The following is a 230686-nucleotide window of genomic DNA, read 5'->3' on the forward strand; positions in this document are numbered from 1 at the left end:
TCCGGTGTGATCAAAAATCCGGATTTCACAATGGAGCGCCTCATGCTTGTAGCCAAAAAATTGCGAACCGAAGAACGCTACAATGGCTATATTCATCTCAAAGCTATTCCTGGCTCCAGCGCTGAATTAATCAGACAGGCCGGGCTATTCGCTGATAGGTTAAGCGTAAATATTGAGATTCCAACCGAACAACAATTAAAACGTCTGGCGCCGGAGAAAAACTTCGACACCGTCCTTCAACCGATGAATCAAATCCATCAGGGCATTCAGATCTACAAAGAAGAACGGCGCAAATACCGCCAGACAGAGCGATTCGCTCCAGCCGGACAAAGCACCCAGCTAATCGTTGGCGCAACACCTGAAAGCGACCGCCAGATCTTAAGTTTGGCTACCGGTCTTTACCAACATCAGAGTTTAAAGCGAGTTTATTATTCCGGCTATTTGCCCGTTAACGACTACGACAAGCGACTCCCCGCGGTGCAGTCACCACCATTGGTACGCGAGAACCGACTTTACCAAAGCGACTGGTTGATGCGCTTTTACCACTTTAAAGCCGATGAAATTCTCAGTGATGATCAACCATTTCTGGACCTGGAAATTGATCCGAAGCTGGCTTATGCTTTGAGAAATTTGCACCTCTTCCCTGTCGACATTAACCGAGCCGACTACGAAATGATCCTGCGTGTTCCGGGCATTGGCGTTCAATCAGCCAAAATGATTGTTGATGCGCGACGCTTTCATCGATTGAACAGTTTTCACTTGAAGAAGATCGGGATTGTCATGAAGCGAGCCCAATACTTCATTACCTGCAATGAACTTCCTGCCCGAAAAGGCTATTGGGATTCGCAGGTTCTGCGCAGTCATATCATCCACGAAAGCCAAACCAAATACCGCAAAGTCGGCGATACACAATTGAGCTTATTTCATCATTCACCTCCTGTAAGCATCCCTGAATTACCGGTTCACTTCAAACACTAAACAATGGCAATAATCGTATACGACGGCACCTTCGCAGGATTCTTAACGGTTGTTTTCGAGTGTTACGCCCGGAAGCTGAAACCAACGAATATTTGCAGGGAAACAGCCTTCCAGGAGAGCCTATTTAGTGAGCAGGTGCAAATTGAAACCGACGAGCAGAAATCAACTCGCGTATGGCACGGATTAGTCAAAAAACTTCACCCCCGAAATCGCGAGTTACCGATTCGGACTTTCCTCTCGGAGGAAGACGGGATTGAAATGCGCTTGTTTCGATTTATATGCAGGGCTTTTGAATCATCCAATAGAATTGATACCGATTTTGCAGACCAGGATGTTTTGGCCTTAAAAAAGATTGAACGTCAGGTGATGAAAGAGTCGATGAGGGTACTCCAATTTGTACGTTTTCAGCAAACCATTGACGACATTTATTTCGCTGCCCTTGAGCCGCAATATGATGTGCTACCCTATTCGATCAAGCATTTTCGCAATCGTTTTGCTGACCAGCGCTGGCTGATCTACGATTTGAAACGGGATTACGGTTTTTTCTACAATCTGGAAACTGTCAGGGAAGTGGTGTTGAATGAAAAAACATTCTCAACGTACAACGGCAAGCTGTCAGAAAACCTGTTAAAAGAAGACGAAATGATTTATCAAACGCTTTGGAAAAGCTATTTTAAACACATCAATATCGATGAACGCAAAAATCAGAAGCTGCAACGCCAACACATGCCACACCGTCATTGGAAGTTTTTGCCGGAGAAGAACCAGTAATGAGATTCAACGGTCGTGACCCAAAAAACAAGACACAAAAAAAGCTTCCACAAATGTGAAAGCTTTTCTATAGCAAAGTATATATTACTTTTTAAAATAATCTTTAACCATTTCGTTTGGCACTACACCTTCTTGAAATGTATATGCACCGGATTTAGATGACTTGGTCATCTTAATTACTTTCGCATAACCTTTACCGGCACCTTTTTGCAATGATGCAACTGCTTTCTTAGCCATATCTCAAATTATTTAATTTCGCGGTGAACAGTTACTTTTTTCAAGTTTGAGTTGTATTTTTTCAACTCCAAACGTTCTGCTGTATTCTTACGGTTTTTAGTTGTAATATACCGTGAAGTTCCCGGAACTCCGGTTTCTTTTTGTTCGGTACATTCCAAGATAACCTGAACTCTATTTCCTTTTTTAGCCATTTTCTACGGTTTTAAATAGTTGTTACCAAACCTTTTTCTTTGGCATTTTTCAATGCCGAACTCAGTCCATTCTTGTTAATGGTACGCAACCCGGCAGCCGAAACAGTCAATGAAATCCAACGATCTTCTTCTGGAAGATAGAATTTCTTTTTGAACAAGTTCGGACTGAACCGACGTTTGGTTCTTCTTTTCGAGTGAGAAACATTGTTTCCCACCATCGCTTTTTTTCCGGTTATTTGACAAATTCTTGACATTGTCTTATTTTTTTTACAAAGATCACACGTTTTTCAAACAGTTCGCAAAATAAGCGCTTTTTATTTAAATAATCAAACCGTTAGTAAAGTTTTTTGCACTTTTTTGCAAGTAAAATGACTTTTAGAAGTAAACAATCCCACAATCAGTTATACGATGATTCAAATCCTTGACTTTTCCTATGAATAGAGAAGTGCTTTCTGATAAGTCAAAGATATCTTTTTAGGCTCAATTCATCTGCAAATTTCACAAAACAAACTTCAATTTTATCTCTATGATCTCGTTAAATTGGGTAGCAAAAAATACAACTAAAGCAGGAACCCGGAAAACAAGCACCATGGACGTGGGATCACATGCCAAATCATTCAACCAAACGCCCTGTATATTAAACACAAGCGTCACATGTGACTATTCATGATTACTGCTAAGAAAGTATTTCTTATTGGTTGACATTGTCGGAAACTTGCTGTAACTTTCATTGGCTTTACAAATAGACTTGCATGCAACAATTCCGTAGAAAACAAATCGGTTCTCAAAGATAAAAAACAATAAATTCAAGTTATTATGGAAGACCAAATTTATCAAATGCCTAGAATAGGTGATATGGCTCCCGATTTTCAAGCCAACACAACCTATGGGCCTCTTAAATTTTCGGAATACAATAAGGGAAGCTGGGTAATTCTGTTTTCTCACCCGGCAGATTTCACCCCTGTGTGCACCACCGAAATGAGCGGATTCGCTTTAAATAGCGAAGAATTTAAAGCGCTAAACACAAAGCTAATCGGTTTAAGTATCGATAGTATCCACGCTCATGTGGCATGGGTGAACAATGTTAAGAAGAACTCCGGGGTGCTGTTCAACTTCCCGATTATTGCTGATATCGACATGAAGGTGTCGAAACTTTACGGCATGTTGCAGCCCAACGAAAGTGAAACAGCTGCTGTTCGGGCTGTTTTTATCATCGACCCTACCGGAAAAGTGCGGTTGATTATGTATTACCCGCTGAATGTTGGCCGCAATATGAACGAAATCCTTCGGGTATTGAAGGCCTTGCAAACATCAGACAAACATGGTGTAGCACTACCGTTGAACTGGGTTCCTGGTGAAAAAGTAATTGTTCCTCCTCCTAAAACAGTTGCAGAAATGGAAGAGCGCGAAAAATCAGATTATGAAATGATGGATTTTTACCTGGCCAAAAAAGATTTATAATAGCTATTTCTTAAGGATTCTAAAGGAGACCGAATTCATCTGTCTCCTTTTTTTATATTTATCAAAAACAACTTATCTTCGGAGAAGTAATCTGAAACGAATGAATACCGAGCAACAGCGCTTTTATCCTACTTTTTTAGGTGCCGCACACCTGGTTATTTTATACATATTTATTCAGACGATAGTAGACTTTCCGTTGGCGATTTGGGATTATTATCACGGAACTGATTTATTGTACAATCCAACCAAAAAGATAATCCTTGGTATTGGCTCAATTAGTTTTATCCTGTATTTCGGTTACCGAAAGGCCGGGACCTCGTTAAAAAATCTGTTCCCGCTAAAACGATTCAATCCATTGATCTTAATTCCAATGACCCTGTTTTTGATAAGCGCTCACGTTTTCCTGAACGAAGTTAACATCTGGGTCGATAAGGCCATACCTGCCCCACCCTGGTTCTGGGAAATGTTTGACAAAATTTTCAATAATGATTTTGGCATATGGGGAGCACTATTAAAAGTTGTCATCATTGCCCCGATCATTGAAGAACTGATCTTTCGTGGCATCATCATGCACGGATTTATGCGAAATTACCCCAATTTGATTGCCATCTTTTTCTCCGGGCTGTTGTTTGCACTCTTTCACCTGAACCCATGGCAGTTTCCGGCAACCTTTATTTTGGGCTGTCTGCTCGGTTGGATCATGATCGTCACCCGTAATATCCTGGCCTGCATCCTGGGACATGCCATCAATAATTTACTGGTATTACTAAGCATTGAATATTATCGGGAATTGTCTGAGTTTTCGTTTTTCCTCCTCGAACGCAAAGAACAATTGCATATCAGTTATCTCCTGGCTCTCTTCAGTTTAGTCATTATTGGTCTGTTCGCAGCATTTAAACGTAAGCCCGCCGTTTAATGGATTATGTGCTAATTACGATTGGTTCGCTGATGATGATTGTCAGCATTGCGGGAGCAGTACTTCCGGTTTTACCCGGACCTCCGCTAAGTTATGCCGGGTTACTTTTGCTCCACTTCACCTCAAGATACCAGTTCAGTACGAAATTTTTAATTCTTTGGGCAGTCATAGCGTTGGCTGTTTACCTGCTCGACCAGCTGATTCCCGCGTGGGGAACAAAGAAGTTCGGCGGAAGCAAACATGGAGTTTGGGGAAGTATTATCGGTCTGTTACTGGGAATTGTTTTTCTGGGACCTTTGGGGATAATCATTGGGCCATTTGTTGGAGCTGCTGTCGGTGAGCTATTAGCTGGAAAACGTTCCTCGCAAGCCTTAAGATCAGGGATCGGTTCTCTGATGGGATTTATGGCCGGAACCATTCTAAAGCTAGTTGTTTCGGGGATGATGTGCTGGTATTTTATTGAAAAGTTAATTTACTAGGCTCGTTTTCAATTTGTAACAGATTATGACAATCATTTTTCGCAGCTTCAGATCAAATTACAGTGAAAATGTATATTCTTGTCCTGAAAACAAAAACAATACAAGCTCCCAAACAACATGAAAACGTTTAAACAAAATTATCTTTTTTACCTCTTTCTGGCCGCTTTCACCTGTTTGCTAAACCTTTCAGCCGGAGCCTGGGGAAGTACAGGACACCGGGCTGTCGCTCAAATTGCCTGGGAACAGTTGACTCCGGAAAGTAAAAGCAAGATCAAAAGCATCCTCGGCGACGACTATTTACCATTTGTTGCCACCTGGGCCGATGATATTCGTTCCGAAAAAGACAATCCGCTTGGAACCGTGCCACACTATGTGAATATGGATTTTACCGACAGTTACGAGACAGCTAAAAAAAATGCTAACGGCGATATCGTAACCCTACTGAACGGCATGATCGACACGCTTAATAATTCCACATCGACGAATGAGGAAAAAGCAACGGCCTTGAAGTTTATTATCCACCTTGTGGCCGACGTTCACCAACCCATGCACATTGGGTTAGCTGAAGATTTGGGTGGTAATACAGTTGAGGTAAAATGGTTTGAAGAGGTCTCAAACCTACACAAGGTATGGGACGAAAATATGATCGATTACAGCCGGTTGAGTTATACCGAATTGGCCCGCTTTGCGGGAAAGCCCGCCGATGTAGATCTGCCCAAACTATTGGATAGTTCGATTGCAGACTGGGCCGATGAGTCTCACGAAATTACCAAAACCATCTACAATCACTTAGGAATAAAATCATATAGCTACGCTTACTATTACCAGTTCTTCCCTGTTGTTCTGGAACAAATTCAAAAGGCCGGTTACCGCTTAGGAGATCTGTTAAACGAACTCATGCAGACACCAAAACAATCAAAATCTGCATCCTTATAAGTCGAACCATTAATTATCGTCGATTATCAACCAACGATTGTTCCGAGCTATAATAATTATTACTTTTAGCTTGATTTTATTTTAAGAATAAAATGTGCTTATTATTTTAAAACTGGTCATTGAAAGCTCAAGACAAACATTGCAATGACGTTTATAATCTGAAATTCATGAAAAAATTCGCTACAGCAGCATTCGTATTCGCACTACTGTTCTCGTCCTGCAAAGATAAGCCTAAATCTTTACCGGCAGAAATGGTCAAACAACCGGTTAAAGACACAATTGCAACTCCTGTGCAAGCTGCACCTGTCGCACCAGCGCCCAAACCCGAAGACAAATATTTCCTGATTGCCGGCAGTTTTCTGAAAGCAGACCTGGCAGAAGCTTATAAAACAGAGTTGGAGCACCAAGGCTATCAATCGCAGGTTGTACAGCGTAACTGGGGGCCTAATAGCGAATATTTTCGCGTAGCATACAAAGCATTTCACGATAAAAGCGCTGCTTACAACGAACTGAACATAGCCATCAATGAAGAAGGCAAAACTGTCTGGTTGCTCGTCAAATAAGCAAACAACTCCATCACATTATACAAGAGGCCTAACCGGCCTCTTTTTTATTTTCTAAAAAAGGCAATCGCTTAATTCCTAATTTCAGTTCACTAACACTTCCCCCAACGCAGGTCATTTTCCGGGTCTACAGATCATGCTTGTATCGTTTTAACGCAGGCAGAAGTCGACAAAAATCGCGTCCTACCTGCTACAATAAGCAGAATTTCAGGAAAATTACGGATTGAACGTACTCTTTCTTATCCTTAATTTGAACACAAAAACCTAAAAATCAATAATCATGAAAAAAATTCTTGTTCTATTGCTTGGCTTCATTTTTATTGCTGTAGGATGTAATAAGAATGATGATTTTGTGAATGACGCCACTCAATCCACCTTAAAATCGGCCGACACAAAAACCTACCAGTGGAAAACTGAAAGCGGATACTTCACTCCACTAATTTGTGATGGTGAAATGATTGATTACCTGGAAGGGGACATTACAGCGCATTTTCGCTGGCATATTTTGGCTAATGAAGACAAATGGGTTTTGGTCAATTTTGAAGGAGAACTTACCAGCCAGATGACCGGCGAAACCTTTAAAATAAAGGAAAAAGACCGGATTAAATTTGAAGAGGGTATGATGGATAACTATACAATTCACTGGAATATTATGGGTGATATGGGGAACCACTATGTTGGGAGTGGCTATGTTGCTCTTGATACATGGGAAGTTGTTGCGGAGAAGTCGTTATGCCCATAGGCAAACTGGGATAAATAGAGCTGGTTAAAGCGGGATTAGATCTCTAGAGATATATTTTCCCGCTTTTATTTTGACCAAAAGATCAAATAGGTTCTTTTTTTTCCTTTTATGTTACAAAAAACAACTGTTTTAGAATATAAACCATTAATCTTTTTGAGCAGCAAAAATGTTATAAATTAAAAAAGTGAATCTATGGAATTAAATAAAGAGAGAGTAATGCGCGAAATATTTGAGGAATTTAAGAAAATGGATGCCTTTAAAACGCGTTTCAAAAATGATTTTTATGCGGCATTCAGCTCGGCAATCACTGATATTTATCAAGTACAGGAAACCGACGAATTAATCGAATTTATTGATGCAATGGCAGAAGAAGCCTTACGCCTTTCAAACGCGGTAGTCGAGAAAGACCGTACTTACCCCGAATACCGTCAGGAAATGGAATTGAAATCTTTTTCGGTCCTGCTGGCAAAGCAGACTATTTCTTCGGACCAGACAGTTGAAATTCAGAAGGTAAAATACGAATTAAACAAAATCTTGCTGAAATACTTCCCGGCTATTTTTGAGCTGTCGTCTTTTGGATATCGATTGCTCGACCGGAACGTGCAATATTTTGCTCACCAGTTCACCAATGCTGTTCGTCGCGAAGCTAATAAAACGACCTGATGTATTTTATGTGCTCTACGTCCCTTTAGGCAATAAGTTTTTGCTCTAAATGCAATGAATATTTGCAGTATTGTAAGGCTAAGTCTGCTGCGTCTATTGTTATTCAAAACAGATCGCACCACCGTTCTCCCAAATAACTTCCGGATCTCTGAATTTCAGTTTTTCAACAAGATGCCTCTTCCCTCTTATTACAAAAAACCGTATGCTATAGAAGCTGCAATAATGCCAGCCAAAGTAAGCCAGGCATACGGACTCGCAAAATTCAACGTTAACCCCATATTCGGATTATACTTCGGGACGACCAAACGTGGATCTCTCCGGTTGTGATAAAAAGGGCCAACCCAGTTACCCGGATCTTTACTCATTCGGTCTAAGATTTCCTTTTCCAGTTTAATTTTCATTTCAGTCATTTTTAAATCAGAATATACGCGCTACCCGTTTAGAACGATCGTTTAATTGGTTCGCAATTATAAATGTAATAAAACTACTTCAAAAAACATTTCTACAAACCATAGTTTTTATTAGTTATTAGATTGAATTCCCATTTCAATCCTAATCGGCGATCCTGCAACGAAGAAAAAATGAAGCTTAAAAACTGGATGAAAGAGACGACCTGCTTCTGTTTCGCGTTTCATTTGTTGCTTTTATTCCTTAAATTGAAGTGCAAATTAATCCTTCAAGCATGAAATTTTCCAAACTTATTTTCACGATCATTACGGGATTATTCATCTCATGTAGTCATTCCTCTAAAATGAAAGTTGATTTAATCGTTTCCAATACGCAGGCCTATCTGGTTGATGCGGATTTCTCGACCGCCAATTGCCTGATTATTAATGACGGCAAAATTGTAGCAGCCGGCGACTTCGATGAATTGGCCGAAAGGTATGAGTCGGCCCAAATGCTTGACGCCAAAGGCGCTTTCATCTATCCCGGTTTTCACGATGCCCATTGTCATTTCTTCAGTTACGGGGTAAACTGCATGAAATATGCCGACCTAACCGGCACCAAAAATCCGGAAGAAATATATGAGCGGATAAAAGCACACTACGCGCAATACGGCGGTGATTGGGTTCTGGGAAGCGGCTGGGATCAGAATGACTGGGACGAAATCGGCTTTCCGGATAACTCAAGGCTGAATGAACTGTTCCCTGATGTGCCGGTCTTTCTGGAACGGATCGACGGGCATGCGGGTTGGTGTAATTCAAAAGCATTGGAACTGGCTGAAATTAGTTCTACGACGAAGGTTGAAGGTGGAGAAATTTTACTAAAAGACGGTCAGCCTACGGGGATACTAATAGACCGAGCTGCTATTTCAGTGGCACAGCTAATTCCAAATTTAACCAAAGCAGAAAACGAAAAATCGCTTCAACTGGCACAAGCAAATTGTTTTGCAGTCGGATTAACCTCTGTTACCGACTGCGGGCTTGACAAAGATATTATTCTACTGATGGATGAGATGCAACAAGCAGGAAGACTGAAAATGCGGGTAAATGCAATGATTTCGCCTACAGAAGAAAACCTGGATTATTTCATGAAGCAGAGAGAATACAAAACTGACTACTTGCATGTGAATACCGTTAAGTTATACGCTGATGGGGCTCTAGGTTCACGCGGAGCGCTGCTAATTGAGGATTATTCGGATGATCCCGGCAATCACGGGCTACATCTTAGCTCCGAAGAGTCGATCAAAGAAATTTGTAAACTGGCATTTGAAAACAATTACCAGGTTGCGACACATGCCATCGGCGATGCCGGAAACCGCGAAGTACTGGATATTTATTCTGCCCTGCTTAAAGGCAAAAATGATCGACGCTGGCGAATAGAGCATGCGCAGGTGTTTCATCCGGACGATTTTGATCGTTTAGCTGCCTTTTCGGTCATTCCTTCGGTTCAGGCAACACACTGTACGTCCGACATGTATTGGGCCGTTGATCGGCTTGGAGAGGACCGATTGAAAGGTGCCTATGCCTACGAACAATTATTACAGCAAAACGGATGGCTACCAAACGGGACCGACTTTCCGGTGGAGAACATCAACCCAATGTATACATTTTGTGCTTCGGTTTTCAGGCAGGATGCAAATGATTTTCCAGAAGGTGGTTTTCAAATTGAAAATGCTTTGTCCAGGCAAGAAACCTTGCGTTCCATGACCATATGGGCTGCTAAAGCCGGTTTTGAAGAAGAAGAAAAAGGGTGTTTAGAACCGGGCAAATGGGCGGACTTTGTATTAATGGATATTGATTTGATGACCGCCAGCCGGAAGCAAATTCATGAAGCCAAAATATTGAAAACCTATTCGTCGGGAGAATTAGTTTATAGCGCCAAATAAGGCTTCTAATTCAACCGATTTACAATGATCCGCGAAGAATTAGCTTCGGAGGAAGTGTCTCAAAGATCTTCTCTTTCGACTCAACAAAACGGGCCGCTTTAGCTCCCATTTCAGAAAAGTCAACCGAGATCACAGTAATGCCATCGCCCACCAGTTCTTTCAGAGGTGAATCGTTATAGGCAATCAAACCAACATCTTTTCCAAGCTGAAGGCCTTGTTTCTTACAGCTTTTAACAATGTAAACCAAGTCCTCTTCTTTAATGACAAAATAAGCTTGACCAACCTGAACTAATTGATCCGTTAACCGATCTATAATACTGTGGGTAATCGAGTTATTTTCACAAAATGAAATAAATGAATCGATAAATTCGACCGGATGAGGTGTCGTTTGGGGGAAGACCAGGTTAAACTGGTTGTAAGTTGAAATGCGCTCGGCAACTTCCTGCAAACAGGCAACCGGACCTTCTGCGAAATCCTGCGTCAACGTTGAAATATCAGTACTATCAGGCGTTCCCATATCCAAAATCAATAGTTTATTGGGATCAATTTTGCGTACCACCTCTTCCATCCGGTGATGCTTGATGTTCATCACAATATACATGCTGTACCTCCCCAGACTATTTTGAATTAACTGCTCAAACACATCTGGGTTGTAATGATGAAAAAGTAGATCAACCACATAGTTTTCAGGCAAATTATTGCGAAAATTGCTGTATAGTTGTTCTTTAAAGGCACTAAAGTCGTCGAGCAGCATCATCACCTTAAACGAAACTGAATTCACAAAATACCCTTTAGTCGGCGTTGATGAAATAATACTGCGTTGCTTTAATAGGCTGTAAGCTTTAAAAATCGTGTCGCGCGATAAGCCGCTGGATTTACTCAACTGGTTAACGGAAGGTAAAAAGTCACCTTCTTTTAAGTCGCCGTTGCTAATTGCCTCGTTGATGGCATGTAACAACTGCTGAATTTTAGTTTGAGCCGAAGCTTTGTTAATTGAAAATTGAAAACTCATAGTTCACATTCGCGTACAAAAAAGCCTGAATTGCCACTGCAATTCAGGCCTATAAACCCAACAACTTATCTGAATATAGTAGAAAAGCATTAACATCCGAGATTGGATATTAATTGAAGTTTTCATAAAGCAACCGGTAAAGGCTGCCATTATATTCGCTTCAAAAATAGCAATTCTGCCCGAATTACCACTAACTTCTGTCAAAGCTTTTCCTAAAAAACAATTTAATCTCATCCTTGAATCAGTTCGTTTTATGAACCTAATCTGCATAATAGTGAATCGTAAAGGTGCGATAGCCATAAATGCCGATTATGACAAAACAAATGAGCGGTATCACAAACGAAATATTCACTGCAGGCAGGTTAAACAAGGTTTCCTGATCGATAACATATGCTTGAATCTTTGGCAGGAAAGTACCACCAACGATAGACATGATTAATCCTGCAGCACCAAATTTGGCATCCTCGCCCATGCCGCGCAACGCAATTCCGTAGATCGTTGGAAACATAAGCGACATACAAGCCGAAATTCCAACCAGACAGTATAATCCCCAAATATCCTGAAACAGGATGGTTCCTGCAGACAGGCCTATCGCTCCAACGGATAAGATCATCAGCAAGCGCCCCGGACGAATATATTTAAGCAAAAAGGTACAAACGAATCGTGCTACCAAAAAGCTACCCATCGCAAAAATATTATGCATTTGAGCCTTTTGTGCAGCTTCTCCGGCACTCATCCCAAACTGCTCCATGAAAATTCGCTGTCCGTATTGCACGATGAAAGTCCAACACATGATTTGCGCCCCTACATAAAAAAGTTGAGCTACAACTCCTTCGTAATAACGCGGCACTTTCATCAGGTTTTTCAATGCTCCGATAAGATTCAAATCATGCGAAGACTCCTCGTTCCTTGGCATTTTAGCAAATAGGATGACAAGAAATACCGCGATGATAACACCCCCGATAGCGACATAAGGCGAACTCAAAATATCGAGATCGTGCGTTTTCAACGCATCAAATTGTTCGGGTGACAGCAAAACCCGTTCATCGGCTCCCCGAGGATCGAGACGAGCCTGAATCAACGTTTTAGCGACAAACATTCCAGTCAGAGAGCCCATCGGGTTGAACGCCTGCGCCAGGTTCAACCGGCGGGTAGCTGTGCTGTCGGGTCCCATAAACAGAATATAAGGATTGGCACTTGTCTCTAAAAAAGAAAGGCCGCAGGTCATCACAAAATAGGCAACCAAGAAGGGATAATACATGCCGATAGCATTGGCCGGGATAAACAGCAAAGCACCAGTGGCATAAAGCCCTAGCCCCATCAGAATACCTGCTTTATAGGAATATTTACGAATGAAAAAGGCAGCTGGGAAGGCCATCGCCCCGTAGCCACCGTAAAATACAACTTGCACCCAGGTTCCTCCACCAACCCCCATATTGAAAATACGGGAAAAGGCTTCCACCATCGGATTGGTAATATCATTGGCGAAGCCCCACAAGGCAAAGCAACTGGTAATTAAAACAAACGGAATGATGTATTCCGTCGGTACAACTCTTTGTTTGGTTTTCACGATTGGTTTTGTTTGTTTAGTTATTTGGTTTGAATATCAATCAAAGGCATCTTTTAAAGTCAGTAATGAAACACCCAGCACCGTTTTAGCAATCTCATTTAAGTCGGATTCAGTTCCTTCAAAATGATAGGTCCGCTGGATGTGAATATGGCTCTCCCCTGGCTTCAACTGAAGCGCCTCTGAAGAGGACTCCAGCTCGTAAAAAGGCCCAAGTTGCGAGCCATTCGCTAAAGGACCGTCATTGTAGGCATTGATTAGATCCCCCTTAAAAGGCTCCGTTTGCACTTCTTCCCAAGCCGAATTGACATAGTCAGTGGCATAAGGATTAAGGGTCGTCTCAAGAATAGTCAGTCGCATATTTTGGTGGTCGTAACTCCCCAGAAAGCGCTTGGCACGCGCTGGAGGAATACCAATTTTACTCCGGCACTGACCATCGGCTTTCAACAGGATATAATCATCTAGGATTTTAATACGATCAGACGGAATTTCGCCAAAATAGTCCGATTTGACTACCGGTCTTTCCCCATCCGGGTTAAATGGCACGATAATTACAACATCCGGTGAAGGATTGTACATCGATAACATCCATATTGATGGTAAACCATCGACCTTACTCCACGCATTATTCCCTGTATTTTTAACCTGGTTCAACGATTCATAAGCAACAGACTTCACCGATGAACCGGGTTGATGATTCAAAACAAAGGAAATTTCGTCGGGCATAATAATACCTACACGGCGGGTTACAGCCAAGTAAAATTCGGTTCCCGAATAGTTTTTCAAACTAAATTCTTTGTATAAAGTTGCCAGTTCCGGCATCACTTCCTGTACTTCCCAAGGCATGGTATCAATCGCTTGCGGAACTTTCCAGTTATCCATTGTCAAAGGCTTTCCTTTTTCAAAATAAAAAGAAAACTGACCACCTTCGGGACCAAGCCAGAAGCGCTCTTCGCCGCCAAAAGCATTAAATTGTTTCGAACGTTCCTCCGTGCTAATCAGCTCGTGATTTACCCATCCAAAAGAATAACCGCCTTTGCCGGAAGTGCTACTGGTCATAACCCTTCCCTGCAAATCGGGAGCAACTATAACGCGCGACTCTTCACCGACCAGTTCAATTACCGTTTGGCTTTTTTGAAGACACTCCAGGTCGAATCCGTATTGTCCTTTTTTAAATGACATGTCGTAGAATTAAATCAAATTAGAAACAGTGGTTTCGGCAAAAAAACCGAAACCACTGAAATATTCGCTAAGATAAAATTCATTTATTGAATCAGGCAAACATAGGCCCGTAAGTTTGGCAAGCTTTATAGTCCGCCGCTTCCTTATCCATTCCGAATGAAGCCCATGCACTTGGCCGGAAAATAGCATTCTCCGCAACATTGTGCATACACACCGGAATCCGTAGGATTGATGCCAAGGTGATCAAATCGGCACCGATATGTCCAAAGGAGATCGCTCCATGATTGGCACCCCAGTTTGCCATTACGCTGTAAACATCCTGAAAAGCACCTTCACCAGTCAGGCGAGGTACAAACCAGGTTGTCGGCCAGGTTGGATTGGTTCGTTCATCCAGCACCTCGTGAACATCATCAGGCAATTCAACCGTCCAACCTTCTGCAATTTGCAAAACGGGTCCAAGTCCTTTCACCCAATTTACGCGTGACATGGTTACCGGCATTTCACCCGCTGTTTTAAATTGAGAAGAATAGCCGCCACCGCGGAAGTAGCCCAAGTCGGCCGGACTCCAAACCGTATTTTCAAGGCAAGCCGCTGCATCTTCATCCGTAATATCCCAGAACGCTTTCATGACTGGATTACCATCAACATCTTTTTGCTGCGCTGTAGCATCTAAGGTCGTGGATCCGGAGTTGATCAAGTGGATAATTCCATCTTTAGCCAAACCGGAAAGTTCTTTTCCGGTAACCCGCTTCACGGATTCTGGACTCCAGAAAGTCCGAACATCGGAAAATATTTGTGCTGTATTGGTTAGCAAGTGTCCAAAAAGCATGGGCACCGCATTTAAGCTATCGTTTTCAGTCGCAAACACAAAGGCCTCGCGAATACCATTCCAGTCGAAGGATGAATTTAAAATAGCCTCCGTGAAGTCAGCATTCGGGTAATAATCGGTCCACTGTCGCTGCCCCTGAAAACCTCCTGTGATGGCGTTGTGCCCTTTCGCTTCTTCGCCAAAACCTAATTCGGCCAGTTTAGGATTGCCAATCATCAGGTCGCGGCAAATGAGAGTCATTTTCACCACAGTATCCCACTCCCAATCTTTACGTTCCCGATCCGACTGGCTTTCAGTCGCATTGCGGTCTTCGCCTTCGCTGCAATTCTCCTTCACCCAAGCCAAAGCCTTTGCAAATTCATCTTTATCGTAAATATCCTGATCGATACGACGTTTGACTTCAACCGAATCAACAAACTCGGTGCGCATCCCCAGGTAATCCTGGAAAAAGTCCGGATTAACCATTGAACCTGCAATCCCCATTGAGGTGTAGCCAATTGACAAATAAGATTTACCTTTCATTTGAGCGGCGGCCAAAGCAGCCTTGACGAACCGCAGGATCTTTTCTTTGACATCAGCCGGAATGCTTGTGTCGCCAGCATCCTGCACATCGCGGCCGTAGATGCCAAAAGCCGGTAGTCCTTTTTGCGTATAACCCGCCAATGCTGCGGCCAGATATACAGCGCCAGGACGCTCCGTTCCGTTGAAACCCCAAACTGCTTTAGGGATCGAAGGATCGGCATCCATCACTTCTGTTCCATAACACCAACATGGCGTAACAGTCAATGATACCTCCACTCCTTCCCGCTTGAATTGGTCAGCGCATTTAGCAGCATCGGCAACACCACCGATCGTCGTATCGGCAATAACGCATTCAACTTTCTCACCCGAAGGGAAACGTAAATTTTCTTCGATTAAAGTAGCGGCAGCTTTGGCCATGTTCATGGTTTGAACTTCAAGCGATTCGCGAACACCGCGTTCACGTCCATCAATGACAGGACGGATACCTACTTTGGGTAAACGTCCGATTAAACGGTTTGACATATTAGATTCTATTTTATTGGTTCATTGTATTGTGCTGTACTGTGCTGCAATTTAGAATATTTTCTTTTAGCTTGTTTTATGCTGATAAACATTTTTTATCATTAGATTTGTGACAAACGGTTCTGAAATTGTTTGATAAAATGTACAAATTGACAGCGTTCATTCCTGAAAACAGACATTTAAGTATTCGATGAATAGAAGCCGGTAATATTCTATATTTTAGAAATTTAAACTCACGCATATGTCTCTCTTAAAAATAAAATTGCACTGGCAAATTCTAATTGCCTTAGTAGTTGCTGTATTCCTTGGTTATCTCTTCGGCGATCAAGTAAAGTACATTGCCTGGATGGGAGACATCTTCCTGCGCTTGTTAAAAATGATTATTATCCCGCTTATCTTCAGTTCGATTGTAAGTGGTGTTACGAGTATGGGGAGCGGGAAAAATTTAGGACGATTAGGACTGAAAACACTATTCTACTACATGGTAACTTCACTCTTTGCCATTCTAACTGGTCTAGTAATGGTAAACCTGATTAAACCGGGAGTTGGTGTTGATATGGGACTCACAGCCAATACCGGGACATTTGAGGCACACGAATCCCATATTTCAGACATTTTTGTGCGGATGATTCCTGAAAATATCTTTCAGTCCCTCGTAAATGGAGACATCCTTTCCATTATCTTTTTTGCAATCCTTTTTGGTTTTTTCATCAATGCGGCCAAAACCAAATACCAGCAAACACTCACGAACTTTTTCGATAGCGCCTTTGACGTGATGATGCAGATGACCATGTTTATCATTCGGTTTACACCACTTGGTATTTTAGGAATTGTTGCTAAAGAAGTGGCTCGAAATGCAGAACAGCTTACCTCTCTTGCCGGTAGTATGGCCATTTACATGCTAACCGTTATCCTGGCATTAAGTATCCATGCCTTTATAACGCTACCTGTCATCGTTAAAGTTGTCGGCAGGGCACATCCCTTCCGACACCTAAAAAATATGATCTCGCCCCTTTTAACGGCATTTTCAACATCTTCATCAAGCGCTACGTTACCACTGACAATTGAAGCCGTAGAAAAAGACAGTGGAGTATCCAACAAAATTACCAGCTTTACCTTACCACTGGGTGCTACAATAAATATGGACGGAACAGCCTTGTACGAATGTGTTGCCGCCATGTTCATCGCACAGGTGTACGGCATCGACTTGAGTTTTAGCCAGCAAATGCTGGTTGTTGTCACCGCGCTGATGGCTTCAATAGGAGCTGCCGGTATCCCAATGGCCGGTCTGGTCATGATTACAATTATTCTGTCGGCTGTAAATCTGCCACTCGAAGGTGTCGGCCTTATTCTGGCTGTTGACCGGATTCTGGACATGTACCGAACTTCAGTCAATGTTTGGAGCGACAGCTGCGGTGCTGTTATTATCGCTAAAAGTGAAGGTGAAAAAACATTGGTTTAAAAACGAAGAGTTTTACGGGACTTTGTCGATGCCGGAGGAACCGGCTTAGCGCAAAAAAAATTCCCTCATTTATTGGCGCTAACCGAATAAACAAGGGAATCTTTAGGGGTGCAGTGGAAATAGAAAACTAAAGACTAGTTTTCATCTGAATAAAAATCATTCAAAGTGATTATTTCCAAAGAATTACACACAGGACAGGTTTTCTCGGCTTCAACGAAACGGTTGAACTTTGCCTGGCAGTTGTTACAGTAAAACCAATTCTCATCGAACTGGAAATTACCGCCACGGATTATCAGGTCTTTCCCCTCCACCATCGATTGAGCTACCTTATTTCTGGCCGACTCGTAGATTCGTGTCAGGGTTGGACGTGAAACATCCATACAAACAGCTGCCTCTTCCTGGGTCATATTCTCATAGTCCAATAATTTAATGGCTTCGTACTCCTCAAAATAAAGCACAACCTGCTCTGAGCGATTTTTCGGCCCATAAACAGATAATCCTTTAATCGAAGGAGGAGCCAGTAATCGGCGATCTCTTTTTTTCCGTGGCATTAAATCTGATTTATTTTATTCAATAAGTAATGATCGGCTAAAACAAGCGCTGCCATTGCTTCAACAATAGGCACTGCCCTTGGGAGAACACAGGGGTCATGTCTTCCTTTCGGATTGATGACCGTTTCATTTTCTTCTTTATCAACTGTTTGTTGCTCTTTTAATAAGGTGGCAATGGGTTTGAAGGCGACATTAAAATAAATGTCTTCTCCGTTGCTGATTCCGCCCTGGATACCTCCGGAATGGTTCGTTTTTGTCCGAATTCCGCTTTCCGTCTTGACAAAAATATCGTTGTGCAGCGATCCGGATGACTTGGTTCCTTCGAAACCGGAACCATATTCAAAACCCTTCACGGCATTGATTCCTAACATGGCATGCCCCAAATCGGCATGTAATTTATTAAACACCGGCTCTCCAAAACCGGCCGGAACACCTTGGATAACTCCTTGAATAACTCCTCCAACGGTATCGTGATCTCTACCCGCTTCTTCAATACGGGCAATCATTTTATCGGCAGTTTCCGCATCCGGACAGCGAACAATATTTGAATCGATCTGACTCAGATCCAACTCCTGATAGCTTTTTGTTAATTCAATTTCGCCTACACGTTTCACAAAAGCATCAAGCTGAATGCCTTGCTTTTTCAACAGCAATTTGGCAATAGCACCAGCTACTACCCGGGCAATTGTTTCCCGTGCTGAAGATCGGCCACCTCCGCGATGGTCGCGACTACCGTATTTTTTGATGTAGGTATAATCGGCATGCGAAGGACGAAAAACATCTTTCAGATTATTGTAATCATTGGAATGCTGATCTTTATTCCAAATGATAAAACCAATCGGTGTTCCTTGTGTTTTTCCTTCAAAAATACCGGATAAAAATTCGACCTGATCAGATTCTGCTCGCTGTGTGGTGATCTTGGATTGACCTGGTTTGCGGCGGTTCAATTCATTTTGAATGAAATCCATGTCAATTTCCAATCCTGCAGGGCATCCATCAATGATACCACCAATACCGCGTCCGTGCGATTCACCAAAAGAAGTTAATCTGAAGATTTGTCCAAAGCTATTCATTAGATGTAAAATATAACCTTGCCACTGAGAGTCTCAATGGCAAGGTGAGAGAATTAATGAGTTTTCGAGTCAATTAGTGGCCACAACCGCAACCACCTTGTGTACTTTCAGTCGAACATGATTCGTCTTCACATCCGCAACCGCCGTCGCCACAGCTGGATTCGCCATCGCCACAACCACAACCGCTTCCACATCCACCTTGAACGCTGGCTGCAATTTCTTCGTCAGTTGCTTCACGCACTTCCAAAATATCACCTTTGAAATGTAAATCTTCACCTGCAAGCGGGTGATTGAAGTCCATTTTTACAGTTTCTTCAGTAACTTCCAAAACCAAGCCATTCATGCGCTGACCGCTGGTGCTCATCATTGGAACTGTATTTCCGACTTTGATCATTTCGTCGTCAAATTTACCTTCCATGATAAAGATAGACTTCGGAAGATCAACAATTGCATTCTCGTCAACCTCACCGTAAGCATCTGCGCTATTCAAGTTTATTTCGAATGATTTTCCTTGTTCCAAACCTTCCAACAGAGCCTCAAACTTAGGAAGCATTGTACCAGCTCCGTAAATAAAGTTCAATGGTCTCTCAGCTGTCGCCTGTTCGATCATTTCACCCTCTGCACCACCGATTCTCAGATCGTAGGTCAGAGAAACCATTTTGTTTTTTGAAATCGCCATATAAAATTATTTAGATTGATTTTTAATAATTAAACTGCAAAGAAATAAAATTCATGCAGATAAAAAAAGACACCGTATTCTTATTTATTTTATTTAAAGATAACATCATAAACCAACATTAGTTTATTTCATCAGGCAACCATTCAATACTCTTAACAAATATTTATCAGGAGTTTCTCAATCGTTGCCAGTCCCTATTGTTTTGTGGTATCTTTCGGCAAGTAGTTTGTACCGACTTAATATCCATTTTTTGCTTCCTGCCGAATTGATTTAGCCCCATTTAAAGTGGATATATCAAAAACGTTGCCAATCTTTTAAAATCGCATATGTGTCATGCCCGACCTTACTCTTCGGGCTATGCATAAAAGAGCTGCAATTTTAAATCAAAAAATTGCAGCTCTTTTGGTTCGCAAAGTCTGGCTTAATTATCGTACCAACTCTTCTTTTTGTCAATTTTCAAGTCTTTCAGCATCGAAGAAGATGCGTTTAGCGAGAAGCTGTAACTTTTCCGATCTCCGAAGGGCACAAAATTGAAACTCATACTCCAACAGTGTAATGATCGTGAAACATTGAATGTGGTAAACGAGAACTTTCCGGCCTGGATATCAAAGTTTGTCGTCATAGACATGTTCCATTTATCCGTCAAACTCATTCGACCATTAAAGTTAACACTCTGATTTACCGTTGCCGATTTGTACGGATTCGATTTTGAGTAGCTCATCGTGTAATCAAAACGGAACTCCCAGGGAATGCTAAAATCGTAGTATTGGGGTCCCAGCATGGTTACCACAGGCATTGCTTCGCCAAATTCATCAAATCCCTGATCGACCATATCAGTGCCACTCGGTGGTTTTTGTCCACCTCCTCCTCCACCGGTTTTCTCTGATTTCTTATCTTTCGATTTAAAAGACATACCAAAGGACAAATTCGCATTCGTCAGTCGACCTAACTTGGCAATACCGTTCCGGTTATTCCAGGCAAACTGATTAATCTTCGTCGTCCCGGTTGTATCGGTCAAATACGGATCCAGTGTTCCTCCAAAATTAATACTGATTCCCTTGACCGTTGTTCTGCCTCGAATAGCGATATTGCTCAAGTTCAATGAGTCAGCAACCAGGTTGTATGATCCACTGAAACTTAAATTGTCCAAAATTTTCACTTTGGTATATTTATCTTTGTCATCTTGATCGCCTGCACTAATCGTATCATTTTTCGCCGCAACTTTCGCTTCAACATTATTGGACAAGCCAAATGATATTGCCCCGCTTTCGCCCCTGGACGTTGAACCGAAAACGCCGTTTTGGAACCGGTTATAATATTTCACCTTTCCGCGTTCATCAACATAGCGCTCCCAAAATCCATACTTAGGATCACCAAAGTCAGGACGATAACTAAAGCTCATCGTTGGTGTCATTTTATGACGAATAGCCTTAATCCTCGAATTCGGATTTTTCACCAGGTACATCCCGTAAATATTGGTCGAAGCGCTTAATGCATAGGAATATTCATAGTTTCTTTTGAATCCGTAGATTGTATCCTTCAATAAAACTTCTTCACCTGTCAAATCATTGAATATATAGCGAGAGCGTGTTTCATTGGTATACCAACGTTCTTTATAACTAAACGAAGGACTCATATTAATGAATTTCAACAAGTTGAAACTAGGCAGAGTAATTGGAATGCTGTGTTGCCAACCGTTTTGCCAATCTTTCACCAACGACATTTTAAAAATAGAGTCTTCTCTTGCTGTTATTGAGTTTTTAATATTACCGGTATAACCGATGCTGATTTTCTCCCAGAACTTGACTTTCCCTACACGGTTCTTCTTGCGGAAAGGGTAGATTTTTGACATGCTGAAAGTCATCTCTGGAAAACTGATCGTCATGGTCGAGTCGGATGAATTTTGCGAGTGCCGGAAGTTCACCGACATATTGAAAGGTGAATTTTCCCACTTCTTGGAATAGCTGATACTGGACGACTTCTGCTGGTTCAAATAACTGTAAACATTGTACGAGTTTTGTTTATCGTAACTGGAACTCGACATGTTTACACTGGCAGAGAATGACTGGTAAGGATTCGCTTTTCCATCCTGAGAATGTGTCCACTGAACACTGAATCCCGGACTCCGGCTGTAATCAGGCAATCCTTCCTCGCTGTATTTATTGACATTATAGCGGACATTAACACTTCCGTTAAACTTGTATCTCTTCCGGTAATTGGTATTGAAATAAGTTCCCCAGGAACCTTTGGAATAAAGGTCTCCTTTCAAGGTAACATCAAAATATTGAGATGCCGCCCAGTAGTAACCACCTTCCCTCAGGAAAAATCCCCGGCTGTTTTCTTCACCGTATGATGGAATAATAATACCTGATGAATAACTCGGTGAGTTCGGAAAGAATCCGAAAGGCAAAATCGGAAAATAAATCGGGAAATCTTCAAGCACCATATAAGCCGGTCCCGTAATAATCTTCTTATTTGAAATAACCTTAGCCTTGGTCATTTTCAGGTAAAAGTGCGGATGATCGGCATCACAGGTCGTGTACTTCCCGTTTTTGAGAATAAACGCATCTTTATCAATCTTTTTCGTGCGTGCACTATGCACATACCCCTCTCCTTGCTCTGTCTTTACATCTTCAATAATTCCCTTTTGCGACTGGAAGTTATAGCGTAGCGTTTTACACTCAAATTCATCCGTTCCGTCTTTAAATATCGGAGTTCCCTGCATAACGCCGGTTGAATCAGGCAAACCTTCAGCATAAACTTCTTTTGTATTTAGGTCCAAAACAATGTAGTCTGCGGTAAGCTCGATGTTTTCGTAGGTAACGAAACCTTCCTTGTACATGTAAACCTTTTTCCCGTCAAGCGAAATAATGATCGAATCGGTCGCATTATAGTTGATCGTTGCTTCCAATACCTGCTTTTTTTCCTTTGGAACATTCAAAACAGAATCACTGGCCAACGAATCAACAGAAAAGGTAAGACTATCCGGAATTGCCAGTGACAAAGTATCAGGGGCGATACTAATTAATGAATCCGGAAAGTCAAGTTCTTCGATCACCAGCTTGGGCTTTTCCTGCGCATGAGCAGCCAAGCCAGTTATAATAAAAAGATATATTATTAGTATACGTTTCAAGATGCCCATAAAAATTGCCTTCTGTGGCTTGTTGGTGTGCAAAAATATAAATTCATCGGCGACTAAGAGGTTAACAGCAGAAAAATAATATTAATATTTCTATTTTTATCGAAGCTAATTTTAATTGTCCATGATAAACAGAAGCTGGTTAGCCCTTTTGATATTGCTCACGTTTTGCTGCGTCACGAATAACTTAAACGCAAAAAATTTAAACGGAAAGAGTTTTAAAATTGTTATCGACCCTGGTCACGGAGGTCATGACCCGGGTGCTATTTATCAGAACATAAGGGAAAAAGACATTGTGTTGAAGCTTGCCCTGAAACTGGGAAAACAAATCGAGCAGGAAATGCCCGATGTGAAAATTGAATATACCCGATCAACAGATATTTTCATTCCACTGCACGAACGAGCAGAGAAAGCCATCAACAGTAAAGCCGATTTATTTCTTTCGCTTCATGCAAATTCGTGCCCCACTCCCTCTGTTAGCGGAACCGAAACCTTTGTTTTAGGGATGCACAAGACTGAAGAAAACCTTGAAGTTGCAAAAAAGGAAAATGCTGTAATTTTAATTGAAGACGATTATTCGACCCGATATGAAGGGTTCGACCCCAATTCTTCAGAGTCCTATATCATGTTTGACTTGGTTCAGGAAGAGTATTTCGATCAAAGTGTCAGCATGGCTGCCCTGGTGCAGGGCAAATTTAAAAACCAGGCACTTCGACGGGATCGCGGGGTTAAACAAGCCGGGTTCCTGGTTCTTCGCCAAACAAGCATGCCGAGTATCTTAATTGAAGCGGGTTACTTGAGTAATGCAGACGAGGCTGCCTATTTAAATTCAGCTAATGGACAAGAACAACTCGCAATAGCTATCTGCGACGCCGTAAAATCATACAAAGCCGGTTTTGAAACACGAAACGGTTTTGAATTGCACGATTTGGTCGTTGAAGAACAATTGGCAAGCGAAAAAGCAAATGAGGAAGATTCAAAGGAAAAAACTGTTGAAAAGGTGAATAAAAAGCTTGCCATCAGCACTGAACTCAAAAAAACAAATTCAATTGTTGAAAAACAACGTCCAAAAGAACTCTACTACAGTATCCAAATCGCTGTAGCAGGCAAAAAGCTCGACACCAAACCTTATAATTTCCGGGGGTTGAAGTCAATTTATATGGTTGAACACAATGGTGTTTATAAGTATTACTACGCCAAGGAACAAAGTTACAATGACGTTTTGAAGCGTAAATCGGAAGCACAACAGCATTACAATGATGCATTTGTAACGGCTTTTTGCGACGGGAAGCAAATTTCGATCGAAGAAGCGAGGAATCTGCAATCGCCTTAGTTCTCTTCATCCGGTTTGTTTTCTACTCGAATGCTTAGTATTATTGCATAATGAAGGTCTTGTAAAACTTCATAAAAAGCCTGTATTGTTCCTATAATTAAACAACAAAAACCCTAAAAAAGATCAACATGAAAATTTCGAAATATGCCAAACTCGGTTTATTGATTATCTTAAGTGTTGCCATATTTATCTGGGGAATTAATTATTTAAAAGGTATTGACTATTTCAATACCAATACAACTTACTACGCCGCTTACGATCATGTTGACGGGCTAATGAAGTCCAGTTCTGTCACAATCAATGGTTACCAGGTTGGGCAAGTAAAAGACATCCACTTTTCGGAGAAAAATGATGGCACATTGATGGTCTCCTTTTCAATTGAGGGTAGCTTTAAAATACCGTTAGGTTCAGAAGCACGAATCATTTCGAGCGACATTATGGGAACCCGCTCCATTAAACTTCTCATTAATCCAAATAACGAATTTTACCAGGCAAACGATACAATTCCGTCAAGCGTAGAGGGCGATTTAAAGGAACAGGTGAGCATGCAGGTTTTGCCGTTGAAAAATAAGGCGGAACAACTTATAGCCTCACTCGATTCTGCGATTACCGTTATTACTTATGTCTTCAACCCTGAAGCCCGGAAAAATTTATCTGAAAGTTTTGCGCATATTAATCAAACCATCATCAACCTCGAGAGCGCTTCCGCCCAACTAGACCTGCTTCTGCATTCAGAAGGAGGCAATATCCAGGGGATTCTGGCCAACATGAACAAACTGAGTTCTTCGTTAGCTGAAAGCTCCGACGATTTTTCATCAATTGCCGGAAATCTCGCAAATATCACCGATAGTATTTCATCGGTCAACCTGAAGGAAATGATGGAAAACCTTGCGGAAACAACTGATGGAGTCAATCAAATCATTGCGAAAGTAAACTCCAAAGAAGGAACAGCCGGTCTACTGGTGAATGATCCCGAATTGTATCACAACCTGACACAATTGAGTCTCAGTTTGGATTACTTACTGAAAGATCTCCGTACAAACCCCAAACGGTATGTTCACTTTGCTGCACTCGATTTTGGAAAGAGCATCTATATTAACCCCGATAAAGATTCGGACATCAGCAATTCTGACTATACGTTTAAAATACACCTTGTATCCAGTCCCGATCGGCTTAATATCAACGGCCCCATGTTTGAAGGTTTCACCAAGGTTGAAGAAACCGAAATTGCGGGCATTTATAACTACTCAATCGGAAATTCATCTGATATTCAGGAAATATATCCACTTTTAGAGAAGGCCAAGAAATCATTTCCGGATGCCAGCATCATTGCGTTCAAAAAAGGCCACCAAGTCAAGCTGGATAAAGCTTTGCGTAAGATCAACAACTAACTATGATTATAATATATATTTAGTGGCTAATTTCTAATCCCCTTTATTCTCGGTACTTAGCGAGAGTCTATACTGCAACTAACTGATAAACAACACGTTGTATAGCATAAATTTTTTTCAACTTTTTAAGTAATTGAGTTCTAATCCCTTTATAATTATTCATAAAAAGTCAAGGGCTTTTGCATTTTTTTTATACTTTTTTTTTGAACACTTTTGTTTCAGGGAAAGAAAATAAAGGGAAAATTTTTGTCGAACTCAATTAATCCTGCTGTTCAAAATGACTAATACTCATCTTGGTGTATGGGATCGTTGTCTCGGTGTGATTCGTGATAACGTTCCAACTATAAGTTTTAAAACTTGGTTTGAGCCGATTGTTCCGCTTCGAATCGATAATCAGGTGTTGACCATCCAGGTACCTAGTCCGTTTTTTTACGAATATCTGGAAGAACAATACATTGATTTATTGCGCAAAACTTTGCGTAAAGAAGTCGGGCAAGAAGCCAAATTAGAGTACGTGGTAGTAATGGGGAATCAAGCCAATGCGCAACCCTATACCGTGAAGTATCCAACCAATAATAATTCAAAGATTCAGAACAAGCCGCTGAATGTGCCGCTTAAGACTGAGGGGAAACCCTCTATTAAAAATCCGTTTATCATTCCGGGAATTCAGAAATTGCACGTTGACCCGCAATTGAAGTCGGATAATACCTTCGAAAACTATGTAGAAGGTGAATGCAACAGTTTGGCTCGTGCTGCCGGTTTTGCAGTAGCGCAAAACCCGGGTGGAACCGCGTTCAACCCACTGATGATTTTTGGAAATTCAGGCTTGGGAAAGACCCATCTCGCTCACGCCATCGGAATACAGGTAAAAGAACAATTTCCGGACAAAGTAGTGCTTTACGTAAATGCAAATAAATTCCAAACGCAGTTTACTGAAGCAACCCGTAATAATAACCGGAACGACTTCTTGCACTTTTACCAAATGATTGATGTTCTGATTTTAGATGATGTACAGGAATTTGCAGGGAAAGAAAAAACGCAGGAGACTTTCTTCCACATCTTCAATCACCTTCATCAGAGTGGAAAACAGTTGATCTTAACATCGGATAAACCACCAATCGAGTTGAAAGGAATGGAGCAGCGTTTGCTGTCTCGTTTCAAATGGGGACTTACCGCTGAACTTTTAGTGCCTGATTTTGAAACCCGCATGGAGATTCTGAAACGGAAAACGTACAAAGACGGAATCGAAATTAGCGACGAAGTGCTGGAATACATTGCCTCGCACATTAGTAATAACGTACGTGAGCTTGAAGGCGCTTTGGTTTCACTGTTAGCACAGTCAACCTTAAATAAAAAAGAGGTTACCATCGAGCTGGCAAGCGATATGGTCAATAAATTGGTTAAAAGCTCCAAACGCGAATTATCAATCGATTATATTTCAAAAGTTGTCTGCGATTATTTCAATCTGCCGGTTGACAACTTGCAAACCAAAACCCGGAAGCGTGAAATTGTACAGGCTCGTCAATTAGCCATGTATTTCTCCAAAAGCATGACCAAATCGTCTCTGGCGTCTATTGGATCGCAAATTGGAAATAAAGACCACGCAACTGTTCTGCATGCTTGCAAAACAGTGAATAACCTCATTGAGACCGACAAGAACTTCAGGAGTTTTGTCGATGAAATAGAAAAGAAATTGAAAATGTAGATATTATCAGGCAGGTCTTTACGATCTGCCTTTTTTTTACCTGTTAAAATGACAGACTCTTATTTGACGATAGCCGGACCAACAGAAGGGATTTTCAAAGATAAAGGCAGTAAATTCTTGGCTTTTGCCTACCCTGTTGAAACAGAAGACGAGATTAAGGAGCTCATACAGCACTTAAAAAAAGAACACTATTCTGCTCGTCACCATTGTTATGCCTGGCGTTTGGGTGCCGACAAAACACAATTCAGGGCAAATGATGATGGTGAACCATCTTCCACTGCCGGTAAACCAATCTTAGGACAAATACAGCGACTCGATTTAACCAATGTTCTTATTGTGGTTGTTCGCTATTTTGGTGGCACCTTGTTGGGCGTAAGTGGCCTGATCAACGCGTATCGGTCTGCAGCAATTGCTGCATTAGACGAAGCAAAAATTGTAGAACAACTGGTTGAAGTACCATTTTGGGTTGAATTTGACTATCTGAATATGAACAGTGTCATGAAAGTATTTAAAGATGAGATTTTGCCGCAAAAGAAAACCGAATTTGACTTAAGGTGCAAAATTCGCTCTTCAATCCGGGAAAGCGAATCAGAACGGATTTTTAGCCTCCTTAAAAACATTGAGGGTGTTCGGATCAACCTCATTTAAGTTGTTACCTGATTGTTAGTAAGTCATTAATAATTCCTGCTCAAAATCATGCTTTAATAAACAAGAGCTCCTTAAATTTATGTTTTAATGAAGAGTCCGCTTAATCGATATTATTTTCCACCGAATGGCAGCAACCGTTCCTTTATTTATTTCCCTTTTTTGAATTATTTTTCCCGTCGATTAAGCGTTCATTTTAAGCAATTTCACCTATCAGAAAATTTAACGACTTTGAGAAACCAACAGTTACTTTTGTTCCTGTTGGTTTTTTTTGTGTCTGCGTGTCAAACTAAAAAACAAACACCATAAATGAAGAAAGATTTAATTTCCATCACTGACTATTCGAAAGAGGAGTACCTTCGGATTATGGAATTGGCTGCGGATTTTGAGCAAAATCCCAACCAAAAATTGTTGGAAGGCAAAGTTGTTGCCTCCCTCTTCTTTGAACCTTCAACCCGCACCAGGTTGAGCTTTGAAACGGCAATTAACCGACTGGGAGGAAGAATAATCGGTTTTTCAGATTCTAATTCATCCAGTGTAACCAAAGGTGAAACCTTGCACGACACGATTCGCATGGTTTCTAATTATGCCGACCTGATTGTAATGCGCCACCCGTTGGAAGGAAGTGCCCGTTACGCATCGGAGGTATCGTCCGTTCCAATTATCAACGCCGGAGACGGAGCCAACCAGCATCCAACCCAAACCCTACTCGATATGTATTCGATCATGAAAACACAGGGGCGGCTGGATAACATTAACATCTTCATGGTAGGCGACCTCAAGTACGGAAGAACTGTTCATTCGCTACTAATGGCACTCTCCCAGTTCGAGAATCCGATCTTCAATTTCATTGCTCCTGATGAATTGCAAATGCCGGAGGAATACAAAATTTACTTGCGAGAGAAAGGGATTCGCTTTTTCGAACACCGCGAATTTACCGACATCATTTCGGAAGCCGATATCGTTTATATGACACGTGTACAAAAAGAACGTTTTTCGGACCCTATTGAATACGAACAAGTCAAGAATGTCTACATCCTGCGAAATAGCATGCTGGCCAATACCAAGCCTAATATGCGCATTCTGCATCCGCTGCCCCGTGTTAACGAGATTCACACTGATGTAGATAAAAATGAAAAAGCTTATTATTTTGATCAAGCTTTGAACGGCGTTTTTGCCCGCGAAGCTATCATTGCCCACACCTTAAGTCTAAAATAAGCAGCCATGAGCGATAAAATAAAAAAGAAACTGAAACTGAAAGTCAGTGCAATCAGCGAAGGCACTGTTATCGACCATATTCCATCGGAAAACCTTTTTAAGGTCATCTCCATTCTCGAACTGGACAAAACTACAAACATGATTACCTTTGGCGCTAATCTCGACAGCGAGCAACAAGGTTCCAAAGCCATTATCAAAGTATCGAACCAGTTCTTTGCCAACGACGACATTAACCGGATTGCATTAATTGCTCCAAATGCGAAGCTAAACATTATACGCGACTATGAAGTTGTTGAGAAAAAAGTTGTTGAAGTTCCGGACCAGGTTATCGGGATTGTGAAATGTTTCAACCCTAAATGTATCACCAACAACGAAGATGTACTAACGTCATTCAAAGTAACATCAAAAAGTCCGTTAGCGTTGAAATGTAAATATTGTGAGAAAATCACTCACCAACACCAAATGGTAATCAAGTAATTTGTAAGTAGACAAAGAAAGATGAAGAAAGAATTTAGTGCTTGTTTGGAAACCATTAAGCAGTTAGTTGAATCGAAAAACGAGGAGTTGTTACTCGGAATCTGCAAAATTCTCAAAGAGCAAATCTACCATTACGATTGGGTCGGATTTTATGTCATGGAAAATGGAGGGTTGGTGCTTGGCCCCTATGTTGGAAAGCCAACCGAACATACCCACATCGCTGTGGGCAAAGGCGTTTGCGGGCAAGTAGCCGAACGGGAAGAAACCATGATAGTTCAGGATGTCAGCCAAATTGAAAATTACATTTCCTGTGGCTTGGATGTCCAATCGGAGATTGTGGTTCCGGTGATGAAAAGTGGCAAATTTGTTGCCGAACTAGACATTGATAGCCACTCTCCTGCTCCGTTCACAAACGACGACCAGCTATTTCTGGAAGAAGTATGTGAGCTCATCAGCGAGCAATTTTAAGCAAAAAAAAAAAGTTCGCCGGGGAAACCCAGCGAACTGTATTGCATAGCTTTTGAAAAGCTTCTTAGTAGCGTTCGCGTCTTTGTGGACGACCACCGTCGCGGTCTCTGCCGCCACCATAGCCACCACGATCACCGCCTCCCTGATTTCTCTGGAAACGATCACCACCGCCAAAACCACCACCACCTCGGTTATAACCACCGTCACGACGAGGTCTACCTGAGCCGCCAGTGTTTTCTCTTGGTTTAGCTTCGTTCACTTTGATGTTACGGCCTTGTACGTCCGCTCCGTCTAATTTAGCAACTGCAGCTGCACCTGCCTGGTCATCTGCCATTTCAACAAAACCAAAACCTTTTGCACGTCCGGTTTCACGATCTGTAACCAATTTTACTGAAACAACTTCACCGAATTCAGCGAACAGTTCAGTAACATCTTCTTCCGAAAGATTGTAGTTTAAATTACCTACGTAAATGTTCATAATCTGAGACAAATAAATAATTAAAAAAATAAATACACAGCTGGTAAAATCAAGGATTCTTCGGAACGGCGATTGTTTTGAAAATTAAAATAAAATCACAGGAACCTAAAAGCGATGACCCTACCCTAAATAAATACAAATGTTCAAAGAAACTGGTCATGCACGTAATTAAGGCACCGGAAGGCAGGTTACTTTCCTGTTCATTTATTACAAGTCATTACACCATAGCTCTATACAAAATTAAAGATAGTTTTGAATTGACAAGCGACTGTGAAAGTTTTTTTATTGAATATTCATCAGAATTAAATCTGATTGGCCGTGACAATTAATCGACATAAAGAACCAATCCCTTTAGGTACTCACCTTCCGGATGATAAATATTGACCGGATGATCGGCTGGCTGTGTTAACTGGTGCAGAATACGTACCTTTCGACCGGAAATGGCAGCTCCTGAAAATACTGCTTCACGAAACTTATCTTTCGTCACAACCTGGGAACAACTAAAGGTAAATACAATCCCACCGGACCGAATTTGCTCAAAAGCCCGGGCATTTAATCGTTTGTAGGCCTGCAGGGCTTGGCTTAAGGCATTTCGATGCTTGGCAAATGCCGGAGGATCAAGAATAATTAAATCATACTTGTCCTTGATATCCCGCATAAAATCGAAAGCATCTGCTACATAAGCTTCATGCCTTGGGTCTTTCGGATAATTAAGTTCAACATTCTGACGGGTCAGCTCAATGGCTTTTGCCGAAGCGTCGACTGAATGCACCATTTTAGCATCGCCTTGCATAGCGTAAAACGAGAATCCTCCGCTGTAACAAAACATGTTTAGAACATCGCGGTTCTTTGAAAATTCACGCACCAAACGACGGTTTTCCCGTTGATCGACAAAGAAGCCGGTTTTCTGCCCTTCAACCCAATCGACCCGAAAAGCGTTGTTGTATTCGTTCACGATAGTTGGACTCGACTCGCCCAACAAATAGCCGTTTTCAGGCTCAATATCTGCTTTAAAAGGTAATGTCTTGTCGCTCTTATCGTAGACAGCAACCAATTGATCGCCCAACAATTCTTTCAGTATTTCAGCCAGTAAATGGCGAATGTGATACATCCCGACCGAATGTGCCTGGTAAACAGCAGTTCCATTGTAGAAGTCTATAATTAGGCCGGGCAAACCATCTCCTTCGCCATGCACAAGGCGGAAAACATTGGTCTGCTCATTGTGCAACAATCCTAATGATGAACGCAGGTTGATAGCCTCGGAAAGGCGTTGTTTCCAAAAATCGCGATCAATGGCCACATCTTTAAAACTCACGATGCGGACCGCGATCGAACCAATTTGATAATGGCCGGCAGCCAAAAATTCGTTGGAATTTGACACTACCCGAACCAGGTCACCTTCTTTAACCTCGGCTGTTATTTTTTTGATTGCTCCGGAAAATACCCAAGGGTGAAAACGTTTTAATGATTGTTCTTTTCCCTTGTTAAGAACAACTGTAGCGACAGTGTTTGTCATGATTGAGCTTCGATTAACGATTGAAAAATTTCGTGAGCGACCCAGGCGTCAGTGGCAGCATAAGTTTGTTGTCCACCCGATAGAACATCAGATTCCCAATTGGTCAGACGTTGCGATTTGGAGATGCGTACGCCCAATACAATTCCTGCAATCTTTTTCAGGCTGAAATCCTGGATACCGAAACCTTTCACTTTTTCTTGCAGCTCAACAAAACCGAACGGCTTGAAATTACTTAATCGCTGCAAGGCTTTAATATCATCACGAATAGCGACACCCACTTTTTGGATTTGAGGATTGGATAAAATAGTCTTGAGTTCGTCGGGCAAACCTACTTTATGAAGCTGAAATAAGAACGCCCGATCAGCATTTGAGAGCTGAAGCAGCGCCACTTTATTAATTTGCCCACGTTTGAATGAAGGTTTTGTTTCAGTGTCAAACCCCAAAATTTCTGATTGATTCAGGTAGTCAACGGCCTCTTTCAACAAGCCATAATTATCAACCACCGTAATCTCTCCGTCAAACGCTTTTTGAGGAAGATCCTCCAATTCTTCTTTGGTAATACTCTCCTGAAACATGTATTGCTATTCGTCTATTAATTAATATCACAGTTCCGGAACCGACCTTCAGTTCCGGCTTTTCATCTTAACGATTAGTCTAACGGATCGTTAAACAAATTATTCAACCAAGCAGGTTTGCTGGTCTCCTCTTCATCAGAAGGTAATTTAAGCTCCTGATCAAAATCTGCATCGCCATAAACCAACGCATGAATAGCCCGCAGGCTGTTCACCAGTTTCTGACCCCAGTAATTTTTGAAGTTGTCGATACATTCCCACAACGACTCTTGCATTACCAATTCGTCACCAGTTCGGTACGACAGTACAAAGTCTTTCAAATCCTGGTAAATGTCGGCCAGGTTTTCCGAGATACTGGCGGTAAGCGGCTCTTCACTGAATTGCATATCCCGGTCAAACACTTCCTGGTAATCGTCGTGTGTTCCCAGCATATTCAATATGCGTTGCTGAAGATAGCTGTAATCAACTTCGCTTACAAACTTCTCTAAAACTATCTCTTCCGAACTTTCAAATTCAGGCAGCATCGAAGTTTTCAGGTAAACCAACGGCAAGATCTTCTGAATCTTCGAAAGCATATCTCTCGTGTCCATAGAACCGGCCGATTCAATAAACTTGCAATATTCGTTGGCAACAGTGACAAACTCAATGACTTGTTTGGAATAAACTAACTGATTTAAATGCTCTTCTGACATAGATTGACTAATATATCCCGCAAAAATAATAAGTTTTGGCTTAAGAACCCGAAATAATTCAAATGCTTATGCTTTAGTTGTGAAAAGTTGACTGATTTAAAGCTGGCCTAAGATACCACTGTACATTTCCACCTCAATTTCTAGCACCATATTTGCGAAGAATCGCACAAAAATATTAGTCTTGTTACGACCTCAAAGCCTTGTCCGTAAAAATTCCACCTTCAAAAAAAAAATCCAAACAAAAAAGACTACCCAACTTAATGGGCAGTCCTCTCCTATTTTATTTTGTCACGAAAGCTCAATTCAAAGCTTCCTGCATCAATTCTTCCTGGTATTTTTCGACCCAACTGAAAAGCGAATCTCTTTGCGCAACTGTTAACCGGGCTTCTCTGTGTATCAAAGTGTAAGCCTTCAAAGGCATTTTTCCCGAGCCAACTTCCTTCTTAACATCCTCAAGAAGACTGATTTTATCCAGAGGGGAAATTGATCTCCAGTTCGAAAAATTCAGTTCATGCTTTCCTTCACTGATATGATGATTGATGTACCACGACACAGGCGAAATTTTGTGATACCATTCGTATTTGGTTTGGTCCGAATGGCAATCCATACAAGCATGATTCAGCACCTGTTGCACATTTCCAGGGACATGAGTCTGTTGAAAAAGGTGATCCGAAGTAATCGCTGCCGTGTTCCTTTTCGGCTGAAAAAACTGTATGCCAACCAAAGCGACTAAAACAATGATTAAATAGATGCGGGTATTTTTTTTTATCATCAGATGATAAGTGAGTGTAAGTTATGGATGTCTGTTATTTTTTCAGTAAAGCTTGTGATTCACTTTTCACCCACTCGACCAAAAGCTGAGTTTCTTCCGGAGTTAGCGCCGCTTCAGGATGTCTTTCCAGCATCTTTTTCGGTGGCATTTCCCCTTCAACCACTTCTTTTTTAATATCGTTTAGCCCGGCTATTTTTTGAATGGTACTCAGATCGGAAAACGTACTAAAGTTCAAGGCTTTCTTGGATTTATCGCCCCTGGCTTCATCATTGTGACAATTGAAGCATTTGCTTTCTATCACCATTTTTACATCAGTGGGCATCGGATAACTGATTTTACTGTCATCGTCGTTTGTTCCCGTCGCTTTCGAAACAACAACTGCAATCAAAAGCATAAAAAGCAAGCTAAATTTTCTCATCGGTAAACTGTTATTGAAGTGGATAATTGAAATCTATGACAGTAAAAACTCGCTAAAGTTTAAATTGTTTAATACGATTCGTTAATATATGCTAACCGATAGTAAATAAACTATTTCTGTTGCCATATTCACAATCATGGTAATCAAAAACCAGTATTTATTCGTTTAAGTCAGCCACCGTCTTTTTCATTAGAACCGCTTGAAATGTAATAATGCGAAAAGAGGTATTATGGAAAGATTGAGATCAACTGCCCGATACACGTAATGACTGATCCAAGAAGTTGTCAGATAAATAAGGATCAAGTGATCCGTTGACAAAAAAAAATGTGTACGTGGGGACTAAAAATAAAAAATTCCGATTCAGAGTCATTTCTTAACTAAATCGGAATTTTATTTTTCACCAAATGTTTTTCAAAATAGTTCGGAATTTTGGCTTGTCTCTTTTATTATTTTGCCTGTTGGCCATGATGAAAGAACCAATCAAAAATCCGATATGCTATTTAGGCTTTCTTAGTCGTTAACTACGATAACGTTAACAGCGTTAGGGCCTTTTCTTCCTTCTTCAACATCAAAGCTTACTTTGTCGCCTTCATTGATTTGGTCTTTCAAACCATTAGCGTGAACAAAAACATCTTTACCACCGCCATCAGGTGTAATGAATCCGAATCCTTTAGAATCGTTGAAAAATTTAACTACTCCAGTCATAATATAAAATAATTTATTGTAAATTAAAGTGCAAATATACGCTAAAATATTCGAAACCCCTACTTAATTTCGATTGCTTTTAAATTAATAATCAGCAAGATTCGATAAATTGAAAGACCAGAGTTCGCCCTGTACTGATTGAAATCCATCGATATAAGCTGGCAAGGAGCAGTGTATCTGCAAGTCGTCAAATAGTTACTTTGTCCAATTCAACACTTCCTAATTTCGTAGTTTGACCTGAAAAGAATACGATTTCGTCCGATTTCTCCTTTTACATCGAAAAAAAATAGAAAAGCTCAGGATCACAATATGGCGTGACTTCGCTATTTCACGACGACACTCTTCGGATCAGCGCCATCCAAAAACTCAAAATTGTCAATGTTCATTTCTGACTTCCCCAGAGTTAAGCCTTCCGTTTCCTCTCCCTGAACGAGAACGCCTTTGCCATCGATTGCTTTCATATTCTGAAAGCTAAAGTGCGTGGTGTTTTTCAATAAAAAAGCAGGACCTTCTTCGGCCATCACCTGCACATTATCCAAACTGACTCCTTCGCTTTCGATGGCTTCGAATCCCTTTTTAGTTTGAAGCAACACATTTTCAAACGACACATTTTTCACATTAAGATTCGCATCAACCCCACCAATTATGCAAGCTTGTTCAGCTCCGTAACAATAAATATTCTTAAAATGAATTCCATCAAACCGGGGAGCTAAAAACTTAGACTCATCCGCATGAACCGGGATGGCCGCATTGTCTTTATAGTTTAGGTTGAATGAAATGGCTCCGCCCAGCAAATCGGTCATATAAACATCTTCTATAAAGAGGTTGGTTACTTTTCCGCCACGGGTAACATCCGACTTAAAACGCAAGCCAATATCGGTTAAGCTGCAAGTCAGATTTTTCACATAAATGTTGTTCATCCCCCCATCGGTGTTACTGCCCACAACAAATCCTCCATGCCCGTGGTATACTTTACAATCTTTAATCACAATATTCTCCAAACGGAACTGGCCTTCTTTTTTTCCGCTCGATTTCATGCAAATACCATCATCGCCAGTATTTACGGTGCAGTTGTACAACAACACATTTCTACATCTGCTGATATCCAAGCCGTCGGCATTCTGGTACCACCACTCGTTCAATATTTTCACATCGTGCATCACCAGTCCGTCAATTCCCCGAAGCATATTGGTTATGTGGGGCGAATTCATCAATGTAATACCTTCAACCAACATGTTATTGGTGTTTTCAACATTTAAAGTGTATGAACGCAAGATCAACCGAACTTTGTCCCATTCCTCTTTTGTCATCTTCGAAGTTTTCAAGGTCTTTTTTAATTCGATAGCTGCTTGCGTACCTTTACGCGGGAACCATATTTTTCCATCGGCACTAAACTCTCCACCTTTTTTCTTTAAAGCTTTCCACTGTTTTTCTGTCCGCTTTTCTTGCTTAATCGGTCGCCATTTATCCCCGTTTCCATTAATAACACCTTCTCCGGTAATCGCTACATCTTCGAGGTCGGAACCACTTATTAGCGACGGCATACTTGCATTGCCGCTCGAAGAATAAACCAAATCATAGTCTTCCAAGTCAGCACTAAACAAAATAACCGAACCTGCATCAAGGTGTAAATTCACATGACTTGCCATGGTAATTGGGCCGGTCAGATAAATTCCGGGCGGAACGATAACTTGCCCACCACCGGCTTTGAAACATTCCTGAATAGCATTGTTGATGATTTCAGTATTCTTGAATACACCATCGCCAATTGATCCCCGATCGGCAATATTGTATGTTAGGTCCGGAAAGGTTGGAATCGTGATTGCGAAAGATTCAAAAGGCAGATCTTTCAATTGTTGGTTGACTTCCTGCTGGGTAATTTGTTGAGCGAACATGCTGCTTGCAACTAAAAATAAAGCCAATAAAATGCTTAAACGTTTCATAATATGTTTAAAGTAGGTTGAAATTTCGTGGAACTGCATCGCGCCAGATCGATCTGAAAAAGCTTTTGGTGAGTCCTGTTTTTCGTATTGAAGTACAATAGTAAGAAAATTGACAGCCTTAAAAGAAGAACAATTGTTAACAAGATTAACAAACAGGTTTTCCCTTATTTGAAGTTCAGGTTTTACTGGTTCTATTATTGCTTAAGACGTCGCGAATCCGGAGAAACGGTAATTAATCACAAAATGCTTTCGCTGTCACTCTTTCACCCATTCCAGGCAATTATCGATCCGATGTACAATTTTGCCATTGTCAATCATCCACCGAATGACACTTATGAGTTCATCTTCGTTTTTGTCAAGTTTGAAAATCAGTTCTTCAAACGGGCAAGGCTCTAGGAGTAAATTTTCCAACTGCTCTCCCATTTTATCGAGTTCCAGCTGGCTTAAGCCCAGTTGATTTTGCTCCATGCAGATATCGCACTTACCACACCGGACAGAAGTTTTCTCCCCAAAATATTCGAGTAAAATCTGGCTTCGACATTTCAATTTACCAAACGAATAATTCAACATGGCATCAATTCGACCTTTGTAGTCATTCTTCCGGTCGGTATAATTTTCCTTCGAAATCTTTAGCCGTTCCACCTCCAGTCGTTCTTTATTGAAGATGATGAAAGGCGTCTTTTTCCGCGGGATATAATGAATAATCCGATTCGAACTTAAATGGCTTAAAAATCGGTGCACTGCATCAAGTTGAATATTTCCGCGTTTTGCCAACAAATCTTCATCAATACTTACGTAATTGGTAAACAAGCCGGAGTACGAACGCAGCAATAATTTGATAAAACCATCGAAATTAGCGTTGGCAACCTGAAATTTGTACAATTCATCCCGATTCACGATAAAATGAACACGCGACGGATTATCCAGCTCTTCAGTCAGTTCAAGATAACCCTCGCGCTGTAAAATCTTCAGCGAACTTAAAACCAACTGAATTTGCATGCTGTAACGGCTCGCAAAATCACCAATTTTGAAATCCAGTATCTGATCTTTACCGTAACCGATTGCCAACTGGAAATAGTTCCCCAATGCCTGGTAAACCCGTTTGATAACATCGACCGGCGGAAATGCTTTTTCCACCTGTTTTTTCAAAGCAAGCTGATCCGACTTGGCTGCAATCAATACCGCAAAAGCTCTTTTCTCGTCGCGACCGGCACGCCCTGCTTCCTGAAAATAAGCCTCCGGCGAATCCGGTGGCCCCATGTGGATCACAAATCGAACATCTGACTTATCAATCCCCATTCCAAAGGCATTGGTCGCCACGATCACCCGAGTTTTCCCACTCTTCCAGTTTTCCTGCTTCAAGGTCCGGCTGGCGGCAGACAACCCCGCATGGTAAAAATCGGCAGAAACCCGGTTCTGGCGCAAATAATCGGCAATTTCCTTCGTCAATTTCCGGCTTCTCACATACACAATTCCGGTTCCTTTAGCCCGCAGCACCGATTGCAGTAAGTACTGCATTTTATCTTCCCGCTCACGAACCAGGTAAGTCAGGTTTTCACGGAAGAAACTCTTTTGAAGGGCATTCTCCGCCTTAAAATTCAATCTTTCCTGAATGTCTTTAACGACCTTAGGAGTTGCAGTAGCAGTTAGCGCTAAAACCGGCACATTGGGGAGTAAGTCCCTAAGCTCTTTAATACGTAAATAGGAAGGTCTGAAATCGTAGCCCCACTGAGAAATACAGTGCGCTTCGTCAACTGCAATCAAGTTGACCTCCATCTGGGACAAACGATCCTTAAACCGATCCGTCGCAATCCGTTCCGGAGAGAGATAAAGAAACTTATAGTCACCCCAAGCGGCGCTGTCGAAGGCTAATTTCACTTCCTGCCTGGTCAGCCCCGAGTGAATGGCCATCGCCCGAATGCCTCTTTTCTGAAGATTTTCAACCTGATCTTTCATCAGGGAAATCAAAGGAGTAATGACCAGACATATCCCCGGCTTCGACAAACTGTAGACCTGGAAGGTAACAGACTTCCCACCACCTGTAGGCATCAGCCCCAGCGTGTCCTTTCCTGAAGCAACAGATTCAATAATCTCTTCCTGCAAAGGTCTGAATTTGGGATATCCCCAATATTTTTGAAGTATACTCTGAAAAGTCGACACCTTAATTTTTTGAATTCTAAAAAGAAAGCCTTTTGCTTGTAAAAATAAAACGGAATTTATGTTTTTTATCCCTTCCCTACAAATTGCAAATAAAGATAATATCCGTATATTTTTTGTAGTTTTGAGAGATATACACATCTAAAAATAATGACAATGCCATTTTTTGCGGACAAAGTAATTTTTGAGGGATTGACATTCGACGATGTTCTGTTGATCCCCGCTTACTCTGAAGTGTTACCCCGTGACGTAGACCTGCGCTCCCATTTCTCCCGTTCCATTCAAATTAACACACCTGTTGTAACAGCAGCAATGGATACAGTGACCGAAGCCCCCATGGCTATGGCCATTGCACGCGAAGGTGGTATCGGAGTTATTCACAAAAACATGAGTATTGAAGAGCAATCCAAACAGGTTATGTCGGTAAAAAGAGCCGAAAACGGGATGATTTATGACCCGATAACTATTGAAAAGGAAAAGAAAGTTCGGGACGCGCTCGAACTGATGAAGACCTATAAAATCGGTGGAATTCCTGTTGTCGACAGTCAACGTAAACTGGTTGGAATTGTGACCAACCGGGACCTTCGCTTCGAAACCGATTTTCACAAGCCCATTTCAGAAGTGATGACTTCGCAGAACCTGATCTATACAACCGAATCGACAGATTTATTGAGGGCCGCAGAGATTCTTCAAAAGCATAAAATTGAAAAGCTCCCGGTGGTTGACAAAAGCAATAAGCTGATTGGCTTGGTTACTTATAAAGATATTACAAAAGCAAAAGACAAACCGCTGGCCTGCAAGGATAGCAAAGGCCGGTTGCGCGTTGCTGCCGGTGTGGGACTGACCGGTGATATATTCGACCGGATTGATGAGCTCGTCAAAGCACAAGTTGATGCAATTGTCATTGACACGGCACACGGGCATTCGAAAGGGGTGTTGGACATGTTGAGAAAAGCAAAAAGCAAATATCCGGAGATCGACATCGTTGCCGGAAATATCGCAACCGCCGAGGCTGCTACCGACATGGTGCTGGCCGGTGCCGATGCCGTTAAAGTTGGAATTGGCCCCGGATCAATTTGTACAACACGCGTAGTGGCCGGAGTTGGCATTCCGCAGTTGTCGGCTATTTACAGTGTTTCGAAAGCTTTGCGACATAGCAAAATCCCGGTTATTGCTGATGGCGGTATTCGGTATTCCGGCGATATCGTGAAAGCCCTGGCTGCCGGCGCAAGTTGTGTGATGGCCGGGTCCCTTTTTGCCGGTGTGGAAGAATCGCCCGGTGAAACCATTATTTTCCAGGGACGAAAATTTAAAACTTATCGTGGGATGGGATCTGTTGAAGCCATGCAGGCCGGATCAAAAGACCGTTACTTTCAGGAAGCGGAAGAAGACATGAAAAAACTGGTACCTGAAGGAATTGCCGCACGGGTTCCCTATAAAGGTTCACTATACGAAGTGCTTTACCAGTTAATTGGTGGTCTCCGATCAGGAATGGGGTATTGTGGTGCAAAAAACCTTGACGTGTTAAAGCAGGCTAAATTCACACGAATTACAAATAACGGCGTACAGGAAAGTCACCCGCACGACGTTACAATTACGCGCGAAGCTCCAAACTACAGCTCTCGCCTATAAACAATGAATCTTAAGCGCTAAAAATTGAAAAGAATTAAATTCCTGATTGGGGTATGCGTCTTTCTGATGCACTTGCCTTACCTGGTTTTCAGTCAATCAGAAGACCAGGTTCTGCTGACAATCAGCGGGGAGCCGATTTCGAAAACTGAGTTTGTCCGCCTGTATCGCAAGAACAACCAAAATTTACAGGACGACAGCCTTCGAAAAACGCCCGACGAATATCTCGAACTGTTCATAAACTACAGGTTAAAAGTTCGGCAGGCAAAAGAGCTCGGGATGGATACGCTTGCGTCCTTTCAAGAAGAATACAAGCAATACCGCGACCAGGTAGCCATGCCATATCTTAGCTATTCCAACATCACCGACGAGTCGTTGCACGACGCCTATCAACGAATGACAACGGAAGTCAAAGCCAGCCACCTCTTACTCAAACTTGCTCCCGATGCACCGCAAGAAATAGCTGATTCAGTCTATAACCAATGCTTGAAGTTGCGTCAGCAACTTCTGGACGGTGCTGATTTCGGAGAAATGGCCCGTAGCTACTCCGACGATCCATCGGTTGTGAAAAACAACGGATTGCTGGGGTATTTTGCGGGGTTTCAAATGGTGCCCGAATTCGACGAGGCAGCTTTTCAGCTTAAACCCGGTGAAGTTTCGATGCCAATTCGAACTAAATTTGGCTACCATCTCATCTTAGTTCACGACAAACGTCCTTCGGCCGGACAACTGCAGGTTGCCCACATCATGAGACGAGTCTCGCCGGATGCAGATGATAAGTGGGTTGAATCAGCCAAGCAGGAAATGGATAGTTTAAAAAACTTGTTGGATCAGGGAGCTGATTTTACAGCACTTGCCCGTCAGTATTCCGATGATCAGCAAACGGCCATGAATGGCGGTATACTACCATGGTTCGCTTCTTCGGGAATGGTAGCCGAATTTGCTGATGCTGCCTTTGCCTTAAAAAAAGATGGCGACATTTCAAACGTTATCCGCACTGCTTTTGGCTTTCACATTATCAAGCAAATAGCACACAAGCCGGTACAGGATTTTGAAGCGATGAAGCCAATGATTATTGAAAAACTACGGAGCAATCCGGTCATCACGCAGCACAATCAAGAGTTGTTTGTAACCCATTTAAAAGAAATCTATCATTTTCAGGAAAATACGGAAGCGCTAAACAAGCTAGTCGAAAACTATACTTCGAAATACCTACAAGAAGCAGCGACAGACTTTCAGAGTCTGCAACCAAACAGCTTATTATTCGAATTCGATTCAACAAAAGTCACCCAACAGGATTTTGTTGATTACCTGAAAAAGCAACCACTGGCATCTTCAAATATCCAGCAACAACTCAATCATTTATACACCCAATTCGTCCATGACAAATTGCTTGAAAACGAGAATAACAAGCTGGAAGACAAGTATCCTGAATTTCGCGATCTGGTTCAAGAATATTACGATGGTATTCTTCTCTTCAATTTATCGGAAGAAAAAGTTTGGAACAAAGCACAGGAAGACACCGTCGGGCTTCAGCGGTTTTACGAAAAAAATAAAAATAATTTCCTTTGGGAAGAGCGATTTGATGGCTGGGCGATTCAGTGTAATAGCCAGACTGTAAGAGACTACATCGACGAAATATTTGCAGAGGACGCCATGATCCAGAAAAACGAATTGGTGGATTTACTGAATTTGGATTTTCCTAATCAGGCTTTCATCCAAAAAGGTATCTTTGCACGCGGAAATAACAACTTAGTCGATTATTTGGTGTGGGATGCCAGTAAACCTCAAAATTTTAAAGACGGACTTTACTTCGTCCGTGGCGATCTGATTCCGCCTTCACCCAAGTTACTAAATGAGGCCCGTGGACAAATTCTTTCAGCCTACCAGGATGAACTCGAAAAAGAATGGATTTCAAGTTTACGAAAAGAATATAAAGTCCGGGTGGACAAGCAAGTTTTGAAAACAATTGAAAGCATAAAATGAGAAACAAACTGTTTTATTTTTTGATCGCCGGACTGATACTTTCAGCTTGTCAATCAAAGACGATTGAAAAAACGCCCGTTGCTCAGGTTGGTGAAACATATTTATACCTGGAAGATTTAGTAAAAGTCATTCCTGAAAACCTCAAAGGTGCTGATAGCACATTATGGGTTGATGACTTCATCCGGAAATGGGTTCAATCAGAATTGGTAATTCTCAATGCCGAACAAAACCTAACTGATGAGCAGAAAAATGTCGATCAGGAATTAGATGAATACCGAAACTCACTGATAACTTACCGGTACAAAAAAGAACTGATGGCCCAAAAAATGGATACAGTCATCAGCGATTCTGACATTCTTGCCTATTATAATCTACATCTTGATCGTTATAAACTGAAGGACAATATCATAAAAGCGGTATACTTAAAAATACCGCTTGAAGTCGCCAATCGCGAGGTTCTTAAATCCTTCTGCACCGACCTTGATGCTGAGAAACTAACACAACTTAGTGAATATGGAATTCAATATTCCAAAGTATTTGACCGCTTTGGAGACAAATGGGTTAGCTGGGAAAATATCAACAGCCAAATACCCGAAGAAATTAACATAGATCAACAATTTTTAAGAAGAAACAAGTTTATTGAAAGTAGCGATACAGATTATTATTACTTTATTTGTATCCGGGATTTTCGGCTGCAGGGTGAAAACGCTCCCGTTGAGTTCGTCAGCTCCGAAATTCGCAATATTCTTTTGAATGAACGCAAAATAGAATTTTTGAAGAATATTGAAGACGACATCTACAAAGAAGGTTTAGCGTCGAATAAATTTAAAATTTATAATATAAAAAAATAGATCGATATGTTCAGAAAAGTATTGACTGCTTTTATGATGATTTCCTGCCTGACAAGCAGTTATACATTATTTGCTCAAGATAAAATCGTAGACGAGATTGTTGCCATTGTTGGAGGCAACATCATCCTAAAATCGGACATTGAAGAAATGTACAAAAATAACCAGGCTCAGGGGATCACTTCCGATGGTGATATGAAATGTGAGATCCTGGAAGATTTACTGGTAGAAAAATTATTACTGGCCGAAGCAGAACTGGACACGAACATCGTTGTAACCGACAGCCAAATTAACCAACAGCTGGATCAACGGATGCAATACTTCACCAAGAACCTGGGATCCGAAAAAGCGGTTGAAGCTTATTTCAAAAAACCAATTATTGAAATCAAAGCGAGCCTTCAAGAGGTTATTAAAAACCAATTAATGACCCAACAAATGCAGGGGACGATCACCAACGAAGTTTCGATCACACCTGCAGAAGTTCGTTACAAAGTAAGAAATTCAAAACCGGAAGACCTGCCGATGGTTGAACCACAGGTCGAATATGCTCAGATCAGTGTTTATCCTCCTATTTCAATTGAAGAAGAAAACCGGATCAAAGCCCGGCTTCGTGATTTCAAAAAACGGATTGAGGATGGTGAAAACTTTGCGACACTGGCCGTTCTTTATTCTGAAGGACCTTCGGCACCAAATGGTGGTGAATTGGGTTACATGGGGCGTGCACAACTCGACCCGACTTACGCTGCAGTGGCCTTCAACCTTCGTGGCGACCGTGTCTCGAATGTTGTGAAGAGTGAATTTGGTTATCACATCATCCAGTTAGTCGATCGTCGCGGTGAACAAGTTAACACCCGTCATATCATTCTTAAGCCAAAACCGACACCACAAGCAATGGAAGACGCTTCTACCCGCCTCGACAGTCTGGCTTCACTTATCCGTCGCGACAAAATTTCGTTTGAAGACGCAGCGATGCGTTTCTCGGCCGATAAAAATTCGCGTAACGGAGGTGGTATTACCATCAACCCATACACCATGTCATCGAAATGGAAAAAACAAGAAATTGATCCGGATGTCAGTAAAGTGCTGGATGGGTTGAAGGAAAATGAAATTTCTGATCCTTTTCAAACAATTGATGACAAACAACGCACAGTATACAAGATCGTTAAACTGATCAACCGGTCAAAAGAACACCGAGCCAACCTGCAGGATGACTACCAATTGCTAAATGATATGTACCTGCAAGAAAAACAACAGGATGCGCTGAACAAATGGATTGGCGAAAGACAGGCAAAAACTTACATTCGTATTGACGATTCATATGTAAACTGTAACTTTAAGTTCGAAAATTGGATTAAATAACGGTTGTATGATGAACTTCAAAAACGAGGTTGAAGCGGTTAACACCCTGAGTGCGAAAATGAAATCCTTACACGAGGAGGTCAAAAAGCGCATTTACGGGCAGGACGAAATTGTGAAGCAAGTATTGATTTCCATGTTCAGTCGTGGACACTGCTTGCTCATTGGAGTACCTGGACTAGCTAAAACCTTGTTGGTAAATACCATTGCCGAAGTTTTCAGCCTGAAATACAGCCGTATCCAATTTACCCCCGATCTGATGCCTTCCGATATTATCGGAACAGAAATTCTGGATAAAGAGCGGGATTTTAAGTTTATCAAAGGACCATTATTTGCCAATATTATTTTGGCTGACGAAATAAACCGGACACCACCAAAAACACAGGCAGCGCTTTTGGAAGCTATGCAGGAACGGGCCGTTACAGCTGCAGGGCAACGTTTCACACTGGACAAGCCTTTCTTTGTATTGGCAACCCAGAATCCAATTGAACAGGAAGGAACATATCCCCTTCCCGAAGCTCAGCTCGACCGGTTCATGTTTTCAATCTGGTTAGATTATCCAAAATTCGAAGATGAGCTAATCATTGTCAGAAACACGACTTCAAGCCAAAAATCAAGCCTGGAAGCGATTATATCGGCAGAGGAAATTCGTTATTACCAGGATCTGATCTTGAAAATCCCGGTGAATGATCATGTCCTGCGTTATGCCGTAACCTTGGCTGCGAAGACCCGGCCCGGAACCGAATTAGCAGATCCATTGGCTGACAAATACCTGAAATGGGGTGCTGGTCCACGCGCATCGCAATACCTGATTTTGGGTGCCAAAACGCATGCGGCTGTCTCCGGAAAATATTCACCTGACATTGAAGATGTGCAGGCTATAGCTAAAAATATTCTGCGACACCGGATCATCAAAAACTACAAAGCTGAAGCTGAAAACATTTCAGTCGACCAGCTGATCGAAAAACTTCTGTAATCACCCGACTATGACTAAATCAGGTCAAAGCATTATTGCTATACTTGTTTTATTACTCGCCCTTCCCTTCGCTTCTATGGCTCAAAATAAAGCCAAAGTTGATATTGTGCAAGCTGATGTGATGCGTAACAACCAAGCTGTCGTAAAAAATGCCAACCGCCTTTTGGGAAATGTAATCATCGACCACAATGATATTCGGATGTGGTGCGACAGTGCTTATTCCTACAACGAAATTAACATGGTTGATGCGTTTGGACATGTCCACATATTAAAATCGGACACGCTGCATTTGTATGCAAATTTTGTCCGTTACAATGGCGATACTAAATGGGCGCTGGCCCAGGGAAATGTCAAACTAATCAACAAAGAAGTTACGCTGACAACGGATACGCTCAATTACGATATGAACAACTCTGTTGGCTATTACGATAACTATGGTACCGTAAAAGACAGCACCAACACGCTTTACAGCAAAATCGGAGAATATTACACCCAACTGGATAAGGCTTTTTTCAAAACCGAAGTCGATGTAGTTACCGACACCTATAAAATGCTTTCTGATACCTTAGTGTATGAAACGGCAACAGGTGTTACGTCTTTTGTGGGACCAACTACGATCTTCGATGAAAAAGATACATTAATTGCTTCATCCGGTTTCTACAATACGGAAACAGGCGAAACAGAACTTCACGAGTACCCACTGATCAAAACAAAAGAACAAGATATAACTGCAGAGTCCATATTCTACAATAAGATCTCAGGCGATGGCTTGGCCGTTGGCGATGCCAGCATTCACGACTTTAAAAACCGGGTCATTATAAAAGGAAACCGGATTAACTATAATGATATAAAAAAGGAGTCCTTGGTGAACGATTCAGCACTTGTGCTGTTCTACACGCCCAAAGACACGCTATTTATGCATGCTGACACGCTGAAAACCCTGCCGGATACGATTGGAGATGAGAAGATCGTTTTGGGCTACTACGATGTCAAATTTTTCAGAACTGACCTGCAAGGCAAATGCGATTCGCTGGTCTATTTTACCAAGGATTCAACCCTCTGCTTATATCACAATCCGGTGATCTGGTCGCAGTCCAACCAAATGAAGGCGGAATATATGGAGATGGTTGCCAAGGATTCCATCAACCAGGAATTTGATATGCGAAAAGATGCCTTTATTATCGCTCAGGAAGATTCGACCCGATTCAACCAGATTAAAGGTCGAAACATGAAAGGGTTTATCAGAGGAAACGAACTATATAAAATTGATGTAGACGGAAACGGGCAAAGTTTGTATTACGCAAGCGACGACACTGGTATTATTGGCCTGAACAAAGCCCAAAGCAGCACGATTGAAATCCGCTTGAAAGAAAGCCAGGTTACCCGAATTGCTTTTATAACGACTCCCGACGGGAAACTAATTCCGGTACCGGATATCTCGGATACCGAAAAAACCTTGCCCGGTTTTGAATGGTTAGATGCCATTCGTCCGAAATCACTGGAAGATATCTTTATAAAATAAAAATAGCAGGAAAAAATCCTGCTATTTCAGTTGAGTGTTATCGTTGCTCAAATCAATACTCATCTTCATTGAAGAAAAAGTCATCTTTGCTCGGATAATCCGGCCAAATGTCTTCAATACTTTCGTAAACTTCGCCTTCATCTTCAATTTCTTGCAAATTTTCAATGACTTCAAGTGGCGCCCCGGAGCGAATCGCAAAATCGATCAACTCGTCTTTGGAGGCTGGCCAGGGGGCATCTTCCAGTTTTGATGCTAATTCTAGTGTCCAGTACATATTCGAGGGTATTTTTTAGTTTTATTTTTAATGATTTTGCGAATATAGAAAAAAATAGAACATGTACAACAAAAAATTTATTTCTTAATCTTTCCCTGAAATCCATGGGGTTTCAGCAATCTTTTTGTCAAAATTTAACTTTCTCGATAGTACAAAAAGGTAGTCTGAAAGTCGATTAATGTACTTGACCAGATTTTGATCAACTGAAAGTTGGCTTGCCAGCTCTACAATACGTCTTTCAGCACGACGACAAACGGTGCGGGCAACATGGGCAAACGAAGCTGCCTGACATCCGGTAGGCAATATAAAATGATCCAGTTTGGGAAGCACTTCAAACATGACGTCCATTTCCTTTTCCAAAACCTGAATATCTGTTTCGGTACAAGGCAATTGTTCTTTCAAGGCCCCCGCATTTTCATCCATCGCTAAATGAGCGCCAATAACAAACAACTTCGACTGCACTTCAGTTAACACTCCCCTGGCCCGGTCATCGTCTGTTGCTGATAAAACCAACCCGACATGACTATTTAACTCATCAACTGTTCCATAAGCTTCCAAACGAATATCAAACTTTTTAACGCGACTCCCGCCAATTAACCCGGTCGTCCCGTCATCACCTGTCTTTGTATAAATTCGTACTTCTTTTTCCATTCTACCATTCATTTATTATACTTCCCTATTCATCAATATCGCAGGAAATAAGAGAATTAAAATTAACTAATATACCGGCTCCGGATTAACAACATCCGATTCAACCTGCCCGTCTTTTAACCTAATTATACGATGAGCATGGCGCGCGATATCTTCTTCGTGTGTAACAACAATCAAGGTATTTCCTTGTTTGTGAATTTCTGAAAACAGTTGCATTATTTCCTCCGATGTTTTGGAGTCCAGGTTCCCGGTCGGTTCATCGGCCAATAAAATAGCCGGCTTATTAATTAACGCACGAGCCACGGCCACCCTTTGCCGCTGACCGCCAGACAGTTCGTTGGGCTTGTGCTCCATCCGGTCATCCAACCCCACACTGGCTAATATATTTTCGCCCCGTTCAACCCGTTGCTGCTTTTTTACTCCGGCATAAACCAAAGGCAACATCACATTTTCCAAAGCTGTATTTCGGGGCATCAGGTTGAAAGTTTGAAAGATAAAACCGATTTCAGAATTACGGATCTCTGCCAGTTCATCGTCCGACAGGTAACCAACATCCATTCCGTTTAAAACATAGTTGCCGCTGGTTGGTGTATCCAAACAACCAATAACGTTCATCATCGTTGATTTACCTGATCCGGAAGCACCCATTATCGCCACATACTCACCTTCGTGAATGACCAAACTCACAGAGCGGAGAGCTCGAACGATCTGGGTTCCTACTTTATAATTCTTAACAATATCTTTCAGATGAATGACTTCTTTCATGGGTTAGCTTTTTTCTGGTATTAATTGTTTTCGAGATTAATTGTTTGTTTTCAAAAAATTCAAGTAAATATAATCATATGCTACGAAAATAGATTCAGAAAAACCTTAATTAGTATAAAACGATTACCGATTTTTTAGGAATAATTTTCGTCTGATAATATTTTTAAACTGAAGTAAATCAAAAACAGGTTAATTTTTATCTTTGCTTCATGCCTGATTTTTTAGATCAAGATATAAAGTTTTTAGCGGGCGTTGGCCCCAAACGAGCAGAGCTGTTGAAAAAGGAACTTAGTATTTCAAGTTTCAGGGATTTGCTGTATTATTTCCCTTACAAATACATCGACCGAACCAAATTCTACAAAATCAGGGAGCTCGATGCCAGCCAGGCCTACATACAGGTAAAAGGGACGCTAGGCAATTTCGAATTGATTGGCGAAGGTCGCAAGCAGCGTTTAACGGCAAGCTTCCACGACGAAACCGGAAGCATGGACCTGATTTGGTTTGCCGGCATCAAATACATTCGCGAAAACCTGAAGCCGAGGCAGAATTACATTGTTTTTGGCAAACCATCTGTATTTAACGGTCGGATGAACATCATTCATCCGGAGATTGAAAGCCAGAGCAGCCAACAGGTGAGCACCGGGGTACTACAGGCCTTTTACAATACCACCGAAACCTTGAAAAAGCGTTTCCTGAACACCCGAGCCATTAACAAAATTCAACACAACCTGGCTGAATCCATCACAGGAAAAATATATGAAACGCTACCTGCCACGGTGCGCGAACCTTTGAAACTAATGCAGCTGGCAAAAGCCCTTCGGCAGATTCATTTTCCGGAAAACACTCAGGACCTGCAAAAAGCCACCTTCCGATTGAAGTTTGAAGAGTTGTTTTACATTCAGCTCAAGATCCTAAGCTTAAAGCACAAACGGCAGGAAGTTTTTAAAGGGTTTGTTTTTGAACAGGTTGGCTACAATTTCAACACGTTCTTCCAGAATAATCTCCCCTTTGAACTGACCGGGGCGCAAAAGAAAGTGACCAAAGAAATCAGGCGCGACTTAGGGAGCGGAAAGCAAATGAACAGACTGGTGCAAGGAGATGTTGGTAGCGGAAAAACACTCGTCGCGCTGATGGTTGCTTTAATCGCGTTCGACAATGGCTATCAGGCCAGCTTGATGGCGCCAACTGAGATTCTGGCTATTCAGCATTTCAATACAATCAGCCGAATGCTTCAGGGAATTGGGCTAAATGTGGCCCTGCTAACCGGATCAACCCGCAAAAAAGAAAGGGAACGCATTTACTCAGGTATCGAAAACGGCGACATTCAGTTCCTGATTGGAACACATGCATTAATCGAGGATACCGTCAACTTTCAAAAACTGGGATTGGTAATCATCGACGAACAGCACCGCTTTGGCGTGGCACAACGGGCTAAATTGTGGAAGAAAAATGCGGGCATCCCGCCACATGTTTTGGTAATGACCGCCACTCCCATTCCGCGGACCCTGGCAATGACCCTGTATGGAGATCTGGACGTTTCTGTCATCGACGAGCTTCCTCCGGGACGTAAACCCATAGAGACCCGCCACTACCTCGAGAACCGACGTAATCAGGTATATGATTTCATTCGCAATCAGGTCAACAAAGGACGTCAAGCCTACATAGTTTTCCCATTGATCAGCGAGTCGGAGAAGCTCGATTTGAAAAGCCTTGAAGACGGCTATGAGTTACTGAAAAAGGTATTTCCCCGCTTTAAACTGAGCATGGTACATGGCAAGCTAAAACCGGCAGAAAAGGATTTCGAAATGCAACAGTTTAAGGACGGAAAAACTCAAATTATGGTTGCCACCACCGTGATTGAAGTTGGTGTGGATGTACCGAATGCTTCGATCATGATCATCGAAAGTGCTGAACGTTTTGGCTTGTCACAACTTCACCAGTTGCGCGGCCGTGTTGGGCGGGGTGCCGAGCAGTCCTACTGCTTGCTGATGTCTTCATACAAAATCAGTAATGAAAGTCGGAAAAGACTGGAAACAATGGTTCGCACCAACGACGGTTTTGAGATCGCTGAAGTAGACCTCCAACTTCGTGGACCAGGCGATCTGGAAGGCACACAACAAAGCGGAATCGGCTTCAACCTGAATATAGCCAACCTGGGAAAAGATGGCGAAATACTCCGCATTGCAAGAGACGCAGCAATAGACATTCTTGATAACGACCCCCATCTTCAGAGTCGTGACAATCAACTTTTATCCTACCATTTACAACGGATGAAAACCACCGAGTTCGACTGGAGCATTATTAGCTAACAGCAATTTGAGGAGCATTTTTTTTGAATTCAAAATAAAGTAATTACATTTGCCGTGCAATCGATTGTACAAAGTCGTCAAAAACAATGACTTTTGTCAACAAACGCTATATCTACCTGTATATCAGCCAACATGAAATCATAAATAATCTCTATTATTTATAAAGAATATAAATAAGAATAGATATTTTAAAAATGATTTTACAACATAAGCAAGTTATTCAAATAGGTATAGTTTTGCAGCGAAAAAGCTTTTAGGGGGGTAATAATTTAGAAGGATGTCAGGAGAAATTACACACACGGGAATTATAAAGAAGCTTTCAGAAAAGGGGATAATCGTTGGCATAATTAACGAATCTGCATGTGCCTCTTGTCATGCCCAAGGGAGTTGCACAGCAGCAGACATGAAAGACAAAGAAGTTGAGATTCATCACTTCGAAGGGAATTATTCGGTCGGACAACAGGTAACGGTTATTGGCAAAACTTCTCAAGGTTTCAAAGCCCTGCTTTGGGGTTATTTAATGCCATTCATTCTTCTTTTGACCGTTCTCATCATAACAACCTCGCTAAATATTTCGGAAGGAATTGGCGGCCTACTGGCATTAGCTATTTTGGTCCCTTATTACTTTATCCTCTTTCTTTTCAGGAACCGGATGAAAAAAACGTTTGAATTTGAAATCAAGCCTTTACAATAATAAGTGAAATGAACATGACTATTGTTTATACTATTGTTAGTTTGAGCGCAATCGGAACCTTGGCAGCGGTGATTCTGTATTTTGTTGCTCAAAAATTTAAAGTATACGAAGATCCACGGATCGATGACGTTGAAAAAGCGCTGCCCGGAGCCAATTGTGGTGGATGTGGTTTTGCAGGATGCCGTGCATTTGCTGAAAGCTGTGTGAAAGCATCTGATTTATCAGATCTTTTTTGCCCGGTTGGCGGAAACGATTGCATGACAGGTGTCGCCGACATTTTAGGCATGGAAGCCGTTGTGCAAACGCCGAAAGTTGCCGTTGTCCGTTGTAACGGAGGATGTGACCAGCGACCAAAAACAAACCAATTTGACGGGGCCTCCTCGTGTGCGGTTGCTGCTTCACTTTACAGTGGCGAAACTGGTTGCCAATACGGTTGTTTAAGCCATGGCGATTGTGTTACTGCCTGCGATTTCGATGCGATTCACATGAATCCGGAAACCGGCTTACCCGAAGTGATTGATGACAAGTGTGTGGCCTGTGGCGCCTGTGTAGATGCCTGCCCGAAAAACTTGATCGAGTTACGCAAAAAAGCCCCGAAAGATCGTAAGATCTACGTTTCGTGCCGGAACGAAGATAAAGGTGGCGTGGCTAAAAAATCGTGCTCGGTTGCCTGCATCGGTTGTAGCAAGTGTTTTAAAGTATGTCCGTTTGATGCCATCACGATGGCCAACAACCTGGCCTATATCGATGCCGACAAATGTAAGTTGTGCCGTAAGTGTGTGGTTGAATGTCCGACAAATGCCATTGTTGAATTGAACTTTCCACCACGCAAACCCAAAACCGACCTGCCACCAAAACCTGCAGCTAAAACTGTGGAAAAAGCAGCAGCTCCAAAAGAGTCGGCAACAGATAGTCAAACCGAAAACAACGAAACTAAATAAGGAGGCCAATCGTGTTAAAAACGTTCAAAATTGGTGGGGTACATCCTGCTGAAAATAAGTTTTCAGCCGATAAAGCCATTGAAAAGCTGGCTTTACCTAAAAGTGTCTTTATCCCCGTCGCCCAACATATTGGAGCACCGGCCCAGGCGCTGGTTAAAAAAGGAGATCAGGTTAAAGTGGGACAAATTATTGCCCAAGCAGGCGGATTTGTCTCTGCAAACATTCACTCATCCGTTTCAGGAACAGTTAAGAAAGTAGATCTGGCGACAGATGCTTCCGGTTACCCGAAACAAGGCATTTTTATAGATGTGGAAGGAGACGAATGGGAAGATACCATTATTACGGATGACAAGCTGATCGAGAAATTCGATACAGACAGCAAAACCATCATCGATAAAATTAATGCGGCAGGTATTGTCGGCTTAGGCGGTGCCACCTTCCCTACCCATGTAAAACTGATGCCTCCTCCGGGATCAAAGGCAGAAATGCTTATTATTAATGGTGTTGAATGTGAGCCGTACCTGACTGCCGACCACCGTTTGATGTTGGAAAAAGGTCAGGAGATCCTGGTTGGAACCCGCATTTTAATGGCTGCGTTGGGCGTTAATAAAGCCTACATCGGAATTGAGAATAATAAAAAGGATGCAATTGGTCGTCTGAAAGAGTTAACAGCGTCAGAGTCGTCTATCGAAATTGTTCCTTTAAAAGTAAAATATCCGCAAGGTGGAGAAAAGCAGCTGATCAAAGCTGTTACCGGACGTGAGGTTCCTTCAGGCGCTCTGCCAATTGCAGTTGGTGCGGTTGTGAGTAACGTGGGTACAGCCTTTGCAGTTTACGAAGCTGTTCAAAAAAATAAACCGCTCATTGAGCGAGTTGTAACTGTAACCGGAAAGTCAGTATCCAAGCCTTCCAATTTCATGGTTCGTGTCGGTACACCGGTTAACGAACTGATTGATGCGGCTGGCGGCCTTCCGGAAGATACAGGGAAAGTAATCAGCGGTGGACCTATGATGGGAAAAGCCATCGCTTCGCTGGACGTTCCGGTAACCAAGGGAACTTCGGGAATCCTGATTATGCCTGACCAGGATGCTAAGCGGAAAACAAGTCAAAATTGTATCCGGTGCGGCCGTTGTGTTACTGTTTGCCCAATGGGATTGGAGCCTTTCCTGCTGATGACAGTCTCTGAAAGACAGATCTGGGATCGGGCCGAGTCTGATTGCATCATGGACTGTATCGAGTGTGGATCCTGCAGTTTCACCTGTCCTGCCGATCGCCCATTGCTCGACTACATCAGACTTGGGAAAGGCAAAGTCGGACAAATCATCCGCAGCAGAAAGAAATAAAACCAACAAACAAAAATCAACGAATCATTCAGAATAAATAAAAATGAGTAAACTGCTTACCATATCACCTTCACCACACGTTCATACAAGCGAGTCGGTGAATAAGATCATGTACCGGGTTATTCTGGCCCTTGTTCCGGCTTTAGTCTGGTCGGTATTCATGTTCGGCCTTGATGCTGTCCGTGTCACCTTGCTGGCTGTCGTGGCATGTATGGGATTTGAATACCTGATCCAACGTTTCATGATGAAAGAGGAACCGAAAATTACAGACGGTTCGGCTGCCTTAACCGGTATTTTATTAGCTTTTAACGTACCTGCGTCAATTCCCAGCTGGATCATCATCATTGGGGCGCTTGTTGCTGTTGGAGTCGGCAAACTATCGTTCGGCGGATTGGGAAACAATCCTTTCAATCCTGCTTTGGTGGGACGTGTGTTCCTGCTGATATCTTTCCCTGTTCAAATGACCAGCTGGCCGGTTGGCATCCATGCGCAAACCGATGCTGTGACTACAGCTACACCGCTGGCTATTTTAAAAGAAGGTGTAAAAGCGGGACAGCCAATTGCCGATCTGATGCACAAACTGCCGTCAAGCATTGATCTGCTGTATGGTAATATCGCCGGTTCAATGGGTGAAATTTCAGCAGCCCTCTTAATATTGGGGTTTGCCTATATGCTATGGAAGCAAGTAATTACCTGGCACATTCCGGTTTTCGTACTGGGAACCATTTTCATGTTCCAGGGAGGTTTGTTCCTGCTGAATCCCTATAAATTTATCGAGCCGGTATTTCACCTGTTAACCGGTGGAGCCATGCTTGGAGCGATATACATGGCAACCGATATGGTAACTTCCCCAATGACCCACAAAGGACAGTTTGTTTATGCGTTGGGTATTGGAGTGATCACCGTGCTTATTCGTAATTTCGGAGCTTATCCTGAAGGTATTTCCTTTGCCATTTTAATTATGAACGGTTTCACGCCGCTGATTAACGTGTACCTGAAACCTAAACGCTTTGGAGGGAAAAACTAATGGCTACTATAAAATCAAGTTTTCAGAATATGGTTTTGACCCTGTTTGCGGTCACCCTAATATCGGCAACAGTACTGGGTTTTGTACACAGTCTGACTAAAGATGCCATTGAGGCATCGAAACTAAAAGCTCAAAACGAAGCGATTAAATCAATTCTTCCGGAATTCGATAGTTTAGGTGAAAGCTGGAAAGCAGCTCCGACAGAAGGCGGAGACAGTCTGACCTTCTTCCCTGCTTACGACGCTTCGAAAAATCTGGTTGGTGTCGCTGTTAAAACTTATAGCAAAAATGGTTTTAGCGGATTAATTGAGCTCATGGTTGGCTTTAAGCCCGACGGTGAAATCAGCGGCTACCAGGTATTGGAACACAAAGAAACTCCGGGATTAGGATCGAAGGCTCAAGCTTGGTTCAGCAACGAAACAAAGCCCAAACAAAATATCATCGGCAAAAACCCGGAAACAACCGACATGCACGTTAGTAAAGACGGTGGTCAGGTAGATGCGATTACTGCTTCGACAATTACTTCTCGCGCGTTTCTGGAAGCTGTACGTCGCGCCTACGACACTTATAAAAACAATTTACCGGCTGCCGAAGAAGAGCCGGCGGTTTCATCAGAACCAGAATCAGAAGGAGGTGAATCATGAATCAAATGAATAATTTCACAAAAGGATTTTTTAAGGAAAACCCCATTTTTGTTTTGCTGTTGGGGATGTGTCCTACCCTTGGAGTAACGTCATCGGCCATCAATGGTTTGGGGATGGGATTAGCAACAACCTTCGTTCTGGTGATGGCCAACATTGTGGTTTCAATGGTTAAAAATATCATTCCTGAAAAAGTGCGAATCCCAAGTTTCATCGTTATCATCGCCGCTTTTGTAACCGTGGTTGAGCTGCTCATGCAAGCCTACCTCCCTGCCCTGTTTAAGAGCTTAGGCTTGTTCATCCCTTTGATTGTAGTGAACTGTATTGTTTTGGGACGTGCCGAGGCATTCGCTTCTAAAAACGATGTGCTGTCATCTGCAGTTGACGGAGCAAGCATGGGACTCGGTTTCTCACTGGCATTGACCATGCTGGGAACCATTCGCGAATTCCTGGGAAGCGGTATGATGTTTGGCATCAAAATTTTCCCTGAAGATTATGGGATGCTCCTTTTTGTATTGGCACCAGGTGCATTCATCGCCTTAGGTTATCTGATTGCTTTAATTAACCGAATTAGAAAAGTATAGGAGATACGAACATGGAATATATATTAATCATTATATCAGCCGTATTTGTACACAATATTGTACTCTCTCAATTCCTCGGAATATGTCCGTTCCTTGGTGTATCGAAACGTATTTCCACCGCCGTGGGAATGACCGGTGCCGTCACCTTTGTGTTGGTTTTGGCGACCATCGTTACCTACCTGATTCAGAAAAACATTTTGGATCCTTTCAACATTGGTTACCTGCAAACGATCTCCTTTATTCTGGTTATCGCTTCGCTGGTTCAGTTGGTTGAAATTATCCTTAAAAAAGTAAGTCCTTCGCTGTACCAGGCGTTGGGTGTTTTCCTTCCGCTGATTACCACTAACTGCGCGATTTTGGGGGTTGCCATTCTGACCATTCAAAAGGATTTCAACCTGATGGAAAGTGTTGTGTTTGCGATTGCCAACGCACTTGGCTTTGGTCTGGCACTGGTTCTGTTTGCCGGACTGCGCGAACACCTCGAACTAATCGAAATTCCCAAAGGTTTGAAAGGAACACCGATTGCACTGATCGTTGCCGGTATTCTGGCCATGGCTTTCATGGGATTCAGTGGTTTGGTTTAAAAATTACATGCAAACATATCGTTAGAAAGGCAGCCCTCGGGTTGCCTTTATTCATTTATCGTATTTCCGGAATGCTATCCTTTACATAGAAATAAGCCGGTATTTAACCGTACTTCTGAAAAGTTGAATACATTTATAGCTACAACCGATACTTGTTTCTATGAAAAGAATAATCGCCCTCCTGCTGCTTGCTGCAGTTTTGCTTCAATGTACCCCGGCTCCAAAGAAAGCTGGAATTAATCGGAAATCCGGTCTGGTTGCTCAATCAGCGATGGTCGTTTCGGCCCGCGAAGAAGCTTCCGAAATCGGACTGGCTATTCTGAAAGAAGGTGGCAATGCTTTCGATGCCATGGTGGCAACCGACCTGGCGTTGCTCGTTGCCTTCCCTTTTGCCGGCAACATAGGTGGTGGCGGCTTTATGGTTTATCGCCTGAACAATGGCGACTGCGGAGCAATCGATTACCGCGAAAAAGCACCGCTGGCAGCCACGCACGACATGTACCTGGACGACAAGGGCGAAGTAATCCCGGGCAACAGCACACTCGGTGCGATGGCAATCGGAGTTCCCGGAACCATTGCCGGGTTATTCGCGGTTCATGAAAAACTGGGTTCCTTTCCGATGGAAGACTTGATTCAACCAGCCATCGACCTGGCGACAAAAGGCGTTGTGGTCAGCGAAAAACAAGCCAATCGACTAAACCATTACAAACAGCATTTCAACACAGCCAACGGCAGAACCATTCTGCTCGACAAGGAATGGACAGCCGGAGACACCATCCGGTATCAGGAGCTGGCCGGAACGCTAACCCGTATCCGCAACAATGGCAAGGATGAATTCTATAAAGGTCAAACGGCTCAGCTAATCGTCGACTATGTGCAACAATTGGGCGGTATTCTGACCATGGAAGATTTGGCGGCTTACGAAGCGAAGTGGCGTACACCAATCACCTTCACCTATAAAGACAACAAAATTATAGCAATGCCGCCACCTTCAAGCGGAGGAATTTGCCTGGCGCAAATTCTAAAGAGTATTGAGCCCTTTCACATCGGGCAATATAAGCAGAACTCCGTTCAATACATCCAACTGCTCACCGAAGCCGAACGCCGGGCCTATGCTGATCGAGCACATTTTTTGGGTGACCCCGACTTTGTCGATATCCCAACAGACAGCCTGACGGATCAAGCCTACCTGAACCGGCGAATGGCTGATTTCTCCTGGGACAAAGCGACCCTGTCAAGCGATGTCTCGCACGGTGAACTAAAAGGCTACGAAAGCAACGAAACAACCCACTACTCCATTGTCGATTCACAGGGGAATGCCGTTTCTGTAACGACAACTCTGAACGGCGCCTACGGATCGAAAGTGTATGTGGCAGGTGCCGGATTCTTCCTGAACAACGAGATGGACGATTTCAGCTCGAAACCGGGAACACCGAATATGTTTGGTTTAATCGGCGCCGAAGCCAACGCCATTGCGCCTCAAAAGCGCATGCTGAGCTCGATGACACCGACAATCGTTGAACAGGATGGCCAGCTAAAAATGGTGGTGGGATCACCCGGAGGATCAACCATTATTACCTCGGTTGCGCAAAATATATTGAATGTGCTGGAGTACGATATGAGCATGCAGGAATCGGTCTCGATGCCTCGCTTCCATCACCAGTGGCTACCGGATGATATTCGCTTCGAACCGGGTTTCGACAGCCTGGTGTTTGCTCCCTTGCGTGAATTGGGCTACCTGATCGATCTAAGCAACTCTCCCATTATCGGCAAGGTTGATGCGGTGCTGGTATTACCCGACGGCACACTCGAAGGTGGTGCCGACCCGCGTGGCGACGATAAAGCTGCCGGCTTCTAAGTGGTGTTTAGACGACAAGATAATTGAAGATACCGAAAATATTCAGCGGGTTTTAAATGACGAAAGGGTGCACCATGTGCCCCCTTTCTATATCTGTCTCAGATTGCTTTCTATCTGCTATTTCAACAGGAAGCTCAAGCGAGCGAAAAGAAATCTTCCGCCAATTCCAAATTGCTGAGCTCTTCTCGACCAGTCGAAACGGCCGTCACTTCTGTTATTTCCGCCGTCAGCCAATTCCTGCTTGGCTCTGTCCGGATAAATGTCGAATATGTTGTTTGCTCCAACAGTCACAGTTACGCCACTGGCCACATTATAACCAACCGACAAGTCTGTAACAACCTTGCCCGTGAATACCTGTTGACGATCAATATTAGTCGTCGCTTCGGTAACCTTTCCGAAATAAACATTCCGAAGAAATACATTAAACTTCGATGTGGTTAACGAGTTGGACAAATTCACTTTTGTGCGTGGCACCGCTTCTTCCAAATACACCCGGCTATCTTCAGGGAAATAAGTATTTACCAATCCGGCATCTCTTAATACTTTCGATGATTTGATATCGCCAACCTGATTGGTTTTGGAGAGGGTTGCGGAAAGGTCTGATTTCAATAGCGAACTCTGACCAATCTTGGTTTTCTGAGTCAGCACAATATCCAGACCTTTCGATTCCGTATCAATCGCATTGGCAAAGAAAGATGCAGCGGTTGCATTAGCCTGAGCCAACAGATTGTCTAACTCGGTACCTGTTCCCGGTCCTTGAAATTGACCGGTGTATACAACGCGGTCGTCAATCGCTATAAAATAACCATCGACCGTAACCGTTAAATTGGCTGTTGGTACTTTAGCTGTAAAACCGGCGCTCACACTGCGTGAAGTTTCCTCTTTCAGTTTCGGAATTCCCAACAATTTAGCGGCGCGGCTATCATTCGAGAAGGTACCAACTTCCTGCGGGTTACCATTCTGGTCGAAAATTGTCGAAGTTGAATTGAAATACAACTGGTGAAGCGACGGTGCGCGGAAACCTGTATTGAAAGCAGCCCTGAGATTCAAATTTTCGCCGGCTTTAACTAAGGTCGCCAACTTGAAGTTAATGGTTGAACCGAAGTCGGAATAGTCTTCAAAACGAGTCGCAAAGCTTACCAATACGGCTTCTGTCAAGTCGGCTTCTATATCGAAATAACCGGCGATACTGTTCCGGTTTCTCGACAATTCGTTATTTGGGCTAAATCCCGGGAATACCTGTGATCCGCCCGGTCTGGCTGAACCGAAGAAATCGACCGATGGCGATTGAGAGGCTAACGTAATGACCTGACCTTCGCTGGTATATTGTGCATACGAAGCTTGTTCGCCAGCCATAATCTCATAGTTTTCCAACCGGTATTCTGCTCCGAAAGCAATGTTTAAGCCCGATAGAATATCATCATAAAAACGGTCCACATCCAGGTTTACTGTATTCTGCATAAAGGCGAATCCCCCGGCATCAAAAGTCGTTGGAGATGATTTCTGCATCGATGCATTGAAGGTATTTCCGATAATATACATGAACGCGTTCTTTCCGTAGGTATTACTGAAATCAACATTCCACTCGGAAACCTTTCCTTTGATCCCCATTGAAACGGACTTATCTGAAATTTCTGAATTGATTTCCGGTAAAAATCCATTAATATAGGCCGGTGTGTATGTTCTGCTTTGATTAGGCAGACGGTAGAAACCGGCTGAATTACCATTTCTGGAGCTAACGCCCGCAAAGGAATACAGTTCTGTTCCTTTATCATCCAAAGGGAGTCTGAAGTTAGCAAAGAAGCGTCCGCCGCGCAAAGCCGATTGTCCGACACGCATATTGAAATCGCTTCTGGTAAATCCGCGTGCAGCCAGTTCCGCATCGGTATTATCAGCTGATAAGATCCCTTGAAGTTCCGATTTTGAAGTAGCACCATTGAGGTTTATTCCTGCTTCGTTGGCATACTGAAGAACATCCGTAACATCGTCGTCCAACAACGAAGACAAATCATAACCATCGTTGTTTGCGAAACGTTCCACCGTGTTATACAGGTTGAAAACAGAACCTTCCCATTCCTTCATCCGGCTATAGTCTTCCCGGTAATCAAAATCACCGGTGAAGTTGATGAAACCACCTTTATCGCCTAAAGCCAGGCCATAATTAGCACTTACATTCACGGTTTCGCCGTCAACACCACCTGTTTGATCGTTGGCGTTTTTGCTGACGTTAGCACCCGTTGTTACTTTAAAATCCAACTGATCGGTGCTCGTATTTAAGACAATATTGATAACCCCTGCAATCGCATCGGAACCGTATTGCGCAGCAGCTCCGTCGCGCATTACTTCGATCCGTTTGATGCTGGCTGCCGGAATGGCATTTAAATCGGTCCCTACACTACCCCGGCCAAACGTACCATTCACGTTTACCAACGACGAAGTATGACGGCGTTTCCCATTTATCAGTACCAATACCTGGTCGGGTCCCAAGCCCCGCAACGATGCCGGGTCAATATGATCGGTACCATCCGAAATAGTTTGTGTATTCGAAGAAAATGAAGGAGCGACATAATTCAGTATCTGGTTCAGATTGACCTGTGGTCCTGCTGAAGTAAGTTCGCTGACATCAATCACATCAACCGGAACGGGTGTGTCCACTGCCGTCCTGTTCGGGTTTCTTGTTCCCACAACAGCGACTTCTGCAATTTCAATTCCCGGTTCCAAGATAACTGTTATCGACGTCTTGCCGTCCATAAGTACTTCTTTAGCATCAAATCCAACAAAGCTGACAACCAAAACATCGCCTTGTTTAACTTCCATGCTAAATTTTCCATCGAGATCAGTCGATGCGCCGTTGAAAGTTCCTTTGATGATTACAGAAGCTCCCGGCAAGGGCTGCTGTCCATTATCTTTTACAACCCCACTTACTTCGTACGACTGCGCGTACAAACAACCTGAGAGAAATAAAAATGCTAGTAAAACCTGAATTCTAATTCTCATAATATTTATTTTTCCTGATTTAATTAATCAAATATCACGTTTCTTAACATTCTTTAATACTTTTTGTTTCCATCGAACATATATTGATATCTAAATCTTAACATTTAACGCCATTCGAAATCTTTTTGACCGCTCAACGGCAACATAGCAAGCAATAAGACAACTAAAGAACGCTCATAGTAAACCGCTCGAAACAGGCCAAACGAAAGGATAGTCAGGCTAAAACAGAACTAAAATAGTTGGAAACAGAACTAATTTGATCAAAAAAAGCATCTCAACGGATGCCATACGATAGAATTAAGGTGCTTTTCATTCCTCAGCCCGGGGATCGTCTTCCACAATGGCATAATGATAATTGTCTTTCCACTCCCCCCGAATCGGCAAAATCTTCCGTCGCAATCCCTCCCTGATCATACCCGATTTCTCAAGCACCCGGATTGATGCAGCGTTTTCAGTGGCAACTCCGGCTTCCACCTTATGCAGTTTAAAATCGTCGAAGCCTGCTTTAATTAACCTCCTGGCAACTTCGGTGGCATATCCCCGGCCCCATTGCGCCGGAAGCAGGTTGTAAAAGATTTCTCCAAGTTTGAATTTATTGGCCGACAGGGTCATTCCCGCCTCACCAATAAATTCATCGGTGTCTTTCCGGGTAATCTTCCAATGGTACATGGTTCTGTTGACCGATGTCCGGTCCGAAATTCGTGGCCACATATTGGCTTTGGTTTCTTCGAGCGACTGAGGGATGCCAAGCGTATTGTATTTATCGACCTCCGGAAGCGAGTGCAGCCGATGAATATCCTCGGCATCGTCCCAGCAAATTGCAGTTAGTTTTAGTCGTTTGGTTTCTAAATCCATCTGTTTGCGCCTTTTATTTCGGAGCTTCCCGGTTTCCTATTTGATACGACCCGATGGGCGGAAGTTTATCGGGCGATAGTTTTTTGCTAAACGTCTTCCCCGCTTTTTTCGAATAATAAATCAGCGAGTCTTTCCAATTCCCCTCATAACAGTCTCCCTGAAAATTAACGAACACCAATCCCGAATCTGAATCAATGCTGAGATGAATAATATTCGGCTCGCCGCTCTCTTCCGAACACTGGTAATATTGATAATCCTGCTTGAAAATTGAAATCTTAAAGGGCGAACTAACGACCATGCCTTCCTTAATTTTGCTGTAATAGCTGATCTCCGGTTCCCAACTAAACAGGACAAATTCGGGCAGTTCGGCACTGGTCAATTCCGCTAAATAAGTCAATCCCTTCGACTGCAATATTTGATTTTTGTCGCGGGTATACTCATCGCGGGGGCTCCAGTCCGAATTAACTTCAAGCAGGTCTGTATCGATGTGATACGTGTATAATTCGGTTGGGCAGTCGCAGTCCGACCAGTCGGTGCGGGTAAAAAGGATCGAATTTGTTTGCGGGTCAAAACCAATGAAGTCGATAATTTGCGGGCCGTTCACCGTTGCAAAACCGGCCAGCGACTGAACGCAGCACACGACGACGAATGCGATTAGTTTTGGTATTGACATGAAGGACGACTGTTTAACTTGTTGTAGGTTTGTTTTACTCGTTAAAAAAGCTTTTGGTTATACTTGCTGAAAATAATTTATCGCCTGCTCCATTTTTTGCTGTCCGAAACGCAGGAGCCGTTCCATTCGGCAAAAACAGCTAAAAGCGAATCGATTTCAACTTGGGGCTGCACGATCTGCGGTAACACTGCCGGGCCATCCACACCATCAGAATCGCCGACAGAACCATGATGGTGATCGCTACCGCATTGATTGTTTTCAGCTTCGTTAAGGCTTCCGGCAGCCTGTCACCCGCAACGCGTTCAATGCCCAACGAACTGAATGTCCGATCAAGCTTGGCTAAAAAGTCGATCTGCTCGCCCAGTCGAAGGTGTCCCGGGATCGACAGTCCGGCATCGTCTGCCTGGCCTATCCGGATATCGAACTGGTAGTTTTTAAAATATTTCACATAAATTCCGGAAGCCAGGCCGATGCTTCCAACGACAAAGAAAATAATCAGGTAAGTGGTTTTCATGTTGGGTTGCTTTTGGTTTTTGATCGTGTCGATTTTCGTTCTTTAATTTAACATTTTTCATCCGACTAAACAGATCATACAACGAAAAGAAATTGTTACCAATGAGGCTAATTTTGCATCAACCGTTCAACGAATGTTCGCTCGGCCAACTGGCTGGCAGGGCCAGAGCAATAAATAGTTGTTCATGCGTAGTTGGCATGGTCGGGGCATTATCGTTTGATAATTTCGCCACCAACGCGTCGGGCAGGCAATTATTAGTTGATAATTACCTCCCCAGCCTCCGGGGAACCAATTATCGTTTGATAATGCCTCCACCAATGCGTCGGGCAGGCAATTATTAGTTGATAATTACCTCCCCAGCCTCCGGGGAACCAATTATCGTTTGATAATGCCTCCACCAATACGTCGGGCAAGCAATTATTAGTTGATAATTACCTCCCCAGCCTCCGGGGAACCAATTATCGTTTGATAATGCCTCCACCAATACGTCGGGCAAGCAATTATTAGTTGATAATTACCTCCCCAGCCTCAGGGGAACCAATTATCGTTTGATAATGCCTCCACCAATGCGTCGGGCAGGCAATTATTAGTTGATAACGACCATTCTTTACCATCAATCGGAGAGGAATGAACGCCATCTCCGAAAAATAACTTCAACTATGTCAAATACATGTTCGAGGACATAAAAAAGGGCTTGATTTATATCGCTCACTTGCAGTAACTTGCTTAGAAATTCAACTGACCAATAATAAGTTAAAAACAATATCCCGATTTATTAATCCCAAAAAACCAATCAACATGAGGATTCCCAAATTAGTAATAAACAGCCGGAACACGGAGGTAAACGCGGTAACCGGACGAATTAGTGATGAATATCATCAGAAACTGGAAGGTGACCTGACTCTTGGTCCGCTCTTCGTGGAAATCGACTCGGGCAACCAGAAATTAACGGTCGCGATAGAGCGGATGAAAGCCGAATCGGACCTGGAAGTAATGGATGCCAAACGCGACAGCGCCCACCATTCCCTGTATTATTTTGTGTATGGTTTAAGCCTGAGCTCAACGGCGGCAACCCGGAGTGCAGCCACCCAAATACTGGCGGTGCTCAACCATTACGGACTTGCTGTTACCGAGGAAAATTACGACATGGAAAGTTCGAAACTGGATTCGTTGTTGCTGGATTTAGCCTCGCCTGAGCTCGCCGCTGCCATTGCGGTACTAACCGGAAGTGCGGCATTGATTGCTGATTTACAAACAGCACAGGATGCCTTTAAAGCGGCCCGTCTGGCGTACCAGGAAGAATGCGCTGCTGAAGGGCTGAAGTCCAATGCGACACACATTAAACGCGACGTGGTGAAACTAATCAACGATAAACTGATTACGGTTTTGAACGGTTTGGTGGTGACTGCCCCCGACACGTACACCGCGTTTGCCACGGTTGTTGTCGAAATTATTGCCACCAATAACGAAGTGGTGAAAAAGCGTAAAATCCAACAACCCGAACCAACCGAGTTGGTTTAACAGCCTGCGAAACTCACGTTTATTTTTCCCATAAATGTTAGGTTAGTTGAGCGTCGGCCTTCGGGTCGGCGCTTTTTATGTGCCGTAAGGTACCAATTCGTTGGAGCTTTGCCCAGGACTCCACCCACTTTTTGTGTCCTTGTCCGTTCGGTCAGCGAAGCAACAGAACAAAAAAAGGCACCCTTTCGGATGCCTTTCTGAATATGCTGTGTCAGCCTTTTCTATTTACCTGCGCCGGCTTCTGAGAAGCCGGACATAATTTCATCCAGGTTAAAGGAAGCTGGTTTCTGTCGCGGCGGGAAGTCGGCAAAGGTCGCGATCATTTTTGCGGCATAGGCCTGTGCACCAACGGCAATAAACTGGTCTCGTTCTTCCATCCAGGTATAGTAATCGTTGGCATTGTGCTGAGCACGTTCAAACGGATCCATACGCAGATCGAAAAGCAATGGAATACGAAGTTTAATGAAAGGATACATCCATACCCCCATTTTTGACGATTGCTGTTCCATGAATACCACTTTCCAACGGTCGTAACGCATAGCTACCAAATCGCCGTCATCGCTCCAGTAAAAGAATTCGTGACGTGGCCAGTTCGACTGGCCGTACTCATCTTTGGTGACCTGCTTCTCACCCGTCAGGAAAGGCAACAGGTTATAGCCATCTAAATGAACCTTGTAGGTTCTGTCGACACCTTTATAGCCGTTTAGCAACTCTTCTTTGATCTTCGGATCGCCCACAGCGGCCATCAATGTCGGCACCCAATCGTTTCCTGCCACGATTTCGTTGGTAACGCTACCGGCTTCGATTTTAGCAGGCCAGCGTACCAAACAAGGAACCCGGTAACCGCCTTCCCAGTTGGTGTTTTTCTCGCCTCGGAAAGGTGTAATGCCACCGTCGGGCCACATGTTAAAGTGCGGGCCGTTATCAGTCGTATAAATAACGATCGTATTTTCGGCAATGCCCATTTCATCGAGTTTGTCGAGAATTTGCCCGATCTGGTCGTCGTGTTGCATCATTCCGTCGGCATAGAAATTTAACCCTGATTTACCGGCATACTCTTCCGGCGGGTGAGTCACGTAATGCATACGCGATGTGTTGAACCAGCAAAAGAATGGCTTATCATCATCCACCTGTTTTTCCATAAAATCAACAGCTGCATTCAAAAACTCCTGATCAACGGTTTCCATTCTTTCTTTAGTCAGCGGGCCGGTATCTTCCACTTTACCATCGGCATAGGAATGAATTACTCCACGCGGACCAAATTGTTTTCTGAAGTTTGGATTTTTAGGATAATCCGGATTTTCGGGCGCTTCTTCCGCATTCAGGTGATACAAGTTTCCATAAAATTCGTCGAAACCATGTTCGGTGGGTAGAAACTCATCGAGGTCGCCCAGGTGGTTTTTACCAAACTGACCGGTAGCATACCCCAGTGGCTTTAACATTTCGGCTAAGGTAGGGTCTTCGGGCTGAATTCCGAGCGTAGATCCCGGTAGTCCAACTTTAGTCATCCCGGTTCGAACCGGCATCTGGCCGGTAATGAAAGCAGCCCTCCCTGCCGTACACGACTGCTCGGCATAGTAATCGGTGAACTGCATTCCTTCGTTGGCAATCCGGTCGATGTTGGGCGTCTTATACCCCATCATTCCCTTATTGTTATAACTGAGGTTCCAAAAACCAACATCGTCACCCATAATGACCAGGATGTTGGGTTTGTTTTGCGCAAACGTTCCAAAGGAGAACGCCAACAAACAAACAACTGTACTAACTGAAAAAAACTTGAGTTGTTTCATAGATTATATAATTAATATTCAAGATTAAGAATCCTACTTTCTTCTCCATCCAGTCTATTATCAATCCTTCACTCACTAAAACGACAGCTAATTAAACATCCCCTTCAACAACAAGATCAGTTGCCAATCGCAAGTCCATTCAAGTTATCACCTTTTGTTGAGTTAACATATCATCTATCCGATGTTTTTTATGTTTTTTGACAAAAAAAGGCACCCCTTCGGATGCCTTTCTGTTTTTGTAACGAAAATATTTTATTGTCTTGTATCCGATTTCAGGATGGCATCAATGGCTTTATTAACATCGAGTGAAGCAGCAGCCTGACGCGGCGGGAATTCCTTGAAGCTTTCAAGATGCTTTTGCAGTAAACCAATGGCCGGCTGCATCACCCACGATTTATGCATAATCAGTTCGAAACCGTAGATATCGTCATACTTTTCAAAGGGGTCTTTCCGCAGGTTAAACAGCTGGGGCATCGTGTGTGTCACCATATCGTCGAAGTATCGTTCTTTGGTCGCGAAATGCATTTTCCAGGGGCCTACGCGCATGGCTGTCAAACTGGATTCGTAATAGTAGAAGAAGTAATTACGGGCTGACTTATCGGTTTTTCCTTCCCAATAATCCAGGTTGTTGAACCCATCGATATGCACTTTGTAGGTCATATCGCCGATTTTCTTTCCTTCTTTCAGTTCGTCAGTTATATTCGGGTCACCCACGGCCGCCATCACTGTTGGAACGACATCTTCATGAGCTGAAATGCCGTTGCGGATTAAACCGGCAGGAATTTCATCCGGCCAACGCACCAGAAATGGTGCCCTTAAACCGCCTTCGTAGGTTGTCATCTTTTCGCCGCGGAACATGGTCACACCGGCATCGGGGAAAGTACTTTGCTCTGGGCCGTTATCGGTGGTGTAAATCACGATGGTGTTATCGGCTATTCCGAGCTCATCCAGGTAGTCGAGAATTTCACCAACCTGCCCGTCATGCTCCATCAAACCCGAACCAAAAAGGTCCATATCGGTACTGATTGGTGTAGCGAGATTGCGCGATTCTTCTTTCAAGTGGGTATACACGTGCATGCGGCTGGTAGCATGCCAGATAAAGAAAGGTTTGCCGGCATCGTGTGCCCGTTTCATAAAGTCTTCGGTTTTGGCAACCAGGGTATCGTCTAAACTTTTCATCATTTCCGAAGTCAGCGGACCAAGATCTTTCACCTTTTGCTTACCGATAACGCCAAAGCGCGGATCTTCTGTTGAATCGTACTTGTCAGCCGCATACGACTCAATGATCCCACGAGGACCATATTGGTCGTAGAACTCTTTGCTTTTGGGATAGTCAGCTTGCTCTTCTTCTTCCGAAACGTTCAGGTGATAGAGGTTTCCGTAGAATTCGTCGAAGCCATGAACTGTTGGTAAGTGTTCGTTCCTGTCTCCCAGGTGGTTTTTACCAAACTGTCCGGTCATGTAGCCCATCGGCTTTAGCAATTCGGCCAAGGTTGGGTCTTCCTTTTTCAGCCCCAGTGGGTTTCCGGGTTGTCCAACCGTGGTTAAGCCCGTGCGAACCGGCTTTTGTCCGGTAATGAAAGCAGCGCGCCCGGCGGTACAACTGGGCTGCGAATAGTGGTCAGTAAACAGCACGCCTTCTTTCGCAATGCGGTCGATATTGGGTGTTGGGTACTGCAAGCCCAAACTGTAACAACTTAATGCATTTGGGGCAACGTCATCAACCATGATGACCAGAATATTGGGTTTGTCTTGCGCAAACGTTCCAAAGGAGAATGCCAACAAACACATAACTGTACTAACTGAAAATAACTTGAGTTGTTTCATAGATTCTATAATTAATATTCAAGATTAAGAGTCATACTTACTTCTCCATCCAGTCTACTATCAATCCTTCACCCACTAAAAACGACAGCTAATTAAACGTGCCTTTTCGCAACAAGATCGGATGCCAATCGCAAGTTCATTCAAGTTATCACCTTTTGCTGAGTTAACATATCATCTATGACCTGTTTTATTATCCTTTATTTATTTTTTTGTAGCACAAGCAACTTTTTGTAGTCTTAAAAAGGTTGCTAACAATCTGCGTTGGCTACTTGTGGCCTAAAAAATCTCCAACTGGTCGAAATCAATTTGGATCTGACCTTTGATCAGGCCATTGGTATCTTTGAGTTTGCTGCCATCGGATTTGCCTAGGAATTTTAGCGGAACCGAAAACCGGGTTGTCTCGAACGACACAATTGTTTGATCCGGATAGTTTCCTTGCGAGTAATGGTGAACCATCGTAAACAGGCCGGCATCCTTGGTCGTCAGCACCATTTCATCGATTCGGGGTTCCGCCTTCAGCAGCTTAATATCGGCTGTTACCCAATCGCTTTTCGGGTCGAGCGAAACCAGTTTAAAGGTCTGGTAGGCCTCATTCTCTCCGGTTTCAATCCAATGAACAGCCTGGTTCAGCAACTCAGTAAACTGCTTCATCAAACCTTTTTTCGGCAACAAAATAAGCCCTTCGCCTTTCACCTTGATTTTCCCGTCGTTTTGCGCTTCAATTTCAACCTTTTTCTGAGGGGCTTCGATCCCCGGAACATCAATCGTTAAAGTAATGATCGCATTAAACCCAGTCGGAATATCATAGCGTTCTTTCAACTGCGCAAGTACATCGGGCTGAGCTGAAACAGCATTCGAAAAAACGAATAAGACTGAACATAGCAGTAAGATTCTCTTCATCATTCGGTAATTTTTAAGCGCTGAAAGCGAATTACAGAGACAACAACAGCCAAGGCAATAAAGCCTGACAAACATCCCACCGACCACAGAATTTCGCCATAATCGGGTTGGGAATAAAAAAATAATTGCCATTGGGCTAAGTGGTAAGTGATCAGAAAATTATCCCAACCCGGGAAAATAGTCGGTGCCAGGGTTTGCAGCAGCGTGCTGACGACGATAACCCCCAGAGTGATCAGAATGGTAACCAGCGAACGGCGCGTAAAGAAGCTAACAGTAACTGAAAAGACAGCCAGTGCGCTCATTCCGAGCAGCGCAAAAGCAAAGGCACCCAGAAAGCGCAAGGGCAAGGTCTGCTCTTCGATAATCTGTAACCCATTAAAGAGTACCACCAGGTCGCCACCGCCAAACAGGCGAAAACCAGGTGCGATGGTCACCAGCATCCAAACCATCAGAAACAAAACAACAAATGCAACAGCAGTTAATTGCTTGGCCAAAACCAATTGGTAACGCTTCACGGGGCGGGTCATCAACAGGCGAATGGTGCCATTCTCAAGCTCGGAGCTGAATAAATCGCCGGTCACAATCACGACAAGCACCGGCACATGAATCCAAAGCGTATTCAGGATCAGATAGACAACCAAGTAGGCATTCAAAATGCTTCCCTCAATGACAAAATTAGCCTGCAGAGCCTGTAGCAAGTAAGCTACAGCCTCCTGTCCCTGGGCTTTCATTCCCCAAAAGATAAGGGCGACCAGCAGTACCAGCAGGCACAAACTGAGCCAGGTTCGGGGCTTCAGCAACAGTTTTTTCAGTTCAAATTGAATTAAAGCTATCATGCGCTATCTCCATATATTTATCGTACAACAAGCTCGACCGTTCCACCCGGTAAGGAACCAATCCCTTTGCAACCATCTTTTGCAATAGCTGTTCCGACTCGTTAATGCTGGCCTGCATTTGCCAACAATTTCCTTTAAACTGAAGTCCCGGAAATTCGTTCTCCGGCAAATCGGCTTCGTCTGAAAACCAAAAACGAACCATCTGGCGATTCTCCCGCTCATGCTGCATCGAGCCGGTTAAATACACGCGGCCCCTGTTTAGCAATACAAAATCATCGGCAATAGCTTCAATATCTTCCAGCAGATGAGTCGACACCAAAATCCCCTTTCCTTGTTGTTTCAGGTCAAAAAGTAATTGCAGCATTTGCACTTTCACTTCAGGATCAAGTCCATTGAACGGCTCGTCCAATACCAGGAATGGCTTGTCATCAGCCAACGCCTGTGCCAGTCCCAAACGCTGCTTCATGCCGCGCGAATAGTGTTGTACTTTTTTGGTCGCATCTTTTTCCAGACCGACCAATCGCAACAACCTGGTCGCATCAGCGCTGCTTCCAGACAGTCGCAACAATAGTTTCAGGTTACGAATTCCGCTTAGATAGGCGTAAAAATCTGGCGATTCAAGCAGGTAACTGCAGTAATTTCGCAACTCGCTGAAATGATTTAAGTTTACGCCGTTGCATGAAACCTGCCCGCTATCGGGGTGAACGAGCCCCGCAAGAATACGAAACGTTGAACTCTTCCCTGCACCGTTTGGCCCGACAATAGCCGTAATAGTGCCCGCCCTGATGCTAACATCAACGTTATTCAGAATTTTTTGCTTGCCGTAATGCAGGTTAATATGACTTGCTTCAATTTGATTCACCACAGAAAATATTTGCTTTTATAATGTTGGACAAAAAAGGTCGAAGTCCAATAACCTTTCGTTAACAGCAACGCCGGATTTTCAACAATGACAGTTGGAACAATGTGATACCAGCGGTAACACAATTTCCGGAAATACCGCAGGGTCGGATCTTTATAATCCAGCTGATGCGCAGCCTCCCGAACTGCATCCCGCTGACAATTTGATTTCGATAAGGGACAAATGATGATCTCACGAAAACCATATTGATGCAGCAAATCCTTAATTTGTTTGTAATTCTGATACCTGCTATAGGCATCGAGCTGTGTTGTTACAAGCAATGAAGAAAAGAACAGGAAAGGCAGCCAATAAAATGAAAACAACCAGTTTTCACTATGAACAAGTCGCTGCTGGAACAAGTAAATCAAGCAGATCGATGCAATAGAAAAGAAGTGGAGCGTCCGCCCTGCTCGTAAAAAAGTCACTACCTTTTTGTACCAGATAAGGGTTTGTGAAATGTTTTGTTTGTGCTGAATAAACATTGAATTATCGCAATTGCATATACTAGTTACGATAATATTTGCAATCTACCTACACCGAATCGTTACTTTTTGTTTGATTCCCTGTTTTTTTATTCAATACGCAATCTTGCGGCTACAAAAAGCCCCTGTCCTTTTGGACAGAGGCTACGGTTGATTGCAGATCGATGGTTCCAGCCCAGAGAGCTAAAACGAGATCCAACCGATATCTTTCTTTAGTAAGTTCGAAGTCTCTTCTTCGCGTGAACCAGGCTCTGGTTGGTAGTCATACGCCCATGAAGCCATTGGCGGCATGCTCAGGAAAATCGACTCCGTACGGCCATTCGACTCCAATCCAAATTTTGTCCCGCGATCATATAAGAGGTTAAATTCCACATAGCGCCCTCTTCTCAAGTATTGCCATTTTTTTTCTGCTTCCGAAAAAGCTTTGTTCCGATTCGCGTTCAACAGTTCGATGTAAATCCGCGGATAAGCCTGTGCCAGATCCTTGGTGAACGCAAATAACTGCTCAAATGCCAAATCGTCACCAGCTTGCTGATGGTCAAAAAAGATACCACCTACACCACGTGTTTCAGCTCGATGATTTAAATAAAAGTAATCGTCGGCCCATTTCTTAAAGTTCGGATAATAATCGGCATTAAAACGGTCACAAACAGTCTTTAACTCGCGGTGAAACCAACCGGCTTCTTTTTTATCGACGTAGTGCGGAGTCAGATCGATACCGCCACCAAACCAGGAAATGCCCGAACTAAGCTGAAAATAGCGCACATTCATGTGGGTAATGGGTGCATGTGGGTTACGTGGATGAATGATCGACGAAATGCCGCTGGCAAAGTACTCCTGCCCATCGTCAATCTTCAGTGCTTGTCGTATGCGCTCGCTTACCGGTCCACTGACGGCCGAGAAATTCACCGCTGCTTTTTCAATCGCGTTTCCTTCCTGAAACACCATGGTGTATCCTTCACCAATGTCCTTTGTCCAATGGTCGGTTGTAAAAATAGCACCGCCATCAGCTTGTTCCAGTCGTTGGCAAATCGTTTGTTGCAGCGTACGATAATCCGTCGCTACTTTATGTTGTCTCGTACTCATTCTTGTTTTGAAAGTTATAAGCCGGCAAGCAATTTTCCCTGTTTTATCCGGTCGGCCATTCCAATACCGTCGCGCAAATTACCACCGATTGTTAAACCGGGAAACTGTTCTTCTAATTGTGTCACTGCCGCTAATTTTTTCTCAGACTCAATTCCATACTGCGGTATGGCATGTTGGTACCTGTTAATCACTAACAAATCCGGCTCCCACTTTGTTAAGCCCAGCATATCCTGAAGTTCCAATTGAACGATTTCCTTCAGCAGCTCATCGGTCAAGTCAACCATATTAGGCCGACGAACACCGCCCAAAAAAGTCGAAATTAAGGCACCTCCTTCCGGCGCTCTTCCTTTCAAAAAAGACGACAAAAACAGGGCTCCCAGCACTTTTCGCTGTTCACAAAAGGGAACCAGTCCACCAAATGCTTTGAGTTCGATTCCTTCCCATTTACGAAAACCGATCGATACCTGCACCACTTTGGCATAAGGTAACTGGGTAATCGCAGCCAACTGATTTGCCGGCAAAAACGGGAAAATATCAGGCAACGCATAGGCACCAACAGTCGAAATTACCCGGTCGAAAGGCAGGTCTGTTTCTTTATTGTATGAAAGCAAATAGCCCGATTCAGCCTGCTTTATCTGTATGTTTTCAGCTTTAAGAATCAAGCGATCAACGCCAATTTTTTGCACCATGGCATCGATTAAATTAGAAAGTCCTCCTTGCATGGAGAATACTTCGCGGGTCGCTTTTTTATCGCGCTCGGTTTTCGGCTCTTTCGCTTTTTTAATTCCTCCGCGGATAAAACTACCATAGTCCTGCTCCAAATTATAAAGCTTGGGCAAAGCATATTTGGTTACCAACTTTTCGGGATCGCCGGAATAAATACCCAAAATAAACGGGTCGACCGCATATTGCAGGAAGCTCTTCCCCATCCGGCGGCGTACGATGCCGGCCAGCGACTCGTTTGGGTTTGTTCCCCGTTTGCGAAAAGGCTCACCCAATAAGCGCAATTTATCGCCAAAAGTAAATAGCGGAGTTGTAATACCTCCCAGTAATCCGGATGGCAAGGCCACCCACCGCTCATCTTTCCAGATCCAACGGTATTTGGCGTCTTCATCGGCAATTTCCAATTGACACAGATCACTCAGCTCTTCGATTAACTCAGCAGCTTCTGGAGTTCCCAAAACGCCGGTACTAGGACCATTCTCATAAATAAAGCCATCTTGGTGGTAGGTTTGAATGACCCCTCCGGCCCGATCAGCTTTCTCAAAAATGGTCACATCAACACCTTGTTTTCGAAGGTAATAAGCGGTGGTCAGGCCCGTGAGTCCAGCTCCTATAACAGCTACTTTTTGACTCATCAGACTGATTTTGAAAATTTACGGCTCGGATCGCCAACATGGATATCAAAAATTGCCGCGATATTACGCAGCACGAAACGTCCCAAATCATAGATGATGATCTCGTCGTTATTGTATTCCAGCAGATTGTCAGCTACAAAAGGGTCGAGTTTGTCACTGGTGAAGTTGAGCAATGCTTTAATTTCTTCCGGATTTTGGTTAAAGCGCTCTCCTATTTTTGTCCACGACAAATATTGGTTACACATGATTTCGTTGATGATCTGGCGAATGATCTTCTCAGTCGGCGTAAGCGAATAGCCTTTAACAACCAATATTTCACCTTTATCAATGTGTTCTAAATATTCTTTTACTGTGCGGGCATTTTGTGCATAAACATTCTCCAGCTGGCTGATTCCGGTCACCCCGAAAGCATAGACTTGTCCGGTTGTTTCACGCGTACAATAGCCCTGAAAATTCCGATGCAACGTACGGGATTGCAAAGCCTTGCTCATGTCATCTTCCGGCCGGGCATAATGATCGAGTCCGATCGGGACATAACCCGCAGCCTTCATTTGCGCCCAAGAGGTTTCAAACATTTTGACTTTCTCATCGGCCGATGGCAAACCAAATTCTTCCAATTTCTGCTGGGCTTTTTTCACCCATGGCACATGCGCGTACGAGAAGGTCACCAAACGATCCGGCGAAATCTCTATCGCATGGGCAATGGTTTTGGCAAACGATTCGCCGGTTTGAAAAGGCAGACCGTAAATAAAGTCCAAATTCACCGACATGCCTTTGTGAGACTTGATCATTCGAACCAGCTCTTCAATTGGCAGTCTGGGTACCTCACGATGAACTGCATTCAGCACGTCTTCGCGAAAATCCTGCACCCCCATGCTTATCCGGTTGAACCCAAACGAAGCTAAGTCGGCAATATATTTTTCATCCAGCGATGCGGGGTTACATTCAATGGCAATCTCCGGCTTTTCAATAAACTCAAATTCCGAAGTCAAAATGCTCATTATTTCACCGATCTGGGAAGATGGCAGTGCATTTGGCGTTCCTCCGCCCCAATGGATTTGCGAAACTTTGCGACTTTTATCCAGTAAAGGGCGGATCATATGAATCTCTTTTTTAAGAGCGTCAACATAGCTACGCATCAATTCCTGATCGCGCGTAATGTGCGTATTACAGCCACAGTACAGGCAAAGCTGGGTGCAAAACGGAACATGAATGTAGATGGATATATTTTCCGGTTTCTCCCCATTCGACTGCTTCACTGCTTTTAAATAATCCGCAGTGCCAAACGAGTCTTCAAAAAAATTGGCTGGTGGATAGCTGGTGTACCGGGGTACCGGAACATTATATTTCTCAATCAAGTCGACAGGTATCTTCATAATTTTGTCAAATTTATTAGGCTTACATCCCTCAAAACTTCTCTTCGGACCGTGTGAATTGGGGCAAATCAGTTTCTTTGGAATGGCCTTAAAAATAGGAAAAATAAAAGAAACAGGGAAAGACTTATTGAAGATAAAAGTTGAGATGAATCATGCTGAAAGTTTAGTTTCCGGAACTTTCCTGGTATCTCCGTTCCAGTTCCTCAACACCTTTTTGGTGTTTTTCGAAATGAATAAAGCGCAAGGAGATTAGAACCACCGCCATAAACACCAGGTAAATCATAAATACATACTGCCAGGTAAAATGTGTTTTCATGATCCCCATCAGCCAGGCTCCTGCAGCGAGTCCAAGATTTGAGATTGCCATGTAGAGTGTAAATTGCGTTGCCGCTACCCTTTTCCAGCATAGCTGCATGGCTATCGCAAAAATGGCAATAACCATAAATGCATCGAGCGTCGCAAAAGCCACAAAAAATCCAATAACGAAGATCTTGTTGGTCCAATATTGGGTAAAGAATGACATTATCAGCAGCAGCGCAATGAGCAGTAAAGCATAAAGCACCATCATCCGGATTTTCCCAAAAATATCGATCATGGCTCCGGCAACAAACATGCCCAGAATACCCGCAACGAGTGTTGTTGTCGCAAAAACGTTTGAGTAATAGGTATCTGTCCATCCCAACTGCTGAACGGTAAACACCGGTAGAATCGCATCAATCAAACCACGCCCAACACACTGACTAAAAGCAGCTATTCCCATTACAAGACTGACAGGCAAAATGAAAACGCTTAGTAAACTTTTAAATAATGATCGCCAACTATGAAGCTGAATTTTCAGCGCTTCGTGGGAGGTTTGCCCTGCCGACCAGGGAAACAGCTTTTCGCCCGGCCGTTCTTTCAACAACAACGGAATTATCATCATCACCATAACAACGGATCCTAAAATGAGCATACAAATTAAGAATCCCAAATGCGCAATCATCCAGCTTGTAACAGCGACAGTAGCCGATACACTGACGATTTTTGATCCCCACATTAGTCCATTCGCGCGCGCTTGCTGATCAGCCGGCAAAATATCAACCGCCAGGCTATCAATCGAGATATCCTGAAAAATTCCTGCAAGGCTGGTCATAAATCCAATAAACATTAAAACTGACAAATGATCCAGCGGCTCCTTTACAAATGCCAGAAAAATCAGATTGGCTACTAATCCAGCCTGACCGAACAAAATCCAGGGTTTTCGACGTCCCATTGGCAAATAGGTAAACCTGTCCATCAAGGGGGCAACAACCACCTTGAAGCTCCAAGGCAAGGTTACTATGCCCAAATAGCTGCCTATCTCAACCGGTGTTTTGCCGTTCATCGCCATCCACGCAGGCAATGCATACAACAAGAGTCCTTGCGGTATACCCTGTGCAAAATACAAAGCGGCAAAAGAAAAATACCTTACAAAAGCATTTTCAGATAATGTAGGAAGTTGAACAGTTCCAGCTGCTTCTTTTCGGAGTGTAAACATACTTACTTTTGCTAGCGTGAAAGAAATTCATAGTTACCAAAAAAGAAGTAACGAGCAAGGCTACACTTCATTCAGTAACTGAAACAGAAGTTCATCTTCTGACAGACAGGGATCAGTTCTTATTTGTTTTCTGGTGATAGATGAATCAAGAATTCAGAACAAAGGAATATTACCTTAAGCACCATCCTTTAGACTTTTAAAACGATTCGATATCGGGCCTTCCCCGCTCCGAGGTGCGCCATGGCTTCGTTAACCTGGTTCAGCGGAAACTCTTCAACCATTGGGTAAATTGAGTGCCGAACACAAAAGTCGAGCATGGTTTTGGTTAAGCCCGGACTTCCAACCGGACTACCGGCGACCGATTTTTCACCCATAATTAAAGAAAAGGCGGGTATCTCCATCGGCTCCAGTACAGCACCAACGGTATGCAATCGGCCTTTTGGAGCCAAGGTCATTAAATACGCATTCCAATCCAGCTTCACATTCGTTGTATTCAAGATGAAAGCCAAACTTCCAGCGATGCTTTCCAACTCTTTTGGATCTCTTGAGTTGATAACCTTGGTAGCCCCCATCGCCAATATTTGTTCCTTCTTGTCGGGGTTCGAACTAAAAGCAACAACTTCGCATCCCCATTTATTCAGGAATTTCAAAGCCATATGGCCCAATCCGCCAATGCCAATTACACCAACTTTATCAGTTGGCTTCACACCAGCTAAAAAAATGGGATTGAAGACTGTGATTCCTCCGCAAAGAAGCGGGCCAGCTTTTTGAAGGTCAATTCCATCAGGCAACGAAATAGCCCACGACCAATGGCAACGCACATAATCGGCAAATCCACCGTGACGTCCAACAATGGTTCCCTCGACGCTTGAGCAAAGATGGTGACTGCCGTTCATACACTGTTCGCAATGCATACAGGAAGATGAATTCCAGCCGAGTCCCACCAAATCGCCTGCTTTAATACTCTTAACTTCATTCCCAACGCCAATCACCTCACCGATAATCTCATGGCCTGGCACGAAGGGGTAAGTAGTCATGCCCCACTCGTTATTGAGCATGCTCAAATCAGAATGACAGATCCCGCAATAATGAACTTTAATATCCACCTGCTCGCTTCCCAATGCGGGTAAATCGTATTTAAACGGACTCAGTTTGCCGCCTGCTTCACTCGCTGCATATGCTTTTACTGTCGTCATATTAATTTGGATTAAATTTCGAACTATTTGCTATTAAAGTTATCGCAATAAATAATAAAATACAAATACGTCTGTAATGTAAATACGTTTATTATTTTCTGAAATTCAATTGATTATAATATACAAATGAGATTTTCACAATAAAACAGTTGCTGCATCGGTCCGGGAAAACGGCAATACAACAGGTTGCTTTTTTGCCTGATTCGCCTTAACCTTGTATTGCAACACTAAAACGACAAAAAAATGAGAATCGAGTACGAAGTTAAACTTGGGTTCAAGGACGTCATGTTCAGACCCAAACGGTCTACACTAAAAAGTCGTTCCTTAGTTAGTCTGGAGCGCACATTCAAGTTCATGCACACTAACCAAACGTGGACAGGTATTCCGGTAATGGCTGCAAACATGGATACCGTAGGTACTTTTGAAATGGCGTTGGCACTGCAGAATAACCAATTATTCACGGCACTGCATAAACACTATACAATCGAGGAATGGAATTCGTTTTTAGCCAAAGCCCCCAAAGGCACTGAAAATTATATCGCAGTGAGCACTGGAACAGGACCAAGCGATTCGGAGAAAGTAGCTGAGATTTTCAAACACAACCCTCACCTAAAATTCATTTGTATTGATATTGCGAACGGTTATTCTGAACATTTTGTCCATTACGTAAGTGAAACGAGACAAAGATTTCCTGATAAAATTATTATGGCCGGCAATGTGGTCACCGGCGAAATGGTAGAAGAATTACTGCTGGCCGGCGCCGATATTATCAAGGTTGGCATTGGTCCCGGTTCAGTCTGCACAACTCGAGTTAAGACAGGTGTTGGCTATCCGCAACTTTCAGCGATTATAGAATGTGCGGATGCCGCTCATGGTTTGGGCGGCCAGATTATCAGCGATGGAGGCTGTGCAACGCCGGGTGACGTATCGAAAGCCTTTGGTGCCGGTGCTGATTTCGTGATGTTAGGTGGTATGTTTGCGGGGCACGATGAAAGCGGTGGCGAAACCATTGAGCGGAATGGCAAAAAGTATCGCCAGTTTTACGGAATGAGTTCTGCCACTGCAATGAAAAAACATGTTGGTGGAATAGCTGACTATCGCGCCAGCGAAGGAAAAACCGTTGAAGTCCCCTACCGTGGGCCTGTAACGGAGACGGTACTTGACATTCTAGGAGGTGTCCGCAGTACCTGCACCTATGTTGGCGCATCTAAGTTGAAGGAACTGACTAAACGCACAACATTTATTCGTGTTGCCGAACAGGAAAACCGGATATATAAAGACTAACTGGCATATACCCGTTCCTATGAAATAACCCGGTTGACAGCAAGCTTTTTAATGTATTGTCGTGAAACGTCACCTTTGCGTGAATTTTGGGATCAAACCCGAATCGGGCTATTTGAATCAGTGTGTCCATTCTCAGGTCTGCACCCAGCGACTGAACAATCAAATTCTTTTCTATATTTTGTTTGTGGCGTTCGTTCCAATTGTTCAACTGCAGGGCGATCAGAATACCAGTTACGACCCAAGTAATTCGCCAACAGCGTAACGTAAATAATCCGACACGTTATTTTCGGCAACAAGTTGCTACCGTATTTTCCGAAAAGTTTCACAGCAATCTTAATAAGTCTCAAACTTATCTCCAGACAAAAAATGCAAACTCACGCCGACTATGAGTTGAAGTTCTATCTATTAGTCACAACAACAGGTCTCATTTTGTTTAATGATACAAAAATTGTCACAAAGAAGATTGCTCCCAAAAGCGCCATAATTGATTCTATTGAAAGCATACCAAACGCCCCCCATTTCCCATGAGCCCATTGATCAATGTAAATCATGTAATAAATTGGTGCATTCGAAAGCGAAGCAAATACATTATATTTTGTAGCGGCTGCCCCTTTCCCGATGGCTTCAAGAACAAAGGCACTAAATCCGGCATAAGCCAACCCCGAACTTAAGGCATAAAGTGAGGTCCAAATAATGAACGTCAATTCTGTTTGAGGACTGAAAGCCATTCCAACGGTGCATAATGCTTGTACCATGCCAAAAAGAATGTAAGCCTTCTTCCGATCCATTTTGTCACAAATCCATCCTCCGATTAGACAGCCTATTGCGGAAAGTATTCCTCCTCCAACTCCCACAACGGTAGCTACGGTGTCAGCTGATGCGTTCCAATCATTTGAAACCGACGACCATAAATTTGATGCTGCACCCGTTCCTAAAGGCAGGAAGCATAAAAAGAGCGCTAAAAATCCCATGCGCGATTTTATCAGTGTCCAGATATCCCGATTGAGATTGCCAATTGTCTTGATATAAGTCTTGTCTTTAATAAACGACGTTGGCTCCGATAAAAACAGTAATCCAAAAGTACACAACAGGCAGGCCAATGCAATGATTCCCCCTGCCATCCAAGGTTCTGAAAGATGCTGTGCTAACCAGAGTCCCGCCCCTCCGCCTAATCCCAATCCGCCCAAATTTCCGGCATTTAACCAACCGGCGGCTCTTCCTTTCAAATGGTCTGGTGTATCGTGAGCTAATAAACTTTCCGTTGACATGGCAACAATTGTGTTTACCAAACTCAGGAGAAATACAATTACGGCCATTAGTGTCAACGATTCTACTTTTAAGGGTAGAATGCCCGTTAAAAAAATACCTAAGGCAGTGCCAATATTTGCAATGACATACCACTTTTTTACGGTTAATGTGGTGTCAACGAGTGGCGCCCAAGCAAACTTAAAAATGTTGGGCAGTAAAGTTATAGCTACAATTGGCGCAACTTTTTCTAGAGGTATTCCAGCTTGAGTGAGCAAATATCCAATGGTGACCGTTACATATCCACTCATAACACCAAAAGGCATCAGTAGAAACATGAAAACGCTTGGATAAGGATGTTTCTCTGTTGTAGTCTTCAATTTGTTATTGTTTTTAGCAGAATTAATATTCCCAAGATTTATTAAAGGTAGAAAATTAAGCCGAGTTTATTCTCATACCATTGTTGACGGCTATTTTGAAAGAACTGTATTATTGCTTGTCAGTCGGATAGTGAATGTTTGTCTTCCAAATAATGCTCTTTCAAAATATCTTCCCCGAAGTCGTTTCCTTTCTCCCGCCAAATGGAATGAATGTGATTCCCGTTTTTCTGAAATCCCATATTGTCGTACTCAATTAAAAAGGTGGGACTATTGATGACATAGTAATGTGCCTTTTGAGCGATATAACTTCCAATCCAGGCAAAATAGATGCTATCTAAACTTGTCTTGTAAAATTTGTTCAGGTATTCATGTGCCTTTTCATGCTCAAGGTTGTTGATGTACTCTGTAACGATGTACTTCAGATATTCCTGTTGTTCGGGATTCAAATCGCTGGCTTTAATCCCCTCGTATGTTGTTATCCGTTGCTCGCTGTTTGGGTTCGTGATAATATCTGCCGGTACGCCTTTACTTAAAGTGGCAATGGCCTGCTGCTTTGCTGACAGTGCATTAATCAACTGAAACCCGTAATCTTCCTCTTTGCTCAAAACCCGCAACCCGGCATACTCTGTTGTGTGAACCTCGGCAGGATCGGCACCCAGAAAAAAGGGAGTAACCGAAAGATCATCACCAACCGCAGATAAGTTGATTGAAATATGATGACCTCCAAACTTAAATCCCCAAGGGTTTGTATCTCCAGGCTTACCCCAAACCGCAATGTAGTAATTACCATAACCCCAGTTCAGAGCCCTAAGCTCAGCGATTAAATCGTCGTTGATTTCCTTTTTTTGATAGGCCGTTTCGTAAACTTCATTTATAATGTCATCCAGCTTCATAATGCTGGTTGTTTTCAAATACCCTTGAGAACTAAACAAAGTGATTAACAGATGATGAAACTGAATTTTGCTTGATTCCGATAAATCACCGTATCTGATCCCCGGACGTTTGGCCATGCCAACCGGGAGATTGGTCCATTTCACCCTCGACGAATCCTCAAAATTCAAACTGACTTGCTGGATTTGTTCCGGACTTAAAGTTGTCAGAAATTGATTTAGTCGCTCACCTATTTGCTGGCATGTTTGCGCAAATACCGCAGTGAATCCAACTAAAAGTACGAAAATTAGCAATCCTGTTTTTCTCATCATCTTCTCATTTAGTTAATCAATAATTGGATGGTTATTCAGGAATCAGAATATCTGTTGAAATCTAATTTGTCAGATTTCCATTTTTTGAATAAACCAATTGGGATTTACCTGAAACGATCAGGCAACATGCTTTCGTTGAAAGCTGCTTACCTGATCGTCGATGGTACTCTTTTCCCGCCCTATCTGACCATCATCTCCAGTCTTCCGATTCTCATCTCCTTCCACTCGCGTGTTTCTAAGCCTTTCGATACAGCAAGCTTGGTTCTCATATCCATTTCACCTCCCGAACCTTCCATAAATTCGGCTAACTGATTCATGTTCTGATAAAAACTGTAGGCAATATTAGTTGCATAAGCCTGACTACCAGCCGGCAAAATGGTTCTTAGCAAACCCCAGTGAGCTTTCTTGCCTTGCTCCACCATCTGTTGATGCCAAGGCTTGAAGATTTCAGACTCAACCTTTTCATAGCTGTCATCCAATTTTTTCATAATATCTAAAGTAACAATGGTGCCAACTTTCATTTTAAAATCATCTTTGGTCTGATCGACGCCGACAAACAAAACTTGATGTGCCATATCTCTGGACTTGACGGTTTTCGTAAGCATAGCACCTAATTCTTCATCTGTTTTATCCGGGTATGCTTTTTTCGCGTAGCCCATTACATCGAGCGAATTCATCGCATTGAGCATCGCGCTTAAACTCGGAAAAATTGTTACGGTAAGGAACTGTGATCCCTGCTTGGTGCCTGAAGGAACTAATGACCAAAGATCCCACCCAATGATCGACTTATCGGCTACCCGCTGTTGGTGAATACCAGACCAAAAGGATTCAACATCCCAATAGTCACTTCCATTTTCATCGGGAACCTGCATAAACTCGAATAACAAGTACTCTTTTGCGTCGTTTTCCTGCGCCTTGAGGCTAAGAGCCAAAAATACAATCAACGTTAATGTCAAAATTCGTTTCATAAGTATCGTTTTTAGGATTAAATAGCTTACCATCAGTGAAATTCTGACGGATTATCTTTTAGCTCGAATGCTAAATTTAGTTTTGAACAGCGGGGTGAAAATTTTAATAAGAAGATCAAAATACCTGCTTTAGAACTTCTCCAGTTGCCGAGTGGTTTTAAGAAATAAATTCTCCATAGTTCGCAACGCTACAGTTAAGGTTTAAGAATGGTCGCTGTATCAACTGCCTGGAAGAAGTGACTCGCTTTCCCGTCTTTGAATTTCCACGCATGTGTGGCTTGAGCCCGGAATGTGTTTCCGGTACTTTTCAAAGTACCTTTATAGTAACCAACCATGGCTATTTGATCTCCTCCATCAATAAAGTGGGAGATCTCAAGACTAAAATTGTCAATATACTCAAGGAGCCGGGCAAGTACTTTTCCCACCACATTATTGGCCCCAACGTATTTACCATCACCTTCAACCATGGGCATGCCAGAACATTCTTCCCATACAATATCGTCGTGCCAAGTCTCTAAAACAGCCGCGATATTACCTTCACCAAAAGCTTGGTATCCTTTTTTCAAAAGCTCTAAGTTTTTCATCGATTACAAAATTTCGTAGTTGCGTTAAATTGCGGATATGATGGTACAATTTCGATTGATGAAACTGTAAGAATAATTTTGCCTTGCCGGGTATTTTAATCATACTGATTTGCCCTCATGATATCACATAGTCGTTTTCAATTCAGGTAAAAACGAGTGACTTACTCTCGCCACAGTCAGATGAGGAGTATGATTTTTGGATTTTTAGAATTTGAACAATTACTCACTACTACGAATAAAGTAGCAGTTATAGTTACATCTTATTTAGATTTATTCAAAATAAATAATTCGACTCTAAAGGCCATCCTATCTAATTTGAAATATTCAATTTATCGGAATGACGTAATCATGGAACATCGGCCTATCACGCAATCACAATACACCCTAACAAACAGCAACTTACAAGATTGAAATTCCACCAAAGAACGAATCCGTATTGAATTCCTTACAGATTTTCAGAAAGCAATTCCTGCAAAAACACTTGTTTCACAGGCTCCCTGTACTTCCGGGCATAGGCCGTATGAAAACGGTGGTTTGTTAAAAAGCTGATTTGTAAAAGCTCCCACTCTTCCCTGTTTTGAATTTTATGGAATGCCTCAAGTTCCTGGTACAATGTTTCACTGATTTCAGGAAAGGAATCAGTTCCCAAATAGTCTAAATCGGCATCTCCAATAATTTGTTCCAAAACGGTATTCGCCTTTTGCGGGATTTTGGTCGAACGGATCATTCCGGCAATGATCTCAATCTCAGGCTGCGAATAATTCCATTCGGGCAATATTTCGCGGGCATAAGCAATACTTCGTTCCTCATGCTCAGTGTAAGTCCATATGAATCCGGTATCGTGCAATAAAGCAGCTGTTTGCAAAAGTTCAGCTTCTTTTGGAGTGATATTCATTCGTTCAATATAGTCCTCACAAACATCTAAAACTCCGAGCGTGTGATGGACTCCATGATAAGTCAGTTTTTCTGAAAGTTCAGCCTTAAGCTTATCTGTCACCATTTTCTTCAACTCTATAATTCTCATTGCGCTTCTTTTGATCATGTTCGGCAACTTACCCCCTGCTAATTCTTCTTGTTATGCTTGGGTAGAAAACTCCCCTTCACCTCTTTTATACTTTGGACAAAAAAGAAGGCATTGGGATCTAGTTTTAGTACTTCCTGTTTAATCCGGTGAATTTCCAGCCGTGTAATCACCGTCACGACAATATCACAATCATATTTGACATCGTAAGCTCCGGGAAGGTATCCCCGTTCTCCTTTATAAACAGTAATCGGCTTCCCAAAGTCATTTACAATAAGTGACTTGACAGCTTGGTAATCTTTAGAGATTATACTGAGCGATGTAAATTCTTCGAAGCCATCCACCACATAATCAGAAGTTTTCATGGCCGTATAGTACACCAGAATAGAGTACAGGGCAGGCTCGAGTCCGAATTTGACGGCTGCCCCTAGCAAAACCAAGGAATTAAACAGCATGATAATCTCGCTGGTTGTAAAGCCAACTTTTCGCTTGGTATAATGAGCGATGATTTCGAGCCCGTCAACCACTCCTCCACCTCTGATCACCAGGCCAATTCCCAAACCCATCAAAAATCCGCCAAAAACAGCAATCAGTAATTTATCATCAGTAAAAGCAGGAATATGAATAACCAGCAAAAGCAAAGCTGTCATCAAGATGGCCATGAGTGACTGGACGGCAAAAGTTTTTCCAATCTTTATATAACCGAGATATAGAAAAGGGAGATTAATAACAACCAACAAGATGCTAATATGAATGTTGAAGATTCCCCGAAACAGAATGGATACCGCCGTAACACCGCCATCCAAAAAATTATTGGGAATCAAAAATCCTTCCAATGCAACAACGGAAATAAACACTCCCACTAAAGTTAAACTGATGGATTGCAAAGAAAGGATCGACTCCCACTTAACGCTGTTTTTCTTAGCCATGATTTCTGCTTTTGGTATACTTAAATGAATAGTACTGAAGAGGTAAAATCAGAAACACCTCTCAATACAATATCATTCAATGACTTCGTATGTTGCTATTGGATTAGTTTTATTTTTCAATGTTAGCTCACCATTTATCCGGCACTTGAAAAACTCCTTGACCTTTTGGTAAGAATTTTCGCTGACCAGGATTTGCCCAGGTGCTGCTGACGCCTGAAGCCGCTGGGCGATATTGACAGCGTCACCAATCACCGTATAATCCAGCCGCCGCAAACTAGATGAACCAATATTTCCCGAAATCATCTCTCCACAATTGATCCCAATAGAAACGTCTGGTTTAAAATTCACAGTTTCTGTGATTGATGGCAAGGATTCCAATTTATTCCTCACCGCCAAACAAGCATCAATGGCCCGATCCATGTGGTAGTCGCCCCGAAAAACAGCCATGATGGCATCGCCGATAAACTTATCGATAAAGCCTCCTTGTGCAATGATTTCTTTCACCATGATATCAAAATAGCTATTCAGTAGTTTCACAACCGTATCGGGCGATTCGTGTTCACTAATGGAGGTAAAGGAACAGATATCGATAAACGCTACAGCAGCCTCAACCGTTTCGTTAGCAGTAATGGAGGCCTCAAATTCCCGGGAGTCCATAAAATTCAAAACTGTTTGATCGACATACATTTTCAGAATGTTGTTCTCCTTAACGGCCCGAAGCGTATCCCGCATTTGGTTGACGAACCGCACGGTCTTTTCCAGAGTAAGTTCCAGATCCTTAAAATCAACGGGTTTTGTAATAAAATCGAAGGCTCCAAGATTCATGGCAGTTCGGATATTGGTCATATCGCCGTAGGCTGAAATGATGACCGATTTCAAAAGAGTATGTTGCTCGCTAATTTTGGTTAATAAAGTCAACCCATCCATTTCAGGCATGTTAATGTCGCTTAAAACAATATCGACGTCGGTATGTGTTTGTAACTGCTCCAGTGCATGCACGCCATTTATTGCAAAAACAAATTCATATTCTTGCTCTCTAATCTTCTTTCGAAACTTTTGCTTTACGAGAACTTCAAGGTCCGTTTCATCGTCAACTACCAATATTTTTGTCATGTTCCCAACAGTTTAATTTTATTCTTTAACGCTGCAAAATCTACCGGTTTGGTCAGAAAATCATCAGCCCCCAGCTCCATGGCTTTGTTGTAATTATCTGAATCTCCGTAAGCAGTAATCATCATGACAACAGGAGGTGGTGTGTGATTTTTCAGTTTAATGTGTTCCAATAATTGCAAGCCGCTCATGCCCGGCATGTTGATATCAGAGAGAATTAGAATTGCTTCGTGCAAGTATTTCTCCATACAGCTTAAAGCAGCCTCACCCGAGTAAGCGAATTCGAACTCTATTTCACCATTCTTTATCTCTCGTCTAAACCGTTGCTCGAACAATGGCTGGACGTCCATTTCGTCATCAACTACTAAGATCTTTGTCATCGCGCTATGGGTATTATAAGTTTAAATTCGGTCCCTAGTCCTTCTTTACTTTCTACTATTAACTCACCTCCATGTCCCTTTGTTACGATATCATAACTCATACTCAAACCCAACCCGGTTCCCTGACCTGCTGGCTTGGTGGTAAAGAACGGCTGATAAATTTTATCGACAACATCCTGAGGGATTCCACTTCCATTGTCAGAAACTTTGATTTCGACCGCATCGTCCAATTGGTGTGTTGAAACCAGCACCCGGGGCTGATAGCCTTGCGGTTGACCTTGCTGTTTCTCCGACACCGCATAAAAAGCATTGTTGATCAGGTTTAACAATACCCGCCCAATGTCCTGCGGAACCACGTTCACTTTGAGCAGTTTTTCGTCTGCCTCCAGCTTAAAATCGGCGTTGAACGATTTGTCTTTGGCCCGCAGTCCATGATACGAAAGCCGCAGGTATTCATCCGCCAGTTTGTTGATATCAGTGGGTTCTTTTTGTCCCGATCCGGCACGGCTATGCTGCAACATACCTTTTACAATGGCATCGGCCCGATTGCCATGATGATTGATTTTCTGCTCGTTATCTTTAATGTCTTTGGCAATTGCCTTTACTTCTTCCAGATTTCCTTTTTCAACTTCAACTTCCAGATCAGCAATTAATTCGCTGTTCAACTCCGAAAAGTTATTCACGAAGTTCAAGGGATTTTGAATTTCGTGGGCAATACCGGCTGTCAATTCACCCAGTGATGCCATCTTTTCCGCCTGAATAAGCTGCTTTTGAGTAGTCTTCAGATCATTGTATGCCTTTTCAATTTCTTTGGCCTGAGCCAACTCCCGCTCCTGGTTCTTCTGCCTTTCTTTTCGAACAATCCTTCTCCGCTGGAACCTGTCGAATGCAAACACCAAACCAATAAAAATCAGAGCATAAGTCAGCCAGGCAATCCAACTCCGATACCAGGGGGGCAAAATTGTTATCGAAACCTGCTTTTCAGCCCAGACGCCATAACCGTTCGATCCTTTAACGTGAAAGACGTACTTGCCGGGTGGAACATTGAAATAGTAGGCTTTACGGCCCGAATTGGCTTCAATCCATTCCTTATCGTAATTTTCGAGATAATATAACAAGTGGTTCTGTTCCGGATTGCTATAGTCAATGATTGTAAAATCGAACGAAAAAATGTTTTGATTGTATTTTAATGTGATTTCGTTGGTTTCCTGAAGCTTCTTCGATAAAGGCCCGTTCTTACCCGGATGTATGACCTGGTCTGAAATATTAAATCCTGAAAAAACGATCTCGGGGAACGGTAATTTTCGGAGAAAATCAACCGGGTTAAAATGATAGTAACCGGTTCCGTTTCCAAAATAGAGATCCCCGTTTTTTGCTTTATATCCTGAAAACCGGGACAAATCGCTTACGCCCAAATTAGAAGCAAGCAAACTGGTTTCGTTTCTATCCGGGTTCAGTTTCACAATTCCGTCAGACGTTCCAACCCACAGATTTTTATGATCGTCCTCAACAATGCTGTAAACATCGGAAGAGAAATCCTTAATCCGAATAAAATTGTCAATCTCTGGATTGTATGTGAATAGTCCTTTATTGGTTCCTACCCATAAAGCTCCGTCAGAGTCTTCAAACGTAAAGCCGACTGAAAATCCTCGCAGATAATTTCTGAAAGTTCCGGTAACCGGATTAAACTGATTGATCCCCCCACTACTCCAACTACCGGTCCATAACTTACCTGCTTTGTCCTCAACAATTGATGTGATTAAATTAGTGCCGCCCTGGGTTGTATCTGCCCGATTGATCCAATATTGCTTGAAACTTCCGGTCTTTCGATTCAACAGGTTTAGCCCGCGGAACGTAGCCACCCAAAGGCTGTCATTACGATCCTCAAAAATTGAAAACACTACATCAGCACTTATTGAATTCGCATTTTTAGGATCATGCTGATAACCGGTAAATGTTTGATCGGACGCATTCCACCGGTACAATCCACTGGCTCCACCAATCCATAAATTCCCCTCATGATCGTATCTCATGCTGTAGATTCCATAATTTGTGGCGCCGTCATCAGAATAATTTATTTCCGGACCATAGCTTTTTGTCTGTCCTGATTTTTTATCCATTCGTATCAGCGCTTTTCGGCTTCCTATCCAAAAAGATCCGTCCGACTCTTCAAAAATTTGATTTACAGGAGCAGTTGCAACTTTCGTGTGCGGCAGTTCGCGTGACAACAGATTTACACGGTAGAGATTTCCCTGGTCACTTCCCACCCAGAATACGCCGTCGTTTGAAGTCAGTGCTATTCGCGCACAGATGTCGGCAAAGCCGGTTTCTTCATTCAGGTTCCGAAGATACTGATGCATCTCCCCTTCTGCCGGATCATAATAAAAAAGCCCCTGCCGTTTTGTTCCCAGCCAATAGCCGCCCAAGGTGTCCTGTGTGATGAAATGGATAAAGTCGTTTTCACTTGGCCCGGTATATTCCGGAATACTCAATCTTTCGGGGTGTGCAGGATCGTACAAAATCCGAGTAAAAGTTCCGTTTTCCCGGTTCATTTTGTGCAAACCATTGTGAACGGTTCCGATCCACAATATACCATCCCTGTCTTCGTAAATTGCACTAACTTTATTATTCACTAAACTGTGCTCATCACCCGGAATATGCTGGAACCTGGTAAATGTTCCATTATTTCTGTTGTAACGGCTCAAGCCTCCATCCTCTGGTCGTCCGCCATTTGTTGCAAACGGACTTCCCGTACCGATCCACAAAGTTCCCTGACGGTCTTCATACAGAATACGAGCCATCCGGTCGCTGAGTGTGGCAGGATCACTTTTAACCGATTTGAAATGTTTGAAAGTGTTTGTTCCCGGATCGTATTGATCCAGTCCCTGCTGGGTAGCTATCCACAATATACCATATCGATCCCTCAAAATGTCGTTGATGGTATCGTTTGCAAGGCTGCCCGAATTATTAGGATCGTGTTTATAGCACGTAAATTTGCCGGTGGCCGGATCATAACGATCCATACCGCTTCCCAGCCCGCCCGTCCAGATTATGCCGCTGTCATCGATATGAAGGCAAAGCAAAAAGTTGTTTGATAATGAATTGGGATCATTGGGGTCGTTTGCAAAAGAAGTCAATTGACTCCCGTCGTATTTGTAGAGTCCTTTCTTGGTCGTAAACCAGATGAAACCGTCCCGGTCCTGCTTGATATTCGTAACCGAAGTAAAATTGCCGCCGTCATCGGGCACAACTTTCCTGAATTCGATAGACTGTGCAAGGCTGGTTATACAAAAGCCGCAAACCACAGTAAGTACTACCCAGAATTCAAAAATCAGCTTTTTCATAATTTACTCGTTTGAGACGTTATGACTGACTATGTAAACGTATCATAACAGTCTTGGTTTTATCTGTTAGTCCTATGAGATATTCAATCGAACGATAAACTCAGTTCCTTCTCCTTCATTTGTTTCTAATTGTATTTCTCCTCCGTGCGCCTTAATGATATCAAAGCTCAAACTTAAGCCTAAACCTGTTCCCTGCCCGGTTGGTTTGGTGGTATAAAATGGTTGAAATATTTTTTCCTTTACATTTTCCGGTATACCCGGGCCGTTGTCCTTTACTCTTATTTCAACTTTGTCATCAGCTTTTCTAGTCTGTACAACAACCAATGGTTTGAAACTGTTGTTGTTTTGCTTAACTTTTTCATTTACAGCATAGAATGCATTATTGATCAAATTGAGCAACACCCTCCCAATATCCTGCGAAACAACTTCTATTTTAGGAAGGTCTTCGTCTGCCTCCAGTTTAAAATCGGCATTAAACGACTTGTCCTTCGCCCGTAACCCATGATACGAAAGCCGCAGATATTCGTCCGCCAGTTTGTTGATGTCGGTAACTTCTTTTTGTCCCGATCCAGCCCGGCTATGTTGCAACATCCCTTTTACAATACCATCAGCCCGCTTACCGTGGTGATTTACCTTCTCCAGATTTTGCTTGATATTGCCAGATATTTCTTTGGCCTCGTTGATTTCTCCTTTTTCAAGTTCTTCATTCATTTCATCAATTAGCTCAATACTGACTTCCGAGAAGTTATTGACAAAATTTAATGGATTCTGTATTTCATGCGCAATTCCTGCGGTGAGTTCACCAAGCGATGCCATTTTTTCGGATTGGATAAGCTGGGCCTGGGTAGACTTGAGTTCTGATAATGTTTCCTCAACATTCTTTTTCTGTGTTTCAATTTCTGCTTTTTGCTCCTGGAGCAATTTGTTTGCTTTTTGTTTGTTTTTATTGTTCCGATAAAGAATAAACAGTACCAGAATTGCTGACAACAAAGCTCCGGTTATACTAAAAATCCATAAGCGCTGGGTTTTATTTTGCTGTTCTTTTAGAGCCCCTTCCTGTTCCAGTTGATCAATTTGTTGCTGGCTGTCTTCAACAACTGAGCTCATTAAGGTTTGAAATACTCCCTGGTTGGATTCTATGCTATTGTGTTTGTCAATAATCTCCTGGTATTTTTTCAGGTATTGATATGCCATTGACTCATTTCCTAACGCTTCATAAATTTTTGAGGTTGTAAGGTTAATTACCCTTTCATATTTGTCGTCCTTACTTCTGGCTTTTGAGTTTTCAATTGACATTAAAGCATACTTCAATGCCATTTTATTTTCATCCAAATTGTGGTAACAAGATGCAAGATAGTTTCTAATCCACTGGACTCCGTCGTTTGCACCGTAAGCAACATAAATATTTAAAGCCTGATTAAATTTTCTAATAGCATCTTCGTAATTTTCTTCATCCATTGCAATCAGTCCTTCCAATTCGTTCTTATTCCCAACCATGGGCATGTGACTTGCGCTGTTTCCGTTTTTTATAGCACTATGGATATACCTGCGTGCTTTATCATAATCTTTAATTGACCTTAAGGCAAATATCGCTCTGACTTTTGCCCAATTTGCTTCATCGTCTCTTTTTAATTTTAACAATAGGCCAATTAGTTTATCGTTGATTTCCACCTGTTTAGAATATATCTCCAGCGTCCCATATAAATCCGTCATTTGATCGTATTCATATACCATCATATTTGAGTCTTTTATTGACTCAGAGTATTTTAACGCATTGAGATAATGTTTTAAAGCCAGATCGGATTGCCCATTGTCCCTGTAAAAGTTAGCCAATTGAAAATTGATAGGACCCAGCGCATTTTGATCTTTAATGGTCCCAAGAAATTCCTTTAACTCCTGTTTGACTTTTTCTCCTTTTTCTAAATCTCCTGTGATAGAAGTAAGATAAACCAGATAACTATATGCAGACAATACCGGGTATATTTCACCTATTTTTTTGCATAATGATATTAGGATTTCAAGTTGAGGAATCATTTCAGCTGGATGTTTCTCTGCTTCTAAAACGCTAATAAACCAAGCGGTTATTGTTGCCTGTATTTCTGTTTCGTCCAGCTTTTTATAATAATCATATGCCGACTTAAAATTTTGATACTCGTCTATCTGAAAAGGGTAATAATTGTCCGGGATAACCGGGGCTACAACTTGGTCTTTAAGATTTAGTTTAACGGCAAGTTCAAGCGCTTTTGATACATGGTAATTATATAAGTCACCATATCTGAGAAATGCTGCCAAGGTATAATGGTACATTATTTCTCCTGCTTTAAAATCAACCCGTTTGGCAAGTTCACGGGCCTTAATGGTAGCATCAAACCCCTTGATGTAATCTTTATTGTAAAATTGAAAACGGGCGTAATCGTTCAACCATTTAACTTTTTCTTCGTTGTCTTTGCTTTGATTGATAAGTGTCTGAAGACTGTCGATATTAGTGGATTGAACGATCTGCATGCCACCTTTTAACTTGCCACGAGCAGCCACAACTTGAGCAGGGAGATAAGCAAGCGCTGATTTTTCAATGGTCTCAGCATCCAATATTCCTTCGTAAATATTAAAGGCGTCAATGGCGCCAAGCCATGTCTGGTCTGAACTAAACCCACTTTTGGCCAAATAAGCTACCGAATCTCCAATATTTTCAAGGCGATTATCCGGATATTCCCTGTTCGTTTGAGAATCGACAAGGATCCCATCGACATAGAGCTTTAGCTCCAAATTGTTAAACGTTGTTACGATATAATGAGGTAGACCGTCATTAAATGGGTTACAAGTAGTCTTCGTTTCTGTCGACCACGGCGCTGTTTTTGTTTTACAGGAAATGGATGATAATGGAAAACCACTATTTTTTACAGATTGGAAAATGTAATCCGTTCCCAAAATTTTACCCTCATTCCCAAAATAGGAAAGCATAGTAGTTTCACCATTTTCCTTGCCTGCTATGATATATGCCTCCAAGGAAAGAGAAGTGTAAGCATTTATTTTGATTAATTTGGCGGGGAGATCTAAGTATTGTCCTTCTTCTGTAGTTATGTATTTCCCGTTTGCTATATTTCCCCCTTTCATCAATCCATCCGCATGGCCAACTACATCTCGTGCAGTGCCATCATCAAAGGTATAAGCATGCTCTAATACCGGTTTCGGATTAATTTCCAACTTACTTCGGGCTGCTAAAACTTGCTCTGGAAGGTAGTCAAGCGCTGAATTTTCAATGGTTTCGGCATCCAGAATTCCTTCATAAATATTAAAGGCATCAATAGCTCCCAGCCAGGTTGAATCGCGACTATATCCACTTTTACCCAGATATGCCAAAGAATCACTTATATTTTCCAGAAAATTATAGGCGTTATTTTCAATGGTTTGTACATCCATCAATAGCCCGTCAATATAAAACCGGAGTTCTTTATTGTCAAAAGTCGTTACTAAATAATGTGGCAACCCATCGTCTATCGGACTGTTGGATGAGGATGAGGTTTCAGAACTCCAGGGAGTCAAGTCATCTTTACAGGAGATGGTTGATCTGCTGATTCCATTATTTTTTAGCGATTGAAAGATATAATTGATTCCTCGCCAATCGTTTACATTTCCAAAATAGGACAGCATCGTGTTTTCAACATTATCTTTGCCGGCAACAACATAAGCCTCTAATGTCAGAGAAGAGTAGGTGTTTATTTTGATCTTTTTAGCGGGTAGTTGAATATACTGGCCTTCTTTTGTGGTAATATACTTCCCATTCTTAATTTTACCGCCTTTCATCACCCCATCGGCATCCCCAACAACGTCTTTAGCTGTACCGTCATCAAAAGTATAGGAATGTGTTAATACTACCTTCTGTGCTTGTGTATAAGCAGGAGCAAAACAGCAAAGCAATAGTGCAATAACAAGTGTTCTAATGCGAAAGTCCTTATCCATGATTATACTTCGTTTAGTGTTATAATGAACGTCGTTCCCGTTTTAGAGTCAGATTCAAGCCTCAACTCCCCTCCATGAGCCTTCACAATATCATAGCTTAAACTTAGTCCAAGTCCGGTTCCCTGCCCGGTTGGTTTAGTGGTAAAAAAGGGCTGAAAAATCTTTTCTTTGACAGAATCGGGAATACCATCACCATTGTCATTTACCTTAATTTCGATCTTGTTCTTAAGATTTTTTATTCTTACAATGACATACGGACTATAGTCTATTATGTTTTGTTTGGCCTTTTCCGCAACCGCATAAAATGCATTATTAATCAGATTTAGCAACACCCTACCAATATCCTGCGGAACAATATTTATCATCGGAATATTATCTTCTACTTCTAACTTAAAATCAGCGTTGAAGGATTTGTCTTTTGCCCGAAAACCATGGTACGATAAGCGCAGATATTCATCTGCAAGCGCGTTGATATCGGTTAATTCTTTGGGCCCGACCGATGTTCGCGAATGTTGCAACATTCCTTTTACAATGGCGTCGGCCCGCTTGCCGTGGTGATTGATCTTTTCGAGGTTTTGCTTGATGTCGTTTGAGATTGCCCTAGCTTCTTCCACATCTCCCTTGTTGAGTTCCTCGTTCATTTCATCCATCATCTCATTGCTCACCTCAGAGAAGTTGTTGACAAAGTTGAGTGGATTCTGAATTTCATGGGCTATGCCGGCAGTCAATTCACCAAGCGAAGCCATTTTTTCGGCCTGCACTAACTGAGCTTGAGCAGATTTTAATTCGGAAAGGGTAATTTTTAATGTGGTATTTGTTTGGGCTAACTCTTTATAATTTTCTTCGAGTTCATTTTTAGTATTCGAAAGGTCTTCCACCATTTTATTAAAGGCATTTCCCAGTTCGCCGATTTCATCGGAAGATTTAATGTGCACTTTCAAATTCAGGTTACCTTCACCTACTTTTCGGGCGGCATCGCGCAAAGCAAGTACCGGGACTGATATTTTTCGAGATAGCAGAAAGCCTAAAAGCAAACCGATAAAAAGTACAAATCCACTCACAATAAGCGAAGTGTATCGGATCTTCATTTCACTTCGGTTGATCTCGTTGGTCGTAAAAGCAAGTATGATATCGCCCCAAATAATGGGTGTATTGTAGGTTCCCCGTTTAATGACCAGACCTTCGAATGACTCAATATACGGATCAGGATTTTCGGTGGCGGGAAATGTTCGAAAAACTGATTTCTCAATCGTAAAACTGGTATGATCTTCATTCCACACCGTATCGCACTGCACCATGCTCACAAACTTCAGGCGTGAATCATCTTTAACGAGTTGAACAGCAGCCCCCAGGTTTTCGAAGTTTTGATCGGTTAGCGCAATGTTTACGCCCAATGCAACAGAATTTACAAGGTTCTGAACTTCGGTATTATAATTCTTTAGCAACGCCTTGCGTTGTTGCTCCGGGAAGTAGTACAACGTAAAAAAGGTGAACATTACCACTATTAAAAATACGGTAAGCCAAATTCTCGATTTTAGAGAGAAAATCATACGCGTTGCTATTTAAAAATTATCTTTCTATTCCGACGAATTGAGTTGGGTTGCCCCATCAATGGCAATAATCTTTATTTCGTTGTTTGCCAAAGGTTCATCAATAACACCTATTGCTCCGGGGTTTTGTGACACATAAGCTTCGAGTTCTGATTTTGTATTGAAAAATTTGGGAGCCTGTGCCTTACCCTGGAACACCAGGGACAGCCAGTATTTATTCAGTTCATCACCCGTCATGTCGTATAGATCCGAAGACGTTGTCTTCCCCACCTCGGTACTTGTTTTCATAAGCGCGATGAGTATTCTTTTTCCATCGTCCCATTTTAGCTTTTCTCCCATAAGGACCGATTTTAACTCAGAAAACTTCATCGCGAGTGGAGCACCTGACTGATTTCCCACAACGGTCAGACGAGGTTGTTCGGCTCTCGCGCTCACCAAAAACAATAGCAGAAACGCCAGGCAGAACCAGCTTGTCCGAAAATGATTTTTCCGGAGTCTTAGATGATATGTAAGTTGTTTTTTCATTCTAAAATCCTATTGCAAATTGGGTCATTATTGTACTCGTATTGTCCGAAAGTTCGGAATGTTCGTATTGATACTCCAGCTTCACAACCGCCAGATAGTTTAGTTCAATCCGAATACCTGCAACCACGGAGCTTACATTGTTTTTGTTGTAGTAAATTTCACCTTCCTGAAAATGCAAGTAATCGTAACGTAAATAGGGTATTACCTTAGGGGTGACTTTGTACCCCGCGTAAACATAAGAAGCGAAGGATTTGGTCACCCCTGTAGTGTCTGTTTTATTAAAGCCAGCGGTACCTTCTGCCAGGATTTCAACTTTTTTCCCAAAGGTTGAAACTGATGCTGTCAGCAGATTTTGTTTTACCTTCCAGTCTAACGTTCTACCATGCAAATCGGCTCCGTTCGAAATCACATCGTTATACCACGAAAGCCCGAGCCTGAGCCGTCCGGCGGGTTTGACATGAACCGCCATGGAAATCGACTTGTTTTTATCATTGTCTTTAACATCTTCTGATCCTATTCCATTCCCGATATACAGATCATACCCGAACCTGAGGTCTCCCAAATCGTGTCCGCGTACACCAACGCCAACTGTATGTATCGGTATAATTTCTGCTTTAAATAAAAGTGGTCGTTCAATGGTGGGAAAAAAAAGCCGACCATGGTGGTAAGTATCATTCCAATAGTTCAATGGAGTATGTACTTTGCCCATCAGTAAATCGTTATTTCCCTTCAGATTATAGTCGATGATAACCCTCTCGACACTTATCGAAAATTCGGAATGCGACAAAGGATCAAACTTAAAAACGGTTTCTCCTAAAAATGAAATACGATCACTTAACACCGAAGTGATAAAAAGATCCTGTTCCCCAAATCCAAAGGACAGCTTATCTCCCGTTTCATATTTTCCAAGTACATCTACAAATCCCCTGATCTGTGTATCCTGGCTCCAAGACGGAGTAGCGATAAAAACTAACTTGATAATTAGTATTGTAAAAAAGATCTTTTTCATATGGGTTGAATGGTTGTTATCAAAATTTACAAATACAAATACTTATCTGACAATAAGATTCGTACATCTTATTGCCCAGTTCTGTTCAGAACGGCAATACGATGGTAAATTCAGCACCCTTATTTTCGGTAGAATTCACCTGTATCAAACCGCCATGTACTTTCACAATATCGTAGCTTAAACTCAATCCGAGCCCGGTTCCTTTGCCTGTGGGTTTTGTCGTGTAAAAGGGTTGAAATATCTTCTCTTTTACTGTTTCTGGTATGCCGGGCCCATTATCTCTGATATAGATCTCTATTCCATTACCGGTCTTCAATGTTTTTACAACAACTAAAGGACCGTAGGTGCCCCTCCGCTTAACCGTTTCACTTACAACACATAAAGCGTTATTCGTCAAGTTAAGCAAAACCCGCCCAATATCTTGCGGAACGACATTCAGTTTGGGAATACCATCTTCGACTTCCAACCTGAAATCTGCATTAAACGATTTATCCTTGTCCCGTAACCCATGATAAGACAATCCCAAATATTTATCTGCAAGCGCATTGAGATCTCTGGCTTCTTTTTGTCCGGAACTGCTCATGGAATGTTGTAACATCCCTTTCACATAAGATCACCTTCAGCCATGAAGCTTTAAAAAGCTCTCTTCCAGGAACGAAATCTGCTTATTAGCAATTTAAAACGAACTTATTTTCGTCTAGTGTTTACGCAATTGTTTTACGATTCCGCCTTTTACCTCATTGATACTCTGCACATAAAAAAACGCTTCAGGATCCTTGGTTAGAATCGCATTTTTTATGCGGTGAATCTCCAGGCGGGTGACAATGCTCATCACAATATCACAATCGTATTTCAGATCGAAACTATCGGGCAAATAGCCCCGCTCTCCTTTGTAAACCATAATTGCCCGTTGAAAATCATTCACAATAATGTGCTTCACATCCTCATGGTGTTTCGAAACGACCGTCAGTGCCGTGTATTCTTCAAATCCATCAACGACATAGTCGGAGGTTTTTACTGCCGTAAAATAAGTCAGAATCGAATACATGGCCGGTTCGATACCCAGACCAAAAGCAGCAGTCAGGAAAATAAAGGTATTGATGAGCAGAATAATTTCACCGGTACTAAAGCCTGATTTTTTGTTGGTGTAATCAGCAATTATTTCCAGACCGTCAATCACACCACCTCCTTTAATCACCAATCCTACGCCCAAACCAATCAGAAATCCGCCAAAGACAGCAATCAGTATTTTATCGTTCGTAACAACCGGAATATCGATGTAATTCATCAGGACTGACAGCAGCAGAACGGCCAAGAATGCTCGGACTGCAAATGTTTTGCTAATTTTATGATAGCCAATTACAAGGAATGGGATATTGAAAAGAATTAGAAATATACTAATGTTATAGTGGGTAAACTCGTGTGCCAAAATGGACAAACCAGTCACACCACCATCCAAAAAGTGATTAGGCATCATAAACCCCTTTAAAGCGACAATCGCGCATAACACACCCAAAACAGTGTATATAATTGATTTAACTGAATAGATACTTTTCCAATGAATTTTGTTCTTTACCACCATAGCTTGTTCGTTTTAATCATTCATATTCAAATAGCAAAGTTAAATAGTCCAGGACCATTTGTCCAGAATTTCCTGCAAGTGTTGCTGCTTACGAGGCTCCCGGTATTGGCGAGCAAAAGTTGTGTGATAGCGGTGTGTGCGCAGAAAATTTACCTGCAAGCGGTCCCACTCTTCATGGCTGCTAATTCTACCATTCGCAAACAACTCCTGATAGAGCGTTTCGCCGGTTGTATAAAACTCGTCGGTTCCCAGATAATCCAGATCTGAATCACCAATAATTTCCTCCAACAGGTTTTGGGGATTCTGAGGGAGTTTAGTCGCCCGAATCATGCCGGCAATCTTTTCAATATCGGTGATTGAATAGCCCAATTCCGGCAAAACCTCCGCGGCAATCAGAACACTTTGCTCTTCGTGGTTATCATACCCGTGCGTAAAGCCCAAATCGTGAAAGAGCGCGGCTGTTTGAAGTAAAAAGGCATCATGCTCCGTTATTTCCAATTGACCAATATATTGACCACAAACCTCCAACACACTCAAGCTGTGATGAATGCCATGGTAACTTAAATTTCCGGGGATCAAATGCTGGAATTTTTCCAGTATATATTTTTTCAATTTCGTAATATTCATAATTATACAGTTCGGCTACATCATGAAGTTTTATTCAACAACTTCGTATGTATTTATCGGGTTTTGTTTGTTCTTCAGGGCAATTTCACCAATCTCCCGACACTTAAAATACTCCTTTATCCGGTGATAGGCTTCTTCTGAAATCAATATCTGTCCCGGTGAGGCAGCTCCCTGCAGCCGTTGCGCCAAATTCACGGCATCACCGATTACCGTATAATCCAGCCGCTTCAAACTGGAAGAGCCAATATTTCCGATCACCATTTCACCATAATTAATTCCGATGGAAACATTCGGTTCAAATTTGACATGATTGGAAACCATCGGTAGTGAACTGATTTTATTACGGACAGCCAAGCAGGCATCAACAGCACGGTCCAGCTGATATTCGCCTTTAAAAACGGCCATAATCGCATCGCCAATAAACTTATCAATAAAGCCTCCGTGAGCAATGATTTCTTTCACCATCAAATCAAAATAGTTATTCAACAGCTCGACCACGGTGTCCGGCGATTCGTTCTCAGAGATCGCTGTAAACGAACAAATATCGATGAATACCACTGCTGCCTCAACTGTTTCGCTGCTCATTAAGGTGGTCTCAAATTCACGGGTTCCCATAAAATTCAGAACAGTCTCGTCAACATACATCTTTAGAATATTATTTTCTTTGATGGCCCGCATGGTTTCGCGAATCTGTTTCACTTGCCGGATTGTTTTTTCCAGTGTCACTTCCAAATCCCTGAAATCAACTGGTTTGGTGATGAAATCGAAGGCTCCTTTATTCATCGCGGAACGGATATTTTCCATATCGCCGTAAGCCGAAATGATGACTGATTTGAGCAGCGAGTGATTTTCCGACAGACGTCCGAGAAGTGTCAAACCGTCCATTTCAGGCATGTTGATATCGCTCAGGACCACGGCAACGTCCGCATGATCCTTCAGCTGTTCGAGTGCATGCCGTCCATTACTGGCAAAGACAAATTGATACTCCTGCTCCCTAATCTTTTTCCGAAACTTCTGCTTGACCAGAACTTCCAGATCCGCCTCATCATCAACCACCAGAATTTTTGTCATGAGCCTAGTTTTTTAATTTTTTCTTTTAAGCTGTTAAAGTCAACCGGTTTGGTCAGAAAATCGTCTGCCCCCAGTTCCATCGCTTTATTGTAGTTCCCAGAATCGTCGTAAGCAGTTATCATCATCACAACAGGGGGTGGCGTGTGCTGTTTCACTTTGATGTTTTCGAGTAACTGTAAACCGCTCATTCCGGGCATATTGATATCCGAAAGAATAAGAACCGCTTCATGTTGAAAGCTTTCCATTTTGTTGAGTGCATCTTCTCCTGAAAGCGCAAATTCAAAATCAAATTCACCCTTCCGGATTTCCCTCCGAAACCGCTGCATAAACAACGGTTGAATATCTTTTTCATCGTCAACAACTAATATTTTCATCGTTCGTTTGTCGGTAATATGATTATAAATTCCGTTCCTGCATTGGGTGCAGTATTAACTTTTAACTCACCTTTATGCCCTTTGGTTATAATATCGTAGCTTAAGCTTAAACCCAAACCGGTACCTTGTCCGGTAGGCTTTGTTGTAAAAAAAGGTTGAAATATTTTTTCAAGCGCTTTGTCCGGAATGCCGGTGCCATTGTCCCCCACCCTGATCTCAATCTGATTTTCAAGCGCGATCGTTTTTAAACTGACCATTGGCTTATACTCTGGGCCTTCCAATGCTTTTCGGGCATTGACCGCATAAAAAGCATTATTGAACAGATTCAGCAATACACGTCCCAAATCCTGCGCGATTACCTCAACCTTACCAATCGACACATCAAACTCAGTTTTCAATTCGGCATTGAAGGACTTATCCTTGGCCCGCAACCCGTGGTAAGCCAATCGCAAATATTCTTCACCCAGTTTATTGATGTCTGTCGCTTGTTTATTCTGATCATCAATCCGGGAATGTTCCAACATACCTCGTACAATGCTGGCTGCCCGGCTACCATGATGATTTATTTTCTCCAGGTTTTGCTTCAGGTCATTCGTGATCTCGCCAACCTCATCGTAGTTTTTCTGAGCCATTTCGTCCTGCATCTCTTCCAGCAAATCGACGCTCACCTCGGCAAAATTATTCACGAAATTGAGTGGATTTTGAATCTCATGGGCAATACCGGCGGTCAGTTCTCCCAGTGAAGCCATCTTTTCAGATTGGATCAACTGCGATTGTGTTGCTTTCAATTCGGCAATCGTCTTTTCAATTTCACGAGTGCGCTCCCGCACTTTTTCTTCGAGGTTCTCGTAAAGACGTGTGTTCTCAATTGATATACCGATTTGCCCGGAGAGCATTTGCAACAACTCAATCCGATCGTTACTAAAGACTCCTTTCAGCAGGCTGTTTTCCAAATAAATCAAACCACTCAATTTTCCAAGGGCGGTGATGGGCACACACATAATCGAAGCTATTTTATGCTGCTGGATATATGGATCAGATCGGAATCGTTCTTCTTGCAAAGCATCGTCAATGACAACACTCTCCTCCGTTCTCCGGCAAAAATTGACCACAGAAAACGGGACGAGTTCTTTTTCTGCAATCGGCGTTCCCGGTAAAATTTCGATCCCTGCTTTTCCCGATTGGCCAATCGCTTCAACATACAATTGATTGTCCCGCATCAATAAGAGACATCCCCGCTCGGCACCGGCATTTTCGATGGTTATGTGCATCAGTTTCTTCAATAAGCCTTCATATTTCACCTCGCTGGCAATACTTTGCGATGCCTTTAACACACTGGCCAAATCCAATGCCGATTTGCTGGATGTACCGGTCGATGTAGCCGTTCCTACCAGGTGGCTCAACCTTGGCTTATTCGTTTCAACGACCAATTCCGGAAAACGCTCTTCCAATTGCCAACACTTCAAGACGGCTCCCCAAGCCCGAAAAGCTTCCCGGGCTTTGCGGAAATACATTTCTTTTTGAGCGCAGAGACCGGCAGCTTCGCACATATTTCCGGCACACTCACTGGCAATAGCCACAACATGTTTAAATTGGTTCCGCTGGGCCGTCGCGATTGCTTTTTCGTAATACTGAAGCGCTTTCCCCACAGATCCTTCCATGGCATACCATTCGGCTTGCAACAGCTCCAAATGTTGATTGAAGTTTTGTTCATTGCCGTTTCTCCAGTACTTGAAATTTTTCAGATGCGTCTTAAATTCCTTTCGATACTTACTTCTTTCTTTTTTATTCATATCGGAATAACAGGCTGATATGATGAGTGCGATATAGAAACTGTTCTCCGAAATAATGATATCGCCAAGATTATTCTCAGCAAAATCGAGGACGACACGACTTTGCTCCAATGCTTCCTTCTTTCTTCCCTGAAAATAGAGTAGAAAGCATTTACTGGATTGATAAAAGCCTATTTTCGTTCGATTACCCTCCGCCATTAATCGCTGGCCAAACGCCTCACTATTAAAACTTTCATCATCCCAACTTCCGTTCTCTGTTTTTCCGGCCAAGGCTTTAGCAAGCTGATACAAGCTGTAAAAAAAGTCACCTCCCCCTTTTTCATTTCGAATCAGCCCCAAGTGGTCCCCGCTTTCGTCTAATAAAGTCTCCAACTGGTCTCCCAGCGCGAGCCGATAGCGCAAGGACAAAGCGACCGTGTAGCCTGTGAAAATATTATCGCCATTCATGACACACCCTTTCAACACTTCCGGAATTTGATCTAGAACCTCCCGTCTTGGATAGCGCCAATGGGCATAAAAACAGTAAATCGTATACGAGAGACGCCATTTCACCAGAGGTGATTTCGTCCGTCTGTTTAGTTTTTCTGTAATTTCCCAAATCGAAAAACCCAGTTTTTGCAATTTCAATACTTCCAACACCAACACCGCAAATCCGGAAAATCCCCAACCGCAAGCATTCGAAAAACCATGTTTGAGGTAGAGCGTTATCACCTGGAAAACAGATAACATCATCAGGAAACGATTTTCCTGGTAAGCACTGGTCGACAGGTCAATCATAAAGGTGTTGAGCGCGATCATTTCTTCATCAGTACAATCAGGCAACTCCGCCAATTTCTGTCGATCGCGATATTTTGTGTGAATTAAAACAAGATATTTCCCTAAGGTATATAACGAGCTTAGCTGTCTTCCCACTTCACTTTTTGGAAACCGAATACCGTAGAGCTTGGCTGCTTCCAAACCCAGACGCAAGGATTCGCGTGTATTCCCTATTTTAAGGTACAAGGAAGAGTGCATGTAATACACGTTCAGCTTTTCGAAATTGGTCCGGGCATATCCCAGTACCTCTTTGAAATATTGTTCGGCCAGGTCCGGATCGCCGTTCAGGTATTCACAAGTTCCCAATTCAAAGTAAACCTGAAACGTATTGTCGTAATTCTGAACCCAGCTGAACGAATCGAGCAAGCTACGCGCTGTTCGCAGAAAATTAACTGCCAAGCCATAGGAGATCGATTCTTTTGCTTTTCGTGCAGCCAACAAACAAAGGCAAATTACACGGTTCTTCTCCTGCTTATCCTCAATCAAATGGCAGCTAATGACAAAGTGATTTAGTAGCTCGAAAATATCTTCCTCGATCTGAATTTCCGTTCGGCTTTGCAACAACAAGCGACCAATGGCTAAATGCAGCAGCGCCAGTTCATCTTCAGTAATGAGATTATATGCAGCTTGCTGTACTTTGTCGTGTGTGAATGAAAATGACGGACTTTGTGCGTTTAATTCTTGCTCGAGTTCCGGAGTCATGCGAACTGAACTCAATGCAAAGGTTCGGTAATGTTTATTTCCGGTGTGTAAATAACCTTCCTTCACGGCCGGAACAAGATCGAAATAAACCTGCGCCTGCGACCGCTCTGTACTATTGGCTAAATCCGACAGTTGAAAAGTATTTCCCAACACCGAAGCATACTTTAAAACATTTCGGGTATTCTCGGGCAGGACTGTTAGCCCTTCTGTCATTAGATCGATGACATTGTCGGTATAGGCCAACTTATCAATTTTCTTTTGCTGCCAGCTCCACCCTTCTTTCGGATCTTTTCTCACCAACCGTCTATCGTACAGCGATTTTAAAAATCCGTGGATGAAGAAAGGATTACCTTTGGTTTTTGTGTGTACATGAATGCCTAGTTTTTCCGCCTTTGCCATTGCCATACCAAATGAATCGGCTGTAATCCGGCAGGTCGTTTCCTGGTCCAATGGGTTCAAACTGATTGTTCTGACTTTGCTGTCTGATCCCTGCAATTGCTTTAGGGTAATCATCAGCGGATGCCCCTTGTCAACCTCATTGTCACGATAGGCACCTAGAAGTAAAATCTGATCGTGTCGCGGATTTTCCAAAACCCGCTTAACCAGATTAAGTGAAGGTAAATCAGCCCATTGCAAATCATCCAAAAAGATCACCAATGGGTGCTCGGGAGAACTGAAGGCATAAATAAAGTCGAGCAAAACCGCATTAAAACGGTTCTCCTGCTCAGCCGGTTGCAATTTGGGCACCTCTACTTGCCTGGCCAATATTTTACTTAACAGTGGAATTACCTCTGTGATCAATCCGGCATTATCCCCCAAAACGCTGGTTACCCGATCTCTCCAATACTCGATTTTAGCTTCCGGTTCGGAAAGCAAATTCTGAATAAATTCGCGAAAAGATTCGATAAATGCATAATACGGAATGTCCTTTTTAAATTGATCGAATTTCCCCGAGATAAAGGTTCCTCCGGCTTGAATAATCGGAAATTTGATGTGCCGAATTAATGCTGATTTTCCAACTCCGGAGTAACCCCCGACGAGGACTAAAACAGATTGAATTTCTGCTAATCGATGGTGATAAATGTCCATCAGTTGGTTGATCTCAGCCTCGCGGCCATAAAGCTTTTGACTCTGTTTATAATGCTCAACAAAATCGCTGGCTCCCGGCTTAAAATCGGCTAACATTTTACCCTTTTTCGCGTGCAATAAAACCAGCTCCAGATCTTCCTTCAGAGCTGCAGCATTACGATAACGGTCATCCGGATTTTTCTCCAGCAGTTTAAAAATGATCTGCTCAAAACCGTCAGGCATGTCTTCAACAACCGCACTCACCGGCAAAGGCTTCCGCGACAAATGAAAATGAATCACTTCTAAAGGATCCACTGAATCGAACGGCGGTTTTCCACTCAACAGCTCATACAACAAAATACCGCATGAATAGAAATCGCAGCTCTTGGTTACAGAGTAAGTTGTTCGTCCGGTTTGCTCCGGAGCGATATAAGCCAAAGTTCCTTCAATTTGCTCCAGGTTTAACAAATCGTTGGTTTCCGATTGCAAATTGGATGAAATTCCAAAATCGAGCAGTTTCAGCCGACCTTGCTGATCCAGCATGATGTTGCTGGGATTAATATCTTTATGGATAATTTCGTGCAGATGCAAATATTGCAATGCCTCAGCCAATTGAATCCCGATTTCGAGCACTTCCTTCGGGTACAATTTCCGTTCAAAAACCAACTTTCTCAAGTCACTGCCATCAACATATTCCTGAACCAAGGTCACCACAACCCCATCATACAACAAATCATAAACCGCTGGAATTGCCAGATGCTTGAGCGACTTAAGCGTTTCGTATTCATGGGCTAGTTTTGAGGCACGGACAATATTGCCGTTGAGCAATTGCGACTGTTTCAAAACCACATGTTCACCATCAGCCTGTCGCTTAGCCAAAATGATCTCATTCTTTTCATTTTTAAAAAGCGTTCGCAACTCCTGGTAAGCTTGAGATAGAATCTGTGTTTCAGGCGCAATCATATTAAGGCTTTTTGATGGATAGCAGACCGTAAAACCAAAGGTCATTTTCCAATGCTTCGTACTGTCGGATGGAAGCAAAATGGTTTCCATGATTGACCTTATTGCGTAAGCCAATTCCTTTTAAAAATTGACCAAATTTCCAGAGCTTGCTGGCCATGGAATACAAATGCCGTAGCGAAGGGCGTGTATATTGCGTGATATCCTGCATCTGAAAATCCGAGAATCCGCACGCTTCGGCATTCTGCTTGTGTTCTGTTTGTGTGTCAATATCCTTTATTGACCAGCCATCTAACCAGGCATGCAATAAGTCTTCTCCGTCAGGTTGAAGAGGGCGATCGGTGCGAAAATAGTCAGCACAAATCAGCCGTCCACCGGGTTTCAACAAGCGATACGCTTCTTTGTAAAAATCGACTTTATCTGCTGAATGGCACATGCTCTCGCAAGCCCAAATCACCGAAAACGACTCATCCGCAAAATCGGTGCGGTGATAATCCTGTTCCGAAAACATCACTCTGGATTGAAGGTTTCTTTTCCCGGCTTCTTTTTGAGCAATGTCAACCTGGTGTGGAACCAAAGTAATGCCATTCACCTCCACATCAAACTGTTCGGCTAACCAAATAGAACTGGCTCCCTGACCACACCCTGCATCCAGAATGCGGTCGTCGTCGCCGATATTAACCTGATTCGCCATAACTTCATTCAATCTCGTCAATGCTGTTCCGTGTGTGTTGGCCTGCTCATCGTGAAATCCAAAATGAACCGAACGTGTTTTTTGCCGAAACCACAATACGCGGTAATCAAGGCGGGTATTGTCGTAATAGCTGACAATTGATTTTTTGTATTCAAAATCCATTTTTATTCTATTTTAATTAGCCTTTCATTGCCCAATGGTCTTGCAGAGACTGCGGAATCCGGAAGCCTGAATTTTTATCTTTTCTGAAGTGATGATTCAAAATGGCGATCATGATTCCACCAACTGATTTGAGAGAATCTTCAATCGCGTCCTCTTCCAATTGGTCGACCGGAAGGTCTGTTCCGGGCACATGGATCGAAATATGTAATCCCTTGATATGAATGTCAATTAACTGTTGATCCTTGGTTATGTCACCGCCAAAGAAACTGACGACCACCAAGATCATCTCCTGAATCCAGGCTAAAAAACCCTTTTTCCGGTATTGCGATTTCTTCTCTTGCATGATTTTGTGATACTGATGCAATTCGTCCTTCAAATGGCCATCCAATTCGTCCTCATGATCTTCTGCTTTGTGGGGATCGGCATGTTTCTCGAACAGTTTATTGTATTTCTCATCCGTTGAAAATGTCGGACCGAGCATCCGATTAAAGCAGTCCGGGAATTGCTCATCAGCCAGCATTTTACGCATCATCAGCAAACTCAGTTTCTCAGGCAGGTGAAAATGATCCAATGTTTTAACCAAAGCTGTTGCCAGAGGTATTCCGGCTTCAGTTTTGTCCTTAAACAAATGAGCATACACTTTATGCTGAAGTTCCCATGCATCAGCTACATCTTTCGCGATCAATTCATCCTTGACCCCCATAATGCGTCCAATGGTTTTCCAGGTATGAAACCAGGCAGCCTGCTCTTCCTCGGTCAATGGCTCGCCTAGCATTTCCATCCCTTTAAAATATTCCAGCGAAAAAACCTGGTTCGTCGCAATCAGGTCTTCCTGACTGATAGGCTGCCCCCATTCTTTATTCCACTCCTCACCTTCAACCCGCGAATTTTTGATGAGATGCCGCATAGCTGAATGCATGATGCGAACTTTCAAAGCGGTCAGAATACCTCGTTTTTCAGGTGTCCACCAATGCTCATCCATCACGTCAAAAACAAATTGAGCAGTTTCGAAAACCCGACGTTCGGTATGCTCTTTCAATAGCTTGGTAATTCGTAAAACATTGGCCGGTTTTTCAGCCATGTAAGTGTAGGGCAATGCACGGAAAAACAGGATAAAAACGAAATACATGCCTTTCTTTTTCCATACCTCGTGCGTCAGTTCAAACTGTCTGATGTCTTCCTCTGTAAACGGATAGGTAAGTTCCTTTTGCACAAAATCATGCATGACTTTAGGAAATTCCGTTGTGACAAAACTATCATTCGTTGCCATCTTTTTCAAAATGTCACGAAGATCCAATTCATCATCTGAATTATAAACTGCTAACACCGCGTCATCGCAAGCGGTATCCATTTGCTGACGCAGTTGCTCCAAATCAATTCCATTCCATACAAACTGCAAGTTGTTCTTTCCCATTATTTCGTGTTTAGTTTTAGTTGCTAAGAATTACGCCCCAGACAGCTTGACTTTTTGGATGTATCAGATTGCAAAACCAGCTTATGAAGCGAGTCCCGTTATCAAATTGACCAGACAGAACACAGTATTAGTTAATCCTGATTTTTATCGAATGCATTATTGACATTAGTTAGCTAATGCAAGCACGACAATAAGATACGTAATTCCTTTATTAGACTCAATAGCTTTGAGAAAAAACTTCTAACTATATAAGTGAAATTTAATAAAGTAGGCTGAATGAATGGAAGGACCGAATGAAACTATACTCAAAATCACTGCACCAGAATAGCTTTATCATGCTACAATAATACTATTCAGGCTTGGAGTAGACAGACTTTAGCTCTTTCACCTTATTGCCATAAAAAGTTGGGAAACCGGAAATTGGATTAGTGCAATAATACAGTTTCAGTCCATTCTCCCTAAAATACGGATTTTGGACTTGTCCAATGAGCTTCACATCCTGGTATAGAAATTCGATATCCCCCATGTCCTGATCAATATAAAGTAATGGCTGCATTCCGATCGTATCGGGAGCCCAAAACAGAAACTGGTCATTGAAACAGACGGGCTGTGGACAACCGTATTTCTCGCCATAAAAATTAACTGCTCCGGCTTGACCGTAGTTTTGAGCAAAGATGAAAGCATTTTTCTTCACGGAGTCCGGTAAAGCTTGCCAGCTTTTACCTACCAGCTCTCCTAATTCCCGCCATCCGGTCATATCGGCATAATCCTGCGGCAGTTGGTAGACCTTTCCATCCTCCCAACGGTTTGTAAATTGCGCCGATGACTTCGAGTAACGTGCCATTCGCTCCAAACCCAACATCGGCAAACTAAACGGAAGCAAAGGCAACAATACGATCGGCATAAAAACCAAATAGAAAAGCTGCCAACCGGGCTTACGGTACTTTTCAATCGCCACACCTCCCAATGCAAACAAGATGGAATAAAAACCAAGTGTATAATATGACTTCCCTTGCATTAACAACAAAACCGCGACAGTCAATAAGAACGCCAAAGGAATGAATCGATATTTCCTTACCGATCTGAAAAATAAAAAACGAATCAAGCCTATTGTCCAAATAAAAAAGCCGGGAATATTCATCAGAAACTGGTCAAGTACAAATCCAATAATCGACACATTCGCAAATTGCGTCTTTTGCAACTCGCTCATATGGTGAATCAGGGGCCAATTGTGCTGGTACTGCCAATATAGGTTGGGTGAAATGATCAGAACAGCAATCAGGCCGCCAAGGAGAAAATGGCCCGAAAAGAACAGCCGCCGATGCCCGCTGAAAAAGAGCGCCAATAAACTTGAAACCAGAAAAAAGGCAATCGAATATTTCGTTAGAAATGCCACTCCCCAAACCGAAAAGACTAACAGCCAATAGCGGGTATTCTCCGTCCGAACCAAGCGGATGAGCAGATAACCAGACCACAGCCAAAAAAACTGGTTGAACGAGACCGGCTGAAATAAGGCATTCGATCGGAGAAAAGCAGGTGAAAGCACAAAGGCTAAACAGGCGATCAAAATAGCCCGGGTCCCACCTTTCAGTTCCAAAACAATCTTCCCGACCAGAATAACAGAAAAGAAGCCAAGCAAAGCAGGAATAATCCGAAGAGCAAAAACGGTATTGCCGAACACGCCGGTCGCAAAGGCGGCGACCACGGCTATTCCCGGTGGAACCGAAGCATATCCCCAGTCTAAGTGTTGCGCCAACGAAAAGTAAAGAAAGGCATCTCTGTGAAGTTCATAGTTGGCAAAAGTGAACAGGTGCAAGGCCAACTTCATGAAAGCGATGACACCGATTAATTTCCACTCGTTGGATACCGATTTGAACATGAATGCTCTGGTTTTGGGGTTTCGAAAAAATCTATTCAACCCAAATTTAACGATTCCCAAAGAAACAGAGAACCAACGAACAGTAATTTAATGCGGAACCAGTTATCCGATTGGCAGACAACCTATTTTCTAATCAAGCCATCAATCTTCAACGGAACTTTAATCTGCTTGGCCGATTCGCGGCGGGTTAGCAACATGGGAGCCGAAACACCTAAAGAAAGGGCCATCAGCACAAACAAGGCCTTCAACCCATTGTTAAGCGTTTCATCCAATAACTGTCCGTATAGAGCATGATCGACATCCCCAGTAAGATGAATGATACCAAGCATCATTCGATAAGCGAATGCACCGGGAACCATTGGAATCACAGCGGGTATGGCAAATACAAAAGGAGGTGCATGACGAAAATGGGCTGCATAGATACTTAGAAAACCGACCAACATCGCTCCAAAGAATGACCCTAAAATAATTCCGCCACCAAGTTTCATCGTAACAAACTTCAAGCTACCCCCCAAAGCCCCCAAAACAAAAATGACCCACAAGGTACGTACAGGAACATTGAACAGTACTGCAAATCCAACAGCAGCAAAACCTAACCAAATCCATTTTTCAAGAAATGAGAACCATTCCATCAGCCTAAATATTATAAATTAAAATTGTACACAACATACCCAAAGCAATTGAGAACGCGATCATCAAACCATTCATTCCTCGCACCAGACCATTCATGATATTTCCTTCAAGCAGATCTGATAACGAATTGATCAACGGAATTCCCGGGATGAGGTAAAGAACCGAAGTTGCAAAAGCATGTTCCGGATTCACACTCAGTTGAAACTTCACGGCACTTCCTGCAATTAAACAGGATGTAAATGCAGCAAAGAAAATACAGAGATAAGCATTGAAGCCTTTTTTAACCGCTTCCTGGCGAATAAACAAGCCACAGAAAGTTGCAATATAAGTAATCAGCATTTCAACCGGCCCACCGCCAAACAGACGACAAAATGATGCTCCGGCCAGCGCGACCGTGGCTAAAATGATCAATCGCGGATAATGAGGCAATGATTTAAGGCGGTCAATTTCAGCCCAAACTTTACCGTAATCCCAACCTTCTTCAACAATCCGCCAACTCATGCGACTAATCCCGCTAACCATTTTAAAATTGGCGCCATGTGGTGAAGTACGCTTCAAACTACTGTGAAAGTAATCGCTCTCTTCATCAAAAACAGTTAACATCAGCGCCCGGTGGGTAATCAGTAATTCAGCACTAAAACCATAAGCACTGGCGATACGCATAATTGTAATTCTTATTCGGGAGGAATTGGCTCCTGAGGCCATCAGTAATGAGCCCACTTCAAGCAAAATTTTACTAAGCTCCTGAATTCGTTTGATATTTCGGTTTTCCATAGATTATTTATGATAGCGACCCGCGAAATAAATGAAAATTCGTCTGACCGCACACAAATTTAAAAGATCTCGGAACAGAATTTAAACTTATCTTATTGCAAAAGGATTGAGTTTTTACATTTTTCTATTCTTCACCTGAATAACATGACACAAAAGAAAATTTTAAGCAACAGTTTCTAACATTATGAAACCGGTTTTCAAACCGATCTCTTTCCCAATTATATATTTACGAAAACAAATCACGTAGTCAAATGGGGTAATACAATAAGTGATTTACGTTGAAATCAGGTTCCCGTAACAATCATTTAATACGTGAACTTCTTTTTGAACATTTGCATCTATTGATCACATTCGAATAACAAATTCATTATATTTAAACACAGACATTGACAAAATGAAGAAATAAAAACCCAAAAGCTTATTTGGATGTTATAAGCTTAAACATCTCACTATACAATATGGCAAGAATCAATATTGAGAATTACGAAACAGAAGGCTTTTTCGACGAAACCTTCGAATCAGACAAAACAGTTAAGCCACATTACAAGTATTTCGCTGATCGGTTGCAGAAGATGGGAATTAAGCGGCTTAATTTATTGCAACATTCAACCGATCGTGTTCAAATGTCTCTGGGAATGACCTTTAATGTTTACAGCGACAATCAAGGAATCGAGCGGATATTACATTTGGATATCATCCCCAGAATTGTCACCGGCAAGGACTGGGATTACTTGGAAAAAGGTCTGAAACAGCGGATTTATGCCATGAATCTTTTCTTAGACGATATTTATAATGACCAAAAGATATTGAAAGACAAGGTTATCCCAAAAGAACTAATTCTGTCCAGTTCAACTTATCTCAAGCAATGTATCGGATTTAAGCCCCCCAAAGGAGTTTGGGTACACATTACAGGAACCGACATTATTCGCGGAGGTGATGGTGGCTATTATGTTTTGGAAGATAACCTGCGTTGTCCATCGGGTGTCTCCTATATGCTAGAGAACCGGGAAATTTTGAAACGGACATTCCCCGAAATATTTGAGAAGCTGGCTGTGCGCCCCGTAGCCAATTATACACATAGTTTGAGAGACATGCTGGAGTCACTTTCACCCGTTTCTCCGGCCTCTATCGCGGTATTGACACCTGGAATCTACAATTCAGCCTATTTTGAACACGCCTACCTGGCTCAACAAATGGGAGCAGAATTAGTCGAAGGTCGCGATTTAGTTGTGAAAGATGATATCGTTTATAAAATAACAACGAAAGGGCTGAAGCGGGTCGATGTTATTTATCGCCGTGTTGATGACGATTTTATCGATCCGGAAGTTTTCCGATCCGATTCGCTTTTGGGAACTCCCGGATTATTCAGAGCTTATCTTAAAGGCAACGTTGTTTTAGTCAATGCACCCGGAACAGGAGTCGCCGATGATAAAGCCGTTTATGCCTATGTTCCCGATATTATCAAGTACTATTTGGGCGAAGAAATGATTCTTCCCAACGTACAAACCTACATCTGTAACCGCCCCGACGACCAGAAATTTGTAATCGAAAATATTGCCGACTTGGTTGTCAAACAAACCGATGCTTCCGGTGGCTATGGGATGTTAATCGGTCCCAAGTCAACCAAGGCCGAACAGGAAGAGTTTGTACAAAAAATCAAAAAGAATCCCAGAAATTATATTGCTCAACCCACAATCAACCTTTCACGCGTTCCCACCCTTACCGAGGACGGTACCATCGAGGGCCGCCACGTCGACTTAAGACCTTATGTCCTGTATGGGAATGAAATAAAAGTCACCCCCGGAGCACTTACGCGGGTTGCCCTCAAAAAAGGTTCGCTTGTGGTCAATTCATCACAAGGCGGCGGGAGTAAAGATACATGGGTTGTTGATAATATTTAAAATTCGAGAAAATGCTGAGTAGAGTTGCAGATGCAATGTACTGGATGAACCGGTATATGGAACGGGCTGAAAATTACGCCCGCTTTATGGATGTAAGTTTTAACTTGTCGCTGGAGTTACCTCCTGATGTTTCTGAACAATGGCAACCCCTTGTTGTTACAACCGGAGACTGGGAGTTATATCAAGTGATGAACAAAACCATTAGCAAACAGAAAGTAATCTATTTTTTGGGCTTCGATCCTAAAAACCCAAATTCAATCTATAACTGTATTATCAACGCACGGGAAAACGCCCGGTCAATTCGTCCCGAAATAACAAAAGAACTTTGGGCACAGATTAATTATTTGTACTATTTCGTAAAAGACGGTCTTGCTAAAAAAATATGGACTAAGCGGGATCCGAGGATGTATTTTGACGAAATTAAAAAAGGCTGTCAGTTGTTTTGGGGAATTATCGACGCCACAATTTCGAGAACTGAAGGATGGCACTTTGGCCGGATCGGGAAATTGCTGGAACGAGCAGACAAAACATCACGAATTTTAGATGTTAAATACCATATCTTATTACCCTCGCCGCAGGATATCGGCAGTGCACTGGATATAATTCAATGGGCTGCACTGCTAAAATCGGTTAGTGCTTATGACATGTATCGCAAGCTTTTCGGAAAACTGACTCCTTCCGGTATCGCTAATTTCCTCATTCTTGACAAAGAATTTCCTCGTTCCATGTTACTCTGTTTGGAACACACAGCATTGTCATTAAAAATGATATCAGGGAAAAACAGTGGTTATAGTAACTTAGCCGAAAAAGAAGTCGGAATATTGACTTCTCAATTGGAATACGCCGATATCAACGATATCATAAAAACAGGGATGCACGAATATTTGGATAACTTCCAGATAAAACTGAATAACGTATCGTCAGCAATTGCTGATTCATTTTTCTCTATTGAAAACAGTATCACTAAAATGTAACTCACAATCTATTCCATATGGCCCTAAAAGTTGTCATCTCACATAAAACAACGTACAAATATGACAGGATGATCAACCTGTCTCCGCACGTCATTCGGTTACGTCCGGCTCCACACAGCCGTACACCTATCGAAGCTTATTCGATTAAAATAAAACCGGAAAACAATTTTTTCAACTGGCAACAGGACCCTTTCGGAAACTATCAGGCACGGCTGGTATTCCCTGAAAAAACCAACGAATTATCAATTGATGTTGAAATCATTGCCGATTTAAAAACGATTAATCCCTTTGATTTTTTCATTGAAGAATCTGCCGAAGAATTTCCATTCCAGTACGATGAAACCTTGCAAAAAGAACTCATCCCCTATCTGGAGATTCGGGAAAGTGGGAAATTACTGATTGAATGGATTAAAACAGTGGATCAGTCGCAACGAAAAACGATCGACTTTTTGATTGAGTTAAATCAAAAGCTGTTTAAACATCTCAATTATACCATCCGGATGGAACCGGGTGTTCAAAGTTGTGAACAAACCCTTCAAAAAGGCTCCGGCTCCTGTCGCGATTTTGCCTGGTTACTTGTACAAGTTTTACGACATTTAGGTATTGGTGCCCGTTTTGTTTCCGGTTATTTGGTTCAGCTTACTGCCGATGAGAAATCGCTGGATGGCCCTTCCGGTCCCGAAGCGGATTTCACGGACCTGCACGCCTGGGCTGAAGCCTATGTTCCCGGAGCCGGCTGGATTGGCTTCGACGCTACTTCCGGCTTGTTAGCAGGCGAAGGACACATTCCGCTGGCCTGCACCCCGTCGTATGAAAGTGCAGCTCCTGTTACCGGTTATACCGATGTTTGCCAGACGGAGTTTTTCCATTCTAATAGTGTCACCCGAATTTTTGAATCGCCACGGGTTACCAAACCATATACCGACGACCAATGGCAAGCCATTTATAACCTGGGCTTTGAGGTTGAGAAAGAATTACAGGAGGGCGATGTCCGTTTGACTATGGGAGGTGAACCGACATTTGTGTCCATCGATGATATGGAGTCTGAGCAATGGAATACCAGTGCCGACGGAGAACACAAACGCGAGCTTGCGGCTAACTTGTCAAATCGCTTACTCGAACGTTTTGGCAAAGGTGGTGTGTTACATCACGCGCAAGGTAAGTGGTATCCAGGTGAAGCATTGCCTCGCTGGCAAATCGGCATTTACTGGCGTAAAGATGGACTTCCAGTCTGGAAAGACCCGTCACTGCTTGCCTCATTCACCAAAGAATATAAAGTGGATTCAAAGACACCTGAATTGTTTTTGAAAACGCTAACCCAATATTTGGGCATGAGCACCGAAACAATACTGCCAGCCTATGAAGATGTTTTCTATTTCCTTTGGGAAGAAGGCAAGCTGCCGGTTGATGTTGATCCTTTGAAAAGCGACTTGAAAGATCCTCTGGAGCGAAAAAGGTTAAGTGAGATATTGAACACCGGCATGAATGAACCTGTTGGCTTCATTCTTCCGTTAAACCATTTTCAACAAAATTGGATTAGCAGCAAATGGGAATTTCGGCGCAATAACCTCTTTTTGACTCCCGGAACTTCACCGGTTGGTTTAAGACTTCCGCTGGATTCGCTTTTGGAGAGCCCAACGATGGACAGTGAACCTACATTTGAGCCTGATTTGTTTGCTGAAACAGATCATCTGGGGCAATACGACAAGATCGTTCAAAGCCGCAAAAAAGCAGGTCCTAAAAAGCTTACAGAGCTTCAACCCTTCATCCGGACTGCAATTTGTGCCGAAGTGAGGGAAAAGAAACTCTATGTTTTTCTTCCTCCATTCGAAAGCGCAGAAGTATTTTTGGATTTAACCGCGGCGCTTGAAGCATCAGCGGCTGAATTAAAAATTCCGATTATCATCGAAGGTTACGAACCTCCACGCGATAACCGCATTGAGTTGCTGAAAGTTACACCGGACCCTGGTGTTATTGAGGTAAACATCCATCCTGCCAAGAACTGGAAGGAATTAACAGACAACACCCTAACGCTTTATGAAGAGGCCAAACAAGCCCGGCTTGGAACCGAAAAGTTTATGCTCGACGGTAAACATACCGGTACAGGAGGCGGTAACCATGTAACACTTGGTGGTAGCTCACCAACCGACAGCCCCTTATTGCGAAGTCCCAGCCTGCTGCGCAGTTTGCTTACTTTCTGGCAACATCACCCGGGATTGTCGTACTTGTTTTCCGGAGCATTTATCGGGCCAACAAGTCAGGCTCCGCGTGTGGATGAGGGCCGGTATGAAAACCTGTATGAACTGGAAATAGCCTTTGAGCAAATACCGGAAGGGAAAGAAGTTCCGTATTGGCTAACTGACCGTTTGTTCCGTCATATGCTAACCGATATTACCGGAAATACACACCGGGCTGAATTTTGTATCGACAAGCTTTATTCCCCCGACTCCTCTTCAGGGAGATTAGGAATCCTGGAACTGCGGGCTTTTGATATGCCGCCACACGCACAAATGAGTTTGATGCAAATGTTGCTGGTTCGTACATTAGTTGCCTGGTTTTGGAAAAAACCGTATAAGCACAAGTTGGTCCGCTGGGGAACCGAACTGCACGACCGCTTCCTGATGGAACACTATGTGAAAGAAGACATTAAAGATATTGTCACGCAACTTAACGAAGCAGGCTATCCATTCAAACTCGATTGGTTTGATCCATTCTTTGAATTCCGTTTTCCACTCTACGGAATGATGAACATTCAGGGTATTGACCTCGAATTACGCATGGCTGTTGAACCATGGAATGTACTTGGAGAAGAAATGTCCGGCCGTGGAACTTCCCGTTATGTGGACTCATCAATCGAACGGGTACAAATTAAACTGAACAATTTCGTTGATGAACGATATACGCTCACGTGTAATGGATTAAAAGTACCGATGACCAGCACCGGTAAAAAAGGTGAATTTGTTTCAGGCATTCGTTACAAGGCTTGGCAACCCTGGTCTTCACTCCATCCAACAATTGGAGTTGATACTCCGCTTGTATTCGACATTGTTGATACCTGGAATAAACGATCGATCGGAGGTTGTACTTATTTCGTATCCCACCCGGGAGGACGTTCATACGATACTTACCCGGTCAACAGCTACGAAGCAGAATCGCGCAGAATTAACCGTTTCTGGGATATTGGCCACACGCAGGGAGAAATTGCAGCTCCCGAAACTCAGGCTATCAATCAGGAACCGGGGCGAACAATCGCACAACATTCTGCCCTAAAAACATTCGACTATAAAGAAATTCCTGTGAGCATGGAATTTCCGCATACGCTGGATTTACGTCACAATTGGAAAACAGATTAAGTGAATGCCAGAAATAAAGGACATGCCGTTTAATGAATACATCTTGCAATGTACCAATGACGAAGTGACTGGGTCGAGCGCTTCGATGATATCGCATTGGAACATTCTATTTAAAAATATAGAAAAGATTGGTTACGCGGAAATGAGTTCCCGCCAATCGGATCTGAATTGGTATCTGTCGGAGAACGGTGTTACCTACAACGTCTATAATGACCCTCATGGACTTAACCGCCCATGGAATCTCAATACGATTCCAACGCTTATGGATTCGAAAGAATGGGGAGTCATTGAGAAAGGGATTCAGCAACGTGCCGAATTATTCAATCTGATTCTGAAAGATCTGTATGGCAAACGCGAATTAATAAAAAAAGGAATTGTTCCTCAAGAAGTCATATACAGTCACAGGGGGTTTATTCGTCCTTGCGACCAAATTTCGTACTTATCGGATAAGCAACTGTTGATATACGGAGCCGATATAGCCCGTGGTCCCGACGGCCAAATGTGGATTTACAGCGACCGCACCCAGGCTCCTTCCGGAATGGGCTATGCGCTGGAAAACCGACAAACGATTGGACGGGTTCTTCCCGAATTGGCGCAGGGATTGAAGGTCCGCAAATTATCGGTATTCTTTCAACATTTCAATAACCTTTTAATTAATGCGTCACCTCGCAAAACGGATTCGCCCAATATTGTGGTGTTAACGCCCGGACCGCTAAACGAAACCTATTTTGAGCACGCCTACCTGGCATCACACCTAGGATATCCGCTGGTTCAGGGAAATGACCTGGTTGCCCGTGATGGCTATTTGTGGATGAAATCGCTCAAAGGGTTAAAACGGGTTGATGTGGTACTGCGCCGGGTTGATGACTTTTATACGGATCCGCTTGAGCTACGGGAAGATTCGCAACTTGGAGTACCGGGACTGCTTGAAGTTGTCAGACTGAAGAATGTGAATATCATCAATCCCATTGGTTCCCGAGTACTGGAAAACCCGGGACTTATTCCATTTATTCCCGGTATTGCCCGATATTTTTTGAAAGAAGATTTAATCCTTCCGCAAGTCGCATCATGGTGGTGCGGACAGCAAAAGGAACGCAACTATGTGCTTAACCATTTGAATGAGTTGGTGGTTCGACGAATTGACCGACCACAAAAAGATAATTCGTTCATCTGCTATGAAATGAACACCGAAGATTTAGATCATCTCCGAAAGCAGATCATCGATCGCCCCTACCGCTTTGTTGCACAGGAGCGAATCGGTTTTTCAACCACTCCGACCCTGATTAATCAAACCCTCGAAGCCCGCAATATGGCTATCCGCACATTTGGGGTTGCCACAGAGAAAGGCTACGAAATTATGCCTGGAGGATTGGTTCGGGTAGCTTCGTCCGTTAACAATTCGGTTGTATCCAATCAAACCGGCGGACTAAGTAAAGATTTTTGGGTAATTGATGACAAGGAAGATAATGCCAATAGCCGGTTTTCGCTGATTACACCTTCCCATATAATTGGTAAAGGATTGGACGACTTACCTAGTTTAACAGCCGAGAATCTATACTGGGCCGGACGCTATGTTGGCCGGGCATTGTCCACATCCCGCTTTCTGCGTATGGTTCTGAAACAGATGAATTTCACCAACTTCAACGAGCGAAAACCAAATAATCAAAGTCTTGATGCGCTGTTTCGGGCCGTTACTAACCTGACCTGTACATTTCCGGGCTTCGTTGGAGAAAAACCCATTCAAGACCCGGTTGCTGAAATCTATTCGGTTATTTTAGACAAGAACAGATCAGGGAGCTTGTCGCACACCATGTCTATGTTTTTCAATGCCTACTATTCAATCCGAAATCTCTGGTCATCGGACATGTGGCGGGTTTTTGAACGTATAAATACGATCTGGAGAACGATTGAAAACGAAAAGAACATTACAAACAGAAAATTGATCCAAACTCTCGATCAATTAATTACGCGCCTGATTGCATTTATGGGATTGGTTGAAGAAAGCATCCTTATTGAACAGGGGCTGCTGTTGTATTTCATTGGTCTTCAGTTGGAACTCAGTATGCTCAACATTTCCAAATGTCGCAGTCTGTTGGTCGTAAAATACAATGAACATATTGAATATGAAATTCTTGAATCGCTGCTAAACAGTCACGAAAGTCTGAATATATACCGGCATAGCTACCGCTCGTACATCAAAATGGAAAATGTGATTGACTTGATTATTTTAGACCAGAAATATCCCCGATCTGTGGCATTTCGTTTTAACCGCTTAAATAAAGACCTGGCTGTTTTACCGCAATCACAGGTCACCCACGAATTGAGCAGCTACGAAAAGTTCATTTTTGAAGGATTTTCCAAACTAAGATTGGCAACAAGCGTTGAATTAGGTAAAACCGATGAGGAAACCGGGTTACGAGAAAATTTGGATCGGTTGCTTTCAGAATTAAGTAATCTTTTATTTCAAACATCCTTGTCGATAACAACAACATATTTCAGCCATAGCTACCGACAAAACCAATTAATTCATCAAAGTTTTTCAGAATAATATGATCTTCCAGGTACTCCATAAAACCAATTACCAGTACGACAACTTTGTCAGCTATTGCCACAATATGGCTACGCTAAAACCTCGCAATATGGAGGGACAGAAACTATTGGATTTTAAGCTGGAGATTGGTCCACAAACATCTGAAATCAGCGAACGTTTGGATTTCTTTGGAAATCATTTGACCCGTTTTTCAATTCAGGAGCCTCACAACCAGCTCAAAGTGGTTTCAAAAAGTATAATTGAGCGGAATTATCAAGATATTACGGCAAGATACCAATCTGATGCTTGCCGGTCAGTCACCATGCAACAAGCCACGGTATGCATGAATTCGTTGACTCCTGAGTGTTTAGATGCCCGGCAATATATTCTGGAGTCTCCCCTAATTCGAAAAATTGCGCCGGCAATACGGGAGTATGGTGCAGAATCTTTTCAGCCCAACCGCTCAGTGTTTGATGCAGCCCGCGAACTGATGCAACGAATCTATACCGATTTTCAGTTTGTACCCGGTTTTTCGGATGTTGCGACTCCACTGCATGAGGTTTTCGCAGAACGGAAAGGTGTTTGTCAGGATTTTGCTCAAATAGCTATTGCCTGTATCCGGTCGGTTGGATTGCCAACGCGCTACATGAGTGGATATATTGAAACCATTCCGCCTGAAGGCAAAGAAAAGCTTATTGGAGCAGATGCTTCACATGCCTGGTTTTCAGTTTACATTCCCGGTTTTGGGTGGGTCGACTTTGATCCTACCAACAATTTGATTCCGGAAAATCAACATTTGGTGGTTGCTTGGGGACGAGACTACTATGATGTTCCCCCATTGAAAGGTGTCATATACAGTAACGGCAACAATGAAATGAGCGTTTCGGTAGATATCCGGGAAGCAAAATTCGATCAAAATACTGTTTCGCTATAGGTAAATAAGGCACTCAACTCTTTGAGTACCTAAAATGTAAACCCAAAAAGCATAAGATATAATTACCGTTTATACCTTACCATATTTTCATTTAGCCATCACATGATTGAACTGACTGAAAATAAACTCGCAGAGTTTGTTCAAATGAGTCCGACATAAATAAAACAACCGTACTTCTCCTGTAAATTTTCTTAGTTTTTAAGTGGCTTGGTAAAATCAGGAATAATGCTTCTTACCGCCTCCTTCACATCAATATATTCATCCAATTGATTGAGTGAGATAACCGAAAATCCATTCCCGGAAAGATAAGTCAGATATTCTTCAAATAGCTCCGGCGGAGTAGTTACCCAAGGATGCTCAACATCGGGCACGCCGTGGATTGTGAGCACCACGATTTTGCCTTCTTTCGCCTCGGAAAAGGCTTGCATAATCTCCTGTTTATTTTCCGAATTCATTGCCCAACTTGGAATTAAAAGCGGATGATCAACTACCGGATTATAGGCACGACTTCCCCCTGCCCGGGCAAAATGATACCCTTCTTCTTTTAAAACTTCCAAGGCTGACAAATTGAGTCCATAGCCCGGGTATGCAAAATTGGTTGGTTTTGGAATATCCAGCGAATCGCATTTATCATCAATATACTTGAGTACTTCCACTGCTTTCTCTTTCGACAAACTGTTGATATGCTCATGGTGCCGCGTATGGTTAGCAATTTCGAACCCCATTCTATTCAAGGCTGCAATCTGCCGCCAATTCATATATTTACTGCTATCCTTAAAATTGGGCTGAAATTCGCAGATAAAAAAAGTACCTCCAAAACCAAACTTTTCCAATAATGGCGCGACTATGCTGTATTGACTGGCTGTAGCATCGTCGAACGTGAGCACAACTAATTTATCGGGAATTGGCATTTTTATAATCTGAGCATTGACATAACCGATGGTTGTCATTAGTATGAAAAGAGCCACAATTTTCTTCATGATTAGTTTTGATTAAGAATCATCGTTTCACGATTAGATCTTTCACTGACACTGTTAAAAAACGAGTGCTCATTTTATCCCTCTAAACACTCTTAACTTTTACCACTCCCTTTCGATAGGCATCAAGAAGTCGGTTCAAATCTCCAATCTGATTTTTGAAACTAACACCGATATCGGTATCCCCGACAATGATCCGGTCAGTTGCCCGCTCAATCATATTTCGTGTCGAAACAATATCAGCTTCCTCCCGAATAGCGCTTCGTCTGGACTCGAAAGGAGCATGTTCTGCAAGAATCAGACTATACGAATCATAGATTAAGGTATAGCCTGCAATTCCTGTTACTTTTTGGTATGGTTTGGACATTCCTCCATCAATTACAAACAGTTTTCCTTCAGCTTTAACCGGACTCTCCCCTTTCGCAACCTTGACCGGAACATGCCCATTAACGATATGTGATTTTTCAGGATCGAGTCCAAACTCTTCTAAAATACGTACACAGGTTTCCTTATCATCCCGTAATTTGTAATACGTATTACTCTCCTCCCGTTGGGCTTCTTTATCATTCAGAAAATAGCGCTCAAAAGTGGCCATTTTTTTCTTTCCAAACAGCGGAGAATCGGCGCCGCACCATAAGTACCACATATAGTCGCGATCTCTGCTCCTCTTGTCTTGTCGCTCACGGTTGTAATATGCCCGCCGCGAAATAAGATCGAATTGCTGACACAGAGCCTTTCCTTTATATTGCTTTCCGTGAATGGTAACTTCCTTGAAGTCTCCTTTGTCATCCAGCGGAATACATCCGTGATACAACAAATTTGAGTTGTAGGCCAAAAAAGTGCTTCCTTTGGAAAACAACGTCCTCACGTGTCGCTGCAAGCGCTCGCAATTGAGGAACGAAAAACGAAGTTTTTCAGCCAACTCTTTTTCTTCGGGAGTCAACTCATACGGATTTTTAGGATCAATGGTCGGGAAATTGGTATCAGTTAACTCCAGTTCACGTCCATCAATTGTAATCCTACCTTTTTCATAGTCAATTTTATCCAACAGTAAACGATCCTCCATATGCATTTCCGGACTTCGCTTAATAATTTCGGCGCTAAGCTTCATCTCAAGAACCATGACAGCCTTATGCATTTTACTGGTCAGTTTTACATGGGTTGATCCGATATTTTCGGGAGGTGTATTAACCGGGATGAAGGCCTCACAAGGATCACCTTTGTAAGCATTCATTGCAAAAGTTGCCAGTGGTAAAAGATTGATGCCATAAGCATCTTCGAGGGTATCCAGGTTGTCATATCGGGCACTAATGCGGATTACCCCTGCAATACTCGCTCGAATTCCGGCTGCTGCAGCCATCCAAAAAATATCATGATTTCCCCACTGGATATCAACCGATTTATGGTTATGAATCACATCCATTACCTTGTCTGCATGAGGGCCGCGATCAAAAATATCCCCGATAATATGCAGGCGATCAATCAGCAGCGTTTGAATGAACTTACTTATGGCAACAATAAACTGATTGGCGCGGTCAACATTGATGATTGACGTTATGATACTGTTGTAGTATTGTTCTTTTTTAGCGTTTCGCTCATTGAGCAATTCATCGATTACATAGGCAAAATCTTCCGGCATTGCTTTCCTCACCTTCGAACGGGTATATTTATCAGCCGAAACGCGGGCCACTTCAATCAAGCGGAGGAGCGTGACTGAATACCAACTTTCAAGATCTTCTTCCTCTCGCATGATGATTTCCAGTTTTTCTTCCGGGTAATAAATGAGTGTGGCTAATTGTCGCTTCGTTTTTTCGTCCAATGAATATTGGTACACGGCGTCAATTTTTTTACGCACCATGCCGGAAGCGTTCCGTAAAACATGGCTAAACGTTTCGTATGCCCCGTGTATATCGGTCAGAAAATGTTCCGTCCCCTTTGGTAGGTTCAGAATAGCTTCCAGGTTAATAATTTCAGTACATACAGACTGAACAGTTGGAAATTTTTCAGCGAGTAAATTAAGATGCTTTAATTCGTCAACACTGTAATCGTTTTTCAACGATTCACTTTCTTCGTAATCCAAAACCATCTTTAAAGTAAATTAGGTTGATATTATTCGTAGAGAATTGTATTCACGCTGGTTAATTTCAGAGAAAACTAACAGCACTACTAATATAGTAAACTTGGAGACAAAAACAGGAAAAGCCCGAAAGTTCATTCTGATTCCTAATTCAGACTACTTTCGAGAATGAACTCTTAGCTTAGTCTCCTCATTTATATCAGCTTTGCGAATTCAAATAGTGAAAGACAGAACAGTCATATCTATCCTAAAGAGCTGATAACGAAGTCAACGAATAATGGCAGAGGTGCCGCCATTGTGGAGAAGCAGGTCGACTTTTCAACTTTACGAACAACAAAGGGTCAGAACGGAAAACGAATCCGACACATTCTCAGGCGTTCACTGCGACTTTTTTCCTTACGCGATGAATGACATTCCCCCCCAGAAAACCAACAACAAAAATGGCAACTGTACCGAAAACAATGGACAAATAACTATGAAGCGGACTCGCATAGTCCTCGAGTCCCCACTCCGGGAACCAAATAGGTGAAAGGCTCATCCAACCAATTACTAATACGCCCACAATTACCCCAGCGATGGCTGGTTTACCGGTCACCTTAGGAGCGACATAGCCCAACAGGAAGAGCCCCAACATACCGCCACTGAAGATTGATGCCAATTTCCACCAGGCATCCAATGCGCTTTGCACATTAATCATAGCAATAGCAACTCCAATGCTAAAAAAACTAAATAAGAATGAAGCCGAATACAAAATCATCATCGACTTTTTCCCATTTTCAGGATCATCAGACAGCTTGAAAAAATCAGTCAGAATAACCGTTGCGGAACTGTTGATACTGGTTGAGATGGTACTCATCCCGGCCGCAAAAACCGAAGCAATCAGAAAACCGGTGAAGCCAACAGGCAGCTGGTTCGCAATAAACCAAGGGAATACTTTATCGGCTGGAGTTCCTTCCAGCAATAAACCGGACTTTGCCTGATAAAAAGAGAAAAGTGCTGTTCCGATAAACAGAAACATGGCCGACACCGGTACGTAAAGTAGTCCTCCCACCAAAGCTGATTTCTTGGCTTCACGCTCCGAACTGGAAGTCATGTAACGTTGAATGTAGTTTTGGTCGATTCCGTAATTCTGAAGGTTGATGAAAATACCGTAAATCAAGACCACCCAAAAGGTTGAGCTGGTCAATTCCGTACCAAAACTCCCCAAACTGAACTTATCGTTTGCGGCTGCTATTTCAAAAATCTGCCCCACCCCTTCCGGCATGGCGAATATCAACGTGCCAATACAGAATACCGCTCCAAGAATCAAAATGATCGCCTGAATGGCATCTGTCCATACAACAGCCTGTATTCCGCCCAGGAGCGAATAAAGCATGACACTGAATCCGGTTACAATGATAATGGTCGCCATGTCCCAATTCAGCAATGTGTGTACCATCAGTGCCAGCAGAAAAAGAATGGTTCCTGCCCGCATCAACTGCGTGAGTAAATACATGACCGACACATAAACTTTAGCCCAGGTACCAAATCGGTTTTCCAGGTAGGTGTATGCCGAAGGACTGTTTACAGAACGGTATAACGGAACAAAAAAGCGCACCGCCATATACGATGCAAATGGAATCGATAGGCTGAAAGCAAAGGCATTCCAGTTGGTCAGATAAGCCTGACCCGGTAGGGCCAGGTAACTGATACTACTCACAAAAGTGGCAAAAATCGACAAGGAAATCACCCAGGTTGGGATACTCTGATTTCCCAAAGTAAAAGCTGAGGCTGACTTATTTTTTTTATAAAATGAACTGCCGAATAAAACAATTCCAACTAAATAGGCTATAAATATGATAACGTCCAGCTTACTCATTCGATTTTATTTCAAGTTTAGGTTTGAAAATTGATTAAATATTAGGTTCAAAGAAGGGATTTATAATTCAGTTTTTCCAACGCATCTTCAATAACTTTGCGCTCCGGTTCGTTAAAACGGTGGAAAGGCTCAGCCATAAAGTCGCTGCAAATTCCCATTACCGACAAGGCACATTTCAACCCTTTCAGGTAGCTTGAGCCAAACCGTCCGACATTGTAAATCGTTGTACTAATTTGCAGTACCTTTTCACGCAATTCCAATACTTTGGGCATGTCGTGCGCTGCAGCCGCATTGTACAAATCAACGTACAACTTGGGGAACATATTGGCTCCGCCGTTCACACCACCGTGCCCGCCCATTAGCACAAATTCAGCTGTTATTTCCTCGGGACCAACCATGAACGTAAAATCCGGTCGATCCTTCAATAAATATTGAACCTGGTTAAAATAGGACAGGTTAGCTGAACTGTCCTTCATCCCGATAATTCCGGGAATATCGGCTGCAGCACGAACCGTTTCCGGTGCAAACATCACTTTGGTATGAACCGGCATGTTGTAAATGAACAAGGGCAAAGGCATCTGTTGCATAATGCGCTTCAGGTACTCAAGCAATTCGGGTTGTCCGGATGAGAAATAATAAGGCGGTGTGATTACAACCGCATCGGCACCGTATTGAGCAGCTTTTTGCGCCAAATTCAAACTTTCGGTAAAAGCCGAATCTGATATTCCGACCAAAACGGGCACCCGCCCCTTCGCAAACTGACAACTCAACTGAATGAGTTCCTCGCGAATTTTATAACTCAAACTCGCAAACTCGCCTGTTGTTCCCAACAAAAACAAGGCATGAACACCGCCGGAAATAACATGTTCGATCAAGCGTTCGAGTCCTTCAACATCAAGCGTATCATTGTCAAGCAACGGTGTAACCAAAGGAGGAACAATTCCTTTCAATGGCATTGAAAAATTAGGTTTCATTTTATTGTTGTATAAAAGGAGAACAGTTTTGAAGGACACTTGTGCTCCCTCGGCCTAAGCCATTCTCCCGTTGGTTATTGTTTTTATTCTTGTGATTTTGGCCATTCATCATCAACAATTGGCGTTAAGACCAGCTTATGAGGATCGACAACCACGTGTTTAATTTTCACGCGATTCCAGGTATAAACAATGTGAATCATGCCATCGCTGGATTGAATCACTGCCGGATAAGAAAATTCAGAATCCGGCGTGTCTTCCAGTACCAGTGCTGCCGACCAGTTTTCACCATCTTTCGAGACAGCAACGTTCAAGGGAGTTCTGATTCCTTTATAGTGGTCTCCCGGAGGAAGCACATGGTTATAAACCAACACCTGCGTTCCATCGGAAAGTGTGACAGCATCAGTTCCGGAATTATTCTGCGGAAGGCTTGTTTTCGTCAGTTCCGACCAGGTTTGTCCACCATCCTCTGACCATGTTTGCAGAATAGCCCTGTTTTTACTGCGACACAATGCTTGCAAGCGGCCATCGGCATATTTTAAAATACTGGGTTGAATGGCAATAACTTCGACTCCGTCATTCAGTTCTTTGGTACGGGTCCAGGTTTTACCAAAATCAGGTGTCAACTCCATATGAACCCGCCATAGTCCGTCATTCTCTGAGCTGGAAGGGCAGATCAATACGCCATTGACGAGTTCCGGTTTATTCTTGACAGGTCCAATATTTCCGACCGGCAACATCTGCTTTTCCGACCATGTTTTTCCGCCATCAGCCGATGTTTTTAGCCAACCATGCCAATCGGCCGGATAAGGCCCGGTTTTGTAATACAATTGCAAATCACCGCCGGGAACCTGATACAATACCGGATTCCAGGTTGGCAATCGCGTTCCGTCATCCATCACACCATCAGCAACCAATTCCGGAGCTGTCCATTTGCCGTTTTCTTTACGGCTAACATAAATGCAGACATCTGCAACACCTTCTTTAGAGCCACCAAACCACGATGCAACCATTGTTCCATCTTCAGTTTCAGCAATTGTTGACGCATGGCAGGCGGGAAACGGAGCTTCTTCATAGATAAACTCGTCCGATAGAATTCCTTCTTTCCACGTTCGCTCTTTCGCGCAACTGTTGAATCCAATTAGTACCAATAGTGCTAACAGTAATTTTGAATACCTTTTCATCGATCTCTTTTTTTTGAATATTAAATCGGTCAAAAATACGATTGTCAATACAAAGGAACGTTATTCCAATAATATCCCTATCGCAGATTTTAACCCAAACACAGCATATTTTAACCAATGCTATCTTTATATTTGCCTATATTTACATTTTCTGTTAATATTTAATAAATGGAGTACACCTTCGATAAGATATTTGTTCCGCATCAACACTCCTTCATTACGCGGGAAATGGAACTCCAAAAGAATACTGCCCGGGTTCATTCGCACAAGAACTTTGAGCTTAACTTCATTTTATCAGGCTCAGGCAAGCGTATTGTCGGAAATAACATTTCAAGTTTTGAAAAGGACGATTTGGTTTTGCTGGGACCCAATTTACCGCATTGCTGGGAGATTCTTCAAACAGAGGATGAAGAGCCGCCCAAATGCATTGTTATTCACTTCTACGAAAACCTGATCAGCTCTGACTTCTTCAACAAACCGGAACTCGAAGAAATTGTGGATTTACTAAAACAGGCTGAAACAGGCATCTTTTTCAGCGGCTTGGAAATCCCGACAATCAAACACCTGTTGCAGGAATTGACCCAAAAAGAAGGGTTGAACAGCTACATCGGCCTCCTGCAAATTTTCAGCCTGTTATTAAGTTGTGAGAAACGGGAATTTATTTCGAAAGCTCCGATGAAAGTTAGTGGGTTTGAGCAGGACTTTGAGCAAATCAATAAGATTTACGAGTACGTCTTTCAGCACATTCAGGAGGAAATAAAACTGCAGGAGGTTGCTACCTTATTAAATATGGCGCCCGGCTCATTCTGCCGGTTTTTCAAAAAGAAAACCAAACTGACTTTTATGGAATATGTCATCAAAATACGGATTGGATTTGCTGCGAAGATGCTGGCCGAAACCAATAAACAAGTCACCGAAATAGGTTACGACTGCGGCTATAATAACTTAGCCAACTTCAACCACTACTTCAAGAAACTGATGGGCAAAACACCAAGCGAGTACCGAAAAGATTTCCGGTAACATTGAATTGCATCCAAGTCACCAAAACAATTTAGAGCAACTCAACTACAAAAATATAAAGATACCCGCTTTGCACTTTTGCCTTATTCAGGCTTATTATTTTATCTTCACTAAAAACAAAAAGGACTTCTATGAAATTCGGACAAGTACCAAATCCCGGCGATATAAACTTTAGTCTTCCACCCGACCATCCGGCAACAGCGGTTGTTTTGGAGCGCAACGATCAATCAAAACCACTAAATGTATACGTGGGTTGTGCGAAATGGAATAAAACCGATTTGAAAGGCTTTTACCCGCGAGGTACCAAAGATGAACTAAGTTATTATTCAACGCAATTTAATTCGATCGAGCTAAATGCAACTTTTTACGGAATGCCTCCGGCTGACCGGGTGATAACATGGCGGGACAAAACATCGAACGATTTTCGTTTCTTTCCAAAAATCACACAAAGCATTAGCCACATGCGGCGGCTAAATAATGTAGAAAAACTAACCGAAGAATACTGCGACAATATTTCCAATTTTGAACAAAAACTGGGGATGGCTTTCCTTCAGTTACACGATAACTTTGGCTATAAAAATTACGATCGGTTAGTGAATTACCTGGAAAATTTTCCAAAGGCAATTCCGCTGGCTGTCGAACTTCGCAATACCAGCTGGTTTAACGAAGACCTCCTTTCGGACGAGGTATATCACCTGTTTGAGCAGTCCAACATGACCAATATTATTGTTGACACAGCCGGACGTCGCGATTTGCTGCATATGCGACTCACGACACCAGTCGCTTTTATTCGCTATGTTGGCGCAAACGATCATCAAAGCGACAGGGACCGGCTGAACGAGTGGGTTGACCGTTTGAAAAGCTGGGTCGATCAGGGATTGCGGGATATTTATTTCTTCGTTCACCAAAACATGGAAAAAGAATCGCCCTTACTTTCAGCCCATTTCATTGAAAACCTGAACAAGGAATTAGGAACAAATCTGAAAATTCCGAAAATGGCCTAAAAAAGGCCTCACATCCGAACAAGAGATAATATGACCTGTTATTGTTTTGACAATCATTTTCTAAGCAAATATTGTTAGGTTTGCAGAAATTTTAAAAAGTCATGACTGCTCTTCGGAAAATTTCAAGGAGAAAACCGCAAAAGCAGGACTGAATTTAACGAGATAGAAAGATGGAATGGACAATAAAGAAACGGTTTGAAATATCGGCAAGTCATATACTTGATCTCCCATACGATAGCAAATGCAATAATCTTCACGGGCACAACTGGCTGGTTGACATCTACGTAGCCTGTTCCGAACTCGAAAACGGAATGGTTGTCGACTTCAATTATTTAAAAGAAGTTGTTTTCAAAAAACTCGACCATAAGCATTTGAACGATATTATTCCAAACCCAACGGTCGAAAACATGGCCCAATGGATTGCTCAGACAATCGGGACAAAAAAAGCCGGCAAACGTTTTTGGTGTACAAAAGTTGTCATTCAGGAAAGCCTTGGAAATGTCTGTGAACTTATTTGTTAACGAAATATTCTACTCACTTCAGGGAGAAGGATCAAGAGCCGGAGTACCCAACATTTTTATTCGCCTCTCCAAGTGCAATTTGAATTGCTGGTTTTGCGATACCGAATTCGAGTCTGGCGAAGATTATTCGCTCGACAAGTTGATCGAAGAAATCAGCCAGTATCCCTGCAAAAACATCATTTGGACAGGCGGCGAACCCGCGTTGCAATTAACTGAAGAGATTGTCGGTTTCTTCAAAAATCACGGGTATTATCAGGCTATTGAAACCAACGGCACCAAAGCCCTTCCTGCGAATCTTGATTTTGTAACCTGCTCGCCAAAACAAGTTACCGCGACTCAACTGAAAAAGAATTTCCCGAACGGTGTTTCCGAGATGAAATGTATTTTCAACGAAAAGCCCGAATATGAAATTAGCGAATTACCTGAGGCTCTGCATTATTACTTAAGTCCGGTTTTCCTGGGAAAAGAGAAAGAGCGCATGAACCTGGATCGGAACATATTAAAGGAATGTATCGATTATATTTTGGTGAATCCGGGCTGGCAATTGTCCATTCAGCAACACAAAATCTGGGATATCCGGTAAAAAATTCGCTTTAATTCTTCTGGATTATCCATCCTGCTGTAGCGAAAAAAAATGAATTCGACCTTTTTACTTGAAGCCGGATATCTTACTTGGGGGATGATAAAAACCTATCTTTGCAGCTCATCCTGAAGTGTGAGCTATGAGTAATGCCGTATCCCGTATTTTATTGAAACATGCTGAACGTGTTATTGCAACGCGTAGTTTAAAGTCGCGCCCGGCTGTTTTTGTTGATCCTCCGATAAACCTGCATCCCGAGCTTAAAAATTGGATGCAGCAGAATGGATACGACAAACTTTACTCGCATCAGGCAGAGATGTTTGAGAAAGCTCATGCCGGGAAAAGCGTTGTCATTACAACCGGAACAGCCAGCGGTAAATCCTTATCGTTTTATCTTCCGGTGGTGCAGCGAATCCTGGAAAACCCCTCAAGAAGGGCCGTTTTCATCTATCCAACAAAAGCATTGACCAAAGATCAATATCGCAACATTAAGGAATTTGTTTCCTTCTTTGGTGAAAACCGAATTCAGGCAGGAATTTACGATGGCGATACTGCACCCAATGAGCGTAGCCGAATCCGGGAGCAAGCCAACATCATTCTGACAAACCCGGATATGATTAACGCGAGTTTCTTGCCAAACCACAACAAATACGGATTTCCGCACCTGTTTGCAAACCTTGATACCATTGTTATTGATGAGTTGCACGCCTACCGCGGAGCATTTGGTTCGCATGTTTCCAATGTGTTCAGAAGGCTCTTGCGAATTTGTGATTACCATGGCAATAAACCCCGCTTCTTGTGCAGTTCTGCCACCATCGCGAATCCGGGAGAATTGGCTGAGAATATCTGTCACACACCATTTGAGCTGGTTGAACAAGACGGTTCACCAGCTCCCGCCAAGCATATTCATTTCTTTCAACCGGAATATTTAGAGGGTGCCAAACGGAAAAAAGCCGTCAGTGAAGAGTTGAAAGCAATTCTGCCGCAATTGGTTTTATCGGGCGTACGATCAATCACTTTTTGCCAGTCCCGCCGCGAAACGGAAATTGTAACCAAAGAGAGTCGCGATGTACTGGCTTCCGACCCGATGGAATATGGCATAGACATGTCCGATAAAATTTCCGCTTACCGCGGAGGTTACACACCGATAGAACGAGCCAAAATTGAGAAGGATTTGGTTGAAGGAGGATTGCTGGGTGTTGTGTCGACCAATGCGCTGGAACTCGGTATTGATATCGGAAGTTTGGATGCTGTGCTCATGGGAGGCTTTCCAGGAACACGTGCCAGTTTTTGGCAGCAGCTGGGACGAGCGGGAAGAAACGGATCCGAAGCCCATGCCATTGTTATGTTGAAGGAAAAACCACTGGATCAATATGTGGGCAAACATCCCGACTGGTTGTTACAGGCCGATTCGGAGAATGCCATCATCGACCGCGACAACCTCTATATTCAACTTTCGCACATACGGGCAGCTTCGGCCGAGTTACCCCTGACCATTGATGACATTGCCAGCTTCCCCGATTTGGGAGAAATCATTCCCTTGCTGGAGAAGGAAGGAGAATTGCTGGAACAAAATAATACCTACCAGTGGAGCGGCGATATTTCGCCGGCGCACGAAATAAGTTTGCGTAATATTACGGGCGACACCATCAAGGTTGTGGACATGGACAAGCAAGAGACCGTCACAACCGTCGACCTTATTCAGGCGAAGAAAGAATTTTATCCCGGTGCCATCTACTTGCACGACAGTGTGCAGTACAAATCCATCAAACTTGATTTGGAGAGCAAAACGGCCTTTATCAAAGAAGTCAATTCAAACTACTATACGGAACCACATAAGCCCGGCAATATCGCTATTTTGATGGAGCACGAACATGTGAAAGAGCATCGGATCAACCGGTTCTTTGGCGATGTTCGGGTGACTGTGATGATCACCGGTTTCAAGATGGTCGAGTTCAACACTCATCAGAACCTGGGCTTCACGGAGCTGTCCGAGATATTGAGAACAAAGATGGAAACCGAAGCCTGCTGGATCGAAATCCCGGACATTGTTGTCCGCACTTTCGTGGCAACAGGTAAAGCTCCTGCTTTGGAGCAAGGGCCTCCTGAAGGTAAAGTGCCCCGTTTCGACTACAGCGAAGGATTGGTGCATTGTATTAAGGCAGCGGCTTCGATGAAAGTGATGGCCACTGACAGCGATCTGGGAGGTGATATTTTCTCCTTTGTTGATGTAGAAACCAAGCAGACCAAATATGCCGTTGTGCTGTATGATGGCTATCCCGGAGGATTGGGATTTTCGGAAAAGGTGTTTGATTACATTGATCAGATCATTCAGAATGCCGGATCCCTGGTGAAAGGTTGTAGCTGTAAAAACGGCTGCCCGGTATGCGTAGGTGATGCCCGGATTGATAAGAATCTAATTCTTTGGGCACTTCGCAATTTCTACAAAGAGTTGCCGTCTCCGATCTCGGGAGTCATTGGCGAACGACTGAATCGCGCCCGGGAATCGTCACTGCCTAAGATGAAATGGACAGAGGTAAAGCCAAATTGGACTGAATTACTGGAGCGTTTCAACGAGGAAGATCGCTTCGGGGCTAAGTTCCTGAAAGAAGTCATGCGCATGGAGCAAACAGCCGAAACCATTGTCTTGTATCTTCCGCCTGGCATCTTGAAAATCGCCAATAACGAGACTGTGATTAAGGGCTTAAAAACGGAATTGTCCATTCTGGTCGAAGTACCCGAACAATATACTTTGTCGCTAAGAGCCGGAAGTGAAACTGACCAGCGTAAAGAACTCAAAATACGCCGAATGATGGGCGGAAAAGAAGATGACTCAAAGTAGCGGGATTTGAGACCGGCTACTCAACCTTCGTCAGCAACACCTTTGCAAATGCTTTGGAGAAAGACTTCTCGCCAACAGAATCGAAAGTACAGATAAGCTCCTTGTCGTCCACTGATGTGACTTTTCCAGCACCATACTTTTTGTGCAGAACAGTCCTGTTGATTGGCCATTCATCAACAACTTCGGGCTCTGTTGTGCCTTCCGCCGAACTTACTGAGACACGATGATTGAGCAGGGTATCAGGAATCGAATTTAGAAAATAGGAAGGCTTTGGCTCTGCATTCCGCAAAGCCGGCTGAGCATGCCAGCCAATCTCTACTTTGTTTTTACCCCGGGTCATTGCAACGAACAACAGGCGCTTTTCTTCTTTAATGTTCTGACTTCCTTTTTGGTGCTGCGTCAAAGGGATGACTCCTGTATTGGCACCGGCAATGTATACACGATCAAACTCCAGTCCTTTTGAAGCATGAATGGTCAACAGGTGAACGCCCTGCCCTTCTTCCTTAATCCGGTTATTGATTTGAAAAGTGCCTTCCAAAACAACCTGATCCAAAGCAACGTGAAAGATCGATGAAGCATCGCCCCAGCCTTGCTCCTTCATATACCTTTTCAACTGATCCCACGCCTCGGTAATAGCAGTCAGATAGGCCTCGTGATGGATTGATGTTGGTTTCAGGATAGATCGAAGGGCTAAAAAATCGATCAGTTGCTGTGCAGAATCCTCCGTTTCCGATAAAAACTCCTGCTTGAATTTCTCAACCTGTTCCAACAGTTGGAGATGTTCTTTGGCCGACGTTTTTCGTTTCTCCAGGTATTGGTGCATGGCTTGCAAGACTGAAGTACCTGACTCCCGTAAATGCAGCGTTTGAATGAGTTTAGGCGTTCGCTTTAAAGCACCAAATGTTGGATCGCAGCTGACCGACAGACAAGCATCAAAGTCGTTGGGATTGATACACAGTTTAAAGATTCGAAGCAGAAAGGTTTGAGCAGGATTCTCATGCAGTTCTGTTCGCTTCACCAATTGATGCGGAATAGCCGCCTGCCCGAATACAGTCTCCACAATTTTGATCTGCTGATGGGTTCGGAAGAGAATGGCAACGGTGTCCAGCGCGATATTATCCTGCTTCAACGAAAGCATCTGTTCGCGCAGGTAATACGCTTCCTGCTGATCGTCGAAATGACGAACCAGATCGATCGGCATTCCACTCTGCCGGGTTGCAATCAGCGCACCCTCGTTTTGATTGAGCAAACTTTCGGCAGCAGAAAGGATAGTCCCTGTACTTCGGTAATTTTGAGGCAGCTCCATCCACGTCGCCTCCCACGAACTTTGCACTTCCTGAAAAAGACGCTCTTTACTTCCCCGCCATCCATAGATACTTTGATTTTGATCGCCAACCACAAACAGCTTCGAATCATTGCCTCTGAGCTGTTCTATCAACTGAAGTTGTTCCGCATTACAATCCTGAAACTCATCAACGATAATCCATTTCGGAGATGCTGGAACTTGTTCTTCCAACAAACGGTTACATAAACCAATAAGGTCGTCAAAATCCATTGTATTGAGGGCACGTTTTTCAGACTCAGCTAACCGAACCAACTGTTCAAAATCATCTTCAGCCTTCATGTTGCCCATCATTATTTCGCCGTTCCGGTGGTAGTTCCGCCAACGTTTAGCCAACTGGTTCTCATACTTTATCGTCAGGTTTTCCTGCGCAATCAGCCGCTCCAGGAACTCTTGCTTTTCCTGTTCATCCATGATGAGAAAGCCCGGCTTAAAGCCGATTTTTTCCAGCTTCGGATGTTCCTGCAACAATTGACGGGCAACAGCATGGAAAGTACCAAAGTAGCGTAACTGCTCCTTCATCGTTGAATCAACTTCTCCCAGGAAAGCAGCAATGCGCTCCTTAATTTCCCGTGCAGCTTTGTTCGTGAAGGTCAAAACCACTATCTGATCGAAGGGAACATGCGCGATAAAATGCAGGTAGAAAAGTTTCGCAATCAAAACAGTTGTCTTGCCGCTTCCCACCATGGCCGAAAGAATGACATGCTGAGCTTCGTGGAAAACAGCGTGTCGCTGATGCCGATTCAACCGCTCAAAAGTTCTCCCGAGCTTGGCATCAATCGTTCGAATACGTTCAATTTCTTCGCCATAATCCGAAACCGGGTGATGGATAAGCGGCGCAAACGAATGTTGCAGAACCTGCCCCTCTGCCTCAAAAGCATTCGCTAACTGATCGAATGTGTTTTCCGCTGAAGAGCCTTTCAAACGTGAATGAAGGCGCTTATATCTCATACTATTCCTGAAAATTGAACCTTAGCAACGCAAAGGTAGGGCAATAAACGAAAAAAGATGCCCCTCGTGCGATCAGAAAGGCATCTTTAAAAGTTCTAGTTTAATGCTTAATCTCCTTGATTCTGCATAAAATCGGGGAAACCGCTTTCGGTCCATTGAACAACGCGGGCACGTGTCGCCCGGTTCGGGTCCGACAATTCATTTCCCTGTATTTCTTTGTAGTCGCGAGCATGGTAAATCATGATTACCGTTTTACCATCCTCGGCAGTTGTGAACGAGTTGTGACCGGGACCGTATCTTTTTAAGTCTTCATTGGAATGAAAAACCGGAGCAGGAGACTTTTCCCAATTTGCGGCATCCAGCAAATCAGCATCTTCATCAATCCACAACAAACCAATGCAATAGTTGTCGTTGGTAGCACTGGCTGAATAAGTCACAAAGATCTTTCCGTTCCGTTTAATCACTGCCGGTCCTTCGTTGACATTGTATTTCACCCGTTCCCAGCTAAAATCGGGTTCTGTGATCACAACCTCGGGGCCGGTCAATGTTAAGGGATCTTTCATCTCTGACAAAACCAAGCCGGTACCATGCTGTCCGCCGCGAACGTTTTGCGCCCAAATCATATATTGCTTGCCTTTGTGCTCAAATGTCGTCGCATCCAGCGAAAAAGACTCGCGTTGGGTTTTAATCTGTCCTTCTTCTTTCCACTCACCTTTTAGTGGATCTTCCGAAGCGTTCGACAAGGCCCACATCCGGATGTTCCAAATGTTTTCGGCTTCACCTGCCGCAAAATAGATATACCATTTTCCGTCGAAACGGTGTAATTCGGGCGCCCAAATATGGTGCCCCATCACCCCTTTATCGTGTTTGTGCCAAACCTCTTTTTCCGGAGTATCCTTCATGCCATTTATGCTATGGGCTTTACGGATCACAATGCGATCGTATTCGGGAACCGAGGCAATTAAGTAATAAACACCGTCATCGGTTTTAAACACCCAGGGATCGGCACGCTGTTCGGCAATCGGATTATCAAACTGAATGTTCTGCGAGAAAATGGAGTTGTGAAAGACAAGAGTTATCGCAAGCACGATAACAATTTTCAGGAAGTTCATAAGCTACTTTTTTTAATTTCTTGAATTGTTAGGATTCATCTTACAAAAATTGCCCCAAACATAAGCACGAAGCCGAAATGATAAACGTATTTTTAACTTTTTATACCGCCGATAAAACAAAATGGTAATCTACCGATCGTTTAATCCCTTTCCATTCAGAATTTGTGGCAGCAATTTTTCAATCCGTGACTCACGCGTGTTGGTTTGTTTGGCTGCTGAAAAATAAAGAAGATATCCTCGCTGCCGTCCGGGAGTTAGTAAATCGAAAGCTTCTTTTAAAGCCGGGAGTTCATCCAGTTTCTGTTGAAATTCGTTCGGAATGAACAGCTTTGTTGGCTTTGCCGAGGCAACTTTCGAACCTGCTTTTTCAAGTTCAATGGCTTCGAAGAGGTAGCTTTTCAGGATGTCTTCCAATTCAATGATTTCATCCACGTTATTGAAACGAATCTGGCGTCCAACCCGGGTCTTTTCTCCTGTTTTTACCAAAATGCCATTGGGATCGCTCAACAAAACGCCTTTGAAAAACAGCAGCGCAAAGTATTGTTTAAAATCCTGCAAAATAACGATGTTCATTTCCTGAAATGTGTAACAGAGTTTTCCCCACTTCAATTCTTCAGTCAGGCCACAGGCCAAAATGATTGTTCGCAAACAAGTCATTTCGTCCTGCCACTTAGTGGCTTTACTCAAATATTCATCAACCTTTGGATTCATGCTATTCATTTGAAAATATGCCTGTCATTGTGTGAGCCGGTATTACTGAAATGAGTCCATTGTTTACAAACATCCGGCTCCGTCCTTTTGTTTGTTTGGCTAATTGCAATCATCTTCTTATCAACGAAACACAATCAGCTTCCTCTTCGGCCGTAGACGACTTTTTTCAGGTTGAAGCTGAACCATCTTCAAGCAATAAACGGTCGACTTCGATCTGTTTTTAGCTAACTTCGATAAAAGATGAATTTTCTTTAGTCGAAGATGACGCAACTTCGATCGTAGATGTAGCCTAAATAGTAAACTATATTTCATTTGCTCGGCCTAGTATTTCAATCGCTAACCTAATAGCTCAATTTACTAATTGGACTCCTTGAAGCATTGGCAATTCATTTCAATAGAACTAAATTGCCTTAAAATTTAGCTATTATGACTCAAGTTGAAAGCTTTTTAAATGATCTGAACAATTCAGCTAAGCAACTAGATGATTCGGACCAGAGCGTGGGACAAAAAACATCGAATGAAACCATAACTCGATTCACGGAATCGACTCAAAAGACCCTCATACAACTTCAGTCTTATATCGATGAAAGAAAACTGGATCAGTTCTATAAGGAAATTGAAGAACTCAAATTTATGATCGAATATTCAGATGAGCTGAATAAGAACTGGTTGTTCATCCGCGCCTACTCCGGAGCACTTCGCTTTCTATTAAAAGACATTTCCGTCATAAACGCGAAGGACGTTTTCGTATATTATGAAGTGAGATATGGTGGCCGACGGATACTTCGAAATGAAAACTGGTTTGAACAAATCCGTTGGGAATTTCTGGACGAGCTTCAAACGGCTAATGATCAGGTTAAACTATCCCAATTTGTCAGCAAACGCGTTAAAAAGCTAAATGATTGTTTTCAAGTCTATAAGAGCGAACTTCTCCTATTCATACAAAGTTTACAAAAGCTATAATCTGTCGTTTTTTGCGGAAAACTTCTCTATAACATGTTTTATTTTGGCAACATCTTTTTGTAGTTTTTACAATATATGCTATTTTTGTTTTGGATTTGTTTCTGGTTGGGCTGCGAACAAAAGTTTTATGCAGCACAACAACGTTCACAATTCTGGCTTATAAACCCAACAACTTAACGTATGAATTTCGGACATTTTGATGACGAAAATCGGGAGTATGTTATTACTAACCCAAAAACTCCCTGGCCTTGGATTAATTATCTGGGCAATGAAGATTTCTTCAGTCTTATTTCCAACACTGCCGGCGGTTATTCCTTTTACAAGGATGCCAAATTTCGCCGGATTACGCGTTATCGTTACAACAACGTACCGATGGACGCCGGTGGCAAATATTTCTACATCAACGATGGAGGAACAATTTGGAGCCCGAGCTGGAAACCCTGCAAAACGCCATTAGATGATTATTCGTGCCGTCATGGAATGAATTACACAACAATCAAAGGTGTAAAAAACGGTATTGAAGCTGAGGTGCTGTATTTCGTGCCCTTGAAAACCTGGGCCGAAGTGCAAAAGGTAAAACTGACAAACAACACCGATCAAAGTAAAAAAATTAAGCTGTTTTCCTTTGTCGAATGGGCGCTGTGGAATGCTGCCACCGACATGGAAAATTTTCAACGTAACTTCTCGACCGGTGAGGTTGAGATTGAAGGCAGCACCATCTACCACAAAACAGAGTACAAAGAGCGTCGTAACCACTATGCGTACTACTCGGTCAATGCACCAATTGGAGGTTTCGAAACCGATAGAGAAACCTTCTTCGGTTTGTATAATGGGTTTGATGAGCCACAAACGGTGCAGGAAGGTGGCCCGCGCAACAGTGTTGCCCATGGTTGGTCTCCGATCGCTTCTCACTTTATTGAAGAGGAGCTGCAACCCGGCGAAAGCAAAGAGCTCGTTTTCGTATTGGGCTATGTTGAAAACGAACAGGAAGACAAATGGGAATCGAAAAACATTATTAATAAGACCAAGGCAAAAGAAACCCTTGAGCGTTTCAATACACCTGAAAAGGTCGATGCTGCGTTGTTGGAATTGAAGGCCTACTGGAATCAATTGCTGGGCGTTTTCACCCTCAACTCAAAAGAAGAAAAGCTGGATCGGATGGTGAATATCTGGAACCAGTACCAATGTATGATCACATTCTGTTTCTCACGTTCTGCCTCCTTTTTCGAAAGTGGCATTGGCCGGGGAATGGGATTCCGCGACTCAAACCAGGATTTGATTGGTTTTGTACATCAAATTCCGGAACGTGCCCGCGAGCGCATCATCGACATTGCTTCAACTCAATTTCCCGACGGCGGTTGCTATCACCAATATCAACCATTAACAAAAAAGGGAAACAACGAAATTGGCCAGGGCTTTAACGACGACCCGATGTGGCTGATCCTCGGAGCGACAAGCTATATCAAAGAAACCGGCGACTTCAGCATTCTCGAGGAACCGGTTCCCTTCGACAACGAACCGGGCACCGAAGTTTCCATGTTTGAGCACCTCACTGTTTCATTCAACCATGTGGTAAACAACCTCGGGCCTCACGGGCTTCCGCTGATTGGACGTGCCGATTGGAATGACTGCCTCAACCTGAACTGCTTCTCAAACGATCCGAACGAAAGCTTTCAAACGACCGAGAATAAAACAGAAGGCACCAAAGCCGAGAGTTTAATGATTGCCGGTTTGTTTGTGGTATACGGTCGCGATTACATGGAGCTATGCCATAAACTGGGCAAAAACAAAGAGGCCGACCGTGCAGAAAAACACATCGACGCCATGATTGAAGCCGTGAAGCAACACGGCTGGGATGGCGAATGGTTCCTGCGTGCTTACGACTACTATGGCAACAAAATCGGGTCGAATGACAACGAGGAAGGCAAAATCTTCATCGAATCGAACGGCTGGTGCACCATGGCCGGAATTGGTCTGGAAGACGGATTGGTTGCCAAAGCGCTCGACTCGGTCAAAGAACGCCTGGACTGCGAACATGGCATTGTGCTCAATAATCCGCCTTTTACAAAATACTATATCGAATACGGTGAAATTTCGTCCTACCCACCCGGGTACAAGGAGAACGCCGGTATTTTCTGCCACAACAACCCGTGGATCATGATTGGTGAGACCGTGCAGGGACGCGGCGACCGGGCCTGGGATTATTTCCAAAAGATTTGCCCGGCATACACCGAACACCTCAGCGAACTGCACAAAGTTGAGCCATACGTTTATGCCCAGATGATTGCCGGTAAAGACGCCTTCAAACCCGGCGAAGCTAAAAACTCGTGGCTAACAGGAACAGCATCCTGGAACTATTACACCATCACCCAGTACATTTTGGGGATCCGCCCAACCTACGATGGCTTGTTGATGGATCCATGTATTCCGGCTGAATGGGACGGGTTTAACGTAAGCCGAACCTTCCGCGGAACGACCTTCAACATTGAAGTAAGCAACCCGGATAGCGTGATGAAAGGCTTAAAAGAACTTTGGGTTGACGGCCAAAAGGTCGACGGCAACCTGGTTCCGGTAACCGACAAAACAACCTGCGATGTCAAAGTTATCATGGGATAGATGATAAAAAGAGCGGATTTTGGTCCGCTCTTCCTGTTGCTATTTGGTTGGTTCTAGTTGTTGCTGCGACATCCGCGGCCGCGACAGCACCCCTGCCCTTTTCCGCCGCCTCGTTCCATGTCGTCATTCACAATTTCATCGAACGATTCCTGCGACATTAACTGCGGTTGGTAATCAACACCGTTGTTCGCCAATACCCGATTGAATGCGCGAAGGTGATTCCGGCTGCCCCGCAACAAATTCGAGTACACCAACGCAATCGATTCGTCGGTCGTCAGTTCCAGTTGTTCTTCCAAATCCAGAATATCCAACTCTTCAACATAGGCGCCGCTTTTCAGTGCCGCAACCAGCGAAACGGTTCCGTCGCTCAGCAGTTTGTCGTAGGCCGTTTGCAACGCCTCATTGTTAAAAACACCATCATCGGCGCTTGCCGGATCTTCCAAGCCAAAAGCTTCCAATAGGCTAAGCATGGCCGCCATGTGGTTGGCTTCAGCCGACGGGATATTCCCGAAAATGCGCAGGTCGTACAAATCGCCGAATGCCGTGTACAGGTCGTGCGCCAGTTTTTCTTCTTCGCGCATGTGTAGCAATCCGGCTTTCACCTCGTCGGGCAGGCTTTCGTTCCCAACGCCGGCAAAGCCGCTAATCGTAACCGAGAGTAAAACCCCCAGTAAAATTCCGGTTACCTTCGTTTTCATAACCTTGGGATTAGCTGTTGGCACGACAAGTTCCTCGTCCTTTGCCCGAACGGCTCTGGCCGTTGCACTGACCTTTGCCCTTGCCTTTGCCTTGTTTACCTTGCGGCCCTACAGCATTTCCCTTGTTGCCGCGTTGCTGGCGGGCATCCTGCCAGGCAGCGTATTCTTTTTGCTGATCGGCGTTCAATAGGGTATTCACCTGTTCGCGATGACTGGTTCGAGTAGCCAGCATTTTCGCCCGAATGCTCGCCTTCGCATCCAAATCGGTTGTCGCCTGCCGTTCTGTGCGGTAGTCGGCCATCTGTTTTTGAAAGGTTGTTTCCAACTCGCCGATCGAGGTCTTTTGGTCCTCGGTTAAGTTTGAAATCCCGTTAATACAGGAGTTCCGTTGCTGTTTTTGAGCGTTCGTTTGAACGCCGAAGGCCACCACTAAAATCACGGTTAAAATTCCAATTGTTGTTTTCATCACTTTTTGATTTTTGAGTTCTTAATGCTATTTCGATGTCTTTGAATTTCCTTCGGATGAGAAGGTTTTACTGCTTGGACACCGATTGAATTAAAAACTTGCGGTGGTTGCCGGTTTTTTTTTGCTGAAAGTTTTCTCCCTGACCAGAAATTAGGGGATGTAAACGTGATGCAACAAACTTCAGTCGATACAACTAATGGGGCGTTGCCCCAAACCCCACCTGTTTTTTTGTCTTAACACAAAAAAGTAGGCAAAAAAAGTCAAGGCTGATTTTTATCTTCAACCCCCATCTTTCTAAAAGCTAAGTTCGGCGGGTGATTTCCTCCTCACGTCGGAACTTCCCGTCTGCACTAAACTTTTAGTTTGATTCAGGTCTTGATAAAAAAAGGCCGATCGGCTCCAGGCATCTCCTCTGCAATGGAAAGTCCTCTCAGTTCGTTCTCTTTCATCCCTGTTGGTGGTTCCCCGGAATCGGGTATGTTTTTTGCTGAAAAAATCTTCGGGCCTTTCAACCGGAATCTGATTGGGTCATCAAAACTCCCTGGGGCTTTCAATCTGAATCTGTTTGAGCCTCCAAAAACATGGGGCCTTTCATTCCGAATCTGTTGGGGGCATCAAAAACCTTGAGGCTACCAATTTGAATATGCTGAAGCCTCTGAAAGTTTTGAGGATGTCAATCCAAATCTGTTGAAGCCTCCAAAAACCCTGAGGCTTTCAACCGAAATCTGTTTAAGCCATTAAAAACATGGGGCCTTTCAACCCGAATCGGATCAGGCCATCAAAACACCCGGAATCCCTGTTCCGGGTCCGGAAAAGGCCATCAAAAAATCCTGAACCGGTTGTCCGATTCAGGATTCTTCATCCAACAAATAAAAAGAGCTATTGGGGCCGTCCTTTGCGGTGCTGCCTGCCGGGCAGCTTCACCCGTTCGTCGCTATTCAGCAGCGACTGGAAGATGGTGGCCAGTTGCATGCGCTGTTGGTCGTTGCAAATCGATTTCAGTTCGAGGTAGAAATCGCAGGTTGCCATTTTCAGGTCTTCGTGCTGCATCCCCACTTTCCGGGCAATTTGCTGCAGGTTGTCGCGACTGGCCGAATCGGCAAAAAGCTCATCGAGCATATCAACCCGAAGCTGGCTCATCGTCTGACTAATTCCGCGGGCATGTCGATTAAACCGGCGGTTGGCTTCGCGAAACGGCTCCAACTGGTCGTCGCTAAGGTTCAGCTGCTCTTTAAAGAAACGCGTTCGCCGGTCGCCCGGCGCATCTGTTTCAGGCTCGCCTTTTTGCGCGATCGTTTCCTGGTGCGTATGGTAAAAGACCGTTGCAATGGTTGCCAGATTCGTGACCAACAAGATCACCACCAGCCAGCTTAATAGTTTTACATTTCGAAACATCATTCAACGTTTAAAAGAAATTCTTCAATCGGTTCTTCCGACAAATCGTCGAACGGCACAAGCACGGCCTGTTCGGTGGTCGACAGCTCAGCCTGCGCGTGGTTGCCCACCCAGATGCCAAACCGGATGCCGACGGCCAGCAACAACGCCAGCATGACCGGCTGAAGCGCCCGTTGCCAGGGGAACGACCTGCAGCTTTTCCGGGCTTCGATCCGGTTTTTGATTCCGGCATAAAAATACGGGCCCGCCTCCTGTTGCCGATTCCCGTCGAGCAACTGAAGCTCCCCCTTTAGCAGTTCAAAATAGCGGCGGCATTCACCACAATCGGCCAGGTGATCGGCAACCTTTTGCTGCTCATCGCCGGGTAAACGTTCTTCCAGGTAGAAGATCAGTTTATTACGAACGGTCTGGTGATTCATCGTTTTCATATTTAGTAGACACATTTTTCGGTTCAAACTTGCGCGATCAGCTTCCTTTTTTGTAACACTGATACAGTTTCTTTTGTAATCCCAGCTTTGCCCGGTGAATCAACGATTCGACCGACGACAGGGAAAGCCCCATCACCCCGGCAATATCCTGGTACGAGAGATCGTCGAGTTTGCTCAGCGTAAAGGCCACGCGTTGGCGCTCGGGCAAACTGTTGATTGCATGATACAAATTTGTTCGTCGCTGCTTATTTTCCACTTCATGGTCGGGACGCGAGTTCCAGCTTTCGTCGGCAACATCCCGGTTGAAGTCGTCCGATGAACCGATCCCGATTGCCTGGAAAAAACGACGGCGTTTGTAGTCGCGAACAAAATTCAGCGAACGGTTGACTGCCATCCGGTAAATCCAGGTCGATAATTTCGAATCGCCCCGGAACTTAGGCAGCGAATGATAAACGTCGACAAACACCTCCTGCGCCAAATCTTCCGCATCATCCCGATCCTGAACGAAACCCAGACAAGTGTGCAACACCAGCTTTTGATGGCGATCGACCAAAAGCCGAAAAGCCTTGTCGTCGCCACTGTTAATTTGTCGCACCAATTCCTGATCAGTCATCTGTTGAATATTCAGTTTCGGTTTTTGACACCAATTTATTCAAAAACTTGCGGCTTGTTTGTCAAAATTTGCATCTTTTTCAGTTTCGTGATCAATCAGATGGGATTGCACTTATTTTTTCGCACCGAACGGAACAAAAACCAGCAGCTCCACCGCCTTATAATGACAATTATTACTATTTTTAGCGCACAACTTATAAACCCCAACTAATGAATCTGACAATTACAGACGTAATCATCATTGCGTTGTATCTTGTATCGACAGTCGTTATCGGACTGGTCTTGAAAAAAGTAGCTCAAAAGAGCAAATCCAATTATCTTCTTGGCGGAAACAAATTACCCTGGTACATGCTTGGTTTGTCCAACGCATCCGGCATGTTCGACATTTCCGGAACCATGTGGCTGGTAACCCTGCTATTTGTTTACGGGTTGAAGAGTATCTGGATTCCCTGGCTGTGGCCGGTTTTTAACCAGGTCTTTTTAATGGTCTTCCTGAGTATCTGGCTTCGCCGCTCCAATGTAACGACCGGAGCCGAGTGGATCAACACGCGTTTCGGGCGGAAGATGGACAGTAATTTATCGCATGGAGTCGTCGTCATTTTCGCGCTCATTCTTTGCCTTGGCTACCTGGCCTACGGGTTCATCGGCTTAGGCAAATTCGTGATGATCTTCATCCCCTGGGATGTTGTTGCTCCCTATGTGCCGTTCACCGTTTCCGAGGCCTACGTTCCTCACGTTTATGGAATCACCTTCACCCTGTTTGCTGTCTTTTATGCGGTTTTAGGTGGAATGACCAGTATTGTGTGGGCCGACGTTTTGCAATACATCATCATGACCATTTCGGCCATCCTGATTGGCGTACTGGCCATGAAAGCACTGACGGTTGAAACGCTGAACGTGCCCGATGGCTGGAAAACCCCCTTCTTTGGGTGGCGACTCGATGGCCTCGACTGGCGGGGAATTATCGACCAGGTCAACAACAAGATTGCCAGCGATGGTTATTCGCTGTTCACCATCTTCTTTATGATGATGGTCTTCAAAGGGCTGCTGGTTTCTATTGCCGGACCGGCGCCAACCTACGACATGCAAAAAATTCTGTCGACCAAAAATCCGAAAGATGCCGCTAAAATGAGCGCCTTTGTGTCGGTTGTGCTGATGCCGATTCGCTACTTCATGATTGCCGGTTTTGCAGTCCTGGGAATTCTTTATTTCGACCGGCTGAACCTGATGGTTGCCGGAAAGATCGACTTTGAGCAAATTCTACCCTCTGCCATTGCCGAGTTCGTTCCGGTTGGCTTTATGGGGCTGCTGCTGGCCGGCTTGCTGGCGGCGTTCAACTCAACCTTTGCCGGAACATTGAATGCCGCGCAGGCCTACGTGGTTAACGACATTTACCTGCGCTATGTCAACCCCGAAGCGCCCAACGATAAAATTAAAAACATCAACTACGCCACCGGGATTATCGTTGTGATCGTCAGCATCATCTTTGGTATTTTTGCCGAAAACGTGAACAGCCTGCTTCAATGGATCGTGTCTGCGTTGTATGGTAGTTATGTGGTATCAAACGTTTTGAAATGGTACTGGTGGCGATTCAACGGTTACGGTTATTTCTGGGGAATGGTCGCCGGCCTGATTCCGGCCCTGATCTTTCCGTACATCTTTACCGAAACACTGGATCTCTATTATTTCCCCTGGTTGCTCTTAATATCGGTTAGTGGTGCTCTACTGGGTACATCCCTTTCCAAGCCAACCGACGAAGCCGTGCTGAAGGAATTCTACCGCACAGTTCGTCCATGGGGTTTTTGGGGACCAATCAAAGCAAAAGTCATGGCCGAAGATCCAACTTTCGAACCCAATAGAAACTTCAAGCTCGACATGTTCAACGTCGTCATCGGCACGATTGCCCAAACAGCTTTGGTTGCGTTACCGATCTACATTGTTCTAAGCGATACAGTCCCGATCTGGATCACCATCATTATATCAATCGTTTGCGGAGTAATCCTCAAAAAGACCTGGTGGGACAAGCTGCCGGAAAATTAAGTACGAAAGAAAATACTCAGTCAGCTTCCCCACCCAACGGGAGCTGACTGATCTCATATCAACAACAACTTATCGAAACAGTAAGAAAAGTAATTTGAAGTAGAATTATGAAACCCACAGAAAAAGAATTTAAGAAAAGACTGCGGAAGCTGCAGGAACAGCACGAAAGCTTCCTGACGAAACGAAACAAGCCGGTCAAAAATTTCAATGGTATTTACAAACGCTACAAACGCCCGATCGTAACCAACGAACACACGCCCCTGCATTGGCGGTACGATCTGAGCTACGACAGCAATCCATACCTGATGCAGCGAATTGGTATTAACGCAGCGTTCAACTCCGGAGCAATCTATCTGGATGGCAAATACCTGCTGGCTGTTCGGGTTGAAGGCTGGGATCGCAAATCCTTTTTTGCGATTTGCGAAAGCCCGAATGGCATCGACAACTGGCGGTTCTGGGAGCGTCCGATTACCTTACCGGAAACAGAAATTCCGGAAACGAATGTTTACGACATGCGCCTCACCAAACACGAGGATGGTTGGATTTACGGTGTGTTTTGCGCTGAGCGCAAGGATCCGAAAGCTCCCGCCGGCGACACGTCGTCTGCCACTGCTGACGGTGGAATTGCCCGCACGAAAGATTTGGTAAACTGGGAGCGTCTGCCCGATTTTATCTCACACAGCGGACAACAACGGAACCTTGTTCTGCATCCCGAGTTTGTAAATGGCCAATACGCATTCTACACCCGACCGCAGGATGGCTTCATCGACGTTGGCGGCGGTGGCGGTATTGGCTGGGGATTGGTGGATGACATCACCAAGGCTGAAGCTTTCAAGGAAGATATAATTGATGGGAAAGTTTACCATACCATCAAAGAATTGAAAAACGGACAGGGCCCTGTGCCATTGAAAACAAAGAAAGGCTGGTTGCATTTAGCACACGGCGTTCGAAACTGTGCGGCCGGCTTGCGCTATGTGCTTTACCTGTTCCTGACTGATTTAGAAGATCCATCGAAAATAATCGCTCGTCCGGGAGGCTACTTCCTGGCTCCGGAAGGTGAAGAGCGTATCGGAGATGTTTCGAACGTATTATTCGCCAACGGGTGGATTTGCAACGAAAAAGATGAAGTGTTTATTTACTACGCCTCGTCGGACACGCGTATGCATGTAGCCACCAGCAGCATTGATCGTTTATTGGATTATGTGCTAAACACACCGGAAGATAAGCTCCGGTCAGCCGAAAGCGTCAATACAATCAATGCGCTGATCGATCAGAATAAAGGAAAATATTAGTTCGCATGAATTTAAACAGCATGAAGCAGCAACTCGAAACAGAGTTGCTGCACAATATCTTAAAATACTGGCAGGAAAAAGTCTTCGACAAAGCCTCCGGCCAATTTATCGGGAAAATCGACAACGATGAAATCGCCCATCCGGAGTACCTGAAGGCCTCCATCATCAACGCGCGCATCCTTTGGACCGTCGCAGCAGCATACCGCCAATTTCCGAATGAAAGCTATTTGCAAATCATGGCCAAATCGTACGATATTCTGATCAAAGACTTTTGGGACCCGGAAAATGGCGGAATCTACTGGAGTATCGATGGAAACAACCAGCCACTGGATACTAAAAAGCAAATGTATGCGCAGGCTTTTGCCATTTATGCATTGAGCGAATATTATATGGCTGTTGGCATTGAACAAGCCAAACAACTGGCCATTAGCTTATTTTGGATATTGGAGCGCTACGGATTCGATCCGGAACACGGCGGATATATCGAAGCCCTTTCGGCTGACTGGAAAGAAGTAGGCGATCAACGATTAAGTGAAAAGGACATGGACACGAAAAAGTCGATGAACACGCACCTGCACATTCTGGAAGCTTACACCAACCTCTACCGCATTTGGAAAGATGAAGACCTGAAGGAAAAGCTACAGCATACGCTCGAAGTTTTTCTGGACCGGATTGTCGATGCAAAAGCCGCTTCTTTCAACCTGTTCTTTGATTTGGATTGGACCCTGAAGTCGGAACACCGCTCTTTTGGCCACGACATTGAAGGAAGCTGGCTGATTTACGAAGCAGCCGAGGTATTGGGAGATGAAAAACTCCTGAAACGTTCGAAGAAGATCGCAGTAGCAATGGCAGAACAAGTTTTGACAAATGGAACAGACACCGACGGCGGCATTTTTTACGAAGGTGAAAACGGCAAAATTCTGGATTCGGACAAACACTGGTGGCCGCAAGCCGAAGCTGTTGTTGGTTTTTTCAACGCCTGGCAGTTATCGGGCGAAGAGAAGTTCCTAAACGCATCTGTGAAAACTTGGGAATTAATCGATTCTAAATTTGTCGACCATGAACATGGAGAATGGTACGCCATTGTCAACAAAGAAGGTGTTCCCTATCCTAATGCAAAAGTTGATGAATGGAAGTGCCCCTATCATAATGGGCGGTTTTGCCTCGAACTAATTAGTCGGATCAATAAACTTAGGAATTAAACAAAAAGCAGGAAATATGAAATTGATGTTTTCACATTTCCTGCCTTTTGTCATGTTTTACCGCTATAAAACATCTGTTTGTCTGCTTATTAAATATTTTTAACGAAATTTTTATTCGTGGCGCTCAGAAAAACCTATTTTTAGGGAAATTTTGATCCGACACCATGAAAGCAGTTATTCTAACCTCCTCAATATTCTATTTGCTGGGTTTGAAAATGTCTCAAAATATTGAGTTGACTCAGAAAAATCAGCCTGACGCAGATCCTACGCCTGCTAAACAGGAGCAAGTTTTGACAAAAACAGCTGTTGAAAAAACGGAGGAAGAAAAAACGCTTTACATAAATCCGAAAGAAGAAACCAAAGTTTTAGAATCTGATTCCGGCTTTAAATCGGTGGTTCGTCAAAAATCAACCCACCTCATGGAAAAAATGGACTAAGCGTCTGCCTCTTCAAAAAAAGCATTCACTCCGGGATAGTGAAATTTCTCGCGGGCAATCCGTTCAGGAAAGATAAAATAAGTGACTTCTGCTTCGGTGCATAACTTTCCTTCTGAATTAAATAGTTGAGCTTGAATTTTAGCCAACCGCTTTTGTTGTTCCAGCAGTTTAGCCCGCAAAACAAGCTTGCCCGCATTCGTATAAACGGTCTCTTTATATTTCACATTCAACGCTGTTGTCACTCCGGCTGTCCCACATTTCACGTAAACAACCCAAGCTGATATTTCATCCAACATCGTTGCCTTTATACCTCCATGCAGCACATTCACCCAACCCATAAATTGCTCTTTGGGTTCCCATTCAGCATACAATTCTTCTCCGTCTTCCCAAAATTCAAGTTTTAAGCCAATCGTGTTGTGCGGTGAGCAACCAATACATTGATAGAATTCGGGATCATCGTTGCGATGAGCATTAACTATTTTTCTCATGACCAAAAAGAGTTAGAAAAGAAAAACGGCCGGAAAAGCTTCCCGACCGCATTTATATCGTCTAGTTATTTCCGAGTATTAAAGGCAAACCGTCTTTTGCACTTCCCACAACAATAACTTTCGCATTCGGCGACTTAGCTAGGTCTATAGTGGCTTCAATTCCCCGTTGGGTCAATATATTATTGGTCAAACTTGAATTGATGATTCGGTTGAATGCTGCAATACCTTCTGCTTCGATGCGCTTACGTTCTGCCTCGGAAGTTTCACGAGTCAAACGAAACTGGTACGCCAATGCTTCTTGTTCAGTTTTCAGTTTATTTTCGATCGCTACACGAATCTGGTCTGGTAGATTGATTGAACGAATTAACAAGGCACGCATATCGATGTTATTTTCTTTCAAAATAATCTTTGTTTCATCAATAATCGCCTGTTCAACTTCGCTGCGTTTAGTCGAATAAATTTCTTCAGCGGTATATCGACCGGCTACCTGCCGTACCATTGAACGCGTTTCTGGAATAATCAACTGATCGACATAACGTTTACCAAACACTTCGTGCAGGGTACCAATATTGCCGTAAATCGGATTAAACCGTACAGATACATCCATGTTGATTGACAGCCCGTTTTTGTCCAAAACATCCATCGTTTCTTCACGCTGCTGCTCTTTCACATCATAAACAATCAGATCGTTCCATGGAGCAACCACGTGAAATCCGGGTAAATAGATATTCTCTTTATCCAATCCGTCGTTAAAAGGCTTAAAAATAATTGCCCGCTCACCGGGCTGTAGCGTATAAAACATACTGCTTCCGAAGAAAATAAGCAACAAAACGCCGACTGCAATAATAATCAAGTAGGATTTTTTCAAAGTATTCATTCTTGTAAGTTTTCAATATATAATTATACGATATTAAGCAATTGCCGTCAATTAAACAAAAGCCATTCCACAAGTTCGTTCAAACTGATCAAAATAATACTTTGACAGACGAATTAATTTTATTTAGCTTTGACCATAATCAAAAGCAGAATGATCTATGATTGGTTCTTCAGAGCTCATAATTAACCCCGATGGAAGTATTTTTCATCTTCATTTAAAACCGGAACAAGTTGCAGACCAAGTCATTTTTGTTGGGGATCCGGGACGGGTTGACATGATTGCATCGTATTTTTCGAGCATTGAGTTTAAAGTGAGCAACCGCGAATTTGTGAGTATGACAGGCCTGTACAAACAAACACGCATCACAGTCATCTCAACGGGAATCGGTACAGACAATATTGATATTGTCATGAATGAACTGGATGCATTGGTCAATATTGATTTTACCAGCCGGAAGGAAAAGGCTCAGAAACGAAGTCTGAACATCATTCGAATTGGCACCTCAGGAGGCCTTCAGCCGTTCTTGGATGTGAACTCCTTTGTTATCTCACGCAAAGCGATTGGCTTTGACGGATTGCTGAACTTTTATGCAGGCCGCAACTCTGTAGCTGATCTGGACTTTGAGGATCATTTCAAAAAACATGTTAACTGGAATATGTTGTTGACTTCACCATACGTTGTCAATGCATCGGACGAGTTATTTGATAAAATAGACAATGGTGAATTTACTTCAGGAGTCACCATCTCCGCACCGGGTTTTTATGGCCCTCAAGGTCGGGTGATGCGTCTGCCAATCGTCGATCCCAATATCAACTCAAAGATTGAAAGCTTCAGCTACCACAATCAAAAAATTACCAATTACGAAATGGAATGTTCGGCTATTTACGGCTTATCGGCTTTACTCGGACACCATGCCTTAACCGTGTGCTTGATTATTGCAAACCGACTTAGCAAAAGTGCAAACGGCGAATATCAACCACAAATGAAAAAGCTCATTCAACTGGTTTTGGATAAATTGACAGAATAATCTATCTTCAACCAATACATTAAGCTTATGGATTCAGAAAAACTTCAAGCCCTAATTAGCCTTTTAGATGACCCGGATCAAGCGGTATTTGAAATGGTGGAGAAAGAACTGTTGAAGGAGGATGCTTTGCAGGTTGAAGAATTGGAGCACATTTGGGAAACCAGCCTGGATGAGTTAATGCAAAACCGCATTGAAGACCTCATTCAACAAATCCAGTTTCGGGAAACAAGCAAGAAGATAAAAAGCTGGACCAACCAGGAGGAAGTTGATTTGTTTGAAGGTTTTTTCCTGATCAGCCAATATCAATATCCTGATTTAAAACTGAAAAACATTCAGAGCCAGCTCAAAAAGATTAGCAGCGATGTTTGGTTGGAGATTAATAACAGGCTGACATCAATTGAAAAGATCACTGTATTGAATCACATTTTGTACGATGTCAACAAGTTTGCCATTAACCATTCCAATCCTACATTACCGCAAAATTGCTATTTAAACCTGTTGCTTGAGACCAAGAAAGGCAACCCGGTTTCACTGGCCATACTTTACACAATTATTGCCCGCGACCTGGGATTTCCGGTTCAATTAATCGATTTTCCTCAAAATCCACTGGTGGCCTATGTTGATGCCGAGTTAGCAAAAAAGACGCATGGCGAAGATTACGATTCACCAGTTTTATTTTATATCAATCCGGCCAATAATGGTGCGATTATCGGCAGAAAAGAAATCGAGTTTTTCATGAAAAAGAATGAAAAAATCGATGAGATGCTTTTTCAAACACCATGCGAAGATCGGAAAATAATCAAATTGTTGCTTGCCAACCTGATTGAAGCTTACGAAGCTGTCGGGTATAAAGAGAAAGTAAATGATCTGAGCTCCATTTCTGACTTATTGTAAGTTCAGCATCCTTCGTTCGATCGCACAAACATTGTTTCTGGGTAACAAATATCAGTAAGAAAAAGTCCTTGTGCGGGTACCGAAAACCCTGCAGTGCCGCGATCTTTGGCCTCAATAATGTTACGAAAATCATCTATTGTCAACTTGCCTTGCCCCACACTCACCAAGGTTCCTACAATCGCCCTAACCATATTGCGCAGAAAGCGATCTGCTTTTATAGTGAACTGCAAATTGAAACCGTCCCGGGTCCATTGAGCCTTATAAATCTTGCAATTATTGGTTTTCACATCCGTGTGAAGCTTACTGAAACTGGTGAAATCTTCGAACTCAAAAAGAACTTCACAAGCCTTATTCATCAAATCAACATCTAACGGATGACTGAAATACCAGGATAATTCCTGAGCAAACGGGTCTTTTCGCTGGTTGATAAAATAATGGTAGGTTCGCGACACGGCGCTAAACCTGGCATGGGCCTCCGCATCAACTTTAGTCACTTTGTATATAACAAGGTCTTTCCCTAAAAAGCTGTTCAACTTGTATGTGAACGACGGATCGTCCAAGGTTGTCTTCTCGGTTTCGAAGTGCGCAACATAGTAATTGGCATGCACTCCGGTATCAGTTCTTCCCGCACCGGTAACCGCCATTTTTTCGCGGCAAATTGTACTCAAAGCATGCTCCAATTCCCCCTGAACACTAATCGCATTGGGTTGAATTTGCCACCCGTGAAAACGCGTTCCGTTATAGGCCAATTCAACAAAATATCGTTGTTTCAATTTATGATTTATTTAAAGATAAAAAATAGAACCGGGCGCTTCCCTGTCACCCTGTTTTTATTAATTTTACAGCTCTTTTAGCTGGTTTTAACTTAACAACTTTTAACAAAGTTATACCCTTTTTTGGACAAGTATGCACTAATTTCGTCAACCAAAATATATAAAATAGATCTAATAATATGAATCAAGCAGTTGATATTCGTGAGCTCAACGAAAGAATTGAGAAAGAAAGTTCTTTTGTAGACCTGATCAGCATGGAAATGAACAAGGTCATTGTCGGACAAAAACACCTTGTTGAAAGTTTGATGATTGGTTTATTATCGGGAGGCCACATCTTATTGGAAGGTGTGCCCGGATTGGCAAAAACCTTAGCTATAACCACATTGGCGAAAACCATTGATGCTGACTTTGCCCGCATTCAGTTTACACCCGACCTACTCCCTGCCGACTTGCTGGGGACTTTAATATACAGTCAGAAAAATGAAGAGTTTGTTGTCAAAAAAGGACCGATCTTCACCAACTTTGTATTGGCTGATGAAATTAACCGTGCACCGGCAAAAGTTCAGTCAGCACTGCTCGAAGCCATGCAGGAACGTCAAATTACCATTGGCGATAAAACATTCAAGCTGCAGGAGCCATTCCTGGTAATGGCAACGCAAAACCCGATTGAGCAGGAAGGTACTTATCCGCTTCCGGAAGCTCAGGTCGACCGTTTCATGTTGAAAGTTGTGATCAAATACCCGCAAAAGGAAGAGGAAAAACTGATTATTCAGCAAAACCTGTTGAAACAATTTCCAATACCATCAACTGTTTTGTCACCCGAAGCCATTATCAAGGCTCGCGACGTGGTTAAAGATGTCTATTTGGATGAGAAAATCAGCAAATATATTGTTGACATTGTTTTTGCAACGCGTACCCCATCGGAATACAAGTTGGAAAAATATGCTGATATGATCTCGTACGGAGGTTCGCCCCGTGCCAGCATTAGCTTAGCTCAGGCAGCCAAAGCTTACGCGTTTATCAAACGTCGTGGCTATGTTATCCCGGAAGATGTGCGTGCTGTATCGCACGACGTGATGCGCCACCGGATCGGCTTAAGCTATGAAGCAGAAGCCAACAATATTACAACGGAAGAGATCATTACTGATATTTTGAACACAATTGAAGTCCCGTAGCGGAACAAATTCCAAATATCAAGGAACAAAGATCAAAAAATGAACGAACTTGAAAACAGGTGCCTTCAATTTGCGATCGACATTCGATTAAAATTGAAAAATTTGCCTCGAAATACTTCCAATGTTGAAGATTTCAAGCAAGTGGTCAGGTCTTCCGGTTCGATCGGTTCAAATTACATTGAGGCAAATGAGTCTCTAGGCGACAAGGACAAGTTATTTCGTATGAGAATTGCCCGAAAGGAAGCCAAAGAAACGATTTACTGGCTGACAATTTTGGAGAATACAAATCGGGAATTCTCAAAAGAGCTTCATGATTTGATTGGGGAAACAGATGAACTGAAAAAGATTATTTCCGCAATCATTACAAAACTAAGTCGTTGATATTTTTTAATTGATTTTTGAATTATGGAATTTGGAATTTATACCGATAGAATAAGTGAAGTAGTTGAACCAATAAGTTAGGTAGCTTGGAACATACAGAATTATTAAAAAAGGTCCGAAAGATTGAGATCAAAACCCGGGGATTGAGCCGCAATATTTTTGCCGGCGAATATCACTCGGCGTTTAAAGGCCGCGGGATGGCGTTTAGCGAGGTGCGAGAATACCAGTTTGGTGACGATGTCCGCAATATCGATTGGAATGTGACCGCCCGTTACAACAAGCCCTTCATCAAAATCTTTGAGGAAGAACGTGAGTTGACCGTCATGTTGTTGATTGACGTCAGCGGTTCGCGGGATTTCGGATCATTCGAGAAATTTAAAAAGAATGTGATTACCGAAATTTCAGCCATTTTATCTTTCTCTGCCATTCAGAATAATGATAAAATTGGAGTCATCTTCTTTTCGGAAACGATTGAAAAATTCATCCCGCCCAAGAAAGGGAAATCGCATATCCTCAGAATCATTCGGGAGTTGATCGATTTCGAACCCGAGAATAAAGGCACGAATATTACCGAAGCTTTGCGATACATGACCAACGCCATTAAAAAGCGCTGTACCTGCTTTATCATTTCAGACTTTATTCATGGTGAAACTGGATTTGACAAAGCGCTAACCATCGCGAATAACAAGCACGATGTTGTCGCCCTGCGCATTTTCGACGAACGGGAAGCCAGTCTCCCTCCTATTGGGATGATCAAGTTAAAAGACGCTGAAACCGGTGAATATATTTGGGTTGACAGCAATAGCCGAAAGGTTCGTGAAAGCTACGAGCAGTGGTGGACAGAAATCAGCAATAAATTGGATTGGTCGTTTAAGAAAAGTGGAGTTGACTACGCCAATATAAACACAAAAGAGGACTATGTCAGATCCCTGATGACCTTGTTTAAAAAGCGGGGATTAAAAGCATAAAGTATGAGAGGAATAAAAATTACAATACTTCTTTTAGGTCTGCTCGGATTATTCCAACCCTCTGCCATGGCACAGGGTGTCAAAGTGAAAGCTGTGATTGATTCAACCCATGTCCTGATTGGAGACCAGTTTAAGCTTCGGTTGGAACTGGACCAGCCCAACGATGCTCAGGTTGAATTTCCTCAGATACCAGACACGATTGAAGGAGGAATAGAAGTTATTGAACAATCGCCACTGGATACGTTCAAACTGGACAACAGCGAACAGCTGAAAATCATTAAAAATCTGACCATCACAAGTTTTGACACCGGTAAACAGGTTATTCCGGCTTTCAAATTTAAACTGGTTCAGAATGATATGCAGCAGGATTTGGAGACCTTGCCGGCGGAGTTCTTTGTTCATTCCATGCCATTGGATACAACCAAAGGACCAACCGATATTAAGCAACCATATGCCGCACCAGTTACTTTGGCCGAGGCATCGCCCTACATCTTAGGGGCCATTCTTATTTTGGCCATTGCTTTTTTCATCTTCTATTACATCCAGCGACGCAGGAAAAACAAACCGGTATTTGGCAAACCGGCCAAACCGAAAGAGGCACCGCACGTGATCGCGTTGCGCGAACTGGAACGCATTAAAGAAGAGAAACACTGGCTCGAACCCGGCGAAATTAAAATGTTCTACAGCGATGTTTCTGATACCTTAAGAGAATACATCGACGAGCGCTTCCATATCAACGCAATGGAATATACAACTGACGAAACGCTGGAGGCTTTCAAACGGCAAAAAGACTTGCTAACAGATAAGTCGAAAAGCCAGCTAAAAGACATCCTCAGTTTATCCGATTTGGTGAAATTTGCCAAATACCAGCCATTGCCTGATGATCACAATCTCACCTTAATGAATGCTTTCTTCTTTGTAAATGAAACAAAGCTTGAAGATAAAAAAGCAGTAATTAAGGATGAACGGGAAGGTGAAGATGTTGAAATGAAATAACGACTATTAGCATGGCACAAGCCATTTTTGCCTGATAAGAGAAAATATACGTCACTAAAAAGTTTCTACGAATAGAAAGAAAAAGATGAACGGAATAACCTATAAAAATCCGGAATATTTTTACTTGCTGCTACTATTAATCCCGATGTTGACCTGGTACATTTTCAGGTTCAGAAAATCGGGAGCAAGCATTCGCTTCTCAACGATTAAGGGATTTAGCAGCATTAGTAAAAGCTGGAAACATTATTTGCGCCATTTCCCGATTGTGTTGCAAATGGCCGGCATTGCATTGCTAATTGTAGCACTGGCACGTCCACAATCGTCAAGTAGCTGGGAAAATGTTACAACTGAAGGGATCGATATTGTCGTTGCACTCGATATTTCGAGTTCCATGCTGGCCCGCGATTTTCAGCCAAACCGGCTGGAAGCCGCCAAAGATGTGGCCACTAAGTTTATTGCCGGTCGTCCCAACGACAAAATGGGATTGGTCGTTTTCTCAGGAGAGAGCTTCACGCAGTGTCCGCTTACGACCGACCACGCGGTGTTGATCAACCTGTTTCGGGATATTGAAAGCGGGATGATAGAAGACGGTACAGCCATCGGCAACGGCCTAGCCACCTCCGTTGCTCGCCTCAAAGAAAGCGATGCCATAAGCAGGGTCATCATTTTGTTGACCGACGGAGAAAACAACCGGGGAGAAATCGCACCTGTAACTGCTGCCGAACTGGCAAAAACTTACGGCATCCGCGTATACACGATCGGGGTTGGAACTATTGGCACAGCCCCCTACCCGGTTCAGACACCATTTGGAACGCAGCTCCGCGATGTGGAAGTTAAAATTGACGAAGCGACGCTACAAAAAATTGCTGACATCACCGACGGTCAATACTTCAGAGCAACGGACAATAATTCGTTGAAAAATATTTACGAAGAAATTGACAAGCTCGAAAAATCAAAAATTGAGGTCAAGGAATACAGTCGAAAACAGGAAGAATATCAACGTTACGCTCTTTTCGGAGGGTTGATCCTGCTCGCAGGACTATTCCTGAAAATAACCCTATTCAGAAACATTCCTTAAGACAAAAAAAATGGAAATGTTCAGATTTGCACATATCGAATACCTTTACGCATTAGTCATCATACCGATCCTGATTATTATTTTCAGTATTATCCGGATTCGGCGTCAGAAAGCGCTGGCCCGATTTGGCGAAAAGGAAATAATCGATCAGTTAATGCCAAACGTTAGCACCGCCCGTCCGACGATCAAGTTTATGCTTTGGATGTTGGCTTTGGCTTCCATCATTTTTGCGGTTGCACAACCTCAATTCGGGAGTAAGTTGAAAACTGAAAAACGAAAAGGAGTTGAATTAATCATCGCGCTTGATGTTTCAAACTCGATGATGGCTGAAGACATTCAACCCAACCGCCTGGAACGAGCTAAACGAGCCATTTCCCGATTAGTTGATAACCTGGATGACGATAAGATCGGATTGATTGTGTTTGCAGGAGATGCCTACACACAGTTACCTATTACAACTGATTTCTCCTCGGCAAAGCTCTTTTTGAATTCAGTTAACACGAGCATCGTTCCGCGACAGGGAACAGCCATTGGTGCAGCGATTAACCTAGCAGCGAGTTCATTCAGTCCGCAGTTCGAAGGCAACAAAGCCATCATTATTATAACCGACGGTGAAAACCACGAAGATGATGCGATTGGTGCAGCGACAGCCGCCGCTCAACAGGGCATTATCGTACACACCATCGGAATGGGCCTTCCGCAGGGAGCGCCAATTCCGGTTTTAAACAATGGCCAAAAAGATTTCCGAAAGGATAAAAACGGTCAGGTTGTTGTTACCAAACTGGATGAGCAAATGTTGCAACAAATTGCAGCGGCCGGCAACGGGGTTTACGTTCGTGCCAACAATGCGCAGGTAGGTTTAAACACCTTGTTCAACGAAATCAATAAAATGGAGGGCGCCGAAATGGAATCGGTGGTTTATGCCGAATATGCCGAACAATACCAATGGTTCATCGCCTTGGCTTTGTTCTTCCTGCTCCTGGATTATCTGATTTTGGAACGAAAAAACAAATATTTGAAAAACATCAAAATATTTGGAAAATGAGACGACACACAATAAAGTATACCGCACTTTTCAGCATTTTGCTAGTATTGCTTTCAATAACGGTACAAGCACAAAACGAGCGTAAATTTGTACGCCAGGGAAATAGTTTGTACGAACAAGCTTTGGCCGATACAACCAAACAAGATACCGCCCTGTACAACCAGGCAGAAGTGGCCTACCGCAGAGCGCTGGACAAACGCCCGGACGATCTGAAATGGAATTTCAATGTGGGTGATGCACAGTATAAACAAATGCAATTTGATCAGGCACAGAGCACGTTCGAGGAGATTGCAGAGAAAAGTACCGATAAAAATGAAAAAGCCCGGGCTTTTCACAACATCGGAAACTCGTTGCTGATGCAGAAAAAAATTGATGAAAGTATTGAAGCGTATAAAAAAGCGCTTCGAAACAATCCAAATGATCTGGATACCAAGTACAACCTGCTTTATGCTATGGATTTGAAAAAGAAACAAGAGGAGCAGAAAAAGAAACAAGACAAAAACAAAGACCAGGACAAGAACAAGGATCAAAAGGATAAGGATAAAGACAAGCAGGACCAAAATAAAGATCAGAATAAGGATCAAAACAAGGACCAGAACAAAGATCAGCAGGATAAGAATCAGGATCAAAATAAAGACCAACAAAAACAGAATCAGGATCAGCAGCAACAACAGCAGCAAGAACAAAAGATATCGAAAGAAAATGCTGAGCGCTTGTTACAAGCCCTGCAAAACGATGAAGAAAAGATTCAGGAAAAAGTAAAAAAAGCAAAAGCGGCAAAAGCCAAGCAGCGTACAACAGACAAAGATTGGTAACATTTTGAAAAAATAATTGCCAACAACAGACTAAAAAGACTGATTTCACTGTTTTTTGCTTTATATATTAATTTTGAAGTTGAAATAACAACGCATACATGAGGAGTATAATGATTAAAAGACTCATCCTTTCCATCTTACTTGTATTACCGGCTTGGTTCGCCTCTGCCGACAATGTTCGCTTCAGCATGTCCGGACCGAATGTTGTATCCACCGGGGAACAATTCCGTTTATCTTTTACCTTAAACGAACAAGGAAGTGATTTAAAGTTACCCGATTTGTCAGCTTTCGATGTGTTAATGGGACCATCGACCTCGCAAAGCACGAGTATCCAAATGATCAACGGGCAAACAACCCAGACGGTGAACTTCTCCTATATCTTCATACTGAGAGCTAAGGAGGTAGGCACCTACACCATCCGCCCGGCTTCAATAAAAGTTGACGGGAAGGTATACGAATCGAACGAGCTGGAAATTCAGGTTGTCAAAGGTCAGGGTAATGCACAACAAAGTCAGGGTAGCAGCGGAGGCCAGCAACAACAAACGGCACCTGCCACGACCGAGATCACCAAAGATGATTTGTTTGTGAAAGTTGACCTGGACAAAAGCAACGTCTACAAGGGTGAACAAGTGATGGCCACGGTCAAAATTTACGTGAGTCCCGATGTGCCTATCACCAATTTTGAAGACGTGAAACTTCCTTCTTATGAAGGATTCTGGACACAGGATATTGATATTCCCAATCAAATTACCTTCAACCGGGAAGTGTACAAAGGGAAGATTTACCAGGTTGGCATATTGAAAAAAACTATTTTATTTCCGCAGCAAACCGGCCGTATCAAAATTGATCCCTTTGAAATTACCTGTCTGGTTCGCCAGCAAATCAAACGCCAGCGTAGTTTCTTCGACGATTTCTTTGACAACTACCGAAATGTGTCGGCCAAGGTCACCAGTGATCCGGTTTACATTCAGGTGAAAGATTTGCCTTCTCATCCCGACGGTTTCTATGGTGGCGTTGGCGATCTTGACTTCTCGGCGGCAATTGATAAAACCGGCGCGAAAACCAACGAAGCAATCACATTGAGACTGACTGTTTCGGGTACCGGAAACCTTCGCCTGATTGACGCACCCAAAGTAGAGTTCCCGAACGACTTTGAAGTTTACGATCCAAAGACCAACGAAAAGCTGAACGCCACCAGCAGCGGCCTTAAAGGAAGCAAAACCTTCGAATACCTGGTTATTCCGCGCTACCCGGGAGACTATGCCATTCCTCCGGTAAAATTCTCAAGCTTCAACCCCACTACCGGGAAATATAAGACAAGCACTTCGCCGTCCTTCAACTTAACAATTGAAAAAGGAACGGACGAGCAAAGCACAACGGTAACCAGCGCATTTAGTAAAGAAGATGTTCGCTTTATCGGCAAGGATATCCGGTATATCAAGCAAAATCGTTACCAGCTGCGCAATGTGGCACATTCATTCTACGGAAGTTTAAGCTTCTGGCTGCTTTATATCTGCTCATCGGTATTATTTGCCATTATCGCGATTGTTTACCGGAAGAAGTTGCGTGAAAATGCCAACATTCAACTGGTCAAAACCAAGCAGGCGAATAAGGTCGCTAAGAAACGCTTGAAACAAGCCGCTGTCTATTTGAAACAGCATAACGCGGAACAATTCTACGAAGCGGTATTGAAGTCGTTCTGGGGTTACCTAAGCGACAAGCTGAGCATTCCGGTAGCAAAACTGAACCGGGACGGTGCTGCCATGACACTCGCTCAACGAGGTGTGAGCAAAGAGTTGGTTGATGAATTTATCAGCATTATTGACACCTGCGAGTTTGCACGCTATGCACCAACTGCTTCAGACGCGGCCTTGGAGGAAGTGTTCGAGAAATCGGCCAACCTAATGGGCAAACTGGAAAAACAAATCCGTTGAGTAACTGAAAAAAGAAAACAAACATGAAGAAGTTCATTCAAATTATATTTTTGCTGACGTTGAGCCTGTCTGTTTTTGCCCAGGACGCTTTACTGGACAAAGCCAACCAGCATTACATTGCCGGCGAGTACGATCAGGCGATTGAAACCTACACCGAAATTCTGAACAGCAATAAGGAATCGGCCGAGGTCTATTACAATCTTGGAAATTCGTATTACAAATCCGGCCAATTTACGCGGGCGATTCTTAATTACGAACGCGCCAAACTGTTGGCACCAAGTGACGAGGATATTCAGTTCAACCTCGACCTGGCCAACCAGCACGTTGTTGATGCCATCGATCCCCTGCCCCAGGTTTTCTTTATCCGGTGGTGGAATGGCGTTACCAACCAGCTTTCGGTTGACCAATGGGCGAAAGTCAGTGTCGTATCTTTCATCTTGTTTTTGATTCTGGCCGGTCTGTTTTTCTTTACCCGGAGTAGTCTTGTTAAGCGCCTCTCATTTTGGGCGGGCATTTTAATAATAGTTATTTCCATTTTTAGTTTTAACTTTGCGGCCCGGCATAAAAAGCGAATGACAGAGCATAACTTTGCCATCATCACACAACCAAGTGTGACGGTAAAAAGCTCACCATCGGAAGGCGGAACAGATTTATTCCTGATTCACGAAGGATTAAAAGTTGAAATCAAGGATAGTTTGGGAAGCTGGATGCAAATTCGCCTGTCTGACGGAAACCAGGGATGGTTACTATCAAACAGTATTGAGAGAATTTAAAACGATGCCGGCAAAAGCCGGTATTTTTTTGTTTTACACCATATTTCAAAACCATTTTAAACGCGAGTTGTTAAAAGACTCATAAATTTAAAATCATGGCTTATAATTTACTAAAAGGTAAAAGAGGGATTATTTTTGGGGCCCTGAATGCTGATTCAATTGCTTGGAAAGTTGCAGAGCGCGCCTACGAAGAAGGAGCTACCTTCACATTATCGAATACATCCGTTGCCCTGCGTATGGGGGATACAGCTCAGCTTGCTGAGAAAACAAACTCGACTTTGATTGCTGCCGATGCTACCAATGTAGCTGACCTGGAAAACCTGGTGGCTGAATCGATGAAAGTGCTGGGTGGAAAAATCGACTTTGTATTGCATTCCATCGGTATGTCTCCAAACGTGCGTAAAGGTCGTCATTACAGTGACCTGGACTATAACTACCTGGACAAGACACTGGACATTTCTGCGATTTCTTTCCATAAAGTAATGCAGGTTTGCCGTCAGATGGATGCCATCAACGAATGGGGTTCAGTAGTTGCGTTATCATACGTTGCCGCGCAACGTACGTTCTACGGTTACAACGACATGGCCGATGCCAAAGCGTTGCTGGAATCAATTGCCCGCAGCTTTGGTTACATCTACGGTCGCGAACGGAATGTACGTGTGAACACCGTATCTCAGTCTCCTACCCGCACAACTGCCGGTAGTGGTGTAAAAGGTATCGACCGTTTGCTCGACTTCGGCGAACGCATGTCTCCACTTGGTAATGCAACCGGCGACGAATGCGCCGACTACTGTATCACCTTGTTCTCGGATTTGACAAGAAAAGTTACCATGCAGAACTTATTCCACGACGGAGGATTCTCGTCAATGGGTATGAGCATGCGTGCGTTTGAACAATACGAGAAAGGATTGGATTGCAATTGTGATTGCGGCCCTGCTGAAACAGAACACAAATACGACTAATTCAGATTCGTTTCTGAAAATGAAATAAGAGGGGTTGCTTTGAATTGACAAAGCAACCTCTTTCGTTTAAACACATACAGGGAGTTTTGATGCACAAAACAGATTCGGGAATGGCGTCCAAAAACGTTGGAGGCTTCAAACGGAATCCGGAAAAGCAATTCCGGTCGTCAAACAATCAAGCTTTCAGGTAAGTCAGATCTTCCTGGTAGTCGAATTGAAGATCTTCGTGCAGTTTCGAAACTGTTGTTTCAATTTTTTGGACTTGCCGCACATACATATTCCGAATAACCGGGCTGGTGCTCATCGTAATCTTCTCGGTCCGCATTTTGCGGCAAAAGTAAATCAACAAATCAATCTCGGTGGTTTTAATGCCTGAATAGCGAATGGCCTGGGTCGTGTCCTTCAGAATTTTGCGAAGGCTTTTCTTAATCCAGTAGCCGCTACCCCGATTCATATCTTTAAATCCCCGGTCTATTCCTGCCTTCACCGACTGAATAAAATCCGCCTCCTGTTCCGACTCAAATAACAAGTAAGTCAACAATTCCTTGTTGTCTTTTTTAAATTTCGCCATGCGCAAACAAAGTGCCTGCAGCTGGTCTGGCGGGTAATTTTTCAACTCGTCCCTGATTTGCTTTATTGAGCGGGTTTCCATAAGCGAAAGAAACTAAAAATACGGTCGTCGACCAAAGATAAAACAGAAATGGGAGGAAAAAACAATGGTCATTAGTCAGGCAGCTGTTGCCTGGCTAATGACCATTGTGCTATTCCTTTCAAATGCCGCTTAATGTGTGGTCGACTTTGTCTCCAGATCAAACGGGAACTCGGCCGACTCGGTGCGTGCCGCCCAAAGTATTTGGGTCATTTCTTCAATAATTTCAGGATACTTGTCAGCCAGGTCATGCTCCTCTCCCGGGTCTGTTGCCAGATCGTACAATTCGTGCGTCTGCTTTTCCGGATCCGAAACATTGTAAGAAACATATTTCCAGTCTCCCTGACGAATGGCTTGGCGTCCGCCGTTTTCGTGGAATTCCCAGTACAGGTAATCGTGCTTTTTCTGTCCTTCTACGTTTAGCAGGGTAGGCAGAAATGAAATTCCCTGAATATTTTTCGGTTGCTCAGTGCCAATTAAATCGGCAAATGTAGGCATCACATCCCAAAAAGCCGAAACAAGGTCTGTGCTTGTTCCCGCACCAATATGTCCGGGCCAGCGAGCGATCATCGGCTCGCGAATTCCACCTTCATACAAATCACGTTTATAGCCTTTCAACCGGCCATTGCTATCGAAATAATCCGGATCTGCTCCTCCCTCAATATGCGGGCCGTTATCCGATGAGAATACCACCAGCGTGTTGTCATCCAGACCCAGTTCTTTCAACTTGGCCATAATCTCTCCCACCTGCGTATCCAACACCGAAATCATCGCTGCAAAGGCAGCATGGCATTCCTCCTGCGAGCCGTACCCGCCTTTGCGGAATCGCGGATGTCCGTAATCAGCTCCTTCAAACGATTTCTCCGGCTCATACTTCCCTCTGTATTCAGCTAAATATTTCTCAGGCAACAACAGTTCGGCATGCGGAATTACAGTTGGATAGAACATGAAAAAGCAGGTATCCTTATTATCCTCCAGAAACTTCAATGCCTTTTGGTGGATCATGTCGGGTGCATATTCCTCAAACTGATTGTCCGCGTTCTGCGTCAATTCAACTTTGGTCTGGTTATCCCACAAATGATCGGGGAAATAATTATGCGCCAAGGTTTGACAGTTATAACCGTAGAATTGATCGAAGCCTTGTTTGTTCGGATCTCCGTCGGTGTCGATAAATCCCAGCCCCCATTTTCCGAAAGCACCGGTAACATAGCCGTTTTCCTGAAGCATTTCGGCCAATGTATAAGTTTCTGCGGGCAAGGGAATCTGTCCTTCAGGCTTCATTCCAACATTGCCACGAATGGGTGTAAAACCGGTCGTTTGACCCGATAAAAGCGAAGAGCGCGACGGCGCACAAACCGCACAACCGGCATAATGGTTGGTAAAACGCATCCCTTCTTCTGCCAGGCGGTCAATGTTTGGTGTTTGAAATTTCTGTTGTCCGTAACAACTCAAATCGCCGTATCCCAAATCGTCAGCCAGAATATAAATGATATTCGGTTTTTGTTGTTCAACAACTTCTTTGGGAGCGTTTTGGCAAGCGGTCAGCAATAAAAGCGCAGCGAGACCACTCAAAAAGTTTCTTTTCATCGTTTGTAATTTTAGAGCATAGTGTAGCGCCATAAAGTTAAAAAAGATATTTTTCAGACGATCATTTTAATGGAAAAAGAACAAAGTCAACCCGTTTGCCGGCTGCTTCCAAGTTGGGAAAGTGCTTCTTCCCTTCCGGCAATAAAAGCTTTTTGATTGATGTCGATTACGTTTTGTCCTTTCAAATGAAATACCGACTCGATTCCTGTTTCAAACGCATGCAATGACAGTTGAATAAAGGCGGATAGTGCGCCCAGCATCACGAGGTTTGATGCTTTCGGATTCCCGGTTTGATGAGCGATGTCTGTCGCATTGAGCAAAAGCACGTGGGGTAAACGATCGAATGCTTCCTGTATTTCCGATCTGGAAGGATAATTGGACAAATTGCGGAAAGGCTCAGTATTCGTCACCAGATACCCGTCTGTCTTTAAAAACGGCAGCTGACGCAAAGCCTCCATCGGCTCGACTGCCAAAATTAAATCGGCTTGCCCGCGATGAATTAAGTCAGCGTAGACCGGTTGGTCCGACAGCCGGACATGCGAGACCACCGCGCCACCTCTTTGGCTCATTCCATGTGTTTCAGCCTGTTTAATTTCGAGCTCATCATACAACGCCGCCTGCCCGATGATGGCACCGATCGACAAAATTCCCTGTCCTCCGACTCCCGCGATAATCAAATCCGTTTTCATTTTGTACTATTTAGTTCTTCGTATTCTGTATTGCCGCAACCGACGTGCTGCCCGTTGTAAACATTCCCTTCGCGGAATAACCACTGAAACTCCCACAAAGGCAATTTCCTCTTTAAAGATCCGAACCATTTCTGCGTAATTCTTTTTCAGGGGAACGACGATTCGAATATGACGGGTATCAACCCCCAAGCCAACACAAATTGTTTCCAGAATATCTGTCGCTGCCGAATCCTGCCCTCCGGTCATTGAAACCGACTTGTTGTCTGAAATAACAATCAACATGTTCGTATGCTCGTTTACAGCATCCAGCAACCCGGTCATCCCGGAGTGGGCAAAGGTTGAATCGCCCAAGACTGCAATTGCCGGGAACAAGCCGGCATCCGCGGCGCCTTTGGCCATGGTGATGGAGGCTCCCATATCGACACAGGAATAAATCGACTCGAAAGGAGGAAGGGCTGCCAGGGCGTAGCAACCAATATCGGAGAAAACATGTCCTTCCCCAAATTCAGCGACTGCTTCCTGCAGCGCCACAAAAGCATCAACATGTCCACAGCCCATGCAAAACGACGGCGGGCGCGGCACCACACAATCGGGCGACTCAAAAACAGCATCATATTCAACCTTCAAGGCTCTCCCAACCTGATCAGTTGTCAGCTCCCCGTAACGATTCAGCCAACCATCAAGCTTCCCATGTACCGGTTTGCCTTTCCCGAAAAAATCTCGCAGTTGCGATTCAACCAAAGGGTAGCCCTCTTCTATCACCAGTAATTCGTCACTGCTTTCGTACAACTTGCCCATCAGTTTTTCAGGAAGCGGGTATTGCGAAATCTTCACTATCGGAAAAGGAATTGCTGAACCTGCATAAACTTCCTGAACGTAATTCCAAGCCAATCCGCAACACACAATCCCCAAGCTGTGATCCTGACCATCCCGAAAGAAATTATATTTCGACTGCTCAGCCAACAGGTTCAACGGCACTTGCTTTTCCAGCAAACGAGCATAGTTTTTACGGGCAAAAATTGGCAATAACAGAAACTGCTTGCTGTTCTTTGGTAATCGCAATGTTTTTGGTTGAAGGACTTCACGACGCCAAACGCCGGAACGGGAATGCGACAAACGGGTTGTCAAGCGAAGCATAACCGGTAGTTGAGTTTGTTCCGACAACTGAAAAGCTTCATACGTCATATTGTATGCTTCCTGCTGGTTCGAAGGTTCCAGAACCGGAATCATCGCGAACTGCCCGTAGTAGCGGGAATCCTGTTCATTTTGAGATGAGTGCATGCCCGGATCATCAGCCACGGCCAATACAAGTCCTCCATGAATACCGGTTATCGCCGAATTCATAAACACATCAGCCGCAACATTCAAGCCCACTTGTTTCATACAAACCAAGGCTCGCTTGCCGGCATAACTCATTCCCAAAGCTGTTTCGTAGGCTGTCTTTTCATTAGCCGACCATTTACTGTGAACCTTCCGTTCAACAGCCAGTGAATTTTGTTGAATGTATTCTGTGATTTCAGTGGATGGAGTCCCGGGATACGCATAAACACCGGAGATGCCGGCGTCAATAGCCGCCTGTGCAACAGCTTCGTTCCCGAGAAACAGTTCGCGTTTCATAAATCGTTTCGTTTGATTTAACAGAAGTTAAGAAGAATTGTCCGCTTAAACAATGCCTTATATCAGTTGCACCTGGCTCCTTGTGTTCAAACAAAATCGATTTTAATCCCGATTATACCCTGTCGACTGGCCGATTCCTTGGTACATTTTCTATTTTTGTTGTCTCTCGACACTTGTGTAATCAGCAATTTCTATATGAAAATCACTATTCTCATCATATATGGCCTCATTCTTCTAATCATCGGAGTTCTTTCTGCATTAAAAATTAAAAGCCCGACCGATTACTTTGTAGCCGGAAGGAAAAATGGCATGTTGCAAATTTCGGGGAGTTTGCTGGCCTCTATTTTAGGAGGGTCAGCCATCTTGGGTTCTATCAACCTGACTATTCACCAAAGTTGGGCGGCTGCATGGTATTTGCTTGCCGCCTCTGCAGGATTATGGCTATTACTGCCTTTAGTCAGTCGAGTAAACAAACTCGGCAAGTTTACCCTCACTGACATGATTGGCCGTTTCTACGGACAAACGGCTCGCAAATCAGCAGCCATTATCATTCCCATGGCCTGGACCGGTATCGTTGCAGCACAAATCATTGCAGCAGCCAAGATCCTCTTCAGCTTATTCGCGCTCCCTTATGCTGACGGAGTGATCATCTCCTCTGCTGTCTTTATTGGTTACACTTTGATTGGTGGCCAGATTTCGATCCTGAAAACCGACTTTCTGCAAGCGATTATCATACTGGTTGGAATTGCCTGTTCGGCTTTGTTCCTATCATTTACACACGGTCCGCACACAAGCTCAATCGGCGAAAGCTTTCCGTTTAACAGCCATTTTGGCGCTACTGATTTATTGATTTTGTTTCTCACATTCTCCAGTACTTTTGTTGTTGGGCCCGATATTTATTCCCGTGTATTTTGTGCAAAAGATGAACGCACAGCCCGGCAAAGCATCATTCTGGTGGCGGGTATTCTCATCCCTTTCGCCTTTGTCATGACCTATTTGGGTGTTTTTGCAGTCGAAAACCTCTCTGCTGAACAGTTGACACATTCAGTCGTGCTGGTTGATTTAATCGCCCAATATTTGCCTGAATGGGTTTTAGGATTGATGGCAGCAGCGCTGCTTTCTGCTGTATTATCGTCAGCCGACACAACCCTGTTGACCGCCTCAATGATGTTAAGCGAATTATTCAACGAAGACATTGATAATCGAAAATCATTGAATACCACCCGGATCTTCATCGTTGTGATTGGAATCGCTAGTATGCTAATCGCTCTGCAAATCACCTCGATTATTGGGACATTGTTATTGGCTCTCGCGTTTTACTCGGGAGCATTCATCATCCCGATTATTGCAGCGTTAACAAATCTGCAAGTCAATAAGCGCCTCAGTATCGTAGCTATGCTCGCCGGTGGCTTGGTTGCCCTTTGCGGTAAAATACTAGTTTCGAGCTACGGCCACTCTTGGGCAAATTGGTTAATTTTGTCTGCTTTCGTCATCAACTTTTTAATCTTGATGGTACCTGAGAAAAAGCATAATTGAAGTGTGATCTCCAAAAATAAGTTCCCGATGTTTTCGATGGTGTCCAGACTTATTTCCGCCTGAATTTCATTACCAGTATAATCCGGTGTTTGGTTAGATCCCGCAATTCTAACGGGCGAATTTTTCCATTTCAAAATTTCGCTGAGGCACGTCACTGGAACTTGCTCGTTCTTTCAGATATTTTTCGAGCACCGTCAACACATATTTCAGTTTTTTCTTAGTCGTATCGACACCAAAACTAACCCGTATAGTTTGCTGAGCCACATCGTCACTAAGCCCAATTGCTTTCAATACGTGCGATGGTTTATTTTCTTGTGAACTACATGCAGAACCTGACGAAACAGCAATTCCATTGGAATCCAACATCATCATCAGCTCATTGTTCTGAATCCCGGGAAAACTCAAACTCAATGTATTAGATACGCCATTCACTACCGGCGAGTTTATTACTACATCGGGATAGATAGCCTTAACCTCCCGTTCAAAATAGTCTTTGAGCTCAACCATTTCTTCCGTTTTTTGAATTAAAATTCCGATTTGTTGGCAAGCCGTTCCAAACCCGGCAATATTGTGAATACTTTCCGTTCCTCCCCGCAGCCCTTCTTCCTGATGTCCACCATGAATAAACTGAATCATTGGTGCCGTAATTCTCGCGTATAACGCTCCAATTCCTTTGGGACCATATATTTTATGTGCCGAAAATGACGCGTAATCAACCCCTAAATCCCGGACATCAATTGGTATTTTCCCCAACGCCTGAACACAATCTGACAAGATCAGAACCCCTTTGTCTTTCGCTATTTTTGAGATTTCTTTAATATTTTGAACTGTCCCTAACTCGTTATTTGCCAACATGCAACATACCAAAAAAGTATCCTCATCGATCATCGAGCTCAAAACTTCCGGCTGCACAAAGCCATAAGAGTCTACCGGACAGTTTTCTACCACAATTCCCTGTGTTTCCAAATATTCGAGGGTATAAATAATGGAAGAATGCTCTATTGGAGTTGAAATAATTTTCTTTTTTTTCGGATAAAACTGAAGGCTTAAGGATTTTAAAATAGCATTATTCGACTCTGTAGCACAACTGGTAAAATAGATCTCGTGCGGACGCGCATTGATTGATTTTGCAACTCTTGTCCGCGCCTGTTCGAGCACTTTGTTCGCTTTCTTTCCGATGCGGTAACCAGATGAAGGATTTCCCCAATGGTGCTTCATTGATCGTTTCATCGTTTTCTGAACTTCTTTACAAATATTGGTCGTCGCATTATAATCGAGGTAAACACTTGATCGGTGTCGAAAAACTCGCTTTAGTCTGTTTAAGATCATAACAATTGATTCTTCCTGGATTAATCTTCTGTGAGAGTTTCGATAATGGCCGCACAACCTCCATTTTCAATATATTCGGCATGTTCCTGAATACTGGCAAAAGTTTTGCCACAAATTCGGTTACAGGATAATTCGGAGTCTGTCTTCATATAGAATTTCCTCAAAATACCTTTTATATCTGGTTGTTTGATTTTTGCTTGGTCTACTCCCTCGTTTTCCTTTACTAATCTGAGCGTTTTGTACCAAATAGCTGCACTAAAAGCACCGCAGGCATGCCCCTTCAAACCAATTCCACCAGCAAAACCTGCAACCATAACCATCTCTTCTTTAGAGCCTCCTAACCTCCTTACGACCTCAGAGGCACAATTTGTAACCGAATGGACTTCATCCTTATTCACCTTAACATTCCCTTTCACCTCCTTAATGGCATCCGGAGTCCATTTATTAATCAGGCTGAAACAAGTGGAATGCGCATCCCCTAACAATGCTCTTTTCAAAAGGTATTTCCCATAGCCAATTTTGCTTTGGTGCTTTACACTTTGTATGTCCCAGCAGTTAATTGCCTTAGACTGTTTTTCAAATGTCTTGAACAGTTTCCCCGAAGCTTGTATGGTTGCACTGATAGCTTTCTTTTCATCATCGTATTCTTTTAGAGCCTCTGTTCCGATAGAAAGTGCTGCACCCCAGAGCATGCCGCAAGGGAACTCTCGTTGGTAAATATAGCCGGTTAGTGGATTCGCTGCCTTTTCATGAGTCTTATACTGATTATTTTTAAACTCCTTGTTCATCAGATAAAAGATAGCCTCAGTACACGAGCCGGTCCGCCAAAATTCCTTATGGGGCTCCTGATTTTCTTTCTTTTTGATCACACTTCTCTTCATGTCCTACATTTAAAATTTTTTCTCCAAACATGTTTTCCACTTACCCCGAAAAAGCATTAATCGAATAACAGCACTTAAGACTCTTAATTTGATCTACACATTCCTAAATCTCGTTGCGAAAGAGATTCATCTGGAAAATTTACAACCTTTTCTGCTGGATATCTTTATTTAGAGGAATTCTTAACAAAGCTTAACGAAGAGTTAAATAAGTACCGCTCTTATCTTTCCAAAACAAAAGAATTAAGGGCTCCACAACCTGTGAAACCCTTAATTTATAAATTGGTACAATATCGTTTCCTTCCCTCAAGAAGCTATCTGATATTAAATTACGGCCTTATCCCAACTCCACAATCGTAATTCCGGCACCACCAAACTGGACATGTTCATCGCGACATGAATTTACCGCCGGCTCAGACTTCAGGTAATTTCGGATCATTTCTTTTAGAATGCCGCTTCCCTTTCCGTGTAGGATGCGCAGCTCGTGTACATTAAGCATGATAGCTTCATCAATAAAAGCCTGAATATTGGTAATGGCTTCCTCTGCACGTTGCCCGCGAATATCGATATCGGGCTTAAAATTGAGACGCTTAGCCGAGAGATTCTTATTGATGTTTGCCTTAGTCTGATTATAGGTCTTTTGTTCACGCTTAGCCTCATTGTTCGAAACAAGCGTCAGCTTCTTCCGGCTCACCGACGTACGTAATTGTCCAAAAGCCACAATTGCATTTTTGTCATTTAATTCCAGGACTTCACCAATAGTATCCTGTCCTTCAATTCGGACTTTATCACCCTGTTCCAGTGATTTCTCTTCTTTGGGTTGAAGGGCCTTCTTCGCAGTTTCAGGAGTTGCTGCTTTCTTTTCTTTACGCTTTTCCTTCTTATTCTTCAGCTTATCAATTTTCCGTTGAATCCACTCGTCTTGGTCTGCATCGTTTTCAACCACTTCTTCTTTAAAAGTCTCCAATTGTTTCCGAATAGCCCTAGTCTTTTCCTTTTCAGCCTGGTTCTCCCGAATCTCGCGAATGGTATTTTCTACTTTTTTATTCGCTTCAGCCAAAATCCTGGCCGCTTCGGCTTTAGCCTCTTCCAGAATTTGTTTACGCTGGTCATTCAGCTTTTTTAAATCGGTTTCATACCTGGATGAAACGTCATCAAGGCTTTTTTCAACTTGGCGAATACGCTGTCGTTTGGACTCCCAATAACGCTTGTCACGCAAGATATCGCGCAGGTGCTTATCGAAGTCAATATGATCCTTTCCGATCTTGTTAGTCGCTTCCTGCAAAATAATTTCGGGCATGCCAATTTTCCGGGCAATTTCAAAAGCGAACGAACTTCCCGGTTTTCCAATTTCCAACTGGAACAACGGTTCCATGCGATGCGAGTCATACATCATCGCCCCGTTAACGATGCCTTCGGCCGACGAAGCGAAGTGTTTCAGGTTAGTATAGTGTGTTGTAATCACGCCGAAAGTTCCAGCCTGATTTAACTGATCCAGAATGGCTTCGGCGATGGAACCACCCAACATGGGTTCGGTTCCCGTTCCAAATTCATCGATCAACACCAAGGTTTTTTCATTCGCATTTTTCAGAAAGAACTTCATGTTCATCAAATGCGAACTGTAGGTACTCAAGTCGTTCTCTATCGACTGTTCATCACCGATATCAATGAATATTTGCTCGAAAATGCCAGCCCGACTACTATCGTCAACCGGAATCAACAGCCCGCATTGCAACATGTATTGCAGTAAACCAACTGTTTTCAGACAAACTGATTTCCCCCCTGCGTTGGGACCGGAAATCAACAACAAATGATCCTTCTGACTCAGTGTTATCGAAAGTGGCACAACAGCCCTTTTTTCTTTTTCAAGGTTGAATTTTAGCAGCGGATGCACCGCTTTCACCCATTCCAACTGACCTTCCCATTCTATTTTAGGCTTAATCGCATCCATTCGGTTGGCCAATTGTGCCTTCGCCCGAATGAAATCGATTGTTCCCAGAAACTCGTACTGGTTCATCAATTCCGACAAATAAGGACGAATGTCATCTGAAAACTCAACTAATATTTTAACGATTTCTCGCTTCTCGGAATATTCCAGTTCGCGAATTTCGTTGTTCAACTCAACCACTTCGGCCGGTTCAATATAGGAGGTTTTACCGGTTGATGATTCATCATGCACAATGCCGCTAATCCGTCTTTTCATAGCTGAAGAAATCGGAATCACAGGCCGTCCATCACGAATAGACACACTTGCATCATCTTCAACCAAACCATCTCGTTGAGCTTGCTTTAAAATACTGTGAAGGCGTTTGGACACGTTACCTTGCTTCGAAAACAACTCGCAGCGAATGCGGGCCAATTCGGGAGAAGCATTATCACGAATCTTTCCGTGCTGATTCAAAATCTGGTCGATGCGTTGTTTTACGTAAGGGAAAACCTGCACTTCTTCCAGCAATTTTTTCAGGGTTGGATAGCTTTCTTCCTTTTGCTGAGTAAGAAAGCGAACGATAGCCATAATCGTTTCCAACGAACGTTTCAGATTAAACAGCTCATTGGTATCCAGAAAACGGCCTTCCGTCTTAATTTTAGCGAGCGCCGGCCGCATATCGAAGTAATAACTAACGGGAAAAGCGTCAGAATCCTGTAATAATTTTGAAAACTCATCGGTCAGAGCCAATTCAAAATTCAAATGTCCGGGTTTCGTCATGAATTCAATCTGGTCGACTTTATCTTGTCCGAGTGTACTCAGACAGATTCCCTTCAACAGATCCCGAATTCGATCGAAACCAATTTTAACTTCAAAATTATCAGGATAAATTTTTGCCATCAGTTCTATTTTGCAGGCGCAAAAATAGCAAGAAGTACGGGTTATGCCAAAGGTTTAAATTTTTCTTCGACCATCCGCAGGAAGTTTGCCGCAATAAAGGGCTTTCCTATATAGGCATCCATCCCGGCATCCAGACAGTGCTTGATATCTCCGTTGGCATCGCTTGCAGTCATTGCAATGATAAATGATTTTTTATCAAACTGCTGTTCCTTTTCGAACATCCGTATAACCAAGGTCGATTCACAACCATTCATCACCGGCATCATGGCATCCATCAGGATCACATCGTAAGGAACTTCCTTGTATTTCTCGAATGCCTCCAAGCCATTGTAGGCGCTTTCGATTTCTTTAAAACGACCACGCAACGACAAGGTTACAACCCGATGATTTATCGGGCTGTCATCAACCACTAATAGTTTTAAATTTGAGAAATCCTGTTCAACCGACATGCAATTTACAACTAGATTAGTTAATCAACCGGAGCGCGTTCGTCTGGAAAACGATCTGAATATTCAACCCAAAAACTTTTCACTTCCGATTTCATTTCCTTCCTTAACAGCAGTATTCCAACTAAGTTTGGAATCGTCATCAAAGCTATGGTAATTCCCGATAATGTCCAAATAATAGTGGTATCGGTAAAGGATGCCAAAAAGAATCCAATGACGTAGACAATACGGAAATAGACAACCCCTTTCGTGCCAAACATGAACGTTACAGCACGGTCACCGTAGTAACTCCAGGAGATGGCTGTAGAGAATGCAAAAAGCAGTAGTCCAATTGCTACAATATATTGTCCGAACTCGCCAAACCAACTTTTAGTAAAGGCAACAGTCGTCAGTGGCGCACTGTGAACAAGCGATTTTCCGACAAACGTTAGGTACTCATTATTCGGAATCACTCCATTGACCACAGTGACTGTTCCGTTATATGGCAGCCCATCTTCGAGCACCCGAATATTTTCGGCCACCGAACGAGCATGAAGTATTGTCAAATCATCTTGTACTTTTCCGCCCACAATTTTCAGATCACCGGTAAACTCTGGCAAATTAGTACGCCCTAATAAGAAGTCGTGCAGCGCTTCCTGATCCTCCGGTTTAGATTCATCGTAGCGACTATCCATAACAACCACATCTGTCGTTTGAAACTGGTTTTCCACCTTTTCATTCCAAACTCCGGAAGAAAGAATGACCAGGCCTGTAAGCATACAAATGATAATCGTATCAATAAATGGTTCCAGCAGTGCAACCAAACCTTCCGAAACCGGTTCGTGTGCACGGGCAGCCGCGTGAGCAATAGGTGCCGATCCCTGTCCTGCTTCGTTTGAAAACAATCCTCTGTTTACGCCGCGGTTAAATGCAAATGCAAAACCCGCCCCCAGGAAGCCACCGGTAGCAGCTGTTCCGGTAAATACATCGCTAAAAATTGCAATGATGGAAGGAATAATATTTTCATAGTTATAAAGAATAACCGAGAGCGCACCAACCAAATAAATGAAGGCCATTAACGGCACCAGGCGCGATGTTACTTTGGCAATTCGTTTAATACCACCAATAATTACAAAGGCCAATAGCAATGCCAATACAGCACCTGTCAATATTTTATTAATACCGAAAGTTGCAAATAAGGAGTTAGAAATAGAATTGATCTGCGGCAAACTCCCTGTACCAAAAGAAGAAAGGACCGTAGCTATCGCAAAAATTACTGCCAGCCATTTCATGTTCAACCGGTTTTTCATGTAGTACATGGGGCCCCCGGCCATGGTTCCATCCTCCGTTTTTTCGCGATATTTATGAGATAGGGTAACTTCCACGAATTTGGTGGTCATCCCCAGCAGGGCAGTAACCAACATCCAAAATAACGCAGCAGGACCACCTAGGTGAATCGCCAAGGCCACGCCGGCAATATTACCTGTCCCAACCGTGCCGGACAAAGCTGTTGTCAAAGCCTGAAAGTGAGAAGTATCTCCTGTATCATCGTCCTTATCAAACTTACCTCGGACTATTCGAACCGCATATTTCAGATAACGGAATTGGGGAAATTTCAGGTAAATGGTGTAAAACAAACCGGTTCCCAACAACAGGTAAACAAACCAGGAACTACCGCCAATATAACTATCGATCAGGGCAAGAAAATCATTCAACTTTGACATAGGTGGATTTTAATTTGATGCCTAAAATAGCATTTTGTTCTCTTCATCTGAAATTCTGAGTTCATTTTTCAGAATTAATTTACCAATGGTAGAAAAAAGCTGATTTTCTCCCATAAAATGCAGCTTTTAAATTAAGATTCAATTTACCCAGTCGCATATTTTAAAGGTCTGTTTATTCTAAAATATCAACTTCATTGCCCTTAAATCGTATCAGACAAAAAATAAAAATTCAAAAGCGGTATTTAAATCGCTTTTTATCTATTTTTGTTATACAACGATTAAACAAATCCCGATTATGTTACCAAAATTTTTACTTGCAGACAATTCTCAGGAATGCCCGGACACCATTTTTGTTGTTCACAACGAAGAGCCTAAATTCATTGTTGAAAGTGACATTGAAGATTTTTGGTCGAATCAGAAAGTACATTGGTTGAGTGAACCGCCGGTTTCGGAAGAATTAATCAAAGCTTTACTAGAGGATGCAGAGACTTTTCTGGATGATGAATTTGAAAGCCAGGACAACCTCTACGCCGAAGACGAAGATGATGAGGATTAATGAAAAGCTAAGCCACGTATGAATGCATCCAACGAAAAGAAAAGACTAACACGCTCTAACGACAGAATGATTGCCGGAGTGCTGGCAGGCATAGCAGAGCATCTCGACCTGGATCCGACGATTGTGCGGGTTGCATATGTCTTGCTATCCATTTTCAGTGCTGGTTTTCCCGGGCTGTTGGTCTATATTATTCTATGGATCGTAATTCCTGAAAAAGGTTATTAATCTTCAGACAAGTGAAAACTGCTAATCCTGGGGGACATCTTTCAGGCTTAGCTGTATTCTCTTGCGGGCGATATCAACTTCGGTCACTTTTACTTTGACATGTTGATGCAGCTTCACAATTTCATTAGGATCACTGATAAAGCGATCAGCCAACTGTGAAATATGCACCAAGCCATCTTGCTTGACGCCCACATCGACAAAAGCCCCAAACTTGGTAATATTAGTTACGATCCCGGGCAAAACCATCCCTTCTTGCAGGTCTTCCACTTTAAAAATTCCATCCGCAAATTCAAACACTTTAATTCCCTTTCGAGGGTCACGTCCGGGTTTCGCTAATTCGTTTTTAATATCCGTTAATGTCGGCAAACCAACTTCAGCAGTCGCGTATCGCGATAATTCAAGTTGATCCAGCAAGGCTTTATTGGCGACCAAATCAGCAACCCCACATTTCAAGTCTTTAGCCATTTTCAGCACAACCGCATAAGACTCGGGGTGAACAGCAGAATTGTCCAAAGGATTTTTTGCGTCTGGTATTCGAAGAAAACCAGCTGCTTGCTCAAAAGCTTTTGCTCCCATTCTCGGCACTTTCATCAGTTCTTTACGAGATGTAAATGCTCCGTTCTCCTTCCGATAATCAACGAGGTTTTGCGCCAACTGCGGCCCCAATCCGGAAATATAGGTGAGTAAGTGTTTCGACGCTGTATTTACATTGACCCCTACTTTGTTTACCGCTGACTCAACAACGGTGTCCAAACTTTCCTTCAGCATTTTCTGGTCCACATCGTGTTGATACTGTCCCACCCCAATCGATTTAGGATCGATTTTCACCAGCTCGGCCAATGGGTCCATCAAACGGCGGCCAATGGAGATCGCTCCCCGAACGGTGACGTCATACTGCGGAAATTCGTCTCGAGCGACCTTCGACGCCGAATACACCGAAGCACCATCTTCTGAAACGACAAAAACTTTTAAGTCGCGGTCGTAGCGAAGTTTCTTCACAAAGTGTTCTGTTTCGCGACTGGCTGTTCCATTGCCAATAGCAATCGCTTCTATTTGATAAGCACTCACCAATGAAGTGATTTTTCTGGCCGATTGTTTAGTTTCCTCCTGGGGTTTGTGCGGGTAAATGGTTTCGTTGTGCAGCAAATTTCCCTGAGCATCCAAACAAACCAACTTGCAGCCCGTACGATAGCCGGGATCGAGCGCTAATACCCTTTGCTGTCCCAAAGGTGCTGCCAATAACAACTGTCTCAGGTTTTCAGCAAATACCTGAATGGCCTCCTGATCAGCTTTTGTTTTGGACAGGTTCGAAAACTCCGTCTCCATAGATGGAGACAACAAGCGTTTGTAACTGTCTTTTAAAGCCTGCTCCACCTGATCGCCACACTCATTATTTGAGCGCACAAAAAAGCGATCCAAACGCTCCAGAATATCGTTTTCATCAGGAGCAATTGACAATCGCAGAAAACCTTCAGCCTCTCCTCTCCTCATTGCTAGAAGTCGATGCGAAGGGCAGCGCTTCAACGATTCCTCCCAATCGAAATAATCACGGTACTTGGCACCTTCATCTTCTTTATTTTTAACAACTTTACTCCGGATAACGCCTCCGATTTCGAAAGCACGACGGACCATGTTCCGCGCTTTCTCATTTTCATTCATCCATTCGGCAACAATGTCGCGTGCACCCGACAAGGCATCGTCAGTCGATGTGACTTCTCCTTTTACAAATGAAAAAGCACGAGCTTCAATTTCTCGCTCCTGCTGTTTCATGATGATCTTTGCCAAAGGCTCCAAACCTTTATCTCGGGCAATGCTTGCCTTGGTCTTTCGCTTCGGTTTGTATGGCAAATAAATATCTTCCAATGCATTGCTTTCCCAGCACTGTTCAATCCGTTTCTGAAGATCATCTGTCAACAATTCCTGTTCGGCAATCGTTTTCAAAATCGTTTCTTTTCGCTTGATCAATTCTTCAAATCGGGATTTCTCATCCTTAATCGCACCAATCTGCACTTCATCCAAACTTCCCGTGCGTTCTTTCCGGTAACGAGAGATGAATGGCACAGTCGCGCCATCGGTTAACAATTCGATTGTATTTTTTACCTGGTTGACGGCAAGCTTGAGATTGCCTGCTATGAGTTGAATGATTTCTGAAGTCATATCTGAGAATTGAAAATGCACACGAAGATAAGCAGATTTTAGGGAAGTCAACACTGTTCAACTACAGCGTTCAATTGTATAATGTTCAAATTGATGAGGGTTAAGGAGAAAAGAATGAAAAACATTTCTCTCTCAAAAAATTCGTTCTGACTTGTTTAGTCTATCCGACTATAAAGAAAAAGCCCTGTTCCGAAATTCGGAACAGGGCTATATGTTTATTTCTACCTTATTCGAGTGATTGTTATTTCACCTTATCAACAATAGCTTTGAAAGCTTGTGGTTGATACACAGCTAAGTCAGCTAAAACTTTACGGTTGATTTCGATGCTGTTTTTCTTCAACAGACCGATCAACTGAGAATAGCTGAGTCCTTCCATACGAGCCGCAGCGTTAATACGCTGAATCCAAAGGGCACGGAAGTTACGTTTTTTAGCTTTGCGGTCGCGGTAAGCATATTGTAAACCTTTTTCATAGGTGTTTTTTGCTACCGTCCACACATTTCTACGGGCACCCCAATTACCTTTGGTTTGTTTGAGGATTTTTTTTCTGCGAGCCCGAGATGCGACATGATTTACTGATCTTGGCATAATCTTAATTTTTAAGCGGTTAGCGTCCTGTCTTATCAGGAACTTTTTAGCTAATTCACTTCGTTATAAACTCTTTTTTAATCTCCTGAAAAGGATTACTTCATGGCAAGCAACAACTTAACGTTGCTCTCATCAGTTTTGTTAACCAAACCAGCGTGGGTCAAGTTACGTTTACGTTTGGTGCTTTTTTTAGTCAAAATGTGACTTTTGAAAGCATGTTTCCTTTTCAATTTACCGGTGCCGGTTACTTTAAACCGTTTTTTTGCTCCGGAATTGGTTTTCATTTTTGGCATCTTGTCCTAATTTTAATTATCAAAGAAATTACTTCTTCTTCTTAGGTGAAATAAACATGGTCATTCTCTTTCCTTCTAAACGAGGCATCTGCTCTACTTTACCGAATTCTTCCAAAGCTTGAGCAAACTTCAACAAAAGAATTTCACCTTGTTCTTTAAACAGGATCGAACGTCCTTTAAAGAATACATAGGCTTTTACTTTTGCTCCTTCAGCCAAGAACTTTTCAGCGTGCCGTAATTTAAACTGGAAATCGTGTTCGTCGGTTTGCGGACCGAAACGAATTTCTTTCACGACCACCTTTACGGCTTTGGCTTTCATTTCCTTCTGTTTCTTCTTCTGCTGATAAAGAAACTTTTGATAGTCGATAATCTTACAAACAGGTGGATCGGCGTTTGGAGAAATCTCAACCAAGTCCAGTTCCATTTGTTCGGCAAGAGCCAAAGCTTCTTTCAGGGAAATTACACCTTGATTTTCAACATTATCTCCAACAACCCGTACTTGATGAGCACGAATTCTCTCATTTAATCTATGCTGAGGCGTTGTATCTACGCGATGTCCTCTGCGATTTGGCCTATTAACTGCGATAAGAAAAACCTCCTATTCTTTTTAGTTATAAAATGCTGACAATTGTTCTTTTACTTCGTCATTCAGGAACTGAGCAAACTCTTCCATCGACATGCTGCCCTTGTCTCCGTCGCCTTGTTTCCTTACAGAAACCTGGCCGGATTCGGCTTCTTTTTCGCCAACAATAAGCAAATATGGAATGCGTTTTAACTCACTATCCCGGATTTTCCGACCAATCTTTTCATTTCGATCGTCAATCAGGCTGCGAATATCGGAATTATTTAGAAAATCTGAAACTTTTTGAGCATAATCGTTATATTTTTCGCTGATTGGAAGAACGACAACCTGATCGGGAGTTAACCATAATGGGAATTTCCCGGCTGTGTGTTCAATCAACACAGCCACAAATCGTTCCATTGATCCAAACGGTGCCCGGTGAATCATGATCGGACGATGCCGTTTGTCATCGGCTCCAATGTACTCCAGTTCGAAACGTTCAGGCAGGTTGTAATCCACCTGAATAGTACCTAATTGCCAGCTACGCCCCAAGGCATCTTTCACCATAAAGTCTAGTTTCGGGCCGTAGAAAGCCGCTTCACCCAACTCGGTTACGGTGTTCAATCCTTTTTCTTCACAAGCCTCAATAATTGCGGCTTCCGCCTTATCCCAGTTATCTGGTGAACCAATGTACTTATCGGGATTATTCGGATCACGTAATGATATCTGCGCCGTATAATCATTCAAGCCTAAGCTATTGAAAATAATAAAAACAATATCAATTACTTTCTTGAACTCATCCTTTAGCTGATCGGGACGACAATACAAGTGAGCGTCATCCTGCGTAAAACCACGCACCCGTGTCAACCCGTGCAACTCGCCGCTTTGCTCGTAACGATAGACGGTACCAAACTCTGCATAACGAATTGGAAGATCTTTGTACGAATGTGGCTTGCTCGCATAAATCTCACAGTGGTGCGGGCAATTCATTGGCTTCAGCATATACTCTTCGCCTTCGGCCGGTGTTTTAATCGTTTGGAATGAATCGGCTCCGTACTTTTGAAAGTGACCTGACGTTTTATACAAGGCCACATCACCAATATGCGGGGTCATTACCTGCTGGTATCCGAACTTCTTCTGAACTTTCTTCAGGAAATCCTCCAATTGCAAACGCAACTGGGTTCCTTTCGGCAACCACAAAGGAAGTCCCTGTCCTACTTTTTGTGAAAAGGTAAACAGTTCCATTTCCTTACCGATTTTCCGGTGGTCGCGTTTCTTGGCTTCCTCAATCATCACCAGATATTCATCCAGCAACTTTTGTTTTGGGAATGTCACCCCATAAACACGGGTCAACATTTTATTCTTTTCGTCGCCACGCCAGTATGCACCGGCAATTGCGGTCAGTTTTACGGCTTTAATATAAGAGGTATTCGGCAAGTGAGGCCCACGACACAAGTCGGTAAAGTTACCTTGGTTGTACAAAGTGATGGTACCGTCTTCCAACTCGCTGATCAACTCCTGCTTCAACTCATCATTTTTTTCGGTAAACATCGCCATGGCATCAGCTTTGGTAATGCTGCTACGAACAATCTCGTTCTTCTCACGTGCAAGGTAGATGATTTTCTTCTCAATAGAAGCCAGCTCTTTATCTGTCAACTGCTTGCCTTCCGGCAGATCAATGTCATAATAAAACCCCGTGTCGACAGTCGGGCCAATACCAAACTTGGTACCCGGATAAAAGAATTCGATTGCTTCAGCCATCAAGTGAGCAGATGAATGCCAGAAAGTTTCTTTTCCTTCCCGATCGTCCCACGTGAACAATTTGATAGCTGAATCCTGATTAATGGGACGGTTCAAATCCCAAACTTCACCATTTACTGAAACGGCCAAAACATCTTTTGCTAAACGGCTGCTTATGGCTTTTGCAACTTCGAGACCGGTAACACCACTCTCAAATTCGCGGACACTGTTGTCAGGTAATGTAATCTTTATCATCTGTCAATTCATGAGTCAGAGGTTTTCAGCCTCAATTAATTATAATCTCTTATTGATCTGAAAGTTACACAGCAAAAACAAAACAAACTTGTTTTCACCTTCGTTTTCAGCCTGCAAAGATAATGATTCTTCGCTGTTTCAGGTAGATTCCCCGGATTTTATCCCCTAAATCGTTCGAGAGGCATACGCTGAAAAAGCCACCTTCGGTTTTAGGTGAAACCACGCGTGGTTTTTGCTCCAATGAAAAAAGGGTGCCCCATGGAGCACCCTTCAATCTATCGTATAAAACGATAATATTATCTAGCGGAAACCAAAGCTTACACCGGCATTGTAGGTGACATAGTTTGTTTTGGCAATTGAACCAAACAAGCTAAAGAAAACTAGTTTCAACCGAAAACCGGCATCAACACCAATATAAGTGTCCTTATAATTCAAGCTAATCGGATCATCGACATCAGTCATTGCGTTTGCGAGTAACGCATCAACACTCGTAAAATTGCCATCCAATTGCTCCGGATCAGGCATCGGGAAACGTCCCAAAATATCGAATGACGTTTTGCTCGTGTTACCGGTTACGGAAGCAAAGAAAGTAATCACGGCAATTTTCTTCGACACGATCAAACCATATTTAAAGTTCTTCGATGTAAGATCACCTTTTTGATTTTCATCGGGTGAATACCCCGGAGGGTTCGCAAATCCGTAGTCTTCGTAATCGAAATGGATGGTCGATTCGCCGTTAATTTGCGAATAGGCACCAAACACCGAGATATCAATAGGCAGATGCTTAATAAAAGGAAGTGATTTCCGGATGTTGTGTTTCAATCCAATTCCCCACAAACCGATATCGGCCTTCTCATTATCGATATCAAACTTTACTTTGGGAATATAGCGACCGATCAGATCGGTATTGGGCAACAAGCCAAAAGATGCCTGAATAATTGGCACCGGCACCATGTCTACATCACTTCCGCCTGGAGTCGAAAAATAGGGAATTGAGACAGTCTGTCCCTGGTAATCTGCATCGTAATAAAGGGTAACACCGCCTCCGTCGCCGGCTGCTGTCGACGCAATACTATTACCTTCCTGAGCATATAGATATTTTAGGCCCAATTCATTTACATCAAATGTTTTGTCCGATCCGGGAACTTTAAATGCACTGACCGAAAACGCCAAATCAAAGCCCCACAACTTATGAGTTTCGGCTGTATAATACCACGAGTTATTCATCCCCACACCCAATCCTTTGGCATAGGGCTCTACGTAAGCTTCAATCAGCAAATTCGCGTCGTGCGTACCAAAACGCAACATGTCGGCCACGTCCGATTGGGCAAAAGTAAATTTTAAAGAGGCCAAAGCCACCAGCGCTACAAGTAATATCTTTTTCATATTAAATAGTGATAGATTATAATGTTCAATAATACAAAATTTGGTTAAATTGAAAGCACTTTCCGCTGATTTGGAAAGAAAATCGAATCGAATAATAACCTTTTCATTAACTGACAAAAATGTGTTTTCGTATGATTTACCCTTTTTTTATTGCGAAATTTTTTACTGTTTTGAGCATTCCTAAAAAATAGACTCAAGCATGCGCAAGTTAATTTATCTCTTTATCCTGATTTTAGGGTGTGGTTCCCTTTCCCAGGCTCAAAAAAAAATAACACTGGAGGACGTTCAAGCTTACGGAACTTTCAATCAAAAATCAGTTGATGGTTTGTATTCCATGAATGACGGCCTGCACTACACAACCCTGGAGCAAGGCAGTAAGATTGTAAAATACGATTATAAAAAAGGTGAAAAAGTGGGTGACGTTTTTGACCTGAGCAAAATCGAAGATGCAGCGATCAACCATTTTTCATCCTACGAATTCAGCGATGATGAAACAAAAATTTTGCTTTGCACGCAAGAGGAAAAGCTTTATCGTCACTCGAAGACAGCCAATTATTACATCTGGAATTCGGTTACGGAAGAATTAACGGAGCTCTCAGCTAAAGGTAAGCAACAGCTGGCAACATTTTCGCCGGACGGTGAACGTGTCGCTTTTGTTCGCGACAATAATATCTTCGTGAAAAGCTTAAAATTCGGCACTGAGAATCAGGTAACAACCGATGGAAAAACCAATGAAATCATAAACGGAGCTCCCGACTGGGTTTATGAAGAAGAGTTCAGTTTCAGTAAAGCGTTTGTTTGGTCGCCCGATTCTAAATTTCTGGCCTTTTTGCGTTTCGATGAAACTGAAGTTCCTGTATATGCTATAACGATGTACAAAGGTTCAAATCCGACTTTGAACGAAAATTCAGTTTATCCGGGAAAGGACATGCTCAAATACCCGAAAGCAGGCGAAAAAAACTCGGTTGTCAGTGTTCAGGTTTACGATCTGAAATCGAAAACGACAATTCAGGCTGATCTGGGAACCGATACGGACCAATATATTCCACGCATCAAATGGATGGCTGACGCTGCTGACATTGCTGTTATGCGACTAAACCGCCGCCAAAACCAACTGGATGTATTGCTTGTAAACCCCAATACCGGAGATAGCCGCCTTTTTTATACCGAGAAGAACAAACGCTATGTTGATGAAGAGTTTCTGGACGACTTCACCATTTTACCAGACAATAATTACCTGGTTATTAATAGCGAAAAGTCGGGCTATTCACACCTTTATTTATACAATCGCCAAGGGTTTGAAGTTCGCCAATTAACCAGCGGAGATTTCGACGTAACCGAATTTTACGGATTTGACTCCAAAAAGAAAATCTTTTACTACCAGGCAGCCAAAGAATCGCCAACGCAGCGCGAAATCTATTTTGTCAGTCTTGATGGCAAAAAACAAGGAAAACTGAGTAGCAAAGCCGGTACAAATAATGCTGAATTCAGCACCGGCTTCCAATACTACATCAATACTTTCACGAACCTGTCTACGCCAAAGCAAACAGCTTTGTACAGCATCGACGGTAAATTAATTCGGGTGCTGGAAGATAATCAAGGATTACAGGAAAAGCTTGCCGACTACGAAATCAAGCCACGGGAGATGTTTCAGTTTAAAACATCAGAAGGCGTTGAGCTGAATGGATGGATCATTAAACCGCTAAATTTCGACTCTTCAAAAAAATACCCGGTTGTGATGACACAATATAGTGGCCCGAATTCGCAAAAAGTACTCGACCAATTCGATATTGACTGGTACAATTACCTCGCCCAGGAAGGATTTATTGTGGCTTGTGTCGATCCGCGAGGGACGGGTGCACGCGGCGAAGATTTCAAAAAAATAACCTATCTGCAACTGGGGAAATACGAATCTGACGATCAGGTTGAAACAGCCAAATATCTGGGAAGCTTAGCATACGTCGACAAAGACAATATTGCTATTTGGGGATGGAGCTACGGCGGCTTTATGACTTTAATGAGTATGGAAAAGGGAGGCGACATCTTCAAAGCCGGGATTGCCGTTGCACCAGTTACCAACTGGAAATATTACGACACCGTCTATTCGGAACGTTTCATGCGCACTCCTCGTGAAAACCCGGATGGATACAATGACTATTCACCCTTGTCGAATCCCGGCGGAATTACTGGCAGACTGCTGGTGGTACATGGTAGCGCCGACGATAACGTTCATCTGCAAAACAGCATGGAATTCTCGGAAGCCTTGGTCCAGGCCGGTGTTCAATTCGACATGGCTATTTATACAAATCGTAACCATGGAATCTCCGGAGGAAACACACGCCTTCATTTGTATCAAAAAATGACTGACTTCCTTAAAATGAATTTGATGAAATAATTCAATATCGACATAGAAGATCACTTAAGCCTGTTGTTTCAACAGGCTTTTTTTCTGTAAAAACGGAAACTCTTCATCTTCATTCGAATCTAATGCCTGCTGAATCAATTTCTCGAACAGTTGATTTTGGTAAGGCGAAAAAGTACCGCTTTTCTTTTCAATATACGAGAAGCTCAACGGCGAGAAGTTACTAAAAGCCGCCACATAGCTCGGACTAAAATACGGACTATTAGCCTGGACTGCCTCAACTAGGAACAATTCGATGCTCTTTTGCATCAGGGACTGAAAAACCGGAACTTCGTCAGATTCCATCGCCTCTGCTTGCTGAATAACCAACTGCCCTAAATGAAATGTCCGGTTTAATATTGAATCTAACTGTTGCGTTTTTGCGGCATAAGCAAAAGCAGTTAGCACATCTTCATTCAAATCATCACTTAGATCCTGGAAATCGTCAAGAAGTTGCAGATAGGCTCCATAGGTGTACAAAAACGACTCCTGCTCAGCAGAAAGAGTACCGGCCAGCAAGTAGCCATCAGCAACCACCGAGGTGCCTCCTTTATGAATACAAATAGCCAACCGCTCTTCGAAAGCCAGGTTTTCCAGTCCTGCTATCAAACGAACACTATCGGACTGTGCGCCATGAATATCAAGCAGGCTTTTATACAATTCTGGAAATAAATCGCGCGACCATTCCCCTTCGATCAGCTGCACCATTTCAAAAATCTTTTCTTCCTGTAAGCTTTGTGGTTCGACATTTTCACCCTCCAGACGGCTGGCAAACCGAACACCAAAAGCCAATTTTTCGCCTACTGAAATAGTGGCATCATCCAGGTAATTGTCGGTGTAGGGATACAACATGCTGTAGGCAAAAATGGAAGCCGTCAATTCAACCTTTTTCCCCATCAATAGCTGCAGCCCATTTAAGATCCAAACATTTCGCAACGCCTGAAAAGCATCTTCAAAGTTCAAAGCAGCATCATATTTCTTCGCCGCCTTTAAGAACGACCAAGTACTTTTCACCATCTGCTCCGAAAGAATTGTTTGAATTTGATCTTCTGAATAGTCCAGCGTGTTTCTATAAAAGTTGGCCATCGAGTCGATCAAGTCTGCTTTCTCTTTACGAATAGCTTCCAGTGAACCTTTCGACTTTTTCGTCTTTTGCTTCAAATACTCCGAGAACTGCTCAAAATTTTGTTCTCTCTTTACTTGTTCTGGTTCGGTATATTGGCGCAAATTGATTGGAAAACTAGCTTTGGTTTCCTTCCAGCTTGTCAAAAGTTGATTCGGCATTTTCATCGTATTGTGTAATTTTTGGGCTTTCTCATTTTCTATTACCAAAGAGAATCAATTCTGTTTCAGGATCCTCCGGAATTCCGACGAATAGCCGCCATTTGTCGGTCAAAATCGACGATTTAAAAAATTTAATCGGATTTCAATAATTTTCAATGTAAGCATCGCTTGGGGACAAAATTTTTCTATATTTGCATCGCCTCTGAGAAAAACACTTGACGAGGCAAATCGTGCAGCTGTAACGACAGTAACAAAAGTACAAATTATTGCCCAGTTGGCGGAATTGGTAGACGCGCTAGTTTCAGGGACTAGTGTCCATCTGGACGTGAAGGTTCGAGTCCTTTACTGGGCACGATTTAAAAATCAAAAAACAATAAAAGTACTTAAAATCAATGACTTAAGTGCTTTTTGTTTTTTAGGTAAAGTCAAAAAAGCACAAATAAAGTCAATATAACCGAGACTTTATCAAGACTCATACATTTTAATACAAACCAGTCTCGACAAACCGTGTAAATATCTCTATTTCAACATTTAAAATGACACAAATTGACTCGATTTGAGTTTGAAAATAACTGTCAAAACGGTTATTTTTCAGCTGCAATCGAGACCAATTTTTTCGTTAAACTTTAAAATTGAAAAAAATGAGATTGACAATTAACTTCATTGTAAAGCAGGCGAGACAAAAAATGAATGGAGAAATACCTGTTTATGTCCGATTCACTCTAAACTCAAAACGCGTAGAACTATCTACTGGCATTTATTGCCATCCTGATCGATGGGATGATGCTGGTCAGCAATTTAAAGGTAGAAACGAGACTAGCAGAACTCTTAAAAACAGACTGGATAAAATTCGAAATGAGATCCAAGATTACTATAATCAATTGAGATCAGCAGGTGAAGAATTCAATGTTATCACCATTAAAAACAAATTACGCAACATTGAGGACAGCCAAGGGCTTCTAACGATTTTCGACTATTACCTCCGAAACATGCATGAAAAACTAAACATTAGTTACTCCAAGGAAACGTATAAGCATTACAAATCGTCACGAAAGAGACTTGGAGAATTCGTACGGAAATACAGTAAACGAAAAGATTTTCCAGTTGAAAAAGTAGATTTCAAATTTCTCGAATCATTTGATGTCTACCTAAAAAAAGTGTACAAAGTCCATCAAAATACGGCTTGGAACTATCATAAACATCTACGGCGTGTCCTTAACCTTGCTGTTTCAATGGGATTGATAAAAAAGAATCCGTACTCGAAATACCAGGTTCCGCTGGAAGAAACAAATCGTGATTATTTAACCAACAAAGAACTCGAAGCAATTGGGAAAAAAACAATCAAAATTCCCCGACTTGATGCTGTGAGAGATATTTTTGTTTTTGCATGTTACACTGGCCTCTCCTACTCAGACATTGCCAAACTGCATAAAGATCATCTCCGAACAGGGGTTGACAATAAAGATTGGATCTTCATAGACCGAACCAAAACAAATAATCGATGTAGAATACCTGTTCTTCCGATGGCCAATACCATTCTAGGAAAATATCGAGATACTCCTCAATTTCAAATAAAAGGACTATTGCTTCCCGTTCTCACTAATCAAAAAATGAACAGCTACCTGAAAGAACTGGCCGATATTTGTGGAGTCAATAAAAACCTGACCATGCATATGGCAAGACACACTTTTGCGACTACTGTAACACTGAGCAACGGAGTTCCAATTGAAACAGTGTCGAAAATCCTGGGGCATACGACCTTAAAAACAACACAAATTTATGCCAGAATTCTAGATCAAAAGATTTCCGATGACATGAATCAACTTCAAACAAAACTGGACGCCAATAATTAAAAGTTCAACCCGTAAGTTTCCCTTTGTGAAACATTTATTAACTTTGCCAAGTAGAATAATGAAAGTTCATCTAATAAAAGTACAGTCAATCGAGAACTATGTAATTGATAATGTTCAAAGTAAAAAAGCTTTTGAAACGTGGCTTTCGATTGTGAAAAGAGCTGACTGGAATAGCCCCCCTGGATATTGTCAAGACGTTTAATTCTGCAGATATTCTGGAGAAAGGATCAAACAGAGTTGTTTTTAATATTGGCGGGAACAAATACAGGGTCATCTGTCAATATTATTTTGGTAGGCAGAAAGTACATCTGTTTATAAAATGGACGGAACACACGCTTTTTATACTAAGCTCTGTATTAAAGAAGAACAATATTCTGTAGATATCTTTTAACCCGAAAGACATGGAAACTTTAAAATATACGGTAATAAAAACGGAAGAACAGTATAACAGCTACTGCAATATTCTTGAGGATCTTATTTCGAAGAACTCTCCTGCCCTGGAGGATGAAGTCGAATTGTTAACACTTCTGATTGAGAAGTGGGATGCTGAATATAATTCATTTAATAATCTGGATCCCGTTCAACTTATTAAGTCGTTAATGGAAGAGCACAGGATGAAAGCAGTTGGATTGGCTAAACTGCTTAGGTTGTCAAAAGGGACGGTTTCAAAGATTCTAAATTACCAAAAAGGTCTATCCAAAGAGACAATTCGAAGACTATCCGAGTATTTTCACGTTTCGCAGGAAGCCTTCAATCGGCCCTATAAGCTGAAAAACGAAATCAATAGGCAGTTTCGTGATGCAAGTTTAATGAATACGAAAAAAGATTTGGGAGCATCGTTAGTTTCATAACTACGCTCCCATAATGATAATCAGTTCTCTTCAAGAAAACGAAACTTCCGTAACTCCTGACTTCCTATTTTCCAGAATGTAATCGACAGCCTTTTGCGCCATCGAAGAAGCAATCAACAGCATCTTTTTATCTTCCTTAAACTTGTGAATCCAGCTTTTGATGTAAGCAGCGCTGTTATCTATCGTTGCATTTTGGATACCTGTCAAATGACAGAGATAGGATGCTCCCATTTCTGCAATAATCTCTTCGCGCCGATAATCAGAACTCGCGAATGGATGGTCTGAAAGTTTGTTATGACGCCCCGTTCGCTTAACATAACCAGTTGCATGGCAAGCTTCGTGGTACAGTACCTGATAATACTGTTCATCCTTAAAAAATGTCCTTGGATTAGGCATTCCAATATAATCCCCGGAAGGTGAATAGAAGGCATGTGATTGGTCATACCTGATTTGGGGACAATCCGTCAAACACTCGATAACCTGTTCTGCCTGTGCAATCGGGTCAAAATCATGGTCATGAGCTTCTGATGAAGGTATCTTACTTTCGTCAATACCTTCGGTTTGTTTCAGGTTGAAAACGGTGTAATACCTTAGAAACGGAACTTGGTCAATACTCCCGTCCTTTTCTTTTTTTTCAATATTTTCCAGAAAACAACAGGGAAGCCCTTCTCCCCTTTCAAAACATGACCTCCAAGTTCTTTGACCTGGTTAAAGGTGAGAAAATACGGTGATCCGAATTTGTCTGCGACGGTCAGTAATAGCCAGAAGTTGAATCCCCGGTAAACCTTCAGGTGAATCATATTCTGCGGTAAACCGTTTTCTACCTTCCATGGCATCTGCCAAGGAATAACACCTTTTTCCAAACGTTCAATAATCAGGTTGGTAACCATTTCATAAATATCAAATGAAGATTTCATAGGAATCTGCTGCTGCCCTGCAGACTTATTTCGGCACCCTCTTGAACCAAGGGAATCTCTGGCACGCCATTAAACTTAAATTTTTGGCGTACCTCCATTGAGCTGTCCCGGATTATGTCAACGGGGTGCATGTCATTCCGATAATAATCGGAATGAACGCATCCGAAGGAAACGAGCCACGAAAAGCCTGCCCGGCTTGCGCAGTCAGACGGGCGAGTTCCCCTTTACCGTTCCGGGAAACGTAAATAACTTTGTCAGAAATTTGAGTGTAATACAACAACCTATAAGAAGTTCTGTAGCTTTAGATTTATTCTAATTTTCACGTTGAAAGCAGATAGAAAATCACTTTTAGTCATTAATTAGAGCGATTTTGAAAAAAATAATACTCTCCAGAACCAATTTCGTAAACAACTTTTCCGTCCTCTTTTCTCGATATCTTAGTTTTAGTCTCTACTGTTTCATTTCTATTTACGGAAATGTAAACCGTAGCCGATGTGTTTGCCGGAACAACAAAACGATAATGGTGTCCGTCTTCTTTTTGTTCCCAACTGCTTTCAATTCGGCCATACATTGAGTCATAATGTCCTTTGGCGTACGTCATTTCACCTGTTGAATCCGGTTCTGGCTGTAAAATGAAATGCTTGAATCCGGGATGGCTTTCATCTCGGGCTATTCCTAACGAATAATTATACATCCAGGCTGCCACTGCTCCGAAAGAGTAATGGTTAAATGAGTTCATGCGATTATTTCCGCCAAAACCATCAACATGAGTATATGAATTTAACCGTTCCCAGATCGTTGTGGCACCTTGTGTTACCGGGTATAGCCATGAAGGATAGGAGGTTTGTTGCAGTAATCGGTATGCTGCATCCGAATTTCGGGTTTTAGACAATGCCTCACTAATCCAGGCAGTTCCAATAAAACCAGTCATCAATGAATATGGCGAGCATACATTCCCGTTATCAGCAATGTTTTCTTTTTTTACCGTTTCAACAAAGCTCTCAATTGCTTTCTCTTTATTTTTTTCATTAAATATGTCGAAAACCAAAGGAAGCACATAGGAAGTTTGTGTATCAACAAGTTTGCCATGAGATACGGTCTTGCCAGTTGTTTCATCCACATAGGTTTGATTAAAAAAGGCTTTTCTATCGGCGCAAAGTTGCATGAAGGAATCTGTATCTTCTTTTTTGTCCAGAATTGCTGCGACCTGCTGCATTATTTCCAGATCATAAATAAAGTAGGATTCCCATAGCAGCGTCTTTTCACTCTTATCATATTCCGGACTAAGCCAGTCACCCAAACTGGACCATTGCCAACGGTCTTTATCTTGAAGGATCCCTGATATCGGATCTATCTCGTTCTTCAAATAGTTAATATAATTTTTCATTGCTTGGTAATGCTCCGCCAACAGGTCTTGGTCTCCGTATTGTTGGTAGTTTTCCCATGCCACAGTTATTCCGGCACTTCCCCACATAACCCCGCCAAAGCCACCACCTAAAGGAGCAACATCGGTAAACCGTCCGTCTTGCCGTTGGACATCTCGCATCGCACGCATATGACGTCTCAGGAACTGAGGAATATTTGCCAAATAGGTAGCCGAACGGGAGAACACCGAGATATCGCCACTCCATCCGAGTCGCTCATTTCGTTGCGGGCAATCGGTTGGTATAGACAAAAAGTTTCCGAATGTCGACCAGGTTATGTTTTCCCAGAGTTTGTTGACTAACGGATTTGATGTTTCATAGTGAGAAGCAAGTTGATGAACAGAGCTTAAAACTGTTCCTTTAACGGCTACCAGAGGAAGAGCATTATCAATCCCGGTTATTTCGATGAAACGATAGCCATGAGAAGTAAAGCGGGGATGAATACTTTCATTTCCTCCTTTGGCGATATAAATATCCTGAGCCATAGCTGCCCGAATATTCTCCAGCATGATCATTCCTACATTTTCTTTGTATTCAGGAAGATCAGGGTATTTGACTTCAGCATATCTTAAGCTGATTTTTGTTCCCGGTTTGATATCTGTTAACTCAATAGCCGGGACGCCAACCATGTTTTGTCCCATATCATAAACAAAAACTCCGGGTCGTACTTCGTCTACCGAGGTTGCAGTAAGTTCCCTCACTTTTTGTACCGAGTTGCCAATTTGCCCAATAAGCTTTTGCTCTGAAAAGTCGTCAACTAAAGGCATGTTGTAATGTGGATTAATGCCGTCTCGGGTAAGCTGATTGCTTAAGTTTATCTCTGAAGCCGATTTCCAAAGTGATGCGTCATAAGATGGCGTGGTCCATCCTTCAACCAACGAGTCTTTTGACGCGTCGTAAACCTCTCCCTGATACAAGCTTCCGTAAACGACGGGACCATTATTGTAGTAACTCCAGGTTTCCGGACTACTAACGACTACGTCTTCGTGCCCATCCTTATAGGTGATAACCAACTTGGCTAGAAGCGACTGCCTATCACCAAAAAAGTTCCAGAATTCACCCATGTAGGTGATACCGCCGCTCCACCATCCTTCACTTAGTACAGCTCCCAAGCCATTTTCCCCGGGCTGTAAAAGGTCAGTAACATCGTATGTTTGATAAAGCTGAGTTTTGTTGTATTGGGTAAGACCCGGATCGAAATAATTCTCGCTGATTCGATTACCGTTTAGATACATTTCGTAAATCCCGCGGGCAGTTGCGTACAAGCGCGCTTTGGAAATGTTCGATGAAGAAGCAGAAAAGGTTGTCCGTAACATTGGGACAGAGTTCCGACTTGGATCGGCCATTATTTGAGTTTCGGATGCTTCACTAGAAATTTTATAATTATTATTCTCAACGATCAATTGGGGCGAACCGGAAAAAATTCCGCTATAAGGTTGTTCATCCAATTTTTCTAAAAAAAGGATATTTGATGGAGATCTGAAATTGCGGATCTCAACATCAGAGAAAGACGCTATTTGTCCGACGGAAATGGAAAAACCGATATCACCGACAACAGGAAAGGCAATGAAATCGCCTCCTTGTCCCAGCGGATTAAGGTTAACTTCTGCTATACGATTTTTTTCATCCACACCATCAAGGTATATGCGGGTAAAGCCAAGGTTTGAATCAATGGTTACACGATGCTTCTGGTATTTATTTTCGCTATTGATAATTGCTGACGAAATTGAGAACGTTCTAAATGGAACATCTTTCTTATCATCGGGATGATATCCAACTCTGTAGATATTCAGTTTGGCATTTTTATTCGAATTTAAAGAGCTAATTTCAATCTCAAATTTGACATAGCATTCGTCTTTTTGATTTGCCAGATGATACAGGTTTTTATTTTTATCCATCAGGCGTTCATCATTTGCCCCATAAATGAAACCTGCTTTTGTCGATTGCGATTTCTCATTCAGTTGCAAAGAATAGTTTATCCTAAATACGGGAAGATAATGTGCGTAAAGCACTATGTCATCATCGCTCCCGCCAATCCACTTTGCACCGCTCCAGGCAGAAAGCATAGGACCAGGATTCATCAATCCAGTTTCGAACCACGATTTTGCAGTGTGCTTCTTATTCTCGTTATCCCAAACACTCAATTTCCAGGAGTAACGGGTAGTTGGAGACAAAGGTGTTCCCTGATATTTGATGTTCAAAGATTCGTCGCTAACAGTTTTATTTGAATCCCAAACTGTTTGACCAGTTTCGTCAGTAACCAACAGCTGGTAGGCAATTTGTTTACAGTCGCGTTTATGATCAGGTGACTCCATTTGCCAGCTAAAACTAGGAATCTCTACATCAATGCCCAATGGCGTTTCTGTGTATTCTACTTTCAGGTTGGTGATTTTTACATCCTGGTTAATAAGTGTACATTGGGTGAGAAGTAGGAGTACAAATAACTTTAGGGTTCTCATTAGTTTTAAATTGTTAAGGTTTCCGGTTTTCTTTGTTTTCTGAGCATAGCACTTTCTACATGCAATGAAAAAAATAGGTGCAATTTCAACGCGATATTTTCATCGCTACTGTTACTTTAAAAAAATAAGAGTGAGAATATCTAGGTTATTGTATTCTCACTCTTTTTTTTTGAACGATTAGAAATACGGATTTAATGCTGTTTCAGAAGACGGCAACGGAAACAACAAATTGATTGTTGTATATGAAGCAGGTGCAACAGTGATTCCCTCAGGGAAATAATATGCTTGAGGATCTGCTTTCACTCTTTCGCCATAGGCCTTCATCACCTGTTCCGCTTTTTCTGAACGAACTAAATCCAGCCATCTTTTATTCTCAAATGCAAACTCGACTCTTCTTTCTTGTAAGATTGCGTCTCTCATTTCGGATTGGGTCGTAGCTGGAGTATCCTCCAACCCTGCTCTATGTCTTACTTCATTCAAAAACGGTCTAGCTTGATCGGGCTCATTTTGTTCATTTAATGCTTCTGCCAAGAATAACAAAACTTCAGAATATCGATATACCGGGAAATTATCATCTGTGTTGTTTGTTAGCTCATGTGCATGAGCATATTTTTTGATGTAAGGATAACTTACACCGCTAGCGGAAATATAACCGACTGATGCTTCTTTTCTGGCATCACTCGCTTCGTAGGCTCCAATGACATCCGGAGTAGGTATATTGTATCCTTCAATTGTTCTCGAAACTTCAGGTATCCCCGTTACTGCCGTGATTTCCTCTGCAGTGATCGGTTGGACCAAAAATGTATAAAAGAAATTGCTGGCAAACCCCTCTGTTCCTTGTTTGTATTGAATTTCAAACACAGATTCACTGTTATTTTTCGAGGCAGGATCAAATACATCTGCATAATCTGGCACCAAGCTGTAACCGGTTACAGTTTTTAAAATTGTCTCAGCTTCCGACCAATCTTTTAACACGATATAGACATTGCCCAACAATGTTTTTGCCGCTCCTGAAGTTGCACGGCCTTTTTCCTGTGTTGATTTATCAGGTAGAAGATCTACCGCTACAGTCGCATCTGCAATAATTTGGTCGTAAATCACCTCGACGCTCGAAAGCGGAAGTGCACTTTCCCCCAGCGTTGTTACAGGTTCCAGATGTAATGGGACTTCACCAAAATATTGGACTAAATCGAAAAAGGCGAGAGCTCTCAAAAAATAAGCTTGTCCTTTAATGTTATCCTTCACAGATTCGTCAAAATCGACATCATCAATGAGAGCAATAATTTGATTAGCTCGCGCAATAACCGAATAGTTCGATGAATATTTTGCTGACAAGGCACCATTTGTATTTTCTTCAATGAAGTCGGCAACGTACTCAGGCCAAATTGTACCTCGATCGTTGGAATTGTACTTATAGGTCGTATTGTCCGATCTTAGTTCTCCCATTAACCATGCTCCGTTTATTCCATTGTATAATCCTCGTAGTGGCGCATATGCTCCATTTATGGCCTGTTCAAAGTCACTTTGACTTGAAAAGTAAATTGGTGTACTCAAAGACGTTTTAGATGGAATCTCTAAGAAGCTTTCTTTACAACTGACCAAAAAGAGAATGGTAGCCAGTGAGATTATTATATTTTTTTTCATTGTATCGTAAGTTTTAGTTTCGTTGATTACTTAAGACTAACATTCACCCCAAACGTAAACGTTCTTGGCACAGGATATGCGGAAAAGTCGATGCCCTGAGCAGTTGACCCTGGTTGGTTTCCATTGAAGTCAATACCAACTTCCGGGTTACCGTAGTCATATTTTGAAAATACAAAGGCTTGTTGAACACTGGCATAAAGACGAAGATCTTTAATAAAGTTCAGCGTTTTGGTTGGCACAGTATATCCAAGGGTTATGTTTTTGATGGTCAGATAACTACCGTCTTTCACGAATCGACTATGGAAATCATCTCTGTCATGCCCGGTAGAACCAGTAGTCTTACCATACAAGCCAGCTCCTGGATTATCTTCGGAACGCCAACGATCTTTAACATTTTTAAGAGCATTAAATACACCATCAAGGTTGACAAAACCTTGTTCCATTGCTGCAACAATCTTATTCCCGTAAGAACCGGTTGCAACGATTGAAAGATCAAAATTCTTGTATTTGAAATTGTTTGTGAAACCAAATGTGAATTTTGGGAATGGATTTCCGATTTCTGTTCTGTCTCCGTCTTCTCCGGTTCCTGTGGTTATTTTTTCATCATTGTTAACATCCCGGAACTTAATCGTTCCAACCTGAGAATCTACCAGTTTGGGCGAATTGTCAAAATCCTGCTGATCGACGTAAACTCCATCCTGGATTAATCCATAAAACTGACCAATTCGTCCTCCGACTTTTGTGATTGTAGAAACAAAACCTTGCCAAACATACATTTCATCACTCAATGAGGAAAGCTCTATAACTTTGTTGTCACTAAATGCAATATTGAAGTTCGAGCTCCATTTCAATTTTCCAACAAGGTTATCAGAGTTAACGCTAATTTCATGCCCCCAAAATCTAATTTTACCAACATTACCGGTGAAACTATTGAATCCGGATTCTGTAGGTACTGCTAGGGTATACAACAAGTTGGTGGTTTCCTTTCTATAATAATCATAAGTAACAGATACACGGTCATTAGCAAAACTGAAATCTGTACCCAAATCAAATTCTTTGGTTCTTTCCCAACCTAGTTCGTCATTCCCCAGGTTGGTAACAGCGATTCCCGAATAGCTTCCATTATTGAAGGTCGTATTTACTCCACCGGAAACAGTGCTATATTGCGTATAGTTCCCAATGTTATTGTTACCTGTGACTCCGAAGCTACCACGTACTTTCAAAAATGACAACCAATCAAGATTTTGCATGAACGGTTCTTCGCTTACAACCCATCCCGCTGATACCGCAGGGAAGTTCCCCCATTTTTTGTTCGAACCGAAACGAGAAGATCCATCTCTACGAATACTTGCTGTTATTAAATATTTGTTCTTATAAGTGTAGTTAAGTCGAGAAAGATACGAGATTAGGCTCCATTCCTGAATATCCATCGATGGGTTGTTTTTTACCAATGCAGCATCAATTGTCTGGATTCTGTCATCTGAAAAATTAGATCCACTGAAGGAACTGGCATCGTATCTATACTTTTGCGCCGTATAACCTGCAAGAACTTGGAAATTGTGATCTTTAATTGTTTTTGAATACTCCGCCGTATTTTCCGACAACCAGGTCCAAAATCTTCTGTTAGCTTCATATAGGTTTGCGGTTAGCTGGCTAGGAGCACTGGCAAAAGCCCTTCCCGCAGTAGATGGTTGAAAATAATGAACAAGCGTCTGTACTAATTCAACATTGGCACTTGACTTTAATTTCAAACCATCGATAGGTTCATATTCGATATAGGCGTTAGATATTAGGCGTGTATCAATAGTCTTGTTTGAAATTTCATCGATTGACCGAACCCAGTTGGGAGTCGGAAAGGTTGTTATACCCGGTGTTGTTACGGTAACAGGGTATGTGCCGTCTTCATTTTGGTATGCTAACACCGGAGGGGTTAATGCAGCATTCAGCAACAATCCGCCGGAGCCAAAGAATTGTCCGTCAGTTGATGGTGAATTACCGTAATTGTATGTCGGTGCAACATTAACACCCAATGTCAATCGGTCTGCAAGATTAAATTTGGTATTGGCACGCAGGGAGAATCTTTTGTAGTCTGAGTTAAGCATGACGCCCTTTTGGTTAAAATACCCGGCGACAACAGCACTGCTGAATTTTTCCTTATTGGTATTAATTGTAACACTGTAATCATTAATTGTTCCGGTTCTTAGCATAGCGTCATACCAGTCGTACCCTTTACCATATTGTTCGGGATCTTGGTAGGCATCCGGAACTGTTTGTCCCAGATCTTCATAGTATTCTTTTTTGAATTGAGCCCATTCAGTTCCGTTCATCATATCGGGTCTTCCTTTTTGAGGAACATCCTGAAATCCGGTATATGCAGCAACGCTGATATTAGTTTGGCCGGATTTTGCACTTTTTGTCGTAATTAAAACTACCCCAAATGCTGCTCGTGAACCATAGAGAGAGGTTGAAGCAGCATCTTTTAGTACTGTAATAGTCTCAATCTCGTTTGGGTTAATATTAGAAATACCCCCGGATACAGGAAATCCGTCGACAACATAGAGGGGTGACGAACTGGTTGAGAGGGAGGCAGAACCGCGAATTTGGACGCTCATTCCTTGACCGGGACGTCCCGTTCCCTGGTTTATTTTTACACCGGCAAACTTACCCTGCAACTTTTGTGTAAACTGAGCCACCGGGATTTCCTGCAATTCAGCTGATTTTACGGTTTGGAGCGATCCTGTAGATGTTCGTTGTGTCGTATTTCCGTATGCTATTGCTACGACTTCGTCCAGACCAATGGTTTCTTCCTCCAATACAATACTAATTATACTTTGTCCGGCAACAGGAATCTCCTGAGTTTTCATTCCGACAAAAGAGAAAACCAATATGACATCTCCTGGCACATCTTTTAGGGTGTATTCTCCGTTGGCATCGGTTATTACTCCTGTTGTTGAGCCTTTTATTACAACAGTTACCCCTGGAATAGGGGAACCCGATGTATCATTTACTTGTCCGGTAACTTTCGACAGCAATTGATTTAGCACCTTTGTTTCGGGACTATTTTCTGTACCTGTGATAATTATTTGTCTACCTAGAATTTTATAAGAAGCATTTTGTCCGTCTAACAGCCGTTCTAAAATCGCGTTAATTGATGCGTTTTTAAGATTTACATCAACCCGTTTATTTACATCAACTTCCTCATTTTTATAAAGAAATATAAACTCGCTATTTCGTTCGATGTAGTTGATTGCATCCCTGATTGTTACATTCTCCAACTCCAGGCTTAGTTTCGTATTTTGGGAATAAGTGTTGGCGGAAACTGCCATCACACAACCAAAGATAAAGAGCGTTAATAACTTCATAATACGCCATACTTTTAAAGTATCCTCTGTGAGGAAACTTCGTGACAATTTTTTTTTCATAAATTTGTGTTGCTTAAGTGAATAATTTACTAATGGGTTTAGTGATTATTTGCCAAACCGGGAAATGCGGGAACATTTTCCGGTTTTTCTTTATTTCATTACATAGTTTTTTTCATTTATTGGTTCAACATTCATTCTTGTAATTACCGACAGGTAGTTTAAAACATCTTCACTGTTCTCACTTAAGTTAAGTTTTCCGCTGATCTTCATTTTTCCCTTCTCTGGATCATTTAGAATTATCTTAACATCGTAAAGTCTTTCAACCTTGTGAATTATCTGATTTAATTCAGCGTCTTCAAATTTCAACATCCCGTCTTTCCATAGTGTATAAAATTCTGTATCAACACTGTCAATTTTTACACTTTTGGTTTGTTTGTTGAAGGTTAAGATTTGATTGGGCTTGAGTAAAACAGGCTTTTCGAATTGTGATGATATGTCATTGGAAACTGAAACAGATCCTTCAACCAGTACTGTCTCTATTTTTTCATTTTCAGGATAAGTCGTGACGTTGAACCTCGTTCCTAAAACTTCGATGTCGATTTGATCAGTTTTGACAATGAATGGTTTATGCTTGTTCTTAGAAACATCAAAAAAAGCTTCGCCAATCAGGTGCACAACTCTTGAGCTTCCCTTGAATGTTGATGGATAAATCAATCGACTGCCAGCATTTAAATATACAACGGTATTGTCGCTAAGTGTTATTTGCGATTTGCTGCCGTATGGTACGATTAGTTGATTGTTATTCGAATCTTCTTTTTCAATCATGTTAAACTGGGAGTCGTCGGCTATAATTTTATCTCCTTTGTAAACAACAGAAGAGTTTCTTTTTAGAGGAATTGTGTTGCCATTACTTAATAATAATTGGGCCGTGTTTGAGTGAAAAGAATAATCGGTTGCAGCAAGGGGCCTAATGTCTTCTTGTGATACGTCGTTTGAAATTATCAAATACATGACGAGATTTCCCAGCATAAGGAAGAATAAGGCAACTGCAGCGTACCGTAAAATATGAGAACTAAATTTTCTGAGCTGCTTTACAGGAACTGGCTTTTCTTTAGCTGCCAAAATATTTTGAAGTAAGTGTTTCTTTTCAGTTGCACTTAGCTCCTTATTTTTCAATTTCAGTTTCGAGAGCTCTTCTTTGATCGATAAAATCAGTCTCTTTTCGTCCTGATTTTTTTGAATAAATTCTGCCCAGTATTTTTCGGTTAGTTCATCCGGCTGGAAGATCCACTTCATGAAATACGGGTCATTTATGTAATCATTGTACTTGGACATGGAAACAGGCGTTTCCTTATAGTGGGCCGGACGTTGAAAATCGGACAAATAATAAGAGAAAGATTTTATGCTCTAAAACACAAGGAGAAAAGTTCCAGGAATTGATCTATAAAATTGACATTCAGTTTTTGTAATAATCGGACGATTTGCTTTTGAACGGTTTCTGATTTTTTTCCGGTCATTTCTCCAATTTGTTGGTTGTTTAGACCAGAGTAGAATTTTAAATAGAGTAATTCTTTCTTTTCAGATGGCAGGGAGTTTAATGCTTTCTCCAAGAGCTGAAGCTTGGATTGTTCTCGTTCTGTCGACACCAATTTATTTTCGATGTCAAGTTCAATGTCAAAAGATGGTAGTACCGAATCCTGGTATTCGAAGTACAGGTCCTCTTTGGTCAGCTTATGAATGAGTACCCGTTTTAGTGCTTTTAGAAGATAGAATTCAATACTGTCAGGAACTGATAATCGTTCTCTCGAAGAATAAAGCTCTACAAACAACTGTTGAATTGAATCCTTTACCAAATCGTCATCGGAACTGATTTTAGATCCGTAACGATACAATATATCAACATATTGATTGTATATCTTCTCGAAAGCAGTTTCGCTTCCGGCTTTAAAGTCGCTCCAGATTATCTGCCAATAATCCATTTGTTAGATTAGTTTAATGTTACAAAGCTATAATAATTTAATGTCGTTCAAAAGAAGTACTTTTTATGGTGATTTTATTCATTAAATTGAAATCATATGTCTGGCAACTGATACCCAAAGAATAACAATCCAACCCGCTTTAGAATACGATCAAAAAAGGGGAAATTCCCCTTTCGCTCAGTCCTCTTCTGGCAGCATGATGAAAATGGATATGCAACAAAAAACTGTACGGCTAGTTAAGCGCTATGCTGCTATTCTTTGATTATTATTTAGTTGTTCAAATTCTTTTATTGTTTTGTATCCTAAAGCCGAATGCCTTCTTCTTTTGTTGTACCATGTTTCAATCCAGCCAAACAAGGTTAATTTAGCATGTTCCTGGTCGAAGAATCTGTCGTGATAGACCAGTTCAACTTTAATGGTTTTAAAGAAGCTCTCTGCAACGGCATTGTCCCAGCAGTTGCCTTTTCTGCTCATACTTCGGCTAACTAACTTCTCACATCCCAGAAGATTGGTGAAAGCATTGCAGGCATACTGGATGCCACGGTCAGAATGAAAGATTAGTTCATTTGTAATCGGACGGTTCTTTACTGCCATTCTCCATGCAGGAATACTTGTTTCTTCCGCGCTCATGCCTTTGCTCATCGCCCAGCCAATTATTTTACGATCAAATAAGTCAATAATGACAGTCAGGTACATCCAGCCTTTGTTTGTTCTGATATAGGTGATATCGGAAACCCAAACCTTGGCTGGAGCCATAACCGAAAAATCCTGATTTAACAGGTTGGGAGCAATCGGATATTTATGTCTGGAGTCAGTTGTCGCTTTGAACTTTCGTTTCCGCTTGGCTTGCAGTCCTGCTGCGTTCATCATTCGTGCTGTACGTGGTCGAGACACCTTGTGTCCTAAAGAGCGGAGTTCTTCGGTCATCCGTGGGCTTCCATAGCTCTGACCACTATACTGAAAAATCCGTTTAATTTCTACCAATAACTTCTGGTTTTCATGCCAACGACCAGAATCTCCGGTCTGAAGCCAGTGGTAGTAACCGCTTTTGCTTATTTTGAATACTTTACACATCATCTCGATAGAAAACCGATTGCGGTGATCACTTATAAACTGGTAGATTTCCCATCGTTCGCGGAGAAGATGCTGATTGCCTTTTTTAGGATATCCCGTTCCATCCTGGCTTCTCTAAGCTCTTTCTGCAAGCGAGCATTTTCCCGTTCCAGATCCGTCATCTTTGGGGTTCCGTGTCCCGGAAAACTATTGTCTTTATACTGACTAAATTCCTTACGCCATCGATAAAGTAATGCTCGGTCGATCCCCAGTTCATCTGCAATCTCACTGGCATTCCCTCTGGCATAGGATAATTCGACTGCCTTTTTTTTAAATTCTTTGTCAAACTTCTTTCTCATAGGACTCATAATGTAGGTAAATAAATTATACTTAACCTACCGTCCAGTCAAATGTAGCAGTTCCATTGGTGTTGTCAATACAATCAAAACAAAAAAAGAAGTGAAGGAATACAAAATCATAAACAACTGAATTTAAGCCACAAACAGACATAAGCATGCGCATTTAATAATTTACTAATATAAAAAACAATGCTTTTTACGTCTTTGACCCGTAAAGACATATATATAAAGGTATGTGATACCAAGCACTCAACAGTCCTATCAATTGGGATACAAAATACCGTTTATAAAGTGCACTCAAACAAAATAAAACATAAACAACATGAATAACACAGACACAATATTAATGACTGTTGAAGAGGTTGCCAATAAATTAAGCCTAACAAATCGAACTGTACGCAAACACATTCAATCTGGCAGAATTCCAGCTAAAAAGGTGGGCAAACGTTGGTACATATCATCGAGCGATTTTTATAAGATTTTCGCCGAATATATGACTACTTAAGTATCGTTTTTTACTTATAATTTTGCTTTTTAATCTGTGTTCTTGGGGACACAAAAAACTGCCATTTCTGCATCTGCCTCATACAGTGCAAAAACGTCATCTTCAAATAAAAAATCTAACTCATACATGAATCTTTCAATTCAGAGCGATGATTTTGCAAACTACTTTACTGAGCACAAAAAGGAGTTGATTATCAGCTCCTTTTTTTTTATTGTCACACCCCCGAAGAGTTTAAAACAAGTTGCCCTGTTCCTCTGGATAATTACCAAGTAAAAGAGACGACGACCACTTACGCGTGCGAATGCGGCAAGTAGCTAATGTACTTGTCGTTATGGCCTTTGGAGGATTTCGTTCATTAGTAGCGTTGCTATTCCATGATATCTTCCTTTAGAAAGGAATTCAAAATCAAACTAATAACAACATACCCCAGATATCCACCTGTTGTAAGCACCAAAACAAAATCTATTTCACTATAAAGCTCATTCCAATCTGTTTTATAATAGAGAATACTACCAGCATTTAACAAATTGAAAAAAAGAAAAATAACAATCAAAATCATTAATTGTCGCAGCGGGTTGATTTGTACTTTCTTCATTGATTGAGTCATTAAATGAACGAATTTAGATTCGATAGTGATCAGGCATGCTTATTTTGCGTTCTTCGTCGATCGCATTTTCGCCCAATAATGTCCATAAGCTGGTGTAATAGGCTTCTTCTACCATCCGGTGTGGAATCTTCCCCTGCCGGATAAAGTTGGCGAAAGCCTCCATCTGCAGCATACTGTCTTCGTAAAAATCTTCGGGCATCAGCTCTTCTCCCTTGTATTCAACTGCTCGTTCCGGCACCCAGGACTCTCCTCCAATAGGGATATTATCAAAGATTCCGTGTTCAATGTTGTTGATCAATTGCCGTATTCCCGGTGCAGGCGGAGGAACCTCGGTGTAAAATCGATTTGCTTCAAATTCAATCGTTCCCTTGCTTCCAAGAATCTGCTCTTCCAATCCGTATTTTTTATTGCTGGTCATCGAATCGTAAACGAATTGAACTCCGTCGGGAAAAGTATAAGTCAGGGAAACACTGTCGGGAACGGTGCGACCGTCTTTCCAAAAAACATTACTCCCGGTTCCGATCACGCTCACCGGCACTTTGCCCGTTACCCATAAAGCTACCTGTAACTGGTGGGTCATCAATTCCGTCAACAACCCCACAGAAAGGTCCTTGTATAACCGCCAGTTGATTTGTCGTTCCAAATCAAAATTGTTGTCGGGCAACGGTCGACGCCAATTATTATTTCGGTGCCAATAAGCACGCATCTGCGTTACCTGTCCGATTTCACCGTCCTTTATGCGCCTCATGCCCTCCAAATAAATCGGGTTGAACATACGCTGGTGACCAATCTGCAAAATTTTACCACTTGACTTATGAGCGTCGTACATCCGCTTAACGTCATCCGGCGTACGGGCCATTGCTTTTTCGCAAAACGTATGAATCCCGGCAGATAAACAGTCCATTGTAATAGCAGCGTGTTCCGTCAGCGGAGTTGCAATGACAACACCATCCAACTTTTCCTGCTCCAGAAGTTCTCTGTAATCGCTATAGGTTTTTACCTCGCACATATTCTTCCGGCATACCGCCTGAGCGTACTGAAGATTGGGCTGATAGTTATCGCAAATCGCAACGATCCGGATATTGGCCGTTTCCCTGATTTTCAGAAGTATGGTCAGCAGAAGCGTTCCTCTTGATCCCGTTCCAATAACGGCAATGCTGAGTTGATCGGACAGACTTAGAGATACCGGCTTATCCTCTGCAAACGACTGCAACCAAGGTGCTGACAATAAAAACAAGGAAGACCCGCCCATTGCCAGGTCTTTCAGAAACTCGCGCCTGCTTTTCTCCGGTTTAGTTTTCGTATTCATAAATTCGTTTTAGTTCGTTGGTTTTTTGCTGAATAAAAACGCTGACTTTTTGTGGTTGAAACTGATTGATCACTTGATCGAAATCGTTCTCTTCGGCGGCTACCAAAGCAGTCGACAACACCTCTGCCCTGAGCGGACACTCGTCCTGAACAAAGACTAGCCGGCTGCTGGTTTCCAGCTTTAAACGAATTGGATTGATAATATGGTGAATCTGCTCTTTGCCCTGCCGGGCTCCGCTGATCGAAACAGCATGGTCATTCAAATGAAAGACAAAGGAATTTCCGTTATCATTCCGGAAGGAAACCGGCCAGGCGTTCCCGGAAGGATGCTTTCCAAGCGTTAGAATGGAACTCCCGCCAAAGCTGACAAAACAGTTTTCGATTTCTAAATCCGTCAGTGTTGTCTTCACTTTTTTCAGCAGAAGTCCTTTCCCAATCGCTCCAAAATCGAGTGATGTGAAACGATTTGCAAACTTAACCCTCCTGCTTTCGTAATCAAGCACAATTTCGGGTTTCGAATAAACCGTTTCGCCTCCGGAAATACCGGTCGGAATTGTTTCTGCATTCTTCTTGAAATGTCCCAAGCCGATATTGAAATACCCCAAGGTCAGCTTATTGAATCGTTCACATTCTTGCAGAATATCCCACAACGCATCACTGACACCAGTCCAATTATTATGAGCCTTTTGATTCGCAGCAAATGTTTCAGCCTCTGGATTGAACCGACTTAAAAGCTTTTCAAGTCTGCTCATTTCCCGCTGCACAGTGCGCCTCATTTCAGTAGCTGTTTCTTCCGAAACGCCAATTAAAACCAGGTCGAGAACCGAATTCATTCCCGCAATAGATTGATGAGTGTATTTCGACACAGCCGACATCAATTTTTCGTTTTTATTACTTGTGGAATTTCAATTTAAAATCGGTGTATAACAAGGCCGTTCACTTACAAGCGAGGTTCCCAGCCCGGTTCGTATTCGCGGCTCCAAAGGTCCATCGCATCCCGATCGAAAATCCGGCCGCTTTCGGTATCCACATCAAATGATTTTCCGATGCGGGAAGCAATATTTGCATAATGAGTCAATAGCTGACTTTTAGCACCCATATCAATTGGCGAATTCAGCTGACTGGATTTCCCCCGGATGACATTCAGGAAGTTCACGATATGATTATCCGTCATATCTCCGCCTCCACCAAGAGCGGTTCCTGCCTCAACAGTTGCCGACTGACTATCCCGAACCAACTTACCTCCCCTGTCGAAAAGTTTGTAGCCGTTTCTGTCAACATAAACCGTCCCCTCGGTTCCGTAAATAATTGTTCCCCGATCGGTTCCATAGGTCTTATATCCGTTGCGGCTCTTGCCGTCCCATACGATCATTTTATCTCCGGGAAACCGGAAACTGGCATCCATAGTATCATACATCTCCCAGCCATCGTTCAGGAAATGCCTTTTGGCAGCCTGCACCTCAACATACTCCGGGTAATCAACCTGCAACGCCCATCGGGCAATATCCAACTCATGAGTTGCATTATTCCCGGTTTCGGCTGTACCCCATTTCCATCCATACCAATGCCAATTATAGTCCCAGGTATTATGGCGATAAGCTTCGCGCGGAGCAGGTCCCTGCCACAATTCCCAATCCAAACCATCTGGCGCAGGAGCTACTGTCGGCACCGGCACCTGACCACGGGTATTCGAGTAAAAAGCAACTGCCCGGTACACATCACCGATCACCCCTTTGTGAATATCGGATATGATCTCAATTGTTTCCGCCGATGACCGCTGCTGGTTGCCCATCTGAACAATCCGATCGAATTTTTTCTGAAAAGCAACCAACAACTCTCCTTCTCGCGGACTGTGGCTGCAAGGTTTCTCCAGGTACACATGTTTCCCGGCCTCCATGGCCATCCAGGCCCCCGGGGCATGCCAATGGTCGGGAGTAGCATTAAAAATCACATCGACCTTTTTATCCGCCAACACCTCCCTGATATCGTTAATCAATACAGCTTCTCCGGATACCTTTCCATTCAAGTGGCGAGCAACGCGCTCGCGCTGCGATTGCATCACGTCGCAGATGTAAGCTAAATCAACATTATTGTTTTTATTTATCACCGACGAGTAGTATGCCCCTACCCGGCGTCCGCAGCCCATAAAAGCGACGCTGATACGTTCATTCGATCCAATTATGCGCGAGTAGCTTTTGGCCGACATACCAATGGCAGAACCTCCTACTGTAAGCCCGGCCACCCCCACTGCAGCCTTTCGTATAAAATCCCTTCTGGTTGAATTCATAATTTCAGGTTTATTGGTTTAGTTTTCTGATTTTTATACTACGAAAGTGCACCTCATTCCCATGATCCTGCAATAGAAGGTGACCCGACTGCCACGAGCCAAATCCTTCCCAAACAGCATATTTACTGCGTGCTACCAACGCATAAAAAGCCTGCGTTCCCCGCTCATAACTCAATACTTTGCGACCATTAAGCCAATGTTCTACATGTGAACCCACAAAATCATCGGCAGTAATATTGTTGCCTTTCAGCCATTCGTCGCGCCGAACCCCGCAGACTAAAATCCGCGCATGGTTCCATTCTCCCGGTTTATTGACAATCTTATTTTTGTGTGCTGGAATGAGGTCGTAAAGCGAAGCCACTGTTCGGTTACCGTCGGTCCCCAACTTTGCATCCGGATGGCGCTCGTCGTCCAAAATCTGGTACTCCAAACCAATAGCCGACTGATCAGAACCGTACTTTTCGGTGATGTAGTATTTGATACCACTGTTAGCCCCTTCAGTTATTTTAAAGTCGAGCTGAAATTCGAAAGTGGAATATTCATCCAACGTAACAATATCGCCGCCATTACCAGCCTCTGCACCATCTGCCGATTCAACAACCAACTCTCCGTTTTCAACATGCCAGCCTCTGCTTGGGAAGCTTTCTTTTCCGGCACCACGCCAGCCATCCGTACTTTTTCCGTTGAAAAGCAACTGCCAGCCCTGTGCCCGCTCCTGCGGTGACAAATAATTTGGAATCAGGTTAACCACCGGAATGTCGGTCCAAGGGCTTGCCTGAAGGTTTTCTGTTTTTATGCGAATATCTTTCCAGCGAATCTGACTTCCTTCCAACGCTTTGTCTTCTATACTGTGCACTTGCAGTGCGATGAATCCTTCGGCTGTCATGTCGTCCACCAAATCAGCACATGGAACCCCGTTAAGCCAAGTCCGGATTGAGTTTCCAATTGCTTCAATACGGTAATGATTCCACTCACCGCTTCGAAAGGCCTTCCGACCTTTGGAATTTTGCTCCAACGGATAAAGCCAACCCCTTCTGGCTTCGTCATAAATTCCGCCACTCCAAGCTCTGGGTGAAGGATCAACCTCGCACTGATAACCGTGGACCCGACCATTTTGATAATCCTTCGAACTCAAGCTTCTAACTTGAATACCCGAATTCATACGATCGTCAACCAAGAGGTCAAGTTCTAATATAAAATCGCTGTAAGTTTTGTTGGTTCTCAAAAATGAATTGGGGGTACCAAAAACAGTGGTGCCGACAATCTCACCGTTGGCAACCTCGTACTTTGCTTTGCCATTGATTTGCTCCCAACCGGAAAGATCCTTTCCGTTAAACAATTCTTCCCAGCCCGAATCCTGCGCATGTACAGCTAAAAAAAGAACGCAGATGAGACTTATAAGAAACATTTTCCTTTTCATAAGTGATCGTTTTAATATGTGTTTAGTTCGTTGATTTTGTATTACATATCCCAAAAGTAGATTCAACATCGGGAATCGAAGGACGTTTTTATTTCATTTTTAGGTGATATTGTTTCAATATCCTATTTTTACTGAATAACATACCTACATGAACCGAAACCGACCAACCGATAATTGCCCAAGACTTTTTGTGCTTGTGTTCTTTCTTTGGCTTATTGTGTTTAACTGCCAACGTTTATCGGCGCAGCACATCCGCTTCGATCATTTCGACACGCGCAAAGGGCTTTCTCAAAATAATATTTACAGTCTGCTTGTTGATTCCACCGGATATATCTGGATCGGAACATTGGAGGGAATAACCAGATTCGACGGCAACAAATTTGAAACCTACCGCTCTTTTCCGTCGCAAAGAAATACGCTGAAGGGAAACTTCATCAATAAGTTATCGGCCTGCCCGAACGGTAACATCTGGGTACATATTCGCAGCAAAGGCTTAAATCTGTACAATGCGCAGCAAGAAAAATTTCAACTATACAACGATACTTGCTTTTATCCCTCCAATATTTCGGAGTTGACAAGCATGGTTTCGCGTTCCGATTCTTTATTGTGGTTTACCGACAACTCGTCACTCTATCAATATAATTTGAATAAAAATCAAACCACAAAAATTGAAACACCATTTCCAAACGGAAGAGTTGAATACGCCGGAAGCCAAAATCTGCTATATTGGGGAAACGGAGGCCTGCTTTTTACCGATAATAAGCAGCAAGGAGCGCTAATCTCAAAATCGCCAGTCAGAATATTATCCCGCGTTTACAATGACTCGCTATGTGTTTTGTTCTCCGATTCTTTGCGACTTTTGAATGTGAAAAATCGGGTCATCACTTCATTGAAACCCAACAAGCAGTTAGACCAGATTTTGAGATCGAACACCATCTATTCAGCGGCCGGCTACAACAACGAGATCTGGTTGGGCCTTAATGACGGACTCGCTTTAATTACTCTTGAAGACAAACAGATTAAAGCTATATCGCGGTTTTCGTACGATGCCTTCAATAATTATTCGTTTCACGGGAAAGACGCGAGCAACCTGGTGTTCGACAAGAACGGAAATCTGTGGATTGGAACTTCGAAGTACGGCATTAATTTGTACGACCGAAGAAAGAATCTTTTCAATCACCACCAAATTTCCGTTTTGTCAAAATCAGATCAGGAAATCGATCCGGTACGGGCCATCTGCAAAACAAGAGACGGTAAAACATGGACGGGATTTGACAGGCTTGGAGTTGTCAAAATTCAGCCCGGGAACAGTCAGGTATTGTACTCTGAAATCCACTTCCCAAACAACGAAGTTAAACCGCTGGAAAACATTCGCTCGTTGTACGAAGATTCACAAGGCAACTTGTGGATTGGCAGCAGCCGAGGTCTGTGCATGTACAACAAAAAACGGGACCGAATCGAATCGCTCTTGCTACTCAACGAGCGCAATTCAATTTCAAACGGCTGGAACTGGCAGTTGCAATGCTATTTCATGAAAGAGTTTACACCAGGGAAGCTAACCATCACCAGTCCACAGGGAATTGGAATCGTTGATCTGGAAAATCTCACTCTGCAAATAATATCGATGCCTTCAAACTACATTACTGAATCGATCAGGAGTCTGGTAAAGGACAGTAGGTCAAATTACTGGTTTATTGCTGACAACAGGGGTTTGTGCAAACTGTCAAAAGATGGCTCCCTCCGGTATTTCACCCACGAAAAAGACAGTTTGACGGACAACAAATTATATACACTTGAATTCATTAACGATACGCTGTGGATTGGGAGCAATAACGGACTAATGGCATTTGATGTCAACAAAGAAAAAGTTGTTGCCAGCTATTTTGAAACAGACGGCTTGTCAAACAACCTAGTGTATAGTATCATTCAAGACACCGATCATCTGTGGATGAGCACAAACCGTGGAATTAGCCGGCTGAGATTGGCAGATCATTATATCGAAAGCTTTTTGCCGGAAGACCTTTTTATGGATGACGCGTTTTTTAAAGACAACAATGGCATCATCTATTTTGGAGGTTATGATGGGTTCATCAGCTTTAATCCAAAAGATATTTACAACTCACCGGTTTCACCCAAACTCATTATTAGCGAGTTATATATCAACAACCGCAAAATTGAAGTCGGACAAACCGTCGATGATCAACTAATTCTATCGAAGTCGCTACAATACCTTGATGCCATCCAAATGAGTTACAGTACAAACAGCTTTTCGCTAAACTTCGATGCATTTCCATTTAATTTCCCAGACGACACTTATTTTAGGTATCGATTCAAAGGATTGTCATCCAACTGGATATTGACAGCAAAGCACGAAAGTCGGGCCGTTTTCGCCAACCTGACTCCCGGAGAATACACGTTCGAGGTTGAAGCCAGTCACGACAAACAAAACTGGAGCGAACCCAAACACCTGGCTATTGCCATTATTCCGCCATTTTACCTGACAATGTGGTTTAAAATTTTGCTAATTGTAATTGTTATTGCCGTCGTTGTCACGATATTCAAGTTTCGTATTTACACGATAAAAAAATGGAACCTCCAGCTGGAAACACAAATCAGAGAGCAAACAAACTCCATAGAAGAACAGAAAAATAAGATCATTGCTCAAAAAGAGAAGATGGTTGAATTGAGCAATCAACTGCACGAAGCTGATCAGGCTAAACTAAAATTCTACACCAACATTTCGCATGAATTCAGAACTCCCCTTACAATCATCATGGGAAATATTGAAAGCCTCCGAGAACAGGGAGTGAATCAGTTTGTATTGGCCAATATTAAACGAAGCTCAGACCGATTGTTCAGGCTGGTCAATCAGTTTATCGATCTCCGAAAATACGACCAGGGGGAATTAAAACTTGAAGTCTCTAATTTCGACATCGTGAGCTTTGTAAAAGAAATCGCGGACTCCTTCAAAGAACTGGCTCTCCGAAAAAACATAAACATTGATTTACTGAATCCCCAGGAAAGGATTTTTGTATGGCTGGACAAAGACAAGACCGACAAAATCATTTACAATCTCCTGTCCAATGCCATAAAATACACAGACGCCGGGGGATCGGTATTTGTCAACTTGATGAAAAATGAAGATGAACTAATAATAAAAATAACTGACACCGGATGCGGAATATCAGAAACAGAACAACATAACATTTTCAAGCGGTTTTATCGAAGCGATAAAGTTGCAACCAATACAGAGGGACACGGAGTGGGATTAGCGCTGGTCAATGCACTTGTTGAGCTGCAAAAAGGGTCCATTGAGTGTGTCAGCAAAGAATCAGATGGAACGACCTTCAGACTGAGCTTTAAATTCGGAAAATCCCATTTCAAGGAATCTGAGCTCCAAACAGGCGAGCCCAAAACGTTAAGCCATGCAACCATTCCACCTCCTAACGTCAATTTGAATAACTTGAATCAACCGGGCGAGGAGATCTTAATTGTTGAAGACAACCCGGAACTCATGGACTATTTAATTTCTTTGCTCGGAAGCGTTTATAGAGTAAAGTCTGCATCAAACGGCAAAGAAGCCCTAAAATTAATCGACGAAAATATTCCGGACCTGATCATCACAGACCTTATGATGCCTGTGATGGATGGCATAACGCTTTCGAAAACTCTTAAGACAAAGATGAATACTCGTTTTATTCCGATCATCATTCTCAGTGCCAAGACAGACGAGGACTCCAAAATTGAAGGGTACAAAATTAATGTAGATGACTACATTGAAAAACCTTTCAATCCGAACCTGCTTTTGTCGAAGATACAAAGTGTTCTAAATACGCGGGGAGAAATCAGGAAAAACATTGCACAGTTTAGCGCCAACCAACAGAAAGAGATGAATCAGGGGGACAAACTACTTATGGAAAAGATTTTACTGCTATTGGAGAACAATTTCGCAAACCCGGATTTCAATGCAGACATCCTTGGGAATCTTTTAAACATGAGTCGCGTTACGTTTTATCGAAGAATGAAAAAACTAAATGGCGAAGGTCCCGGAGAGCTTATCCGTAAATATCGGCTCCAAAAAGCGGCTTCTATTCTCCAGGGAGGAAATAAAACAAGTACCGAAGTGAGTTCAGAAGTTGGCTTTCAAAGCATATCTCATTTCCGTAAAAGTTTCAAAGAGCAATACGGGGTAAGCCCCAGCAAATTTAGATAAAGACAATCGATATGAAAAAATATAATAACTTTCAATACACCCCTTCGGCAGGTACAAAAAGATCAATTAATTAACAATGAACGCCTTGACCATTGTGCTTGCTCCGATTGAAACTCTTTGTACAAACAGTCAGTCTCACAAAGACAGCTTGCACAATCCCAACAACTTGCTCTCTTTTCTGATTCCTCACATTTAAAATCGTTCAGTAATTTACCAGATTTATAATCTCTCCGGTGACGAAAACGAACGTTATCATCGCGCAACCCGAGTAAACCACCTTTCGATTCAAACCAAAATTACTTCCGTATATTTTCTTATATTTGCGTTTCAACTTTTAAGTATTATTAAGGTATGACAGAGGCGGAATGCTTAGCTATTGAAGAAGCTATTGCTGACATTAGAGATGGAAAGCTGATTATTGTTACCGATGATGAAAATCGCGAAAATGAGGGTGATTTTATTGCTGCTGCAGAATTGACGAGTCCTGAAATTGTGAATTTCATGGCCACACATGGCCGAGGATTGATCTGTGCAGCTCTTACCGGGGAGCGATGTAAAGAACTGAATCTTAATCGCATGGTAGAAGACAACACATCGCCCAACACCACCAACTTTACCGTATCCATCGACTTGATCGGTCATGGATGTACAACTGGAATCTCGGCCAGCGATCGCTCGAAAACATTCAAAGCATTAACCGACCCGAATACAAAGCCTAAGGAACTTGGTCGACCTGGGCATATTTTCCCAATTATTGCACATCCCGGTGGTTTGCGCGCCCGACAGGGACACACCGAAGCAGCCGTATTAATACCGCGTCTGGCAGGCCTAAAACCTGCGGGCAGTTTGGTGGAAATCATGAAAGAGGACGGTACTATGGCTCGTTACGCCGACCTTTGTTTACTGGCTGAAAAAATGAACATCAAACTAATAACAATCAAACAACTACTTGAGTATATGGACGAAAAATCCATCGACTAAAAACCAAATAACAATGGCAATGCTCCCCAATCAACGTCGTGAAAAAATATTGGAAATGATCCGCGAAGACGGTCATGCAAAAGTTCTGCAACTCAGTAAAATCTTCAAAGTAACTGAAGTAACCATCCGGCAGGATCTTGAAAAATTGGAAAAAGACGGCTTTATTGAACGCGAACACGGTGGAGCTTACCTCAAGAATATTGGCATTAGCGTCAAAAACATCTCGCTGCAGAACCAGGAGCACCTCCACGAAAAAGCAGCCATTGCTAAAAAAGCTCTCGACTACATCAATGATGGAGATACCATTATTCTCGATTCCGGCTCAACGACAACCGAAATTGCAAAATTGATTAACGGCTACAAAAACCTCACAGTAATCACAAACTCCTTGAATATTGCACTGATTCTTGGTGCCGACCCGGAAATCAATTTGGTTTTAACCGGAGGTGAATTTAAAGCACCCACTCTTTCGCTGACCGGGCAAAAAGCTGCCGACTTTTTTAACGATTTACATGTCGACAAACTATTTCTGGCAACAGCTGGCATCACCCTTAAATCGGGGCTAACCTATCCTAGTATTAGCGACATTTGCGTTAAACGAAGCATGATTGAATCTGCAAACCTAGTATACTTGGTTGCCGACTCCAGCAAAATAGGAAAAAGCTCATTTGCCAGCTTGGGCGCACTTTCACTCATTGACGTTTTGATTACCGATTCGAAAATCAAAAAGGATGACATGAAGCTTTTCGAGGAAAATGATGTGAAACTGATCCTTTCTTAAATAAACAATTATCCAACTACTTAAATTCCTGTTTCTCGCCTAATCTTAATTGAATAATTTCAAATACGAATTATAAGCACAAATCCAAAGACTTTCTTTTGTTTTCGTTTATTTTCTTTTATTTTTGTTTTCGAAAATCTAACAAAACTGAAATAAACGCAAAAAATGAGTATGCAAGGAGTCTACATTCTGGCCATCGATCAAAGTACTTCCGGAACAAAAGCCATTCTTTTTGATCGTTCAGGAAAGCTGATTAACCGCAAAACTATAAGCCACGAACAGTATTACCCTCAACCAGGATTCGTAGAACACGATCCGATTGAGATCTACAACAATACTTGCACTGCCATTCACCAGGTGATAGCCGAAAAAAAAGTAAGCGAAGCTCAAATTACCGGATTATCAATTACCAACCAGCGCGAAACGGCCCTGATTTGGAACAAGAACACCGGAGAGCCAGTAGCCAATGCCGCTGTTTGGCAATGCCAACGCGGTGCAGAAATGTGCAAGCAGTTGAAAGCCGATGGACTGGAAGCAAAGATCCGCTCAAAAACAGGTTTGGTAATTGATCCCTATTTTTCGGCCAGTAAACTAAGCTGGATCATGAACAACACTGCTGGCTTAAAAGAACTGGCTCAGCAAGGCGAGCTGCTATTGGGAACAATGGACAGCTGGTTGCTTTGGAAACTAACCAACGGCAAAGTTCACGCTACCGACCACAGCAACGCCTGTCGCACCATGCTATTCAATATTCACACCCTGGACTGGGATGACGAATTAATTGAACTGTTTGGCCTGAATCGCAATATGTTCCCCGAGGTCCGTTTCAGTGACGAAATCTACGGATACACAACCATTTCGAATCTTTTTAAAAAAGCCAAACCAATTGCCGGACTAATTGGCGACTCGCACGCCGCTTTATTCGGACAGAATTGCTTTCAATCGGGAATGGCCAAAGCAACCTATGGCACCGGATCGTCCATCATGATGAATGTTGGACTCGAATGCCTCGATGCACCTGAAGGCCTGGTAAGCTCGATTGGCTATAGCTGTGAAAAAAAAGTGTACTATGTGTATGAAGGAAATATTCATTGCACCGGTGACACACTTAACTGGTTAAAAAACGATGTCGGCCTGATTCAGGACGCTTCCGAAACGGAATCATTAGCAACATCTGTTCCCAATAATAACAACGTTTACCTGGTTCCTGCATTTGTTGGGCTTGGAGCTCCTTACTGGGACAACCAGGCAAGAGCATGCCTTTCGGGGATGGGACGCAACACTACCAAGGCACATATCGTTCGTGCCGCCTTGGAAAGTATAGCCTTCCAGGTGAACGACCTAATAAGCCTGATGGCTAAAAAAGGAGGAATTCAACTCAAAGAACTTCGGGTCGACGGAGGCCCAACACGCAATAAATTCCTGATGCAGTTCCAATCTGATTTATTAGGGCAACAAGTAGCTCCCTCAAAAATCGAAGAAGCATCAGCACTGGGCTCAGCTTATATGGCCGGTCTGGCTTTTGGTTTCTGGAAAGATCAAAAAGAACTCGAAAACCTTCGCGACGAAAGTCAAACCTTCAATACAACAATGAATAAAGATGAAGTTAGCGCTTTAGTGAAAGGCTGGGAAACAGCAGTGAAAAGAGCCCGACTAACTGAATAGACAATTGCAATTATAAAATCAAACAAAATAAATCATGGAAAAGAAACACACCTTTGGCGTAATTATCGCGACAAGAAATATTTTCAACTCGCAATTGGCAGTTAATGCCCGCGCAAAAGTATTAGCAAAATTAAATAGCATGGGTTACGACCATGTGATTCTCGCGGAGTCGGAAACACCAACCGGAAATATTGAAGGATACACCGATGCTGTTAAGTGCGCAAAGCTGTTCAAGGAAAACAGCGATAAAATTGACGGGATCCTGGTTGTTTTGCCAAACTTTGGCGACGAACTCGGCGTTGTGAATTCCATTAAAATGTCCGGTCTTACCGTACCAGTATTGGTTGTAGCCTGCGACGACGACAACGACAAAGTTGATGTGAAAAGCCGCCGGGATGCTTTCTGCGGAAAGCTTTCTGTTTGCAATAACTTCTACCAGTACGGAATTAAATTCACCGATACCATTTATCACACTTATAACTTAGACAGTGCTGAATTCACCAAAGACCTGCTGAAATTCGCCGGCATTTGCCGCGTGGTCAAAGGCCTGAACGGTCTTCGTGTTGGAGCAATCGGAACCCGCCCTATCGGATTCCAAACCATGCGCTACAGTGAGAAGCTGCTTCAAAAATACGGCATCACAATCGTTCCTGTTGATATGTCGGAAATTATTGCCGCGGCTGAAAAAATCGACGAAAACGATCCGGCTGTTGTAGCCAAAGTAAAAGCCATTCAGGCTTACGGAAGCTGCGCCATCACCGCGCAAAAGAAAATCGCAAAACAGGCCCGTTTCGGTTTGGCTGTTGAAAACTGGATCAACGATAACGACATTGACATCTCTGCCCTGCAATGCTGGGAATCAATCGAGAAGAACTACGGTTGTGCCGCTTGCGTCACCATGAGTATGATGGGTGAAAAACTGATGCCATCGGCCTGCGAAGTTGATGTTGCAGGAACCATCTCCATGTACGCGCTGGCTTTGGCCGCCGAAACACCATCAGCAATTCTGGACTGGAACAACAACTTTGCTGAAGACCGCAACAAAGTGGTCTGCACACACTGCAGTAACTACCCCAAATCATTCTTCCAAAACGACATCGAAATTGGCAGTCTGGATGTGCTGGGAACAGTTTTGGGTAGCGAAGATACTTTCGGAGCAGTCAAAGGAAAAGTTGCTGCCGGCAACATGACTTACTTCCGGATCTCAACAGACGATGTAAAAGGTACAATCAAAACATATTTGGGCGAAGGCACAATGACCGACGATCCTTACGGAATGGATGGCGGTATTGCCGTTTGTGAAATCCCGAACCTGCAAAACCTAATGAAGTACATGTGTAAAAACGGATTTGAACACCACGTTGCCATGGTTCGCGGACATGTATCTGAAATTCTGGAAGAAGCCATTGGCAACTATCTCGGATGGGATTTATACACCCACGAATAACATCTAAAGTAGAAAATTGAATGAAAAGATTTAGTGACATTGAATTGATGCTGAAATCGGTTCACTACCGCAAAGCATTACTCAAATACATCAAAATAGCTAAAGCCGGACATACGGGTGGAAGCCTCTCCAGTACAGATATTCTAAACGTTTTGTACAATGACGTATTGAACGTGTCGCCTGAAAATTTTGGGGATCCGAATCGTGATCGCTATGTGCAAAGTAAAGGACACTCCGTCGAGTCGCTTTATGTGGTGCTGGCCGATAAAGGGTTCTATCCTGAGAGTGATTTGGAAACGCTCTGTCGGTTCAAGTCGAAATATGTTGGTCATCCAACCCGGAAAGTGAATGGCATCGAGTTCAACACCGGTGGACTAGGCCATGGACTACCCATCAGCGCCGGCATTGCACTTGCCGGCAAAAAAGACAAGGCGCCCTACAAGGTGTTCACACTGCTCGGCGACGGCGAGTTGGCCGAAGGATCGAACTGGGAAGGCGCCATGATGGCAGCCCACTACAAGCTGGATAACCTGACCGCTATTCTGGACCACAACAGCTTACAGATCACCGGCCGCAACAGAGATGTTTGTTCTCCTTACCCAATCGACAAAAAGTTTGAAGCTTTTGGCTGGAAGGTTGTGATTGTTGACGGAAACAACATTCCGGAGCTTCGCAAAGTATTGAATGCGACTCCGGCTGAAGAGGGAAAGCCAACATTGGTCATTGCAAACACGGTAAAAGGCAAAGGCGTTAGCTATATGGAAGACGTAAAAAAATGGCACCACGGTGTACCTTCTGATGAAGAATACAAACAAGCCATCGCCGAACTGGATTCCCAGGAAGCTGAATTGAAAAAACAACTTGAAACTGTTAACTCATAAACTGAAAATAATGAGCTTAAAAGCATTAGAATTAGGGAAAGCAAACCTCGAGGAATTTTCAGCAACAATGATTGAGTTAGCAGAAAAGGACTCTAAAATACTGGCGGTTACCAGCGACTCTCGAGGATCAGGAAAACTGGTGTCTTATGCCGAAAAACTGCCCGAACAAATTGTTGAAGTTGGTATTGCCGAGCAAAACCTCGTTGGCGTGGCAGCAGGCCTTGCGTCGACCGGCAAAAGCGTATTTGCGGTTTCGCCGGCTTGTTTTCTGGCGACCCGCTCACTCGAGCAAATCAAAAACGATGTAGCCTATTCGAACTACCCGGTTAGCCTGATTGGCATTAGCGCCGGAGTTAGCTACGGAGCTCTTGGTACAACTCATCACTCGCTTCACGATATTGCCGCCCTTCGTGCAATGCACAACATGCAGATTGTGATACCTGCCGACAACTTCGAAACACGGGAGGTCATTACTTACGCCGCTCAATCAGAAAAGCCAATCTTCATTAAGTTTGGGAAGAAGAATATGCCCCACCTGCCGCGCGTGAATAAAAAATTCGAGATCGGCAAGGCATCGGTGATTTGCGAAGGCTCCGATGTGGCTTTCATTGCTTGTGGCGAAACGGTAGCTCCGGCCTACGAAGCAGCCCGCTTGCTCGAAGAGAAAGGCATTTCAGCAGAGGTGGTGAGCATGCACACCATCAGTCCACTGGACGAGGCTGCGATTTTAAAATTGGCCTCGAAATGCAAAGCGATTATTACGGTCGAAGAACACAGCGTGCATGGTGGCCTGGGTGAAGCCTGCGCTGCAGTGCTGCTTCAAAATCAAGCCATCGTACCGTTCAAGATTGTCGGCATACCCGACGAAGATACCGTTCCCGGCTCTCAGGGGGAAATCTTCGACTATTACGGAATTTCGGGCGAAGGATTGACTAAGACAGCATTGAATCTGTTGAAGTAAATCGCCCGTAATAGATAGAAATAAAATCGCCTTTTCAAACCTAATTCGAATTTAAAACCAAAGAACTGCCGGTTTTGCTTTGCCTGCCTGGTAAGATGCAAAACCGGCATTCTCTCTCTACACCTTACCCAAAAGAGTAATTTTATCGTTCATATCCGACTATTATGCAACGAATACCAAGCGAACAAATTTTGAAATAACTTTTCATCAAACTAACCAAACCATGCGAAACAGAATCCTTCTTTTTGCTCTCTTGATCTATTCAACATTCAGCTGTACACCCAAAAAGCCAGAATCTCGGGTTGGCCTTTACCGCACTTTTGAACAGTCGTTGGAAAACACCACGCCTTATTCAAATAAGTTTACCGGTGTTGAGCTAAAATGTACGTTTATCGCTCCATCAGGGAAAAAGACGAAGTTTATCGGCTTTTTCGATGGTGACGGAGCTGGAGGTGGCGACAAGAAAAACGGTTCTATCTGGAAGTTTCGCTTCATTCCTGATGAAATCGGCGCATGGCACTATCAATGGAAATGGAGCGATAGCACACCCGGCGGAGAAGATCGATTTATATGTGATACAACCAACGCGGGCAAAGGTATCTTACGGGCTTACAGCAAAAATCCGCGTTGGCTGGCCTATAACGGCACCGAGCCGGTTTGGCTAAAATCGTATTACGAAAGCGGACACGGCTCTATTGCACAACCTTTCGACTGGATCACCACCAACGTTTACCAACCAATGATTGACCGCGGGTACAACCACCTTATGGTGAACTGGCTGCTTTCACTTTGCTGCTTCACGCAAATCTACCACGACGGTCCCGCCCCTGCAACACAAGATCTGACACTCTACGAAGATGGCAAAGCTTCGGAAACAATGCGTCTTAATGTGTGGCAACTAATGGAACAGCATGTTTCGTGGCTTAACGACCGAAATGTCGGGCTACACCTGTTTTTGGGATTTGACGGAAGTAAAAACGATGGGCCTGAGTGGTCGAATTTGAGCGAAGAGGAAAAAGATTTTCTGGTGCGTTATACGGTTGCCCGTCTGGCCCCGTACGCCAATATTGCGGGCTGGGGATTTGTATGGGAAGTTCCCGGTGACCGTGAATACTCAGAATTGGGATGGGCCCGGCTTATTCAGAAATACGATGTGTTCGATCACCTCCGAACATACGAAGATGAACATCCGGTAGAAAACGAGTACAACCGACCGGAATACAATTTCGCCGCAATCGAAAACCATTCTATTTTCTCTGATGATCGTGATGCTGACCGTCCCTACTGGAAGGACGCATGGACACATCATCAGGCTTGTTTGGCCGGTTATGTACCAGGCAAACCGGTTTACATGATTGAAGGCAATGCTCTATGGAGGCGTTTCTGGCAACAGCGAACGAAAGCCACACGCGACGATTTACGCCAATCGGCATGGGCCTGTGTTACCGCCGGAGCATCATTCAACTGGTGTGGGCACGCTGGAGAAGATTCCCTCGTGGCTTTCGGCCCCGAAGGCTTGCCCTTTTTTGGCGATGATAATCCTTATGCCGCGTCTGCCCGCCAAATAGATCTGCTGAGCGAAGTAATGAATCGCGAAGTACAGTTTTACACCATGAACCCGGCCGACTCATTATTGGCCGACTGCGATGAAAAACATGTTTGGTGTCTGGCTGAGCCCGCCCAACAATATTTGGTATTTTCGACAACAGGAGATTCCTTCAAACTTCGATTGAACCAAGGAAATTACACCGACAATACCTGGATGAATACGATAACCGGAGAAAAACAAAACATTGCTCCGATCACTCTGAAAAAGGATAAATTAGTTTCGTTTAGCCCTCCCGATCAGCAATCCGACTGGCTTCTACTTGTACGCAGAAAGCAGAACGAATAAAACCATTAAGCCTACAGTAACTTAAACTAATTTTGGTTACCATTTAAGGATAATTTTCAACTCAAAACAAGCATCATGAAGCGAAATCGAAAAAAGCAAGCCTTACAATTTTGTTACCTGATTACCCTAACATTCCTGCTAATTTCCTGCCAATCCCCAATAAATAAAAATACACAAACCCAGAATGACACCCGCTTTCGAGTGATTGTCTCGAGCGATATTGGCGGCACAGACCCTGATGATTTTCAGTCGATGGTACACCTGTTTCTGTATGCAGATGTGATCGATTTAGAAGGGATTATATCCTCGGCTTACGGTCCGGGGCGCAAACAACACATACTGGCCGTAATTGATGAGTATGAAAAAGATTACCCAAATTTGAAAACCTATTCGGATCAATACCCCACGGCAGATTCACTTCGTCAAATCACCAAACAAGGCGCCGAAGAAATCGCCGGCTATAGCGGGGTCGGCAAACCAACCGAAGGCTCAAAGTGGCTTATCGACTGCGCGCGTCGCAACGATGACCGACCGCTTTATGTTCTGATATGGGGTGGCATCGAAGACTTATCTCAGGCATTGCACGATGCTCCCGACATTCTGCCCAGGTTGCGTGTATACTGGATTGGAGGTCCCAACAAAAAATGGTCACCCGACGCCTACCAATACATGGTCGACAATCACCCCAATTTGTGGATTATTGAATCGAATTCAACATACCGAGGCTGGTTTACCGGTGGCAATCAATCAGAAGCGTTGAACAACAACGGCTTTCCAGCCCAGTCAATTGCCGGCCGTGGCGCCATAGCCAACTTCTTCATGACTCAATTGGGAGGAACCATCAAAATGGGCGATACACCTTCTTTGGCCTGGCTGCTGAACGGAAACCAGGAAGATCCCACACAACCGGGATGGGGCGGCCAATACATTCGGGCATGGGAGCGCCCTCACTACCAGCTCACTCAAATGCCGGAAGAAAAAGACAGGATGCAGGAATTTGGTATTATGGAACTTTCATTGCCAATAAAGCAGCAGACGCAGGAACAACCACAAGCCTTTCTAAAAGTCGACAACCAGGCACTGACGGGGTATTTCCTCGGTGACGATTCAGTGCGCTTTCGTTTCTCGCCTAAAAGTGCCAAAGTTTTCCAATTTTCAATTGACAGTAATATCGAGGAACTAAACGGGATGACTGGTAGCATAACTGCTTTCATTCCTTCGGCTAAGCTCGCAAATCAACCAGCAGCGGATCTCCCCAATTGGTGGACAGACAATCCGAACCCGGAATTTGCTGAAGGCGATCACATCGGAGCCAAAACAGTTAGTCGCTGGCGTGAAGAATTTCTAGCGGATTTCGCCAAACGAATGAACCGATGCAAAACCCCAAAACCTTCAGAATAAAATGAACTGATTCAGCCGGTTCGTTATATTGAAAAATACGCAGAACACAGGAGCACCCGGATAGTGATCCTATTATTGAAACTACATCTTGCGATGCATGCAGGTTTTCATCTGGCACAAATCACAGTGATAGTCCCGGTACTGCACGTCAGAACCGACACCGATAATTCCGCTAATCGATTTTATCGGATGCATTAAGGCTGATGGCGTTAGCGAAACACCTCCTGTTTTACCCTCAAAAAGAGAAAACAACGCATGCTGGTCGGCCACATCCCAATGACAGTAGCCCGGGCTGTACCGATTGGTAATTTGCATCCCTTGTGCCTGAGCCTCGGCTTGAATACGCTCCTGTAACCGATCGGCCACTGCTTCTGCAATGGCTGATCCGAAAACATTCAGCACATAACCATAAACAGGATCATCACCGCGCAAAAGTCGGTCGGCTTCTTCGGAAATGGTTTTGCCGGCTGTGCATATAAACAGGGCAGCATGGCTTGATTCTCTTAACTCTCCGGTAATTGTTTTGCCCGGCTTCAGCTTCACCCCCTTTAGATGCAAAGAGCGCCCGTTGGTCAGAAACTGCGAAGGTTCAAACAGTTGATAGGAACCGACAATATCGTTTACTGATGAAGCAAGATTTTGCGCTTCACTCAGATAAAAAGGAAAGGGTTCGGGCATCGCATCAAGGGGATAGCCCAGTTCCCGGGAAATGAATTCTTCATCCAGTTCCAATTCTTCAAAACGAAAGGATATTTCGTAAATCATAGCCGACAATATTCATCGTATTTAAGCTGTAAGTTAACGCTTTTATCAAACTGCCCGATCAACACCAATTCGGTGCTGCCTGCCTGCTGATCCAACTCTTTAATTTCGAGCTGATCGAAAACAGCCTGCATGAAACCCTGCTTTCCATTTTCGAGTCGAACAAAACCCTTGGCACGAAAACATGCTCCGTTCAAGTTCTGAACAAACGAGCGCAGTGCTTTTTCGCTAATACTTTGTGCACTTTTAATTACGACCGACTCCACATCAGGGCGCCCGCCGATCGCCTGTTCAACCATAAAGAAACGTGGTTTTCCGCTCAGCTCGTAATCTTCAATTTGTCCGTGCCGGGCCTCGACCAAAGCCGAGAATGGATTCATCTTTTGAATGTCGGTTTTCAGTTCATTCAAATCCCCGTCGTACAGGTCAAGCTTATTCAACAGTACAATATCAGCACTGCGAACTTGATGTTCCAGACGCAATTTTAAAGCCGGAGCCCGGTCGAAATGTTTCGCATCAACCAGGCACCAAACTTTATCCAAATATATTTTTCCGCGTAATTTTTCAGATTGAAAAACCTGCCCAACCCCAAGGGTATCAGAAAGACCGGAAGCTTCCATCAACAGCAGATCAGGCTTTACCTGATCAACAAACTGACGGAGCGAATCGATGAACGATCCCAGCAAACAGACACAAAAAACCGATCCATTATTCACTTCCAGCATCTCGCAACTAAAATCGGCTTTCAGCTCCTGCCCATCGATATTGACAGGCGAAAATTCATTTTGAATAACCGCCACTTTTTTCGACTGAGACAGGTATGGCCAATAATGTTTCAGGAAAGAGGTTTTGCCACTTCCCAGAAAGCCGGTAATTAATTGCAAGGGAATACTCATACGGCCAGTTCTTTTTCGAATGCCTCAATAATGGCAGACTTCGGTGGGATCTGGCTAATAAAGGCCACCTTACCATTCACACAAGTAGTTGGCACATTCTGAACGCCCAACGCCATCATCATGCGAATACCATCCACATTTTTGATTTTGTGTTCGATGACTTCTACTGCTCCATCAAAATCGGCAGCCGCTTGTTTTACCGCTTCGACCATGTATTGGCAAGGAGCACACGAAGCTGAATCAAGTGTAATAATATCGACCACAATTTTGTCGTCGGCAAAATGTCCATCCAGACTCATTGGTTCCAAAGAAGCCACATGCTCCATTTCGCGGGTAGCTTGTTGTGCATACTCACTATAAACAAGCTCGGTTACCGCCTGCAGGTTTTCAACCGGCGTATCCATTGGCAAGTCGCATCCAGGAGCCAAAATAAATCCTTTTACGCCTCCCAAGTCGATACAGCTAACAGCTTCCTTTTTCGAATCCAGCTCGTTCCCAAGAAGCAGCACACTGGTCAGTTTCAGGTTTCCACCAAAACTAATTCCTTTGGCTAGCGCTGTTTCCTTCACAAAATCCAATGGAATATTTTCATCAATCGAAATATTATCGGGACGGCAGTCACACATCACTTCAATGTTTTGTTGCGCATGACCACACACGAAAAAAGAACTATACTTATCTTTCGAACGAACGAAGTCGAAAATTCGTTTGGCATAAGGGCTTACGAAAGTCTCGAAAGACATCGGATCAATCTGGCTGGTCATTGGATCAACTACGGCAATGACATCGCAACCGGAATCCAGTAACATTTCCGAATAGCGCATCCCCACTTCAGTGCAAAAATCCATTAGCTCAACTACATAATCGGGATCTTCAAACAACTTCATAAATATTTCAGTACCCAACAGGTGCAAGGCTAAAGTAAACGGTCCGGTAATTAAACCATACACACCCAATTCGGGGTACTTACCTTTAATGGCTTTGGTCGCCTCCAACACGACAGGAATACGACCATCGGTTGCTTCAGGCAGTTTTAAGTCGGCCAGAGGCGTACCTTCCAACAATGGATGTGAAATCACAGCCGGTGGATTTTCCTTACTCCACACCAGTTTACAACCCAAAATTTCTGCTTCAACCTGCAAGTCGAACACAATAGGAATACCATCAGGTTGATACAAGCTAATGGATTTCTCGATACCTTGTTTAATCAACTCCGCATCTTTCAAGTAAGTTTCTGCGTCAACACCGATAAGCTTTCCTCCATGAACACCCACAAAAGGCACCCAGGGTGCGCGTTTAGTTTCTTCCAGCTTAAAAGCCTTCTTTAATAATTCTATTCCGTTCATATTTTTGGCTTAAGCGGTTTGCTTGTTTAAGAATTCAACGACCCCTTGTGGATCGGGTGCGTAATAGTCGGCGCCGATTTTCTGACTAAAATCTGCATTTACCGGAGCACCACCAATGGTAACCAGTGTATTGGGATAAACAGCTTTAATTTCCTGCGTGATGCGTTCCATGTTGGCCATTGTTGTTGTCAACAAAGCCGACAAACCTACTGCGGCATCCGGATGTTCCTCCAAGGCAGCCAGATATTTATCTGTATTTACATCAATACCCAAATCAATCACCTTGTAACCATTACCCTCCAGCATCATGGCCACCAGGTTCTTACCAATATCGTGCAAATCGCCTAAAACAGTTCCGATTATAAAGGTTCCTTTTTGTTTGGCCTCGCCTGAAGCA

The 230686-nt window shown here is 43.0% G+C and carries 192 protein-coding genes and 1 tRNA gene (2 of these 193 only partly in view); 81 read left to right on the top strand and 112 right to left on the bottom strand.

The window, feature by feature from the left end:
• Together GJV22_RS09035 and GJV22_RS09040 are read left to right on the top strand one after the other, a co-directional pair.
• On the top strand, positions 1-978 hold the 3' portion of the coding sequence (locus GJV22_RS09035; protein WP_163711930.1) for a putative DNA modification/repair radical SAM protein. The gene continues 330 nt to the left of window position 1, outside the view; 978 of the gene's 1308 nt are visible here — the last part of the coding sequence; its start codon lies off the left edge, out of view; it ends in the stop codon at positions 976-978.
• Between the two features lie 3 nt (positions 979-981).
• A complete protein-coding gene (locus GJV22_RS09040) occupies positions 982-1749 on the top strand; it encodes a TIGR03915 family putative DNA repair protein (RefSeq protein WP_163711933.1) in 768 nt (255 codons plus the stop codon).
• 84 nt (positions 1750-1833) lie between these two features.
• Here GJV22_RS09040 and GJV22_RS09045 read toward each other — a convergent pair whose 3' ends face one another.
• Genes GJV22_RS09045 through rpmB form a run of 3 tightly spaced genes read right to left on the bottom strand, consistent with a single transcriptional unit; the run spans position 1834 to position 2431 of the window.
• Positions 1834-1986 carry a DUF4295 domain-containing protein gene (locus GJV22_RS09045; RefSeq protein ID WP_163711936.1) on the bottom strand — a complete coding sequence of 51 codons (153 nt, stop codon included), beginning with the start codon at positions 1984-1986 and terminating at the stop codon, positions 1834-1836.
• 8 nt (positions 1987-1994) lie between these two features.
• A complete protein-coding gene (gene rpmG, locus GJV22_RS09050; RefSeq protein WP_163711939.1) occupies positions 1995-2177 on the bottom strand; it encodes a 50S ribosomal protein L33 in 183 nt (60 codons plus the stop codon).
• Positions 2178-2188: 11 nt separating this feature from the next.
• Positions 2189-2431 (bottom strand): 50S ribosomal protein L28, encoded by a 243-nt coding sequence (gene rpmB, locus GJV22_RS09055; protein ID WP_163711942.1) that lies wholly within the window; start codon positions 2429-2431, stop codon positions 2189-2191.
• A 562-nt stretch (positions 2432-2993) separates the two neighbouring features.
• Here rpmB and GJV22_RS09060 point away from each other — a divergent pair.
• From GJV22_RS09060 to GJV22_RS09090, 7 genes are all read left to right on the top strand, one after another.
• A complete protein-coding gene (locus GJV22_RS09060) occupies positions 2994-3638 on the top strand; it encodes a peroxiredoxin (RefSeq protein WP_163711948.1) in 645 nt (214 codons plus the stop codon).
• Between the two features lie 100 nt (positions 3639-3738).
• Positions 3739-4554 carry a CPBP family intramembrane glutamic endopeptidase gene (locus tag GJV22_RS09065; protein WP_163711950.1) on the top strand — a complete coding sequence of 272 codons (816 nt, stop codon included), beginning with the start codon at positions 3739-3741 and terminating at the stop codon, positions 4552-4554.
• Positions 4554-5033 carry a DUF456 domain-containing protein gene (locus GJV22_RS09070; RefSeq protein ID WP_163711955.1) on the top strand — a complete coding sequence of 160 codons (480 nt, stop codon included), beginning with the start codon at positions 4554-4556 and terminating at the stop codon, positions 5031-5033. Before GJV22_RS09065 ends, GJV22_RS09070 begins: the two co-directional genes overlap by 1 nt.
• Positions 5034-5150: 117 nt before the next feature.
• Positions 5151-5969, top strand: a complete 819-nt coding sequence (locus GJV22_RS09075) for a S1/P1 nuclease (protein ID WP_163711958.1) — start codon at positions 5151-5153, stop codon at positions 5967-5969.
• Positions 5970-6136: 167 nt separating this feature from the next.
• Positions 6137-6532, top strand: coding sequence for an SPOR domain-containing protein (locus GJV22_RS09080; RefSeq protein ID WP_163711962.1), 396 nt, complete (start codon positions 6137-6139; stop codon positions 6530-6532).
• A 280-nt stretch (positions 6533-6812) separates the two neighbouring features.
• The gene (locus GJV22_RS09085) at positions 6813-7274 is read left to right on the top strand and encodes a hypothetical protein (protein WP_163711965.1); all 462 of its coding nucleotides are present in this window, start codon (positions 6813-6815) and stop codon (positions 7272-7274) included.
• Positions 7275-7466: 192 nt separating this feature from the next.
• Positions 7467-7937 (top strand): hypothetical protein, encoded by a 471-nt coding sequence (locus tag GJV22_RS09090; protein ID WP_163711968.1) that lies wholly within the window; start codon positions 7467-7469, stop codon positions 7935-7937.
• Between the two features lie 188 nt (positions 7938-8125).
• On the opposite strand, the gene GJV22_RS09095 is transcribed toward GJV22_RS09090, so the two are convergent.
• On the bottom strand, positions 8126-8338 hold the full coding sequence (locus GJV22_RS09095) for a DUF5808 domain-containing protein (RefSeq protein ID WP_163711157.1): 213 nt from the start codon (positions 8336-8338) through the stop codon (positions 8126-8128).
• 281 nt (positions 8339-8619) lie between these two features.
• On the opposite strand from GJV22_RS09095, the gene GJV22_RS09100 reads away from it, so the two are divergent.
• Positions 8620-10266: an amidohydrolase gene (locus GJV22_RS09100; protein WP_163711971.1), complete on the top strand. Its 1647-nt coding sequence runs from the start codon at positions 8620-8622 to the stop codon at positions 10264-10266.
• A 19-nt stretch (positions 10267-10285) separates the two neighbouring features.
• On the opposite strand, the gene GJV22_RS09105 is transcribed toward GJV22_RS09100, so the two are convergent.
• The 4 genes from GJV22_RS09105 to GJV22_RS09120 all read right to left on the bottom strand — a co-directional run bounded on the left by GJV22_RS09105 (position 10286) and on the right by GJV22_RS09120 (position 15900).
• Positions 10286-11278, bottom strand: a complete 993-nt coding sequence (locus tag GJV22_RS09105; protein ID WP_163711974.1) for a GntR family transcriptional regulator — start codon at positions 11276-11278, stop codon at positions 10286-10288.
• Between the two features lie 259 nt (positions 11279-11537).
• Positions 11538-12848 carry an L-fucose:H+ symporter permease gene (gene fucP / locus GJV22_RS09110; RefSeq protein WP_205461805.1) on the bottom strand — a complete coding sequence of 437 codons (1311 nt, stop codon included), beginning with the start codon at positions 12846-12848 and terminating at the stop codon, positions 11538-11540.
• Between the two features lie 36 nt (positions 12849-12884).
• A complete protein-coding gene (locus GJV22_RS09115; protein ID WP_163711979.1) occupies positions 12885-14027 on the bottom strand; it encodes a DUF6786 family protein in 1143 nt (380 codons plus the stop codon).
• Between the two features lie 91 nt (positions 14028-14118).
• On the bottom strand, positions 14119-15900 hold the full coding sequence (locus GJV22_RS09120; protein ID WP_163711982.1) for an L-fucose isomerase: 1782 nt from the start codon (positions 15898-15900) through the stop codon (positions 14119-14121).
• A gap of 241 nt (positions 15901-16141) precedes the next feature.
• Here GJV22_RS09120 and GJV22_RS09125 point away from each other — a divergent pair, with 241 nt between their 5' ends.
• The gene (locus GJV22_RS09125; protein WP_163711985.1) at positions 16142-17362 is read left to right on the top strand and encodes a dicarboxylate/amino acid:cation symporter; all 1221 of its coding nucleotides are present in this window, start codon (positions 16142-16144) and stop codon (positions 17360-17362) included.
• A gap of 134 nt (positions 17363-17496) precedes the next feature.
• Here GJV22_RS09125 and GJV22_RS09130 read toward each other — a convergent pair whose 3' ends face one another.
• The 4 genes from GJV22_RS09130 to GJV22_RS09145 form a co-directional block, all read right to left on the bottom strand.
• Positions 17497-17913, bottom strand: a complete 417-nt coding sequence (locus GJV22_RS09130; RefSeq protein ID WP_163711988.1) for a DUF134 domain-containing protein — start codon at positions 17911-17913, stop codon at positions 17497-17499.
• Entirely contained in the window at positions 17913-18986 is a 1074-nt protein-coding gene (gene aroC, locus GJV22_RS09135) for a chorismate synthase (RefSeq protein ID WP_163711991.1), read from the bottom strand. Before aroC ends, GJV22_RS09130 begins: the two co-directional genes overlap by 1 nt.
• Before the next feature lie 73 nt (positions 18987-19059).
• Positions 19060-19665 carry an FKBP-type peptidyl-prolyl cis-trans isomerase gene (locus GJV22_RS09140; protein WP_163711993.1) on the bottom strand — a complete coding sequence of 202 codons (606 nt, stop codon included), beginning with the start codon at positions 19663-19665 and terminating at the stop codon, positions 19060-19062.
• 421 nt (positions 19666-20086) lie between these two features.
• Complete coding sequence (locus tag GJV22_RS09145; protein WP_163711995.1) at positions 20087-22807, bottom strand: putative LPS assembly protein LptD; 2721 nt, start codon at positions 22805-22807, stop codon at positions 20087-20089.
• A gap of 121 nt (positions 22808-22928) precedes the next feature.
• Between GJV22_RS09145 and GJV22_RS09150 the strand changes: the two genes are divergently transcribed.
• The 7 genes from GJV22_RS09150 (at position 22929) to GJV22_RS09180 (ending at position 30041) form a co-directional block, all read left to right on the top strand.
• Positions 22929-24137, top strand: coding sequence for an N-acetylmuramoyl-L-alanine amidase family protein (locus tag GJV22_RS09150; protein ID WP_163711998.1), 1209 nt, complete (start codon positions 22929-22931; stop codon positions 24135-24137).
• A 128-nt stretch (positions 24138-24265) separates the two neighbouring features.
• Positions 24266-25528 carry an MlaD family protein gene (locus GJV22_RS09155; protein ID WP_163712000.1) on the top strand — a complete coding sequence of 421 codons (1263 nt, stop codon included), beginning with the start codon at positions 24266-24268 and terminating at the stop codon, positions 25526-25528.
• 277 nt (positions 25529-25805) lie between these two features.
• Positions 25806-27233 (top strand): chromosomal replication initiator protein DnaA, encoded by a 1428-nt coding sequence (gene dnaA / locus GJV22_RS09160; RefSeq protein ID WP_163712003.1) that lies wholly within the window; start codon positions 25806-25808, stop codon positions 27231-27233.
• A gap of 48 nt (positions 27234-27281) precedes the next feature.
• A complete protein-coding gene (locus GJV22_RS09165; protein WP_163712006.1) occupies positions 27282-27881 on the top strand; it encodes an IMPACT family protein in 600 nt (199 codons plus the stop codon).
• A gap of 306 nt (positions 27882-28187) precedes the next feature.
• A complete protein-coding gene (pyrB, locus tag GJV22_RS09170) occupies positions 28188-29096 on the top strand; it encodes an aspartate carbamoyltransferase (RefSeq protein WP_163712009.1) in 909 nt (302 codons plus the stop codon).
• 6 nt (positions 29097-29102) lie between these two features.
• On the top strand, positions 29103-29573 hold the full coding sequence (pyrI, locus tag GJV22_RS09175; protein ID WP_163712011.1) for an aspartate carbamoyltransferase regulatory subunit: 471 nt from the start codon (positions 29103-29105) through the stop codon (positions 29571-29573).
• A 21-nt stretch (positions 29574-29594) separates the two neighbouring features.
• On the top strand, positions 29595-30041 hold the full coding sequence (locus tag GJV22_RS09180) for a GAF domain-containing protein (RefSeq protein ID WP_163712014.1): 447 nt from the start codon (positions 29595-29597) through the stop codon (positions 30039-30041).
• A 64-nt stretch (positions 30042-30105) separates the two neighbouring features.
• Here the strand turns inward: GJV22_RS09180 and GJV22_RS09185 are convergent, their stop codons facing one another.
• The 9 genes from GJV22_RS09185 to GJV22_RS09225 form a co-directional block, all read right to left on the bottom strand.
• A complete protein-coding gene (locus GJV22_RS09185) occupies positions 30106-30519 on the bottom strand; it encodes an RNA recognition motif domain-containing protein (protein ID WP_163712017.1) in 414 nt (137 codons plus the stop codon).
• Positions 30520-30844: 325 nt separating this feature from the next.
• Positions 30845-32035: a class I SAM-dependent rRNA methyltransferase gene (locus GJV22_RS09190; protein ID WP_163712021.1), complete on the bottom strand. Its 1191-nt coding sequence runs from the start codon at positions 32033-32035 to the stop codon at positions 30845-30847.
• Positions 32032-32610, bottom strand: a complete 579-nt coding sequence (locus GJV22_RS09195; protein ID WP_163712024.1) for a 3'-5' exonuclease — start codon at positions 32608-32610, stop codon at positions 32032-32034. The genes GJV22_RS09190 and GJV22_RS09195 overlap by 4 nt, the downstream gene beginning before the upstream one ends.
• A gap of 74 nt (positions 32611-32684) precedes the next feature.
• The gene (locus GJV22_RS09200; RefSeq protein WP_163712026.1) at positions 32685-33299 is read right to left on the bottom strand and encodes a DUF5063 domain-containing protein; all 615 of its coding nucleotides are present in this window, start codon (positions 33297-33299) and stop codon (positions 32685-32687) included.
• A 298-nt stretch (positions 33300-33597) separates the two neighbouring features.
• The gene (locus GJV22_RS09205; protein WP_163712030.1) at positions 33598-34071 is read right to left on the bottom strand and encodes a heme-binding domain-containing protein; all 474 of its coding nucleotides are present in this window, start codon (positions 34069-34071) and stop codon (positions 33598-33600) included.
• 34 nt (positions 34072-34105) lie between these two features.
• Positions 34106-34489 carry a heme-binding domain-containing protein gene (locus GJV22_RS09210; RefSeq protein WP_163712032.1) on the bottom strand — a complete coding sequence of 128 codons (384 nt, stop codon included), beginning with the start codon at positions 34487-34489 and terminating at the stop codon, positions 34106-34108.
• A gap of 510 nt (positions 34490-34999) precedes the next feature.
• Positions 35000-35194, bottom strand: coding sequence for a cold-shock protein (locus tag GJV22_RS09215; RefSeq protein ID WP_205461806.1), 195 nt, complete (start codon positions 35192-35194; stop codon positions 35000-35002).
• A 323-nt stretch (positions 35195-35517) separates the two neighbouring features.
• Positions 35518-37137: a glycoside hydrolase family 28 protein gene (locus GJV22_RS09220; protein WP_163712037.1), complete on the bottom strand. Its 1620-nt coding sequence runs from the start codon at positions 37135-37137 to the stop codon at positions 35518-35520.
• Positions 37138-37392: 255 nt separating this feature from the next.
• Positions 37393-39297 carry a RecQ family ATP-dependent DNA helicase gene (locus GJV22_RS09225; protein ID WP_238480305.1) on the bottom strand — a complete coding sequence of 635 codons (1905 nt, stop codon included), beginning with the start codon at positions 39295-39297 and terminating at the stop codon, positions 37393-37395.
• Between the two features lie 153 nt (positions 39298-39450).
• On the opposite strand from GJV22_RS09225, the gene guaB reads away from it, so the two are divergent.
• From guaB to GJV22_RS09255, 6 genes are read left to right on the top strand one after another with little or no spacing between them, the layout of a single operon-like run.
• The gene (gene guaB / locus GJV22_RS09230; RefSeq protein ID WP_163712043.1) at positions 39451-40926 is read left to right on the top strand and encodes an IMP dehydrogenase; all 1476 of its coding nucleotides are present in this window, start codon (positions 39451-39453) and stop codon (positions 40924-40926) included.
• A gap of 24 nt (positions 40927-40950) precedes the next feature.
• Positions 40951-42909, top strand: coding sequence for a peptidylprolyl isomerase (locus GJV22_RS09235; RefSeq protein WP_163712046.1), 1959 nt, complete (start codon positions 40951-40953; stop codon positions 42907-42909).
• Positions 42906-43760, top strand: a complete 855-nt coding sequence (locus tag GJV22_RS09240; RefSeq protein WP_163712049.1) for a hypothetical protein — start codon at positions 42906-42908, stop codon at positions 43758-43760. Before GJV22_RS09235 ends, GJV22_RS09240 begins: the two co-directional genes overlap by 4 nt.
• A 6-nt stretch (positions 43761-43766) precedes the next feature.
• Positions 43767-45116, top strand: a complete 1350-nt coding sequence (locus GJV22_RS09245; protein WP_163712052.1) for a peptidylprolyl isomerase — start codon at positions 43767-43769, stop codon at positions 45114-45116.
• A 7-nt stretch (positions 45117-45123) separates the two neighbouring features.
• On the top strand, positions 45124-46089 hold the full coding sequence (locus GJV22_RS09250; RefSeq protein WP_205461807.1) for an AAA family ATPase: 966 nt from the start codon (positions 45124-45126) through the stop codon (positions 46087-46089).
• A 10-nt stretch (positions 46090-46099) separates the two neighbouring features.
• On the top strand, positions 46100-47611 hold the full coding sequence (locus GJV22_RS09255) for an OstA-like protein (RefSeq protein WP_163712054.1): 1512 nt from the start codon (positions 46100-46102) through the stop codon (positions 47609-47611).
• Positions 47612-47663: 52 nt separating this feature from the next.
• Here the strand turns inward: GJV22_RS09255 and GJV22_RS09260 are convergent, their stop codons facing one another.
• From GJV22_RS09260 to GJV22_RS09270, 3 genes are all read right to left on the bottom strand, one after another.
• Entirely contained in the window at positions 47664-47885 is a 222-nt protein-coding gene (locus GJV22_RS09260) for a DUF2795 domain-containing protein (protein ID WP_109265335.1), read from the bottom strand.
• Between the two features lie 84 nt (positions 47886-47969).
• On the bottom strand, positions 47970-48536 hold the full coding sequence (locus GJV22_RS09265) for a cob(I)yrinic acid a,c-diamide adenosyltransferase (RefSeq protein WP_163712057.1): 567 nt from the start codon (positions 48534-48536) through the stop codon (positions 47970-47972).
• A gap of 66 nt (positions 48537-48602) precedes the next feature.
• Positions 48603-49301, bottom strand: a complete 699-nt coding sequence (locus GJV22_RS09270) for an ABC transporter ATP-binding protein (protein WP_163712060.1) — start codon at positions 49299-49301, stop codon at positions 48603-48605.
• Between the two features lie 209 nt (positions 49302-49510).
• Here GJV22_RS09270 and recG point away from each other — a divergent pair, with 209 nt between their 5' ends.
• The 9 genes from recG (at position 49511) to ggt (ending at position 59282) form a co-directional block, all read left to right on the top strand.
• Positions 49511-51610 (top strand): ATP-dependent DNA helicase RecG, encoded by a 2100-nt coding sequence (gene recG, locus GJV22_RS09275; protein ID WP_163712063.1) that lies wholly within the window; start codon positions 49511-49513, stop codon positions 51608-51610.
• A 277-nt stretch (positions 51611-51887) separates the two neighbouring features.
• Entirely contained in the window at positions 51888-52304 is a 417-nt protein-coding gene (locus GJV22_RS09280) for a SoxR reducing system RseC family protein (protein WP_163712066.1), read from the top strand.
• 8 nt (positions 52305-52312) lie between these two features.
• Entirely contained in the window at positions 52313-53245 is a 933-nt protein-coding gene (locus tag GJV22_RS09285; RefSeq protein WP_238480306.1) for a Fe-S cluster domain-containing protein, read from the top strand.
• 11 nt (positions 53246-53256) lie between these two features.
• On the top strand, positions 53257-54588 hold the full coding sequence (gene rsxC, locus GJV22_RS09290) for an electron transport complex subunit RsxC (protein ID WP_163712070.1): 1332 nt from the start codon (positions 53257-53259) through the stop codon (positions 54586-54588).
• Between the two features lie 43 nt (positions 54589-54631).
• Positions 54632-55615: an RnfABCDGE type electron transport complex subunit D gene (locus GJV22_RS09295; RefSeq protein ID WP_163712073.1), complete on the top strand. Its 984-nt coding sequence runs from the start codon at positions 54632-54634 to the stop codon at positions 55613-55615.
• Positions 55615-56259 carry an RnfABCDGE type electron transport complex subunit G gene (locus GJV22_RS09300; RefSeq protein ID WP_163712076.1) on the top strand — a complete coding sequence of 215 codons (645 nt, stop codon included), beginning with the start codon at positions 55615-55617 and terminating at the stop codon, positions 56257-56259. Before GJV22_RS09295 ends, GJV22_RS09300 begins: the two co-directional genes overlap by 1 nt.
• A 5-nt stretch (positions 56260-56264) precedes the next feature.
• Positions 56265-56840, top strand: coding sequence for an electron transport complex subunit RsxE (gene rsxE / locus GJV22_RS09305; RefSeq protein WP_238480307.1), 576 nt, complete (start codon positions 56265-56267; stop codon positions 56838-56840).
• An 11-nt stretch (positions 56841-56851) separates the two neighbouring features.
• Positions 56852-57424, top strand: a complete 573-nt coding sequence (gene rsxA, locus GJV22_RS09310; RefSeq protein ID WP_163712083.1) for an electron transport complex subunit RsxA — start codon at positions 56852-56854, stop codon at positions 57422-57424.
• Positions 57425-57584: 160 nt separating this feature from the next.
• Positions 57585-59282, top strand: a complete 1698-nt coding sequence (ggt, locus tag GJV22_RS09315) for a gamma-glutamyltransferase (RefSeq protein WP_163712086.1) — start codon at positions 57585-57587, stop codon at positions 59280-59282.
• Positions 59283-59399: 117 nt separating this feature from the next.
• Here the strand turns inward: ggt and GJV22_RS09320 are convergent, their stop codons facing one another.
• From GJV22_RS09320 to GJV22_RS09335, 4 genes are all read right to left on the bottom strand, one after another.
• On the bottom strand, positions 59400-62279 hold the full coding sequence (locus GJV22_RS09320) for a TonB-dependent receptor (protein ID WP_163712090.1): 2880 nt from the start codon (positions 62277-62279) through the stop codon (positions 59400-59402).
• A 309-nt stretch (positions 62280-62588) separates the two neighbouring features.
• Entirely contained in the window at positions 62589-63134 is a 546-nt protein-coding gene (locus tag GJV22_RS09325; RefSeq protein WP_163712092.1) for a GNAT family N-acetyltransferase, read from the bottom strand.
• Positions 63135-63147: 13 nt separating this feature from the next.
• Entirely contained in the window at positions 63148-63807 is a 660-nt protein-coding gene (locus tag GJV22_RS09330; RefSeq protein ID WP_163712094.1) for a hypothetical protein, read from the bottom strand.
• A gap of 139 nt (positions 63808-63946) precedes the next feature.
• Positions 63947-64321: a hypothetical protein gene (locus GJV22_RS09335; protein ID WP_163712097.1), complete on the bottom strand. Its 375-nt coding sequence runs from the start codon at positions 64319-64321 to the stop codon at positions 63947-63949.
• Between the two features lie 798 nt (positions 64322-65119).
• On the opposite strand from GJV22_RS09335, the gene GJV22_RS09340 reads away from it, so the two are divergent.
• A complete protein-coding gene (locus GJV22_RS09340; protein WP_163712100.1) occupies positions 65120-65842 on the top strand; it encodes a DUF6261 family protein in 723 nt (240 codons plus the stop codon).
• A gap of 221 nt (positions 65843-66063) precedes the next feature.
• Here the strand turns inward: GJV22_RS09340 and GJV22_RS09345 are convergent, their stop codons facing one another.
• From GJV22_RS09345 to ahr, 10 genes are all read right to left on the bottom strand, one after another.
• A complete protein-coding gene (locus GJV22_RS09345; RefSeq protein ID WP_163712103.1) occupies positions 66064-67632 on the bottom strand; it encodes an arylsulfatase in 1569 nt (522 codons plus the stop codon).
• A 252-nt stretch (positions 67633-67884) separates the two neighbouring features.
• On the bottom strand, positions 67885-69459 hold the full coding sequence (locus GJV22_RS09350) for an arylsulfatase (protein ID WP_163712106.1): 1575 nt from the start codon (positions 69457-69459) through the stop codon (positions 67885-67887).
• A gap of 276 nt (positions 69460-69735) precedes the next feature.
• On the bottom strand, positions 69736-70362 hold the full coding sequence (locus GJV22_RS09355) for a hypothetical protein (protein ID WP_163712109.1): 627 nt from the start codon (positions 70360-70362) through the stop codon (positions 69736-69738).
• Entirely contained in the window at positions 70359-71195 is an 837-nt protein-coding gene (locus GJV22_RS09360) for an ABC transporter permease (RefSeq protein ID WP_163712112.1), read from the bottom strand. Before GJV22_RS09360 ends, GJV22_RS09355 begins: the two co-directional genes overlap by 4 nt.
• Positions 71173-72057 carry an ABC transporter ATP-binding protein gene (locus tag GJV22_RS09365; RefSeq protein WP_163712115.1) on the bottom strand — a complete coding sequence of 295 codons (885 nt, stop codon included), beginning with the start codon at positions 72055-72057 and terminating at the stop codon, positions 71173-71175. Before GJV22_RS09365 ends, GJV22_RS09360 begins: the two co-directional genes overlap by 23 nt.
• A 704-nt stretch (positions 72058-72761) precedes the next feature.
• Positions 72762-73664 (bottom strand): oxygen-dependent coproporphyrinogen oxidase, encoded by a 903-nt coding sequence (gene hemF / locus GJV22_RS09370; protein WP_163712118.1) that lies wholly within the window; start codon positions 73662-73664, stop codon positions 72762-72764.
• A gap of 14 nt (positions 73665-73678) precedes the next feature.
• Positions 73679-75022, bottom strand: coding sequence for a protoporphyrinogen oxidase (gene hemG, locus GJV22_RS09375; RefSeq protein ID WP_163712121.1), 1344 nt, complete (start codon positions 75020-75022; stop codon positions 73679-73681).
• A complete protein-coding gene (gene hemN, locus GJV22_RS09380) occupies positions 75022-76398 on the bottom strand; it encodes an oxygen-independent coproporphyrinogen III oxidase (RefSeq protein ID WP_205461808.1) in 1377 nt (458 codons plus the stop codon). Before hemN ends, hemG begins: the two co-directional genes overlap by 1 nt.
• Before the next feature lie 163 nt (positions 76399-76561).
• Positions 76562-77914, bottom strand: a complete 1353-nt coding sequence (locus GJV22_RS09385) for an MFS transporter (protein ID WP_163712125.1) — start codon at positions 77912-77914, stop codon at positions 76562-76564.
• A 188-nt stretch (positions 77915-78102) separates the two neighbouring features.
• Positions 78103-79110, bottom strand: coding sequence for an NADPH-dependent aldehyde reductase Ahr (ahr, locus tag GJV22_RS09390; protein WP_163712128.1), 1008 nt, complete (start codon positions 79108-79110; stop codon positions 78103-78105).
• A 243-nt stretch (positions 79111-79353) separates the two neighbouring features.
• On the opposite strand from ahr, the gene GJV22_RS09395 reads away from it, so the two are divergent.
• Positions 79354-80394 carry a GMP reductase gene (locus GJV22_RS09395; protein WP_163712131.1) on the top strand — a complete coding sequence of 347 codons (1041 nt, stop codon included), beginning with the start codon at positions 79354-79356 and terminating at the stop codon, positions 80392-80394.
• On the opposite strand, the gene GJV22_RS22395 is transcribed toward GJV22_RS09395, so the two are convergent.
• The 25 genes from GJV22_RS22395 to GJV22_RS09520 form a co-directional block, all read right to left on the bottom strand.
• Positions 80351-80602, bottom strand: a complete 252-nt coding sequence (locus GJV22_RS22395) for a hypothetical protein (RefSeq protein ID WP_394367540.1) — start codon at positions 80600-80602, stop codon at positions 80351-80353. The two genes, GJV22_RS09395 and GJV22_RS22395, sit on opposite strands and share 44 nt — an antisense overlap.
• 190 nt (positions 80603-80792) lie before the next feature.
• Entirely contained in the window at positions 80793-81977 is a 1185-nt protein-coding gene (locus GJV22_RS09405; RefSeq protein ID WP_163712138.1) for an MFS transporter, read from the bottom strand.
• 161 nt (positions 81978-82138) lie between these two features.
• The gene (locus GJV22_RS09410; protein ID WP_163712141.1) at positions 82139-83221 is read right to left on the bottom strand and encodes a DUF3500 domain-containing protein; all 1083 of its coding nucleotides are present in this window, start codon (positions 83219-83221) and stop codon (positions 82139-82141) included.
• Between the two features lie 179 nt (positions 83222-83400).
• Positions 83401-84189, bottom strand: coding sequence for a hypothetical protein (locus tag GJV22_RS09415; RefSeq protein WP_163712144.1), 789 nt, complete (start codon positions 84187-84189; stop codon positions 83401-83403).
• 194 nt (positions 84190-84383) lie between these two features.
• Positions 84384-84773 carry a nuclear transport factor 2 family protein gene (locus GJV22_RS09420; RefSeq protein ID WP_163712147.1) on the bottom strand — a complete coding sequence of 130 codons (390 nt, stop codon included), beginning with the start codon at positions 84771-84773 and terminating at the stop codon, positions 84384-84386.
• A gap of 445 nt (positions 84774-85218) precedes the next feature.
• A complete protein-coding gene (locus GJV22_RS09425) occupies positions 85219-85797 on the bottom strand; it encodes an HD domain-containing protein (protein WP_163712150.1) in 579 nt (192 codons plus the stop codon).
• Between the two features lie 38 nt (positions 85798-85835).
• Positions 85836-86723, bottom strand: a complete 888-nt coding sequence (locus GJV22_RS09430; RefSeq protein ID WP_163712153.1) for a YitT family protein — start codon at positions 86721-86723, stop codon at positions 85836-85838.
• A gap of 72 nt (positions 86724-86795) precedes the next feature.
• Positions 86796-87836, bottom strand: coding sequence for an adenylate/guanylate cyclase domain-containing protein (locus GJV22_RS09435; RefSeq protein ID WP_163712156.1), 1041 nt, complete (start codon positions 87834-87836; stop codon positions 86796-86798).
• The gene (locus tag GJV22_RS09440) at positions 87833-88213 is read right to left on the bottom strand and encodes a response regulator (protein WP_163712159.1); all 381 of its coding nucleotides are present in this window, start codon (positions 88211-88213) and stop codon (positions 87833-87835) included. The genes GJV22_RS09435 and GJV22_RS09440 overlap by 4 nt, the downstream gene beginning before the upstream one ends.
• A complete protein-coding gene (locus tag GJV22_RS09445; RefSeq protein ID WP_163712161.1) occupies positions 88210-91557 on the bottom strand; it encodes a sensor histidine kinase in 3348 nt (1115 codons plus the stop codon). The genes GJV22_RS09440 and GJV22_RS09445 overlap by 4 nt, the downstream gene beginning before the upstream one ends.
• Positions 91558-91629: 72 nt before the next feature.
• The gene (locus GJV22_RS09450; protein ID WP_163712164.1) at positions 91630-95517 is read right to left on the bottom strand and encodes a LamG-like jellyroll fold domain-containing protein; all 3888 of its coding nucleotides are present in this window, start codon (positions 95515-95517) and stop codon (positions 91630-91632) included.
• Between the two features lie 2 nt (positions 95518-95519).
• Positions 95520-97013: a HAMP domain-containing sensor histidine kinase gene (locus GJV22_RS09455; protein ID WP_205461809.1), complete on the bottom strand. Its 1494-nt coding sequence runs from the start codon at positions 97011-97013 to the stop codon at positions 95520-95522.
• An 81-nt stretch (positions 97014-97094) separates the two neighbouring features.
• Positions 97095-97406: a hypothetical protein gene (locus GJV22_RS09460; RefSeq protein WP_163712169.1), complete on the bottom strand. Its 312-nt coding sequence runs from the start codon at positions 97404-97406 to the stop codon at positions 97095-97097.
• A gap of 187 nt (positions 97407-97593) precedes the next feature.
• On the bottom strand, positions 97594-98601 hold the full coding sequence (locus tag GJV22_RS09465; protein WP_163712172.1) for a hypothetical protein: 1008 nt from the start codon (positions 98599-98601) through the stop codon (positions 97594-97596).
• Between the two features lie 85 nt (positions 98602-98686).
• Positions 98687-99199 carry a sensor histidine kinase gene (locus GJV22_RS09470; RefSeq protein WP_163714913.1) on the bottom strand — a complete coding sequence of 171 codons (513 nt, stop codon included), beginning with the start codon at positions 99197-99199 and terminating at the stop codon, positions 98687-98689.
• Between the two features lie 99 nt (positions 99200-99298).
• Positions 99299-100183, bottom strand: a complete 885-nt coding sequence (locus GJV22_RS09475) for a YitT family protein (RefSeq protein WP_163712175.1) — start codon at positions 100181-100183, stop codon at positions 99299-99301.
• A 39-nt stretch (positions 100184-100222) separates the two neighbouring features.
• Positions 100223-100810: an HD domain-containing protein gene (locus GJV22_RS09480; protein WP_163712178.1), complete on the bottom strand. Its 588-nt coding sequence runs from the start codon at positions 100808-100810 to the stop codon at positions 100223-100225.
• 30 nt (positions 100811-100840) lie between these two features.
• The gene (locus tag GJV22_RS09485) at positions 100841-101881 is read right to left on the bottom strand and encodes an adenylate/guanylate cyclase domain-containing protein (protein WP_163712181.1); all 1041 of its coding nucleotides are present in this window, start codon (positions 101879-101881) and stop codon (positions 100841-100843) included.
• Positions 101878-102255, bottom strand: a complete 378-nt coding sequence (locus tag GJV22_RS09490) for a response regulator (RefSeq protein ID WP_163712184.1) — start codon at positions 102253-102255, stop codon at positions 101878-101880. Before GJV22_RS09490 ends, GJV22_RS09485 begins: the two co-directional genes overlap by 4 nt.
• Positions 102252-107687: a trifunctional serine/threonine-protein kinase/ATP-binding protein/sensor histidine kinase gene (locus tag GJV22_RS09495; protein ID WP_163712187.1), complete on the bottom strand. Its 5436-nt coding sequence runs from the start codon at positions 107685-107687 to the stop codon at positions 102252-102254. The genes GJV22_RS09490 and GJV22_RS09495 overlap by 4 nt, the downstream gene beginning before the upstream one ends.
• Positions 107599-108450, bottom strand: coding sequence for an SAM-dependent methyltransferase (locus tag GJV22_RS09500; RefSeq protein ID WP_163712190.1), 852 nt, complete (start codon positions 108448-108450; stop codon positions 107599-107601). Before GJV22_RS09500 ends, GJV22_RS09495 begins: the two co-directional genes overlap by 89 nt.
• A 16-nt stretch (positions 108451-108466) precedes the next feature.
• Positions 108467-109864, bottom strand: a complete 1398-nt coding sequence (locus GJV22_RS09505; protein ID WP_163712193.1) for an oxygenase MpaB family protein — start codon at positions 109862-109864, stop codon at positions 108467-108469.
• A gap of 349 nt (positions 109865-110213) precedes the next feature.
• The gene (locus tag GJV22_RS09510) at positions 110214-111743 is read right to left on the bottom strand and encodes a glycosyltransferase family 39 protein (protein WP_163712196.1); all 1530 of its coding nucleotides are present in this window, start codon (positions 111741-111743) and stop codon (positions 110214-110216) included.
• Positions 111744-111865: 122 nt separating this feature from the next.
• Complete coding sequence (locus GJV22_RS09515; RefSeq protein WP_163712199.1) at positions 111866-112375, bottom strand: threonine/serine exporter family protein; 510 nt, start codon at positions 112373-112375, stop codon at positions 111866-111868.
• A gap of 4 nt (positions 112376-112379) precedes the next feature.
• Positions 112380-113150, bottom strand: coding sequence for a threonine/serine exporter family protein (locus GJV22_RS09520; RefSeq protein ID WP_163712201.1), 771 nt, complete (start codon positions 113148-113150; stop codon positions 112380-112382).
• A gap of 458 nt (positions 113151-113608) precedes the next feature.
• Between GJV22_RS09520 and GJV22_RS09525 the strand changes: the two genes are divergently transcribed.
• The 5 genes from GJV22_RS09525 to GJV22_RS09545 are packed head-to-tail and all read left to right on the top strand — an operon-like array spanning position 113609 to position 122842.
• Positions 113609-115051 carry a circularly permuted type 2 ATP-grasp protein gene (locus GJV22_RS09525; protein WP_205461811.1) on the top strand — a complete coding sequence of 481 codons (1443 nt, stop codon included), beginning with the start codon at positions 113609-113611 and terminating at the stop codon, positions 115049-115051.
• Positions 115052-115062: 11 nt separating this feature from the next.
• The gene (locus GJV22_RS09530; protein WP_163712204.1) at positions 115063-116025 is read left to right on the top strand and encodes an alpha-E domain-containing protein; all 963 of its coding nucleotides are present in this window, start codon (positions 115063-115065) and stop codon (positions 116023-116025) included.
• A 17-nt stretch (positions 116026-116042) separates the two neighbouring features.
• On the top strand, positions 116043-119378 hold the full coding sequence (locus GJV22_RS09535) for a transglutaminase family protein (RefSeq protein ID WP_163712207.1): 3336 nt from the start codon (positions 116043-116045) through the stop codon (positions 119376-119378).
• Positions 119379-119382: 4 nt separating this feature from the next.
• Complete coding sequence (locus GJV22_RS09540) at positions 119383-121926, top strand: circularly permuted type 2 ATP-grasp protein (protein WP_163712210.1); 2544 nt, start codon at positions 119383-119385, stop codon at positions 121924-121926.
• A 1-nt stretch (position 121927) separates the two neighbouring features.
• Positions 121928-122842, top strand: a complete 915-nt coding sequence (locus GJV22_RS09545; protein WP_163712213.1) for a transglutaminase family protein — start codon at positions 121928-121930, stop codon at positions 122840-122842.
• Between the two features lie 191 nt (positions 122843-123033).
• Here GJV22_RS09545 and GJV22_RS09550 read toward each other — a convergent pair whose 3' ends face one another.
• The 5 genes from GJV22_RS09550 to GJV22_RS09570 all read right to left on the bottom strand — a co-directional run bounded on the left by GJV22_RS09550 (position 123034) and on the right by GJV22_RS09570 (position 129909).
• Positions 123034-123822: a polysaccharide deacetylase family protein gene (locus GJV22_RS09550; protein WP_163712216.1), complete on the bottom strand. Its 789-nt coding sequence runs from the start codon at positions 123820-123822 to the stop codon at positions 123034-123036.
• A gap of 82 nt (positions 123823-123904) precedes the next feature.
• Positions 123905-125905: a fructose-1,6-bisphosphatase gene (locus GJV22_RS09555; protein WP_163712220.1), complete on the bottom strand. Its 2001-nt coding sequence runs from the start codon at positions 125903-125905 to the stop codon at positions 123905-123907.
• A gap of 361 nt (positions 125906-126266) precedes the next feature.
• On the bottom strand, positions 126267-127754 hold the full coding sequence (locus tag GJV22_RS09560) for a sodium:solute symporter (protein ID WP_163712224.1): 1488 nt from the start codon (positions 127752-127754) through the stop codon (positions 126267-126269).
• 47 nt (positions 127755-127801) lie between these two features.
• Positions 127802-128728 carry a dihydrodipicolinate synthase family protein gene (locus GJV22_RS09565; RefSeq protein ID WP_163712227.1) on the bottom strand — a complete coding sequence of 309 codons (927 nt, stop codon included), beginning with the start codon at positions 128726-128728 and terminating at the stop codon, positions 127802-127804.
• An 83-nt stretch (positions 128729-128811) separates the two neighbouring features.
• On the bottom strand, positions 128812-129909 hold the full coding sequence (locus tag GJV22_RS09570) for a sialidase family protein (protein ID WP_163712230.1): 1098 nt from the start codon (positions 129907-129909) through the stop codon (positions 128812-128814).
• A gap of 168 nt (positions 129910-130077) precedes the next feature.
• Here GJV22_RS09570 and GJV22_RS09575 point away from each other — a divergent pair, with 168 nt between their 5' ends.
• The 5 genes from GJV22_RS09575 (at position 130078) to GJV22_RS09595 (ending at position 135876) form a co-directional block, all read left to right on the top strand.
• Positions 130078-130929 carry an AraC family transcriptional regulator gene (locus tag GJV22_RS09575; protein WP_163712233.1) on the top strand — a complete coding sequence of 284 codons (852 nt, stop codon included), beginning with the start codon at positions 130078-130080 and terminating at the stop codon, positions 130927-130929.
• A gap of 131 nt (positions 130930-131060) precedes the next feature.
• Complete coding sequence (locus GJV22_RS09580; protein ID WP_163712236.1) at positions 131061-131933, top strand: DUF72 domain-containing protein; 873 nt, start codon at positions 131061-131063, stop codon at positions 131931-131933.
• Positions 131934-132103: 170 nt separating this feature from the next.
• Complete coding sequence (locus GJV22_RS09585; RefSeq protein ID WP_163712239.1) at positions 132104-132454, top strand: 6-pyruvoyl trahydropterin synthase family protein; 351 nt, start codon at positions 132104-132106, stop codon at positions 132452-132454.
• A complete protein-coding gene (locus tag GJV22_RS09590; RefSeq protein ID WP_205461812.1) occupies positions 132432-133037 on the top strand; it encodes a 7-carboxy-7-deazaguanine synthase QueE in 606 nt (201 codons plus the stop codon). Before GJV22_RS09585 ends, GJV22_RS09590 begins: the two co-directional genes overlap by 23 nt.
• Before the next feature lie 139 nt (positions 133038-133176).
• Positions 133177-135876 (top strand): DEAD/DEAH box helicase, encoded by a 2700-nt coding sequence (locus GJV22_RS09595; protein WP_163712241.1) that lies wholly within the window; start codon positions 133177-133179, stop codon positions 135874-135876.
• Between the two features lie 16 nt (positions 135877-135892).
• Here the strand turns inward: GJV22_RS09595 and GJV22_RS09600 are convergent, their stop codons facing one another.
• From GJV22_RS09600 to GJV22_RS09610, 3 genes are all read right to left on the bottom strand, one after another.
• Positions 135893-138169 (bottom strand): ATP-dependent helicase, encoded by a 2277-nt coding sequence (locus GJV22_RS09600; protein WP_163712244.1) that lies wholly within the window; start codon positions 138167-138169, stop codon positions 135893-135895.
• Positions 138170-138276: 107 nt separating this feature from the next.
• The gene (locus GJV22_RS09605) at positions 138277-139281 is read right to left on the bottom strand and encodes a glycoside hydrolase family 43 protein (protein WP_163712247.1); all 1005 of its coding nucleotides are present in this window, start codon (positions 139279-139281) and stop codon (positions 138277-138279) included.
• 129 nt (positions 139282-139410) lie between these two features.
• Entirely contained in the window at positions 139411-139992 is a 582-nt protein-coding gene (locus tag GJV22_RS09610) for a YdeI/OmpD-associated family protein (protein ID WP_163712250.1), read from the bottom strand.
• Between the two features lie 426 nt (positions 139993-140418).
• Between GJV22_RS09610 and GJV22_RS09615 the strand changes: the two genes are divergently transcribed.
• Positions 140419-140955, top strand: a complete 537-nt coding sequence (locus GJV22_RS09615) for a hypothetical protein (protein ID WP_163712253.1) — start codon at positions 140419-140421, stop codon at positions 140953-140955.
• Between the two features lie 180 nt (positions 140956-141135).
• A complete protein-coding gene (locus tag GJV22_RS09620) occupies positions 141136-143571 on the top strand; it encodes a GH36-type glycosyl hydrolase domain-containing protein (protein ID WP_163712257.1) in 2436 nt (811 codons plus the stop codon).
• A gap of 53 nt (positions 143572-143624) precedes the next feature.
• Here GJV22_RS09620 and GJV22_RS09625 read toward each other — a convergent pair whose 3' ends face one another.
• The 5 genes from GJV22_RS09625 to GJV22_RS09645 form a co-directional block, all read right to left on the bottom strand.
• Positions 143625-144269 carry a DUF2202 domain-containing protein gene (locus tag GJV22_RS09625; RefSeq protein WP_163712259.1) on the bottom strand — a complete coding sequence of 215 codons (645 nt, stop codon included), beginning with the start codon at positions 144267-144269 and terminating at the stop codon, positions 143625-143627.
• A 10-nt stretch (positions 144270-144279) separates the two neighbouring features.
• Positions 144280-144735, bottom strand: coding sequence for a hypothetical protein (locus tag GJV22_RS09630; protein ID WP_163712263.1), 456 nt, complete (start codon positions 144733-144735; stop codon positions 144280-144282).
• An 879-nt stretch (positions 144736-145614) separates the two neighbouring features.
• Positions 145615-146130 carry a Spy/CpxP family protein refolding chaperone gene (locus GJV22_RS09635; RefSeq protein ID WP_163712266.1) on the bottom strand — a complete coding sequence of 172 codons (516 nt, stop codon included), beginning with the start codon at positions 146128-146130 and terminating at the stop codon, positions 145615-145617.
• Entirely contained in the window at positions 146130-146549 is a 420-nt protein-coding gene (locus GJV22_RS09640; protein ID WP_163712269.1) for an anti-sigma factor family protein, read from the bottom strand. The genes GJV22_RS09635 and GJV22_RS09640 overlap by 1 nt, the downstream gene beginning before the upstream one ends.
• Before the next feature lie 46 nt (positions 146550-146595).
• Positions 146596-147171: an RNA polymerase sigma factor gene (locus tag GJV22_RS09645; protein WP_163712272.1), complete on the bottom strand. Its 576-nt coding sequence runs from the start codon at positions 147169-147171 to the stop codon at positions 146596-146598.
• A 209-nt stretch (positions 147172-147380) separates the two neighbouring features.
• Here GJV22_RS09645 and GJV22_RS09650 point away from each other — a divergent pair, with 209 nt between their 5' ends.
• From GJV22_RS09650 to GJV22_RS09665, 4 genes are all read left to right on the top strand, one after another.
• Complete coding sequence (locus tag GJV22_RS09650; protein ID WP_163712276.1) at positions 147381-149210, top strand: sodium:solute symporter family protein; 1830 nt, start codon at positions 147381-147383, stop codon at positions 149208-149210.
• 107 nt (positions 149211-149317) lie between these two features.
• Entirely contained in the window at positions 149318-150502 is a 1185-nt protein-coding gene (locus tag GJV22_RS09655; RefSeq protein ID WP_163712279.1) for a glycoside hydrolase family 130 protein, read from the top strand.
• Positions 150503-150522: 20 nt separating this feature from the next.
• Positions 150523-151704: an AGE family epimerase/isomerase gene (locus GJV22_RS09660; protein WP_205461813.1), complete on the top strand. Its 1182-nt coding sequence runs from the start codon at positions 150523-150525 to the stop codon at positions 151702-151704.
• Between the two features lie 164 nt (positions 151705-151868).
• Entirely contained in the window at positions 151869-152141 is a 273-nt protein-coding gene (locus tag GJV22_RS09665; RefSeq protein WP_163712285.1) for a hypothetical protein, read from the top strand.
• On the opposite strand, the gene GJV22_RS09670 is transcribed toward GJV22_RS09665, so the two are convergent.
• Together GJV22_RS09670 and GJV22_RS09675 are read right to left on the bottom strand one after the other, a co-directional pair.
• The gene (locus tag GJV22_RS09670; RefSeq protein WP_163712287.1) at positions 152138-152629 is read right to left on the bottom strand and encodes a PaaI family thioesterase; all 492 of its coding nucleotides are present in this window, start codon (positions 152627-152629) and stop codon (positions 152138-152140) included. The two genes, GJV22_RS09665 and GJV22_RS09670, sit on opposite strands and share 4 nt — an antisense overlap.
• A 61-nt stretch (positions 152630-152690) precedes the next feature.
• The gene (locus tag GJV22_RS09675) at positions 152691-153506 is read right to left on the bottom strand and encodes a prohibitin family protein (RefSeq protein ID WP_205461814.1); all 816 of its coding nucleotides are present in this window, start codon (positions 153504-153506) and stop codon (positions 152691-152693) included.
• Positions 153507-153663: 157 nt separating this feature from the next.
• Between GJV22_RS09675 and GJV22_RS09680 the strand changes: the two genes are divergently transcribed.
• The gene (locus GJV22_RS09680) at positions 153664-154533 is read left to right on the top strand and encodes a nucleoside phosphorylase (RefSeq protein WP_163712290.1); all 870 of its coding nucleotides are present in this window, start codon (positions 153664-153666) and stop codon (positions 154531-154533) included.
• Between the two features lie 27 nt (positions 154534-154560).
• Positions 154561-155427 (top strand): transglutaminase-like domain-containing protein, encoded by an 867-nt coding sequence (locus tag GJV22_RS09685; protein ID WP_163712293.1) that lies wholly within the window; start codon positions 154561-154563, stop codon positions 155425-155427.
• A gap of 2 nt (positions 155428-155429) precedes the next feature.
• Here the strand turns inward: GJV22_RS09685 and truA are convergent, their stop codons facing one another.
• Entirely contained in the window at positions 155430-156200 is a 771-nt protein-coding gene (truA, locus tag GJV22_RS09690; RefSeq protein ID WP_163712296.1) for a tRNA pseudouridine(38-40) synthase TruA, read from the bottom strand.
• A 179-nt stretch (positions 156201-156379) separates the two neighbouring features.
• Here truA and GJV22_RS09695 point away from each other — a divergent pair, with 179 nt between their 5' ends.
• The 10 genes from GJV22_RS09695 (at position 156380) to GJV22_RS09740 (ending at position 166327) form a co-directional block, all read left to right on the top strand.
• On the top strand, positions 156380-157375 hold the full coding sequence (locus GJV22_RS09695) for an AAA family ATPase (protein ID WP_163712300.1): 996 nt from the start codon (positions 156380-156382) through the stop codon (positions 157373-157375).
• Between the two features lie 39 nt (positions 157376-157414).
• A complete protein-coding gene (locus tag GJV22_RS09700) occupies positions 157415-157756 on the top strand; it encodes a four helix bundle protein (RefSeq protein ID WP_163712302.1) in 342 nt (113 codons plus the stop codon).
• A 143-nt stretch (positions 157757-157899) separates the two neighbouring features.
• Positions 157900-158724 carry a DUF58 domain-containing protein gene (locus GJV22_RS09705; protein WP_238480308.1) on the top strand — a complete coding sequence of 275 codons (825 nt, stop codon included), beginning with the start codon at positions 157900-157902 and terminating at the stop codon, positions 158722-158724.
• Positions 158725-158727: 3 nt separating this feature from the next.
• Entirely contained in the window at positions 158728-159720 is a 993-nt protein-coding gene (locus GJV22_RS09710) for a DUF4381 domain-containing protein (protein WP_163712307.1), read from the top strand.
• Positions 159721-159805: 85 nt separating this feature from the next.
• Positions 159806-160798, top strand: a complete 993-nt coding sequence (locus tag GJV22_RS09715) for a vWA domain-containing protein (RefSeq protein ID WP_205461815.1) — start codon at positions 159806-159808, stop codon at positions 160796-160798.
• A 16-nt stretch (positions 160799-160814) separates the two neighbouring features.
• Positions 160815-161843 (top strand): VWA domain-containing protein, encoded by a 1029-nt coding sequence (locus GJV22_RS09720; RefSeq protein ID WP_163712309.1) that lies wholly within the window; start codon positions 160815-160817, stop codon positions 161841-161843.
• Positions 161840-162658, top strand: a complete 819-nt coding sequence (locus GJV22_RS09725) for a tetratricopeptide repeat protein (RefSeq protein WP_163712312.1) — start codon at positions 161840-161842, stop codon at positions 162656-162658. The genes GJV22_RS09720 and GJV22_RS09725 overlap by 4 nt, the downstream gene beginning before the upstream one ends.
• Before the next feature lie 98 nt (positions 162659-162756).
• On the top strand, positions 162757-164592 hold the full coding sequence (locus GJV22_RS09730) for a BatD family protein (protein ID WP_163712315.1): 1836 nt from the start codon (positions 162757-162759) through the stop codon (positions 164590-164592).
• A gap of 23 nt (positions 164593-164615) precedes the next feature.
• A complete protein-coding gene (locus GJV22_RS09735) occupies positions 164616-165365 on the top strand; it encodes a tetratricopeptide repeat protein (RefSeq protein WP_163712318.1) in 750 nt (249 codons plus the stop codon).
• Between the two features lie 95 nt (positions 165366-165460).
• Entirely contained in the window at positions 165461-166327 is an 867-nt protein-coding gene (locus tag GJV22_RS09740) for an enoyl-ACP reductase FabI (protein WP_163712320.1), read from the top strand.
• Positions 166328-166502: 175 nt separating this feature from the next.
• Here the strand turns inward: GJV22_RS09740 and GJV22_RS09745 are convergent, their stop codons facing one another.
• From GJV22_RS09745 to GJV22_RS09760, 4 genes are all read right to left on the bottom strand, one after another.
• Positions 166503-166979, bottom strand: a complete 477-nt coding sequence (locus GJV22_RS09745) for a hypothetical protein (protein WP_163712323.1) — start codon at positions 166977-166979, stop codon at positions 166503-166505.
• A gap of 129 nt (positions 166980-167108) precedes the next feature.
• Positions 167109-168563, bottom strand: a complete 1455-nt coding sequence (locus tag GJV22_RS09750) for an arylsulfatase (RefSeq protein ID WP_163712326.1) — start codon at positions 168561-168563, stop codon at positions 167109-167111.
• A gap of 86 nt (positions 168564-168649) precedes the next feature.
• Positions 168650-169252: an indolepyruvate oxidoreductase subunit beta gene (locus GJV22_RS09755; RefSeq protein WP_163712328.1), complete on the bottom strand. Its 603-nt coding sequence runs from the start codon at positions 169250-169252 to the stop codon at positions 168650-168652.
• 6 nt (positions 169253-169258) lie between these two features.
• Positions 169259-170869: an indolepyruvate ferredoxin oxidoreductase subunit alpha gene (locus tag GJV22_RS09760; RefSeq protein ID WP_163712331.1), complete on the bottom strand. Its 1611-nt coding sequence runs from the start codon at positions 170867-170869 to the stop codon at positions 169259-169261.
• Between the two features lie 195 nt (positions 170870-171064).
• Between GJV22_RS09760 and GJV22_RS09765 the strand changes: the two genes are divergently transcribed.
• A complete protein-coding gene (locus GJV22_RS09765; protein ID WP_163712334.1) occupies positions 171065-172405 on the top strand; it encodes a sodium:solute symporter family protein in 1341 nt (446 codons plus the stop codon).
• 108 nt (positions 172406-172513) lie between these two features.
• On the opposite strand, the gene GJV22_RS09770 is transcribed toward GJV22_RS09765, so the two are convergent.
• From GJV22_RS09770 to GJV22_RS09790, 5 genes are all read right to left on the bottom strand, one after another.
• The gene (locus tag GJV22_RS09770) at positions 172514-173734 is read right to left on the bottom strand and encodes a cysteine desulfurase family protein (protein WP_163712337.1); all 1221 of its coding nucleotides are present in this window, start codon (positions 173732-173734) and stop codon (positions 172514-172516) included.
• 20 nt (positions 173735-173754) lie between these two features.
• Positions 173755-174615: a C-GCAxxG-C-C family (seleno)protein gene (locus GJV22_RS09775; RefSeq protein WP_262888216.1), complete on the bottom strand. Its 861-nt coding sequence runs from the start codon at positions 174613-174615 to the stop codon at positions 173755-173757.
• 334 nt (positions 174616-174949) lie between these two features.
• Positions 174950-177439 carry an endonuclease MutS2 gene (locus GJV22_RS09780; protein ID WP_163712343.1) on the bottom strand — a complete coding sequence of 830 codons (2490 nt, stop codon included), beginning with the start codon at positions 177437-177439 and terminating at the stop codon, positions 174950-174952.
• 41 nt (positions 177440-177480) lie between these two features.
• Positions 177481-177888, bottom strand: a complete 408-nt coding sequence (locus tag GJV22_RS09785) for a response regulator (RefSeq protein WP_163712346.1) — start codon at positions 177886-177888, stop codon at positions 177481-177483.
• 20 nt (positions 177889-177908) lie between these two features.
• Positions 177909-179588, bottom strand: coding sequence for an alanine/glycine:cation symporter family protein (locus tag GJV22_RS09790; protein WP_163712349.1), 1680 nt, complete (start codon positions 179586-179588; stop codon positions 177909-177911).
• 295 nt (positions 179589-179883) lie between these two features.
• On the opposite strand from GJV22_RS09790, the gene GJV22_RS09795 reads away from it, so the two are divergent.
• Together GJV22_RS09795 and GJV22_RS09800 are read left to right on the top strand one after the other, a co-directional pair.
• Entirely contained in the window at positions 179884-180144 is a 261-nt protein-coding gene (locus GJV22_RS09795) for a hypothetical protein (protein ID WP_163712352.1), read from the top strand.
• A gap of 18 nt (positions 180145-180162) precedes the next feature.
• Entirely contained in the window at positions 180163-180369 is a 207-nt protein-coding gene (locus tag GJV22_RS09800) for a PspC domain-containing protein (RefSeq protein WP_163712354.1), read from the top strand.
• A gap of 21 nt (positions 180370-180390) precedes the next feature.
• On the opposite strand, the gene GJV22_RS09805 is transcribed toward GJV22_RS09800, so the two are convergent.
• The 6 genes from GJV22_RS09805 to GJV22_RS09830 all read right to left on the bottom strand — a co-directional run bounded on the left by GJV22_RS09805 (position 180391) and on the right by GJV22_RS09830 (position 187348).
• Positions 180391-182526, bottom strand: a complete 2136-nt coding sequence (locus GJV22_RS09805; RefSeq protein WP_163712357.1) for a Tex family protein — start codon at positions 182524-182526, stop codon at positions 180391-180393.
• 241 nt (positions 182527-182767) lie between these two features.
• Positions 182768-183112, bottom strand: coding sequence for a 50S ribosomal protein L20 (rplT, locus tag GJV22_RS09810; RefSeq protein WP_163712360.1), 345 nt, complete (start codon positions 183110-183112; stop codon positions 182768-182770).
• A gap of 95 nt (positions 183113-183207) precedes the next feature.
• Complete coding sequence (gene rpmI, locus GJV22_RS09815) at positions 183208-183405, bottom strand: 50S ribosomal protein L35 (RefSeq protein WP_163712364.1); 198 nt, start codon at positions 183403-183405, stop codon at positions 183208-183210.
• Positions 183406-183433: 28 nt separating this feature from the next.
• Entirely contained in the window at positions 183434-183991 is a 558-nt protein-coding gene (gene infC / locus GJV22_RS09820) for a translation initiation factor IF-3 (RefSeq protein ID WP_163714927.1), read from the bottom strand.
• Positions 183992-184012: 21 nt separating this feature from the next.
• On the bottom strand, positions 184013-185962 hold the full coding sequence (thrS, locus tag GJV22_RS09825) for a threonine--tRNA ligase (protein ID WP_163712368.1): 1950 nt from the start codon (positions 185960-185962) through the stop codon (positions 184013-184015).
• Positions 185963-186262: 300 nt separating this feature from the next.
• Positions 186263-187348 (bottom strand): DUF6588 family protein, encoded by a 1086-nt coding sequence (locus tag GJV22_RS09830; protein ID WP_163712370.1) that lies wholly within the window; start codon positions 187346-187348, stop codon positions 186263-186265.
• 199 nt (positions 187349-187547) lie between these two features.
• On the opposite strand from GJV22_RS09830, the gene GJV22_RS09835 reads away from it, so the two are divergent.
• The gene (locus GJV22_RS09835) at positions 187548-189743 is read left to right on the top strand and encodes a S9 family peptidase (protein WP_163712373.1); all 2196 of its coding nucleotides are present in this window, start codon (positions 187548-187550) and stop codon (positions 189741-189743) included.
• 24 nt (positions 189744-189767) lie between these two features.
• Here GJV22_RS09835 and GJV22_RS09840 read toward each other — a convergent pair whose 3' ends face one another.
• On the bottom strand, positions 189768-191033 hold the full coding sequence (locus GJV22_RS09840) for a hypothetical protein (RefSeq protein WP_163712376.1): 1266 nt from the start codon (positions 191031-191033) through the stop codon (positions 189768-189770).
• Between the two features lie 268 nt (positions 191034-191301).
• Here GJV22_RS09840 and GJV22_RS09845 point away from each other — a divergent pair.
• From GJV22_RS09845 to GJV22_RS09860, 4 genes are all read left to right on the top strand, one after another.
• Positions 191302-191385 (top strand) — tRNA-Leu (locus GJV22_RS09845).
• 289 nt (positions 191386-191674) lie between these two features.
• Complete coding sequence (locus GJV22_RS09850; protein ID WP_163712377.1) at positions 191675-192886, top strand: site-specific integrase; 1212 nt, start codon at positions 191675-191677, stop codon at positions 192884-192886.
• Between the two features lie 215 nt (positions 192887-193101).
• Positions 193102-193266, top strand: a complete 165-nt coding sequence (locus tag GJV22_RS22400; protein WP_394367549.1) for a type II toxin-antitoxin system HigB family toxin — start codon at positions 193102-193104, stop codon at positions 193264-193266.
• 21 nt (positions 193267-193287) lie between these two features.
• Complete coding sequence (locus GJV22_RS09860) at positions 193288-193737, top strand: helix-turn-helix domain-containing protein (RefSeq protein WP_163712380.1); 450 nt, start codon at positions 193288-193290, stop codon at positions 193735-193737.
• Between the two features lie 30 nt (positions 193738-193767).
• Here GJV22_RS09860 and GJV22_RS09865 read toward each other — a convergent pair whose 3' ends face one another.
• The 8 genes from GJV22_RS09865 to GJV22_RS09900 all read right to left on the bottom strand — a co-directional run bounded on the left by GJV22_RS09865 (position 193768) and on the right by GJV22_RS09900 (position 206943).
• A complete protein-coding gene (locus GJV22_RS09865) occupies positions 193768-194205 on the bottom strand; it encodes a zincin-like metallopeptidase domain-containing protein (RefSeq protein ID WP_163712381.1) in 438 nt (145 codons plus the stop codon).
• 122 nt (positions 194206-194327) lie between these two features.
• Positions 194328-194654, bottom strand: coding sequence for an ArdC-like ssDNA-binding domain-containing protein (locus tag GJV22_RS09870; RefSeq protein ID WP_163712383.1), 327 nt, complete (start codon positions 194652-194654; stop codon positions 194328-194330).
• A gap of 355 nt (positions 194655-195009) precedes the next feature.
• Positions 195010-198537: an alpha-L-rhamnosidase gene (locus GJV22_RS09875; protein ID WP_163712385.1), complete on the bottom strand. Its 3528-nt coding sequence runs from the start codon at positions 198535-198537 to the stop codon at positions 195010-195012.
• Positions 198538-198714: 177 nt separating this feature from the next.
• Entirely contained in the window at positions 198715-200181 is a 1467-nt protein-coding gene (locus GJV22_RS09880) for a RagB/SusD family nutrient uptake outer membrane protein (RefSeq protein ID WP_163712387.1), read from the bottom strand.
• Positions 200182-200207: 26 nt separating this feature from the next.
• Entirely contained in the window at positions 200208-203543 is a 3336-nt protein-coding gene (locus GJV22_RS09885) for a TonB-dependent receptor (RefSeq protein ID WP_205461816.1), read from the bottom strand.
• Between the two features lie 150 nt (positions 203544-203693).
• A complete protein-coding gene (locus tag GJV22_RS09890) occupies positions 203694-204839 on the bottom strand; it encodes a FecR family protein (RefSeq protein WP_163712393.1) in 1146 nt (381 codons plus the stop codon).
• Positions 204840-204943: 104 nt separating this feature from the next.
• Positions 204944-205522: an RNA polymerase sigma factor gene (locus tag GJV22_RS09895; RefSeq protein WP_163712396.1), complete on the bottom strand. Its 579-nt coding sequence runs from the start codon at positions 205520-205522 to the stop codon at positions 204944-204946.
• A gap of 243 nt (positions 205523-205765) precedes the next feature.
• A protein-coding gene (locus GJV22_RS09900) for an IS3 family transposase (protein ID WP_163712400.1) occupies positions 205766-206943 on the bottom strand; the annotation gives its coding sequence in 2 pieces (ribosomal slippage) (positions 205766-206685 and positions 206685-206943; 1179 coding nt in all).
• Positions 206944-207280: 337 nt separating this feature from the next.
• Here GJV22_RS09900 and GJV22_RS22405 point away from each other — a divergent pair.
• Positions 207281-207439 (top strand): helix-turn-helix domain-containing protein, encoded by a 159-nt coding sequence (locus GJV22_RS22405; RefSeq protein ID WP_394367550.1) that lies wholly within the window; start codon positions 207281-207283, stop codon positions 207437-207439.
• Between the two features lie 367 nt (positions 207440-207806).
• On the opposite strand, the gene GJV22_RS09910 is transcribed toward GJV22_RS22405, so the two are convergent.
• From GJV22_RS09910 to GJV22_RS09930, 5 genes are all read right to left on the bottom strand, one after another.
• Positions 207807-208034 carry a hypothetical protein gene (locus GJV22_RS09910; protein WP_163712406.1) on the bottom strand — a complete coding sequence of 76 codons (228 nt, stop codon included), beginning with the start codon at positions 208032-208034 and terminating at the stop codon, positions 207807-207809.
• 25 nt (positions 208035-208059) lie between these two features.
• The gene (locus GJV22_RS09915) at positions 208060-209355 is read right to left on the bottom strand and encodes a Gfo/Idh/MocA family protein (RefSeq protein WP_163712408.1); all 1296 of its coding nucleotides are present in this window, start codon (positions 209353-209355) and stop codon (positions 208060-208062) included.
• Positions 209339-210187 (bottom strand): FAD:protein FMN transferase, encoded by an 849-nt coding sequence (locus GJV22_RS09920; RefSeq protein ID WP_163712411.1) that lies wholly within the window; start codon positions 210185-210187, stop codon positions 209339-209341. Before GJV22_RS09920 ends, GJV22_RS09915 begins: the two co-directional genes overlap by 17 nt.
• 107 nt (positions 210188-210294) lie before the next feature.
• Complete coding sequence (locus tag GJV22_RS09925; protein ID WP_163712414.1) at positions 210295-211641, bottom strand: Gfo/Idh/MocA family protein; 1347 nt, start codon at positions 211639-211641, stop codon at positions 210295-210297.
• 10 nt (positions 211642-211651) lie between these two features.
• Entirely contained in the window at positions 211652-213061 is a 1410-nt protein-coding gene (locus GJV22_RS09930) for a 3-keto-disaccharide hydrolase (protein WP_205461817.1), read from the bottom strand.
• Positions 213062-213209: 148 nt separating this feature from the next.
• On the opposite strand from GJV22_RS09930, the gene GJV22_RS09935 reads away from it, so the two are divergent.
• The 9 genes from GJV22_RS09935 (at position 213210) to GJV22_RS09975 (ending at position 227285) form a co-directional block, all read left to right on the top strand.
• Positions 213210-217274: a hybrid sensor histidine kinase/response regulator transcription factor gene (locus tag GJV22_RS09935; RefSeq protein ID WP_163712417.1), complete on the top strand. Its 4065-nt coding sequence runs from the start codon at positions 213210-213212 to the stop codon at positions 217272-217274.
• Positions 217275-217625: 351 nt separating this feature from the next.
• Entirely contained in the window at positions 217626-218255 is a 630-nt protein-coding gene (gene ribB, locus GJV22_RS09940) for a 3,4-dihydroxy-2-butanone-4-phosphate synthase (protein WP_163712419.1), read from the top strand.
• 13 nt (positions 218256-218268) lie between these two features.
• The gene (locus tag GJV22_RS09945) at positions 218269-219036 is read left to right on the top strand and encodes a DeoR/GlpR family DNA-binding transcription regulator (RefSeq protein ID WP_205461818.1); all 768 of its coding nucleotides are present in this window, start codon (positions 218269-218271) and stop codon (positions 219034-219036) included.
• A gap of 165 nt (positions 219037-219201) precedes the next feature.
• Positions 219202-220701, top strand: coding sequence for a glycerol kinase GlpK (gene glpK / locus GJV22_RS09950; protein WP_205461819.1), 1500 nt, complete (start codon positions 219202-219204; stop codon positions 220699-220701).
• 34 nt (positions 220702-220735) lie between these two features.
• Positions 220736-222148 carry an L-fucose/L-arabinose isomerase family protein gene (locus tag GJV22_RS09955; protein WP_163712423.1) on the top strand — a complete coding sequence of 471 codons (1413 nt, stop codon included), beginning with the start codon at positions 220736-220738 and terminating at the stop codon, positions 222146-222148.
• 20 nt (positions 222149-222168) lie between these two features.
• Positions 222169-223029 carry a transketolase gene (locus tag GJV22_RS09960; RefSeq protein WP_163712426.1) on the top strand — a complete coding sequence of 287 codons (861 nt, stop codon included), beginning with the start codon at positions 222169-222171 and terminating at the stop codon, positions 223027-223029.
• A 10-nt stretch (positions 223030-223039) separates the two neighbouring features.
• The gene (locus tag GJV22_RS09965; protein WP_163712430.1) at positions 223040-223990 is read left to right on the top strand and encodes a transketolase family protein; all 951 of its coding nucleotides are present in this window, start codon (positions 223040-223042) and stop codon (positions 223988-223990) included.
• Positions 223991-224213: 223 nt separating this feature from the next.
• Positions 224214-225884, top strand: coding sequence for a DUF5060 domain-containing protein (locus GJV22_RS09970; RefSeq protein WP_163712433.1), 1671 nt, complete (start codon positions 224214-224216; stop codon positions 225882-225884).
• Positions 225885-225959: 75 nt separating this feature from the next.
• Positions 225960-227285 carry a DUF1593 domain-containing protein gene (locus GJV22_RS09975; protein WP_163712436.1) on the top strand — a complete coding sequence of 442 codons (1326 nt, stop codon included), beginning with the start codon at positions 225960-225962 and terminating at the stop codon, positions 227283-227285.
• A gap of 81 nt (positions 227286-227366) precedes the next feature.
• Here the strand turns inward: GJV22_RS09975 and GJV22_RS09980 are convergent, their stop codons facing one another.
• The 4 genes in view from GJV22_RS09980 to GJV22_RS09995 are tightly spaced (at most 9 nt apart) and all read right to left on the bottom strand, a layout consistent with a single transcriptional unit that may run on beyond the window.
• Positions 227367-228050 carry a vitamin B12 dependent-methionine synthase activation domain-containing protein gene (locus GJV22_RS09980; RefSeq protein ID WP_163712438.1) on the bottom strand — a complete coding sequence of 228 codons (684 nt, stop codon included), beginning with the start codon at positions 228048-228050 and terminating at the stop codon, positions 227367-227369.
• Entirely contained in the window at positions 228047-228943 is an 897-nt protein-coding gene (locus GJV22_RS09985; RefSeq protein ID WP_163712441.1) for a CobW family GTP-binding protein, read from the bottom strand. The genes GJV22_RS09980 and GJV22_RS09985 overlap by 4 nt, the downstream gene beginning before the upstream one ends.
• Complete coding sequence (locus tag GJV22_RS09990; RefSeq protein WP_163712445.1) at positions 228940-230289, bottom strand: uroporphyrinogen decarboxylase family protein; 1350 nt, start codon at positions 230287-230289, stop codon at positions 228940-228942. The genes GJV22_RS09985 and GJV22_RS09990 overlap by 4 nt, the downstream gene beginning before the upstream one ends.
• A gap of 9 nt (positions 230290-230298) precedes the next feature.
• On the bottom strand, positions 230299-230686 hold the 3' portion of the coding sequence (locus GJV22_RS09995; RefSeq protein ID WP_163712448.1) for a corrinoid protein. It continues 281 nt past the right edge of the window; only the last 388 of its 669 coding nucleotides appear in the window; its start codon lies off the right edge, out of view; its stop codon occupies positions 230299-230301.

The sequence above is a fragment of the Mangrovibacterium lignilyticum genome, assembly GCF_010882175.1.
GTDB lineage: Bacteria > Bacteroidota > Bacteroidia > Bacteroidales > Prolixibacteraceae > Mangrovibacterium > Mangrovibacterium lignilyticum.

Excerpts from the sequence above, each read along its gene's own strand:
- GJV22_RS09040 (WP_163711933.1), top strand. The coding sequence starts at position 982 with ATGGCAATAATCGTATACGACGGCACCTTCGCAGGATTCTTAACGGTT.
- GJV22_RS09045 (WP_163711936.1), bottom strand. The coding sequence starts at position 1,986 with ATGGCTAAGAAAGCAGTTGCATCATTGCAAAAAGGTGCCGGTAAAGGT.
- rpmG (WP_163711939.1), bottom strand. The coding sequence starts at position 2,177 with ATGGCTAAAAAAGGAAATAGAGTTCAGGTTATCTTGGAATGTACCGAA.
- rpmB (WP_163711942.1), bottom strand. The coding sequence starts at position 2,431 with ATGTCAAGAATTTGTCAAATAACCGGAAAAAAAGCGATGGTGGGAAAC.
- GJV22_RS09060 (WP_163711948.1), top strand. The coding sequence starts at position 2,994 with ATGGAAGACCAAATTTATCAAATGCCTAGAATAGGTGATATGGCTCCC.
- GJV22_RS09065 (WP_163711950.1), top strand. The coding sequence starts at position 3,739 with ATGAATACCGAGCAACAGCGCTTTTATCCTACTTTTTTAGGTGCCGCA.
- GJV22_RS09070 (WP_163711955.1), top strand. The coding sequence starts at position 4,554 with ATGGATTATGTGCTAATTACGATTGGTTCGCTGATGATGATTGTCAGC.
- GJV22_RS09075 (WP_163711958.1), top strand. The coding sequence starts at position 5,151 with ATGAAAACGTTTAAACAAAATTATCTTTTTTACCTCTTTCTGGCCGCT.
- GJV22_RS09080 (WP_163711962.1), top strand. The coding sequence starts at position 6,137 with ATGAAAAAATTCGCTACAGCAGCATTCGTATTCGCACTACTGTTCTCG.
- GJV22_RS09085 (WP_163711965.1), top strand. The coding sequence starts at position 6,813 with ATGAAAAAAATTCTTGTTCTATTGCTTGGCTTCATTTTTATTGCTGTA.
- GJV22_RS09090 (WP_163711968.1), top strand. The coding sequence starts at position 7,467 with ATGGAATTAAATAAAGAGAGAGTAATGCGCGAAATATTTGAGGAATTT.
- GJV22_RS09095 (WP_163711157.1), bottom strand. The coding sequence starts at position 8,338 with ATGAAAATTAAACTGGAAAAGGAAATCTTAGACCGAATGAGTAAAGAT.
- GJV22_RS09100 (WP_163711971.1), top strand. The coding sequence starts at position 8,620 with ATGAAATTTTCCAAACTTATTTTCACGATCATTACGGGATTATTCATC.
- GJV22_RS09105 (WP_163711974.1), bottom strand. The coding sequence starts at position 11,278 with ATGAGTTTTCAATTTTCAATTAACAAAGCTTCGGCTCAAACTAAAATT.
- GJV22_RS09115 (WP_163711979.1), bottom strand. The coding sequence starts at position 14,027 with ATGTCATTTAAAAAAGGACAATACGGATTCGACCTGGAGTGTCTTCAA.
- GJV22_RS09120 (WP_163711982.1), bottom strand. The coding sequence starts at position 15,900 with ATGTCAAACCGTTTAATCGGACGTTTACCCAAAGTAGGTATCCGTCCT.
- GJV22_RS09125 (WP_163711985.1), top strand. The coding sequence starts at position 16,142 with ATGTCTCTCTTAAAAATAAAATTGCACTGGCAAATTCTAATTGCCTTA.
- GJV22_RS09130 (WP_163711988.1), bottom strand. The coding sequence starts at position 17,913 with ATGCCACGGAAAAAAAGAGATCGCCGATTACTGGCTCCTCCTTCGATT.
- aroC (WP_163711991.1), bottom strand. The coding sequence starts at position 18,986 with ATGAATAGCTTTGGACAAATCTTCAGATTAACTTCTTTTGGTGAATCG.
- GJV22_RS09140 (WP_163711993.1), bottom strand. The coding sequence starts at position 19,665 with ATGGCGATTTCAAAAAACAAAATGGTTTCTCTGACCTACGATCTGAGA.
- GJV22_RS09145 (WP_163711995.1), bottom strand. The coding sequence starts at position 22,807 with ATGGGCATCTTGAAACGTATACTAATAATATATCTTTTTATTATAACT.
- GJV22_RS09150 (WP_163711998.1), top strand. The coding sequence starts at position 22,929 with ATGATAAACAGAAGCTGGTTAGCCCTTTTGATATTGCTCACGTTTTGC.
- GJV22_RS09155 (WP_163712000.1), top strand. The coding sequence starts at position 24,266 with ATGAAAATTTCGAAATATGCCAAACTCGGTTTATTGATTATCTTAAGT.
- dnaA (WP_163712003.1), top strand. The coding sequence starts at position 25,806 with ATGACTAATACTCATCTTGGTGTATGGGATCGTTGTCTCGGTGTGATT.
- GJV22_RS09165 (WP_163712006.1), top strand. The coding sequence starts at position 27,282 with ATGACAGACTCTTATTTGACGATAGCCGGACCAACAGAAGGGATTTTC.
- pyrB (WP_163712009.1), top strand. The coding sequence starts at position 28,188 with ATGAAGAAAGATTTAATTTCCATCACTGACTATTCGAAAGAGGAGTAC.
- pyrI (WP_163712011.1), top strand. The coding sequence starts at position 29,103 with ATGAGCGATAAAATAAAAAAGAAACTGAAACTGAAAGTCAGTGCAATC.
- GJV22_RS09180 (WP_163712014.1), top strand. The coding sequence starts at position 29,595 with ATGAAGAAAGAATTTAGTGCTTGTTTGGAAACCATTAAGCAGTTAGTT.
- GJV22_RS09185 (WP_163712017.1), bottom strand. The coding sequence starts at position 30,519 with ATGAACATTTACGTAGGTAATTTAAACTACAATCTTTCGGAAGAAGAT.
- GJV22_RS09190 (WP_163712021.1), bottom strand. The coding sequence starts at position 32,035 with ATGACAAACACTGTCGCTACAGTTGTTCTTAACAAGGGAAAAGAACAA.
- GJV22_RS09195 (WP_163712024.1), bottom strand. The coding sequence starts at position 32,610 with ATGTTTCAGGAGAGTATTACCAAAGAAGAATTGGAGGATCTTCCTCAA.
- GJV22_RS09200 (WP_163712026.1), bottom strand. The coding sequence starts at position 33,299 with ATGTCAGAAGAGCATTTAAATCAGTTAGTTTATTCCAAACAAGTCATT.
- GJV22_RS09205 (WP_163712030.1), bottom strand. The coding sequence starts at position 34,071 with ATGATAAAAAAAAATACCCGCATCTATTTAATCATTGTTTTAGTCGCT.
- GJV22_RS09210 (WP_163712032.1), bottom strand. The coding sequence starts at position 34,489 with ATGAGAAAATTTAGCTTGCTTTTTATGCTTTTGATTGCAGTTGTTGTT.
- GJV22_RS09215 (WP_205461806.1), bottom strand. The coding sequence starts at position 35,194 with ATGACTGGAGTAGTTAAATTTTTCAACGATTCTAAAGGATTCGGATTC.
- GJV22_RS09220 (WP_163712037.1), bottom strand. The coding sequence starts at position 37,137 with ATGAAACGTTTAAGCATTTTATTGGCTTTATTTTTAGTTGCAAGCAGC.
- guaB (WP_163712043.1), top strand. The coding sequence starts at position 39,451 with ATGCCATTTTTTGCGGACAAAGTAATTTTTGAGGGATTGACATTCGAC.
- GJV22_RS09240 (WP_163712049.1), top strand. The coding sequence starts at position 42,906 with ATGAGAAACAAACTGTTTTATTTTTTGATCGCCGGACTGATACTTTCA.
- GJV22_RS09245 (WP_163712052.1), top strand. The coding sequence starts at position 43,767 with ATGTTCAGAAAAGTATTGACTGCTTTTATGATGATTTCCTGCCTGACA.
- GJV22_RS09250 (WP_205461807.1), top strand. The coding sequence starts at position 45,124 with ATGATGAACTTCAAAAACGAGGTTGAAGCGGTTAACACCCTGAGTGCG.
- GJV22_RS09255 (WP_163712054.1), top strand. The coding sequence starts at position 46,100 with ATGACTAAATCAGGTCAAAGCATTATTGCTATACTTGTTTTATTACTC.
- GJV22_RS09260 (WP_109265335.1), bottom strand. The coding sequence starts at position 47,885 with ATGTACTGGACACTAGAATTAGCATCAAAACTGGAAGATGCCCCCTGG.
- GJV22_RS09265 (WP_163712057.1), bottom strand. The coding sequence starts at position 48,536 with ATGGAAAAAGAAGTACGAATTTATACAAAGACAGGTGATGACGGGACG.
- GJV22_RS09270 (WP_163712060.1), bottom strand. The coding sequence starts at position 49,301 with ATGAAAGAAGTCATTCATCTGAAAGATATTGTTAAGAATTATAAAGTA.
- recG (WP_163712063.1), top strand. The coding sequence starts at position 49,511 with ATGCCTGATTTTTTAGATCAAGATATAAAGTTTTTAGCGGGCGTTGGC.
- GJV22_RS09280 (WP_163712066.1), top strand. The coding sequence starts at position 51,888 with ATGTCAGGAGAAATTACACACACGGGAATTATAAAGAAGCTTTCAGAA.
- GJV22_RS09285 (WP_238480306.1), top strand. The coding sequence starts at position 52,313 with ATGAACATGACTATTGTTTATACTATTGTTAGTTTGAGCGCAATCGGA.
- GJV22_RS09295 (WP_163712073.1), top strand. The coding sequence starts at position 54,632 with ATGAGTAAACTGCTTACCATATCACCTTCACCACACGTTCATACAAGC.
- GJV22_RS09300 (WP_163712076.1), top strand. The coding sequence starts at position 55,615 with ATGGCTACTATAAAATCAAGTTTTCAGAATATGGTTTTGACCCTGTTT.
- rsxE (WP_238480307.1), top strand. The coding sequence starts at position 56,265 with ATGAATAATTTCACAAAAGGATTTTTTAAGGAAAACCCCATTTTTGTT.
- rsxA (WP_163712083.1), top strand. The coding sequence starts at position 56,852 with ATGGAATATATATTAATCATTATATCAGCCGTATTTGTACACAATATT.
- ggt (WP_163712086.1), top strand. The coding sequence starts at position 57,585 with ATGAAAAGAATAATCGCCCTCCTGCTGCTTGCTGCAGTTTTGCTTCAA.
- GJV22_RS09320 (WP_163712090.1), bottom strand. The coding sequence starts at position 62,279 with ATGAGAATTAGAATTCAGGTTTTACTAGCATTTTTATTTCTCTCAGGT.
- GJV22_RS09325 (WP_163712092.1), bottom strand. The coding sequence starts at position 63,134 with ATGGATTTAGAAACCAAACGACTAAAACTAACTGCAATTTGCTGGGAC.
- GJV22_RS09330 (WP_163712094.1), bottom strand. The coding sequence starts at position 63,807 with ATGTCAATACCAAAACTAATCGCATTCGTCGTCGTGTGCTGCGTTCAG.
- GJV22_RS09335 (WP_163712097.1), bottom strand. The coding sequence starts at position 64,321 with ATGAAAACCACTTACCTGATTATTTTCTTTGTCGTTGGAAGCATCGGC.
- GJV22_RS09340 (WP_163712100.1), top strand. The coding sequence starts at position 65,120 with ATGAGGATTCCCAAATTAGTAATAAACAGCCGGAACACGGAGGTAAAC.
- GJV22_RS09345 (WP_163712103.1), bottom strand. The coding sequence starts at position 67,632 with ATGAAACAACTCAAGTTTTTTTCAGTTAGTACAGTTGTTTGTTTGTTG.
- GJV22_RS09350 (WP_163712106.1), bottom strand. The coding sequence starts at position 69,459 with ATGAAACAACTCAAGTTATTTTCAGTTAGTACAGTTATGTGTTTGTTG.
- GJV22_RS09355 (WP_163712109.1), bottom strand. The coding sequence starts at position 70,362 with ATGATGAAGAGAATCTTACTGCTATGTTCAGTCTTATTCGTTTTTTCG.
- GJV22_RS09360 (WP_163712112.1), bottom strand. The coding sequence starts at position 71,195 with ATGATAGCTTTAATTCAATTTGAACTGAAAAAACTGTTGCTGAAGCCC.
- hemF (WP_163712118.1), bottom strand. The coding sequence starts at position 73,664 with ATGAGTACGAGACAACATAAAGTAGCGACGGATTATCGTACGCTGCAA.
- hemG (WP_163712121.1), bottom strand. The coding sequence starts at position 75,022 with ATGAGTCAAAAAGTAGCTGTTATAGGAGCTGGACTCACGGGCCTGACC.
- hemN (WP_205461808.1), bottom strand. The coding sequence starts at position 76,398 with ATGAAGATACCTGTCGACTTGATTGAGAAATATAATGTTCCGGTACCC.
- GJV22_RS09385 (WP_163712125.1), bottom strand. The coding sequence starts at position 77,914 with ATGTTTACACTCCGAAAAGAAGCAGCTGGAACTGTTCAACTTCCTACA.
- ahr (WP_163712128.1), bottom strand. The coding sequence starts at position 79,110 with ATGACGACAGTAAAAGCATATGCAGCGAGTGAAGCAGGCGGCAAACTG.
- GJV22_RS09395 (WP_163712131.1), top strand. The coding sequence starts at position 79,354 with ATGAGAATCGAGTACGAAGTTAAACTTGGGTTCAAGGACGTCATGTTC.
- GJV22_RS09405 (WP_163712138.1), bottom strand. The coding sequence starts at position 81,977 with ATGTTTCTACTGATGCCTTTTGGTGTTATGAGTGGATATGTAACGGTC.
- GJV22_RS09410 (WP_163712141.1), bottom strand. The coding sequence starts at position 83,221 with ATGATGAGAAAAACAGGATTGCTAATTTTCGTACTTTTAGTTGGATTC.
- GJV22_RS09415 (WP_163712144.1), bottom strand. The coding sequence starts at position 84,189 with ATGAAACGAATTTTGACATTAACGTTGATTGTATTTTTGGCTCTTAGC.
- GJV22_RS09420 (WP_163712147.1), bottom strand. The coding sequence starts at position 84,773 with ATGAAAAACTTAGAGCTTTTGAAAAAAGGATACCAAGCTTTTGGTGAA.
- GJV22_RS09425 (WP_163712150.1), bottom strand. The coding sequence starts at position 85,797 with ATGAGAATTATAGAGTTGAAGAAAATGGTGACAGATAAGCTTAAGGCT.
- GJV22_RS09430 (WP_163712153.1), bottom strand. The coding sequence starts at position 86,723 with ATGGCTAAGAAAAACAGCGTTAAGTGGGAGTCGATCCTTTCTTTGCAA.
- GJV22_RS09435 (WP_163712156.1), bottom strand. The coding sequence starts at position 87,836 with ATGACAAAAATATTGGTAGTTGACGATGAAACGGACCTTGAAGTTCTC.
- GJV22_RS09440 (WP_163712159.1), bottom strand. The coding sequence starts at position 88,213 with ATGACAAAGATCTTAGTAGTTGATGACGAAATGGACGTCCAGCCATTG.
- GJV22_RS09445 (WP_163712161.1), bottom strand. The coding sequence starts at position 91,557 with ATGAAAAAGCTGATTTTTGAATTCTGGGTAGTACTTACTGTGGTTTGC.
- GJV22_RS09450 (WP_163712164.1), bottom strand. The coding sequence starts at position 95,517 with ATGGATAAGGACTTTCGCATTAGAACACTTGTTATTGCACTATTGCTT.
- GJV22_RS09455 (WP_205461809.1), bottom strand. The coding sequence starts at position 97,013 with ATGTTCACCTTTTTTACGTTGTACTACTTCCCGGAGCAACAACGCAAG.
- GJV22_RS09460 (WP_163712169.1), bottom strand. The coding sequence starts at position 97,406 with ATGGGAGAAAAGCTAAAATGGGACGATGGAAAAAGAATACTCATCGCG.
- GJV22_RS09465 (WP_163712172.1), bottom strand. The coding sequence starts at position 98,601 with ATGAAAAAGATCTTTTTTACAATACTAATTATCAAGTTAGTTTTTATC.
- GJV22_RS09470 (WP_163714913.1), bottom strand. The coding sequence starts at position 99,199 with ATGTTACAACATTCCATGAGCAGTTCCGGACAAAAAGAAGCCAGAGAT.
- GJV22_RS09475 (WP_163712175.1), bottom strand. The coding sequence starts at position 100,183 with ATGGTGGTAAAGAACAAAATTCATTGGAAAAGTATCTATTCAGTTAAA.
- GJV22_RS09480 (WP_163712178.1), bottom strand. The coding sequence starts at position 100,810 with ATGAATATTACGAAATTGAAAAAATATATACTGGAAAAATTCCAGCAT.
- GJV22_RS09485 (WP_163712181.1), bottom strand. The coding sequence starts at position 101,881 with ATGACAAAAATTCTGGTGGTTGATGATGAGGCGGATCTGGAAGTTCTG.
- GJV22_RS09490 (WP_163712184.1), bottom strand. The coding sequence starts at position 102,255 with ATGAAAATATTAGTTGTTGACGATGAAAAAGATATTCAACCGTTGTTT.
- GJV22_RS09495 (WP_163712187.1), bottom strand. The coding sequence starts at position 107,687 with ATGGAAACCATTTTGCTTCCATCCGACAGTACGAAGCATTGGAAAATG.
- GJV22_RS09500 (WP_163712190.1), bottom strand. The coding sequence starts at position 108,450 with ATGGATTTTGAATACAAAAAATCAATTGTCAGCTATTACGACAATACC.
- GJV22_RS09505 (WP_163712193.1), bottom strand. The coding sequence starts at position 109,864 with ATGGGAAAGAACAACTTGCAGTTTGTATGGAATGGAATTGATTTGGAG.
- GJV22_RS09510 (WP_163712196.1), bottom strand. The coding sequence starts at position 111,743 with ATGTTCAAATCGGTATCCAACGAGTGGAAATTAATCGGTGTCATCGCT.
- GJV22_RS09515 (WP_163712199.1), bottom strand. The coding sequence starts at position 112,375 with ATGGAATGGTTCTCATTTCTTGAAAAATGGATTTGGTTAGGTTTTGCT.
- GJV22_RS09520 (WP_163712201.1), bottom strand. The coding sequence starts at position 113,150 with ATGGAAAACCGAAATATCAAACGAATTCAGGAGCTTAGTAAAATTTTG.
- GJV22_RS09525 (WP_205461811.1), top strand. The coding sequence starts at position 113,609 with ATGGCAAGAATCAATATTGAGAATTACGAAACAGAAGGCTTTTTCGAC.
- GJV22_RS09530 (WP_163712204.1), top strand. The coding sequence starts at position 115,063 with ATGCTGAGTAGAGTTGCAGATGCAATGTACTGGATGAACCGGTATATG.
- GJV22_RS09535 (WP_163712207.1), top strand. The coding sequence starts at position 116,043 with ATGGCCCTAAAAGTTGTCATCTCACATAAAACAACGTACAAATATGAC.
- GJV22_RS09540 (WP_163712210.1), top strand. The coding sequence starts at position 119,383 with ATGCCAGAAATAAAGGACATGCCGTTTAATGAATACATCTTGCAATGT.
- GJV22_RS09545 (WP_163712213.1), top strand. The coding sequence starts at position 121,928 with ATGATCTTCCAGGTACTCCATAAAACCAATTACCAGTACGACAACTTT.
- GJV22_RS09550 (WP_163712216.1), bottom strand. The coding sequence starts at position 123,822 with ATGAAGAAAATTGTGGCTCTTTTCATACTAATGACAACCATCGGTTAT.
- GJV22_RS09555 (WP_163712220.1), bottom strand. The coding sequence starts at position 125,905 with ATGGTTTTGGATTACGAAGAAAGTGAATCGTTGAAAAACGATTACAGT.
- GJV22_RS09560 (WP_163712224.1), bottom strand. The coding sequence starts at position 127,754 with ATGAGTAAGCTGGACGTTATCATATTTATAGCCTATTTAGTTGGAATT.
- GJV22_RS09565 (WP_163712227.1), bottom strand. The coding sequence starts at position 128,728 with ATGAAACCTAATTTTTCAATGCCATTGAAAGGAATTGTTCCTCCTTTG.
- GJV22_RS09570 (WP_163712230.1), bottom strand. The coding sequence starts at position 129,909 with ATGAAAAGGTATTCAAAATTACTGTTAGCACTATTGGTACTAATTGGA.
- GJV22_RS09575 (WP_163712233.1), top strand. The coding sequence starts at position 130,078 with ATGGAGTACACCTTCGATAAGATATTTGTTCCGCATCAACACTCCTTC.
- GJV22_RS09580 (WP_163712236.1), top strand. The coding sequence starts at position 131,061 with ATGAAATTCGGACAAGTACCAAATCCCGGCGATATAAACTTTAGTCTT.
- GJV22_RS09585 (WP_163712239.1), top strand. The coding sequence starts at position 132,104 with ATGGAATGGACAATAAAGAAACGGTTTGAAATATCGGCAAGTCATATA.
- GJV22_RS09590 (WP_205461812.1), top strand. The coding sequence starts at position 132,432 with ATGTCTGTGAACTTATTTGTTAACGAAATATTCTACTCACTTCAGGGA.
- GJV22_RS09595 (WP_163712241.1), top strand. The coding sequence starts at position 133,177 with ATGAGTAATGCCGTATCCCGTATTTTATTGAAACATGCTGAACGTGTT.
- GJV22_RS09600 (WP_163712244.1), bottom strand. The coding sequence starts at position 138,169 with ATGAGATATAAGCGCCTTCATTCACGTTTGAAAGGCTCTTCAGCGGAA.
- GJV22_RS09605 (WP_163712247.1), bottom strand. The coding sequence starts at position 139,281 with ATGAACTTCCTGAAAATTGTTATCGTGCTTGCGATAACTCTTGTCTTT.
- GJV22_RS09610 (WP_163712250.1), bottom strand. The coding sequence starts at position 139,992 with ATGAATCCAAAGGTTGATGAATATTTGAGTAAAGCCACTAAGTGGCAG.
- GJV22_RS09615 (WP_163712253.1), top strand. The coding sequence starts at position 140,419 with ATGACTCAAGTTGAAAGCTTTTTAAATGATCTGAACAATTCAGCTAAG.
- GJV22_RS09620 (WP_163712257.1), top strand. The coding sequence starts at position 141,136 with ATGAATTTCGGACATTTTGATGACGAAAATCGGGAGTATGTTATTACT.
- GJV22_RS09625 (WP_163712259.1), bottom strand. The coding sequence starts at position 144,269 with ATGAAAACGAAGGTAACCGGAATTTTACTGGGGGTTTTACTCTCGGTT.
- GJV22_RS09630 (WP_163712263.1), bottom strand. The coding sequence starts at position 144,735 with ATGAAAACAACAATTGGAATTTTAACCGTGATTTTAGTGGTGGCCTTC.
- GJV22_RS09635 (WP_163712266.1), bottom strand. The coding sequence starts at position 146,130 with ATGTTTCGAAATGTAAAACTATTAAGCTGGCTGGTGGTGATCTTGTTG.
- GJV22_RS09640 (WP_163712269.1), bottom strand. The coding sequence starts at position 146,549 with ATGAATCACCAGACCGTTCGTAATAAACTGATCTTCTACCTGGAAGAA.
- GJV22_RS09645 (WP_163712272.1), bottom strand. The coding sequence starts at position 147,171 with ATGACTGATCAGGAATTGGTGCGACAAATTAACAGTGGCGACGACAAG.
- GJV22_RS09650 (WP_163712276.1), top strand. The coding sequence starts at position 147,381 with ATGAATCTGACAATTACAGACGTAATCATCATTGCGTTGTATCTTGTA.
- GJV22_RS09655 (WP_163712279.1), top strand. The coding sequence starts at position 149,318 with ATGAAACCCACAGAAAAAGAATTTAAGAAAAGACTGCGGAAGCTGCAG.
- GJV22_RS09660 (WP_205461813.1), top strand. The coding sequence starts at position 150,523 with ATGAAGCAGCAACTCGAAACAGAGTTGCTGCACAATATCTTAAAATAC.
- GJV22_RS09665 (WP_163712285.1), top strand. The coding sequence starts at position 151,869 with ATGAAAGCAGTTATTCTAACCTCCTCAATATTCTATTTGCTGGGTTTG.
- GJV22_RS09670 (WP_163712287.1), bottom strand. The coding sequence starts at position 152,629 with ATGAGAAAAATAGTTAATGCTCATCGCAACGATGATCCCGAATTCTAT.
- GJV22_RS09675 (WP_205461814.1), bottom strand. The coding sequence starts at position 153,506 with ATGAATACTTTGAAAAAATCCTACTTGATTATTATTGCAGTCGGCGTT.
- GJV22_RS09680 (WP_163712290.1), top strand. The coding sequence starts at position 153,664 with ATGATTGGTTCTTCAGAGCTCATAATTAACCCCGATGGAAGTATTTTT.
- GJV22_RS09685 (WP_163712293.1), top strand. The coding sequence starts at position 154,561 with ATGGATTCAGAAAAACTTCAAGCCCTAATTAGCCTTTTAGATGACCCG.
- GJV22_RS09695 (WP_163712300.1), top strand. The coding sequence starts at position 156,380 with ATGAATCAAGCAGTTGATATTCGTGAGCTCAACGAAAGAATTGAGAAA.
- GJV22_RS09700 (WP_163712302.1), top strand. The coding sequence starts at position 157,415 with ATGAACGAACTTGAAAACAGGTGCCTTCAATTTGCGATCGACATTCGA.
- GJV22_RS09710 (WP_163712307.1), top strand. The coding sequence starts at position 158,728 with ATGAGAGGAATAAAAATTACAATACTTCTTTTAGGTCTGCTCGGATTA.
- GJV22_RS09715 (WP_205461815.1), top strand. The coding sequence starts at position 159,806 with ATGAACGGAATAACCTATAAAAATCCGGAATATTTTTACTTGCTGCTA.
- GJV22_RS09720 (WP_163712309.1), top strand. The coding sequence starts at position 160,815 with ATGTTCAGATTTGCACATATCGAATACCTTTACGCATTAGTCATCATA.
- GJV22_RS09725 (WP_163712312.1), top strand. The coding sequence starts at position 161,840 with ATGAGACGACACACAATAAAGTATACCGCACTTTTCAGCATTTTGCTA.
- GJV22_RS09730 (WP_163712315.1), top strand. The coding sequence starts at position 162,757 with ATGAGGAGTATAATGATTAAAAGACTCATCCTTTCCATCTTACTTGTA.
- GJV22_RS09735 (WP_163712318.1), top strand. The coding sequence starts at position 164,616 with ATGAAGAAGTTCATTCAAATTATATTTTTGCTGACGTTGAGCCTGTCT.
- GJV22_RS09740 (WP_163712320.1), top strand. The coding sequence starts at position 165,461 with ATGGCTTATAATTTACTAAAAGGTAAAAGAGGGATTATTTTTGGGGCC.
- GJV22_RS09745 (WP_163712323.1), bottom strand. The coding sequence starts at position 166,979 with ATGGAAACCCGCTCAATAAAGCAAATCAGGGACGAGTTGAAAAATTAC.
- GJV22_RS09750 (WP_163712326.1), bottom strand. The coding sequence starts at position 168,563 with ATGAAAAGAAACTTTTTGAGTGGTCTCGCTGCGCTTTTATTGCTGACC.
- GJV22_RS09755 (WP_163712328.1), bottom strand. The coding sequence starts at position 169,252 with ATGAAAACGGATTTGATTATCGCGGGAGTCGGAGGACAGGGAATTTTG.
- GJV22_RS09760 (WP_163712331.1), bottom strand. The coding sequence starts at position 170,869 with ATGAAACGCGAACTGTTTCTCGGGAACGAAGCTGTTGCACAGGCGGCT.
- GJV22_RS09765 (WP_163712334.1), top strand. The coding sequence starts at position 171,065 with ATGAAAATCACTATTCTCATCATATATGGCCTCATTCTTCTAATCATC.
- GJV22_RS09770 (WP_163712337.1), bottom strand. The coding sequence starts at position 173,734 with ATGATCTTAAACAGACTAAAGCGAGTTTTTCGACACCGATCAAGTGTT.
- GJV22_RS09775 (WP_262888216.1), bottom strand. The coding sequence starts at position 174,615 with ATGAAGAGAAGTGTGATCAAAAAGAAAGAAAATCAGGAGCCCCATAAG.
- GJV22_RS09780 (WP_163712343.1), bottom strand. The coding sequence starts at position 177,439 with ATGGCAAAAATTTATCCTGATAATTTTGAAGTTAAAATTGGTTTCGAT.
- GJV22_RS09785 (WP_163712346.1), bottom strand. The coding sequence starts at position 177,888 with ATGTCGGTTGAACAGGATTTCTCAAATTTAAAACTATTAGTGGTTGAT.
- GJV22_RS09790 (WP_163712349.1), bottom strand. The coding sequence starts at position 179,588 with ATGTCAAAGTTGAATGATTTTCTTGCCCTGATCGATAGTTATATTGGC.
- GJV22_RS09795 (WP_163712352.1), top strand. The coding sequence starts at position 179,884 with ATGTTACCAAAATTTTTACTTGCAGACAATTCTCAGGAATGCCCGGAC.
- GJV22_RS09800 (WP_163712354.1), top strand. The coding sequence starts at position 180,163 with ATGAATGCATCCAACGAAAAGAAAAGACTAACACGCTCTAACGACAGA.
- GJV22_RS09805 (WP_163712357.1), bottom strand. The coding sequence starts at position 182,526 with ATGACTTCAGAAATCATTCAACTCATAGCAGGCAATCTCAAGCTTGCC.
- rplT (WP_163712360.1), bottom strand. The coding sequence starts at position 183,112 with ATGCCAAGATCAGTAAATCATGTCGCATCTCGGGCTCGCAGAAAAAAA.
- rpmI (WP_163712364.1), bottom strand. The coding sequence starts at position 183,405 with ATGCCAAAAATGAAAACCAATTCCGGAGCAAAAAAACGGTTTAAAGTA.
- thrS (WP_163712368.1), bottom strand. The coding sequence starts at position 185,962 with ATGATAAAGATTACATTACCTGACAACAGTGTCCGCGAATTTGAGAGT.
- GJV22_RS09830 (WP_163712370.1), bottom strand. The coding sequence starts at position 187,348 with ATGAAAAAGATATTACTTGTAGCGCTGGTGGCTTTGGCCTCTTTAAAA.
- GJV22_RS09835 (WP_163712373.1), top strand. The coding sequence starts at position 187,548 with ATGCGCAAGTTAATTTATCTCTTTATCCTGATTTTAGGGTGTGGTTCC.
- GJV22_RS09840 (WP_163712376.1), bottom strand. The coding sequence starts at position 191,033 with ATGCCGAATCAACTTTTGACAAGCTGGAAGGAAACCAAAGCTAGTTTT.
- GJV22_RS09850 (WP_163712377.1), top strand. The coding sequence starts at position 191,675 with ATGAGATTGACAATTAACTTCATTGTAAAGCAGGCGAGACAAAAAATG.
- GJV22_RS09860 (WP_163712380.1), top strand. The coding sequence starts at position 193,288 with ATGGAAACTTTAAAATATACGGTAATAAAAACGGAAGAACAGTATAAC.
- GJV22_RS09870 (WP_163712383.1), bottom strand. The coding sequence starts at position 194,654 with ATGAAATCTTCATTTGATATTTATGAAATGGTTACCAACCTGATTATT.
- GJV22_RS09875 (WP_163712385.1), bottom strand. The coding sequence starts at position 198,537 with ATGAGAACCCTAAAGTTATTTGTACTCCTACTTCTCACCCAATGTACA.
- GJV22_RS09880 (WP_163712387.1), bottom strand. The coding sequence starts at position 200,181 with ATGAAAAAAAATATAATAATCTCACTGGCTACCATTCTCTTTTTGGTC.
- GJV22_RS09885 (WP_205461816.1), bottom strand. The coding sequence starts at position 203,543 with ATGAAGTTATTAACGCTCTTTATCTTTGGTTGTGTGATGGCAGTTTCC.
- GJV22_RS09890 (WP_163712393.1), bottom strand. The coding sequence starts at position 204,839 with ATGAAGTGGATCTTCCAGCCGGATGAACTAACCGAAAAATACTGGGCA.
- GJV22_RS09895 (WP_163712396.1), bottom strand. The coding sequence starts at position 205,522 with ATGGATTATTGGCAGATAATCTGGAGCGACTTTAAAGCCGGAAGCGAA.
- GJV22_RS22405 (WP_394367550.1), top strand. The coding sequence starts at position 207,281 with ATGACTGTTGAAGAGGTTGCCAATAAATTAAGCCTAACAAATCGAACT.
- GJV22_RS09910 (WP_163712406.1), bottom strand. The coding sequence starts at position 208,034 with ATGAAGAAAGTACAAATCAACCCGCTGCGACAATTAATGATTTTGATT.
- GJV22_RS09915 (WP_163712408.1), bottom strand. The coding sequence starts at position 209,355 with ATGAATACGAAAACTAAACCGGAGAAAAGCAGGCGCGAGTTTCTGAAA.
- GJV22_RS09920 (WP_163712411.1), bottom strand. The coding sequence starts at position 210,187 with ATGAATTCGGTTCTCGACCTGGTTTTAATTGGCGTTTCGGAAGAAACA.
- GJV22_RS09925 (WP_163712414.1), bottom strand. The coding sequence starts at position 211,641 with ATGAATTCAACCAGAAGGGATTTTATACGAAAGGCTGCAGTGGGGGTG.
- GJV22_RS09930 (WP_205461817.1), bottom strand. The coding sequence starts at position 213,061 with ATGAAAAGGAAAATGTTTCTTATAAGTCTCATCTGCGTTCTTTTTTTA.
- GJV22_RS09935 (WP_163712417.1), top strand. The coding sequence starts at position 213,210 with ATGAACCGAAACCGACCAACCGATAATTGCCCAAGACTTTTTGTGCTT.
- ribB (WP_163712419.1), top strand. The coding sequence starts at position 217,626 with ATGACAGAGGCGGAATGCTTAGCTATTGAAGAAGCTATTGCTGACATT.
- GJV22_RS09945 (WP_205461818.1), top strand. The coding sequence starts at position 218,269 with ATGGCAATGCTCCCCAATCAACGTCGTGAAAAAATATTGGAAATGATC.
- glpK (WP_205461819.1), top strand. The coding sequence starts at position 219,202 with ATGAGTATGCAAGGAGTCTACATTCTGGCCATCGATCAAAGTACTTCC.
- GJV22_RS09955 (WP_163712423.1), top strand. The coding sequence starts at position 220,736 with ATGGAAAAGAAACACACCTTTGGCGTAATTATCGCGACAAGAAATATT.
- GJV22_RS09960 (WP_163712426.1), top strand. The coding sequence starts at position 222,169 with ATGAAAAGATTTAGTGACATTGAATTGATGCTGAAATCGGTTCACTAC.
- GJV22_RS09965 (WP_163712430.1), top strand. The coding sequence starts at position 223,040 with ATGAGCTTAAAAGCATTAGAATTAGGGAAAGCAAACCTCGAGGAATTT.
- GJV22_RS09970 (WP_163712433.1), top strand. The coding sequence starts at position 224,214 with ATGCGAAACAGAATCCTTCTTTTTGCTCTCTTGATCTATTCAACATTC.
- GJV22_RS09975 (WP_163712436.1), top strand. The coding sequence starts at position 225,960 with ATGAAGCGAAATCGAAAAAAGCAAGCCTTACAATTTTGTTACCTGATT.
- GJV22_RS09980 (WP_163712438.1), bottom strand. The coding sequence starts at position 228,050 with ATGATTTACGAAATATCCTTTCGTTTTGAAGAATTGGAACTGGATGAA.
- GJV22_RS09985 (WP_163712441.1), bottom strand. The coding sequence starts at position 228,943 with ATGAGTATTCCCTTGCAATTAATTACCGGCTTTCTGGGAAGTGGCAAA.
- GJV22_RS09990 (WP_163712445.1), bottom strand. The coding sequence starts at position 230,289 with ATGAACGGAATAGAATTATTAAAGAAGGCTTTTAAGCTGGAAGAAACT.